Here is a 185,466-nt window from a genome sequence, read left to right on the forward strand (position 1 = left end):
GAAGTATCGAACATGTCGCGCGCGCAGATCCTGCAGCAGGCGGGTTCTTCCGTACTGGCTCAGGCCAACCAGGTTCCGCAGACCATGCTGTCCCTGCTGCGTTAATTCGCAACGGATTAAAAAAGGCATCTTCGGATGCCTTTTTTTATGTCCAATCGTCAGATATAGCACCTTTTCTACTGACTGTTTTTCCTCTCAATCTTTTCTTACTCCCCCACAATATTGCATAACGACAGAAACGCCCTTTGATAGCCCCGGTCTACAGGTCCGGCGTGCTGAGGATGAGAGATGCGAAGCATATTAATCAGCGTTGATAAATTTGATGCTTTTACGCCCCATACCAATGAATTGCTCGATATTGCCGATGTGCTGCTGGCACAGAACTGGCGGGTGGATGTCATCACCAGTGAAGCAGGAAAGGTACTGAGCGCGGAGATCGAGCGCCTGAAGGCGACAGGACGCTTTGCGCTGGTGACCGACAAGCAGGGTGAGCCGGACACACAATATGATGTTATCTGGATCTATCGCGGTTTCTTCAGCGAGAAACTACTCGATGCGATCGCCGCTGAACGTCTCAGCGGCGCGATGATTTTCCGCCATTTCAACGACTATAACGATCTCTACATTCCCTGGGGCGTGGCGCTGGAAAATCAGTTCGCAGCGCTGACGCTCGATCTCTCGCCGCGGACTTCCGCGCTTCTGCTGCAAACCGGAGTGGAAAGCACTCAACTTAAAAACCTGGGGTGGAAGGTTCCGGGGCGTTTCAGCCAGTATGTGCGCACCCGCGAATCGTCGATGCTGGCGCGTGCGGTCTATATTGCGCCGAAAATGTCGGCGGAGATGTATGAAGTGCAGCAGCGTGCGCTCGAAGCCGGCGTTCAGATAGACTGGCTGGATCTTAACCAGCAAGCGCAGCGCATCGATCCGGCCTGGCTTGAACACTATGACGTTGTGATCGGCAATGACGACAGCGTGGCAAAAGCGCTGACGCTGGGTATTCCGCTATTCCTGGTAAACGAGGGCTATGTTGAAGGCTATCTGAACGACGCTAACATTGCTCGTCATGAAGTTGAGCATTTCTGTGCGTTGTCGTTGCGCAACTGCCCGGATGCCGATGAGTGGGTTGAGATGCTACGAAGCGGCTTCGCCAGCGCACTGGCGTGGACTCAGGCACAGCGTGCGGATTTGGCAGCGAAATGGTCGCTGGAGACTGCGCTGGATGCCATCGTGAATGTGCCCCTGGTGGCGAAGACGCGCCAACTGGATGAAAAATCCCGCTATGCACTCAACTTTCACAGTAAAGCGGTTTTGGCACAGCAGCAAACCTCCGACTACTCCTTCAGCCGCTGGCTGGATGATCGCCAGATCAGCGAAGCGCGGCGGGAAGCATTGCTCACATTTGCCCGCGCGTATCCCGATAAAGCCAGCATTGGCGTGATTATCCTGGGTGACAATCAGGGCAGCGCGCGCACACGTGCATCGGTGGAAAGCCAGTCGCTGGCGGCTGTCAGTATTGATGTGATTGCCGAGGATGCCGCGTGGCCTGCGGCGGCAAATGCGCTGCTGAACGCGCGCAGTGCCGAAGCTATGTTGCTGATCCCCGCTGGTTTCACGCTGCGTGATGACGCGCTGCTACGTTTTGCAGAGCAACGTATGAACCAGCAGAATGCCGGGTTGTTTTACTGTGATGAGATGACGCGGGCAGAAAACGGCGAACCGTTATTGACACTGCGTCCGGGCGTCAATATCGATCTGTTGCGCGGTGTGCCTTATATCGGGCAGACGGTACTTTTTTCGCGGGAAAGGGCTTTGCAGGTTGGGGGATTCAGCGGTCATTATCCCCACGCGGCACATATCGATTTGCTGTGGCGCCTTGTCGAAGGGCAGGGCACAGGCGCAATGGGTCGTGTGGCGGAAGTGCTGGTGGAAAACCCGCATCCAGTAGCCCACTGGAGCGAGGCCGCAGACGTGGCGGCTGAATGCGAACAGGCGCTGCTGGCGCATCTGCAACGGTTGGGTATTAACGCCACGCTGGAAGAGGGATTAACGGAGAACATTAAACGTCTGCGTTACCAGTGGGAGGCGACACCGTTAGTGTCGATCATTATTCCGACCCGCGATCGTTTTGCGCTGCTTAAACGCTGCATTGAAAGTCTGATGGAAAAGACCCGCTATCAGCGCTATGAGTTGCTGATCGTTGATAACCAGTCGGTGGAGGAAGACGCCTGCCGTTTCCTCAACGATCTGGCGGAGTTGGGGCTCGATCAGGTGCGTATTATGCGTTATGACGCGCCCTTTAACTTCGCCGAAATTAATAATGCTGCCGCGCAACAAGCGCGTGGCGATGTGCTGGTGTTCCTCAATAATGACTGCGAAATCATCGACGGTAACTGGCTAGATGCACTGCTTGAACACACGTTGCGTCCGGAAGTAGGGCTAGTGGGCGCGCGGCTGGAGTATCAGGACGGCCGTATTCAACATGGCGGCTATTTAGTTGGCGTGCAGCACGGTGTTGATGTCGCCTTCGATGGTGCTGACGGGCAGAGCAATGGTTTCCAGTACTTTCTGAAAACGCCTCGTAATCTGGCCGCCGTGAGCGCCTCCTGCATGATGGTGCGTAAAGAGGTTTTCTTCTCCTTAAACGGCTTTACCCAGGAGCGTTATCCCCTCTATTTCGCCGATGTGGATCTGGGGTTGCGCGCCCAGCAGCAAGGATATCTCAATGTCTGGACGCCTTATGCCCGCGTGAAACATATGGGCGGCGCGACGCGTTTATTCGGCAACAAAATTGGCGTGCAGGAGCGCCCGTTGCTGCAGGACTATACGACGCTGCGCGGTGAGTGGCAGCAGGGATTACTGAATGAACCTTCGTACCATCCCCTGATGCAGAAGATGGGTACGGCCTTCACGTTGAGCGCAAGTATTGCGCGCTTGCATCAGCCGCTGCCAGGCCGCCCACTGCCAGTGGTGTTAGCCCACCACATCAACTGGGTCGGTGGCGGTCATCACCGGGTGATGCAACCATTCAAAGCGCTGGAGCGCCATCTTATGATCGAAGGCGGGCTGACAAACACCATTCCAGGCCTGATGGAAGCGGCGCAAATGCGGCCGGATGTGATTCTGCTTGAGCTGATCACCGGCAGCCGCTTCCCGGATATCATGAAGCAGCTACGCGATGTCAGTGGCGCGAAAATCGTACTGGAATATGATGATTACCTGCTTAACGTGCCGATGAAAAATGGTAACCGTCAGCACTTCCCACCACAGATGCTGAAAAACTTCCGCAAAGTGATGGACAGTGCCGACTGGGTAGTCGTTTCTACAGCGCAGCTGGCCGAAGCCTACAGCCGTTTCCACAGCGATATTCGCATTGCGCAAAACCGGTTGGCACCGAATCAGTGGGATCACCTACTCAGCGCCCGCGGAACCGGAAAAAAAGTGCGTGTCGGTTGGGCTGGAGGCAGTTCGCATACCGGCGATCTGGAGATCCTGTTGCCGCTGATCAAAGAGCTGGAAGGGCAGGTGGAGTGGGTGTTTATGGGCATGAAGCCACGCAACGTGCTTTGCGAATTCCACCCCGGCGTACCGTTTGAAATGTACCCGGAGAAACTGGCGAGTCTGAATCTGGATCTGGCGCTGGTGCCACTGGAAATCAACCAGTTTAACGAATGTAAGAGCAACCTGCGTTTGCTGGAGATTGGCACCTGCGGTGTGCCGATCATCGCCACCGACATTGATCCTTATCGCTGCAATCTGCCGGTGACGCTGGTGGCTAATCGCTTTAAAGACTGGATGAACGCAATTCAGGCATACATTCACGATCCGGCGCTGCGCGAGCGGCAGGGTGATGCGCTGCGTGCTGCTGTGCGCAGCGACTGGTATCTTCGTGATGCAGGGCTTGATGACTGGCGTCAGGGCTGGTTACCGGCCGACAAGTAGCTGGCAGTAAAAGAAAAGGCGCTGTAAAGCGCCTTTTTTGTTGCCATCTATTGTTGGGTGAGAAACATTAATCGGGTAACCAGAGTTGCGCCTGGCGCAGCAGGCTTTCGCCGTTCCACATACCGTTTTCAAGCACGTACAGGCGCAAATTATCGCCAAGTTGTGCCGCCGCAACCGCATCGAGCAGGTGGTTTTCAATGGCTTCGCGCCAGCTTTTCGCGCGATTTTCAACGCGCGTAACGCCATCAATGTCCTGTGTGCTGATGATATCGCTGCAAATCACCGGCACGCCGCAGGCACCATATTCGAGCAGACGCACCGGGCTAAGCGCACGGTTCCACGGGGTGTCAGCCAAGGGTTCCAGGGCGAGATCGAGATTGAGGCTGGCCAGTTTTTTCGCAAAATGTTGAGGGTGAACAGGCGCATGGAATTCGCTGACCCACTCCCGAAGGGAAGGGGGACAATAACCATAGAACACCCATTCAACCCGATCGGCTAATTGGCTGACTAACTTATGAATCAACTCCAGATCGCCGGTATTCGCCGCTGTTCCACACCAGCCGATGCGCGGCCTCTTCCCCACGCCACGCTGGCTGGATAATCCCGACCATTGTTGCGGCGAAAGTCGCGTCGGCATCACGCGGATGTCATTGTGCAACCCGGCGCACTGTTCGGCCAGTTCGTTGCTGGCGACGATCAAGCGATCCACATGCGCCACCGTACTGCGCAGCGCAGCGAAAATATCCTGCGGCAGATCGTTACGCTCGTCGGCATTGACCGGTAAACCCGGTAACCAGCAATCCAGATCGAAGATTTTGAACACTGATTCCGCCTGTGGCAGACGGCGCAACCACTCCTGCGCGCCGTCGCTGATTTGTCGATGGACGATCAGCGCATCCGGCGCAAAGCGACTGATATCGACATAGGTGCTGGCGTGATAATTAATTTGCCCTTCGACGACACCCGCATTATTGAGTAATGCGAGCGGTGCATCCAGGCGCAACCGGCTGCCGGGCAGGCTTTGCAACGGAAACGCGATCAAGCGTGGCAGCGGCTTCCAGTGCATCGGCTGCCAGCTTTTATTGCTACTGGCTTCAAACTGGAATCCCGCGCCATCCAGCGAGAGATTCGGATTATAGGCCGGATCGTTGGCGATGAGTGGCATCCATTTTGCGTACATGGTGTCCTGCTCAGCCATAAAGCGCTGGCGTTTTTTCTCCTGCACGGTTTTATCCACACTGTTCTGGCTCACGCTACCTTCATGCATAACCACGGCGTGTGGGGTCCATACAGTGAGGTAACCTGCTTCACGCACCTTCAGACACAGATCGACATCGTTATAGGAGACGGTGAAGTTCTCTTCGTCGAGCCCGCCGACCTGTTCGTAGACGGATTTGCGGATCAGCAAACATGCGGCGGTGACCACGTTGTAATTCTGGTCAGCCAGCAGACGATTCATGTAACCGGCGCGGTTGTTTTCGCTGCCGATAAAGGGGTGATCCGCCGGGCCTCGCAGCCCCAGCACCACGCCTGCATGCTGGACTTTGCCGTCGGGGTAGAGCAGCTTCGCGCCGGTGATGCCCACTTCCGGGCGTAACCCATGATTCAGCATATGATCCAGCCAGTTTTCGCTGATCACTGCCGTATCGTTATTCAGCAATACCAGGTATTCACCGCGCGCTTCCCGTGCGGCCATATTGTTGATAGCGGAATAGTTGAACGGATGCGGATAGCGCAACACGCGAATGCGATCAGGGTCGATAGTCGAGATCCCATTGAGCCACTGTAACGCTTCCGGCGTCTCACTGTTATTATCAACGATCAACAGTTCATAGTTCCGGTAGCGCGTTTTCTCCAGCAGGCTGGTGACACAGGTGCTGAGAATAGTAAGCTGATCTTTGGTCGGGATGATAATCGACACCAACGGTTGTTCCTGATGATTGTAACGCAGGGCATACAGCCCAGGATGCGTTGCCACCACCGTACCCTGTGCATAGCCGCGATTGTGCAGATGTCGTGTCAAAATCGCCTGTTCTTCCGGTTGGCTGGTCTGCACTGGCGGATGACCAATCACAAACGGCTCCGGCAGGTGTCCGGCAAAGCCCATCCCTTTTTGTTCAATCAGACGAACAATAAACTCAAATTGCCAGGCCTGCGGATAAGCCGGGCTAAATCCGCCCGCAGCAAGAAGCGTTGCGCTGCGGAAAATCCAGTGGCGGGCCATCTCTGCCGGGTAGCTGAGCAGTAAATCGAGGTTGAAATCCGGACGCATCGCAGTGGTGACGATCTCGCCATTCTGTGCGTAGAACTCATCGCCATAAATTGCATCGCAGCCGGAGGCACCATCCAGCGCCAGATCGAACATCAGCATGCCGCTTTCAAGCAGCACTTCCCCCGCGTCAAGGAACATCACCCAGTCAGACGGCTGGCTGGCGATGTACTGATTGAGGATATCTATCTGATTATCTTGCCGGGCGATAAGTATCTGCGCAGGGAGATCGGCACGCTGATCCGTGATGACCACCGGGTTCAGTGTCAGCCCAAACCCAGCGTAGCGTTGCAGGCTTTGCAGCGTCGCCGCGACAGCATCAGGATGATGCCCGTACTGCGAGATAAAAATGGTTAACGTTTGCTGCGTGTTGCGTGTTTGCTGGAAAGTTTCCACCAGCGGCAGGAACTGCGGTGGCAGACGGCGTTCGTCGAGCCATTTGTTGATCTTGTTGCTGTAGAACCGACGCACGGAGATTTGTAGGGAGTTATGCAACGCACGCAGCAGATTTTCCGTCTGGAAACGCTGCTCGCCGTGCATCAGCGCGACTTTGACCTTTTCATTCTCTTCTTTATTACCGCTGTACCAGCCCAGTTCTCTAACAATTTGCGGCATGCGGGTATAGGTTCGGTTAATGACGTCGCCATATTTCCCGGTATGCACAAGCTGACTACTCTGATTCTCGGAGACGCGAAAAGCCGAGAGCGTTTCAGCGACAAAAGCCAGATTGCCGAGGCGCAATAACTTCAGATACAGCGTCATATCGGTCAGGAAATAGAGGTTCTCACCAAGTAGGGTAAAGAGATCGTCCCCAAAGGCGATCAGATCTTCGCGATAACACAGCACGGAGCTCGGCTCACCAATAAAGTTCACCGGATGATCGGCGAAAAACTTTACTACGTCCGGGCCATCCATAATCACATCGGCAGTAAAAGGAAAGGCGGTCGCCGTAATATCGACCAACGGAGTGCCATTTTCATCAACGCGAACACGACGTGCGGAAGCCATGCTGTTGCCGGAGGAGGATTCCAGTGCTGCAACGAGCCGGGTGATAGCGTGTTCGAAAAGAATGTCATCATCGTAGAGAAACTTGATGTACTTACCACTGGCCTGACGCACACCGGCCAGCACATTGCCTTCTTCCCATAAACGGACGCTGTTTTTGGTGTAATAGATAGGCGTTTTAGTGGTTAATGCATAACGCTCGCAGGTGAGACGAATGGTGTCGTCGTTGCTGTCGTCATAAATAATGACTTCGCAGTTTGGCCAGCTCTGATTCAACGCACTGGCGAGCGTTGTTGCGAAGAATTCGGGCTTGTAAGTTGGGATGACGATACTCACCAAAGCGCATTCGTTCATTTTTTTTCCGTTATGCGGGCAGTAGTTTGAACGCATCAACACACGATGCGGCAACGAGGTAACGACGGCCTGGTTTCTCAGGCGTGAAATTTCACAGATTTTCTTTATCTCGGCCAATAATAGCAAAGTGAGGCAGGTGTCTTGCGGGTCTAATTGGCATGGGAAATGCCCCTTGTTTACCCAATAGATTCACTTTGGGGCCTGTAACATCAAAGTCATCTCTGGCTTGTTCAGGTTCATTTTATGGACAATAACATCTTTGTTACCAGCCCTCTGTTGCCGCCTCTGGAAGAGTTTATTCCCTATCTGGAAAAGATTTGGCAGAACCGCATCCTCACCAATGGCGGGACATTCCACCAGCAACTTGAAGACGCGCTGGCGGAATATCTGGGGGTGAAATATGTCTGTCTGTTCGCCAATGGAACACTGGCGTTGTTGACGGCACTCCAGGCGCTGCGTATTACGGGTGAGGTGATTACCACCCCTTATTCGTTTGTCGCTACCTCACATACCTTGCTGTGGAATGGCCTGACGCCAGTTTTTGCGGATATCGACCCGTTGACCTACAACATCAACCCGGAACGTGTTGAAGAGCTGATTACGCCGCAGACGACAGCGATCATGCCGGTGCACTGTTATGGCGTACCTTGTGACGTGGATAAGATCCAACAGGTAGCGGATGTTTACGGCTTAAAAGTGCTTTATGACGCTGCGCATGCATTCGGCGTGAAGAAAAACGGCGTCAGTATCCTGAATCACGGCGATCTTTCGGTACTCAGTTTCCATGCCACCAAAGTATTTAACACCTTCGAAGGCGGCGCGATTATCTGCCATGACGCGCGGACGAAGCAACGCATCGACTACCTGAAAAACTTTGGTTTTGCCGGTGAAACCCGCGTGGTTGCGCCCGGCATCAACGCCAAAATGAATGAAGTGGAAGCTGCATTCGGTCTGTTGCAGTTAAAACATATTGATCAGGCACTGGCTGAAAGGCAAGCGCTGTATCAGCATTATCTCAAGCTGCTGGATGGCGTTGCAGGACTGAGCCTGCTTGACGTACCCGATGATGTGAGCTGGAACCATGCGTATTGCCCGGTGTTGATTGAGCCTGAGTTTGGCATCAGCCGTAATGCGTTATATGACGCGATGAAAAGTGAAGGCATCTTAACCCGTCGCTACTTCTACCCTTTAATTAGCTCTTTCAGTATGTATCGCGGTTTTGCAACCTCGCAAAAAGAGCATTTACCCTGTGCGAACGAGATCGCCGAGAAAGTGCTATGTCTGCCGATCTACCCGGGGCTGGAGCGGGAAGATCAGCAGCGCATTGTCGATGTTATCCGCCGTATGGCGCGCTCTGTCGCAAACAATGTCGCCATGATTTCTGCGGGGGGGCTATGAGCCATCCAGCAACGGCAATGATCCTCGACGCCGGATTTGCGTCGCTGCCTTTGCAACAGGCTGTTAAAGCGGCGGGCTTTACGACGCTGGTGTGCAGCGGCAAAGCGCAGGATGCGGGAATGAAGTTCGCCGATATCGCGCATGTACAGAATTACGCTGACGCCGATGCAGTGCTGGCCGTGGCGCGCGAACAGAAGATTACGGCGATTTTGCCCGGTGTTACCGATGTCTCTTATCTGACCGGTAGCCGTGTGGCGGCCGAACTCGGACTGGCCGGTTTTGATACGCCGGACGTCAGTGACACGCTGTTTCTTAAAGATCGTTTCCGCGCCTGGGCAGAGCTGAAAGGCTATCCGATTCCGCGTGCGGTTAACGAACTGAAAGCGGCGTGTGATTTGCCTTTTCCGTTACTGGTTAAGCCCATTGATGCCTATAGCGGGATCGGTATTACGCTGGTGCGCGAGCCGGGCGCATTGCCGCAGGCGGTTGAACTGGCACGCGGCGCTTCCCGTAATGGCCACTGCGTCATCGAAACTTTCTGCGAAGGTGCGTTATACAGCCATTCGGCATTTATTCGCGGCGGTGAGATTGTCTGTGAATTTTTCGTCGATGAATATTGCACTGTTTATCCCTGGCAGGTGAACAGCAGTAGCCTGAGCCTGACGCTAGCTGAAGCGATGCGCGATCGCGTCAGCGAATGCATGCAGACGCTGGTGCGGGAACTGCAACTCGTTGATGGCTTACTGCATACCCAGTTTATCGCCAACGAGCATGATTTTTGGCTGATTGAGTTAACCCGGCGTTGCCCGGGCGATCTCTATTCGCGTCTGATTGAATTGTCTACCGGCGAAGCCTATTCCATCGGCTTTGTCGCACCCTTTATTGGCCGCGAATCCGCATTCAGCGCGCGTCGTCCCGCGCATCAGCGAGCCATCGCCCGGCATACTATTTCCAGCAATGCTGAAAGTCACTTTGTTGGTTATTGCTTTGCCCCGCTGGCGGCGCGAATTATTGAGACTATCCCGTTGAAGTTACCTGGTGATCCTCTGTTGCCCGCGCCGCGGGACAGGGCGGGGTTGGTTTTTGCCGAGTTTGAGAATTTCGCCGAACTCGCGCGATTGACACCACAGCTCAAAAACTATTTTTCTTTTAAAACGATTTAAGGACTGGATTATGGCCAAGCCTTTGCGCCTTGCATTCATCGGTGGCGGTATCAATTCCGCCATCGGCATGACACATAAAATCGCCAGCCAGATGGACGGGCACTTCCAGTTGACGGCGGGCTGTTTCAGCCGAGATGAAAGCATCAATCAGCAAACCGGAGCAGCCTGGGGGCTGGAGAAGCGCGCGATTTATCAGGATGCGCTCTTGATGCTGGAAAAAGAGCATCAGCGTCTTGATGCGGTGGCGGTGTTGACGCCGACGCCTGCGCACCGCGACATTTTACTGGCTTGCCTGGAGTACCCGTTGCCGATCATCTGCGAGAAGGCGATGGTGGCAACGGTAGGTGATGCGCAAGAGATTCAGCAGCGGGTTGATGAGGTTAACAGCCCGCTGTATGTGACGTTCAACTATACCGGTTATCCGATGGTACGCGAACTACGCCAGCGCCTGCTGAGCGGCGGGCTTGGGCGAGTTCAGCAGGTAATGGTCGAAATGCCGCAGGAAGGTTTTAGCCGCTGCCGTAATGATGGCAACGTGACCTTACCGCAACTCTGGCGTCGAGTGGACGGAGAAATCCCAACGGTATCGCTGGACCTCGGCGTTCATGTGCACCAGTTGGTGGAGTTTCTCACCGACAAACAGGCGTTGGATGTTTACGCCGTTAACAGCACATTTGCGCGAGTGCCGAACGTGGTGGACACCGTCAATATCGTCTCACGTTATACCGACGATATGGTGTGTAACTACTGGTACGGTAAAGCCGCGCTCGGTTTCCGCAACGGTTTGCGGATCCGCATTTATGGTACAGAAGGCAGCGCCGAATGGTTGCAGATGGAGCCGGAGTATCTGCGCATTGCTGATATTCATGGCAACGTGCGTATTGTCGATCGTACAGCGGGTGACAACACCATCGCCAATTTGGATCGTTACTGTCGCTTTAAAGCCGGTCATCCGGCAGGTTTTATTGAAGCTTTTGCCAACTACTACTGCGATATCGCTGCAGCTTTGCGTGGCGAAGCAAACAGCTATGCAATTGGTTCTGCCACCGCATTGCAGGGATTGTCATTCCTGGAAAGCGCGAACAGAAGTGCGATTGCGCAGCAAAAAATAGTGCTGTGATTGGCCTTTTAACGTCACCCTGAAATTGCTTTTGTTTATGTAAAATTGGCAAAAGTGATTTAGATATTATGAATGAAATAGAGTGAATGAGCGTCCGCGTACGGATGAAGACCTGCGGGTTATTTAGCACAATAAGCGGAGATATTTTTGTCCCGTAAAGCGAGACGGTTGCTTATGAAGCAATAACGGTGAAACCGTGTCCTGAAGGTTATACGGTTTATGTTCATAATATCATCAAGTTAGACCGCGTGACGCAAAGATATTTGCCTGAGAATTACATTCTGCTTGTTTGATATGTCTGCATCAAATTAGATGCGCGGGCAGGACAATTGGATAAAGTATTTTGCAGGTTGGATGCGAATTGATTGATAGAAATACCGTTACGCTTTATGACGGGGAATTATGCCAGAAAAACAAACTGCAGCCAATCTGATGAAGCATCGGTTGATTATTTTGTCGATGCTGGTGAGACGTTTCTGATGACACTAGAGAGCAATATGTTAAAAACACAGCGAAAATTTAGGTCATTAGGGCGTAGGCCAAGGATTTCGTCGGGTGTGCAAACTATCGGCGTAAATCACAAAAGTAAAAACCGAGCGCGATGTTTCAATTTATCTACAATATTTCAGATGATTATCGATTTTACCTGCGCGGACATCATCCGGCGCTGGCTTTCGAGCTAGTATTATATGCATTGCCGTCGAAACGTGTGGTGTTATAAAGGCAAATAACCCCCCATTTTACCCACTATTCATCCGATTAAAACCACTCCAGAATCGGATAATCATGCCGATAACTCAATTAACGCAGGGCTGTTTATCGTGAATTCACTCTATACCGCTGAAGGTGTAATGGATAAACACTCGCTGTGGCAGCGTTATGTACCTCTTGTGCGTCACGAAGCATTGCGCCTCCAGGTGCGATTGCCGGCGAGTGTGGAACTGGACGACCTGCTACAGGCGGGCGGTATCGGTCTACTGAATGCTGTAGACCGATACGACGCTCTGCAAGGAACGGCATTTACCACTTACGCAGTGCAGCGTATTCGTGGGGCGATGCTGGACGAATTGCGCAGCCGCGATTGGGTGCCGCGCAGCGTCCGGCGTAATGCCCGCGAAGTGGCGCAAGCCATGGGGCAACTGGAGCAAGAACTGGGGCGTAACGCGACGGAAACAGAAGTATCGCAACGCCTTGGGATTCCTGTTGAGGAATACCGTCAGATGCTGCTCGATACCAACAATAGCCAGCTTTTTTCCTATGATGAATGGCGGGAAGAGCACGGTGACAGTATCGAGCTGGTAACTGACGATCACCAACAGGAAAACCCGTTATTCCAGCTAATGGAAAGTAATTTGCGTCACCGGGTGATGGAAGCTATTGAATCTCTCCCGGAGCGTGAACAACTTGTCCTGACGCTGTACTACCAGGAAGAGCTTAATCTCAAAGAGATTGGCGCTGTTCTTGAAGTAGGAGAATCGCGGGTGAGCCAGCTCCATAGTCAGGCTATTAAGCGCTTACGTACCAAGCTGGGTAAGTTATAGGTTGGTGATCCTGCATCGCCCCTGGTAAATGCCGAACAACGCATTGACAACCAGGAGTTATCATGACGGTGCAGCAACCTAAAAGACGGCCTCTAAGCCGCTACCTTAAAGACTTTAAACACAGCCAGACGCATTGCGCTCATTGCCATAAGTTGCTCGACCGTATCACTCTGGTCCGTCGGGGCGAAATCGTAAACAAGATTGCGATTTCCCGGCTGGATATGCTGTTGGATGAAGCGGCCTGGCAACAAGAGCAAAAAGAGTGGGTTGCACTCTGTCGTTTCTGCGGGGATTTGCACTGCAAAGAGCAGAGCGATTTCTTCGATATCATCGGGTTCAAACAATATCTCTTCGAACAGACTGAGATGAGTCACGGTACGGTGCGCGAGTATGTTGTCCGTCTGCGCCGGCTTGGCAATCATCTGAGCGAGTTAAACATCTCCCGTGATTTGCTAAATGAAGGGTTCCTCGACGAAAACCTGGAGCCATGGTTGCCCACGACCAGCACTAATAACTATCGGATTGCTTTGCGCAAATATGCTCAGTTTAAGACGCAGATGCGTTTTACGCCGCTGCAAAAAATGGCCGTTGGCGCGAGATCTGATATATATTAAAAAAGAATAACATGTAGTGAGTCATTGCTTGTGATTACGTTTTTCCAGGCAATGCACTGCTACAGCCAATTCTTTTATCGGGGTAACTATGAAACTAGCACTTCTGGGACGTCGTGCGCTGATGGCCGTTATGGCCGTCACGCTGATGGCGGGGGTAAACGCAAAAACATTCGCCGCGGAAAACCTGCTGAATAAAGTCAAAGAGCGCGGCACGCTGTTAGTTGGTCTGGAAGGCACGTATCCGCCGTTCAGTTTCCAGGGCGATGATGGCAAGCTGACGGGTTTTGAAGTGGAGTTCGCCGATGCGTTAGCGAAGCATTTGGGGGTGAAAGCCGCCCTCAAGCCGACGAAATGGGACGGTATGCTGGCCTCGCTGGACTCGAAACGCATCGACGTGGTGATCAACCAGGTGACCATCTCCGATGAACGCAAGAAAAAATATGATTTTTCCACTCCCTATACCGTCTCCGGTATCCAGGCGCTGGTGAAAAAAGGCAATGAAGCTGGCATTAAAACTGCAGCCGATCTGAAAGGGAAAAAAGTCGGCGTTGGCTTGGGGACCAACTACGAAGAGTGGTTGCGCCAGAACGTCCAGGGCGTCGATATTCGCACCTATGACGATGATCCGACAAAATATCAGGATCTGCGCGTTGGCCGCATCGATGCGATTCTGGTAGATCGCCTTGCGGCACTGGATCTGGTGAAAAAAACCAAAGATACCCTGGCAGTAGCCGGTGATGCATTCTCACGTCAGGAATCCGGTGTGGCGCTGCGCAAGGGAAATGACGATCTGTTGCAGGCGATTGATGTGGCAATTGCTGATATGCAAAAAGATGGCACGATGAAAGCGCTATCGGAAAAATGGTTTGGAACAGATGTGACGAAGTGATCGTTCCTCGTTAAAAAAGGCGCTTAAAAAAGCGCCTTTTTTATTTCATCTCTGTAAATGTGCATAATAAAAACAATGCTCAACGTTATCCGGTCTTCGGAGGTTATATGTCTTTGCACAACCTGACCCGCTTTCCTCGTCTTGAATTTATTGGCGCACCGACGCCGCTGGAGTACCTGCCGCGCCTGTCTGATTACCTTGGGCGCGAGATTTTCATCAAACGCGATGATGTGACGCCGATTGCGATGGGCGGCAATAAGCTGCGCAAACTGGAGTTTCTTGCTGCTGATGCGCTACGAGAAGGTGCGGACACACTGATTACCGCAGGCGCGATTCAGTCTAACCATGTGCGTCAGACCGCTGCAGTGGCGGCGAAACTGGGTTTACACTGCGTTGCTCTGTTGGAAAATCCCATTGGTACGAAGGCAGAAAACTATCTCAGCAATGGCAACCGCTTGCTGCTGGATCTGTTCAATGCACAAGTTGAAATGTGCGATGCGTTAACCGATCCGGCTACGCAACTTGACGCGCTCGCTACGCGGGTCGAGGCGCAGGGGTTTCGCCCGTATGTGATTCCTGTCGGCGGTTCTAATGCGTTGGGTGCCATGGGCTACGTCGAAAGCGCGCTGGAAATTGCCCAACAGTGCGAAGGCGCAGTCGCGCTGTCGTCGGTGGTGGTCGCCTCCGGTAGTGCCGGAACCCATGCCGGACTTGCCGTTGGGCTGGAGCAGTTATTGCCGGACGTCGAGTTAATTGGCGTGACCGTTTCGCGCAGCGTGGCGGATCAAAAACCCAAAGTTGTGAGTTTGCAGCAGGCGATCGCTCACGATCTGGAGATAAGCGCTAAGGCCGATATTGTGCTTTGGGATGACTACTTTGCGCCGGGTTATGGCATGCCAAATGATGAAGGGATGGAAGCCGTGAAGCTGCTGGCGCGCCTGGAAGGGATTTTGCTCGACCCGGTCTATACCGGTAAGGCGATGGCGGGTTTACTCGATGGCATTGAGCAGAAACGTTTTAGAGACGATGGCCCGATCCTTTTCGTCCATACCGGCGGCGCGCCAGCGCTTTTCGCCTATCATCCGCATATCTGATACGCAGGTAGCATACTGATGCAAGAGAGTTTACAGCTCGTTATTGATTCAGCCCCTTATTTGCTCAAGGGGGCAGTATTCACTCTGCAATTGAGTATTGGCGGCATGTTTTTTGGTTTGCTGCTGGGCTTTGTGCTGGCGTTGATGCGGATGTCGCTGCTACTGCCGGTACGCTGGCTGGCGCGCTTTTATATCTCAATTTTTCGCGGTACGCCGCTGATCGCTCAGCTGTTTATGATCTATTACGGTCTGCCGCAGTTTGGCATAGAGCTGGATCCCATCCCTGCGGCGATGATTGGTCTTTCGCTTAACACGGCAGCGTATGCAGCGGAAACCTTGCGAGCAGCCATCTCTTCCATCGATAAGGGGCAATGGGAAGCGGCCGCAAGTATTGGCATGACGTCCTGGCAAACACTGCGCCGCGCGATTCTTCCACAGGCTGCACGCGTGGCGCTACCGCCGTTGAGTAATAGTTTTATCAGTCTGGTCAAAGATACTTCGCTGGCCGCAACTATTCAGGTGCCGGAACTGTTCCGCCAGGCGCAACTGATCACGTCACGCACGCTGGAAGTGTTCACTATGTATCTTGCAGCATCGCTAATCTACTGGGTCATGGCGACCGTGCTCTCTACGTTGCAGAACTATTTTGAAAACCAGCTTAACCGTCAGGAGCGTGATGCAAAATGAGTGCTATCGACGTTAAAAATCTGGTGAAAAAATTCCACGGTCAGACCGTCCTGCACGGTATCGATCTGGAGGTTCAGGAGGGGGAAGTGGTGGCGATTATCGGCCCTAGTGGGTCCGGTAAAACCACCTTACTGCGCAGTATTAATCTGCTGGAACAGCCGGAGAGTGGGACGATCCGGGTGGGGGCCATCACCATTGATACCTCACGATCGCCTGGCGAGCAGAAAAAGGCTATCCGCCAGTTGCGTCAGCATGTCGGATTTGTGTTCCAGAACTTCAATCTGTTTCCGCACCGTACGGTGCTGGAGAACATTATTGAAGGGCCGGTGATTGTGAAGGGTGAATCTAAACAAGAGGCCTGTGCGTTAGCGCGTCAGTTGCTGGAGAAAGTGGGGCTGAAGGGGAAAGAGACGAGCTTTCCACGTCGTTTATCCGGCGGTCAGCAGCAACGTGTCGCGATTGCCCGCGCATTGGCGATGCGTCCTGATGTTATCCTTTTTGACGAGCCAACCTCCGCGCTCGACCCCGAACTGGTTGGCGAAGTGCTGAATACCATTCGCCAGTTGGCGCAGGAGAAACGCACCATGGTGATTGTGACCCACGAGATGAGTTTTGCCCGCGATGTGGCGGACAGGGCGATCTTTATGGATCACGGGCGCATTGTGGAGCAAGGGCCGGCGAAGCTGCTGTTTTCCCAACCACAACAACCACGAACGCGGCAATTTCTGGAAAAATTCCTGATGCAATAAACATGGCGCGATTCCGCCTGCCTGTTTGCTGAATCGCGTTAATTTAACCTAAGCTAAATTTTTTTGTCGGAATTAATAGCACACCGAAGCTGCGGTTATTATTCGCGTATATTTTTGTAATTATCCAATAGCCACGCAGTTTTTTCCTGTGGGTTGGCAGTGTTAAATCCGTCAGCCTCTGCGACGTGTTCCCACATTAACCAATATTTTATATTCATAATTAAGTTTTATGTGTTAGCTTAATGCATACATAATAATGATTATTAAAAGCAGGGGTATTACCGGTCGGTATGCAGGATAAAGAATTTTTTACCTGGCGGCGCGAAATGATGTCGCGTTTCCAGGAGATGACAGCGGCTAAGGATGTTCATACAGAGTTACAGCGGCAAACACAGCTGCTGGAGTTTGATTACTTTGCACTTTGCATTCGCCACCCAGTGCCCTTTACGCGGCCCAGGATTAGCGTTGAAACGACGTATCCGCAGGCCTGGATGCAGCAATATCAGGCGGAGAATTTCTTTGCCATTGATCCCGTGCTTAAAGCCGAAAATTTCATTCAGGGACATTTGCCCTGGAATGACACGCTCTTCCAGGATGCGAGGGTCTTGTGGGATGCTGCGCGGGATCATGGCCTGCGAAAAGGGATCTCACAATGCCTGATGCTGCCTAATCATGCGTTGGGTTTTCTCTCGGTTTCGCGTAGCAGTCTGTCTGGCAAAATGCTGTCTGAAGATGAGATTGAACTGCGATTGCAGACGCTGGTGCAGCTCAGCCTGCTGGCGCTGACGCGGCTGGAGGATCAGATGGTGTTGACACCGGAGATGCGCTTCAGTAAGCGTGAACGTGAGATCCTGAAATGGACGGCGGAAGGCAAGACTTCGGCGGAAATCGCCATGATTTTGTCGATCTCTGAGAATACCGTCAATTTTCATCAGAAGAATATGCAGAAGAAATTCAATGCACCCAATAAAACGCAGATTGCTTGTTATGCTGCGGCGACCGGAATAATTTGATTATTCATTGAGACGGCTCAGAAATCAGCCGGCTGTCAGGTGACCAGACAGCCGGTTTTTATTACTGGCGGTAAGCTTGTTTAATTTGCTTAACAGTGCTGGAAAATACCGCTGCCTGAGCTTCATTTTCCATTTGTTTAATTTGCTTTTCCATTTTAATGATGACGCGGCCGGCATCTGCCTGACCCATTGCTTGCAGCATCAGCGTCAACAATGATTTCAGGCAAGAGACTTCCTGCGCCAGATCCTTTGCATTTTCAGCAGTGGAAAAATCAGGTGTGGTCAATTTATTTTCCTCGTTATGGAGCCGCGCCGTTGCGCGACGATCACCGTTAAAGCGGCGGAGTATACCACAACACGGCCAAAAGAATGCAGTGGTTGTTTTTTGATCGTTATTGTCCGGTTTGTTATATTAAACTTACTGAAATAAATATCAGAATTTTCTATTATCTAAGAATATATGTTTAAACAGCGTTTAAGCGTGGTTAATCGTTGTTACATATTGCTCAGATAATTCCTGAGAAAGTAAAAACTTTTTAGCAACGTTATGAAAAATGCAGTGTAGGCCTTCTTAAGCAACGCTTTGAGAACATGCAAACACTTTCCACATCTTGTACAACTTAATTTCCAGAAACGAGAACAAAATCGAAAAGTGCTGGTTATTTTACCTTTCATTATTGGGTGAAAACCCGTTAATATACGTTTAATTAGCTTTCAGCAGCGTTATCCCTCTTTTCGGAGATACTCCATTGATCAACGTACTACTTGTTGATGATCATGAACTGGTGCGCGCAGGGATACGACGCATTCTTGAAGACGTTAAAGGCATAAAAGTCACGGGCGAAGTCAACTGCGGTGAAGATGCCATCAAATGGTGTCGGGCCAATTCCGTGGATGTCGTCTTGATGGATATGAGTATGCCCGGAATCGGTGGCCTTGAAGCCACGCGTAAAATTGCGCGAGCTAACGTCGACACCAAAGTCATTATGCTTACCGTTCACACGGAAAATCCTCTGCCAGCGAAAGTCATGCAGGCAGGTGCATCCGGTTATCTGAGCAAAGGCGCCGCACCACAGGAAGTGGTGAATGCAATTCGCTCTGTGCATTCCGGACAGCGCTATATCGCCTCTGATATTGCTCAGCAAATGGCACTCAGCCAGATCGAACCTGAAAAAACAGACTCTCCGTTTGCCAGTTTGTCTGAACGAGAATTGCAGATTATGCTGATGATCACGAAAGGTCAGAAGGTGAATGAGATTTCTGAACAACTCCATCTGAGTCCTAAAACGGTGAATAGCTATCGCTACCGAATGTTCAGTAAATTGAACATTCACGGTGATGTTGAATTGACCCACCTCGCCATTCGCCATGGTCTGTGTAATGCGGAGACGTTGTTAAGTCAGTGACTGAAGTTTTCGATGCAAAAGCCTTCCTCAAAACGGTGACCAGCAAACCCGGCGTGTATCGCATGTATGACGCTGGTGGTACTGTTATCTATGTTGGTAAAGCGAAAGATCTTAAAAAACGCCTTTCCAGCTATTTCCGCAGCAATCTTGCCTCCCGAAAAACCGAAGCACTGGTCGCGCAAATCCAACAGATTGATGTGACGGTGACGCATACCGAAACTGAGGCGTTGCTGCTGGAGCATAACTACATCAAGCTTTACCAGCCTCGCTATAATGTCTTGTTGCGGGACGATAAATCCTACCCGTTTATTTTTCTCAGCGGTGATACGCACCCCCGACTGTCGATGCACCGCGGTGCGAAACATGCGAAAGGGGAATATTTCGGCCCATTTCCGAACGGCTATGCCGTGCGTGAGACACTGGCGCTACTGCAGAAAATATTCCCCGTCCGCCAGTGTGAGAATAGCGTTTATCGCAACCGCTCCCGCCCGTGCCTGCAATACCAGATTGGTCGCTGCCTTGGGCCGTGTGTCGCAGGCCTGGTCAGTGAAGAAGAGTATGCTCAGCAAGTTGAGTATGTTCGCTTGTTTCTTGCCGGAAAAGACGATCAGGTGCTGACGCAACTTATCGCCCGCATGGAGAAGGCTAGCCATGCACTGGAATTCGAGGAAGCCGCGCGCGTGCGCGACCAGATTCAGGCGGTACGGCGGGTCACGGAAAAACAGTTTGTCTCTAACACCGGCGACGATCTTGATGTTATCGGCGTAGCGTTTGATGCTGGCATGGCCTGCGTACATGTGCTGTTTATTCGCCAGGGGAAAGTACTTGGCAGCCGCAGTTATTTTCCCAAAGTGCCTGGTGGTACGGAGCTGGGTGAAGTGGTGGAAACGTTTGTCGGTCAGTTTTATTTGCAGGGCAGTCAGATGCGAACTCTGCCTGGCGAAATATTGCTGGATTTCAATCTCAGTGATAAAACGCTGTTGGCTGATTCACTCTCTGAGCTGGCTGGCCGCCGGGTTAATATACAGACTAAACCGCGCGGCGATCGCGCGCGTTATCTGAAGTTGGCGCGCACAAATGCTGCCACGGCGCTAAGCACCAGGCTTTCGCAACTATCGACCATTCACCAGCGTCTGGCCGCGCTGGCCAGCGTACTGCAACTGCCAGAAGTAAAACGCATGGAGTGCTTTGATATCAGCCATACAATGGGTGAACAAACAGTCGCATCATGTGTGGTTTTTGATACCAATGGGCCATTACGCGCTGAGTACCGCCGCTATAACATCACCGGCATTACTCCCGGTGATGACTACGCCGCAATGAATCAGGTCCTTCGTCGCCGTTATGGCAAAGCGATTGAGGAAAGCAAAATTCCTGACGTGATCCTTATTGACGGTGGCAAAGGGCAACTGGGTCAGGCGAAGGCGGTTTTTGCCGAGCTGGATGTTCCATGGGATAAGCACAAGCCGTTGCTGCTGGGGGTGGCGAAAGGCGCCGATCGCAAAGCCGGGCTTGAAACGCTATTCTTTGAGCCGGAAGGCGAGGGGTTTAGTCTACCACCGGACTCTCCGGCGCTGCATGTTATCCAGCATATTCGCGATGAATCGCACGATCATGCGATCAGCGGTCACCGGAAAAAACGTGCCAAAGTGAAGAGCACCAGTTCGCTGGAAACGATCGAAGGCGTGGGGCCAAAGCGTCGTCAAATGCTGTTGAAATATATGGGTGGATTGCAGGGATTACTCAATGCTAGTGTTGATGAAATATCAAAAGTGCCGGGGATCTCGCAAGGACTGGCAGAAAAGATCTTCTACTCGTTGAAACATTAGGGGCTCTGTAGCACCATAGAGCGAAAATTTACGGACAACAGACAGTTAACGCCATTATGCGATTAAATATTCCTACGCTGCTTACCCTTTTTCGCGTCATCCTGATCCCTTTTTTCGTGTTGGCATTTTATCTTCCTTTTTACTGGTCACCATTTGTTTGTGCGCTCATTTTTTGTGCTGCGGCGATAACCGATTGGTTTGATGGCTATCTGGCGCGTCGCTGGAATCAGAGCACCCGTTTTGGCGCCTTCCTCGATCCGGTTGCCGATAAAGTGCTGGTCGCCATCGCGATGGTGCTGGTGGCTGAACATTATCATACCTGGTGGGTAACACTCCCTGCGGCTACTATGATCGCCCGTGAGATCATTATTTCTGCGCTGCGTGAGTGGATGGCGGAGATGGGGAAACGCAGTCGCGTAGCGGTATCCTGGATCGGTAAAGTGAAAACTACTGCACAAATGATGGCGCTGGTAGGGCTGCTGTGGCGTCCAAATATCTGGGTTGAATATGCAGGTATTGCGTTGTTCTTCGTTGCTGCCGGGCTGACATTATGGTCAATGCTGCAATATCTGAACGCAGCACGTGGCGATCTGCTTGAACCTTGATCGCATCGTCGTAATTTTCAGCAAACGATCCGGGTTTTGAAAAATATCGTTGACTCAGTGCGTCATCTAAGTAGAATGCAACGCATCGGAAGGCAGCATTGCTTGTCAGAAGATAGAAAAATCAAGTGATTAGAACAAAACTTGATAATGCGGGAATAGCTCAGTTGGTAGAGCACGACCTTGCCAAGGTCGGGGTCGCGAGTTCGAGTCTCGTTTCCCGCTCCAATTAAGGCATCGGCTTACAAAGCGGGTGCTAGCTGAAAAGCATCCAGATTCACGGCGCGTTAGCAAAGCGGTTATGTAGCGGATTGCAAATCCGTCTAGTCCGGTTCGACTCCGGAACGCGCCTCCAATTTCTTCCCGAGCCCGGATGGTGGAATCGGTAGACACAAGGGATTTAAAATCCCTCGGCGTTCGCGCTGTGCGGGTTCAAGTCCCGCTCCGGGTACCATGGGAAAACAAGAATAAAATCAATGATAAGCAGTGTCGTGTAAACCACCGAAAGGTGGTTTTTTTATGCCTGAAATTTGCCGAGTGGCGATGAAATGGAGACTAAATTTTGAATTCAAAATGTAGCCCTCGTGACGATTGGTCCTTGTAACTACGGGTCAATCAGGAAGCGCATCGATAACTTGAACTTCCCTAATGGACGATAAGGAACGAACCAGGGCTGGATATACTCTTACTTTTCAGGAAGAGCCAGGGTACTTTTTTACGTTTGAATCTAATATTCCCGGACGGTATTTTTTCGAGTGACCGCCACGCAAGATGCCGCTTAATTCCCAACCCATTCTTGATGATGAAATAGATATATACATTGGCTATTCGGTCAATCAGACACCCGGTTTATAGAAAATATACGATACCAACGGTATCTTTATGCGTATGGAAGAGGCACCTCTTGAAACCCCGCTTACCGATCCTACGGATATTGCGCTTATTGCATTTGGTGTATTTCGGATATTGCGAACAGGTCGCGCGCTTTTTGAAACCAGTAGTCGCACAGCCCTTACTACAAATCCAGGCGGTGGATTTCAAATTGGTGTGTCTGCGCGAAACCTGAAAATAACAAAAACAGTTGTTATGCGTATGGGGGATCCTGATCGCTATGTACCATTACAGATTATGGAAAAAGCTAATCGATATGGCACGAGAAGTCCTGAATCAGTGCGTTGATTTCCGTTGTGAGGCACTACCGAAGTAACAAGCCCAGACTTCAACGCTTCGGGGTCAAGGCCCATTTTTCACCCGCCATTTATTGTACTGAGACGCGAGTATTAACAGGGTGAAGTTCGCTCGCACAGGCCTGATATAATCAACAACGGCTTTTGTTTGCTGGCCATTTGATATCATCCACCAAACACAAAAAAACGCACGGATCTTCTCGCACGTTTTTTCAGGCTTATCCCACTTCAGGTAGCAAACCGGCGACGATTAAAAACTGAATGGCGATAACCGCAATGCCACAGGCGAAAATCAGGCACAGCATGGGTTTGCCACCGGGAACGCGGTAACGGTGTTGCGAATGATGTTTCCGGCTTTGCCAGGCCAGCATTGACGGTAGCAGAAGTGCCAGCACGGCAAGCGCGACACCGGCATAGCCCAGCGCTATCACAAATCCGCGCGGATAAAACAGCGCAAAGGCCAGCGGTGGCAGGAACGTGATCATTCCGCTTTGCAGTCGTCCCGCAGCGTTGTTACGTCGCTGGAAAAGATCCGCGAGATAATCAAATAATCCCAGCGACACGCCGAGGAAAGAAGTGGCCAGCGCGAGATCAGCAAACAGGTGAACAGCCAGTTCCACATGCGGCGAGGCCACCACCTCGCGCACAGCTTGCAACAACCCGTTCAATCCTGCCTGGCTGGCCAGTAGGCCCATAAACGTTGATGAATCAATACTGCCGAGCGTTGCAAGCTGCCAGAAAATATAGGCCACCAGCGGAATGGCGCTGCCGGTGATAAATATCCTGCGCAACTTACGGATATCGCCGCCCATGTAACTCACAATGCTCGGTACACTACCGTGAAAACCAAACGAGGTGAAGATCACTGGAATTGCCGACAGCGCCAGTCCTTTTTCAAGCGGCATGGTCAGCAAATTCGCCTGTTGAACGTGCGGCATTAACAGCGACATCATCACCACGAGGAAGAGGAGCTTGGCGCTGAAAAGAAAGCGGTTAAACAGATCGACAAGCGAAGTACCTGCGCATACGACACCACCGGCAATAATAGTGAACAGCAGCACGCCGGCGACGGGCGAAAGCGCAACGTTAAACCACTGGCTAATACTGGACGCCAGCAACTCTCCTGCACCGCTGATATACGCTGCGGTCAGCGCATACATTAAAAACAGCATACTAAAACCAGTGATCCACTGCCCATAGCGACCAAGATAGCGCCTTGCCAGTGATCCCAGACCGGTATCGGCGGGAACATGCTGATAAATCTCCAGTAAGAGCAGTGCGGTGTAACACATCACTGCCCACAGCGCGATAAGCAACACCAAAGTGGTGGCAAACCCAACGCCAGCTGCTGCAAGCGGCATTGCCAACATTCCTGCGCCTATCGTGGTGCCAGCGACGATAAAAACACTCCCCAATGTTCGATTTTTCACGCTTTCCTCTGCAATAAAACACACTACCAGCCCAAACTGCGGCGCAGAGTAAGATAATTCAGTAGATTCGTCAAACAGTCGTTACATAACGTGTAAAAATATGTTTACAATGATGTTTGAGGTGTCAGCAAAATCAAATCGGGTGATATGCCCGTTGCACCGGATGCATGTAAACCTGTCTTAACGCAACGTCTTCAGGAAATGTTGTGTTTATGATGCATCTTTTGCGAGGAGGATTTATGGCATCAATACATGGCCACGAAGTACTGAATATGATGATTGCATCCGGCGAACATTACACCACGGAGAGCCTTGCGGCAGCTATTATCGCGCGCTTTGGGGAAACGGCGCGTTTTCATACTTGCTCAGCAGAGGGAATGACGGCGGCGCAACTGGTGACGTTTTTAGCTGCGCGCGGAAAATTCATTCCTGCGGAAGAGGGTTTTTCCACTCACGAAAGTAAAATCTGCAAACATTGATAAAAACGGCGGTAAAGAATAGTATTTACCGCCTGAGTAATTAGAGCCTGGTAATTAGAGCCTATCCCATTAGGCTATTTTATTTGCCATTTTGGTCCTGGGCAGAGCTCACACCAAATGTGTTGGCATGTTGAACGCCGCTTGCGGCGGCCCTTCATGGCGAGCGAAGCGAGTAATCCTCACCTACGGCGTGTACGTTCCGGTTGTTGCGCGCTGTCCGCGTCCAAACTGGCTGCAACACTATACGCCTACTATGATAGGCTCTTAATTCTGTATATCCAGTGTTGCCAGTTCTTTATCGATGAAATACAACCCTTCGCCGCTTTTACCCGCCAGCGTTAATTTATCGATAACTGACTTAAACAATTTCTCTTCTTCGTGCTGTTCGGCAACATACCATTGCAGGAAATTAAAGGTTGGATAATCCTGAGAGGTCATGGCAACGTGCGCCAGTTCATTAATTTTCTGCGTGATCAGTTGCTCATGTTCGTAAGTGGCGCGAAACAGCACATCCAGCGAGGCATAATCGGCAACCGGCGACTCAATAGTATTGATGCGCGGCAGGCTGCCGGTATCCGTCAGGTAGTCAAACAGACGCTGCATATGCGTCATCTCTTCCTGCGCATGACGGCGCAGAAAAGCGGCGGCACCTTCAAAGCTGTGGTAGCTGCACCATGCGCTCATCTGCTGATAAAGCAGGGAAGAAAACAGTTCCAGATTCATTTGTTCATTGAGTTTTTCAATCATCTCTGCTTTTAACATGGTGCGGCTCCGGAAAATAGAAAAATAGAAGCGGCCACTATAATTTGTTATTTAATTATTTGCAAAAGGTTAAATGGAAAATCATTTATTAAAGAATTTAATGAGAATAACACGCATTGCCGTGGTTAATTAAATAAATGAGAATTGTTTTGATTATTAATAAATGGACAGACCAGCATGATTGCTGGCCCGAAAATTACCAATTACCAATTACCAGTGGTGTGAGAAAACGCCATACCACGGCACTGATATTGAATAGTGATTTTTGTATTCATGCAAACCGAACCGCTGATCAGGCTGCATGTTGCGATCGGTTGGCCGAAAGGCACTGCCGTAGCGTAACCCATCTGTTGGCACTGTTTGTTCGCCATTCCTTGCGCAGTGTATTGGTCGTAATTCGCGGTTTGCATCATCGACTGGTTATAGCTCAGACGCACCAGTCCACTGGTGGTATCGACACTGCTGACTTCTGCTTCTTTGGTGAGAGTGCAGCCAGCAAGCAGGAGCAGCGAGGCGGCAACAAAAATTTTCTTCATGAAATCACTCTGATTCATTTTGGCATCTTCTCATCTTAACGTGCGGATCTGAGGACAATCGGCAGAATAACCCGTGGAACTGGCGCTACTAATCGCGACGGCAAAACAACAAGGGATTGATGCAAAACTGTGAACCTTATTTTGATTTTTAAAACCATTTTTCATTAAATTTGAAAGTATGTTTGACAGATAGTATGGTTTATCCAACCTTTGCTATCTGAAGTATGTTCACAGGAGATCAAATATGAAAATTGCACTGATGATGGAAAACAGTCAGGCGGCTAAAAACGCCATCATTCTGAAAGAGCTGAAAGGCGTTGCCGATGAAAAAGATTTCCCGGTGTTTAACGTCGGTATGAGCGACGAGAATGACCATCATCTGACTTACATCCACCTGGGTATTATGGCGAGTATTCTGCTGAACGCGAAAGCCGTGGATTTTGTCGTAACTGGCTGTGGTACCGGGCAGGGCGCACTGATGTCGCTGAACATTCATCCTGGCGTGGTGTGCGGCTACTGTATTGATCCCGCGGATGCGTTCCTGTTTGCCCAGATCAACAACGGTAATGCGTTATCGCTGCCGTTTGCGAAAGGTTTCGGCTGGGGCGCGGAACTGAATGTGCGCTTTATTTTTGAGAAAGCCTTTACTGGTCGTAAAGGGGAAGGTTATCCGCCGGAGCGTAAAGAGCCTCAGGTACGTAATGCAGGGATCCTGAACCAGGTGAAAGCCGCAGTGGTTAAAGACAATTACCTCGATTCCCTGCGCGCCATTGACCGTGAACTGGTGAAAACGGCCGTCTCCGGCGAGCGCTTCCAGCAGTGCTTCTTTGAACACGGCCAGGACAAAGAGATTGAAGCCTTCGTTCGCGAAGTGCTGGCCTGATAAAAGCCCGCCGCAGCTGGCCTGGCTGCGGCGGTCCCGTTACGCTTTTTTCTTCTGCGATACTGCGCTACCGGCATCTTTTGTCAGGCGCAACGTATCAAACATGCCAGCCAGGCAAATCAGTGCGATAAACACAAATGCCAGCCGGAAACTGATCCCTTCAATGTCAGTGAGATGTAGCCACTCACTGACATGTTCACCAATACGAATACCCATCGCACCAAGCGTGATGCCCAGGCCGACAGCCAGTTGTGTAGCGGTACTGAACAGCGTATTGGCATAACTCATTTGCGGTGACGGAACATCGGCAAAGGCGAGGGTGCTGACACCGGTAAACTGTACTGAGCGGAAGACGCCGCCCAGGAACAGCACCACAAAGGTGAGCCAGACAGGTGTTACCGAGGTAAGAAAAGCGCAGGCCAGCAGCGCCAGAACATTCAGCGCGCCGTTAATCAGTAGCAATTTTTTAAAGCCCAGCCAGTGAATGAGCGGTGTTGTGGCCGGTTTGATCGTCAGGTTACCGGCAAATACTGCCAGCACCAGCAGCCCGGCGTGGAACGGATCCATACCAAAACCGACCTGGAACAGTAGCGGAAGCAGAAAAGGGACAGCGCTTATTGATGCGCGAAATAGCGAGCCGCCATACATCGTCACGCGAAATGTCGGCACCTGCATTGCATCCAGCCGGATCATCGGCCATTGCGCCCGCCTGAAATGGCGTAAGGTAAATACCAGTGTTAAAGCACTCAGTATCAGTAATCCGCTAGTCAGCACGCCTTGCGGATGCTCTGCGCCTAAATTCTCCATAGCATACACCAGGCTAACCATGGCAACTGACGTGGCGATAAACCCTGGCAAATCGAACGGGCGTCGCTCTTCTTCACGAATATTGGTAATGATGCGCAGTGCCAGCAAGATCGCCATAATCCCCAGCGGCACATTAATAAAGAAGATCCAGCGCCAGTCAGCATAATGCGTAATAAATCCCCCCAGCGGTGGGCCGATGATCGGCGCGACCAGCGCGGGCCAGGTCAGTGTGGCGATGGCGGTAATAAGCTGATGTTTTGGCGTGGTGCGCAGTACGGCGAGACGCCCAACCGGCACCATCAAGGCGCCGCCGATGCCCTGAAAAATACGCATGCTGACGAACATTTCTACGCTGGTCGATAGTCCACACAATATTGAAGCAATAGTGAAGATAGCCAGCGCCAGCGAAAAGACATTGCGTGCGCCAAAGCGATCAGCAATCCAGCCGCTGGCCGGGATCAGTACTGCAAGAGTAATTAAATAAGCGCTGATACCGATGTTCAGCGCAACGGCTTCGACACCAAACGTTTTTGCCATATCCGGCAAGGCGGTAGCGATTACCGTGCCGTCAATGAACTCCATAAAGAAAGCGCCAGCTACCAGTAGCGCAGCGGGAGAAAGACCGCCTGTCTTTCTCAAAAGAGTGCTTTCACGCATTGTGAGTCTGCCATTTGCAAAAATAATTGAGAATACTAAAAAAAATTTAGCGTGCTAACCACAAGATTTATAATTGAATTTTTAACAAAGCTACTGCATTTTCATTTTTTGAAGCGTGATTTCTATCACATGGTGATTGATTTTTGTGATGAGAGTCATACTATGTGCGCAATGAGACGTAACACCTGCATAACAAATCGCCGGAGCAAAAAATGAAACTGCGTAAAATTCTGAAGCATATGTTTGAAACCTACTGCAAAACTTTCAAAGACGTACCGCCAGGCGCTATGTTCTGATGATAAAAAAACCTGCTGAAGCAGGTTTTTTTATGGCCGTCACTCGACGGTCAGACCTACTCATATGTATGAATTCCCGCTACTATGGCGCACTTTATGTAAGGAGTGCCTATGTCACAGAATCTCTCCACTGATCAGGAACTGGTATCCGATATCGTTGCCTGTCAGCTCGTCATCAAACAGATCCTCGACGTTATCGACGTCATCGCGCCGGTTGAAGTGCGTGAGAAAATGTCTCACCAGCTTAAGAGCATCGATTTTGCCACTCATCCTGCAGCGACCGACCCGGTTACCCGCCGTGCAATCCAGAAAGCTATCGCCTTAATTGAACTGAAATTTACGCCTCAGGGTGAAGCTCACTGAGAACGATGCCTGACAGCGATGTGACGTAGCGTGAATTATGAAACGCTGTTTTGATCAAAAATAAGCCACTTTAATCAACCCACCTTCAACGTAAGGCATCGGACATGAAAAAAGTGGCGGTGTTGTTGGCGCCCGGTTTCGAAGAAGCAGAAGCGATTATCACCATTGATATCCTGCGTCGCTTAAATATTGAAGTCGAGACACTGGCCTGCGCGGAGTCCCGCGCGGTGGTCAGTTATCACACTATTCCTATGGTTGCAGACAGCACGCTGGATGAGCGTCAGGCAAAGTTGTATGACGCCATCGTCTTACCCGGCGGGCCGCAGGGCAGCGTGAATCTGGCTGCCAGCAAAGCGGTGGTGCAGTTTGTTGAACAGCACGACACAGCCGGCAAGTTAATTTGCCCTCTCTGCTCCGCTGCAGCGCGTGTGCTGGGCGGTAATGGTTTGCTGAAGGGCCGCCGCTATGTCTGCTCCGGCGATCTGTACGAAACTGTCGATGATGGTGAGTATGTCGACGCACCGGTGGTTGAAGACGGCAACCTGATAAGCGGTAAAGGCCTCGGGCTGGCTTTCGATTTTGCGTTGACGATTGCCGCACGCTTGCAGGGAGAGGAAACTGCGGCGCGAGATCACGCCGATCATATCTACTATAGCTGGTGATTTTTCTGCCCGGATGCGCCCTGCATCCGGGACAAGGATAAGCTGGCTGATGTTATGGATTATCCTGCTTTTACCCTTTCTATTTGTATGACAAAATCGCCTGATTTTATGTGCTATATCGCTGAATTTATGTACGGAATTACTATAATTCTGCGGTGTGATGTCGCTCTCCTATGGAGAATCAATTTCCCGCTAAAACTATTTCCAGCACAGGTGTCCAGGGATGTGCGGACTCTAATGCCTTGTTTTATTAAATTTTAAATGAACCGGTAGATATTTTCCCCTACATAAAAGAAAGCTAAAGCTGGAGTTTACCATGCACAAATTCACTAAAGCGTTGGCGGCCATCGGTCTGGCTGCCGTTATGTCACAATCCGCTATCGCTGAAACGATGAAGCTCGGGTTTCTGGTTAAACAGCCGGAAGAGCCCTGGTTCCAGACCGAATGGAAGTTTGCCGACAAAGCAGGCAAGGATTTGGGTTTTGAAGTGATTAAAATCGCCGTTCCTGATGGTGAAAAAACGCTAAACGCGATTGATAGCCTGGCGGCCAGCGGCGCAAAAGGATTTGTTATTTGTACTCCAGATCCCAAACTTGGCTCGGCGATTGTCGCCAAAGCACGGGGTTATGACATGAAAGTCATTGCAGTGGACGACCAGTTCGTGAACGCCAAAGGCGAACCCATGACCTCGGTGCCGCTGGTCATGATGGCGGCGAGTGAAATCGGTGCGCGTCAGGGGGAAGAACTCTATAAAGAGATGCAAAAACGTGGATGGAATGTGAAAGATACTGGCGTCATGGCGATTACCGCGAACGAGCTGGATACCGCTCGTCGCCGCACGACCGGTTCTATGGACGCGCTGAAAAAAGCCGGATTCCCGGAAAAACAGATCTACCAGGTGCCAACCAAATCTAACGATATCCCCGGTGCATTTGATGCCGGTAACTCTCTGCTGGTACAGCATCCGGAAGTGAAACACTGGCTGGTGCTGGGCATGAATGACAATACTGTGCTGGGTGGCGTGCGTGCGACAGAAGGCCAGGGCTTTAAAGCGGCGGATGTCATCGGCATTGGTATTAACGGCGTCGATGCGGTAAGTGAGCTATCGAAAGCACAGGCGACCGGCTTCTTTGGTTCGCTGCTGCCAAGCCCGGACGTGCATGGCTATAAAACAAGCCAACTGCTCTATAACTGGGTCACCAAAGGCGTTGAGCCGCCGAAATTTACGGCAGTAACGGACGTGGTGCTGATCACCCGCGAGAACTTCAAAGAAGAGCTGGCGAAAAAAGGACTGTAATTCTCTGTTGATTGTGCTCCCCGCGTCAGGCGGGGAGCCAGATGTACAATGAACTGCTTTACGGAGACGTTATGCAACAGTCTACTCCTTATCTCTCTTTTCGCGGCATCGGCAAGACGTTTCCCGGTGTGAAAGCGCTTAGTGAGATCAGTTTTGATTGTTACGCCGGGCAAATCCACGCCCTGATGGGTGAAAACGGCGCAGGTAAATCGACACTGTTAAAAATTCTCAGCGGCAATTACGCACCAACCACCGGTACGCTGGCAATAAAAGGTGAGGAAGTCACCTTCGCAGATACCACTGCAGCGCTTAATGCCGGGGTGGCGATCATCTATCAGGAACTGCATCTGGTGCCGGAAATGAGCGTCGCGGAGAACATCTATCTTGGCCAGATCCCACATAAGAGCGGCATTGTGAACCGCTCGTTACTGAATTACGAGGCCGGTTTGCAGCTTAAGCATCTTGGACTGGATATCGATCCGCAAACGCCGCTGAAATATCTCTCCATTGGTCAGTGGCAAATGGTCGAAATTGCCAAGGCGCTGGCACGCAACGCCAAAATCATCGCCTTCGATGAACCAACCAGTTCTCTCTCGGCGCGTGAAATCGATAACCTGTTCCGCGTGATCCGCGAGCTACGTAAAGAGGGTCGGGTGATCCTCTATGTCTCTCACCGTATGGAAGAAATTTTTGCCCTCAGTGATGCCATTACCGTCTTTAAAGATGGCCGCTATGTGCGCACCTTTACGGACATGCAGCAGGTCAATCATGACCAACTGGTGCAGGCGATGGTCGGGAGGGATCTGGGCGATATTTATGGCTGGCAACCACGGCAATACGGCGCAGAACGTCTGAGGGTGGAGCAGGTTAAAGCGCCAGGCGTACGAACGCCCATCTCTTTAAGTGTGCGTAGCGGTGAAATTGTCGGCCTGTTCGGGCTAGTGGGGGCCGGACGCAGTGAATTAATGAAAGGCTTATTCGGCGGGACGAAAATTACCGAAGGGCAGGTCTTTATCGATGGCGAGCAAGTCAATATTACTAAACCGGCGCATGCCATCCATGCGGGCATGATGTTGTGTCCGGAAGATCGTAAAGCGGAAGGCATTATTCCGGTCCATTCGGTGCAGGAGAATATCAACATCAGCGCCCGGCGCAAATACATTCGCGCAGGCTGTCTGATCAATGATAGCTGGGAAAGTGAGAACGCCGAACATCATATTCGTTCGCTCAATATCAAAACGCCTGGAGCGGAACAACTGATTATGAATCTCTCCGGCGGCAATCAGCAGAAGGCTATTCTTGGCCGCTGGTTATCGGAAGAAATGAAAGTCATTTTGCTCGACGAGCCGACGCGCGGCATTGATGTCGGGGCGAAACATGAGATCTACAACGTAATTTACGCGCTGGCTTCCCGCGGTGTTGCGGTGCTGTTTGCCTCCAGCGATTTACCGGAAGTGCTCGGCGTTGCCGATCGCATCGTGGTGATGCGTGAAGGGGAAATTGCCGGTGAACTGCTTCACGGTCAGTGTGATGAACAGCGGGCGCTGAGCCTCGCGATGCCGAAAGTTAGCCAGGCTGTCGCCTGAGTGAGGAGAAAATGATGTCATCTTTAACTACGTCCCGCGCAACGAAGTCCTCGCTCAGTTTTGGGCGAATCTGGGATCAGTTCGGCATGCTGGTGGTGTTTGCCGTGCTGTTTATCGGTTGTGCGCTGTTTGTGCCGAACTTCGCCTCTTTCGTCAATATGAAAGGGCTGGGTCTGGCGATCTCAATGTCCGGTATGGTGGCTTGCGGTATGCTGTTCTGCCTCGCGTCCGGGGACTTTGACCTGTCGGTCGCGTCGGTCATTGCCTGTGCTGGGGTAACCACGGCAGTGGTGATTAACATGTCGGAGAGTTTGTGGCTTGGTGTATTTGCCGGTTTGCTGCTCGGCGTGGTCAGCGGCTTTATTAATGGCTTCGTGATTGCGCGTTTGAAGATCAATGCCTTGATCACGACGCTTGCCACGATGCAGATCGTCCGAGGGCTGGCGTATATCATTTCCGACGGTAAAGCGGTCGGCATCGAGGATGAACGTTTCTTCACCCTCGGTTACGCCAACTGGCTGGGGTTACCTGCGCCGATTTGGTTGACTGTTGGCTGCCTGATCATTTTTGGCTTCCTGCTCAATAGAACCACCTTTGGCCGCAATACGCTGGCGATTGGCGGTAATGAAGAAGCAGCCCGGTTGGCGGGCGTTCCGGTGGTACGCACGAAAATTATCATCTTTGTGCTCTCTGGTCTGGTCTCAGCGGCTGCAGGGATTATTCTTGCTTCGCGTATGACCAGTGGCCAGCCGATGACGTCGATTGGCTATGAACTCATTGTTATCTCAGCCTGCGTATTGGGTGGCGTATCACTAAAAGGTGGGATAGGCAAAATATCGTATGTTGTTGCCGGTATTCTAATTCTGGGTACCGTCGAAAACGCCATGAACCTGCTGAACATCTCACCGTTCTCACAGTATGTGGTGCGTGGTTTGATCTTGCTGGCGGCGGTGATTTTCGACCGCTACAAACAAAAGGCCAAACGTACCGTCTAAGCTTTCATGCTTAATTTTTAGATATAACCCCATAGTTTATCCCCACACCTTACCAGCCGCTAATCCGGCTGGTAAGTCATGCTTAAAATGGCGAGCAGCGTCACACTGTCTATACTTACATGGCTAATGATAATGAGATGTTTGTGAAGAACGGCTCTCATCAAAGACTGTAAGGAGGAACACAGGGTGGAAGACGCATTATCTGTACCGCCTCTCTTTTCCGGGAATTTTGCCTTTTTTTTCGATTTGGATGGCACCCTCGCTGACATTAAACCGCATCCGGATGATGTCTCTGTTCCGGACATAGTGCTGGCCAGACTTTCATTGCTTGCGGAGATGAACAACGGGGCACTGGCATTGATTTCAGGGCGCTCAATCGCTGAGCTCGAGCAACTCGCCAAACCCTGGCGTTTTCCGCTGGCTGGCGTACACGGGGCAGAACGCCGCGACATCAACGGTCATACCGAAAGGGTGACATTACCGGAAAGTATCGTACAACCGCTGGAGCGTTCGCTCCGGCACGACGTGGCATCGCTTAACGGTGTGGAACTGGAAGCGAAAGGCATGGCATTTGCTTTGCACTACCGTCAGGCGCCGCAGCATGAAGACGCGGTTTTTGCACTGGCAAAGCAAATGGTCGCGCGCTATCCGCAACTGGCGATGCAGCCAGGAAAATGTGTGGTGGAGCTTAAACCGTCCGGCATTCATAAGGGAGCGGCTATTGCGGCATTTTTAGAGACTCCACCGTTTGCTGGTCGCATGCCGGTTTTTGTCGGAGATGATTTGACGGATGAGCATGGGTTTAAAACGGTGAATGCGCTGGGAGGCGAATCAATCAAAGTTGGTGCTGGCGAGACGCAGGCAAAATGGCGTCTGGACAGCGTAAATGACGTTTATCAGTGGCTTGAACGTATCACTGACCATCAACAAGAAAAACAACAGGCGCTAACAAACAGGAGAGATGGCTATGAGTCGCTTAGTCGTAGTATCTAATCGTATTGCTCCGCCTGACAACAAAAAGGCCAGCGCTGGCGGGCTGGCTGTGGGAATTCTGGGAGCATTAAAAGCCACTGGCGGGCTGTGGTTTGGCTGGAGTGGTGAGTTGGGTAACGAGGAACAGCCGCTAAAAAAGGTGACAAAAGGGAATATCACCTGGGCATCGTTTAATCTCAGTGAAGAACATTACGAACAGTATTATTCGCAATTCTCTAACGCTGTTCTTTGGCCGGCATTCCACTATCGACTCGATCTGGTGAATTACCAACGTGAAGCCTGGGAGGGTTATCAGCAGGTCAACGCACTGCTGGCGGATAAGCTGCTGCCGTTACTGAAAGACGATGATATTCTGTGGATCCACGATTACCACCTGCTACCGTTTGCCAGCGAACTGCGCAAGCGTGGCGTGAATAACCAGATTGGTTTCTTCCTGCATATCCCTTTCCCGACGCCGGAAATCTTTAACGCCTTGCCGCCGCATTCGGAGTTGCTGGAGGCACTATGTGATTATGACCTGATCGGTTTTCAGACCGAAAATGACAGACTCGCGTTCCTGGACAGTCTATCAATGAAGACTCGTCTGACCACTCGCAGCGGTAAAGAACACGTCGCGTGGGGGAAAAATTTCCGCACTCAAGTTTACCCGATAGGGATAGAACCGGACGAGATAGCTAAACAGGCTGCCGGGCCGCTACCGCCTAAACTGGCAGAGTTGAAAAATGAACTTAAGAACGTTAAAAATATTTTCTCTGTTGAGCGGCTTGACTATTCCAAAGGCTTGCCAGAGCGCTTCCTTGCCTACGAAACGCTGCTGGAAAAATTCCCCCAGCATCACGGAAAAATCCGCTATACGCAGATTGCGCCAACCTCCCGTGGCGAAGTGCAAGCTTACCAGGATATTCGGCACCAACTGGAAACCGAAGCCGGGCGAATCAACGGTAAATATGGTCAGCTTGGCTGGACGCCGCTTTACTATCTGAACCAGCACTTTGACCGTAAGGTATTGATGAAAGTCTTCCGTTACGCTGAAGTGGGATTAGTGACGCCGCTGCGTGATGGCATGAATCTCGTCGCGAAAGAGTATGTCGCGGCGCAGGATCCGGCCGATCCGGGCGTATTGATACTATCGCAATTTGCTGGCGCGGCGAATGAGCTAACATCGGCGCTGATTGTCAATCCTTACGACCGGGACGATGTTGCTGCGGCGATGGACAGGGCGCTAAGAATGCCGCTGGCAGAGCGGATATCGCGCCATGCCGAACTGCTTGAAATCATTAAGGAGAATGATATCAACCACTGGCAGCAGAGGTTCCTTCGCGATTTAAAGCGCATCACGCCACGTAGCACGCAAAGCCAGCTACAGCATAAAGTGGCGACCTTTCCGAAGCTGGCTTAACGTCAGCGGCGCTCCTGCGGCAGCAGGAGCGCTTCATGCTCCTAATGGCACCAATAAAACATCCACTTCACTGGCATGAACGATGCTTTTTGCCGCACACGCTGCGCGGGCGATGAATGTTTGATTGTGATTGCCGCAGACCACCAGATCAACGCCCTGTGTGCGGCAGATATGCAGAATATGTTCGCTTAATGCGCCCGAGGCGATGAGCGCCTGCTCGATAGGGTAACCGGCCTCGCTAATGAGTTGATCCAGGAATTGCTGTGTTTCTTCCTGCAATATTTCACGGACATTTTCCATCATCGGGGCGGCAAGCTGGTTATAGAGTTCGGGATCGGAGGCTAAGGTAATAAGGGATATTCGGGCATTGAAAGGGCGGGCAATATCAATGGCTTTCGCCAGTAAAAGCTGGCTTTCAGGCGTCACCGCAACGGCGACCAGAAGATGAGCATATTGCATTTCTCACTCTCCACAACAAATCAATTTTTTCTCACCACTACTCTGTTTGAGGGCTCAGTGCAACCCAGGAATATTGCGGGGATGTGAAGGTTGTCATAAATATTCATTAATTATTCTTATGCTACGACTTTAATGCATATTCTTGCATTTAACCGATTTTAAAATCTTATCTCAAATTGAAAGAATTTTAGATCAAATTATTAAACTATCAACCACAATAACTAACAATTTTGAAATGATTGCTTACAGTAATTAATTAGCATACGTTCAATCTTAATTTATTGTTTTATATCGTTTTTTGAGTTTATCTCTGCAATAGAAACGTTTCTGTATTGATGAATGTTGCAGAATGTTACTCCTCAGACCAGTTGGTGAAAGGGTGTAACGGTTTTGCATGAGTATTCGAGTAAATAGAATAAAAAAAACGGTTGTCAGAACAAAAAATCATCAAATCACAAGCGGGACTGATAGATTTATAACCCATAATTCGTTAGATTTTGTGATGTGGATCACAAAAATTTCAAATTTTTGTCCGGGTCAGATTGTATGTGTCAGCACCTACGAGTACAGTTGCGTCGAATTAGGAAAAATCTTAGTTCTTTGTAAGAAATGATTAAGCGCGTATCAAGGCAATAGCATTTGAGCGAAGTGCCGCGAGAGCGAGATTCTAAGTCAGTTATGCATTTAGCCTTTCTTTTTTATACCGGTTTTTTCCGGCGACATCACGGGGTGCGGCTTAGCCGCATAAGATACAAGTTGGTTATTCGGGATGGGAAAAATGCATACATCCGAGTTGCTGAAACACGTGTATGACATTAACTTGTCGTATTTACTTCTTGCTCAGCGTTTAATTAGCCAGGACAAAGCGTCCGCAATGTTCCGTCTTGGCATTAACGAGGAGATGGCTACTACGTTGGGTGAATTAACCCTTCCGCAAATGGTGAAGCTGGCTGAAACCAACCAGCTTATCTGCCAGTTCCGGTTTGACAATCACCAGACTATTACTCGTCTGACCCAGGACTCGCGTGTGGATGATTTACAGCAAGTCCATACCGGGATTTTACTTTCAACCCGCCTGCTGAATGAGTCTTCACAGACCGGCGATGCGGCAAGAAAGAGAAGGGCTTAACCATGGGCGAGAAAAGTATTGTTCAGGAAGCCCGCGATATTCAGTTAGCAATGGAACTGATTTCGCTGGGTGCACGTTTACAGATGCTGGAGAGTGAGACACAGCTTAGCCGTGGTCGTCTTATCAAGCTCTACAAAGAGTTACGTGGTAGCCCGCCGCCGAAAGGCATGCTGCCATTTTCCACTGACTGGTTTATGACCTGGGAGCAGAATATTCATGCGTCCATGTTCTGTAACGCCTGGCAGTTTTTGTTAAAAACAGGCCTGTGCAGCGGCGTTGATGCAGTCATCAAAGCGTACAAACTCTATTTGGAACAATGCCCTCATAACGATGATGGGCCGCTACTGGCGTTGACTCGCGCCTGGACACTGGTTCGTTTCGTGGAAAGCGGAATGCTGGAGTTGTCTCGCTGTAATTGCTGTGAAGGTAATTTTATTACGCACGCACATCAGCCTGTTGGTAGCTTTGCCTGTAGTTTATGCCAGCCGCCATCCCGCGCGGTAAAAAGACGTAAACTTTCCCAGGATGTTGCCGATATTATTCCACAACTGCTGGATGAACAGATCGAACAGGCTGTTTGACCGAATCAGGTGGAAAACACTCCAGCAGCGGTGCAGTAATGCCGCTGCTTTTTTTTGCCTGAAATCTGGTTTAACCCTTTGAAATGTTTATCCCGAGCCTTAGTCATTAGCAGAAGGATGATGTCGTGCTTATCGTATTAGGTTACCTGGTTGTTCTTGGTGCAGTCTTTGGCGGTTATATGATGACCGGCGGAGAACTTGGGGCACTTTATCAACCGTCTGAACTGATCATCATCGGTGGCGCGGGGATTGGTGCATTCATCGTTGGTAACAATGGCAAAGCGATTAAAGGTACGCTGAAAGCCCTGCCTTTGCTGTTTCGCCGCTCGAAATACACCAAAAGCATGTATATGGATTTGCTGGCTCTGCTTTACCGCCTGATGGCGAAATCGCGTCAGCAAGGTATGTTCTCGCTCGAAAGAGATATTGAGAATCCGAAAGAGAGCGAAATTTTCGCCAGCTATCCGCGTATTCTTGCGGACGCAACGATGCTTGAATTTATTGTCGATTATCTGCGCCTGATCATCAGCGGCAACATGAATACCTTTGAAATTGAAGCGCTGATGGACGAAGAGATCGAAACGCATGAAAGTGAAGCCGAAGTGCCGGCGAATGCACTGGCGTTAGTGGGCGATTCGCTGCCCGCGTTCGGTATCGTTGCGGCGGTCATGGGGGTGGTGCATGCGCTGGCTTCCGCCGATCGTCCGGCAGCTGAACTTGGCGCGCTGATTGCGCATGCGATGGTGGGGACATTTCTCGGCATCTTGTTGGCGTACGGTTTTATCTCTCCGCTGGCCAGTGTTCTGCGCCAGAAGAGTGCGGAAACCGCCAAGATGATGCAGTGCGTCAAGATTACCTTGTTGTCGAACCTTAACGGTTATGCACCGCCAATTGCGGTCGAATTTGGTCGTAAAACGCTGTACTCCAGCGAACGTCCGTCGTTTATCGAACTGGATGAACACGTCCGTGCGGTCAGAAATCCTAACCAACAGACCACGACCGAGGACGCATGAAAAACCAGGCCCATCCGATCGTCGTAGTCAGACGGAAAAAACATAAAGGTCATGGCGGTGGGGCGCACGGCTCCTGGAAAATTGCCTACGCCGACTTTATGACGGCGATGATGGCGTTCTTCCTGGTGATGTGGTTGATCTCCATCTCCAGCCCAAAAGAACTTATTCAGATTGCGGAGTATTTCCGTACGCCGTTAGCAACCGCAATTACGGGTGGGCAGCGAATTTCAAACAGCGACAGTCCGATCCCGGGCGGTGGCGATGACTACACACAGCAACAGGGCGAAGTGCAAAAACAGCCTAACATTGACGATTTGAAAAAACGTATGGAGCAATCTCGGCTGAGTAAGTTGCGTGGCGATTTGGATCAGTTAATCGAAGCCGATCCCAAGCTGCGTGCGTTGCGTCCACACCTGAAAATCGATCTGGTTCAGGAAGGGTTGCGTATTCAGATTATCGATAGTCAGAATCGGCCAATGTTTAAAACCGGCAGTGCGGAAGTCGAACCTTATATGCGTGATATTTTGCGTGCTATTGCGCCAGTCCTGAATAGTATCCCTAACAAAGTGAGCCTTTCGGGCCACACCGATGATTTCCCTTACGCCAATGGCGAAAAAGGGTATAGCAACTGGGAGCTTTCCGCCGATCGTGCAAACGCATCGCGCCGTGAGCTGGTTGCCGGTGGGCTGGATAACGGCAAAATTCTTCGGGTTGTAGGGATGGCAGCGACAATGCGCCTGGCGAATAAAGGTCCGGATGATGCAATCAACCGTCGAATCAGTCTTTTGGTACTTAACAAACAGACAGAAGAAGCCATTCTGCATGAGAATGCCGAAAGTGAGAGTGCGCCAATAAGCGCGATTACACAGCCAGAACCTGCGGTCGGTGCAGCACCTGCATCCACACCGGCGGCTCCGGCAGCGGTTCCCACATCGCCACAAGCCAATCCGAGGTGATAGCGTGAGCATGGATATTAGTGATTTTTATCAGACATTCTTCGATGAAGCCGACGAGTTGTTGGCTGATATGGAACAACATTTACTGGATTTGGTGCCAGAATCGCCGGATTCGGAACAGCTCAATGCCATCTTTCGTGCGGCGCATTCCATTAAAGGAGGCGCAGGTACATTTGGTTTTACCATCCTGCAGGAAACCACGCACCTGATGGAAAACCTGCTTGATGAGGCCCGGCGTGGCGAAATGCAGCTTAACACCGATATTATCAACCTGTTTTTGGAAACCAAAGATATTATGCAGGAACAGCTCGACGCTTATAAAAGCTCGCAAGAGCCGGACGCCGCCAGCTTTGAATATATCTGCAATGCCCTGCGCCAGCTGGCGCTGGAAGCGAAAGGAGAGGTTGTTGCCGCCCCTGCAAATGGCGCAAAACTTTCCGTTGTGGATACGGCTGCGTTGGGGTCCGAAACCGCTGCTGCGCCAGCTGCCGAAAGCGACGGCAAACTGCGCATCGTCCTGTCTCGCCTGAAAGAGAGCGAAGTTTCGCTGCTGGAAGACGAGTTGGGTAACCTCGGAACATTGAGCGACGTCGTGAAAGGGAGTGATACCCTTAGCGTGACGCTTGATGGCGGCGTCAGCGAAGACGATATTATTGCTGTGTTGTGCTTCGTTATCGAAGCCGACCAAATTGCGTTCGAAAAACCCACCGCAGAGACAGCGCCCGCGCCTGCGGCAGTTGAAGCTGTTGCACAAGTGGTTGAAGCGCCAGCGCCTGTTGCGACTCCGGCGGAGAAACCCGCTGCTCCGGCGCTGAAAGCGGTGGCGAAAGAGCAACCTGCTGCCCGTGAAAAACCGGCGCGCGCCAGCGAATCAACCAGTATCCGTGTGGCGGTTGAAAAAGTTGACCAGTTAATTAACCTGGTCGGCGAACTGGTGATCACCCAGTCGATGCTGGCCCAGCGCTCGAACGAGCTGGATCCGGTCACACACGGCGATTTGATCACCAGCATGAGCCAGTTACAGCGCAACGCTCGCGATCTGCAGGAATCAGTGATGTCCATCCGTATGATGCCGATGGAATATGTCTTTAGCCGCTTCCCGCGTCTGGTGCGCGACCTTGCGAGCAAGCTGGATAAACAGGTTGAACTGACCCTGCAAGGTAGCTCGACGGAACTGGATAAGAGCCTGATTGAGCGCATCATAGACCCGTTAACACACCTGGTGCGTAACAGCCTCGATCACGGTATTGAAACCCCGCCAAAACGTGTTGAAGCCGGTAAATCGCCAATCGGTAACCTGATTCTTTCGGCGGAACACCAGGGCGGAAATATCTGTATCGAGGTGACTGACGACGGTGCCGGTCTTAATCGCGAGCGTATCCTGGCGAAGGCCATTTCGCAGGGAATGGCGATCAATGAAAACATGACCGATGAAGAAGTCGGTATGCTGATTTTTGCCCCAGGCTTCTCAACGGCAGAGCAGGTCACTGACGTTTCCGGCCGCGGCGTGGGCATGGACGTGGTAAAACGTAACATCCAGGAAATGGGTGGCCACGTTGAAATTAAATCCAAACAAGGCTCTGGTACGACGATCCGTATCCTGCTGCCGCTGACGCTGGCAATCCTTGACGGAATGTCAGTAAAAGTGAACAACGAAGTCTTCATTCTGCCGCTGAATGCGGTGATGGAGTCGCTGCAACCGCGTGAAGAAGATTTGCATCCGTTGGCCGGTGGTGAGCGCGTACTGGAAGTGCGTGGTGAATACCTGCCGTTGGTTGAGTTGTGGAAAGTGTTTGACGTGATGGGGGCGAAAACTGAAGCCACGCAGGGGATTGTCGTTATTCTGCAGAGCGCAGGTCGTCGCTATGCGCTGCTGGTTGATCAGTTGATCGGCCAGCACCAGGTTGTGGTGAAAAACCTGGAAAGCAACTATCGCAAAGTGCCGGGTATTTCTGCCGCCACCATCCTGGGCGATGGTAGCGTTGCGCTGATCGTTGATGTGTCAGCGTTGCAGGGGTTGAATCGTGAACATCGTATGGCGCACACAGCCGCCTGATTAAGTAAAAGGTATAAAACATGACCGGTATGAGTAATGTAGCAAAACTGGCTGGCGAGCCGTCAGGACAGGAATTCCTGGTATTCACTCTGGGCGATGAAGAGTACGGCATCGATATTCTCAAAGTGCAGGAAATTCGTGGCTACGATCAAGTGACCCGTATCGCCAATACTCCGGACTTTATCAAAGGCGTGACCAATCTGCGTGGCGTGATCGTGCCGATTGTTGACCTGCGCGTGAAGTTCAGCCAGGGTGACGTCGAGTATGATGACAACACCGTTGTTATCGTTCTGAATCTGGGTCAGCGTGTGGTTGGCATCGTGGTGGATGGTGTTTCTGATGTGCTTTCCCTGGCATCGGACCAGATCCGCCCGGCACCGGAATTCGCCGTCACCCTGTCAACTGAATACCTGACTGGCCTCGGTGCACTTGGCGACCGAATGCTGATTCTGGTGAACATCGAAAAACTGCTCAACAGCGAAGAGATGGCGCTATTGGACATCGCGGCAACGCACGTCGCGTAACCACCCTACAAGAGCGGATGATTCACTGGTCATCCGCTTAATTTATCCCTTTTTGTCGATCGTTTTGTATATCCTTCACTTTTAAACAACAGGCTACATCCTTCTGGTTATCTGTTTTTATTGATAATAAATCTCTCTTTTGCATAGTTGCTCGTTTTGCAATTCTTCAGTCATTAAACCGCTATCGGTGCGGCTTAACCGCTGACTAGCGGTGCCTTACAACGCTGACCGCATCCGCGCAGGGAACAGACAGTGATACCCTGATCGTGAACACTGCATTTTACTTTCCCATTTTATTCCCTTTCGCAAATGTAAAGTTCCCTGGGCGCATGCCGATAACACCAATAAGAGCATATCGAAAGGGTGTTGTATGTTGAACCGTATCCGCGTCGTTACACTGCTGATGAGTGTACTGGCAGTATTTGCCTTGTTGCAGCTCGTCTCAGGGGGGCTTTTTTTCTCGTCCCTTAAGCAAAACCAGCAGGGTTTTGCTGCCTCTAATGACCTGCGTATGCAACAAACTGAACTGGGTAAAGCCTGGGAATTAATGCTGCAAACACGTATCAACCTGAGTCGCTCGTCGGCACGTATGTTGCTCGACCCGAGCAACCAGCAGAGCAGTGCCAAAACTGACCTGTTGAACAGCGCGAAAGCCACTCTGGTTGAAGCGGCAAAACATTACGACGCCTTTCATAACATGCCATCGCTGCCGGAAATGGATGCGGCGCGCCAGACATTGGATGAGAAATACCGTACTTATAATGCCGCGCTGACGGAGCTGATTCAGTTTCTGGAGAGTGGCAATATCAACGGCTTTATGGCGCAACCGACTCAGGGTATGCAAAACGCCCTCGGGGACGCGATGGCAAAATATGCCGCAGTGAGTGACAACCTCTACCGTAATACCTGGGAGCAGAGTGTCAGCGATTACACCTTTGCGAAATGGCAGATGGCGATTCTGGCGCTGGCGTTGGTAATTGTACTGGCTGGCGTCTGGTACGGGATTCGCCGTATTTTGCTGTCGCCATTGTCATCAGTCATCGCGCATATCCGCGAAATCGCGGGCGGTAACCTGACGCATACGCTGACGATTGCAGGTCGCAGCGAAATGACGGAACTGGCGCAAAGCGTCGATCATATGCAGAGCGCGTTAATCGATACTGTTACTAATGTGCGTCAGGGTTCGGATGCCATTCATTCTGGCACCAGCGAAATTGCTGCCGGAAATAACGATCTCGCGTCGCGCACCGAAGAACAGGCTTCGGCGCTGGAGCAGACCGCTGCCAGTATGGAAGAGCTGACAGCGACTGTTAAACAGAATGCTGACAACGCACGTCAGGCTTCTCTGCTGGCGAAAAGTGCATCGGAAACCGCCGAACGCGGCGGCAAAGTCGTCGATGGGGTTGTGAGAACCATGCACGATATCTCCACCAGTTCGCAGAAAATTGCTGACATTATCGGGGTGATCGATGGTATTGCGTTCCAGACCAATATCCTGGCGCTCAACGCCGCAGTAGAGGCGGCACGTGCGGGCGAGCAGGGGCGTGGCTTTGCCGTTGTTGCTGGTGAAGTCCGTAATCTGGCCAGCCGCAGTGCCCAGGCAGCGAAAGAGATTAAAACATTAATTGAAGATTCTGTTTCCCGCGTGGATACCGGCTCGGTGCTGGTGGAGAGTGCGGGTGAAACCATGTCGGACATTGTTAACGCCGTAACGCGTGTTAACGACATCATGGGTGAGATTGCCTCGGCATCGGACGAACAGAGCCGTGGCATCGATCAGGTTGCGCTGGCGGTATCCGAAATGGATCGCGTCACGCAACAGAATGCGTCACTGGTACAACAATCGGCAGCCGCAGCCGCTGCCTTAGAAGAACAAGCCAGTCGATTGACGATGGCGGTATCTGCTTTCCGCCTTTCTTCTGTATCCGGCAAACCGGCGCAGCGTGCCTTAACTCCGGCAGCAGGCAGCGCTAAGACCCCGGCGCGGAGTCGCCAACTTGCAACCGGACAAGAAGATAACTGGGAAACATTTTAGCAGTTCTTAACCGCGGAGATTTTCCGCCAGATGGGGCGTTAATGTTTAATCGTATTCGTATCTCGACAACACTTTTTTTGATTTTGATTGTGTGTGGCCTGCTACAGGTCGGCAGTAACGGATTGTCCTTCTGGGCTTTTAAACAAAGTACCTCGCATTTACAGGAAGTCGCGAACAGTAACCATCAACGCAGTGCTTTGATGCAGATCCGGGCTACGTTGCTTGAAGCAAGCACATTGTTAAATAAAGCGGGTACGCTCACGGCATTAAGTTATCCGCCGGATGATATTAAAGCTCTGATGACACAGGCAAAAGCCAGCCTGAAACGGGCAGATGAGAAAGAGAAAGAGTTCCTGGGCATTGCCACAATTACGCCTTCGGGGCAGAAGTTGCAGGACGGGACGAAAGCGACGTATGCCGCATGGCGCAGCGATCTGGAGCATCAGGCCACCTGGCTTGAAAATAACCAGCTATCGGATTTTATGACCGCGCCGGTGAAGGAGTCACAGGACCAGTTTGATGCGAATTTTAATGCGTGGGAAAAGCACATTGACGAGTTTGCCGAGCAGGCTCGGCAGAACAGCGAAAGTAATTATCATCGTTCGGCGGCCATTTTTATTGCTGTGGTGATCCTTGCGGCGCTGATTACCAGTATCGCGCTGTTCTGGTCGCGCAAAATGATTGTTCAGCCGCTGGCGATTGTCAGCCGCCATTTTGACAGTATCGCGGCAGGCAACCTGGCGCAGCCGATTGCCGTTAACGGACGTAATGAAATTTCAGCGATCTTCGCCAGCCTGAAAAAAATGCAGGCAGCGCTACGCACTACAGTCAGCGATGTTCGGCAGGGCAGTTACGCCATGCATACCGGCATTTCGGAGATTGCCTCAGGCAACAATGATTTATCGGCGCGCACGGAACAGCAAGCTGCTTCGCTGGCGCAAACGGCAGCCAGCATGGAACAGTTGACCGCGACGGTTGGGCAGAACGCCGACAACGCGCGTCAGGCTTCCGGTCTGGCGCAGAGCGCGGCGGAAACAGCGAGAAAAGGCGGGCAGCAAACCACCAGTGTGGCGAGTACCATGCGGGATATTGCCGGCAGCTCGCAAAAAATCGGCGATATCATCAGCGTGATTGATGGTATCGCGTTTCAGACCAATATCCTCGCGCTGAACGCCGCAGTGGAAGCGGCGCGTGCGGGTGAGCAAGGCCGGGGATTTGCCGTGGTGGCAGGGGAGGTGCGTAACCTGGCCAGCCGCAGTGCACAGGCGGCAAAAGAGATTAAAGGTCTGATCGAAGAGTCGGTATCCCGTGTTCAGCAGGGTTCCGCGTTGGTGGATACCGCTGCGCAGACGATGACGGAAATCGTCCGCTCGGTGACGCAGGTTAACGACATTATGGGCGAGATTGCCTCTGCGTCGGATGAACAGCGTCGCGGTATTGAGCAGGTTGCGCTGGCGGTTAGTCAGATGGATCAGGTCACGCAGCAGAACGCAGCACTGGTAGAAGAGGCCGCTTCCGCGACCGACCAACTGGCAAACCAGGCGGATAATCTGACCTCGTTAGTGGCTGTATTTAAGATTGAAGAGCATATTGCATTACCTGAAGTAGCACTGGCCAAAGCTGTGCCTGCTACACCCTGAAATTAACCTGGTTGAGAAGGCGCTATGACATCATCACTGCCTACAGGGCAACCGTCATCAATACTGCAACAGATGACTCAGCGCCTGGCGCTGTCCGATGCGCATTTCCGTAGGATATGTCAATTGATCTACCAGCGCGCAGGGATCGTTCTTGCGGACCATAAACGCGATATGGTGTACAACCGCCTTGTTCGCCGTTTACGTACGCTGGGGTTGGATGATTTTGGTCGCTATCTGAGCATGCTGGAAGCGAATCAGAACAGTGCCGAGTGGCAAGCGTTTATCAACTCGCTGACCACCAATCTCACCGCATTTTTCCGGGAAGCGCATCACTTCCCGGTACTGGCTGAGCATGCGCGTAAGCGCACGGGAGAATACCGCATATGGAGCGCGGCGGCCTCTACCGGGGAAGAACCTTACTCGCTGGCGATTACCCTTGCTGATACGCTGGGCATGACGCCGGGTCGCTGGAAAGTGTTTGCCAGCGATATCGACACGGAAGTGCTGGAAAAAGCACGCAGCGGTATTTATCGCCAGGACGAGTTGAAGACCCTCTCGCCACAGCAGATGCAACGCTATTTTATGCGTGGAACCGGCCCACATGCAGGGTTGGTGCGTGTACGGCAAGAACTGGCGAATTACGTCGAATTTACCACGGTGAATCTGTTGGATAAGCAGTACAACGTACCGGGGCCTTTTGACGCAATTTTTTGTCGTAACGTGATGATTTATTTTGATAAAACGACGCAACAGGACATTCTGCATCGTTTTGCTCCGCTGCTTAAGCCGGACGGATTACTGTTTGCCGGGCATTCGGAGAACTTTAGCAACCTCGTGCGCGAGTTCAGCCTCCGTGGGCAGACTGTTTATGCGCTTAGTAAGGATAAAGCATGAGTAAAATCAGGGTGTTGTCCGTCGATGATTCCGCATTGATGCGCCAGATCATGACAGAAATTATCAATAGCCACAGCGATATGGAGATGGTGGCGACGGCGCCAGATCCGTTGGTCGCCCGGGATTTAATCAAAAAATTCAACCCGGATGTCTTAACGCTGGACGTAGAAATGCCGCGCATGGATGGGCTGGATTTTCTCGAGAAATTAATGCGTCTGCGGCCCATGCCGGTAGTGATGGTCTCCTCGCTGACCGGTAGAGGCTCTGAAGTGACGTTGCGTGCGCTGGAGCTGGGGGCGATTGATTTCGTCACCAAACCGCAAATCGGCATTCGTGAAGGCATGCTGGCCTACAGCGAAATGATTGCAGAGAAAGTGCGCACCGCTTCGCGTGCACGTATTGCTGCGCATAAACCGATGGAAGCACCCGTGGTGATGAAGGCTGGCCCGCTGCTTAGCTCGGAAAAATTGCTGGTCATCGGGGCGTCAACCGGAGGAACAGAGGCAATTCGTCATGTACTCCAGCCATTGCCGCTCTCAAGTCCGGGTATTCTAATCACTCAGCATATGCCGCCTGGCTTTACCCGCTCATTTGCTGAGCGTTTGAACAAGCTCTGCCAGATCAGTGTCAAGGAAGCGGAAGATGGTGAGCGCGTTCTGCCAGGACATGCGTATATTGCTCCGGGTGATAAACATATGGAGCTCGCGCGTAGCGGGGCGAACTATCAGATTAAGATACACGATGGCCCACCTGTTAACCGGCACCGTCCATCGGTGGATGTGCTGTTTCATTCGGTCGCGAAATATGCGGGGCGCAACGCCGTGGGCGTGATTCTTACGGGGATGGGGAACGACGGTGCGGCGGGAATGCTAGCAATGTACCAGGCGGGGGCCTGGACCATCGCGCAAAACGAAGCAAGTTGTGTGGTGTTCGGCATGCCGCGTGAGGCCATCAATATGGGTGGCGTCAGCGAAGTGGTCGATCTTAGCCAGGTAAGCCAGCAGATGCTGGCGAAAATCAGTGCCGGACAGGCAATACGTATTTGAACCAGGAGTAATTTTTTATGGCGGATAAAGAGCTTAGGTTTTTGGTCGTGGATGACTTTTCCACCATGCGTCGCATTGTGCGCAACCTGCTGAAAGAGCTGGGATTCAACAACGTCGAAGAAGCGGAAGACGGTGTTGATGCGTTAAACAAATTGCAGACCGGTGGTTTTGGTTTTGTCATCTCTGACTGGAACATGCCGAATATGGATGGTCTGGAACTGCTGAAAACCATCCGTGCCGACAGCAAGATGGCTTCCTTGCCGGTGCTGATGGTGACGGCTGAAGCGAAAAAAGAGAACATCATTGCGGCGGCGCAGGCTGGTGCGAGCGGCTACGTGGTGAAACCGTTCACCGCAGCCACCCTGGAAGAGAAGCTCGGTAAGATCTTCGAGAAACTTGGCATGTGAGGACCGGACTATGTTGCAACCTTCAATAAAACCTTCTGAAGAGCATTCGCCCAGCGATATTATTGCCCGCATCGGTAGCCTGACGCGCATGCTGCGCGATAGTCTGCGCGAGTTAGGCCTGGATCAAGCGATTGCCGAAGCGGCGGAAGCGATTCCGGATGCGCGCGATCGACTGGATTATGTAGTTCAGATGACAGCGCAGGCCGCAGAGCGTGCGCTGAACAGCGTGGAAGCCTCTCAGCCTCACCAGGATGAGATGGAAAAAACCTCGAAAGTGCTGAGCAAGCGCTGGGATGAGTGGTTCGAGAACCCGATTGAACTGGCTGACGCCCGTGAACTGGTGACGGATACCCGTAAGTTTCTCGGTGAAATTCCTGGCCATACCAGCTTCACCAATGCTCAGTTGCTGGACATCATGATGGCGCAGGATTTCCAGGATCTTACCGGTCAGGTGATCAAGCGCATGATGGACGTAATCCAGGAGATCGAGCGCCAGCTGCTGATGGTGCTGCTGGAAAACATCCCGGATCAGTCTGCGCGCCCGAAACGCGAAAACGAAAGCCTGCTCAATGGTCCTCAGCTCGACGCCACCAAAGCGGGCGTGGTGGCAAGCCAGGATCAGGTGGACGACTTGCTGGACAGCCTCGGTTTCTGATTTGTCGGCACATTTCCCTTCAGACAGCTGGAAGGGGAAGTCAGTACACCAGAGAAAAGGGAGGGGAAACCTTCCCTTTTTTATTGCAGAAAGATATCGCCCACCGCGAAGAGATTCGACAGTGCATGTAGCACTATCGGTATCAAAAGTCCGCCTGTGCCGAGTCGAACGACACATAATAGCGCAGAAAAAATAAACAACTGTATAAAAGTGATCGGTGCCTGATATTGCATATGAATGGCGGCAAACAATAAAGACGTGATCACAATACCGACGTGCCGTGGCACTTTTTCCCATCCCAGGCTGGCATTGAGCAAAAAGCCGCGAAAAACAATCTCTTCACTCACCGGAGCTATCAGACAGGCCGTGAATATCCACGCCCAACGGGTTAACCCTGTATACCCTTTCAGCGTGTCCAGCCACGGCTCAGGCTGCTGGAATAGCTTTTCCATTACCAGCATCGCCACCAGCGCCAGCAACGGTGCAGCAAGGTTTCGCCACGCCAGCGTACCGAAAGGCAGTTGCCCGTCATAGTGACGTCCGTAATAACGCCACAGCAACAGTGAGCAGGGGAGCAATAGTGCACCATGCAGAAACGGGCCGTCGAGGCCATTTTGATGAAGACGAATAAAACCCGGAATGAAAATAGCGAAATAGAACAGGCTGTAATAGATAACAAACGCTGCGATACACACAGCAGTATGCGATGTCCGGTCCGATTGTGGTGGCATAAAAAAGTGACGTCCCTGCAGGATTATACTCGAAGCCGATTATTATAAAGGAGATTGCCTGCAATTCTGTTCAGTCGTTAACAATCGGAACCGGGGGACAAAAAATGGCGTTTAGGCAGAATTTTTCATGTCACATTGCCGTTTTACCCTCGTTTCGGGCGTATGGATGACCCCTGAAGGGCAATTCAAATGGCGAAAACCCCCTGTTTTTATGCCTTACTCTTCCCATTAGATACCCTTGACTCTGGCAATATGTTGTCAAATCCGTAATCCGTGGATGCAGGCCGTGGCCTCTGAAGACAACGAAGACAAAACAGAAGCCCCCACAGCGCACCGACTAGAAAAGGCGCGCGAAGAAGGGCAAGTCCCCCGATCAAAAGAGTTGACATCACTGTTGGTGATGTTGGTGGGTGTTTGCATTCTGTGGTTTGGCGGCGAGGTGTTTGGTCGACGGTTATCGATGGCGCTCTCTTCCGGGCTGCGCTTCGATCATAAAATCATCAACGATCCGGCGCTGTTTGTTGGTCAGGTTATCATGATGCTGAAAACGGCACTGCTGGGAATGCTGCCTCTATTGACTGGTGTGGTCATTATCGCGCTCGTTGCGCCAGTAATGTTGGGTGGTCTGGTTTTTAGCACCAAGTCACTGGAGTTTAATTTTTCCAAGCTCAATCCTCTGAGCGGTCTTGGGCGGCTATTTTCTTCCCAGGTGGGTGCTGAACTGTTCAAAGCGTTAATGAAAGCTTTGCTGATGGGCAGCGTCGCCGGGACCTTCGTCTGGCATCACTGGCCGGATATGATGCGCATGATGAGCGAATCGCCGTTAACGGCCATGGCCAGCGCCCTTAATCTGGCCGGGCTCTGTGCGCTTCTGGTGTCGCTGAGCATCATACCGATGGTCGGTTTCGATGTTTTCTGGCAGATATACAGCCATTTGAAAAAATTGCGCATGTCGCGCCAGGACATCCGTGACGAATTTAAGCAGAGCGAAGGCGACCCGCATATCAAAAGTCGCATCCGCCAGATGCAGCGTGCCGCCGCTCGCCGCCGGATGATGGCCGATGTACCGAAAGCCGATGTCATTGTCACCAACCCGACGCACTATGCTGTCGCGCTGCAATATGACGAAAATAAAATGAGCGCGCCGAAAGTGGTGGCGAAAGGCTCCGGTCTGGTAGCACTGCGTATTCGCGAGTTGGGTACAGAAAATCGCGTGCCGATTCTGGAAGCACCACCACTGGCGCGTGCGCTTTTCCGCCATGCGGAAATTGGACAGCAGATCCCGGGCCAGCTTTATGCCGCGGTAGCCGAAGTGCTGGCGTGGGTATGGCAGTTGAAACGCTGGCGGCTGTCAGGCGGACAACGACCTGTTAAACCTGAGAATCTTCCGGTGCCTGAAGCGCTGGATTTTATGAACGAGAAGGACACTGATGGCTAATCTGGTAGCAATGCTGCGTCTGCCCAGCAATCTGAAATCGACCCAATGGCAATTGCTTGCCGGGCCTGTGCTCATTTTGCTTATTTTGTCGATGATGGTGCTGCCGCTGCCGGCGTTTGTCCTCGACCTGCTGTTTACCTTTAATATCGCGCTGTCGATCATGGTGCTGTTGGTGGCGATGTTCACCCAGCGCACGCTCGAATTTGCCGCCTTCCCGACCATTCTGCTGTTCACCACCTTGCTGCGCCTGGCGCTCAATGTGGCCTCTACGCGTATCATTCTGATGGAAGGGCATACTGGTGCCGCCGCCGCAGGACGCGTAGTTGAAGCCTTTGGCCACTTCCTGGTCGGTGGCAACTTTGCCATCGGTATCGTGGTGTTCGTCATCCTCGTGATCATCAACTTTATGGTTATCACCAAAGGTGCAGGACGTATCGCGGAAGTGGGTGCGCGCTTCGTGCTGGACGGGATGCCTGGTAAGCAGATGGCGATCGATGCCGACCTTAACGCCGGGATCATCGGCGAAGATGAGGCGAAACGCCGCCGTTCGGAAGTGACGCAGGAAGCCGATTTCTACGGCTCAATGGACGGTGCGAGTAAGTTCGTTCGTGGCGACGCCGTAGCCGGTATTATGATCATGGTGATCAACATCATCGGCGGTCTGCTCGTTGGTGTACTGCAACATGGTCTGTCGATGGGTGATGCGGCGGAGAGCTATACCCTGTTGACCATCGGTGACGGCCTTGTCGCGCAGATCCCTGCGCTGGTTATTTCAACCGCAGCGGGCGTTATCGTCACACGCGTCAGCACCGATGAAGATGTTGGCCAGCAAATGGTTGGTCAACTCTTCTCTAACCCGCGCGTTATGTTGCTGAGCGCCGGTGTTCTTGGTCTGCTGGGTATGGTGCCTGGCATGCCGAACTTTGTCTTCCTGCTGTTTACTGCCGCGCTGCTCGGGCTTGCCTGGTGGTTGCGCGGACGCCAACAGGCGGCACCTGTCGAAGCGGCACCGGTGAAAGTACTGGAAAACACGCAGGCAGTGGAAGCAACCTGGAATGATGTGCAACTGGAAGATTCTCTCGGAATGGAAGTGGGATACCGCCTGATCCCGATGGTGGATTTCCAGCAGGACGGCGAGCTGCTGGGGCGTATTCGCAGTATTCGTAAGAAATTTGCCCAGGACATGGGCTTCCTGCCGCCGGTGGTGCATATTCGCGATAACATGGATCTGCCGCCCGCACGTTATCGTATCTTGATGAAAGGGGTGGAAATTGGCAGCGGCGAAGCCTATCCGGGCCGTTGGCTGGCGATTAACCCTGGCACAGCAGCCGGTTCGCTGCCAGGCGAGCAGACTGTCGATCCGGCTTTTGGTCTGGCAGCAATCTGGATCGAGAGCGCGTTGAAAGAGCAGGCGCAAATCCAGGGTTTTACCGTGGTGGAAGCGAGTACCGTGGTGGCAACGCACCTCAACCACCTGATTGGTCAGTTCTCGGCGGAACTTTTTGGCCGTCAGGAAGCGCAGCAACTGCTTGATCGTGTAAGTCAGGAGATGCCGAAGCTGACTGAAGATTTAGTGCCGGGCGTGGTGACGCTGACCACGCTGCATAAAGTGTTGCAAAACCTGCTGGCGGAGAAAGTGCCTATTCGCGATATGCGCACCATTCTCGAAACACTGGCGGAGCACGCACCGCTGCAAACCGACCCACACGAACTCACCGCGGTGGTGCGTGTAGCGCTCGGCCGTGCGATTACGCAGCAGTGGTTCCCGGGTAATGATGAAGTGCAGGTGATTGGCCTTGATACGCCGCTGGAACGCCTGCTGCTGCAAGCACTGCAGGGCGGCGGCGGTCTGGAGCCGGGTCTTGCTGACCGCTTACTGGAGCAGACTCAGGAAGCGCTGGCACGTCAGGAGATGCTCGGCGCGCCGCCGGTGCTGTTGGTCAACCATGCCCTGCGTCCGTTGCTGGCGCGCTTCTTGCGCCGTAGCCTGCCGCAGCTGGTGGTGATGTCGAATATGGAAATGTCCGACAATCGCCATATCCGCATGACAGCAACCATCGGGGGTAAATAATGCGTTACCTTGCTTTTCTGATCGCCGCGCTGCCGTTGTTAGCCTGTGCGGCGGGTGAGGGCGCCTGGCAGGCTAGCAGCATTGGCATCCGGCTGGATAACCGGGGTGTAGCTGCGTCGTCACGGCCATTAGGGCCTACGCAACGGGTCGATGGGCTGATAACGGAAGTGTCCTGGCGCTATGAACTTAACGGCCCGACGCCAGCGGGATTGCTGGTGCGTCTCTGTTCGCAGACGCGCTGCGTGGCGCTCGATAGCCAGAGCGGTTCAACGCGCGGTTTTGCTAATGTACCCGCAGCCGAACAATTACGTTTCGTCTGGGAAGTGCCGGGCGGCGGGCGTCTGTGGCCGCCGCTGAGCGTCCGTAGCAATCAGGTCATTGTGAATTACCGTCAACCAGCCAAAAGTTAACTGCTTTGCTGGCAATAAACTCAATCGCTTAGCTGTTTGTTTTCGCCTTCGATCCCGCCATCAGCGCGGGATTTTGCTATCTGCCACTCATTTTTGACCATGCCTTTTGAAGAATTAGAAACGCTGTTTTATAAAACAGTGATGCGCGTATCGACACTCTTTGCATTTTTGCCAGTTACCCCTTTTTGCTGGCAGAAACAGAAAGGTTTCCTGCTGCATATCCTCTTACTTTAGCCGTGTAAGAAATTCCTTTGGCTAAGCCGGATTGTCAAAGGTCCCCAATAATGAACAGGGTTGACGGCAATGAAAACACGCAAAATTGGACTGGTTAATTACCTCGCCTACGGTTCTGGCGACTTTTTGGGCGCGGGCACGACCGCATTGACTGCCGCATGGTTACTCTATTTCTACACAACATTTTGTGGTCTGACACCGATCGAAGCGACATTTATTTTTGCAACCGCGAGAGTGCTGGATGCAGTCGTGAGTCCGCTGATGGGTTTTTTGACCGATAACTTCGGTACGACCTGGCTGGGCAAACGTTTTGGTCGCCGTAAATTCTTTATTCTGTTGGGTATACCTTGTGTCTTCAGCTACTCAATCATGTGGGTAGGGGACATGAGCTTTTGGTATTACCTGCTGACCTACCTGCTGTTTGATGTGGTCTACACCATGATTCTGGTGCCCTATGAAACCCTGGTGCCGGAAATGACTGATGACTTCAAACAAAAAACCAAATTCTCCGGCGCGCGTATCTCAATGGCGCAAATGTCAGCGATTCTGGCGTCATTCCTGCCGGGGATCCTGCTGACGCATTTTGGCAAAGACAATCCGATCTCTTTCTTCTATGCCAGCCTGGTGTTCGCGGTGATGTGCGCCATGATGCTGACGTTTGTCTGGTGCTTCACCTGGGAACGCCCGCGTGAAGAGTGGACGGAGGCAGCGCTGCGCGCGGAAGTGGAGAAGAAACACCTTACTCTCGGGCAGAGCCTGAGTCGCCTGTTTGTAGAACTGAGCTCAACACTGCGTATCAAAATCTTCCGCCAGCACCTGGGTATGTATCTCGGCGGTTATATCGCCCAGGATGTGTTCAACGCCGTATTCACTTACTACGTGGTGTTTGTGCTGACGCAGGAAGCTTCAGTGGCATCCAGCCTGATGGGCACCATGGCTATCTTCCAGTTCATTGCGGTTATTGCCATGATCCCGCTATGTATTCGCTTTGGACCTGCGCCGTCTTACCGCATGGTAGTGGTGCTGTTCGGTCTGAGCGCCTCGTCGTACGGCGTGCTTTATTACACTGGCTTGAGTGACGTGTACTCACTGTTGCTGCTGATTTCTGCCGTTGCTGGCCTGGGGCGTGGCGGTATCAACTATGTGCCGTGGAATACCTACACCTACATCGCTGACATTGACGAAGTGGTCACCGGCCAGCGTCGGGAAGGGATTTTCGCTGGCATTATGACGCTGACGCGCAAAGCCTCACAGGCCGGTGCGGTGATGCTGGTGGGGATCGTGATGCAGACTTCTGGTTTTGTCTCCGGGCAGAAAACCCAGGCGGCGGAAGTGAGCCACACCATTCTGATGATCATGTGCGTTGGCACTATCGTCGTCCTGTGCTGCGGTTTCCTCGTTTCCCTACGCTTCAAGCTGGACCTGAAAACGCACGGCGTGCTACGTGAAGAGACGGCAAAAATGCGCCAAAGCGGCCGTGCAATGCCGGAATGCATTACCTCGCAGGCGCGTGAAACGGTCGAGATGCTGGCGGGAATGCCGTACGAATCCCTGTGGGGCAATAACAATATTGGCTATCTGAATCGTAATAAACCTGCCGCGCCCTCCCTGAAAGACGTGTCTCTGAAATCGACTTACAACTGAGGTTAAGAATATGAAGGTTTGGCCTGTCAAACACAGCCCGTTACTGCGTCAGCCGGAGCATTTTATTGCCCGTGATGAATTGAAAGCGTTGATTCGCAGGGTTACGCACAACCTGGTCAACATTCACGATACTACTGGCGAATTTTTACTCCGGCTGGATGATGGCCGCGTGATTGACACCAAGGGCTGGGGGGGCTGGGAGTGGACGCACGGCGTCGGGCTGTACGGGATGTATCAGTATTATCGCCAGACCGGAGATGAGACGACTCGCGAGATGATTGATAGCTGGTTCACTGACCGTTTTGCGCAAGGGGCAACCACCAAAAATGTCAACACCATGGCGCCGTTCCTGACGCTGGCGTACCGCTATGAAGAGACGCGCAATCCAACGTACTTGCCGTGGCTGGAGAGTTGGGCAGAGTGGGCGATGAACGAAATGCCACGCACCGATCACGGTGGCATGCAGCACATTACGCTGGCGGAAGAGAATCATCAGCAGATGTGGGATGACACCCTGATGATGACAGTACTGCCGTTGGCGAAGATCGGTAAGTTGCTCAATCGCCCGGACTATGTGGAAGAGGCGGTCTATCAGTTCCTGTTGCATGTGCAAAATTTAATGGATCGAGAAACCGGGTTGTGGTTCCACGGCTGGAACTACGAGGGGCAACATAACTTTGCCAAAGCACGATGGGCGCGCGGCAATAGCTGGCTGACTATCGTGATTCCGGATTTTCTTGAGCTGGTGGATATACCGGAAAATAACGCGGTGCGCCGTTATCTGTTGCAGGTGCTGAATGCACAAGTCGCCGCGCTGGCGAAATGCCAGCATGAAAGCGGGCTGTGGCATACATTGCTGGACGATGCCGATTCCTATCTGGAGGCTTCGGCTACGGCAGGGTTTGCTTACGGCATTTTGAAAGCGCTACGTAAACGCTATATCAGTGCTGATTATTCTGAGGTGGCAGAAAACGCGGTCAAAGCGATCGTTGGCAATATTTCGCCGGAAGGAGAGCTGTTGCAGGTTTCGTTCGGCACCGGCATGGGCAGTAACCTGGAGTTCTACCGCCAGATCCCACTCACCTCTATGCCATATGGTCAGGCTATGGCCATGCTCTGTCTGACGGAATATTTGCGTAAATATTTCTGAGCCTGCTATGCGTAAACTAAAAACCGCTCCTGCTTATGGTGAGTGGTTTTTTCTTATCTGGAATAATCTGCTCCTGTTTTTATGCGGGTGAAAATAATAAACCTGACTGTAATTATTAAGAAAACTCATTGGATGAGTAATTGAATTATTTATTCGGCATTAATGAAATTGTGATTAAGCACACACTGTATGGATTCTGTATTGTCTACTTTTAATTGGTGTTTGAGATTTGTCTGCTATGTAAACACGGAGGTGAAAATGGGTGAAATAGTGGGTGGCTATGTTATTGACCCTGCGGTCAACCTCAATGAAAAGAGAATGACGAACGAGCAGCTATCCCGGTTTATAACCGCGTTTGAAGGGATTGTTGGCGCGAAATATTTGCCGCTTATATATATTGGTAGCCAACGAGTTACGGGCTATTTGTACGCTTACATCGCGCAACGTACTTTTATTTATTCCCATTCAGTAGAGGTGACCCTTGTCAAGGTCGTTATTCATGAGTCATTTGACAATCAATTAACTATCCACTCAATTAGTGAGATCTGAACCTTATTATCGCCATGATAGTGTTTATTCGTTGAGATAAATGTTCTTTTATTGTTAACTCTGTCATTTATTGTTATGCGCGTCTGCTCAATCTTATCCAGAGTGTAACAAAAAGTCCGCCTCCGGTGAGGCGGACGGTTTTTTACATTCTGTCGACGGTTTCAATACCCAGCGTATCCAGCCCCAGCTTCAGCGTTTTCGCCGTTAGCAGCGCCAGTTTCAGACGGCTGTTACGCACCTCTTCATTCTCGGCGGAGAGAATCGGGCAGTGCTCATAGAAACCGGAAAACAGACCTGCCAGATCGTACAGGTAGGCACACATCACGTGCGGTGTCCCTTCACGAGCCACAACGTTTAGCGTTTCTTCAAATTGCAGTAGTCGAGCGGCCAGTTGTGATTCGCGTTCTTCGGCGATGGTAACCAGTGCATTCTCCAGCACGCTCTCTTCAATACCCGCTTTGCGGAACACGGAGAGTACGCGCGTATAGGCATACTGCATATATGGCGCGGTATTGCCTTCAAACGCCAGCATGTTATCCCAGTCGAAAACGTAGTCGGTGGTACGGTTCTTCGACAGATCCGCGTATTTCACCGCACCGATGCCCACCGCGTTGGCCAGTTTTTCCAGCTCGTCTGCCGGCATTTCCGGGTTTTTCTCAGCAACCAGGCGGCGTGCACGCTCCAGCGCTTCATCCAGTAGATCGGCGAGTTTTACCGTACCGCCAGCACGGGTTTTAAACGGTTTACCATCCTTGCCCAGCATCATGCCGAACATATGGTGCTCCAGTGGCACAGAATCCGGCACATAACCGGCTTGACGCACAATAGTCCACGCCTGCATCAGATGCTGGTGCTGACGAGAATCAATGTAGTAGAGCACACGATCGGCATGCAACGTTTCATAACGGTATTTGGCGCAGGCGATATCGGTCGTCGTGTACAGGTAACCACCATCCTTCTTCTGGATGATAACCCCCATCGGTTCGCCTTCCTTGTTTTTGTACTCATCAAGGAACACTACGGTGGCACCTTCACTTTCTACCGCCAGGCCTTTCGCTTTCAGGTCAGCAACGATGCCAGGTAGCATCGGGTTGTAGAGGCTTTCCCCCATCACATCTTTGCGCGTCAGGGTAACGTTTAAACGCTCATAGGTTTTCTGGTTCTGACTCATTGTGATGTCGACCAGTTTGCGCCACATTTCACGGCAGTATTCATCGCCACCCTGCAGTTTCACCACGTAGCCGCGCGCGCGTTCCGCGAAGGCGGCATCTTCGTCGTAATGTTTTTTCGCTTCGCGGTAGAAACCTTCCAGATCTGCCAGCGCCATTTCTCCGGCGTTTTCCTGCTGCTTCAGCTCGAGATACGCAATCAGCATGCCGAACTGGGTGCCCCAGTCGCCAACGTGGTTCGCGCGAATAACGTTGTGGCCGAGGAATTCCAGCGTACGTACGGAGGCATCGCCAATGATAGTTGAGCGTAGATGGCCAACGTGCATCTCTTTCGCCACGTTTGGCGCAGAGTAGTCAACCACAATGGTCTGCGGCTGCGGTTGTGTTACGCCCAGACGTTCAGATTTTAGTGCCTGATTAACGTGCGCCGCGAGAAATTCCGGCGCGAGGAAGATATTGATAAAACCCGGCCCGGCGATTTCAACTTTGTTGGCAATCCCGTCGAGTGATAGATGAGACAGAACCTGCTCAGCCAGTTGTCGCGGCGCCATACCCAGCTTTTTAGCCACTGCCATTACACCGTTAGCCTGATAGTCGCCAAACTGGACTTTCGCTGACTGACGAACCTGTGGTTCGCAATCGGCAGCAGCACCTGCCGCAATCATGGCTTGACTGACTTTTTCTGAGAGAAGAGCCTGAATATTCACCGGGATACCTTACGTTTATGACGCGACACAAGTGGGCGCGTCCGGGTGTTCATTAAAGGCGGGAGTATACTGCAATTGCCCGTTGGCGTCAGCACCGCGTCGCGCGTGGTCTGTGCAGAAAATCATCCACCGGTGCACAGAAGGCCAGCCAGTTGGTTAGTGGCGTATAACACGGTAGATTATGCGCTTTGCGACAACATATGGGCACGGCTTATGAACAACTGGCAAGAAATTGAAGAACTGCAGGATATTGTTGCGGATCTACCGCGTTTTCGCGACGATTTGCGGGCGCTAACCACGAGATTAGGGCTGGCGATTGCGCCGCTTCATGCTGACCATATTTCTCTGCGCTGCCACCAGAACACTACGGCGGAGCGCTGGCGACGCGGATTTGAACAGTGCGGTGAATTGCTATCGGAAAATATCATCAACGGACGTCCGATATGCTTGTTTAAATTGCATCAGCCGCTGCATGTGGAGCACTGGGCATTTACGGTGATTGAACTGCCGTGGCCGGGCGAGAAACGCTATCCGCACGAAGGCTGGGAGCATATCGAAATTGTTCTGCCAGGCGAGCCAGAAGCTCTGAATGCTCGTGCACTGGCGCTGCTGGCTGATGAGGGGTTAAGCCAGCCGGGTATCGCCGTGAAAACCAGTTCGCCAAAAGGGGAACGCGAACGTTTGCCAAACCCAACGCTTGCGGTAACCGACGGCAAAGTGACGGTGAAATTTCACCCGTGGACCATTGAAGAGATTGTTGCCAGCGAGCAGTGACGCTCGCAGGTGTGAAGGCGCGCAGATTCGCCGTTATATAAGCGTGTCATGATGAACAAATGGAGGAGCTATGGCCTTACTGGAAATCTGTTGTTACGGCGTTGATGACGCATTGATCGCCCAGCAGCAAGGCGCTGATCGCATCGAGTTTTGCGCGGCACCGAAAGAGGGCGGGTTAACACCTTCTGCCGGTGCGCTGAAAAGCATCCGTCATCGAGTGACGATTCCGGTGCATCCAATTGTTCGCCCGCGCGGCGGCGATTTTTGTTACCGCGCCGATGAATTCACCGCCATGCTGAACGATATCCATCTGCTGCGTGAACTCGGTTTTCCCGGCCTGGTAACCGGGGTGCTGAACGAGGATGGCCTGGTCGATATGCCGCGCATGCGGGAAATTATGTCGGCTGCACAGGGGATGTCGGTGACCTTTCATCGTGCCTTCGATATGTGCGCCAACCCGCAGCAGGCCTGCGATGCGCTCACAGAATTAGGCGTTGTTCGTATTCTCACTTCCGGTCAGCAGGCATCGGCGGAAAAAGGACTTTCATTAATTAGGGAACTTAATGCCCGCTCTGGTGCTCCAATCATTATGGCTGGTGCTGGTGTGCGTCCGCAAAACCTGGAAATCTTTCTGGAGGCGGGGGTGAAAGAGGTTCACAGCTCAGCGGGACGCTGGTTCGCGTCACCAATGCGTTATCGCAATAGTGGATTATCGATGTCGTCGGATGCCCGGGCGGATGAATATGCCCATTACGGTGTTGACGGCGCGGCAGTGGCGAAGATGAAGCAGATTATTGCGCTTCAGCGCCCGTAACAGTTTTTACCGCGCATCATGTCGCCCAATATGATGCTTGCTCGTACCAGGCCCCTGCCATTAACAGGGGCCTTTTTTTATCTTATGGTTTACGGGCAACCAGCACGGCGCGCAGTGGCGCCGGATAGCCCTCGATGGTTTTCGTGCTGTCATGCGTATCAAGGAAATCCGCCAGCGATTCGGTCACCATCCACGATGTACGGCGCTGCTCCTCAGTGCTGGTAACGCACATATCGGCGATACGCACATCAACAAAACCGCATTTCTCAAGCCAGTTTTTCAGCGCCAGTGCAGAAGGAATAAAGTAGACGTTGCGCATTTGCGCGTAGCGATCGCCCGGAACCAGGACGGTATGCTCATCACCTTCAACTACCAGTGTTTCCAGAACCAGCTCACCCTCTTTAACCAGCTGATCTTTCAGTTGCCACAGATGTTCCAGCGGTGAACGGCGGTGATAAAGTACGCCCATCGAAAATACGGTATCGAACGCATTCAGCGCCGGAAGTTGCTCAATCCCCAACGGCAACAGATGCGCGCGGCGATCGTCTCCCAGCAACTTACGTACCGCTTCGAACTGACATAAAAAAAGTTGCGTCGGATCGATCCCGACTGCCAGCGATGCTCCGGCACCAATCATGCGCCACAGGTGATAACCGCTGCCGCAGCCGACATCGAGAATGGTACGTCCGCGTAAGTCTGACAAGTGCGGCAGCACGCGATCCCACTTCCAGTCAGATCGCCATTCGGTATCAATATCAATGCCATACAGGGAAAATGGCCCTTTGCGCCACGGCATCAGGTTACGCAGCAGCGTTTCCATGCCCTTGAGCTGACCGGCGCTCAGCGGCTCATCACTTTGCGCCGTCACGCCGTTGAGCAGATCCAGTTTTGTAGGTGTAAGCTGCGGTAGAAATTCGACCGCATTGTTCCACTGTTTAAACTGCCCGTGCAGTGTCTGATTCTGCCAGGCGGAAATTTGCGGCGGCAGCGTGTCGAGCCAGTGCGCTAACGGGCCAACGGCAATTTGCTGATAAAAACGGCCAAACTCGATCATGCCTTCTCCGCCTTCAGGGCGACCAGTGAACCGAAGTTAAAACACTGGAACCACAATTCGCTATGTTCAAACCCGGCACTATACAGGCGTGTTTTATGCGCCTCGACGGAATCGGTCAGCATAACGTTTTCCAGCATGCTGCGTTTCTGGCTGATCTCCAGCTCGCTGTAGCCGTTGGCGCGTTTAAAGTCGTGATGCATATTGAACAGCAGCTCGCCGACAGTGTTATCTTCAAAACTGAATTTTTCCGACAATACCAGCGCGCCGCCCGGATTCAGCCCCTGATAGACCTTTTGCAGTAGCTTCAGGCGATCGTCCGGCTCAAGAAATTGCAGTGTAAAGTTGAGCACTACCATCGAGGCATTTTCGATCTGAATATTGCGAATATCGCCTTCGATCACCTCAACGGGTGTCGGCGCTTTGTAGGCGTCAATATGGCGGCGGCAGCGTTCGACCATCGCTGGTGAGTTATCCACGGCAATAATTTTGCAGCCATCCTGATGAATGTTGCGGCGTACCGATAGCGTGGCGGCACCGAGTGAACAACCGAGATCGTAAACCTGCGTGGCGGGCTGCACGAAGCGCTCTGCCAGCATGCCGATCATCGAAATAATATTGGAGTAACCCGGTACGGAACGCTGGATCATATCCGGGAAGACTTCGGCTACCCGTTCGTCGAAAGTCCAGTCACCCAGGCTGGCGATAGGCGCAGAAAAAAGCGTGTCGCGGTGAGACATAGTGTAAATATCCGGGAAAACAAAGGGGCGTATTGTGCGCTAATGCAGGGAGAAAACCAACTCCCACGGCATATACCACAGATTGGCCAGCACCATCAGTATCAGCGAACAAAAAGTTGCATCCATACCCGAACGACGCCAGCGAACCAGCCGATGGTGGTACCCGTAATAATGCATCAGGCGGCCGCCAATCAACATTAGTCCGCAGATATGCACCATCCAGGTTTGTGCGCCGTCCATCTCCATCAACAGTAACAGCAGCAGCGCGACGGGAATATATTCCACGGCATTACCATGAATGCGTATCGCGCTTTGCAGTTCACTGAACCCTCCGTCGCCATAACTGACGCGGTACTGCGAACGCAGGCGGATAACATCAAAAGAAAATTTCAGCAGTAACAATGCACCCAGCACGGCGTAGAGCGCGCTAACCATACTAACTCCCTTTACAATGATGGCGATGGCTTATCAATGATAGGTGCTTCACTCAAAAAAGAGAAGATTGCAGCGGCAGGGAAGGTGCCGCACCAATACCGGGGATGGCGGCGTAAAGGTCCTGCCACAGCGTCTCAACCAGTTCGGGGGCCTGGGCGATATCCGGGGTATGCAGGAAAAGATACGGTGTGGTGGTTTGCTCCCATAGCGGCAACTTTTCCAGCCAGACGGCAAAAAGCTGCCGATTCTGTGCCATATTGTCGCTACCGATGAAACGCACCATGGGATGATGGGCGGTGACCAGCGCATGTACCGGCACTTTCGGTTTTTTGCGCTGGGCTTCAATCACTGCCTGGCTGTGCGCAATTGCGCTGTGCACTGGACGGCTATCGAGGATCACGCGGTTGACGCCGCGAGCATGCAAACCCTGGTTAAGGGCTTTCTCCTCTTCGCCTTTGGCGAAAAAAAGCGGGTGGCGCACTTCAACGCCGTAAGTAAATTCCGTGGGAAGTGCATCGAGAAAAGCCCACAGAGCAGGCAAGTCATGCGGTGAGAAAACGGCCGGAAGCTGTAACCAGTACTGGCCTATTCGCTTTGCTAACGGCGACATGCGGCTGAAAAATTCCGCTGTCAGGTCGTCGCAATGGCGTAGTGCTGCCTGGTGCGAAATGGTGGCCGGAAATTTAAAACAGAAACGAAAATCATCATTGGTCTGGGTGTACCAACGCGCGACGACCTCCGCTTTAGGGAGCGCATACAGCGTGGTGTTGCCTTCAACACAGTTGAAGTGGCGGGCATACGCCTCAAGACTGTTAATGCCAAGGCGCACCCATTTTGGGTGCGCCCATTGCGGCAGGCCGACATACATCATAACGCGCTAAGGATCTCGTTCGTACTGCGCACGCGGCTGATCCGCGGGAAGATATTTTTCATGCTGGCCTGATGCTGTTCGGCATTCGCCGCGCTGCAAGCATCTTCAGCAAGCACCAGCGAGAAGCCAAGTTCCCAGGCATTACGGGCGGTTGATTCCACCCCGATATTGGTGGAAATGCCGCATAGCACGATAGTGTCGATACCGCGACGGCGAAGCTGCAGTTCCAGATCAGTGCCGTAAAAGGCGCCCCACTGACGTTTGGTTACTTCGATATCGCTCTCTTTTTTCCCCAGCGCCTGTGGGTAAACCCACCAGTTCTCTGGCAGTGCATGACCGCCCGTCGCAGCGTCAACGGGTTGTTTCAACGCTTCGGCGAAATCAGCTGACCAGCCCACTCGCACCAGCACAACAGGTGCACCGTTTGCGCGAAATTTTTCCGCCAGAGCAGCGGCGCGTTTTACCACGTCCTGTGCCGTGTGAGGACCACCAGCGAAAGGCAGAATCCCTTCCTGTAAATCGATCACCACCAGAGCGGTTTTCTCAGCATTAAGCTTCAGCATCATAACTCCTGAAAAATGAATGACGTCGGTGGATACCTTACGCGTTCTGTGTGTCTGCGCGGTGTACAAATTTTGTTAAATTTTGTGAGAATGCGCAATAAGCGCGCAGCAAACGTGCGTACAGTCAGTAGCGGGCTTATCGTTGGTCAGAATTTCCAGTATAATAACCCCCTTTTTTCATCCAGTAGTGACATACGAAAATAGCTGCCACCAGAATGCCTGCCGCGCAGGTGACAGGTCGCGCGCAGCTAAGTTAAGGGATATCTCATGCGTACAGTATATTGCGGGCAGCTCAATCAGTCCCATGTGGGACAGCAAGTAACGCTTTGTGGGTGGGTCAACCGTCGTCGTGACCTTGGCAGCCTTATCTTTATTGATATGCGCGATCGTGAAGGTATCGTGCAGGTGTTTTTCGACCCGGACCGTCAGGATGCGTTCCAGCTCGCTGCTGAACTGCGTAATGAATTCTGTATTCAGATTACCGGTACCGTCCGTGCCCGTGACGCGAAAAACGTCAACAAAGATATGGCTACCGGTGAAGTTGAAGTGTTTGCCACTGAACTGAACATCATCAACCGTTCCGACGTGTTGCCGCTGGACTCCAACCACGTCAACACGGAAGAAGCACGTCTGAAATATCGCTACCTCGATCTGCGTCGTCCAGAAATGGCGCAGCGCCTGAAAACCCGTGCGAAAATCACCAGTTTCGTGCGTCGCTTTATGGACGATCACGGCTTCCTCGATATCGAAACGCCGATGCTGACCAAAGCCACGCCGGAAGGTGCACGCGACTACCTCGTACCTTCTCGCGTTCATAAAGGCAAATTCTACGCGTTGCCGCAGTCTCCTCAACTGTTCAAACAGCTGCTGATGATGTCCGGTTTCGACCGTTATTATCAGATAGTCAAATGCTTCCGTGACGAAGACCTGCGCGCTGATCGTCAGCCGGAATTTACCCAGATTGATGTGGAAACCTCTTTCATGACTGCGCCGCAGGTGCGTGAAGTGATGGAAGCGTTAGTGCGTCAACTGTGGCTGGAAATCAAAGGCGTTGATCTGGGCAATTTCCCTGTCATGACCTTTGCTGAAGCAGAGCGCCGTTATGGTTCTGATAAACCGGATCTGCGTAACCCGATGGAGCTGGTGGACGTGGCTGACCTGCTGAAAGCAGTCGAATTTAAAGTCTTCTCCGGCCCGGCAAATGATGCAAAAGGCCGTGTTGCCGCGCTACGTGTGCCAGGTGGCGCACAACTTAGCCGTAAACAAATTGACGACTACGGCAAATTTATTGAAATCTACGGCGCGAAAGGCCTGGCGTACATCAAGGTCAATGAAGCGGCGAAAGGCCTGGAAGGCATCACCAGCCCGGTGGCCAAGTTCCTGAATGCTGAAATTGTCAGCGCGATCCTTGAGCGCACCGGCGCGCAGGACGGCGACATGATTTTCTTCGGCGCGGACCACAAGAAAGTGGTTGCTGATGCGCTGGGCGCGCTGCGTCTGAAACTCGGCAAAGATCTGAACCTGACTGACGAAGCGAAGTGGGCCCCGCTGTGGGTTATCGACTTCCCGATGTTTGAAGATGACGGCGAAGGCGGTCTGACGGCGATGCACCATCCGTTCACCTCGCCGAAAGACATGAGCGCTGCCGAGCTGAAAGCGGCCCCGGAAGATGCGGTGGCTAACGCCTACGACATGGTGATCAACGGTTACGAAGTGGGCGGTGGTTCTGTCCGTATCCACCGCGGCGAAATGCAGCAGACTGTGTTCGGCATCCTGGGGATTAACGAGCAGGAACAGCGCGAGAAGTTCGGCTTCCTGCTGGATGCGCTGAAATACGGTACGCCGCCGCATGCGGGTCTGGCATTCGGTCTGGATCGTCTGACTATGCTGCTGACCGGTACCGATAACATTCGTGACGTTATTGCGTTCCCGAAAACCACGGCGGCGGCTTGCCTGCTGACTGAAGCGCCGAGTTTTGCTAGCCAGGCCGCGCTGGCGGAACTGGGCATTGCGGTGGTCAAAAAAGAGACCCCGGAGAATAAATAAGATGCCATTCAAGCATCCCGTTTCCGTGCTGGTGGTGATTTACGCGCAGGACACGAAACGGGTGCTGATGTTGCAGCGACGCGACGACCCCGATTTCTGGCAGTCGGTAACCGGCAGCCTGGAAGCAGGGGAGAATGCAACGCAAGCCGCCCTGCGTGAAGTAAAGGAAGAGGTCGAAATCGATGTTGTCTGCGAACAACTGACCTTAGTCGACTGTCAGCGCACGGTGGAGTATGAAATCTTTAGTCATTTACGTCATCGCTATGCGCCGGGCGTAACGCACAATACCGAATCCTGGTTTTGTCTTGCGCTGCCCCATGAACGTCCGATTGTTTTTACCGAACATCTGACGTACCGATGGCTTAATGCCCCCACAGCGGCGGCATTAACCAAATCGTGGAGCAACCGGCAGGCGATTGAAGAATTTGTTATTAACGCCGACTAAATTTCCCCGGAATTTTAGTTCTCAGAAAGGCGGCAAAGCCGGACGCTGCCAGAAGCTTACTTCGGTAAGTCACTGGTGCGGATGGGGAAGCCAACATTACCTGAGGGCTGAAAGGCGAAGGGAAATGGCTTTATTGGAGAGTTTTTTATGGCAGGTCACAGTAAATGGGCCAACACCAAACACCGCAAAGCAGCACAGGATGCCAAGCGCGGTAAGATCTTTACCAAAATCATTCGCGAGCTGGTTACGGCTGCCCGTCTGGGCGGCGGCGATATCGGTTCCAACCCGCGTCTGCGCGCGGCGGTGGATAAAGCGTTGTCCAACAATATGACCCGCGACACCTTAAACCGTGCTATCGCGCGCGGTGTGGGCGGCGATGACGATTCGAATATGGAAACCATCATTTATGAAGGTTATGGCCCTGGCGGCACCGCGGTAATGGTTGAATGTCTGAGTGACAATCGCAACCGTACCGTTGCCGAAGTGCGTCATGCTTTCAGCAAATGTGGTGGTAACCTGGGGACTGACGGTTCTGTGGCTTATTTGTTCAGCAAAAAAGGCGTTATCTCCTTTGAAGCGGGCGACGAAGACACCATCATGGAAGCGGCACTGGAAGCCGGTGCTGAAGACGTGGTGACCTTTGATGACGGTGCTATCGACGTCTACACTGCGTGGGAAGAGATGGGTGCCGTGCGTGATGCACTGGAAGCGGCTGGCCTGAAAGCGGATAACGCTGAAGTGTCGATGATTCCGTCAACCAAAGCAGATATGGATGCAGACACAGCGCCGAAACTGCTGCGTCTGATCGATATGCTGGAAGATTGCGACGACGTACAGGAAGTCTACCATAACGGTGAGATCTCCGATGAGGTTGCGGCGACACTGTAATGTCGCTGACTAAACCACCCCTGGCCGGAGGCGCATAATGGCGATTATTCTCGGTATTGACCCGGGTTCGCGCGTCACCGGTTACGGTGTGATCCGCCAGACAGGAAGGCAACTGACCTACCTCGGCAGCGGCTGCATTCGCACGAAGGTCGAGGATTTACCGTCGCGCCTCAAGCTCATTTATGCAGGCGTGACGGAAATCATCACCCAGTTTCAGCCGGATTTTTTCGCCATCGAACAGGTGTTTATGGCGAAAAATGCCGATTCAGCGCTGAAACTTGGGCAGGCGCGCGGTGTGGCGATCGTTGCCGCCGTTAATCAGGAACTCCCCGTTTTTGAGTATGCTGCCCGTCAGGTCAAACAGACGGTTGTCGGTATTGGAAGCGCCGAAAAAAGCCAGGTGCAGCACATGGTGCGAACCTTGCTGAAACTTCCGGCCAATCCGCAGGCGGATGCCGCTGATGCGCTGGCGATTGCCATTACGCATTGCCATATCAATCAGAACGCCTTGCAGGTGAGCAGCAGTACACGGCTTAATCTTGCTCGCGGAAGATTACGTTAAAAAGCGCCAGTTAATGGCGCTTTTTTTATAACAGTGAGCGGATTTTTTGCGCATCCTCTTCATTCGATGGGTTATAGACCACCATCGTCAAATCGGGTTGTCCTTCAACAGAAAAGCTCGAATACTCCAGCGACAACTTGCCGACATTCCTGTGCAACAGAATTTTAGTGCCTTCTCCCATCCCGCCAATATTATTGCTTTGCCATAGCTCGGCAAATTCAGGAGAGGCTGAACTCAGCTCTTCTACCAGAGGGCGGATCTCCGCCGATGCTCCTGCACGGGTTGCATCGGCACGAAACGCCGCTACCAGATAGCGCGCCAGTGCGTACCAGTCGCTTTGGGCTGCGCGAGCCTGCGGATTAAGGAAAATACGGCGCAGAATATTTCGCTCCTGTGCGGGCAATGTGGGGTAATCGGATAAAACCACGGTGGCCGCTTTGTTCCATGCCAGCACATCCCAGGTGGCATTACGGATCAATGCCGGGCTGATGGGCATACAGTCCAACACCTTTTGCAGCCTTTCGGTGACTGTGCCGGTCGCCGCGTAATGTATGCCCGGCGCGCGCCCGAGAGCAAGGTGAAAAACATGCTCCCGTTCCCGTTCGGAAAGGCGCAACGCCTGACAAATTCTGTCCAGCACTTCTGCGGATGGTGTGCCGCCGCGTCCTTGTTCAAGCCAGGTATACCAGGTAGCACTAATACAGGCCAGATGTGCGACTTCTTCCCGCCGCAGCCCCGGAGTGCGTCGGCGTGCGGTGTGAAATCCCAGCGCGTTGGGATCCAGCTGTGCACGGCGGGATTTCAGGTAACTGCCCAGATCTTTTGGCTGTGTAACGCTCTGCATCCTGTTAGTCCTTATACCACGATAAAGTCACTACTTTTCTCTATTACGGATATTTATAAGGATAACGGCGCGAGTCAACATAAGGAGGCACACGCATGCATGTTTTTCTGACTGGCGCGACCGGATGGGTCGGCGCAACAGTGGCGGCAGAATTACTGGCCGCCGGGCATCAGGTAAGTGGCCTGGTGCGAAATGTAGACAAGGCGCAGGCACTGCTTGCCGCTGGCGGGCAAGTGGTTCACGGGACGCTGGACGATCACGATATTCTTCTTGCTGCGGCAGCGAAAGCCGATGCTGTGATCCACACCGCGTTCAATCATGATTTTTCACGCTTTGCACAGAATTGCGTGCAGGATCAACGCGCCATTGAAGTCCTGGGAGAGGCGTTACTCGGCTCCGAGCGTCCGCTATTAGTAACTTCGGGGCTGGCAAGGCTGGTGCAGGGGCGCCCGGCAACGGAAGCAGACAAACCGGCTGAAGGGCCGGACTATCTTCGTCGTTCCGAACAGGCGGCGCAGATGCTGGCTGAAAAAGGCGTACGCGCGGCGAGTATCCGTCTGGCGCCTACCGTACATGGCATCGGCGATCACGGCTTTGTACCCATTTTGATCGCACTGGCAAAAGAAACCGGTGTTGCTGGCTGGCCTGCAGAGGTGAACAATCACTGGGCGGCGGTACACCGCATTGATGCAGCGAAAGTCTATCGGCTGGCACTGGAAAGCGGCGTGACACAGCCGGTTTACCACGCGGTTGCGGAGGAGGCGATTGCCATGCGTGATATCGCCATTGCCATCGGCAAAATGCTTGGTTTACCAGCCGAACCGCGTGAAGCCGCACATTTTGGCTGGTTCGCTAATTTTGCGGCCGGGGAGATGTCAGCATCAAGCGAACAGACGCGCAAAGTGCTGGGCTGGCAGCCAACGCAGCGTACGTTGCTAGACGATCTGGACGATGAAGCGTATTACGCCAATTCCTGAACCGCGCTCGTGCTTTTCTTTCCATATTCGGCTGGATATCTATCCAGCCTTTTTTTATGATACAGCATTACACCTTAGCCCATAGCGCAGGAGCGTCACGTGATAGGCAGACTCAGAGGCATTATTGTAGAAAAACAACCCCCATTGGTTCTGCTGGAAGTGGGAGGCGTGGGCTATGAAGTGCACATGCCGATGACCTGTTTTTATGAATTACCGGATGCCGGTAAAGAGGCGATGGTTTTCACCCAGTTTGTGGTGCGTGAAGATGCGCAACTGCTGTACGGTTTTAATAATAAACAGGAGCGCACGCTGTTTCGCGAGCTGATCAAAACAAATGGCGTTGGACCGAAACTGGCGCTGGCGATTTTGTCCGGCATGTCGGCACAGCAATTTGTTAACGCCGTCGAACGGGAAGATCCGGCCGCGCTGATCAAATTGCCAGGTATCGGTAAAAAGACCGCAGAGCGCCTGATTGTCGAAATGAAAGATCGCTTTAAAGGTCTGCATGGCGATCTCTTCACACCGGCGGCCGATCTGGTTCTTACCTCTCCAGCCAGCCAGGCGACGGACGACGCAGAGCAGGAAGCAGTTGCCGCGCTGGTGGCGCTGGGATATAAACCTCAGGAAGCCAGTCGGATGGTTAGCAAGCTTGCCCGCCCGGATGCCAATAGTGAAACCCTGATCCGTGAAGCGCTGCGCGCGGCGTTGTGAGGTAGAGGATGATTGAAGCAGACCGTCTGGTAGCTCCAGCCAGTACTGATGTGGAAGAAGTTGTGGATCGCGCTATTCGTCCGAAAATGCTCGATGAATATATCGGCCAGCCGCAGGTTCGTTCGCAAATGGAGATTTTTATCCAGGCGGCAAAACTGCGCGGCGATGCGCTCGATCATCTGCTGATTTTTGGTCCTCCTGGCCTTGGGAAAACCACGCTGGCGAATATTGTCGCCAACGAAATGGGTGTTAATTTGCGCACCACTTCTGGTCCGGTGCTGGAAAAAGCGGGCGATTTGGCAGCGATGCTCACCAACCTCGAACCGCACGACGTACTGTTCATTGATGAAATTCACCGTCTTTCACCGGTGGTGGAAGAAGTGCTCTATCCGGCGATGGAAGATTACCAGCTCGATATCATGATCGGTGACGGTCCGGCGGCGCGTTCCATCAAGATCGATCTTCCACCTTTTACGCTGATTGGCGCGACAACGCGCGCGGGGTCACTGACTTCACCGCTGCGTGACCGTTTTGGCATTGTGCAGCGACTGGAGTTTTACCAGGTGGCCGATTTGCAACATATTGTCGGTCGCAGTGCCCGTTATATGGGTCTGGAGATGAGCGAAGAGGGCGCGCTGGAAGTAGCGCGTCGTTCTCGCGGTACGCCGCGTATCGCCAACCGCCTGCTGCGCCGCGTGCGCGATTTTGCCGAAGTGAAACATGATGGCGATATTACGGCTGAAATCGCGGCGAAAGCACTGGATATGCTGAACGTCGATGCGGAAGGGTTTGACTATATGGATCGCAAACTTCTACTGGCAGTGATTGATAAATTCTTTGGCGGTCCCGTCGGGCTGGATAACCTCGCGGCGGCAATAGGCGAGGAGCGGGAAACCATTGAGGATGTGCTGGAACCGTATTTAATTCAGCAAGGTTTTTTACAGAGGACACCGCGTGGGCGTATGGCGACAGTGCGGGCCTGGAACCACTTCGGCATCACGCCCCCGAAAATGCCATAAACAAAAAGGCCGATAGCCGCTGCTTCCGGCCTTTTACGTCAGTGGCGGTTGCGGATGATTTCACCCGGCTGCGCATGCTAATACTTAGTTAACGGGTTTTCTGGTCATGCTGAAGATAAACAGCAGCGCTGCGCACAGCACGACCGACGGGCCTGCTGGCGTATCATAGAAGGCGGAGAAGGTCAGACCGCCGGTCACCGCAATCATCCCAACGCCTACGGCAACCGCCGCCATTTGCTCTGGCGTTCGCGCGAATCGACGCGCTGTCGCTGCCGGGATAATTAACAGTGAAGTGATGATCAGCGCACCGACGAATTTCATGGCGACACCAATAGTCAGGGCAGTAACCAGCATCAGCAACAGTTTAACGCGTTGCAGTTTTACGCCGTCAACAAATGCCAGCTCCGGACTGATGGTCATCGACAGTAGGTTACGCCACTGCCAGAGCAGGATCGCCAGTACCACCACCACGCCAGAAGCAATGACAACCAGATCGTCCGGCGTCACCGCCAGCAGATCGCCAAACAGATAGGCCATCAAATCGACGCGAATGTTCGACATCAAGCTGACCACGACCAGCCCGAGAGACAGTGCACTATGCGCCATTATGCCGAGCAGAGTATCAATCGCCAGTTGCGGTCTTTTCTCCAGCCACACCAGACCGGCTGCCAGCAGTAACGTCACAGCAATAACAGCGTAGAATGGATTCACATCCAGCAGAAGACCAAATGCAACACCCAGTAAAGAAGCATGCGCCAGCGTATCGCCAAAATAGGACATCCGTCGCCAGACAACAAATGAGCCCAGCGGCCCGGCAGCACAGGCAAGCATGATCCCGGCCAGCCAGCCGGGCAGTAAGAATTCAATCATGATTGTCCATTACCCTGGCGCAGAACAATGCGGCCCTGCAGATCGTGGCGGTGGTTATGGTTATGGCGATAAATGCCAAGCTGTTCCGCACCGCGATGCCCGAACATAGAGATAAACTCCGGATGCATGGAAACCACTTCTGGTGTACCTGAACAGCAAATATGATGATTAAGGCACAGGACTTCATCCGTTTTCGCCATCACCAGATGCAGATCGTGGGAAACCATCAGTACCGCACAGTCGAGCTCTTTTCGCAGTTGATCTATCAGATTGTAGAGCGCAACCTGGCCATTGACGTCTACGCCTTGGGTTGGTTCATCCAACACTAAAAGCTGCGGGCTATTAAGCAGGGCGCGAGCCAGTAAAACACGCTGCGTTTCACCTCCGGAAAGCTTTTGCATCGGTGCATCCACCAGATGGGCAGCCTGAACGCGTTTCAGCGCCGGAACAATTTCGTCTTTGAGGGTGCCGGGGCGCAAACGCATAAAGCGGCCTACCGTCAGCGGCAAGGTGGCGTCAAGATGCAATTTTTGCGGCACATAGCCGATACGCAGGTTCTTTTCACGCTTGATCATCCCCGCATCCGGTGCTATCAGGCCCAGCACTGCGCGCACCAGTGTAGATTTACCCGCACCATTAGGGCCGAGTAATGTTAAAATTTTTCCAGCGCGTAAGTTGAGCGAAATGTCAGAAAGGACGCGCCGTTGGCCAAACGCAACGGTGACATTGTCGAGCGTTACAAGATTCGTCATAGCATTTAACAGGTTGCACAAGTTGTCGGATGTTATAATATCACACCCCACATACTCATTACGATGAACAGTTGCATTATGTTACATAAAAATACGCTTCTTTGCGCAGCGCTTTCTGCTGCACTTCTCGTCGGTACAGCACAAACCGCTAATGCTGCTGTGGTGGCTTCACTCAAACCGTTGGGTTTTATCGCTTCTGCCATTGCCGACGGGGTGACGACTACCGAAGTACTGCTGCCAGATGGTGCATCCGAGCATGATTATTCACTGCGTCCTTCAGATGTAAAACGCTTACAAAACGCGGACTTAGTTTTTTGGGTCGGACCGGAGATGGAAGCCTTTATGGCGCGGTCTGTACAACAAATCCCTGAGCAGAAACAGGTGACGATGGCCGGGCTTGCCGGTGTAAAACCGTTGCTGATGAAAGGGGCCGATGAAGACGAGCATGATCAGGGTGAAGAGCACCACGACGGCGAAAAAAGTGATGAACATCACCATCACGGCGATTACAACATGCATCTGTGGCTTTCTCCAGAGATTGCACGGCTGTCGGCGGTTGCAATCCACGATAAATTAGTGGAAGTTATGCCGCAAAGTCGAGCCAAGCTTGACGCCAACTTGCAGGCCTTTGAGGCATCATTAGCCCAGGCGGATAAGCAAGCTGGTAACGAGCTGGCACCGCTGAAAGGGAAGGGGTATTTCGTTTTTCATGACGCCTACGGCTACTTTGAAAGGCACTACGGGCTGACCCCATTGGGGCACTTTACCGTCAATCCCGAAATTCAGCCGGGTGCGCAGCGTTTACATGAAATCAGAACACAGTTGGTTGAGCAAAAAGCCACGTGCGTTTTTGCTGAGCCGCAGTTCAGGCCAGCGGTCGTTGAAGCTGTTGCCAGAGGGACATCCGTTCGAATGGGAACGTTGGATCCACTTGGAATCAGTATCAAGTTAGGCAAAGAGAGCTATCCGCAGTTCCTTGCCCAACTGACTCACCAGTATGCGAGCTGCCTGAAAGGAGAATAACGAGGAAGTGAATACGTGCAACAGATAGCCCGCTCTGTCGCCCTGGCATTTAACAGCCTGCCACGACCCCACCGTGTCATGCTGGGGTCGCTTACAGTTCTCACACTCACGGTCGCTGTCTGGCGGCCTTACGTTTATCACCCCGAAGCCACAACCCCAATCGTGAAAGCGATTGAACTGCCGAAAAATGAAATCCGCTCGTTGCTGCCGGAAGCCAGCGAACCTATCGATCAAACCACTTCTGATGATGTGGATGATATCCCGCAAGATGAACTGGATGATAAAACCGCTAATGACGTTGGCGTTCACGAATATGTGGTTTCTACCGGTGATACGCTCAGCAGTATCCTCAACCAGTACGGCATTGATATGGGCGATATCAGCCAGCTAGCTGCGGCCGATAAGGAACTGCGTAATCTGAAGATAGGTCAACAACTTTCATGGACGCTCACCGCGGATGGCGATCTTCAGCGCCTGACGTGGGAGATGTCCCGCCGCGAAACCCGCACGTATGACCGCGTAGATGGCGGGTTTAAAATGAGCAGCGAGATGCAGCAGGGAGACTGGGTCAATTCAGTGATGAAAGGCACGGTTGGTGCCAGCTTCGTCGCCAGCGCTCGTGACGCCGGTTTAACCAGTGCTGAAGTAAGCTCCGTGATCAAAGCGATGCAGTGGCAGATGGATTTCCGCAAGCTGAAAAAAGGCGATGAATTTTCCGTGTTGATGTCCCGCGAAATGCTGGAGGGTAAGCAGGAACAGAGCCAGTTAGTCGGCGTTCACCTTCGTTCTGACGGAAAAGATTACTACGCCATTCGCGCCGAAGACGGCAAATTTTACGATCGCAATGGTAGCGGGCTGGCAAAAGGTTTTATGCGCTTTCCGACAGCGAAACAGTTTCGCGTCTCGTCAAACTTTGATCCACGCCGTCTGAATCCGGTTACCGGACGCATTGCACCGCACAAAGGCGTCGATTTTGCTCTGCCGCAAGGTACGCCGGTGCTTGCTGTTGGCGATGGTGAAGTTGTGGTGGCGAAACGAAGTGGTGCAGCGGGAAACTACATTGCTATCCGCCATGGGCGTACTTACACAACCCGTTACATGCATCTGCGTAAATTGCTGGTAAAAGCGGGTCAGAAAGTGAAGCGCGGCGATCGTATCGCTTTGTCAGGTAACACCGGACGTTCTACCGGGCCGCATTTGCACTATGAAATGTGGATAAACCAACAGGCTGTCAACCCGTTAACGGCAAAACTGCCACGCACTGAAGGGCTGACCGGTTCGGATCGTACGGATTATTTGACGCAGGTGAAAGAAGTTATCCCGCAATTGCGTTTTGACTGATTCGCTTAATAAATATGCGTTCAAAGCCGGTGCCTGTTACGCGCCGGCTTTTTCTTTTGTGCGAAAGATAACGCCTCGCTACACTATCTCCTTATTCTGAGTGACTTGATTTCTGGCTTGCGGACGATGCATGGAAACGAAAAAAAATAACAGCGAATATATTCCGGAGTTCGAAAGTGAATTCCGTCACCCGCGCAACTGGGGCGCATGGCTGGGCGTACTGGCATTTGCTGGTGTAGCGCTGGTTCCTCCGTCGGTACGCGATCCCCTGTTGGGAAAACTGGGTCGTCTGGCCGGAAGATTTGGCAAAAGCGCGCGTCGTCGCGCGCAGATCAATTTGCTCTATTGTTTTCCTGAAAAAAGCGAAGCCGAAAGGGAAGCCATCATAGATGACATGTTTGCTACTGCGCCACAGGCAATGGCCATGATGGCGGAGCTGGCGATCTGTGGGCCGGAAAAGGTATTACCGCGCATTGAGTGGCAGGGCAAAGAGATTATTGATGAATTGCAACGTAACAACGAGAAAGTGATTTTTCTCGTGCCACACGGTTGGGGCGTGGATATTCCGGCGATGCTGATGGCTTCGCAGGGGCAGCAGATGGCTGCCATGTTCCATAATCAAGGCAATAAAGTCTTTGATTATGTCTGGAATACCGTGCGTCGTCGTTTTGGTGGGCGTTTGCATGCGCGCAACGATGGTATTAAGCCTTTTATCCAGTCAGTGCGCCAGGGTTACTGGGGCTACTATCTGCCGGATCAGGATCATGGTGCGGAGCACAGCGAGTTTGTCGATTTTTTTGCCACCTACAAAGCAACACTTCCGGCTATTGGCCGCCTGATGAAAGTCTGTCGCGCACGTGTTATACCGCTGTTCCCGGTCTATGATGCCAGAACCCATCGTCTGATTATCCAGGTGCGGCCGCCGATGGATGATTTGCTAACAGCGGATGACAACACGATTGCCCGGCGCATGAATGAAGAGGTTGAGGTGTTTGTCGCGCCTCGTCTGGAGCAGTACACCTGGATCCTGAAGTTGCTGAAAACGCGCAAACCCGGTGAAACAGAGCCTTATAAACGCAATGAACTGTTTCCGAAGAAATAAAAAGGCCTCTTCAGCGAAATTATATCCGTCAGTTAAGCATTTTAATGAATATAAATTCATCATTATGCTTAGGGGAAAACGAAGGAATCAGGTTTTCAACCCTGTTTTACTTCATCAGAAGCCCGAATTCTCGGGCTTCATTTCCTTAAGTGACCGGCATTATCTTCAGCGGGAGGCCTTTTGTTCTGTTTGCTGATTATTCGACAGTCAGAATTCGCGTGGTGTTGGTGCTGCCCACAGTGCTCATCACGTCACCCTGCGTCACGATCACCAGATCACCGGAAAGCAGGTAGCCTTTGTCACGCAGCAGGTTAACGGCATCGTTAGCTGCTGCTACGCCTTCATTAACGCTGTCGAAGTATACCGGCGTTACGCCACGGTAGAGCGCTGTCAGGTTCAGGGTTCGCTCATGGCGGGAGAGGGCGAAAATTGGCAGACCGGAACTGATACGTGAGGTCATCAGGGCGGTGCGTCCAGATTCGGTCATGGAGATGATAGCGGTTACACCTTTCAGGTGGTTGGCCGCATACATCGCCGACATCGCGATTGCTTCTTCTACGTTGTCGAACTGAATATCGAGGCGGTGTTTAGAGACATTGATGCTTGGGATCTTTTCCGCGCCCAGACAAACGCGCGCCATTGCCGCTACTGTTTCAGACGGATACTGACCGGCAGCGGTTTCCGCCGAGAGCATCACGGCATCTGTACCGTCTAGCACGGCGTTAGCTACGTCCATCACTTCTGCACGGGTTGGCATCGGGTTGGTGATCATCGACTCCATCATCTGCGTGGCGGTGATCACCGCACGGTTCAGTTGACGGGCACGGCGAATCAGCGCTTTCTGAATACCGACCAGTTCCGGATCGCCGATTTCAACGCCGAGATCGCCGCGGGCGACCATCACGACATCAGAAGCAAGGATCACATCGTCCATCGCGTCCTGATCGCAAACAGCTTCCGCACGCTCGACTTTCGCTACGATCTTCGCATCGCAACCTGCATCGCGTGCCAGACGGCGGGCGTAATTCAGGTCTTCGCCGCAACGCGGGAAAGAGACAGCCAGATAATCAACGCCGATCAGCGCTGCAGTAACGATATCCGCTTTGTCTTTCTCAGTCAGGGCTTCAGCGGAGAGACCGCCGCCCAGCTTGTTGATGCCTTTGTTGTTGGAGAGCGGTCCGCCGACAGTCACTTCGGTGAACACTTTCATACCCTGAACTTCCAGTACTTTCAGCTGTACGCGACCATCGTCGAGCAACAGGATATCGCCCGTCACCACGTCGGCTGGCAGGCCTTTATAATCGATGCCGACTTTTTCCTTGTCGCCTTCGCCTTTACCCAGGTTAGCATCGAGAAGGAATTTATCGCCAACGTTCAGGAAAACTTTGCCTTCCTTGAAGGTGGAAACGCGAATTTTGGGACCCTGCAAATCGCCAAGGATAGCAACATGACGTCCCAGTTTTGCCGCAATCTCACGCACCTTATCTGCACGTAATTTATGATCTTCAGGTGTTCCGTGTGAGAAGTTCATACGCACCACGTTAGCGCCAGCAGCGATAACCTTCTCAAGGTTGTTATCGCGGTCAGTAGCCGGGCCTAAGGTGGTTACGATTTTGGTCCTGCGAAGCCTTCTGGACATGTAATACTCCGTTGACTGAAACAACTTGGTGTTGCGTGAACATGAATTCGGCCATTTAGCGCCCCGCTGTGAAGGGCAATGCGCCTGACCGAACAGCGTAAGAGGTTACCGCTTTGTTATTAACTATTAGTGGTTATCGCTTTTGATAAGCAGCTCCTTATCAAAGCGCGATTCTTTCAGCGCTTCTTTGACTCGCTTCAAGTTATCCCTGAATTTTGCGCCGCGGCGTAAGGTAAAACCGGTGGCCAGCACGTCAATGACGGTCAGTTGCGCAAGTCGGGAAACCATGGGCATATAAATATCAGTATCTTCCGGTACATCAAGCGTGATAGCAAGCGTGGCCTCGCGCGCAAGCGGCGTCCCTGCAGATGTCAGGGCAATTACCATGGCGTCGTTTTCACGCGCCAGTTGCGCAAGTTCAACGAGGTTTTTTGTTCTTCCGGTATGGGAAATCAGCACAACCACGTCATCATCGCTACAATTCATACAACTCATGCGTTGCAGCACGATGTCGTCTGAGTAAATCACCGGTACGTTGAAGCGGAAAAATTTGTTCATGGCGTCGTGCGCAACGGCGGCAGACGAGCCGAGACCGAAAAATGAGATTTTTTTCGCCTGGGTTAACAGATCGACGGCGCGATTGACGGCAGCCATATCCAGTGACTGCCGGACATGATCGAGGCTGGCCATTGCCGACTCAAAGATTTTTCCGGTATAGGCTTCTACGCTGTCATCTTCGTCAACATTTCGATTAACATAGGGCGTTCCATTGGCGAGACTTTGCGCCAGATGCAACTTGAAGTCCGGGAAACCACGAGTATCAAGGCTGCGGCAAAAACGGTTCACCGTCGGTTCACTGACGTCTGCTTCCTGTGCCAGCGCAGCGATGCTGGAGTGGATGGCCTGGTCCGGAGCGGCGAGGATGACTTCCGCGACCTTCCGTTCAGATTTGCTAAGATGTTCCAGCCGTGACTGGATTTTTTCCAGCATATTCATGGGTTATAAAGCGCTCATGGTGAAACGATTACACTGTTAGATGGAATCGTAATGCGTTTTAATCAGATATTAACCCCGCGGGAAGCAGAAAGGTAAGTGATGATGAGAAATGATGTTGTTTTTTTTCATTACATGATCAGAGTCAGATTTTATCGTTTGTTTCCAGGGCAAATATCCGGCTTTTTCAGGGCGAAATAACAGATTTTATGTCACAACAAAATAACGCACGTCCTGACAATGCGTAACAGTTTCGGGAATTACGTAAACGCAGTACAGTGTACTGTAATAAAATTACAACCAGGGCCTGGCTAACGCTCCAGGACAGCCAACTGAGGAGATTGACATGGCGGTAGTACAAACAGCCCAGGCGTGTGACCTGGTCATTTTCGGCGCGAAAGGTGACCTCGCGCGCCGAAAATTGCTGCCTTCACTGTATCAACTGGAAAAAGCGGGCCAGATCCATCCGGATACACGTATCCTGGGGGTTGGTCGCGCCGAGTGGGATAAGGAAGCCTATACCAAGGTTGTTCGTGAAGCGCTTGAAACCTTCATGAAGGAAAAAATTGACGAAAGTCTGTGGGATAAGCTAAGTGGTCGTCTGGATTTTTGCAATCTGGATGTTAACGAAACCTCCGCATTCAAACGTCTTGGCGCGATGCTGGACCAGAAAAATCGTACTACAATCAATTATTTTGCCATGCCACCGAGCACCTTTGGGGCCATCTGTAAGGGGCTGGGTGAAGCCAAACTGAACGCGAAACCGGCGCGTGTTGTGATGGAAAAGCCGCTGGGTACATCGCTTGCAACATCACGGGAAATTAACGACCAGGTGGGTGAGTTTTTCGAAGAGTGCCAGGTATACCGCATCGACCATTATTTGGGTAAGGAGACGGTACTTAACCTGCTGGCACTGCGTTTTGCCAACGCCTTGTTTGTTAACAACTGGGACAACCGCACCATCGATCACGTGGAAATTACCGTGGCGGAAGAGGTCGGTATCGAAGGCCGGTGGGGCTATTTTGACCAGGCCGGGCAGATGCGCGACATGATCCAAAACCACCTGTTGCAGATCCTCTGCATGATTGCCATGTCGCCGCCGTCCGATCTGACCGCGGACAGTATTCGTGATGAAAAAGTGAAAGTGCTGAAATCATTGCGCCGCATCGATCGTGCCAACGTGCGCGAAAAAACCGTGCGTGGCCAGTACACCGCCGGGTTTGCGCAAGGCAAAAAAGTGCCGGGTTATCTGGAAGAAGAGGGGGCGAACAAATCCAGTAATACCGAAACGTTCGTCGCTATCCGAGTCGATATCGATAACTGGCGCTGGGCTGGCGTGCCGTTCTATCTGCGCACCGGTAAACGTCTGCCAACCAAATGTTCAGAAGTTGTGGTCTACTTTAAAACGCCAGAGCTGAACCTGTTCAAAGAGTCCTGGCAGGATCTGCCGCAGAACAAACTGACCATTCGCCTGCAACCGGATGAAGGTGTGGATATTCAGGTGCTTAACAAGGTTCCTGGCCTGGATCATAAACACAACCTGCAAATTACTAAACTCGACCTGAGCTACTCCGAGACCTTTAATCAAACGCATCTTGCTGATGCTTACGAGCGCCTTCTGCTGGAAACTATGCGTGGTATTCAGGCCCTGTTCGTGCGTCGTGATGAAGTGGAAGAAGCCTGGAAATGGGTCGATTCCATCACCGAAGCGTGGGCAGCAGACAACGATGCGCCGAAACCGTATCAGGCGGGTACCTGGGGACCTGTTGCATCGGTGGCGATGATCACCCGCGATGGCCGTTCATGGAACGAGTTTGAATAATTTTCTGGCGGGAAATGTTATCTCATTTTACCGGTAACATGATCTAACACAGATAACAGGATAATTTTTCACCTTTCAGGCCCCGACTGGATTCACCAGCGGGGCTTTTTTTATTACACTGGCTGAAGCGATTTTGCCTTTGGGGCTTGGCGCTTCGGTGTTTACAGTCTGATAACTAAGGCTTATAGCATTGTTGACGCAGTCCCCCGGACAGATAAATTTCAGGAGCACTTATGAACCCAGCAATGTTACGCGTAACAAATCGTATTATTGAACGTTCGCGTGAAACCCGCTCAGCCTTCCTTGCACGCATCGAACAGGCAAAAACAAACACCGTGCGCCGTTCCACACTGGCCTGCGGTAACCTGGCCCACGGATTTGCGGCCTGCCAGCCTGACGACAAAGCCTCCCTCAAAAGCATGTTGCGCAACAATATTGCCATTATCACTTCCTACAACGATATGCTTTCCGCTCACCAGCCTTACGAAGTGTATCCGGAGATTATCCGTAAAGCGTTGCATTCGGTGAACGCTGTGGGTCAGGTAGCGGGCGGTGTTCCGGCAATGTGCGACGGCGTAACCCAGGGGCAAGACGGTATGGAGCTCTCCCTGCTGAGCCGCGAAGTGATTGCGATGTCGGCTGCGGTGGGGCTTTCTCACAATATGTTTGACGGCGCGCTTTACCTGGGTGTATGCGATAAAATCGTCCCCGGGCTGGCCATGGCGGCGCTGTCATTTGGTCATTTACCTGCGTTGTTTATCCCGTCTGGTCCGATGGCGAGCGGTCTGGCAAATAAAGAGAAAGTAAGGATTCGCCAGCTTTATGCGGAAGGTAAAGTCGATCGTATGGCGCTGCTCGAATCAGAAGCGGCGTCATATCATGCCCCAGGTACCTGTACGTTTTACGGCACGGCAAACACTAACCAGATGGTGATCGAGTTTATGGGTATGCAACTGCCTGGCTCATCGTTTATCCATCCAGATGCGCCTCTGCGTCGTGTACTGACTGAAGCTGCAGCCCGTCAGGTGACCCGCCTGACCGGCAATGGCAACGAGTGGATGCCGCTTGGTAAAATGATTGATGAAAAAGTCGTGGTTAACGGTATCGTCTCGCTGTTGGCGACAGGCGGCTCCACCAACCACACCATGCATCTTGTGGCGATGGCGCGTGCCGCAGGGATCATCATCAACTGGGATGATTTCTCTGATCTTTCTGATGTGGTTCCGCTGCTGGCACGTCTTTACCCGAATGGCCCAGCGGACATTAACCACTTCCAGGCGGCTGGCGGTGTACCGGTGCTGATGCGTGAACTGCTGAAAGGCGGTCTCTTACATGAAGACGTTCACACCGTGGCGGGTTTTGGTCTGACGCGCTATACCCAGGAACCGTGGCTCAACAATGGCGAGCTGGATTGGCGTGACGGCGCGACCGCATCGCTGGATGCTAACGTCATTGCGACCATCGATCAGCCGTTCTCGAAACATGGCGGCACCAAAGTGCTGAGTGGCAATCTGGGGCGTGCGGTGATGAAAACCTCGGCGGTGCCGGTTGAAAATCAGATTATTGAAGCGCCAGCGGTGATTTTTGAAAGCCAGCATGATGTTTTACCGGCCTTCGAAGCAGGTCTGCTGGACCGTGATTGCGTGGTGGTTGTCCGTCATCAAGGGCCAAAAGCCAACGGCATGCCAGAATTACATAAACTCATGCCACCACTTGGTGTATTATTGGACCGCCGTTTCAAAATAGCACTAGTTACCGATGGACGGCTGTCAGGCGCATCAGGTAAAGTGCCATCGGCGATCCACGTTACACCAGAAGCATACGATGGCGGATTGCTGGCGAAAGTGCATGATGGCGATATTATCCGGGTTAACGGGCAGACAGGCGAGTTAACGCTGCTGGTTGATGACAACGAACTTGCCGCACGTCAGCCGCATATTCCTGACCTGAGCGCGATGCGCGTGGGCACAGGCCGCGAATTGTTCGGCGCGCTGCGGGAGAAACTCTCCGGTGCGGAGCAGGGCGCAACCTGTATCACTTTTTAAAACGATAAGATTTAGTTCTGGCGAGAGAAAAACTCTGATGAAAAACTGGAAAACGAGCGCAGAAGCAATTCTGAAAACAGGTCCGGTAGTACCGGTGATTGTAGTGAACAAACTGGAACACGCTGTGCCGATGGCTAAAGCGTTGGTTGCTGGGGGTGTTCGCGTACTGGAAGTCACCCTACGTACAGCTTGTGCAATTGATGCTATCCGCGCTATCGCGAAAGAAGTGCCCGACGCAATCATCGGTGCCGGTACGGTACTGAACCCGCAGCAACTTGCGGAAGTCACTGCTGCTGGTGCGCAGTTCGCTATCAGCCCAGGCCTGACCGAGCAGCTGCTGAAAGCCGCGACCGAAGGTACAATCCCGCTGATCCCGGGCATCAGTACCGTTTCTGAATTGATGCTGGGCATGGACTACGGTCTGAAAGAGTTCAAATTCTTCCCGGCGGAAGCAAACGGTGGTACTAAAGCGCTGCAGGCGATTGCGGGTCCGTTCTCTCAGGTTCGTTTCTGCCCGACAGGTGGAATCTCCCCGGCTAACTACCGTGATTACCTGGCACTGAAAAGCGTACTGTGCATCGGCGGTTCCTGGCTGGTTCCGGCAGATGCGCTGGAAGCGGGTGATTACGATCGCATCACTAAACTGGCGCGCGAAGCAGTAGAAGGCGCGAAACAGTAATCTGGCGGGTGGATATTTACCCGCCTTGTGCAGAAAGGCCCGGCAGGCGATGAGCGCCTCCGGGCTTTTTTTTAGCCCTTAACCTGAATTGCCGCTGCGGCGGTAACCGCGCGTTCTACAGCCGCTTCGACACTTTCAGCCACGGCCAGCGCAACGCCCATGCGGCGCGAACCGTCGATTTCAGGTTTGCCAAAAAGGCGCAGTTGCACTCCGGCGGCGAGCGCATTTTGCACATTATCGAAGATCACATTGTGGCTGCTCAGGCGCGGCAGAATCACTGCTGAAGCTGCCGGGCCGTACTGGCGGATGTCGCCAATCGGTAAACCGAGGAAGGCACGGACATGCAGTGCGAACTCCGAGAGATCCTGGGAAATCAGCGTCACCATCCCGGTATCATGCGGGCGAGGAGAGACTTCGCTGAAAATCACTTCATCGCCGCAAACAAACAGCTCAACGCCAAACAGCCCATAGCCTCCCAGTGCCAGCACGACTTTGCTGGCAATCTCCTGCGCACGCTCCTGCGCCAGTGGCGACATCTGCTGTGGCTGCCAGGATTCGCGATAATCACCCTCTTCCTGGCGATGGCCAACCGGCGCGCAGAAATGGACACCATCAACGGCGCTGATGGTCAGAAGCGTGATTTCAAAATCAAAGTTAACCACGCCTTCGATAATCACTCGCCCGGCACCTGCGCGGCCGCCCTGTTGGGCGTATTCCCAGGCTTTTGTCAGTTGCTCCGCATTTTTAATAAAGCTCTGTCCTTTACCGGAGGAGCTCATCACCGGTTTTACGATACAGGGCAAACCTATCTCAGCGACGGCATCGCGGAACGCCGCTTCACTGTCGGCAAAGCGGTAGCTGGATGTTGGTAACTGCAACTCTTCCGCAGCCAGGCGACGAATACCTTCACGGTTCATTGTCAATTTTGTAGCACGGGCGCAGGGCACCACATGCTGGCCTTGCGCTTCCAGCTCCAGCAGTGTGTCGGTGGCGATAGCTTCGATTTCAGGCACGATAAAATGCGGTTTTTCTTGCGCAACCAGCGCCTTCAGCGCATCGCCATCAAGCATATTGATCACATGTGAACGGTGCGCCACATGCATAGCCGGTGCATCGGGGTAGCGATCAACCGCGATCACTTCAATGCCCAGTCGTTGGCATTCAATAGCCACTTCCTTACCCAGTTCGCCAGAGCCGAGTAACATCACGCGAGTTGCTGCAGGGCGCAGCGCAGTACCTAAAAGAGTCATAGCATCTTACCGTTGGGAAAAAAACTGGGCGCAGTATAAGCGAAAACGTTTGCGTCTGTCTTTTATCCCTTGCGATGCTTTTTTCATCGCGCTATTATACTGTATAAATACACAGTTGAATGAGGCTGCATCATGGCGGTAGAAGTTAAATACGTAGTCATTCGTGAAGGTGAGGAAAAAATGTCTTTTGCCAGCAAAAAGGAAGCTGATGCTTACGATAAAATGCTCGATCTGGCGGAGGTGCTGGGCGACTGGTTAGGTACCGGCCCGGTAGCACTGGAAGATGAGATGCGCGATCAAATGGCGTTGTGGCTTGCCGAACAAAAAGACGCGTTGAGCGGCATTCTGAAATCCGGCAAATTACCCGGCGCTGAAGCGGAAGAACCTGCTGCCGCCGCTGCTTCTGAGGATGCTGAACTGACAGACACGGTGGATATTAAAAGCGCACAGAAGCGCGCGAAAGTCGCCTGATCTTGCACTGCCAGCAATTTGTACCATGCTTTTGACTGGACACGTATGTACCTGGAGATAAGCATGAAAATAGCAGGAGTTTTTGCAGGTCTGCTTTTGCTGGCAGGCAATACCATGGCACACGCTGCAACGGACAAAGCGGTAAAGTTTCCTTCATGTGAAGGCCTTGATGCCGATGGGATCGCGGCCAGCGTTAAGCGTGACTATCTGCAAAATCGCATTGTGCGCTGGGCAGACGATCAGAAAAAACTGGGTCAGGCTGATCCGGTCGCTTGGGTGAACCCGAAAGAGATCGTCGGTAAGCGCGATAAATGGATGGTACCGCTCACAGTCCGCGGTAAAAGTATGGATATTCACTACCGTGTTACCGTTGATTGTAAAGCGGGTTCAGCAGAATACCAGCCGCAGCCGTAACGCGATAATCTCCTCATCTTTTGCCCGCTTACAGACACTTCCTGATATCCCCCTCGCTTACTCTGGCTAACCACACATTGATAAGCGAGGGCATTATGAACTGGTTGAATCAAATACAGCCGCTGCGGGATTCGAAAGATAACGCGGATCCCTCATCTTCGGGTGTGTAGGGAGTATATAAACTACCTGGTTTTTGCGGCGAAAAGTGATGGTCATATCGGCGACAAAGAATGCGCCGCTATCTGAAGGTATTAGGATATGCGTTACAGACCCTGCAGGCTGTTCGTGAGGAAATAGAGGAGGATATACAGCAGCAAAAAATTACCGTTTGATCCTGATTACAGTGTGGTTTCGCTTGCATCACGCGCGGGTTTTGCCAACCTTACAAGAGTGTTAAACAAAAAAGAACAATACTATGCCGCCGAAAGCAAAACAGATCCCACATGCGATCACCACGCATGACGATACGCGCGTTGATAATTATTACTGGTTACGGGATGACACCCGCTCGCAGTCAACGGTACTAGACTATCTGCGTCAGGAAAATGATTACGGCCGCGAAATGATGGCGTCGCAGCAGGCGCTACAGGATGACGTGCTGCAGGAGATCATCTCGCGCATACCGCAACGTGAAGTTTCCGCGCCCTATGTCAGAAATGGTTATCGCTATCGGCACATTTACGAACCGGGTAATGAGTATGCAATCTACCAGCGTCAGTCGGTGCTGAGCGCTGAATGGGATGAATGGACGGTGCTGCTGGATGCCAACCAGCGAGCATCACACAGTGAGTTCTATACGCTTGGGGGGCTGGAAATCTCGCCTGACAATGCCATCATGGCGATAGCCGAAGACTTTTTATCACGTCGCCAGTATGGTTTGCGTTTTCGTAATCTTGATACTGGCAACTGGTACCCGGAAGTGTTGGATAACATCTCGCCGGATTTTGTCTGGGTCAACGACTCCGAAACGCTCTACTATGTGCGTAAACACGCTACCACGCTGTTGCCTTATCAGGTGTGGCGCCACACCGTTGGCGAACCGGCGCAGCAGGATGAGTTGGTGTATGAAGAGCAGGACGACACCTTCTATGTTGGTTTAGGAAAAACGACCTCGCAGCACTACATCACAATCCACCTTTCCAGCGCTACCACCAGCGAAGTGCTGCTTCTCGACGCAGAGCTACCTGATGCGCAGCCGCTCTGTTTTTTGCCAAGACGCAAAGAGCATGAGTACAACCTTGATCATTTTCAGCACACTTTCTACCTGCGTTCTAATCGCGAAGGCAAAAACTTTGGCCTCTATCGCACTAAAGTGCGGGATGAAAGGCGTTGGGAAGTGCTAATCCCGGCGCGCGAACAGGTGATGTTGGAAGGGTTTACGCTCTTTACCGACTGGTTGGTGGTTGAGGAGCGGCAGCGCGGCTTAACCAGCCTGCGGCAGATCAACCGTAAGACTCGGGAAGTGGTGGGCATTGCGTTTGACGATCCGGCATATGTTACCTGGTTGGCGTATAACCCAGAACCGGAAACCTCGCGTTTACGCTACGGTTATTCGTCGATGACCACGCCTGACACGCTTTTTGAACTGGATATGGATACCGGTGAGCGGCGGGTGCTGAAGCAAGTTGAGGTCGCTGGTTTTAATGCCAGCGACTATCGCAGTGAACACCTGTGGATCCACGCCAGAGATGGTGCCGAAGTGCCGGTCTCACTGGTTTACAACAAAACCTTATTCCGCAAAGGCGAAAATCCACTGCTAGTCTACGGGTATGGATCCTATGGTGCCAGTATGGATGCAGACTTTAGTAGTAGCCGCCTGAGTCTGCTCGATCGAGGCTTTGTGTTTGCTATCGCCCACGTACGCGGCGGCGGTGAGCTGGGGCAATCGTGGTATGAAGCGGGGAAATTCCTCAACAAGAAAAATACCTTCAATGATTTTATTGATGTCACCGATTCACTACTGGCGCAGGGATATGGTTCACCGCTTTTCTGCTACGGCATGGGGGGAAGCGCTGGTGGTATGCTGATAGGCGCAGTTATCAATGAGCGTCCGGCGCTATTTCATGGCGTTATTGCTCAGGTGCCCTTTGTCGATGTCGTGACCACCATGTTGGATGAATCTATTCCGCTAACCACGGGTGAGTTTGAAGAGTGGGGGAATCCACAGGATGAAACGTACTATCACTACATCAAGGGCTACAGCCCGTATGATAACGTCGAAGCTCACGATTACCCGCACATGCTGGTAACGACCGGGCTGCATGATTCACAGGTACAGTACTGGGAACCGGCGAAGTGGGTGGCAAAACTGCGTGAGTACAAAACGGACAATAACTTGCTGTTACTCTGTACAGATATGGATTCAGGGCACGGAGGGAAATCCGGCCGTTTTAAATCCTATGAAGGTGTGGCACTGGAATATGCTTTTCTGATTGCACTGACACAGGGCACTTTACCCGGCTACGGGGTACATTAATCGTCGCCGATATAGTGCTTTAACGTCAGTCGCAGTTCCGGGCTCATTCGCTCAAGGTTATTGAACAGCCAGCGCAAGTAACCCGGATCGCGGTCGGCGATCTCAGATACTGCTTTGCCGCGGTATTTGCCGAACGTGAAGGTGCTTACCAGTGCCGGGCGGCCTGTCATGGTCGCCATCTGATCCGGCGTCCAGCCGGAAACCTGCATAATGTCGATCAGCAGCGCGGCGGTGATATAACAATCGTATAACGCTCGGTGATGATGCAGACCAGGCGGCGTCTGTACGCTCAGTTTTCGGGATTTATACAGCGCCATGTTGCTGTATTTGATGCCCGGCCAGAGACGGCGCGCCAGCTTCATGGTGCAGATCCATTCGCCTGGCATTTCAGGCAGCACGCGGCGGTCAAAACTGGCGTTATGCGCCACGTACCAGTTACTGCCATAGTAGTGCGGCACAACTTCTTCAATCCACGGTTGATTAGCCACCATCGCTTCTGTTATGTGATGGATGGCCATCGCCTGGGGACTGATGGGGCGATCGGGCCGGACCAAATGGCTCAGCGGATTGACTATCTTTCCGTCAACCACGTCAACGGAGGCAATTTCCACAACTCCGCCTTGCAGGTCGCAGGTTTCGGTATCGATAACACGTAACATAACCCGCTCCGTTATTTAGCTTTAGGCTCATAAGGCAGACGCGAAAGCGAAACAGAAGCCAGACGATGAGCGATTAAACGTTCGCGAAACCAGTTACGCAGGTGCTCCGGCTGTTCACGCTCTATGGCTTCCGCTATCACCGGCATGTTGTAGCGCTCTTTAAAGGCAACGCCTGCAGCAGCAAGATCGACATTGATCTTGTCCATCTCTTCCTGTCCAAGCTGCGCAAGATTGGTAATCATGATTTTCTCCTGGGTTAACGCGGCAAAAGTTACTAAGCCTGGTGCAGAAAGACAAGTACACCCGCAATGATACTCGACGGAAATATTGTACAGGGTTATTCTTTTTCCTAAATGTATACCAAAAAGGAATGAACTCCATGTCCCTCTCTGCTTACGCACACTGGCAAACAGCGGTGCTCATCGCCAGCCTGTTTACGGCACCCGCTGTGCTGGCACATGCGCATCTCAAGGGGCAGTACCCGGCCGCCGATGCGGTGGTAACCGCTGCACCACAGGCGCTAACGCTGGATTTCTCGGAAGGTATTGAACCGAAATTTAGTGGCATCTCGTTAACTGGCGCGCAGCAACAAATTATCAGGACCGGTGCGGTAAAGCGCAATGAGAATGACCAAAAGCAGATGATCGTTCCGCTGGAACAACCTTTGACGCCGGGCAATTATACCGTTACCTGGCACGTGGTTTCCGTTGATGGGCACAAAACCAGCGGCCTGTATCACTTTGCTGTGAAGTAACAAATGCTGGAGACCGCTTTTGTTGGGTTGCGATTTGTGCATTTCGCTGCGCTGATGCTCTCGTTTGGCTGTGCACTGTTCAGCGCGTGGCTGGTTCCGCGCAGCCTGGAGCGTCTGATTACCCGACGCTTTCTTCCTCTTCAGCGTGGATGTTTATGGCTGAGTGCTCTTAGCGCAATCCTGATGTTCGCTTTCCAGGGCGGATTAATGGGGGAGGGTTGGGGAGATGTCTGGCAACCCTCAACCTGGCTGGCGGTAGCGGCGACCGGCTTTGGTACGATCTGGGCGTGGCAAATCATCATTGCCCTCCTGACGCTGATAAGCATATTCCTTCAACCTCAACAACAGCGGCGCATCTTCGCACTGCTGGCTATACAGTTTCTACTGGCTGCGGGAGTCGGACACGCGGCAATGCGCGAAGGGGCAATGGGCGTTCTCCAGCGTGGCAATCATGCGCTGCATCTGCTTTGTGCGGCGATGTGGATCGGCGGATTGCTGCCGGTACTGTTTTGCATGCGTCTGGCCCGTGGGCAGTCACGTACGGCGGCCATCTCGGCCATGCTGCGTTTTTCCCACTATGGCCATTTTGCGGTTGCGGGCGTACTGGTAACCGGTGTGGTCAATACGCTATTGATCGAAGGCGTAGAGCGTCCCTGGCAAAATGACTGGGGGAGAATGCTGTTGCTGAAGTGTGCGCTCGTGGCGCTGATGGTGGTAATTGCCCTTGTGAATCGGTATGTTCTGGTGCCGCGTCTGAATCCGCATCATGATGCTGCGCGACAGCGATTTATCGTCCTGACCTGGGCCGAACTGGGGCTGGGTGCGCTGGTGCTTGCTGTGGTGAGCCTTTTTGCAACATGGGAACCTTTTTGACTGAACCAGGCGGAAAGAATGAAAAAAAACGTATTAGGACTGTTAATGCTGACATGTTCAGGTGTGGCGCTTGCTGCACCACAGGTGATCACCGTCAGCCGCTTTGAAATAGGCAAAGACAAATGGGCATTTGATCGCGAAGAGATCATGCTGACCTGTCGTCCAGGACATGCGCTTTATGCCATCAATCCCAGCACGCTGGTGCAATACCCGCTGAATGATGTGGCGGAAAAGCAGGTCGCCAGCGGCAAAGCCAGTGGGCAACCGATCAGCATTATTCAGGTTAATGATCCCGCGAAACCTGGTGAAAAGATGAGCCTTGACCCGTTTATCGCCCGGGCAGAGAAACTTTGTTAACGGGCTACATTAATTGACTGATATTCAATAAAAAACCGCAAGCTTGTCTGAGCAAATCTTGCGGTTTTAGCATTTTTTAGCATGACGATGCGCGAATTTTTCTGACCACTTTTGTCGCGGACTGGAAAAGCTGCCGCCGTCATCTATTCTTAAAGTGCCAGGCGACTTAGCCTGCATTAATGCCAACTTTTAGCGCACGGCTCTCTCCCAAGAGCCATTTCCCTGGACCGAATACAGGAATCGTATTCGGTCTTTTTTTATCTGCATTCGTCCATGGAATCTATCGGTTCCCTCTGAAATATTCACCAGGCTCATGCATATCGACAAAACGATAACATACTCTTCACCGCGCGCGTCCAGGTATTTTTTCGTCATAGCGATGTTTTATGACTGAGCATATGCTGAGAAGCATCTCCCTATACATAATCTATGCTGAGCATACGTTATCCACACTACTCTTGATGCCACAGAGAAAAGGAACGCACATGAAATTCTGGCCTGTTTTGACTGGCGTAGCGATTGCACTGACGTTGGTGGCTTGCAAGTCGCCTACTCCGCCGAAAGGTGTACAGCCCGTTACTGGCTTTGATGTCAGCCGCTATCTTGGCAAATGGTACGAAGTTGCACGGCTGGAAAACCGCTTCGAGCGGGGCCTGGAGCAGGTCACCGCGACCTATGGTCAGCGCCGAGACGGAGCAATTAGCGTGCTTAATCGGGGTTACGATCTGCAAAAGCAAAAATGGCGTGAGAGCGAAGGCAAAGCCCTGTTTACCGGCTCACCAACGACCGCCGCGCTGAAGGTCTCGTTCTTTGGCCCGTTCTATGGCGGCTATAACGTTATTGCTCTCGATGATGACTATCAGTACGCGCTGGTGAGTGGGCCAAATCGCGATTACCTGTGGATCCTCTCGCGTACGCCGACCATTCCGGATGCGGTGAAGCAAACTTATCTCGCAATTGCGCAGCGTTTGGGTTTCCAGGTCAACAAACTCCATTGGGTTGTGCAAATCGACTAGCGCAGTAAATACGCTCTTCGGATGTTGCAGAAAAGCCGAAGAGCGGCTTATGTCCGTAATGATCGCGTTATCAGGGCTACGTGGGCAGACGAGGGCGTGTCTTCCCTTCTTAACCGACTAGAATGTATAAAGAAAGGCCAACTCGCCAGTACCTTCATTACGGCGCTGCACCAGTGGGCTGTCTGCAGCATGGTCGCTCAACCAGCTATCACCGACACTCATCATTACCCCCCAGTGCTCATTAAATTGATGATTCCACATCAGGTTACTGTCCACCCCATAGAACCCCCCCTCTGCAGCATAGAGAGCATACCGACTACGCAGACTTTGCTCTCTGCTGACGCCATAAAAGGTATTCATGTAACGGCTATCGCCAAATAGCGCAACAGACTGAAAAACAAGGGTATCGCTGGCGGTTTGCAGCGGAATTAACATCAGCGATGTCTGGTATTGCACGCCCTGGCCGTCGGTAAGGGGAAGGGTGGCTTTTCCTTCAATGTTAAGCCAGGGGGTAATGCTCCAGCCGACAGCCATTGCCGTATTAAGGGTGGCATCAATGTTACCCATCCCTTTTAAATTGTTTGCGCCATCGCGCCAACTCGAGTTGCTATCGGCACGTCCCAGCCCATAACCGAGCGTATGTTCGAGATAGAGACCGTTCTCGGCCTGCAAGTCGTAGCCCAGCCCTTTTTGCGAATCAAAAAAGAGCGCGTTCCAGCGTGCCTGTATTACAGGAACAATTTGCAGACGTTGTTGGTCTGAGCCACTGTAGCGAGGGCCATATTGCCCCCCGATGCCAAGGGTAAACGCATTTTGCGCTGCGGCATCCTCATCAGCATGAGCTGAAAATGCGAAGGCGGCCAGTAATGGACTGCTCCTGTACAATGCGGTTTTTATCGATATCATCACATCTCGCTTATTGGGGAATATGCTGTTTCGGCAAGGTTTTACCATCTTCTGAGTACGGAAGATATCCGGCTCATATCAATAAACGGTCAGGAAAGTGTTAAGAAACGGTCAAGGTGAGAAAATGTTGTCCCGAAAAATTCTTGTGATCGAAGACGATGTCGATGCGGCGAACGTGCTGGAAGCCTACCTGCGTCGTGAAAATTATGATGTATCGTTGACCGTCGATGGCCTTAGCGGGCTTGAGCTGGCTCAACGCTGGAAGCCCGATCTAATCCTGCTGGATGTGATGTTGCCGGGAATGAATGGTACGGAAGTGCTGGCGGCTCTCCGCCGCAAAAGCGACGTACCGGTGATTATGGTGACGGCGATGGGCGATACTCCCGATCGTATCGGCGCATTGCGTTACGGTGCGGATGATTATGTCGTAAAACCCTACCATCCCGGCGAAGTGGTGGCTCGCGTGCAGGCGGTGCTGCGACGCACTGGCCGCACCGAAACGCGAGAAGAGATCCTGCGCTGGCAGCATCTGGAAGTGAACACCACCGCAATTACGGCAGCGGTCATGCAGCCGGATAACATCGAGCGTTTTCTCGAACTGACGCCAGCAGAGTTTTCGATTTTAACTACGTTACTGCGCCATCCAACGCGACCTTTCTCACGCCAGTTCCTGCTTGAGCAGTGCCTGCCAGAAAGCGAGGCGCTGGAAAGGGTCGTTGATACCCACGTTTATAATTTACGCAAAAAACTGGAAAATGCGGGTGTAACGGGCGTTTTAGCCAATGTGCGTGGGGTCGGCTACAGGTTCCGGCAGCCATGAAAAAATCGGTTCATCAGTCGTTCTGGCGCTGGATTTGCGGGCGTATCCTTGCGCTGGCGATCGGTTCTGTCATCATTATCGCGTTATGTATGTGGTTGCGCTACGCCGTGCAGAATTTCTGGGTGTTGCACCATATGCCTGCCCCGGTACGCACTGAATTTATTGCCCTGAAAGACAACCCGCAACTCAATCCGTCGCGCTTCCACGATATTGTCGATACATGGTGGGGGTTGAGCTATTCCACGCCCTCGATTGCCTCTGCGGACTGGATAATGGTCGCAGTGCTGGTGCTGGTGATGATCCCCTTTATTGTCATTATGGGGCTTCGCTATGCTCGGCCATTGGCGCTGCAATTCAGCCGTTTGCGCGATGCGGCCGACGAAGTCACGCACGGACAGTTTGGCAGCCAGGCGGAGCTGGTAAAAGAAGCACCTGAAGAAATGGTGCGATTTGCCAGCGACTTCAACAGCATGACGCGCCAACTGGCGAGATATGAGCGCGAGCTTCGGGCTTCGCATGTGGCAATGGCACATGAACTGCGTTCGCCGCTGACGGCCGCTATTGGTCGTTTGCAGGGCATGTTGGATGGGGTGTTTGAACCGAGCGAAGCGCAACTGGGAATGGTTATGAAGCAGTTGCACTATCTTAGCCAACTGACGGATGAACTCCACCTTTTGTCACTGGCTGATGCGGGACAGCTTACGCTTACGCTCCAGCCAGTGTCTCTGGCGGAACTGTTAAATGAGCGCGCGGCATGGCTGAAACCGCTGGCTGATAGTAATGGTCTGACGATTACCGTTTCCGCAAGTGCGCCTTCGATGTTCATTGGCGACGCGTTTCGCCTGGGGCAAATTTTTACCATTTTGATGGAAAATGCGCTGCGCTATGGTCGGCGGGACGGCCATTTATCCATCATTCTTCAACAACAGAATAACGCCTACTGGATTGATTTTGAGGATGATGGACCGGGTGTGACGGTAGATTTCCTGCCGCTGATGTTTGAGCGCTTCACCCGCGCAGAAACGTCGCGGGCGCGGCATTCTGGAGGCAGTGGCCTCGGGCTCTCGATTGCGCGCGCCATCTGCCATGCGCATGGCGGCAGCATCAGCGCTGCATTACCGGAAAAAGGGGGCCTGAAAGTCAGTATCTCGCTTCCCACAGGTACGGCGGGGTAATTTACACACTCTTGATGGATTCTTGACGAAAACTGGAGCGAATCTCGACGCAAGCCGGATTTAATGACGCCATTACCGATTCGGAGTGGTGTTATGTCTGAACAGTTTTGCGATTATATGCGTCAGTGCCTGCATCATCTTTTCACCGCTGCACGCACGATTTCCCTCTTTTCTCTGCTCCCTCTACTGTTTCTCACTGCGGTTCTGCCGTTGTTAACAGGGTGCGGAGAAAAACATAATGAAAATCCCGCGCCGCCAAGGCCTGTTCGTTATCAGGTTATCGGTGCGGTATCCGCACATCCGGTGACCGTGCGCACCGGGGAGATCCGCGCCCACGATGAAACGGCTCTGGCTTTTCGACTCGACGGACGAATAGTCAACCGCCTGGTTGATATTGGCGAGCGGGTGCATGCCGGGCAGGTGCTTGCCACCATTGAAAGCGAGACCGGGAAAAACCAACTGACCAGCGCCACCGCCGATGTGGAAAGCGCTCGTGCCGCCGAACGCGTTGCGGCACTTAACCTGAGCCGGATGCAGAAGCTTATGCCTTCCGGGGCCATCGCCCGCACTCAGCTTGATAGCGCTCGCGCCGACTGGCAGGCGGCCGCATCCCGCCTGAAAAGCAGTATCGCCGCAATGCATACTGCACAGGACAATCTGGCCTGGACCCAACTGACAGCGCCTGCGGAGGGGATCATCACTTACGTCAGCGCCTCGGCGGGGCAGGTAGTCAGTGCAGGGCAGACGATTTTCACGCTGGCCACCAGTGACGCGCGTGATGTGGTTTTTGATATTGCCGATCCGCAGTGCTTGTCTGCGCCATCGTCAAACGCGCTACGGTTTCCAGTGGCCTTGCTGGCAAACCCATCTATCCGCGCCAGCGGAAAATTGCGTGATATCAGCCCGCAGGCCGATCCACAGACCCGCACCTGGCAGGTCAGGGTAACATTAGATGCTCCGCCTGCGGCGATGGCACTGGGAGCCAGTGCGAGTGTCGAGATACCGTCAGCGATGCCGGGCGGGTATACCGTACCGGCATCAGCACTCAGCCGCCTTGGCGATCAACCTGCGGTGTTTATTATCGACGGGCATGGACAGGCGCAATTACGCACGGTCACGCTTGCCGGATACTCTGCAACATCCGCCGTGATTGCTTCAGGTGTGGGCGTCGGTGACAGAATTATCACCGCAGGCGTAAGCAAACTACGTGCCGGTGAACCGGTAATTGCCGGAGAGCCGCAGCCATGATGCCTGTTGAACCGCGTTTTAATCTTTCTGCCTGGGCGTTGGCACATCAGCAACTGGTAAGCTTTTTTATGCTGCTTATTATCTCGACCGGTGTGCTGTGTTACGAAAACTTGCCGCGTAATGAAGATCCGGCTTTCACAATCAAAACGGCGGTGGTCTCTGCCCAGTGGCCTGGTGCTACGGTTGCCGATACAACACGGCTTGTTACCGATGTGCTGGAGAAGAAACTCCAGGAGATCCCGCATCTGGATTATATCGAAAGTGAAACCCGGGCTGGCAGCGCCGTTATCTATGTCAATCTGCGCGACGATACGCCGCCGCGGCAGGTGCCGGACATCTGGTATCAGATCCGCAAAAAGATGCAGGATATTGCCACCTCGCTGCCTCAGGGCGCGCAAGGCCCGGCAGTGAATGATGAGTTTGATGATACCTTTGGCACAATTTATGGCTTCACGGCGGAGGGGTATAGTGCGCGTGAACTGCGCGATCGTGTGGAGGAGATCCGCCGCGGCCTGATGTCGCTTCCGGACATGGGCAAAATGACCCTGCTGGGTGAACAGCCGGAACAGATAGTGATTGCCTTTTCGCCCCGGCAACTGGCGGGGATGGGGCTGGATATTCAGCAGGTGAGCGATGCGCTAGCCGCGCAAAATGCCGTCGAACCGGCCGGGGCACTTCGTACCGGCAAAGATAATGTCGCGCTGCGCGTCAGCGGCGCACTGACCAGCGAGGAGAGTCTGCGGGCGGTCACCCTGCATATCAACGACCGCTATATTCCGCTGACCGATATTGCTACTGTGAGCCGTCAGATTGCCGAGCCGCCAGCGCCAGTATTTCGTGTCAACGGCCAGCCTGCGATCGGGTTGGCCATTTCGATGGCCGCCACCGGCAATATGCTGCGTTTCGGCCAGGCACTGAACGCAAGAATGGCAGAAGTCGAGACGCAACTGCCCCATGGCATTGAGATGGTGAAGGTAGCAGACCAGTCGGCGGTGGTGAGCGACGCGGTCAGCGGCTTTGTCCGGGTGCTGGTTGAGGCCGTGCTGATTGTGCTTGCCGTCTCTTTTGTTTCACTGGGGTTACGCGCGGGGCTGGTGGTTGCCGCCGCGATACCGCTGGTACTGGCAATGACCTTTGCCGGGATGATGCTGACTGGAATTGGGTTACAACGCATTTCTCTGGGGGCGCTGATCATTGCGCTGGGGCTATTGGTGGATGATGCCATGATCACCGTCGAAACCATGGTTACCCGACTGGAAGCTGGCGAGTCGCGCAAAAGCGCCGCCACCTATGCATTCAAAACCACGGCATTTCCTATGCTCACCGGAACGTTAGTGATGATCGCCGGTTTTATCCCCGTTGGTTTTGCCGCCAGTAGCGCCGGAGAATACTGTTTTTCCCTGTTTGCGGTAGTGTTGATTGCCTTACTCTGCTCATGGGTAGTCGCCATACTCTTTTCACCGCTGACAGGTACCTGGTTGCTGCCAGCCCAAATCCATAGGCACGTCCGTGGCGCGGGACGGCTTGCGCGTGCATATCGGGTTTTGTTGGCGTGGGTGCTACGTCACCGTTTATCGACTCTGATGATCGCCGTGGCCGCACTCGCGCTGGCGGGGATCGGTACACGCTGGATGCAGGGAGAATTTTTCCCGGCTTCGGATCGCCCGGAGCTTCTGGTCAGCCTGACCCTGCCGGCAAATGCCTCTCAGCCTGAAATGGAGCGGCAGGCGGAACGCCTGGAAAAAGCGCTTAAGGGCAATGCGGATATCGATCACTACACCACGTATATCGGTTCCGGTGCAGTACGTTTTTATCTGCCAATGGATGTGTTGCTGGATAATGAAAACACCGCGCAACTGGTGGTAGTGGCGAAAAATCTGGCGGCGAGGGATCGCCTGCGCCAGCAACTGACGACGTTGCTTTCCAACCAGTTCGCCGATCTGACAACCCGTGTTTCACCGCTCGAGTTAGGGCCGCCCGTTGGCTGGCCGGTAAAATACCGGGTGAGCGGGCCGGATTATGCGCAGGTGCAACGGTTTGCGCATCGTCTGGCAGCAGAAATAGGCTCTTCATCACTGACCCGCGAAGTGAATCTGACCGCCGGTGAGCCGGAGAGGACAATTACAGTTCAGGTCAACCAGACGGCAGCGCGGGCTGCAGGGGTATCATCAGAAAGTATCGCGCAGATGCTGAATACCGTCTGGTCCGGCAGCACGGTGACTACAGTGCGGGATAACGATCGGCTGGTCGGGGTTGTATTGCGCGGCAACGATCGCGAACGGCTGGATTTTGGCACGCTGTCGACGTTGATGTTACCTACGGCAAAGGGCACAAAAATACCACTGAGCGAAGTCGCTACGTTGGCCTGGGGAGTGGACGATCCGGTTATCTGGCGTCGCCAGCGTCTGCCCTTTATCTCAGTCCAGACCGATTTGGCACCCGGTGTACGCGCTGAAAGCGTGTCGGCTGGCCTGCGTCCGACAGTGGATAAACTGCGTGCGCAATTGCCTGCCGGATACCGAATCGAAGAAGGCGGGACGGCGGCTGAATCCGATAAAGGCAACCAATCGGTCTATGCCGTATTACCGGTAACGATTGTTGTCATGCTGACGTTGTTAATGATTCAGTTGCAGCGTTTTTCTCGCATGCTGCTTGCGCTGCTGATGGCTCCTTTTGCTCTGCCGGGGATTGTCCTGGCGATGCTGCCGACGGGCACCCCGATGGGTTTTGTGGCATTGCTGGGGGTGATTGCATTGGCGGGGATGATTATTCGCAACGCGGTGATTTTGATCAGCGAAGTGGACAGCAATCTGGCGCAGGGGATGGCCGCAAACGAAGCCATTGTGGCGGCGACGGAGCACCGGGCGCGTCCCATAATGTTGACCGCCTGCGCCGCTATCCTCGGGATGATCCCTATCTCGCATCAGGTATTCTGGGGGCCGATGGCCTACGCGATTATTGGCGGGCTGATTGTGGCTACGCTGGTCACGCTGACCGTGTTACCCGCTGCCTTCAGTCTGCTTCTGGGGTGGGGCGGAACGCCGCCATTAGTCCATTCAGGCTATCAGGGAAAATCTGGTCAATAACTAAAAACCGGCGTATTACGGAAGTGGGGCGGGTGAAAGCAGAGAATGCCTCTCTTTGCCCGCTGGCAGACTCACGTTCAGCGGTGTGGCCGTGAGCCTGACTCCAGGCGAAAAAAATCAATCAGCAAGCGCATTGCCGGTGTCATAAAAGCGTTGTGCGGGTAGTAAAGAAAGAATCCCTCTTCATGTTTATGCCACTGCGGCAGGACGTGAATAAGTGTTCCTGCTTCGATGGCAGACTGAACTTGCTGCTGTTCTAATAGAGCCAGCCCGACGCCCGATTTAGCTGCGGCCAGTTGTACATTAATATCGTTGACGGTTAATGCTGCATCGACGGCAACCTCGACCTTTTCATTGCCGTGTTGCAGTTTCCAGCGATACTGCGCGCCATTCTCGCTCCAGCGATAATTAATCAAGCGATACTGGCTGAGGGCTTCAGGCCGCGTGGGAAGCGGCTGCTCGCCGAAGCAGGAGGGCGCGGCGACAATCACCATTTGCAGATCGTCGGTCATGCGCACTGCAATCATGTCTTTTGGTACGCGGTCTCCTGTGCGTATCCCGGCATCAAACCCGGCAGCCACCACATCTTCAAGGTGGTCATCAATAACTAAATCAAGTTGGATGCCGGAATAAAGCGACATGAACCGTTGCAGCTTCGGCAGAATGGCTCGTTGCGCGGCCAGACGTGACAGGTTGATGCGCAGCTTTCCCCGCAGCACCGGCCCCGTTTCGCTGACGGCCTCAACGGCATTCTCCAGCGCCTGCATTGGTACAGAGAGTCTGGCAATAAAATCCAGCCCGGCTTGTGTCGGTGAAACGCTGCGCGTGGTGCGATTGAACAGGCGAACCTGCAACCGTGTTTCAAGCGCGCGAATGGTATGACTCACCGCTGACGGGGATAGCCCCAGTCTTCCGGCGGCGCGGCGGAAGTTTTTCTCCTCGGCAACCGCCAGAAAAGCGACCAGTTCCGTGTATTCGGTACCTTTCATATTGTTGTCCCTCATTCACCAGTTCATGCAGATTATAAGGTATTAATTCGCAATCCCGGCGCTGTCAGAATGCAAAACAGATTAATAACCGAGGAGAAGAAGCGATGAAGACCATGAAACGTTGGGAAATGAACCAGACAGGACGTGACGCGTTAGCACTGAAACATGTTGCCCGGCCACGGCCCGCAGCGGATGAAGTGCTGGTAAAAGTGATGGCGGTTGCCCTCAATCATCGGGACCTGATGGTCATCGAAAATGGGCGCGGTTTACCCCTGCGTTTTCCCTTTACACCCGGTTCCGATCTTTCCGGTTGTGTAGTGACAACCGGCGCGAATGTGACCCGCTTTGTGCCTGGCAATGAAGTGATTTCTGTCTTTACGCCGGAGTGGCAGGATGGGCCGCGGCCGGGTAACGCACGTGAAATGGCCTACCGGACGCTGGGCGGATTCTATCCTGGCGTACTGGCGGAGTATGTCGTGATGAAAGAGAGTTGGCTGGTGCGCAAACCGGTTTCTCTGGATCATGTGCAAGCCAGCACTTTACCTTGCGCTACGCTCACTGCCTGGTTCGCGCTGGTCGAACGTGGCAACATTCAGCGCGATGAAACGGTGTTGATCGAAGGAACCGGTGGTGTGGCGCTGGCCGCACTGCAGATTGCCCGAATGAAAGGGGCTCGTACCTTACTAGTGACACGGAGCAGCAAGTATGAACAGGCAAAACTGTGGGGTGCGGATGAGGTGATCGATCGCCAGCAGGATGTTGTGGCAACGGTACTGGCATTAACCGGCGATCGTGGGGTGGAACATGTGCTGGAACTTGTCGGCGGCAGCCATCTGGGTCAGTCCGCCGCAATGGCGGCGGTGGGCGGGAAAATTTATCTAATTGGTGCGCTGGCAGGTTTCGAGGTTTCTTCGCCACTGGAACCGTTACTGTTTAAGGATCTGCATCTTTATGGCATTGGTACCGGACACCGGCGGGCGCTTGAAGATCTCTGCGCAGCCGCCGACCAACAAGGATTTGTCCCAGTGATAGACCAGGTTTATCCGCTGGAAGCGTTGCCAGCGGCGCTGGCACATCTGGAATGTGGACCGTCAGGCAAGATAATTATCACCATGGTTAATAAATAAAGGGGGGTGACTATATCTTGCGGACCTATTATTCGCGAATGATGTTTTGCTTGTAAAAAAATAAAAGGGCGGGGTAATTCATCGCCCGTTCGTATTTATTTGAGTACCAATAAATGCATTTTTTCCGTCACATCATCCAGTAACTCAAAACGACGGCGATATTCTGCACGCTTTTTACTGGCGATACTTTCCATCGACTTACGCGAAAATGTCAGCGGCAAACGCCAGCGCCAGGCATTATCTTTTACCCCTTCAATCGAGGTCCAAAATTCATCATAACTGGCATGGAAATGTCGCCCCTTGCTCAGGCGATAACGCAGTGCGCGGAAGACATGCCCGTTATCACTGACGCCATAGATCGCCGAAACGCCGGTCAGCGTGGCGAGCTGGCTAAGTACTTCAAGGATGATTTTTTTCGGGAATACGCCGTGGCAGGCGCGGGTCGCCAGTTTAATCACCTCATGACTGATCTCTTTGCGCGGACCTTGCAAACCACCAATGACCAGAATTTGCTGACCTTTTTCGCTGATCACGCTGAACGTCGCGCTGGCCAGTAACGTATTGTCGCCATCGTACAACCAGAGTGTGCTTTCCCCTTCGCGCTCCGCTTTGCTGGCGTTAGAAGCATACACCGTGAAATGCGTCTCATCTTTCCCCATAAACTCAAGGATCTTCGTGGGTTCAGTCGCACTGAGGGCGGCGGCCAGTTGCGGCGATACGTTATTATCAAGCCAGTGGTAGTGGTTAATAATGGCATCGGCGCGCTGTGAGGCATGTAAGCCGCGTGTCAGATACTGACGGTGCGATTTACTCGGCAGTGTGATTTGGGTCGCCAACAGACGGTCGAAATCCGCACGGCGTGAAAGCGCATTAAGCATGCGGTTGGTAGCGGACCAGAATAGCAGCGAACGCAGCAGAAACTTAAGGCGATACTCTCGCTTTTTCCATATAGGGCCGGGCACAATGCGGCCACTCACCAGATCGCTAATAATGTGTGAATTATTATTTTGTTTAAGTTCTGTTGGTTGACTAATATTCGACACGATGAATAGCCTCTAAATAATGTATTAACATTTTAGAGGTATAAGAAATACAAATTAATAGGCGAGATTTTTTTATTTCTCTTTCATTTAACCTTTATTTAATTAACAGTCTGAATGTGATTATTAAGCCATCTGTCAAGGATTTTCCTATACTCAAAAAAAGGGGGGAATTATGTATCAACGTCTTGATGGAGAGTGCTGGCGGCATATCTGGCTGGTTGGCGATCTGCATGGTTGCCACCAGCGTTTAATGCAGGCGCTGCGCGAGCGCCATTTTGATCCCTACCAGGATCTGCTGGTGTGCGTGGGGGATTTAATCGATCGCGGGCCGGATAGTCTGCACTGCCTGGCTCTGCTCAAAAAGAATTGGTTTAAGACCGTGCGTGGTAATCATGAGCAGATGGCGATTGACGCCTTGCGTTTTGGCGATATGGCGATGTGGCAACTCAATGGTGGTGGCTGGTTTAGTGCTCTCAGCGAGGCTGAACAGCAAGAAGCGCTGGCAGCGCTGCGTACCTGCGCTGAATTGCCTTATATTTTGGAGCTACGCTGTGGTGGCGCGGTGAACGTCATCGCGCATGCGGATTACCCGGCTGAAGAGTACCAGTGGGAGCAAGCCGTGAACGGCGAATCGGTGCTGTGGCGTCGTGACAGACTCAACCAATGGCTGGCAGGAAAAGGGCAGCGTATTGCGGGGGCCGATCATTTCTGGTTTGGTCATACGCCGCTGAAAGCGCGTATTGACAAACAAAACCAGCACTACATCGACACCGGTGCCGTCTTCGGCGGCGAGTTGACGCTGGTGCAATTACAGTAGCTAAAAATCGCTGAATTCATTGGCCGGGTGCCAGAAGCCATCAATAAACTCTTCGATGGGAAAACAACCACCATAGCGTATGCGTTGATTGTCCATGGCAACAAGGCACTGCTGCTCCGTATTAAACACATCGACTACGATGTCGTCACATCCACCGTCCAGGTAGCAAACGAATAAGACCAGCGCGAACATTCCGTCCCTCAGTTCCGGACAACGTATTGATAAGTGTAGGGGATGAATTCAGGCAGGGGAAATCAGGTAAGTAAATAACCCGTCTTACGGACGGGTTTCCATTGGATCAGGCAAGGCGCATAACCCAGGTATCAGATTGTTGATCGTAGTGCTCGCGATAGAGAACCGAATGTTCGCCGTTAAGGAGCGCGGGAATGCTGGTGTCCGCGTCCCAGGCATCAAGCTGCATACATAAATCAGGATCGGAACTACAGGGGATATGTAACGTTCGCTCCCCCTGGTTCTCTCCCTGCAACTCGGCATCATCGATTTCGAATGCGCCAATGCGCACGCTGGTTTTCGTCATAATGCTCTCCGTTGAACGTTGAAATGTGGTACGACCAGATGGTCGCCCAAATTTGAGCCTGGTACAACACGGAGAAAGATGCCAGTCAGAAGGTGCGGTTTTTTTGTGCGCCGTCACGCATTGCTGGCAAACAATCGGCCATCGCGTACCAGTTCACGCGGATAACTATTCTTCAGGCGCGTTCCCACCTTTTTCGCCAGACCCAGCGGCTGTCCCTGGAAAGTGACAATGACATCATCACGCGCTGGCACTGTTTGCGGGTAAATATCGCGTCCGCGATACCACTCCTCCGCCTCGGCCAGTGTCAGGGAGAACGCCCGTGGGTTACCCTGACCCGCCAGCGCAATTACCGCTTCATGCTGCCAGCGAAACCCTTTGTTGTGCGTTTCCGCCAGACGCAGACCAATGCGCGAGAAGCGGACTTTGCCGATTAACGGCTCAATTTCGGTTGGAAACAGCCACAGTTCTTTATCGCGCTGCCACAGGCGCAGGCTGCCGTCCCAGCGTAAACCGATGGCGGCGGCGGCCGTTGAGATCTGTGCTGCTTCTTTTGCTTTGAGCGGTGTGAAGGGGAAGTTACCTACTTTGTAAGTCGGCGCAGGTAAAGGCTTGACCGCTGCTGTTTTACGCAGACGGGCGACAAAAAAGCCTTCGCAGTCGTAAAGTTGCGGGAATACATGCAGGAAACCTTCTGCTGTTAAGGCACGAGCGGCATCGGCAAACAGCCCATCCAGCGGCAGAAATTCGACGGCGTCCGGGTACTGCTCCCGTAACCAGTGGCAGATGTTTTCATTTTCGTCGCGGTTGAGCGTGCAGGTGGAATAGACCAGTGTGCCGCCGGGGCGCAGCGCGTGAAAAGCACTATCAATCAGTTCACGCTGCGTGGCTGCAATTTCAATATTGCTGGCTACGGACCAGTTTTTCAGCGCATCCGCATCTTTACGCACCACACCTTCGCCGGAGCAAGGCGCATCAAGCAGAATGGCGTCGAACATCTCCGGTAACGCCTGGCCGAATACGCGGCCATCAAAATGGGTCAGGGCCACATTGCGGATGCCATTGCGGCTGATATTCGCATGCAACACTTTGACGCGGCTGGCGGAAAATTCGTTGGCAAGAATGGCCCCGGAATTGTTCATCCGCGCGGCGATCTGCGTGGTTTTGGAGCCCGGGGCGGCGGCGACATCCATCACGCGCTGCGGCATTTCACCATCGGCAAACAGCGCTGCAACCGGCAACATTGAGCTGGCTTCCTGAATATAAAACATCCCACTCAGGTGCTCAGCGGTACTGCCCAGCGGCAGCGCTTCTTCATCATCACGCTCGATCCAGAACCCTTCCTCGCACCACGGTACCGGCGTCAGTTGCCAGCCATAAGGGGCGACAAGGGTGAGAAAATCGGCGACGGAAATTTTCAGCGTGTTGACGCGGATGCTGCGGCGTAGCGGGCGCTGGCAGGCAGCGATAAACTCATCGAAAGAGAGATGTTCTGGCATTACCAGGCGCATTTGTGCGAGAAATTCGTCAGGAAGGTAGACAGCGTTTTGAGCCACGGGGCGCACCACAAGGAGAAAAACAGGCGCGCAGTGTAGCATAAAGGCTCCGGCGCAGACACGCCGGAGATGGGAAGGGAAGGTTAGCGGGGAAGGGCTGTGCCCCATGTGCGCCACTCTTTCGGCTCGCTTTCCAGCAGCAGGAAGTGTTTGCCCGGCAGCGCTTTCGGTGCCAGCGGCGTCGCCGGCGGCGTGGCGAAAGCAATACCGCCGCGAATGAACTGATTGAATGTCCCGGTTTTGACGACACCACCGACCAGACCGAAGTCCAGCGTATAGCCGGAAGCCAACCAGAATACGCTGTTATTACGCACCAAATGCTGGTAGTTTTTGCTGATGCGCATCGCCACCATCACACGATCCGATAAGGTGCCCAGTGTCGTTCCGGTCACCGTACCTACCTCAATTCCGCGGAACAGTACCGGTGTACCGATATTTATTGAGCCCACTTCCGGTGCTTCAACAATAATGTTCAAGCCATCAAGGTAACGGGAATCGGCGATCGTCGCTTCTGAAATTTCAAAATCGCGGTGCATATCGCCCCGGCCCGGTTCGACGTTGATATAAGGCTGCAACAACGTATCCAGATGCTCGACACCCGCCGCCGATATCTGTGGCGTGATCACCGAGAAACGCGAGCCGTTGCGCGCGAAGTTCCGTACATATTCCGGATAGAGTACCGCGCTCGCCTGCACTTCATTTTTATCAGTGATCAAGTGCAGCTCCTGGACCTGGCCGATATCGATGCCCAGATAACGGATCGGCATGCCCGCCGCGAGTTTCCCGGCGTCATACGCATGCAGTGTGATTTGCCCGCCGACGGCGCGAGCCGCGGTTTCCGAGGCGTAAAGTTGGCGCTTCTCTCCCTTTTTCAGTTCCCGGTTTGCGCTGCTCAGATTGTCAAAACTGATGGCGCCTTTGATGGCGCGTGAAAGCGGTGAGGCCTGAACTGTCAACCCGCTGCCATTAAGCTGTACTTTCGCGCCGCCCTCAGCCCAGAAGACGCTGTTGCTGGTTAGCAAATCGCGGTATTCGGGTTTGATATGCAGATCGATATCAAAGGCATTGGCGCGCGGGCGCACGCTGATCACTTCACCCACTTCAAACTTGCGGTAGAGAACGACCGAACCGGCCTGTATGTCCGGCAGGGTATCTGCCGTCAGCGTCAACGTTGTGGTGGGCAGATCGCTGATGCTGTTTTCCAGTGCTCTATCGAGGTTAGCAAACAGCGGATAGCTCTTTTTCATTTCGCCTTTCACACCGGGCAGAATGCGGATGCCGCCGTTTACCCATTCGTTGGCGCTGGCAGCGAGAAACTCGATGCCATCCAGCCCAACTTTGACATCAATGCGGCTGTTCACCACGAATTTACTGTCGCCGTGGACCAGGTCGCCATATTGCGGATCGATAGCGATGGCAAAAGTGACACCCTGATTCGTTAGTTTACGCTCCAGCACCTGGCCGATTTTGACACCATGCAGCACCAGCGGTTGTCCGGCATCGATACCATAGCTTTCCGGCGCAGTAAGTGTCAGGGTAATCACGCCCGGTTCCTGCAACAGGTTTTTATCTGCTGGCAACACGACAAATTGATTGCGCGGCTGGCCTTCGCCTGGTATCAACTCCAGCGTACTGCCGGTCAGCAACGAGCTGAGATTGGTATCGCTGAGCGAAATCTTCGGGTTACGCATTTCGATACGGGTATTGTCGCGCAGCAAATTAACAACGCTCGGATCGACGGTCATTTCACCACTGACCGACCCTCCCGGATTGAGGTCGATTTTGGTCAACTGCCCCACTTCCAGCCCTTGATACATCAGCGGTGTCGATCCGGCTTTCAAACCTTGTCCCCCGGGCAGGTCAAGCTTCACCAGTACGCCGCGCTGGCTGTGCGCTAAATCTTCGTATAATCCGTACTCATCATCCTGCACCGCAGGCTGTGATTCATCCGGAGAGTCAAATGCAATCGCGCCATTAACCAGCGCCGCCAGGCTTTCAAGCTGCACTTTCGCGCCACTCAGGCTGACATCGGCTTTCACGCCGGAGACATTCCAGAAGCGGCTGCCTTTTTTCACCAGGTTGGTGAAGCGGCGCTCGATCAACACGTCGATAGTGACACCCTGTTTATTGGGATTGATCGAGTAGTCGTAAACGCGGCCAACCGGGATTTTGCGGAAATAGACCAACGAACCGCTGTTCAGCGCTCCGAGATCCGGAGCGTGCAGATGGATCATCAACTCGCCATTGTTCAGCCGGTATTTCGGCTGCGTATCCAGCGCAGTAAAGTGATCCTGCGGGTCGCCTTTACCAGGCATCATGCCGATATAGTTGCCGCCGACCAGCGCATCGAGACCGGATATTCCTGCCAGCGAGGCTTTAGGTGTGACCAGCCAGAACTGCGTTTCGTTGCGCAGCGCATCCTTCATATTCGATTTGATACTGGCGCGCACTTCGATTTTTTTCAGATCGTCACTGAGACGAATGTCCTGAACAGTCCCGACCTCGACGCCCTGATAGCGCACCGGAGTCCGCCCGGCGACGATGCCATCAGCCGACATAAAATCGATGGTAATGGTGTTGCCGCGATCTTCGTAGCTGCTCCAGATAAGCCAGCTTGCTATCAATAGGGCGATGACCGGCAACAGCCAGAACGGCGAAATGCGCCGTTTCGTTTTAATTCGCGCTTCAGTCGGCGAAGCGGGGGTTTCCTGACTCATGTGCATCCCAAAGTAAGCGGCTGTCCAGCCATTCCACAGCAAGAATAGTCAAAATTACCGCCGCGCCGAAATAAAACGCGGCTGGTCCCATGGTAAAAGCGAGTAGCTGGTCGCGATTAATCAGTGACATCATCAATGAAATGACAAACAGATCGAGCATCGACCAGCGCCCAATCCACGTCACGAAGCGCAGTAACAGAATGCGAGTGCGTAACCCCTGTTCAAATTTAAAATGGATGCTGACAAGCAATGTAAACAGCACAATAACCTTGGTAAACGGCACCAGAATACTGGCGATAAATACCACACCAGCCACCGCGATATTGCTGTGAGCGAGCGAAATAATACCGGAGAGAATGGTATCCTCCTGACGGGAACCATTCACGTAAATTATTGAAATCGGCAGCAGGTTCGCCGGAAACAGCAAAATAAAAGAGGCAATCAGCGACGCCCAGCACTTTTGCAGACTCTGCTTGCGTCGATGGGTCAGTGGAATGTGGCAGCGCGGGCAGCGTCCCCGAATATCAGGAAAACCGGTGAAATGGCAGCCCAGACACACTTCCAGCTTCTGGTCCGGCCGTTTTGCGGGCCGTTGAGGATAGAAACGATCCCAGAGTTGCTCCACATTGAGATGGATTAACGTCATGATGCTGAGAACGACCAGAGAGCCGAACGCAAACAGCCCAACGCCTGGCTGCAGGAAAGCGTAATCTTGCACTTTGATGGAGGCAACACCGACGCCGACCAGATAGATATCCAGCATGACCCACTCTTTGAGCTTCTCCAGCATTAATAGTACCGGGCGCAGGTTCATTCCCAGAATGTTGCCAAGCCACAGATAGGCGATGGCCGTCACCAGTACCAGCGGCGCGCCAACGGTGCAAAAAAGCACCATGGCAGCGGTGAGTGGCGAGCCCTGCATGGTCATTTGCCAGATCCCCTGCAGCAGGTTGGCATCGATACGCACACCGAGTAAATAGAGATGCAGCAGCGGTTCACCCCAGGCGAAGGGCATCAGTAAGATCATGGTGATGGCCATTGCGCCGAGGCGGGTTAATGACCAGTCGCGACCGTCACGCACTTTCGCATCACAGCAGGGGCAAAATGCACTTTGGTGCGATTTTATAATCGGTAACGCAAAAAGCGTATCGCATTGCGGGCAGCGCTGATAATGTGCGCGGGGTAGTGCTTCACCAACCTGATGAACGGCAATTTTTTTGGTAGGTCTGATGTGTTGTATCTTGAGAGCCATTGCGTGCTTCAGAAAAGGTTTGGATAAAACTATCTTAACTCATGAATGGAACATCTTGAGCATCAACGCATTTAATGCTTATTTTAATAGGCTAAGCAGTTTCTCAAAGTTACAAAGCAAAACGGTCAGGTAATGAACAAAACAGAATTTTACGCGGATCTTAATCGCGATTTTCAGGCGTTAATGGCAGGTGAGACCAGTTTTTTAGCCACTCTGGCGAATACCAGTGCGCTGTTGTTTGAGCGTCTTGATGGCGTGAACTGGGCGGGCTTTTACCTGCTGGAAGGTGATACGCTGGTGTTAGGGCCGTTCCAGGGCAAAGTCGCCTGTGTTCGTATCCCTGTTGGTCGCGGCGTCTGTGGAACGGCAGTGGCACAAGCGCGTGTGCAGCGCGTGGAAGATGTTCATCAATTTGACGGACATATCGCTTGTGATGCCGCCAGTAACGCTGAAATCGTACTCCCTGTTATGGTGAATGATCAGATTATTGGTGTACTGGATATCGATAGCGTGGTCTTCTCTCGCTTCACGGCTGAGGATGAACAAGGGTTGAGCGAGCTGGTTTCACATCTGGAAAATGTTCTCGCGGCGACCGATTATCAAAAAATCTTTGCCACCGTCGCAGGATAATCAGCGGATAACGTAGCATTTACTGAATGCGTCATTATAATGACGCCTGTTCATGCCTGCGCTTGTTGGCAACGTCCGTTGTAATCAGGAAATTTCATGGAAAATCAACCTAAGTTGAATAGCAGTAAAGAAGTTATCGCTTTTTTGGCCGAACGCTTTCCTCACTGTTTCAGTGCTGAAGGTGAAGCACGTCCCCTGAAAATCGGTATTTTTCAGGATCTGGTTGAGCGCGTTGAGGGTGAGATGAATCTCAGCAAAACCCAACTCCGTTCCGCCTTACGTCTTTATACTTCAAGCTGGCGTTACCTGTACGGTATCAAAGCTGGGGCGGCTCGCGTCGATCTCGATGGCAACGCCTGCGGTGTGCTGGATGAGCAACACGTAGAGCACGCTCGCAAGCAGCTTGAAGAAGCTAAAGCGCGTGTTCAGGCGCAACGCGCTGAACAGCAAGCTAAAAAACGAGAAGCTGCCGCTGCTGCGGGTCAGGAAGACGCACCGCGTCGCGAACGTAAAGCCCGTCCGGCTCCACGTCGTAAAGAGGGTGCCGAGCGTAAACCTCGGGCAGACAAACCTGTTGCGAAAACGCCACGGGCGACGCAGCAGGAAGAGCGCCATACTCCTGTTTCAGATTTATCTGTACTGAGCGTGGGCCAGAACCTGAAGGTGAAAGCGGGGAACAATGCGATGGATGCTACGGTGCTGGAAATCACTAAAGATGGCGTTCGCGTACAGCTTAGTTCGGGTATGTCGATGATCGTACGCGCAGAACATTTATTGTTCTGAAACGGAGGCTTGGCCTTGCATGAACACTTTGTTTAAGCGCACGGCGTTAGTGGGTCTGTTATTCGTAACAGGCCATGCTATCGCTGTGGAAGATATCACCCGTGCCGATCAAATTCCGGTTTTGAAGGAAGAGACTCAGCACGCGACAGTAAGTGAACGCGTTACCTCACGTTTCACCCGTTCTCACTACCGTCAGTTCGATTTGGATCAAGCTTTCTCCGCGAAGATCTTTACCCGCTACCTCAACTTGCTCGACTACAGCCACAATGTGCTGCTTGCCAGCGATGTTGAGCAGTTTTCGCAAAAGAAAGGCGTGCTCGGCGATGAGCTGCGCAGCGGGAAACTGGACGTTTTCTACGACCTGTACAATCTTGCGCAAAAGCGTCGATTTGAACGTTATCAGTATGCACTGAAAGTACTGGAACGGCCGATGGATTTCAGTGGCAACGACACCTTTAACTTAGACCGCAGCAAAGCGCCGTGGCCGAAAGATGAGGCGGAGCTGAACTCGCTGTGGGACAGCAAAGTTAAGTATGATGAGCTGAACCTGAAACTCACCGGAAAAGATGATAAAGAGATCCGTGAAACACTGACTCGCCGCTATAAATTTGCGATTCGCCGGCTGGCGCAGACCAATAGCGAAGATGTGTTCTCGCTGGCAATGACCTCATTCGCTCATGAAATCGATCCGCATACCAATTACCTCTCACCGCGTAATACTGAGCAATTCAATACTGAAATGAGCCTCTCGCTTGAAGGTATTGGCGCAGTGCTGCAGGGAGACGATGATTACACCGTGATCAACTCGATGGTTGCTGGTGGTCCTGCGGCGAAAAGCAAAGCGATTACCGTTGGCGATCGTATTGTTGGTGTCGGCCAATCCGGGCAGAACATGGTTGATGTCATTGGCTGGCGTCTTGATGATGTGGTTGCTCTGATCAAAGGGCCGAAAGGCAGCAAAGTGCGCCTCGAAATCTTGCCGGCAGGTAAGGGAACAAAAACGCGCATTGTGACGCTGACGCGTGAGCGTATTCGTCTGGAAGACCGTGCCGTGAAAATGTCCGTGAAGACGGTCGGCAAAGAAAAAGTGGGCGTACTGGATATTCCGGGTTTCTACGTTGGGCTAACTGATGATGTTAAAGCGCAATTGCAAAAGCTGGAAAAACAGAACGTTAGCAGCGTGGTTATTGATTTGCGCAGCAATGGCGGCGGTGCGCTGACCGAAGCTGTGTCGCTTTCCGGTCTGTTTATTCCGTCCGGACCGATTGTGCAGGTGCGCGATAATAACGGCAAAGTACGCGAAGACAGTGATACGGACGGTGTGGTCTATTATAAAGGCCCGTTAGTGGTGCTGGTTGACCGCTTTAGTGCCTCGGCATCGGAAATCTTTGCGGCGGCGATGCAGGATTATGGTCGCGCGTTGATTGTTGGCGAACCGACTTTCGGTAAAGGCACCGTTCAGCAATATCGCTCGCTTAACCGGATTTACGATCAGATGTTGCGTCCTGAGTGGCCAGCGTTGGGTTCGGTGCAATACACTATCCAGAAATTCTATCGTGTTAACGGTGGCAGCACGCAGCGCAAGGGCGTGACGCCGGATATCATTATGCCGACCGGCACGCAGGTGACAGAGACTGGGGAAAAATTCGAAGACAATGCACTGCCGTGGGACAGCATAAAAGCTGCCACTTTTGTGAAGTTTGGTGATTTGAAACCGTTCGGGCCGACGTTGCTGAAGGAACATGAAGAGCGAATTGCGAAAGATCCTGAATTCCAGTACATCATGAAGGACATCGCACGTTTTAATGCTCTGAAAGATAAACGCAATATTGTATCGCTGAATCTGGCGCAACGTGAGAAAGAGAACGCCGAAGATGATGCAATTCGTCTTTCACGTCTCAACGACCGCTTCAAGCGTGAGGGTAAACCGTTGCTGAAAAAACTGGATGATCTGCCGAAGGATTATCAGGAACCGGATCCGTACCTCGACGAGACGGTACATATCGCGCTTGACCTGGCGCATGAGGAAAAGGATCGACCCGCAGAAGACCCTGTCCCCGCGAAGTAATCCCCCCACAGGCACAAGAAATTGTGCCTGTTTTTTTAACGCATCTTTACTGGCGTAAGTATTATGCTACAAAATGTAAAGTTGTGTTTTTCTGGTGACTTACGACACTCTGATGCTTGAAAATGGCGCGTATACCCATACGATGTGGGTAACCGCATTGTGCGTTTTGTTAATTTGAGGTTAAAAGAAAATTATGATGCGAATCGCGCTCTTCCTGTTGACTAACCTGGCTGTGATGTTGGTATTCGGCCTGGTGCTTAGCCTGACGGGCATTCAGTCGAGCAGCGTTCAGGGCTTGATGATTATGGCGCTGCTGTTTGGTTTTGGCGGCTCGTTCATTTCACTGTTGATGTCGAAATGGATGGCACTCAAATCGGTGGGTGGTGAAGTGATCGAACAACCGCGTAACGATATGGAACGCTGGTTGATGGATACCGTGGCGCAACAGTCTCGCCAGGCGGGTATCGCTATGCCTCAGGTCGCCATTTATCATGCACCGGATATTAACGCCTTTGCGACCGGCGCGCGCCGTGATGCCTCATTGGTGGCAGTCAGCACCGGCTTGCTGCAGAACATGAGCCGTGACGAAGCCGAAGCGGTGATTGCCCACGAAATTAGCCATATTGCCAATGGCGACATGGTCACAATGACGCTGATTCAGGGGATCGTGAACACATTTGTGATCTTCATTTCACGTATAATCGCGCAGGTTGCAGCCGGGTTCCTCAGCGGCAATCGCGATGATGGGGAAGAGAGCAACGGCAATCCGATGATCTACTTCGCGGTTGCAACCGTACTGGAGCTGGTGTTCGGTATTCTGGCCAGCATTATTACTATGTGGTTCTCCCGCTATCGCGAGTTCCATGCTGATGCTGGCTCTGCAAAACTGGTTGGCCGCGAGAAAATGATTGCTGCGTTGCAGCGTCTGAAAACCAGTTATGAGCCGCAGGAGGCGAGTAGCATGATGGCATTTTGCATCAACGGTAAATCTAAATCGCTGAGTGAGCTATTCATGACACACCCGCCGCTGGACAAACGCATTGAAGCACTGCGTTCAGGTGAGTATCTAAAATAACGCAGCGGCAGGAAATGCAAAGCGCGCCACCGGCGCGCTTTTTTATCATCCCTAAACCCCCGCGGAAGAGGGGGATTAATTACTCTGCTTTCGGCTGTGAGATCCGTAACCCGCTGATGATGGCCGCTACGGTAGCCAGCGTACCTGCCAGCAATAATGAAAGATGTGTGCCGTGAGTGTTAAACATATTGAACATTAATGCCACAAGTGCAGCACCGGTGCTTTGCCCCAGCAACCGTGCTGTACCGAGCATTCCGCTGGCACCACCGCTGCGCTGTTGCGGTGCCGCAGTGATAATGGTGTGGTTGTTTGGTGACTGGAACAAACCAAAACCAGCACCACACAACGCCATACGCCATATGATATCGATATCTGACGGTGAGCCCGGGAGAAGCGCAAGTGCGAAAAGCCCGCATGCCATCATCGCCATCCCTATTGCACCCAGCAACCCGGCATGCACACGCTCAATCAGATAACCGGCCAGCGGCGCAATCACCATCGTTGCCAGTGGCCAGGGCGTCAGCAAAAGGCCTGTTTCTACTTCACTACGTCCAAGCACGGTTTGCAGAAAGAAGGGCAGGGAAACCAGCGCCAGCATCTGCGCACAGAACGAGCAGAGCGACGTGCCGATAGAGAGCGAAAAAAGTGGAATGCGCAGTAAGTCGACTGGCAGAAGTGGCACCGGCAGTCGCAGTTGTCGGCGCACAAAGACACCGCCAATGATCAGCAAAGCAATTATTTCGGCCACCACAAGTCTGGTTGATTGCCCCTGTGCAAAACTACTCAGCGCGGTAATCAGCAAGCCAAATGTTAATGCATTCATTACAGCGCTTGGCAGATCAAATTTGGGCCTTGAAATACGTGCTGCATTAGGCGGTAAAAATTTCATTGCCAGCAATAAAGCAATAATGCCGAGCGGTACGTTAATCAGGAATAACCATTGCCAGGAAGCTACGGAGAGAATGGCGCCGGCGATTGTCGGCCCGGCCGCAGAGGAAACCGCCACCACAAAAGAGTTAATACCCATGCCGCGCCCGAGGCTACGGTGCGGGTAGATAAGGCGAATGAGTGCAGTATTCACGCTCATTAGGGCCGCGCCGCCAAACCCTTGCGCCACGCGTGCCAGTGTTAATGTCAGTAATGAGTCAGAGAGTGCGCAGAGCAGGGAAGTGAGAGTAAACAATACCAGACCACACTGATAAACCCGACGGTATCCAAACATGTCACCGAGAAAAGAGAGCGTGAGCAGGGAGATCACGATCGCAATCTGGTAAGCATTAACAATCCAGATAGAACTCGCGGGTGAAGCGTTGAGATCGCGTGCAATAGTTGGTAGCGCGACGTTGGCAATAGTCCCATCAAGTACTGCCATTGCGATACCAAGAATAATGGTCAACACTGCGCCATAACGCAGTGGGACGGGGAGTCCGTCCGGAGAAGATTTATCCATATTAATTTCAGGGCTAATGTCACACAGTTATTTGTATAATGATTCTATCATCTGCATTCGGGCTTGATGTCGCAGATTTGTAACGGGCTTTATGTCGCAGAATTCTAAGGAAGTTGACAAACGTGCATTGCGGCAGTTGAGCGACGAATTTATAATAAAAACCGATTCTAAATTTTCTAAAACACACGCGATGAGGTGATTAATGGCTATCGCAGATTTGGACAAGCAGCCAGATTCTGTCTCTTCAGTATTGAAGGTATTTGGCATTCTGCAGGCGCTCGGCGAAGAGCGTGAAATCGGCATCACCGAACTGTCGCAGCGTGTCATGATGTCGAAAAGCACCGTCTATCGCTTTTTGCAAACAATGAAATCATTGGGTTATGTTGCGCAGGAAGGAGAGTCTGAAAAATATTCCCTGACGCTTAAGCTGTTCGAGCTTGGCGCACGTGCGTTGCAAAACGTTGATCTTATCCGCAGTGCGGATATCCAGATGCGTGAACTCTCTCGTCTGACGAAAGAGACTATCCATCTGGGTGCACTCGATGAGGACAGCATTGTTTACATTCATAAAATAGATTCGATGTATAACTTGCGTATGTATTCTCGCATTGGTCGCCGCAACCCGCTGTACAGTACTGCTATCGGTAAAGTGCTGCTGGCCTGGCGCGATCGTGAAGAGGTTAAGCAGATCCTTGAAGGGGTTGAATATAAGCGCAGCACCGATCGTACGATTACCAGCACTGAAGATCTTCTGCCGATGCTGGATGTTGTGCGGGAACAAGGCTACGGTGAAGATAATGAGGAACAGGAGGAAGGCCTGCGCTGCATTGGCGTACCCGTGTTCGACCGTTTTGGTGTGGTCATCGCTGGTCTGAGTATCTCTTTCCCGACGCTGCGTTTCTCTGAAGAGCGTCTACATGAATATGTGGCTATGCTTCATCAGGCTGCCCGCAAGATTTCTGAACAGATGGGTTATAACCAGTATCCGTTCTGACCGACGAAAAAAACCGCCATGATTGAGCTGGTCTCACAATGATGGCGGTTTTTGTTTCGATGCTAGCCGTTGTCGATAACGGTGTCGCTTTTACGTAGCAGAGGGCAATTAACCAGCCCGAAAAATCCAATGTCCGAATGGACATATTGTGCGGTATAGGTATCACGCGCGGTTACATATTTACACTGTAATCCCAGACCACCGGCATTTTCATTACTGCCAATCAGCACACCATAACCGCTCAACAGAAGCGCAATCCACAGCAGCGCAACAACGATAACGGGGCGAATAATTGTCCGCATATCAGATCCTTGCTCCATACTAAATCATATCTTCAAGCTACCTGATTCATAGACTGAAACAAGTCATGCATTCCGAAAAATCACGAATAGAGGTACGGTTAGTCGCTGTTTAATGTTGCCATGCTAACCTGTTGATACCTGACAATGTACTGGAGAGTGGAGTGAGAAAATATAAGTGGCTGATCCTGATTGTCGTGCTGGTAGGCTGCCTGCTGCTCTGGACTCAAATGCTTAACGTGATGTGCGATCAGGATGTACAATTTTTTAGTGGCATCTGCATCGTCAACAAATTCATCCCCTGGTAATGGCAATTTCTCAGTGAATGGTATCCTTCCTTGACGCCAGTGGTAAAATGTCGCGTCAACATTGAGGTGGTAAAATGAACGAAGTCATTAATTCGGGCGCGCTTAATATTGCGTCTATTGTTGTTTCTTTGGTGGTTCTGCTGGTTGGGCTGGTTCTGTGGTTCTTTATCAATCGTGCCAGCTCGCGTACAAATGAGCAGATTGAGTTGCTTGAAGCGCTGTTGGATCAGCAAAAACGGCAAAATGCACTGTTGCGCCGTCTGTGTGAATCCAACGAGCCCGAAAAAGAGCCGCAAACTTCCCCTGCTAAAGTGCAGGAAAAAGAAGATGATGAGGATTTGATCCGTCTAGTGGCGGAACGCTAAAGGCGCAGGAGAATGAGATGGTCTGGAAAAACCCTTGGTATAATCCTGCACTTTCTCATCACTCCCCTGATGGGTTCATCAATACGGCATCTGTCACACATCAACCCGGTGACGTTAAGCGCTGGCGCAATGAGCGTAAGGCTGCCGGGCTTCCCCGTCCTCCCGCTGATGGTTATGAACGTTTTATCGAGCAGTGGTGGCAGAAAGTAGAAATCACTGGCGATAGCGACGGTTTGTGGTGGCTGGGCCATGCCAGCATTTTGTTACGCCTTCAGGGGCAATACCTGCTGACCGATCCTGTTTTCTCCCGCCGTGCTTCACCTGTCCGTTTTGCCGGTCCGCAGCGTCGTACACCGTCTGCGCTTGCCATTGCAGATATTCCGCAACTGGATGTGATCCTGATTTCCCACAATCATTATGATCATCTGGATACGTGGACGCTGCGCGCGTTATTGCGCCGTTTTCCTGACGTGCAGTTCTTCGTTCCGCTTGGGGTGGGGGCGTTGATCCGTCGCCTGGGCGCACGGCACGTAACGGAACTGGATTGGTGGCAAAGTATGATATTTCAGGGAATGGTTTACACGGCGGTACCTGCACAACATTGGAGCATGCGCACATTATGGGACCGCAACCGTTCATTATGGTGTGGTTGGGTCGTTGAATCAGCAGAAGGGCGTTTCTGGTTTGCTGGCGATACGGGATACACTCCGGAGCTGCTCACTATTCCGCAGCGTTTAGGCGCGCTGGATGCTGTTGCATTACCTGTAGGCGCTTATGCGCCGCGCTGGTTTATGTCAATTCACCACATGGATCCGCAAAGTGCTGTTGCGTTATGGCAACAACTGGGCAGCCCGCTGGCGTTTCCTGTTCATTGGGGCGTGTTTGAGCTGGCTGATGAATCACTGGATCAACCGGTAAAGGAATTGCAACTGTCATTAAGCGAAGCGGCAATCGATAATGATAACTTTAGGATCCTGAAAATTGGTCAGTATTTACCCCTCGCTTAATACTCTTGCTTCGCTCCAAAAGGATTGTGATTTTAAATGACATTGTTTTATTTTTATCGAAACGTTTTTATTGCCTTTTTATGAGGCAGTGTCATCATAAATTCATTATTTTGGTGCAAGGCAAAGTTTATTTGCACACCAATTATACACAGTAAACCGGGGAAATAGTTTCTCTGTGTTTCTTAATAGTTTAAGAATCTTCCTGGTCGATAAAAAAGCATAACTATGCGCAAAAAGTTCTTATGATATACGCTATATACATAGGCATATTGTGGCGTATTTGAGCACATGGAACCTGTTGAGCAGTGGTGAAAAATCAGCTATTGTCGATACATGAGGATAAGGAACTGGCGACTGTTATAGCGTTCATCGGAATGCATAAAAGTGCAGAAGAAGCTTTGATAACCTTAGAATTTGTGCGTCGGATCCAGACATGTTTAAAAATGGCTTGCCATAATTTACATATTGTGTGATAACACGTTTTGGGTCAATCGAGGTACAGTTCTGTTTATGTGTGGCATTTTCAGTAAAGAAGTCCTGAGTAAAACGTTTCGTTGAATACAGCTTCTCTGCCGAACCTTATATTAGTGCCTCAAGCAGTAATGTCTCAGTTTTCTCAGTCAATGCCTGCGGGCGAAGTATATACATTAAGGAATTTTTCAAATGGCAAAGATTAAAGGTCAAGTTAAGTGGTTCAACGAGTCTAAAGGTTTTGGTTTCATTACTCCGGCAGACGGTAGCAAAGATGTATTCGTACACTTTTCTGCAATCCAGGGTAACGGCTTCAAAACTCTGGCTGAAGGCCAGAACGTTGAGTTTGAAATTCAGGACGGTCAGAAAGGCCCGGCTGCAGTTAACGTAACTGCTATCTGATTTTCGACACCTCTGAGCTTGTACGCGCTTAGCGCGCTAAAGTCAGCCATAAAGCCTCGCACTTGTGCGGGGCTTTTTAATTTCCTCGTGTGGCAAATGGCGGTACACTTTCGCCCTTTGAGAAATACCCTCCGGAGTTTTTATGCCTTTCAGTTGCCCACTCTGTCACTCACCTTTACAACGTCGCGAGAGCACCTTCGTTTGCCCGCAACGTCATCAATTCGATCTGGCGAAAGAAGGCTATGTGAATCTACTGCCGGTACAGCATAAGCGTTCCCGCGATCCCGGCGATAGTGCAGAGATGATACAGGCGCGACGTGCATTCCTGGATGCGGGACACTATCAGCCGCTGCGGGATGCCATCGGCGTTCTGTTACAGGCCAGATTGCCAGAGCATGCCGATGCAATACTGGATATCGGTTGTGGGGAAGGGTATTACACTCAGGCCTTTGCTGCGATAGCCCGACATCATGGCGTGAAAACATTTGGGCTGGATGTCTCCAAAGCCGCGATCCGCGCGGCGGCAAAACGCTACCAGCAGGTTATGTTTTCTGTGGCTTCCAGCCATCGCCTGCCGTTTGAAGATAAGAGTATAGACGCTATAGTTCGCATCTATGCTCCCTGTAAAGCGGAAGAGCTGGCGCGTGTAATCAAGCCCTGTGGCGTAGTGATTACCGCTGCTCCCGGGCCTCGCCATTTGCTCGAACTGAAAGGGTTAATCTATGACGAAGTAAAACTGCATGCTGAAAATACGGGCGAAATAGAAGGGTTTAAAGTAGTAGAAACCCGAGCGCTGGCTTACGAGATGAGCCTTACCGGTCAGGAAGCGGTGGCTTTACTGCAGATGACGCCATTCGCATGGCGGGCGAAACCTGAAGTATGGGAAAAATTAGCGGCAACAGAATGCTTCCGCTGCCAGACGGATTTCACTATTCACTGCCTGGCGCGGGAAGATTAACCAGCGAAGTGGCTCCATAGAATCTGGGTGCCAATGCCGATAAGCACAATACCGCCAAGAATTTCGGCTCGTTTGCCCAGCAGCGGGCCGATAAAACGACCAACCATTATCCCGAGGGTCGACATAATCAGAGTTGCGCAACCAATTGCCAGCGCGGTGGCGATAATATTAACCTGCAGAAAAGCCAGACCGACGCCAACCGCCATTGCGTCCAGACTGGTGGCAATGGCGGTCGTGACCAGTAGCCAGAAACCATGACGATGCGGTATTTCCGCATCGCAACCGTCATCGCCGCGTATGCCTTCAATAATCATGCGCCCGCCAAGAAACACCAGTAGCACAAATGCGACCCAGTGGTTCCACTCCAGCACAAACTGCGTTGCCAGCATACCTAGGCCCCAGCCGATGAGTGGCGTCAGCGTTTCAATGGTGCCAAAAATAAGTCCCGTGCGCAGCGCTTCAGAAAATTTGGGTTTATGCAGGGTCGCACCTTTGCCGATGGAAGCAGCAAAAGCGTCCATAGACATGCCAAAGGCGAGAAGAATAGTGGCGGAGAGATTCATCGTGACGTCCTGACCGGGAATTCCATAAACACATTACTGCCCCCAGTAAACAGCAGTTAATGTGCCAATGGTCTCGCCTGACTGGAACATGTACAGTCCGTACGTGCCACGTTTTGCAACGAGTATGTTGACACGTACATTTCTGGATAAGCAGAAATCGGCTACTCCCCAACGACGGACGCACCTTAACATATTTTGAGAATATAAAACAACAACCTAAAAATATAATCTCGATAACCAGTTGATAACGATTTGCATTTAGATTTATAGGTGAAAATAACGTTAATAAATATAGGTAAATCTCCCCCTAAATATAGCAATGGCTATAAGTTAGTTTGTTTTTTATACGGATAAACATAGACTTTGCTATATCTTAACTTATTGAGTATTAACAATAACTTTATAGATTTTCTCAAGGTCGTCGATATTTCGCACACGGATAAGCAGGCGTCGATGCTCTAATTGTATTACCAACACACCATCTTCCGATAAATTCATCTCTTTAATACGGTTATATTCGATCCAGACATTGGCAAAGAAAAAACCGTGCTCTTTAAAGATGATTTTCGGCGCACGGATCCAAAACAGATACATTCCGAGTAATGCTAGCGCAGATAATAACCACAACGTTAAAGATGAACCGCCATTAATCGTGTTGTTATAAATCAGGATCGCCAGCAAACCGACGAAAATAGCGCCATCAGTGCGGCTTCTCCGCAGCAGGGGGACAGTCAGCAGGGATGCTCCCTGACGATGTGGCATAACGAATTCGTCATAGATGGCGAAAGCAAACAGGGCGGTGACAAACGCCAGTAGAACGCTATCCGTAACGGACATTGATCCTCCTTAAAAATAAAAACCGGGGGCGGTAAGCCCCCGGTTAATACATACCCGGTTACAGGCCCAACAGGCCAATTGCGTAACCCACAATCCCGATGATAAAGAACCCGACGATAATCCATAGCGGGTTTACTTTTTTACGCAGTAGCCACATACAGGCGAAGGTGAGCAGAAGAGGCACCAGACCCGGCATTAACTGGTCGAGAATGGTCTGTACGGTCGTCACCTTCGTTTTACCGGTCTGGTCGGTGATCTGCGACACAACCATTGGAATGTTAACGTGTGTCCACTTGTTCACCAGGGCGCCCATGACAAAGAGGCCGAGGATTGATGCCCCCTCGGTCAGTTTCTGCAGGAAGCCGCCACCCATATCCTTAACGATGTCGATACCCTTACGGTAACCGTAAGCCACGCCGTAATAACGCGTCGCCAGGCGGACAATGTTAAAAAGGATAAAGAATAGCAATGGCCCGAGCAGGCTGCCGCTCATGGCAATACCGGCACCCAAGGCAGCAAATACCGGACGTACTGTTCCCCAGAAAATTGGGTCGCCCACACCGGCCAAAGGCCCCATCAGACCTACTTTAATACCGTTGATCGCGCCATCGTCAATTTCCGCACCGTTTGCACGCTGCTCTTCCATTGCAAGCGTGACGCCGAGTACCGGCGCAGCCACGTACGGATGGGTATTGAAGAATTCGAGGTGGCGCTTAATTGCCTGGCGACGCGCTTCGTTGTTTTCAGGATAAAGGCGTTTAATGGCCGGAACCATTGAGAAACAGAAGCCCAGCGCCTGCATACGTTCGAAGTTCCATGAACCCTGGAACAGATTAGAACGAATGAACACACCACGAATGTCACTCTGGGTGAGTTTTTTCTCAGTCGGAGTTTTAGTCATATCAACCATGTCGTTCACCTGTTAATCCAGTTCGTTATCAAGATCATTGTTACCCGCCGCCGGAGCGGAACCACCTGCGGAGCGGTTATATTTCGGGCTGAGCTGAATGTAGAGAATCGCCATTACCGTACCGATAACACCCAGTGCTACGAGGTTGAAATTGGTAAAGGCGGCAGTTACAAAGCCGAGGTAGAAGAACGGCATCAGGTAGCCTGCGCGCATCATGTTGATGACCATCGCATAACCTACCACTACGATCATGCCGCCGGCGATATTCAGACCGCTGGTCACGACTTCAGGAATGGCATTCAGCATGCCCTGTACTTCGCTGGTGCCGACAGAGATAGCGACAATCACCGCCGGAATAGCGATACGCATGGCTTGCAAGAACAGCGAAGAAACGTGGATCCACGAGAGTGCAGTCAGGTTGCCGCTTTCAGCCGCCTTATCCGCTGCATGCTGGAAACCGACAGTGATAGTACGAACGATAATGGTCAACACCTGGCCCGCAGCGGCCAGCGGAATGGCAAGCGCGATACCGGCACCAATGCTCTGATGCCCGCCAATAACCAGAATGGTTGAAATGATGGATGCGAGAGCGGCATCAGGGGCAACTGCGGCACCGATGTTCATCCAGCCCAGAGCGATCATTTCCAGGGTACCACCGATGATAATCCCGGTTTTCATATCACCCAGCACGATACCCACCAGCGTACATGCCACCAACGGGCGGTGGAACTGGAATTCGTCCAGTATCGATTCCATACCGGCAATACATGCAACCACGAACACCAGCACAATTTGAAGAGTGGTAATCTCCATTGTACTTCTCCTATAGCTAAATCAGACGTAAGTGTGAAAACTGAGTTAATCAGACCGCCGCGGTTAGTTCGCCACTTTGCTGATCAAATCCATCATTTTCAGTTTCGGATCGTTTGAAACTTTACGGACTTCCAGTTCGATGCCGCGTTCGTTCAGTTTTTTAAATGCTGCGATATCTTTCTCATCGACCGAAACAGCGTTGTTCACCTGGGTTTTTCCCTGGTGATACGCCATACCGCCAATATTGACGCTGGTGATTTTCACGCCGCCTTCAACAACGCGTTCCACATCGGTTGGGTTTGTGAATAACAGCATGACGCGTTGACCCGCATATTTCGGGTTGTTGTAGACGCGCAACATTTTGGCGACATCCACGACGTGCGCTGTTACGCCGGGAGGGGCAACCTGGGTTAACAGGGTTTTACGCACGGTGTCCGCAGCCACTTCATCGCTGATGACGATAATGCGCGTGACATTAGTCTCTTTGGTCCAGCGAGTTGCAACCTGGCCGTGGATCAGACGGTCATCGATACGCGCAAGACCAATAACCATGTAATCATTCGGGCCCATTGGCTTCGCAGGTGCTGCTGTTTTTGCCGCTGCAGGAGCTGGAGCTGGTTTTTCAACAGGTTGCGCTTTCAGGGCTTTCACTCCCTCACGTCCTGTTTCGACAGCTATTGCCACCAGTTCGTCAAAGGTCGGGTTATCGTCCCTGGCCATCAGTGTTTCCACCAGCATAGGAACGTTCACACCGGCAATGACTTCGTAATGCTCTTTATCGACGACAATACGGCTGGCAGCGTTAAACGGACTACCGCCCCATGTATCGACGAGAAATAGCACGCCTTTGCTGGTTTCGAGTTTCTCCAGTCGCGCGTTGTACTTTTCGATTAACGTTTCCGCATTTTCACCGGGAACGAAATCAATCCAGCCGACGTTATCCTGCTCGCCCAGCAGCATTTCGGCGGTTTTCAGCAGTTGTTCCGCAGCCCAACCATGTGTGCCTATAACAATAGCAATGGTCACTTGCTACCTCCTTCCTCTTGTCGTTAACACACCACTAATCGATGTATTGTGGAATCTGTCCCGGTAAACCGAATCGATTCAGATATAAGGGTTAAAGCAAAGACTAGTTTCTGTCGTGAATTATTTTAGATAGTGAAAAAATAATTTATGTGATGAAGATCCGTAATTTAGGTTTCGTGATGATGAAATTTCGGAGCGCAAAATATCCACATAATCTGCAAAGTCTGGTAAATCTTTGCCAACAATAAACGCACTCTGTTATGTTTACCCTTCGTTTAATGAGTCAGGAGTAGAGGGCTGTAGCCCACCGTATGGACCGTCACCGACGTCAGTTCACCTTAAGGCCTTTCAGTGCCTCGTATTCCGGCGTTTTCCGCCACTTTCCTAATATGTTCAATGCCATCATGCCTGTGCATACTCGCATAGTATTGCGTCACGCTTGTTGCAGGAGCCTGTCATGGAATTCTTAATGGATCCCTCGATATGGGTGGGATTGTTAACGTTGGTTGTCCTGGAAATCGTACTGGGAATTGATAACCTGGTGTTTATTGCCATCCTTGCCGACAAGTTACCGCCCAAACAGCGTGATAAAGCACGCCTGCTTGGTCTGTCGCTGGCATTGGTAATGCGCCTTGGCCTGCTGTCGCTGATTTCATGGATGGTAACCCTGACCCAACCGCTTTTCTCCGTGGGGAGTTTCAACTTTTCCGGTCGCGATTTGATCATGCTATTTGGTGGTGTATTTCTGCTGTTCAAAGCCACAACGGAGCTACATGAACGGCTGGAAAACCGCGAACATGATGGCGGGCACGGAAAAGGCTATGCCAGTTTCTGGGTGGTGGTTCTGCAAATTGTTATTCTTGATGCCGTTTTTTCGCTGGATGCCGTTATTACCGCTGTCGGCATGGTGAATCATTTGCCTGTCATGATGGCGGCGGTCGTTATTGCTATGGCAGTCATGCTACTGGCATCGAAACCGCTAACGCGTTTTGTTAACCAACATCCGACGGTTGTGGTGCTCTGTCTGAGCTTCCTGCTAATGATCGGCCTGAGTCTGGTGGCCGAAGGGTTTGGTTTCCACATTCCGAAAGGCTATCTGTACGCGGCGATTGGATTCTCCATTATCATTGAGTTTTTCAACCAGCTAGCGCGACGTAACTTTATTCGCCATCAGTCGAATTTACCGCTGCGTGCGCGTACAGCAGAGGCTATTTTGCGTCTGATGGGCGGTCGTCGCCAGGCAAGCCCGCAAATCGAAACCGATAGCAAGGCCGCGGTGCCGGTGCCGGAAGGCGCATTTGCTGAAGAGGAACGCTATATGATCAACGGCGTGTTGACGCTGGCGTCTCGTTCGCTGCGCAGCATCATGACGCCGCGCGGCGATATCAGTTGGGTAGATGCCAACCTGAGTGTTGATCAGATCCGCCAGCAACTGCTCTCGTCACCGCACAGCCTGTTCCCGGTATGTCGTGGCGAGCTGGATGAAGTGATCGGTATTGTTCGCGCGAAAGAGATGTTGGTAGCGTTGGAAGAGGGGACCGATGTCGCCGCTATCGCTGCAGCCAGCCCAGCCATTGTGGTGCCAGAAACGCTGGATCCTATCAAATTGTTGGCGGTGTTGCGCCGGGCGCGCGGCAGTTTTGTGATTGTAACTAACGAGTTTGGTATGGTGCAGGGGCTGGTCACGCCACTGGACGTACTGGAAGCGATTGCCGGTGAGTTCCCTGATGCGGATGAAACTCTTGAAATTGTGGCCGATGGCGACGGCTGGCTGGTGAAAGGTACCACCGATTTACATGCGTTACAGAATACTCTCGGTATCGATAACCTGGTCAATGACGACGAGGATATTGCAACAGTGGCCGGCCTGGTTATCTCCGCCAAAGGGCAAATTCCACCGGCGGGCGAAGTGCTGGAAATCGCGCCGTTACACATCACTGTCGTCGAAGCCAACGACTATCGTGTGGATTTGGTGCGCATTATTAAAGAGCAGGCGGAACAAGACGAAGAGGAGTGATCCTCAGCCCGGTGTGGAAGGCAATGCATGGCCGTTTTGCCGCGTTGACGGTGTCTCCATGTGCTCCGCCAGCCACGCCGGGAACGCTTGGATTGGCATTGGCTCGGCGTAAAGAAAACCTTGTAATGTATTCACCCCGCGCAGTTGAAGATGTCGTGCCTGTAACTGGGTTTCAACCCCTTCGGCCACCAGTTCAATCTTCAGTCTCTGCCCTAACGCAATGATCATATCAGTGACCGTCGAGTTAATGGCATCGGTACCGATAGTTTTGGTGAAGGATTTATCAATTTTCAGCACGTCGGGGTGCAACTGTTCAAGCCAGGCCAACGAGCTATTACCCGTGCCAAAATCATCTATCGCAATTTTTACTCCCCGACGCCGAAGATCCTGCGCCATCCGGGAATCCTTTTCGAATAACACATCGCGTTCCGTCAGTTCGATAATTAATTGCTGTATTGGGTGGTAATTAAACCAGAGCTGATCTAAATCTCGCAGCAGTTCGCCGTTGCGTAAATGGCTCGGTGCCGCATTAACACCGATATGGAAATGGGCATTGTCGGGGAAAAAATGCAGTTGCTGTTGAATTTCCGTCAACACGTAGCGAGTCAGCGGCGCGATCAGGTTATGTTCTTCCGCTATCGAAATAAACACTTCCGGCGAGATCCAACCCTGGCGCGGATTATGCCAGCGCAGCAAGATCTCAACACCATCACATTTTAATGTACGCGCCTTCAGCAACGGCTGACAGAACAGTTCAAATTCGTGTCCGGCGATCCCCAAATTGATCTCGCGGGAAAAACTCATGCGGCTGGCGGTCGCAAACCAGGTGATAAAGCCGGTCAGCAGACTCATCATCAGTGCCAGCGGCAGTTGCGACGGCAGATGTAATAAGGCGAGTTTCGCCGCACCCGGCCCACTCACGCTGACGCTGAAGGGGAAATGCGTTGATACAGTCCGATACGTACTTTCATTTACTGGCGGTGGTAACGAGGTCATGATGCCTTTGCCATGCACCAGATGTTTGCCGCTGACGCTCAGCACCGCATGCGTGATCAGCGGCACCTGCGGTTCCAGAACCAAATCGCTCAGCAGATCGATATTGACGGCTTCAATGACTCCGTCCTGCCCATCTTCAGAGGAGGGATACCACATAATCAGCACCGGACGACCCTTTAGCAATATCTGGTCTGTCGAGAGCATCAACAGCGGTTCCCGCGTGGGCAGTAACGATTGCACCTGTTTTATTGGTATATCGAGGTAGCCAAAAATACTGGAGCAATAAAGAACACCGTTTTTGATCAGCGCGACAGCACGCACGGTTTGCAGGCTGGCCGCCTGTTTGAGTAATTGCAAATGCACGCTGGCGCAGGGTTGACCAACCAGTGGAATCAACGTATTGCGGCCCGCGGCGAGTGGCAGCAATAATTGATCAAGTGTATTTACAGCATGTTGGGTAAACGCGGTAATACGTTGATGATTTAAATTTCGCTCCGAAATAAACCGGAAAGTCAGGGTAAAAATAAGCGCGACAATAGCAACCGACACGGAGACAATAGTACGCCTCCGTCGATATCTTTTAATAATCCGTTGCGCCGTCTGCATGCCATTCTCGCCTGTGAGCTTCCCGACGTGAAATCCTGTCCAGGACACAGAAAGTGTAGTGGGGAATTAACTCAGCGACGACAAATCAGAGAAATATTATTCCGCGAGCGCAATAGCGCGTAAAAAAACGCCGTTCAGTTGAACGGCACGAATTCATTTAATCACACTGTACCTTGATGGCCAGACCGCCGCGTGATGTCTCACGGTATTTGGCGTTCATATCCTTGCCGGTCTCGTACATCGTTTCTATCACCTTATCGAGGGAGACACGCGGCTCACTGGTGCGCCGCATCGCCATCCTGGTGGCGTTGATCGCTTTAACGGCGGCAATCGCATTTCGCTCAATACAGGGAACCTGCACTTGCCCGGCGACGGGATCGCAGGTCAGACCAAGATTATGCTCCATACCGATTTCTGCTGCTACGCAAACTTGCTCCGGGCTGGCGCCAAGCAGTTCAGCCAGTCCTGCCGCCGCCATGGAACAGGCCACGCCAACTTCGCCCTGACAACCTACTTCCGCCCCGGAAATGGAGGCATTCATTTTGTAGAGTGTGCCAATGGCACCAGCGGCAAGAAAGTAACGAATGTAGATATCCGGGCTGACGGATTCAATAAAGTGATCATAATAGGCCAGCACCGCGGGCACGATACCGCATGCGCCATTTGTCGGCGCGGTCACGACGCGTCCCCCGGCAGCATTCTCTTCGTTCACTGCCAGTGCGAACATGTTTACCCAGTCGACCACGTTCATCGGATCGTTGGAGAGCTTATCACTGGCAACCAATAGACGGCGCAGCGCGGAAGCCCGACGCGGCACACGCAGCGGCCCTGGCAGTACGCCTTCGGTATTCATGCCGCGATCGATACAGGCACGCATAGTTGTCCATACGTTGCCGAAATAGTCTTCGATTTCTTTTTTCGAGTGCAGTGCCAGTTCGTTCTGCATCACCATGCCGGAGAGGGACAAGCCCGTTTCTTTGCAATACTCCAGCATCTGAGTTGCGGATTTGAAGGGCCAGGGCACAGTGACGGCGCTGACCGTCTCCTGCCCGAAATGTTCTTCATCGACGATAAAACCGCCGCCAATGGAATAGTAGGTTTTGCTGTACACCACGTTATCGCCATCCCACGCTGAGATGCGCATACCGTTTTCATGTAGCGAGAGGTTATCGCTGTGAAAACACATGCCGTCATCCTGCGGAAAATCCACTTCGTGGCGGCCTTGCGCCAGTAGCAAACGACCGCGAGTCTCTACGTCGCGTATAAACGTGGGGATAGCGTCAATATCGACGGTGGCAGGTTCATTACCCGCGAGGCCCATAATGATGGCGATGTCTGTATGGTGGCCTTTCCCGGTGAGGGAGAGTGAGCCGTAAACGTCCACTGAAACGCGAGTAACGCTTTCCAGCAATCCTTTTTCGACCAGGTCATCGACGAACTGCTTACCGGCCTTCATCGGGCCAACAGTGTGGGAGGATGAGGGACCAATCCCCACCTTAAACATGTCGAATATACTAATCACATTAACGCTCCTGACAGGGTTACCGGCGTTCCAGTAACGATGTAATAACTGCGCATAGTGTAAGAGGGAAGTGGGGCATCAGCTTAACTATTCACATGAATTAAACTAATGGCTAACCCTGATATTACTAATAGCGCGCACGCTGTCACAAAAATGTTATGTGTAAAGTATAGTCAAGGCTTGCGGCCAATTTGCAGCGCCAGCGAACGAATAATTCCGGCCGTCATGCCCCAGACAAAATAATGCTGATACCAGGAGAGCCACACGCGATGCGCGTTACCGTGGCGATGGATGTCGAGCGGATGGTAGCGCCCAAGCCGCAGCGCTTCCGCCAGCGGCATTTCGAAAACCGCCGCCACTTCATCTTCGCTGGCATGATAGTGAACATCCGGCGGAATAATGCCCACTACTGGTGTGACCTGAAAGCCGGTGACGCTATCGACCGGCGGCAGGACGCCGATGACTTCAACTGCCTCGGGAGGAATTGCCACCTCTTCTTGCGCTTCCCGCAGCGCGGCAGCAATTAGCGATGCATCGGTACTGTCGACCGCGCCGCCGGGGAAAGCGACCTGACCAGCATGTTTGCGCAGCAGCGGCGAGCGTTGCGTCAGTAGCAGACCCGGCTGCTGACGTCGCACTACAGGGACCAGCACGGCGGCCTGGCGTGTATTCATTACCGCCGGATTGATCTGCGGTCGCAAAAGTTGAAAACGTGATAAAAAATCATCCAGAGTTAAAGCCGCTTGCTCCACGAATCATTTCTCCAGTCGTTGCAGGATACGATTAACTTTATCAAAAGTTTCCTGATACTCCGCTTCTTCCTGGCTGTCGGCGACAATACCGCCGCCCGCAGAGCAGTATATTTGCCCGTCACAAGCGGTTAATGTACGGATGGTAATGCTGGTGTCCATATTGCCGCAAAAACTCAGATAACCGATGCTGCCGCACCAGGCATTACGTCGCTGTGGTTCCAGAGCATCAATAATTTCCATGGCCCGAACTTTTGGTGCGCCGGTAATCGAGCCGCCAGGGAACGCTGCCCGCAGCAGATCACTGGCGTGGCGCCCCTCCGGCAGTTCTGCTGTGACAGTACTGACAAGGTGATGGACGGCGGGGAAAGGCTCGACGACAAACAACTCAGGCACGCGCACCGAACCCGGTGTCGCCACGCGGCCAATATCATTACGCATCAAATCGACAATCATCAGATTCTCGGCGCGATCTTTCGGCGAGGCGGCGAGTTTCCTCGCCTGTTGCGCATCCGCTTGCGGATCGGCCTCCCTTGGCAGCGTACCTTTGATCGGCCGCGTCTCAATGTGCGAGCCGTCAAGACGAATAAAACGCTCCGGAGAAAGACTTAATATGGCACCTTGCGGCAGGCGTAAAAACGCACTGAACGGCGCACGGTTTTCGCGGTTAAGGCGAGTAAATGCCTGCCACTCATCGCCCGTATAGCGTGCCTGAAAACGCTGAGCGAGGTTTACCTGGTAACAGTCGCCGCTGTGCAGCCACTCCTGCACCTGGCGGAATTTTTTACCGTATTCGGCGCGGTTCATATTTGCCTGCCACGGCGACGTCAGGCGGAAATCGTCCTCCTGCGACGCGCGTTGCGCCTGCAGCCAGGCGAGCCGGGTATTGACATTGGCATGGCTCAGCAGCGTAATCTGCTGCAAACGGTGGTCAACGACCAGCGCCCAGTCATAAATACCAACGGCCATATCAGGGAAGATAATATCAGCCTGCGCTTGTTGCGGCAGCTTTTCGAAACGGCGGCCTAAGTCGTAGCCAAACAGGCCGAGCGCGCCGCCCTGAAAGGGCAAATCCGGGTTATGCACAGGACGCAATTTGTGCGCATCCAACTGTTGTTGCAGCAATTGCAATGGATCGCTGCGGCTTTCATGCCTGGCGTTAAGCGAGGTGATTTCACCGCAGGTAGTGATCGTTGTTAGCGGATCGGCTACCAGGATATCAAAACGATTATGCGGGTGATCGGCGAAACCGGAGTGCAGTAACATCGCCCAGGGCTGCTGGCTAAGGGGCGCAAAGTAGTATTCGGCCGCGTCGCGGCGCCACGGTAACGTAATAACGGTGGGGGATAATGTCTTCATTGATCCTCATCTGCGTCTTTGTCTGGTGAATTGTGCGGACGCATGAAATAATTAGCGCCAATAATCTAGCAGGAGTTCACGATGTTTGCAGGTTTACCTTCCCTTAGCCACGAGCAGCAGCAAAAAGCCGTGGAGCGTATCCAGGCGTTAATGGCCGGCGGCATGAGTAGCGGGCAGGCTATTATGCAGGTAGCAGCAGAGTTGCGCGCCAGCCATACGGGCGAGCGAATTGTGGCGCGCTTTGAAGACGAAGAGGACGAGTAATTACAGCGCGGCGATGATTTTGATTTCCACTTTATAACGCGGATTCATCAGCTTTGCCTGCACGGTGCAGCGCACGGGCGCATGGCCCGCAACAACCCATGCATCCCACGCTTTATTCATTGCGGCGAAGTCATTGCCATCGGGCAGAAAAATAGTGGCATCGAGAATGCGTGATTTGTCACTGCCTTGCTTTGCCAGCACGGCATCGATTTGCGCCAGCGTATTCGCTGTCTGCTCAAACGCATCGGCGTCCAGATTTTCCGGTACCCCGGTGTAATAAAGGGTCTGGTTGTGGATCACCACATCAGACCAGCGATCCGCCGCGTCAATACGCACTATTGTCATAATACACCTTCTTATGTTCCATACAGTCGCGGGCAAGAGTGCCACAAAAACCCGGCTGGCGTAAATCCACTCACCCTGACATAATCACTGTCGATTTAACCAGGGGGTAGTGTGACGGACGATTTTGCAACAGACGGCCAACTGGCCAAAGCGATACCGGGATTCAAACCGCGTGAACCGCAGCGCCAGATGGCGCACGCTGTGATGCAGGCCATCGACAACACCCTGCCGCTGGTGGTGGAAGCCGGTACCGGTACCGGGAAAACTTACGCCTATCTCGCACCCGCTTTACGCGCCGGTAAAAAAGTCATTATCTCCACGGGTTCAAAAGCGTTGCAGGATCAGCTGTACAGCCGCGATCTGCCCACGGTAGCCAACGCGCTAAAATACACCGGACGTACTGCACTGCTGAAAGGTCGCTCCAACTACCTCTGTATTGAACGCCTAGAACAGCAGGCGCTCGCCGGCGGCGATTTGCCTGTACAAACCCTGAGTGATGTGATTCTACTGCGCTCCTGGTCAAACCAGACTACCGATGGCGATATCAGCACCTGCATCAGCGTAGCCGAGGATTCGCAGGCCTGGCCGCTGGTCACCAGCACCAACGACAACTGTCTGGGCAGCGATTGCCCGATGTACAAAGATTGTTTTGTGGTTAAAGCGCGCAAAAAGGCGATGGATGCCGACGTGGTGGTGGTAAACCATCATCTATTTCTCGCCGATATGGTGGTGAAAGAGAGCGGATTCGGGGAGCTTATTCCGGAGGCTGACGTGATGATTTTCGACGAAGCGCACCAGCTTCCGGACATCGCCAGCCAGTATTTTGGCCAGTCACTCTCCAGTCGCCAGTTACTGGATCTGGCGAAAGATTTTACCATTGCCTATCGCACCGAATTAAAAGATACCGCACAGCTGCAAAAATGCGCCGACCGGTTGGCGCAAAGTGCACAGGATTTCCGTTTGCAACTTGGTGAACCCGGTTATCGCGGTAATCTGCGTGAATTGCTGGCCGATGCCAATATCCAGCGTGCGCTGCTGCTGCTCGACGATGCGCTGGAACTTTGCTACGACGTGGCGAAACTCTCCCTTGGGCGCTCGGCGCTGCTCGATGCCGCCTTTGAGCGGGCGACCACTTACCGCGCGCGGCTCAAGCGTCTGAAAGAAATTAATCAACCCGGTTATAGCTACTGGTATGAATGTACATCGCGCAACTTCACCCTTGCGCTGACACCGCTGACGGTGGCGGATAAGTTCAAAGAGGTGATGGCGCAGAAAAAGGGGAGCTGGATTTTCACTTCGGCGACGCTTTCCGTGAATGACGATCTGCAGCATTTTACGGCGCGTCTCGGGATCGACGAAGCGGAGTCGCTACTGCTGCCGAGTCCTTTCGATTATCAGCATCAGGCGCTGCTGTGTGTACCGCGCAATCTGCCGCAGACCAACCAGCCAGGCTCAGCCCGGCAACTGGCGGCCATGTTGCGTCCAATGATCGAAGCTAACAATGGCCGCTGTTTTATGCTCTGCACTTCACACGCGATGATGCGTGAACTGGCAGAGCAATTCCGTGCCACAATGAGCCTGCCGGTGCTGTTGCAGGGCGAAACCAGTAAGGGCCAGTTACTGCAACAGTTTGTCAGCGCCGGTAACGCGCTACTGGTGGCAACCAGCAGTTTCTGGGAGGGTGTGGATGTGCGTGGCGATACGCTGTCGCTGGTAATCATCGATAAACTGCCGTTTACCTCGCCGGAAGATCCGTTATTAAAAGCGCGCATGGAAGATTGCCGTCTGCGCGGTGGTGATCCGTTCGATGAGGTGCAACTACCGGATGCGGTGATCACGCTGAAACAGGGCGTCGGGCGTCTGATCCGCGACATTGACGATCGCGGTGTTTTGGTGATTTGCGATAACCGCCTGGTGATGCGACCCTACGGCGCAGTGTTCCTCGCCAGCCTGCCGCCTGCGCCGCGCACACGGGATATCCGCCGCGCCGTTGAGTTTCTTGCTACGCGCCCGGCGCAGTAATTTGCCGGGGACTGTGGTAAGATGCGCGCCATTTTGTTTTTCATGGACCGCTATACCCATGCGAATTCTGGCTATTGATACCGCCACAGAAGCCTGTTCTGTTGCTTTGTGGAACGATGGTACTACCTTCGCTCATTTCGAACTTTGCCCGCGTGAACATACCCAACGCATCCTGCCTCTTGTCAGGGATGTGTTGGTTGACGCCGATCTTACACTGACGCAACTTGATGCGCTGGCCTATGGCCGCGGGCCGGGAAGTTTTACCGGCGTTCGCATTGGTATTGGCATCGCGCAGGGCCTTGCGCTGGGCGCTGAACTGCCGATGATTGGTATTTCAACGCTGGCAACAATGGCGCAGGGCGCATGGCGTAAAACCGGCGCGACCCGCGTACTTGCTGCGATTGATGCACGTATGGGGGAGGTCTACTGGGCGGAGTACCAGCGTGATGAGCAGGGCGTCTGGCACGGCGAAGAGACGGAAGCGGTGCTCAAACCGGAAGCGGTGAGTGCCCGCCTTCAGCAGCTTGAAGGTCAATGGGCAACGGTTGGTACCGGTTGGCCGGCATGGCCTGAAATGGGCAACGGTAATGCGCTGACGTTTATGGACGGCGAAATTCTGCTTCCGACCGCAGAAGATATGCTGCCGCTTGCGCAACAACTGTTCACAGCACAGAAAACGGTTGCCGTGGAGCACGCTGAGCCTGTTTATTTACGTAACGAAGTGGCATGGAAGAAACTTCCGGGCCGGGAATGAATCTCAGTAATAACAACTGAGTGAAGGAGTCGCATCATGGCGGGTCAAAAAAGAGTTATACGCTGGTTGCTGGCAGGGCTGGCAACGGCGGTGTTAAGTGGTTGTGTTTCCGTGCCTGACGCGATTAAAGGAACCAGTCCTACGCCGCAAGACGATTTAGTTCGGGTGATGAGTGCGCCGTCGCTGTATGTCGGTCAGGAAGCCCGTTTTGGTGGCAAAGTCGTTGATATCCAGAATCAGCAGGGGAAAACCCGCCTGGAGATCGCCTCCGTACCGCTCGACAGCGGCGCCCGCCCGATACTGGGCGAACCGTCGGTCGGGCGAATTTATGCGGAGGTAAACGGCTTCCTCGATCCGGTTGATTTCCGCAATCAACTGGTCACAGTGGTTGGACCGATTACCGGCACTGCGGATGGTAAAATCGGCAACGCCCCATACAAATTTATGGTGATGCAGGCGACGGGCTACAAACGCTGGCATTTGACCCAACAAGTGATGATTCCGCCTCAACCGATAGATCCATGGTTTTGGGGGCCGCCTGGCCGGCACGGGTGGCAAACGGGTTACCCCGGCTGGGGCTGGTATCCGCCAGAACCCGCCCGCGTAGAGACCATCGTGACAGAGTAATCTCTTGGTTTATTGAATAAATGAGACAGCGGCTAAGCCGCTGTTTTTGTCTATGGCTGTGTATAACAAAAATAATTAGTGACGGGCTTCGCAACCTTCAATTTGCTTAATTAATAAACTGGTACGCTGAGTTAATATTATGTTAACAGTTTGTTTATTGAATGGGGTTGTGATGACCAGGAATACTCATTTCAGAGGTGATGCATTGAAGAAGGTTTGGCTTAACCGTTACCCTGCCGATGTTCCGGCGGAGATCAACCCCGACCGTTATCAATCCCTGGTAGAGCTTTTTGAACACGCCGTCGCACGTTACGCAGATCAACCCGCCTTCATCAACATGGGTGAGGTGATGACTTTTCGCAAGCTGGAAGAGCGTAGCAGGGCGTTTGCCGCTTATTTACAGCATGGCCTCGGGCTGAAAAAGGGTGATCGCGTCGCGTTGATGATGCCAAACTTGCTGCAATATCCGGTCGCGCTGTTCGGTATTTTGCGCGCGGGTATGATTGTGGTGAACGTGAATCCGCTTTACACCCCGCGTGAACTTGAGCATCAACTGAATGACAGTGGCTCTTCCGCGATTGTGATTGTGTCCAACTTTGCGCACACCCTGGAAAAAATCGTCGAGAAGACGCAGGTGCGTCACGTCATCCTGACTCGTATGGGCGATCAGCTCTCTCCGGCAAAAGGCACGCTGGTGAACTTTGTCGTCAAATATGTGAAACGTCTGGTGCCGAAGTATCACCTGCCGGATGCCATCTCTTTCCGCCGTGCGCTGCAAACCGGTTATCGCATGCAGTACGTCAAACCGGAAGTCGTGGCCGGGGATCTGGCTTTTCTGCAATATACCGGCGGTACAACGGGTGTAGCGAAAGGGGCGATGCTCACTCATCGCAACATGCTGGCGAACCTGGAGCAGGTCAACGCAACTTACGGGCCGCTGTTGCACCGTGGCAAAGAGTTGGTTGTCACAGCACTACCGTTGTATCACATCTTCGCGCTGACCATGAACTGCCTGCTGTTTATTGAACTGGGTGGGCAGAACCTGCTGATCACCAACCCGCGCGACATTCCTGGGCTGGTTAAAGAGCTGAGTAAATATCCGTTCACCGCAATGACCGGTGTGAACACATTATTTAACGCGCTGCTGAACAATGAAGAATTCCGCACGCTGGATTTCTCATCACTACATCTTTCCGCAGGCGGCGGTATGCCGGTGCAACAGGCCGTTGCTGAACGCTGGGTGAAACTGACTGGGCAGTATCTGCTTGAAGGCTACGGCCTGACGGAATGTGCGCCATTGGTGAGTGTCAACCCGCACGATATCGATTATCACAGTGGCAGCATTGGCCTGCCGGTGCCGTCGACTCAAGCTAAACTGGTCGATGATAACAACAACGAAGTACCGCCGGGCGAGCCTGGCGAGCTGTGCGTAAAAGGGCCACAGGTGATGCTGGGTTACTGGCAACGCCCGGATGCCACCGATGAAATTATGCATGACGGCTGGCTGCATACCGGTGATATTGCAGTGATGGACGAAGAGGGGTTCCTGCGCATTGTCGATCGAAAGAAAGATATGATCCTTGTCTCTGGCTTTAACGTCTATCCGAATGAAATCGAAGACGTTGTCATGCAGCATGCCGGAGTACAGGAAGTTGCAGCCGTAGGGGTTCCCTCCGAAAACAGCGGCGAAGCGGTAAAGCTCTTCGTGGTGAAAAAAGATGCCTCGCTGAGCGAAGAGGCATTAATCGCCTTCTGCCGTCGCCAGCTCACTGGATATAAAGTGCCGAAGCTGGTCGAATTCCGCAATGAACTGCCAAAATCAAACGTTGGCAAGATCCTGCGGCGAGAATTGCGTGACGAAGTACGCGCCAAAGTGGACAATGAAGCCTGAGCTATGCGTTAGTCGCCTGAACGCCGGTTAAGCCGGCGTTTTTTATGGGCACAAACTAAAGAGATGATGATTTGAATTACCAGATGATAACGACGAATGACGGGTTGGCTACGCTGTGTGAAGCTGCAAGCGCGTTCCCGGCCATTGCCCTGGATACTGAATTTGTCCGTACCCGCACCTACTATCCGCAACTCGGTCTGATACAGCTTTTTGATGGCGAACATACGGCACTGATCGATCCGCTTACCATTACCGAGTGGACGCCCTTTCGCGATCTGCTGATCAACACGCAGATAATCAAATATCTTCATGCCGGAAGTGAAGATCTGGAAGTTTTCCTCAACGCGTTTGGTGTACAACCGCAGCCGATGATTGATACCCAAATCCTTGCCGCATTTTGCGGCCGTCCGCTGTCATGGGGATTTGCCGCGATGGTGGAAGAATTTACTGGTCTGACGATTGATAAAAGCGAATCACGCACCGACTGGCTGGCGCGGCCGTTGACGGAACGCCAGTGCGATTATGCTGCCGCTGACGTCTGGTATTTGCTGCCGATTGCCGACAAGCTGATGGCGGAAACCCGTGCCGCCGGGCGGCTGGAAGCAGCGCTGGATGAGTGTCGCCTGATGATGCAGCGCCGCCAGGAAGTGTTGGCCCCGGAAGAGGCGTGGCGCGAGATTGGCAACGCCTGGCAGCTGCGTACGCGCCAGCTGGCTTGCCTGCGTCTGCTGGCAGACTGGCGTCTGCGTAAAGCCCGTGAGCGCGATCTGGCGGTTAATTTTGTGGTGCGCGAAGAGAACCTCTGGGCGGTGGCGCGATATCTGCCTTCCAGCATGGGTGAACTGGACAGTATCGGCCTTTCCGGCAGTGAGATCCGTTTCCACGGGAAAACGCTGCTGGCGCTGGTCGCACAGGCGCAGGCGCTGCCGGAAGAGGAATTGCCGGAGCCGCTGCTCAACCTGATGGATATGCCGGGTTATCGTAAAGCATTTAAAGCGATTAAAGCGCTGGTGCAGACTGTCAGCGAAAGCAACAATATCAGCGTTGAACTGCTGGCTTCCCGTCGGCAAATTAATCAGTTACTGAACTGGTACTGGAAGCTAAAACCGCAGAATAACTTGCCGGAATTAATCAGCGGCTGGCGTGGGGAATTGATGGCCGATCAACTCAAAACATTGTTAGTGGAATACCCACATTAATAGCTGTGAATAATCACAGTGTTTCGCTGAAATAAACAAAAAGGCAGAATTCCTTCTGCCTTTTTTCATGGGCGGAAAACGGTAGCGTTATTTCGTCTCTTCCGTTTCCGGCAGAGTAACGTTAAGTTCCAGAATGGAAATATCGTCCCCTTTTTGCTCCAGTTGCACTGTGACCATTTCTGGATCGATTTGCACATACTTGCAGATCACTTCCAGAATATCCCGCTTGAGCTGCGGTAAATAATGGGGTTCAGCGTCACTACGACGACGTTCCGCAACAATAATTTGCAGCCGCTCTTTCGCAATGCTGGCGGTATTCTTTTTTCTGGAGAGAAAAAAGTCGAGTAGTGCCATAACTTATCCTCCGAACAGGCGTTTGAGGAAACCTTTCTTCTCTTCTTCGATGAAGCGGAAAGGGCGTTCTTCTCCCAGCAGACGGTCGACGGCATCGGCATACGCTTTACCGGCGTCAGCATTAGTATCCAGAATTACAGGCTCACCCTGGTTCGACGCGCGCAGCACGGATTGATCTTCCGGGATCACGCCCACCAGTTTGATACGCAGAATTTCCAGCACATCTTCCATGCTCAACATGTCGCCACGGTTCACACGGCCCGGGTTATAGCGGGTCAGCAGTAGATGTTCTTTAATCGGCTCTTCACCATTTTCCGCGCGGCGCGATTTGGAAGCCAAAATCCCGAGGATACGGTCAGAGTCGCGTACAGACGAGACTTCCGGGTTGGTAGTAATGATCGCTTCATCGGCGAAATAGAGCGCCATCAACGCACCGGTTTCAATGCCAGCCGGGGAGTCGCAGACGATAAAATCGAAGTCCATTTTCTTCAGATCTTCGAGTACCTTATCCACGCCGTCGCGGGTGAGGGCGTCTTTGTCGCGGGTCTGTGACGCCGGGAGAATATAGAGGTTTTCCGTACGTTTATCTTTAATCAGCGCCTGGTTCAGCGTGGCATCGCCCTGAATGACGTTCACGAAATCGTACACCACGCGGCGCTCGCACCCCATGATCAGGTCAAGGTTACGCAGCCCAATATCGAAATCGATAACCACGGTCTTTTTGCCCTTCTGGGCCAAACCAGTAGCGATGGCCGCGCTGGAGGTAGTCTTGCCAACGCCCCCTTTCCCCGAAGTAACAACAATAATGCGTGCCATAGGAGTTCCTTGTAAAAAGGGCTTAATTTAAGGGTTGAATTGTCAAAGCGTCGTTAATTAACAGCAAACGCGCTGCTTTGCCATAAAATTCGGCCGGGATTTTATCGCTCAGCCAGTATTCTCCCGCGATGGAGACCAGCTCCGGCGTGAGATGTGTGCAAAATATTTGTGCTTCTTTATCACCGCTGGCACCCGCTAGCGCGCGGCCACGCATCATGCCGTAGACGTGGATATTGCCGTCGGCAATTAACTCTGCACCTGCGCTAACGTGGCTGGTGACAATCAGATCACAGTGTGGTGCATAAATCCGCTGGCCGGAACGAACTGGCATATCAATCAAGCGTGTTTTTGTGACCGGAGTAACAACCGGCGCAGGTTCCGGGGCGCTGATCTGACGCGGCGCTTTTTCTTTGCCTTCTTGCAGTAAGGGAAGCCCGGCACGTTCGATTTCTGCTTTCAGTTCGGTATCATTGCAACCGCTGATGCCGACAACGCGCAGCCCGCTTGCAGCGATCGTCTTTTGTAACTGGGGCCAGTTAACCGGGCCTTCCAGTGCAGAGACATTAACGACCACGGGGGCATGTTGTAGAAAAGCAGGAGCCTGAGCGATTTTGTCTTCTAACGCCTGACGAATAACCTCGGGTTTTGCATCATGCAAGTGAACCACTGATAAGGTAAAACTACTGCCTTTTAGCTCGATGGGCGTGTTTGACATCCTGACCTTACTCATTTTGCTATTATCGCTCACATACGGAGCAATATTCCGAAGACTATCAGGCATGTTATAGTCAGTATTATATTCAGGCAAGTAACCACCCGCTAAATCCGAGTATAAAGTATGTTTTGTGTGATCTACCGAAGTACCCGACGCGATCAGACTTATCTGTATGTCGAAAAAAGAGACGATTTTTCCCGTGTGCCAGCGACCTTAATGCAAAGTTTTGGTCAACCTCAGTTGGCAATGATTTTGCCCCTCGATGGGCGTAAAAAACTGGTGGGCGCCGATTTGGAAAAAGTAAAAGAGGCGCTGACCACTCAGGGCTATTATTTGCAATTACCACCGCCGCCGGAAAATTTACTCAAACAGCATCTTGCTGATAATGACAGGCAATAATCTCCTCTCTCGCAGCGGCGGAATTTTCTGCCGCTGTTTATTTTCCTCGCAGCAAAAGCCGTAACATATTCAGATTTGACAAACCTTCAGACGGCGTGGATAGTCATTTTTCGCTCATGCTCAATGTGTTACTTAGGGGAAAAACATGTATCAACATCATAACTGGCAAGGCGCGCTGCTGGATTACCCGGTGAGTAAAGTGGTTTGCGTTGGCAGCAACTATGCGAAACATATTCAGGAGATGGGGAGCGCCACCCCTGAAGAGCCGGTGCTGTTTATCAAACCGGAAACTGCGCTCTGCGACATCCGTCAGCCGCTGGTTCTGCCGCAGGAGTTTGGCTCGGTACATCACGAAGTTGAACTGGCCGTGCTAATTGGCGCCACATTGCGCCAGGCAACGGAAGAGCATGTTAAAAAAGCGATTGCTGGTTATGGCGTTGCGCTTGATCTTACGCTGCGCGATCTACAAGGTAAAATGAAGAAAGCCGGGCAACCGTGGGAAAAAGCCAAAGGTTTTGATAACTCCTGCCCGATCTCCGGTTTCATTCCGGCGGCGGAATTTACCACCGATCCGCAAAATACGCCGCTCGGGCTGAAAATCAACGGTGAAGTTCGCCAGCAGGGCAACACGGCGGATATGATCCACAAAATCGTGCCCCTAATCGCTTATATGAGCCGCTTCTTTACGCTGAAAGCGGGGGATGTAATCCTGACCGGTACGCCGGACGGCGTTGGCCCGCTGCACAGCGGCGACGAGCTGGAAGTCGGTTTCAACGGTTTTTCCCTGTCGACCCGCGTTTTGTAAGGCAATTTGCCGCCTTAATCCGGCGGCAAAACTTGCATCCGCATGCCAGACTGGTTATAAGGTGCACCCTGGATTTTAATGGCGGATTTCATCATGAGCGACACACCTTTCTGGCAAAGCAAAACTCTCGAACAAATGACGGACGCGGAGTGGGAATCGCTGTGCGATGGCTGCGGTCAGTGCTGCCTGCATAAATTGATGGATGAAGACAGCGACGAGATCTACTTCACCAATGTCGCCTGCCGGCAGTTGAATATCAAAACCTGCCAGTGCCGCAATTACGAGCGGCGCTTCGAGTATGAACCCGACTGCATTAAGCTGACGCGCGAAAATCTGCCCACCTTCGAATGGCTGCCACCGAGTTGCGCTTATCGCCTGTTGGCTGAAGGGAAATCGCTGCCGCTGTGGCATCCACTGCGTACCGGTTCGAAAGCAGCAATGCATGCGGAGCGTATTTCTGTACGGCACATTGCGGTAAAAGAGTCGGAAGTCCAGGACTGGCAGGACCATATCCTCAATAAACCTGAATGGGCGGATTAATCTGCTGAAACCTCTGTCACGAAAATATAACGTTAATTTATTGAGCAGCAATTAACGGTTCTTCACCTTCGTGTTTTATATATCGTTGAAATATCGCCAGTGGTCGTCAGTGAAATTAATGGTGAGCGCTGTCAATTAAATCTGAAGCGAAGCGCCAGATGCCCTTTCCATGCTAAGGCAAAGAATACAGTGAGGGATTGCCGCGTCTGAAATCAGAATGAGCACATTGACCGCCCGCTTGCTACGGCTACTTTTTATACTACATCGCAAACTGTTAGTTCTCGTTTTTTCCACGGTTGATGTTACTAATTGAAATGCCGAGGGTTTGCGCCCTGTATGTGAGAGATAAAAAAACGCTCCCGAAGGAGCGTTTTCCTAGCGACCGAACAGATCGCGTTTTTTCGGTTTGAACGGCTGGGCAACCAGTACCAGCAGCGCAACTATCAAATAAGCAGCAAAAATACCCAGCAGCCATTGCGGCATGTCCAGCGTCAGAAACTCCCACTGGCGTTGTGCACAATCACCGGTAGCAACAAACACTTGCGGCAGCCATTTATCGAGCGGCAGCCACGCAGGAAAACGCGCGGCGAAATCGCAGGTCAAAAACGGCGAAGGGTGTAACTGAATCATCGTATGCTCCCAGGTAAGCTGGATACCGCGAATAGCGCTGTAAATCCAGATAACCAGAGCGACATAGCGGAGCGGCGTTTTAGGTGCAATTGCACCAACAATACCTGCGCCCATCACGCCAAACAGCGCACAACGTTCATAAATACAAAGCACGCAGGGTTTCAGCAGCATCACATGCTGGAACCACAGCGCGACCATTTCAAGTGCAAACGCAGTGAGTGCCATAAGAAGCCAGGCTCCGCGCCCACGTGAGCACTCATTTAAATATCGCAACATAATCTTTTCCCAGGAGATTCGTAGACAACGCAGTGTAAACGAAATCATTGTAGAGGCCACTAGCAGGCAGCAAAATAATACGTAATCGAATGTTTATCATGCGGAATGTCAAATTAGGAATAAACTTGCTGTTCTTTTGTGCAAAAGAAAATAGTGATCAATCCGGGTTTGTTTCAAATGAAAGACGTACTGAAAGCAGGGTTAACGCTTGTAAAATCACGAAAATGGCGAGGCGATCCCTTTTTTCTTCTTGCCGTACGCTACCTGCTCTGGGCTGTGTCTGGTATGATGAGTGTCCTTTGCTTAGCTGTGTAGTGGAAATTTGTCTATGGTCATTAAGGCGCAGAGCCCGGCGGGTTTCGCGGAAGAATATATTATCGAAAGTATATGGAATAGTCGCTTTCCGCCAGGATCGATTCTTCCGGCTGAACGCGAACTCTCTGAACTGATTGGCGTCACTCGTACCACGTTGCGTGAAGTGTTGCAACGTCTGGCACGTGATGGCTGGTTGACGATTCAGCACGGCAAGCCCACGAAAGTGAATAACTTCTGGGAAACATCGGGTCTGAATATTCTCGAAACACTGGCGCGTCTGGATCACGAAAGCGTTCCTCAGTTGATCGATAATCTTCTGTCGGTGCGTACCAACATCTCAACGATCTTTATTCGTACAGCATTCCGTCTGCATCCTGATCAGGCGTTGCAGGTATTGGCCAAAGCGCGCGAGGTAGAAGATTATGCCGATGCGTTCGCCGATCTGGATTACAACGTTTTCCGTGGGTTGGCGTTTGCCTCCGGGAACCCGATCTATGGGCTTATCCTCAACGGCATGAAAGGGTTGTACACCCGCATCGGACGTCATTACTTCTCCAGCCCGGAAGCCCGCAGCCTGGCGTTGGGTTTTTATCACCAGCTTGCTGAAGTATGCGAACAGGCGCAGTACGAAAAAGTCTATGAGCTGGTGCGTCGTTACGGCCATGAAAGCGGTGAAATCTGGCATCGCATGCAGAAAACGATGCCTGGCGATTTAGCGTTGCAGGCGCGTTAAGCAAAAAACCCTCTGCTTACAGAGGGTTTTTCGTCACAGGCTGTTCTGGCGAGGCGGGCATCTTTCCAACAGTTCCACGCTGCCATCTTCATTTTGCTGCTCCAACAGCACATCAAATCCCCACAGGCGATGTACGTGTTTCAGCACTTCGCGACGGCCTTTATCCAGTGGTGCGCGGTTATGCGGAATATAACGCAGCGTCAATGAGCGATCACCGCGCAGATCGACATTCCAGATCTGAATGTTGGGCTCCAGATTACTGAGGTTGTACTGCGACGACAGGCGGGAGCGAATTTCCCGGTATCCCTCTTCATTATGGATTGCTGCAATCTCCAGGTAGTTATTGCGATCGTCATCCAGCACGGTAAATAAGCGGAAATCACGCATAATCTTCGGCGACATAAACTGGCTAATGAAGCTTTCATCTTTAAAATCACGCATGGCGAAATGCAGCGTTTCCAGCCAGTCGGAACCGGCAATATCCGGGAACCAGTAGCGGTCTTCGTCCGTCGGCGACTGGCAAATACGCTTAATATCCTGGAACATGGCAAAGCCAAGCGCATACGGATTAATTCCGCTGTACCACGGGCTGTTATAAGGAGGCTGGAACACAACGTTAGTGTGGCTGTGCAGGAATTCCAGCATAAAGCGGTCGGTCACTTTCCCTTCATCATAGAGATGATTGAGGATGGTGTAATGCCAGAAAGTCGCCCAGCCTTCATTCATTACCTGCGTCTGTTTTTGCGGGTAGAAATACTGGCTGACTTTACGCACGATGCGCAGGATCTCTCGCTGCCATGACTCCAGCAGCGGTGCGTTCTTCTCCATAAAATAAAGCAGGTTTTCCTGCGGCTCAGATGGATAGCGGCGCGCTTCGGCGGTGGTCCGCTCCTCTTCGCGTTTTGGCAGCGTACGCCACAGCATATTCACCTGGCTTTGCAGATACTCCTCGCGGCTTTTCTGCCGGGCTTTCTCCTCCTGCAAGGAGATTTTTTGCGGGCGTTTGTAGCGATCAACCCCGTAGTTCATCAGTGCATGGCACGAGTCGAGCAGTTTTTCGACTTCATCGACGCCGTACCGCTCTTCACAGTCGGTAATGTATTTCCGCGCGAAAATCAGGTAATCGATAATTGAACTGGCATCGGTCCAGCTGCGGAAAAGGTAGTTATTTTTGAAGAAAGAGTTGTGCCCGTAGCAGGCATGCGCCATCACCAGCGCTTGCATGGTGATGGTATTTTCTTCCATCAGATAAGCAATACATGGGTTGGAGTTAATGACGATCTCGTAAGCCAGCCCCTGTTGCCCGTGTTTATAGAGCCGTTCGGTTTCAATGAATTTCTTACCAAACGACCAGTGAGGGTAGTTGATTGGCATACCAACGCTGGAGTAAGCGTCCATCATCTGTTCTGAAGTAATGACTTCAATTTGATGCGGATAGGTATCCAGCCGATAAAGTTTTGCCACCCGGTCGATTTCAGCCAGATAGACATCCAGCAGATCAAAAGTCCAGTCGGGTCCATCGCTCAGACGAATAGAGTCCTTATTCATTGAGTCAATCGTAGCCATTAGCGCGCCCTCATTGTTAGAACACTCTCTGTATGGAGCGTCTCATTTCAAGCATAGAACACGCAATCAATTCTGTACGGCAGGGCACTTTTTTGTTCGCAATTTTTGATCCTGCCACCGGCATTAATAGCCGTTTTTGCAAAATTTTATACTGTGGCGAAATGTCGAGCAGCAGGAGATGCTAAATAATCACAGGCCTTGTAATACGGTGAAGCTGTGAGGGGTGTCACCATAAAAAAGCCATATGTTGAATAATATTTTCATCTGGGTTATCAATTTGTAATTAGACGATTGTGCTTTACTCACAGGAGAGGGATATGCGAGTTGTTGTATTGGGAAGCGGCGTAGTGGGTGTCGCCAGTGCCTGGTATTTGCGTCAGGCGGGTCATGATGTCACGGTTATTGACCGCCAGCCGGGGCCGGCACAGGAAACCAGCGCTGGGAATGCCGGGCAGATTTCCCCGGGTTATGCCGCTCCCTGGGCCGCACCGGGTGTGCCGCTGAAGGCCATCAAATGGATGTTCCAGCGCCATGCGCCGCTTGCTATCAGCCTTGACGGCACCTCATCACAGCTGAAATGGATGTGGCAGATGCTGCGCAACTGCGATGCCCGGCACTATGCAGAGAATAAAGGACGTATGGTGCGGTTGGCCGAGTACAGCCGCGACTGCCTGAAGCTATTACGTGAAACTACCGGTATTCAGTATGAGGGGCGACAGGGAGGTACCTTGCAGCTTTTCCGCACCGCCGCGCAGTATGAAAACGCCACCCGTGATATTGCCGTATTGCAGGACGCAGGCGTTCCTTACCAGTTGCTGGAATCCGCGCGGCTGGCTGAGGTAGAGCCTGCGCTGGCGGAAGTGGCGCACAAATTAACCGGTGGTCTGCGTTTGCCAAATGATGAAACCGGCGACTGCCAGCTTTTTACCCAGCAACTTGCCAGCATGGCAGAGCAGGCAGGTGTGGTCTTTCGCTTCAATACCCCGGTGGATCGTCTGCTGTATGAAGGCGAAAACATCTATGGTGTGAAGTGCGGCGAAGAGGTGGTAAAAGCCGATGCCTATGTGATGGCCTTTGGCTCCTGGTCAACCGGGCTGCTGAAAGATATCGTTGATATCCCTGTATACCCGCTGAAAGGTTACTCGTTGACAATCCCGGTCACGCAGGAAGACGGCGCACCGGTTTCCACTATCCTTGATGAAACCTACAAAATCGCGATTACGCGGTTTGATAAACGCATTCGTGTAGGTGGCATGGCGGAAATTGTTGGTTTCAACACCGAGCTGCTACAACCTCGTCGTGAAACACTGGAAATGGTGGTACGCGATCTCTTCCCGCGCGGTGGTCGCGTTGAAGAGGCGACATTCTGGACCGGTTTGCGCCCAATGACACCGGATGGTACGCCAGTTGTTGGTCGAACGCCGTATAAAAATCTGTGGCTTAACACGGGCCACGGTACATTGGGCTGGACCATGGCCTGCGGTTCCGGCCAGTTACTCAGTGATTTAATGTCCGGCACCACGCCAGCTATTGCAGCGGACGATCTTTCTGTCGCCCGCTATTTACCAGGTTTTACCCCGGCACGCGTACAGCATCTGCATGGCGTTCATAACTGATAAATATAAGGAAAAGTGATGTCCCGTCCGATTATGGCCACGCTGGACTTACAGGCGTTGGGCACTAACTTACAGGTCGTGCGTCGGGCTGCGCCAACAGCTAAGGTCTGGTCAGTGGTCAAGGCGAATGCATACGGTCACGGTATCGATCGTGTCTGGCGTTCTCTTGCCAGCACGGATGGTTTTGCGATGCTGAATCTTGAAGAGGCCATTTTGCTGCGTGAACGCGGCTGGAAAGGGCCGATTCTGCTACTGGAAGGTTTTTTCCACGCCGATGAATTACCGCTATTCGATAAATACCGGCTGACCACCAGCCTGCATAGCAACTGGCAGATTAAGGCGTTACAAAATGCGCAACTGCAAGCGCCGCTGGATATCTATCTGAAGATTAACAGTGGCATGAATCGCCTTGGCTTTATGCCGGATCGCGTACATGCAGTGTGGCATCAACTGCGGGCGATTAATAACGTAAGCAGCATTACCCTGATGTCGCACTTTGCCGAAGCCGAACGCCCGGACGGGATCGTCGGGCCGATGGCGCGTATTTCGCAGGCGGCGGAAGGACTGGACGCGCCGCGATCGTTATCCAACTCCGCGGCGACATTATGGCATCCTGAAGCGCATTTCGACTGGGTCCGTCCGGGTATTGTGCTGTATGGCGCATCGCCCTCCGGTCAGTGGCAGGATGTTGCCAATACAGGTATACGGCCGGTAATGACGCTCAGCAGCGAAATTATCGCAGTGCAAACGTTAAAAGCGGGTGAAACGGTTGGTTATGGCTGCCGCTATCGCGCCAGCGGGGAGCAACGTATCGGTGTGGTGGCCTGTGGCTATGCCGACGGTTATCCGCGTATTGCGCCTTCTGGGACGCCGGTACTGGTCGACGGAATTCGCACCGGCACGGTCGGCTCGATTTCGATGGATATGCTTACGGTCGATTTAACGCCTTGCCCGCAGGCCGGTATTGGCACGCCGGTTGAGCTGTGGGGTAAGGAGATAAAAATCGACGACGTCGCTGCGGCGGCAGGTACGGTTGGGTACGAACTGATGTGCGCACTGGCACCGCGTGTGCCTGTTGTGACGGTGTAACATACTACGAGGCGGTTATTCCGCCTCGTCTTCTGCCACTCTAACGCCCACTTTTAACACCGCGTTGTCGTTTTTTTCGGCCACTGTCCAGATCATTCCGGCAAACTCAACCTGGTCGCCAACCACCGGAGCTGCTCCCAATAACTGCTGAACAATATCGCCCAGCGTTTGCTGGTTATCACGGTGCTCAAGACCTTCCTCAAGTCCGTAAATAAGTGCCACGTCGGCGAATTTGGCATTCGCTTCGAGGATAAAATCGCCAAAGAAACGCTGATCCAGAGCGACCGGCGGCGACTGGCTAAACAGCTTGCCCAGCGCAGGGAGATCCCGCTCACGACCAATAACACACAGTACGTCGCCTTCCCGCAACCGCGTGCTACCGGTCGGATGCAACAGACTGTTACCGCGAAACAGCGCCGCGATGCGCGTCTCTTCCGGCATGTGCAAATCACGAAGCGCCGCACCCACGCACCATTTATCGGCACTGAGCTGGTAGACGAACTGCTCGAAGGGATTATCCGGATGAATATCCAACCCCACGCGAGAAACCGGCCAGCCGACCGGCGGTACCACCACTTTGGCTTTTTTCGCCGCCCAGGTGAGTGAGGTCCCCTGGAACAGCAGCGAGATTAGCACCACGAAGAAGGCAACGTTAAAGAACAGCCGCGCATTATCCAATCCGGCCATCATCGGGAAGGTGGCGAGAATAATCGGCACGGCGCCACGTAGCCCCACCCAGCTGATAAACACGCGCTCACGCAGATTGAAGCCACGAAACGGCAGCAGACTGGCGAACACCGACAGCGGCCGGGCGATAAAAATCATCCATGCTGAGAGGATAAGGGCAGAGAAGGCAATCGGCAGCAGATCGGACGGTGTGACCAGCAGACCCAGCACGAGGAACATGGCGATTTGCGCCATCCAGGCCAGCCCATCGAAATTTTGCAGAATCCCGTAGCGGTTGCGGATCGGCCGGTTGCCCAGCACAAAACCACATAAATACACGGCCAGGATACCACTACCGTGTAAGGCTGTCGTCAGAGCAAAAACCAGAATACCGCCGCTGAGTGCCAGCAGCGGATAGAGACCCGGCGGCAGGGAGATACGGTTGATCATCTGCTGAAGTAGGTAGCCACCCGTGCCGCCCAGCAGAATACCAAGACCAAACTCCTGTACGATATGCACCAGGAACATCACATCGAGATCGGCTTTGTGCTTCTGGATCATCTCAATCAGCGTGATGGTCAGGAAGACCGCCATCGGATCGTTACTCCCCGACTCGATTTCCAGCGTGGAGCCAACGCGCTCGTTAAGCCCTTTGCCGCCCAGCAGCGAGAATACCGCCGCCGCATCAGTGGAACCGACAATCGCGCCAATCAGCAGGCCTTCCATCACGTTGAGCTTGAACAACCATGCGGCCATCACACCGGTAAGACCGGAAGTGACCAGCACACCTACAGTGGCGAGCGAAAGCGCAGGGCCGAGCGCAACACGAAAAGAACTGGCGCGGGTTCGCATGCCGCCATCCAGCAAAATGATCGCCAGCGCGAGGTTACTGACCATATAAGCCAGTGGGTAGTTATCGAACGGGATCCCGCCGATACCATCAATGCCGGCTAACATACCGATGACCAGAAAAATGACCAGGATAGGTATACCAAGGCGGGAAGAGAAAGAACTCAATAAGATGCTACAGGTTACAAGGACAGAACCCAGAATAAACAGACTAATTATCGCCTCAGCGTCCAATGTGGTGCTTCTCCTTAATCCTCGCCAGCGGGAATGCCCCGGGCCAGAAACCCAGGGTTGGTAATTTCACTTCATAATAACGGCAGAAACAGCGACGTAATAAGAACATTAAGCACTTTTTTTACACCGAAATCACGGGATGACCGGTCATTGTCAAGCGTGTTATATCAGTATGTTGCAGTTGGGCAAACGCACCTAACGGCAGGGTTACCGTTTGCGGTTCGTGCCCGAAAGCCAGCCCGCTAATGACCGGGATCGTCAACTGCGAACGCAAGTAATCCACCATCTTTGTAAGATTGTAGCCCGCATCGTAATCGTTAGGTTGTGTGTTGGAGAAACTACCGAGAATGAGCGCGTTTTGCTGCCCCAGAATACCAGCGTGCAGCAATTGCAAAAGCATGCGCTCAACGCGATAAGGATGCTCATTGATATCTTCCACCGCCAAAATACCGCCTGGCATTGACGGCAACCATGGCGTGCCGATAAGTGACGTCAGCATTGCCAGATTTCCGCCCCATAGCGTCCCTTCAACATGGCATTGCGGTCCAGCGCCGTTCCACTCGATGCTGAAGGTCGGGCTGGTCAGGGCGCGCCAGAAGTGCTCCTGCGTGAATGCATCCAGTGTTTCTGCACCGAAATTACCCGCTAACATCGGGCCGCTAAAAGTAATCACCTTGCCGGTTGCCAACAGACCAAGCTGGATCGCCGAAAAATCACTGTGACCGCATATCAGCAGCGGTTGCTGTTGCTGACGCGCCGCGATGCCCTGCCAGTCAATATCGGCAAGCAAACGGCTGGCACCATAACCGCCGCGCACCGGCATCACAATGGTATTGTTGCCCGCGAGGGTTGCCAGCGCGTTGATGTCGGCCAACCGCTCTTCATCGCTACCGGCAAACCGCTCGCTGCGCCGGGTGATGACCGATGGATTGGCGATGTGATGCCCCAGCTGCGTCAGACGTTCAACGGCAAGTGCTGCCGCGTGCTGATTAATGCAATAACCGGAAGGGGCGATCAAATGGATGGTGGACATGGCATTTCCTTGCTGACATCTATAGGGAAACAGTTATCATGCCGCTAACCTGTACCGTTGTCATCCGCAGTGATGAGCCGTTCGAAGAAGGATTTGTTGGCGTGAAATTAAGATGGTTTGCTTTTTTAGTGGTACTTTTGGCCGGATGTAGTTCAAGACAGGATTACCGACAGCCGGACTGGAATCCAGAGATACCGGTGAAACGGGCGATGCAATGGATGCCGATCTCCCAAAAGGCGGGCGCGGCGTGGGGTGTCAGCCCACGGCTGCTAACGGCGATGATTGCCGTGGAATCTGGGGGAAATCCGAACCTGGTGAGTAAATCCAATGCGGTGGGGCTGATGCAACTGAAAGCGTCAACCGCCGGACGTGAAGTCTACCGCTATATGGGATGGAGCGGTCAACCCTCCAGCAGCGAACTGAAAAATCCTGAACGCAATATTTCCATGGGCGCGGCCTATTTAAGCATTCTCGCACATGGACCGCTGGCGGGGATTCGTGACCAACAAGTAATGCAGTACGCGCTGGTGGTCTCCTACGTTAACGGCGCCGGGGCATTGCTGCGAACGTTCTCGTCGGATCGCGGCGAAGCGATTGATGAGATCAATGATTTGAGCGCTGACGCTTTTCTGAAACACGTGGCGGAGAAGCACCCCGCGCCACAAGCGCCGCGCTATATCTGGAAAGTACAAAAAGCAATGGATGCGATGTAATCAGCGCACCCGGCTGGCGCGTTCGCGCGCCTCGCGCTCCAGGGCGAAGATAATGCGCTGGAGCTCGCGCTCAACGCCGGGGCTGACATTCAAAAATCGAAAGCTCAGGCGTGGCGTCACGATGGTGCTATTTTTCCCGTCCACCACTTTGCGTTCGCCGATCGCAATCAACTGTGCGTCAAAATAAAATTGCCCCCAGGACGCCATATCCAGTTCGACCTGCGAAAAGCGCATGCCCGGTTGCAGTGCTGCGGGTAACTCGCCATCCAGCAGGGCGCCCATCCCCCCTAATGAAAGGTCGAACAAGCGAAAACGGATCTCCTTTTTGTCCGGCATCAACGCTTTACAAAAATAAGCTGGCTGGAGCGGGGCGCTGATGCGGAAATATTCACGGCGCTGAATAAACCACAGCGAATCCGGTAGCGAGGAAATAAACGCTGGCAGCGCCTGGAAATCACCGGCTGCGAGCCCGGGCAGTGTGAATTCAACTTTGGCACCTTGTGTTTCAGCGGTAATGGTCACCTTCCCGGCACGCTGCACTGCGTTGTTCTCATACTCCTGGCTACCAAAATCCATCACCAGCTCTTCCGGATTGACTTCCAGTATCTTACTGATGAACTGACCGCTGCCCCAGGTAATGCAAACGGGCACCTGACTTTTTTGCAGATCGCGCAAAACACCCAATACGGCCAGAGGATTTTGTTTCAGGAACTGCTCACTGTAATTGCTCACGCCGAATGGCTCCTTGATGACTGACACACCGTCTTTGGGTTATCGGCAATCTCAGAGAGAACTTAATACAAATATTGCGAAAAATTTTCCCCGAAGAGTGGGATTAAGTCTGTGAGATGAAAAAGTTTTGTCGCCGACAACTATACTGTAGCTAATGCGCCGCCGTTGTGGTGCGTGCGTGTAAATGAAACAAGCAGAAGGAGAGAGTAAAATGGGCATTCTCGCGTGGATCCTTTTTGGTTTGATTGCTGGCGTTATTGCTAAATTAATCATGCCCGGACGGGATGGTGGCGGATTTATTCTGACTTGTATTCTGGGAATTGTGGGGGCGGTAGTCGGGGGCTGGCTGGCTACAACATTTGGTTTTGGTGGCGATATTACCGGCTTTAATCTGCACAGCTTCCTTGTTGCGGTCGTTGGCGCCATCGTGGTGCTGGCGGTATTCAGGCTATTGCGCAGAGATTAAAACTTCCGCTTCAGTAAAAAGGCCGCAATCGCTGCGGCCTTTTTCATGTTTACTGCGCGGATTTTTGTTCGACAGGCGCAGGTTGTTGTGAGGTGGACGCAGGTTGTGTCTGCGGCACGTTGTCGCAGGGTTTCTCTTTCGGACATACCAGATCCAGCATTTTCAGCGTGACACCATTAGTCCAGCCAAAGCCGTCTTGCAGCGGGTACTCGCCGCCGCCGCCGCCCGTACCGGTGGTACTGACATCATATTTTTCCACCAGCTTTTTCTCTCGGTCGTAGGTGTGCTGAACATTGGTCAGAAAACGCCAGCTCACCTCCTGCGACAGTTTCTGATGTTGGTAATTTTGCAGCCCCTCGGCGGCAACCCATTGCAGCGGTGCCCAGCCGTTAGGCGCATCCCACTGTTGCCCGCTATTCACGGTGGTGGTGGTGATGCCACCAGGTTTCAGTAGTCGCGCCTGTGTGGCGGCAGCCACTTTATCCGCACGATCCTTCGCTGCCGCGTTGACAAACAGCGGGAAGAGCGCCGCTGCCGTAAGCTGGTTTCTGACCTTATGGGTTTTCAGATCATAATCCGCATACCAGCCCTCTTTTTCATTCCAAAGATTGGCTTCGATGCCTTTCTGCCGTGCGGTGGCAAGGGCTTCATACTGGGCGGCTTTTGTCGCATCCCCGGAAACCTGATAGCCGCGGGCAAGCATTTTTTCCATTTTGAACATCAACGCGTTCAGATCCACGGGCACAATGCTGGTGGTTCGGATGGTACCGAGCTGCTGCGGGTTATCCATCCAGCGCGAGCTGAAATCCCAGCCCGAGGCTGCAGCGGAACGTAAATCGCGATAGATCTCCGTGGCAGGGCGGTTGGGGTTATTTTTAGCCGTAGTGACATCATCAAGCCACGACTCCGGACGTGGCGTATCGCGGTCGTCCCAGTAACGGTTTAATACGGTTCCGTCATTCAGTTTCACTACGCGCTGGCTGGCCTGGCCCGGTTGCAGGCTATCGGCGCCTTCCATCCAGTAGTGATACTCTTTTTCCATCTGCGGCAGCCAGGTTTTCAGTGCCTCATCGCCATCATGGGTGGCCAGCAGTTCAACCATCAAGGCGAAAAACGGCGGCTGTGACCGGCTCAGATAGTAGGTACGATTGCCATTGGGAATATGTCCCCAGGTATCAATTTCATGCGCGAAGTTGGTGACCATATCGTTGATCATGTCCCAATGTCCGCTTTCGGCGAGGCCCAGCATCGTAAAATAGCTATCCCAGTAATAAACTTCGCGGAAACGACCGCCTGGCACAACATAGGGTTTTGGCAGTGGCAGCAAGGAATCCCACTTACCGACGCTACCGGTTGTGCGCGTCAGCACAGGCCACAGGCCGTCGATATGCTCGCGCAGGCTCTGCCCTTCAGGCGGAACATAGGCCTCGCCTTCCTTCGGTAAGGTAAAGTTAAGATCGACGAAGTGGCGCAAATCGAAGCTGGTTTGGTTACGCTGCATACGGTAATCCGCCAGGATCATCAGCGGATCGCCGTTGGGTACGGCATCTGCAAAGGTTTTTTGATCGGGAAAGAGTTTGGCGCTTTGCACATCGTTAAATAGTGGCCCGAGCAGGACATCCGGTGATTGCTGCGCATTCGGGGCATCTGCGGACAGCGCCTGCGGAACAACAGCAAGTAATGCCCCACTTAAAACGACGTGCATTGCCAGCAACAGCGAGCGCGGCTGGCGCATAACAGGTTTTATCATCAATCATTCTCCTTGGACTGGCGCATCACGGCACCGCTGACATCAATCTTGTCCAAACCTTAGACGAATATCAGATAAATCGCGTGCCTGGTTTGGCATTTTGCGCGATTCCAGACTATTTCCCCGTCTACCTGGGACGAAAAAGCTTTTTTCCGCAAAAGTGTGACCGTCGTTGATCAATGCGGCGGGGCTATAGTTTTAGCAGATCAAATCTTAGAGCGATAAAAAATGGACAATATTGCGGCAAATCAATGTGGCTGAAAGGTTTCATTTAATGTGAATTCAAAGCGATTAAGTATCGCTAAATAGTTTCATACGAAGAATATTCTCTCTCGTAACAACCGGCGATACCGCTATGAAATAGTTTTGTGCGTGACTATGTGCGTTTGGTAAAAGGATGCTCGTCGCACAATATATTTTCCAATGCTGACAAAAGAATCCTAAATAGGGTGTGAAAGTGCTTAAACCTTGCATTTAATCGGGAATTACAGCTACCAGATATTGTAGTATTTATTCGTATGTTTATGCTTTTAGGAATACTCCTATCACCTTATTTTTATTATATGCTAAGAAAGAGATGGTGGATATTATATATTTAATTTCAGTTGGTTATGGGGTTTTTAGCTTAATGAACTGGTGTGATAGTTTGCTGATTTTAATAATTCCTTCCCCAAGTGAAATTTTTTGTTAAGAATCATCTTAATTTGCAAAAAAATTAAATAATCCTATTTCATCAGGTCGGAGAACGTATTGAATTGAATAACCCGATCTGTAAAATTGTGTCATGATAGTCAATGAAAAGTAATAATATTGCGGCCTTGTTATGTGCAGGCTCGTGCGGTAGCTATGCCTTTTATTAATTATCACGGCGTTTTGCTGGAATATTTAGAGCGATTTAACTGCTGCTTTCCGAAACGCTCCTGGTCAACACAGTAATATATTTGCAATGGAAAAAACTCTATGAACATGCGAATGGTCCTGGCTCTTCTTTTTGTCTTTGGCATTAGTGGATGTAAAGCGCCACCGAAACCGGCTCCGAGCGACGACACCATTGTTACCAGTGAAGTGAATGGTGTTACATTAACTCACCGTTATGCTGTTAGTGCTCCAACCGAATTTACCCCCATTAACCAAAACTATCGGGCTCTCTACCCGGCATCTGTCATGAGCAAGCCGGATTTCGGCGGCAAAGTGATACGCCAGCTTGAAACCGGTAAAACTTATGTTGTTCTGGGGCAGGTAGAGCACTTCTGGATGGCGCTGGCTGATGAAGGGAAGGAAGAGCTGATTGGTTATGTGCCGATGCGCGCCGTGGTGAAAAGCGAGCTGTATGACAAAACGCTGCGTGAAGACCGTCGTCGCAGAGTTGTGCCGAAAAAACAGACCTGCGTGACGGTAGACGGCAGCGGCAAAGCCTGCAAAAACGCTAACTCAGGAACCTGGATCATCGATTAATCCAGCCGTGACGAGTGCCAGATATGAATAATAATGCTGTTGTGCGCCAGCTCTGTCTGGTGTTTCTCTTTGTGCTGGCCACCCTGGCCAGCGGTTGTGGATCTTCTTCACACAGCGTACCTACCAGCTACAACCTTCAGTTCAGGGCTCATCCGCAAATCAATGAGTCCGCTCCCCTTAAAGTCAGGGTTCTGCTGTTGAAATCGGACGCCACGTTTATGTCTGCCGATTTCTGGTCGCTGCAAAATAACGCTGACAGCGTGCTGGGTGCCAACCTGCTCAACAGCGATGAATTTTTCCTGATGCCCGGTCAGTTGTCGAAAACGCTCAGTGGCAAAAGCGCGCCGGAGGCGCGTTACATCGGCGTGATCGCGGAATATCAGGCACTCGATGGCAAGAAATGGCGTATCTCCCTGCCGCTTCCGGTGCAGGGTGAGAGCCACTTCTACGAATTCTGGAAATCTTCTGCGGATGAACTGCAAGCGAATCTTTTCCTCGACATCAATGGAATTCGCGTCATTTCCAAATAGCGCCAGCTTAAACAGGAAAACAGCATGAATAAAGCAGAAAAGGTCATATGGACTGAAGGTATGTTTCTGCGTCCTCATCATTTTCAGCGTGCAGAAAGTTACCTGCAACATCACATTCGTGAATGGGGGACACTGCAACGCCCGTACCTTTGGGGCTACCTGGATCTTGAACTGGATGACGCGATGTTACGTCAGGGATGCATCGCCCTGAGCTCTGCCAGTGGGTTACTGCCGGATGGCACTTTTTTCTCTTTCCACGACGCACGCCAGGCGCCTGCGCCGCTGGCTATCCCGGACAACACAAGCAATGAGCGCGTTGTTCTGGCATTACCGGCGCGACGCGGCGGACGTGACGAAGTTATTTTTAGCGAAGAGAAAGATTCGCTGGCGCGTTACGTCACCTGGGAAAGCGAAGTGGATGACGACAACGCCATGTCCGTCGGGCCGGCTGCCGTGCAATTTGGTCGCTTGCGGCTAAAACTGATGCTGGAAAAAGATCTGAGCGCCGAATGGACAGCCATTGGCGTGGTTCACGTGCTGGAGAAGCGTAACGATAATCACGTTCGCCTCGATACGCGTTATATCCCGCCGGTACTCAATGCCATCAATAGTCCGTTGCTGTATGGCGTGCTTAGCGATCTACAAAGCTTGCTGATGCAGCGTAGCCAGCAAATAGGTCAGCGTCTGCGCCAGCCGGGGCGTTTTAATACCTCGGAAATGGTGGAATTCACGCTGCTGGCGCTGATCAATCATCATCTTGGCGAGGTAGCGCATCTGAAAACGCTGCCGATGATCCACCCGGAAGCGCTGTGGCGTAGCTGGCTGCCGTTCGCCACGGAGCTGACGACCTGGACCGCAGCGCGTTCACCGGAAGAGACACTGCCGGTTTATGATCATGACGATCTCGCGGGCTGCTTCAGCAAATTGCAATTAATGCTGCGTCAGGGGTTGTCGCTGGTGATGGAAGAACACGCGATCCAGCTTCCGCTCACCGAACGTACCCATGGCCTGAATGTCGCTACGTTACCGAATACCAGCATGGCACGGGAGTTCGGCTTTGTGCTGGCGGTCAAGGCCAGCGTGCCGGGTGAGATCCTGCAAACCCACTTCCCGGCGCAGATGAAAGTCGCCCCGGTCACCAAAATCCGCGATCTGGTACAGCTTCAGTTGCCTGGCATGATGCTGCGGGCCATGCCGGTCGCGCCGCCGCAGATTCCGTGGCATGCCGGTTACAACTATTTCGAACTGGAAAAAGGCGGCGAACTCTGGAACGAAATGGAGAAATCGGGGGCCTTCGCACTGCATCTTGCGGGCGAATTCCCGGGTCTTGATATGGAGTTTTGGGCCATCCGTAGCCCGACTGAATAAGAGAGCGAGCGCACAATATGCAGGAACCAAACGTCGCCGGCAGTGATGCCGCTCTGGCAGGAGCCAGTGGTAACAATCCTTTGGTCGCAGCGGCAAACCCGCTACTTAATGCGATACCGCAAATCCGCTTTTCGGTCTCACATGACGATCAAAGCGGTTTACGTCAGCATTTAATTGATGAGATCCGCCGTTTTGAGGTGCGCTGCCAGCAATCCGGGCTAGCCTACGAGGTGATCGTCGGTGCGCGCTACTGCCTCTGTACAGCGCTGGATGAAGCCGCAGCGCTGACGCCGTGGGGCAGCCGTGGCGTCTGGTCCGGCAGCGGTCTGCTGGTGACATTCCACAACGAAACCTGGGGCGGGGAGAAATTCTTCCAACTGCTGGCGCGGCTGTCGCAAAACCCGCGCGAGCATATCGCGTTGCTGGAACTGATCAACTTCTGCCTGCTGCTTGGCTTTGAAGGCCGTTACCGGGTGATGGACAACGGCCGTACCCAACTGGAAACCATCAAACAGCGCCTGTGGCAGATGATCCGGGGTGTGCGCGGTAACTATCCGCCGCCGCTTTCGCCGCACCCGGAAGATCAACCGGTGATGCGCAAACTCTGGCGTCCGGTGATCCCATTATGGGCCTGCGTCGGGCTCGCGGGCTTCCTCGCCTGCCTGTTCTATATCGTGCTCAACTGGCGGCTTGGCGACAACACCAGCCCGGTATTGGCGAAAATCTATCAGACGCAATTGCCGGAAGCCGCCATTGCCCAGCCAGCGGCGAGTGCGCCGCCAGTGCTTAATCTGCGTGCCTTCCTGCGCCCGGAAATTCAACAAGGGCTGGTGGTGGTGCGCGATGAAGCCGATCGCAGCGTGGTGACCTTAAAAGGCGATGGGCTGTTTGCCTCCGGTTCAACGGTGGCGCGGGAGAGTTACGAACCGGTGATCGACCGTGTTGCCCAGGCAATGAACAATGTCAGCGGCCGCATTCTGGTGGTCGGTTTTAGCGATAACGTGCCGATCCGCAGCGCGCGATTCGCCTCTAACTACGAGCTCTCTCTGGAGCGCGCTCGCTCGGTGCAGTCGCTGCTGCAAAAACATCTGTCGCAGCCGGAACGCGTGAAAGCAGAAGGGCGAGGGGAGATGAACCCGATCGCACCGAATAACACGCCGGAAAACCGCGCCCGCAACCGCCGCGTAGAGATTACTTTGCTGGTGTCGCCGGAGAATACGGCCGCCGAGCTGAACGGACTGCCGCAAGGAAACTAAAGGATGAATATGTTGCTTTCATTGCTGACCAACCGCATTTTGTGGGGTTTCCTTGGCGTAACAGGGCTGGCTGCCGTGATCTGGATGATCGGTCCCTTGCTCTCGGTCGTCGACTCCCGCCCGCTTGAGTCAGAGCAAAACCGTATGATCACCATTGCGGTGATGTACCTGATTTGGGTTCACAGCCACATTGTGCCGCGCCTCTATAATGCCTGGCTCAACCGCAAGCTGATGGATAACCTGAAAAGCGAAGAAGCCAAAGATCCGCTCGAGCGCAAACGCCTGAACAGTGAAGATCAGGTACTCAATGAGCGTTTCGAAGAGGCTGCACAGGTACTGAAAAAAGCCCACTTTAACCAGCCGGGCCAGCGCGGACAGTGGACGCAGCGCTTCAGCACCCAGTATCTGTATCAGTTACCGTGGTACGTGATCATTGGCGCGCCGGGTTCCGGGAAAACCACCGCGCTGGTGAACTCCGGCCTGCAATTCCCGCTGGCGGATCGCTTTGGTAAAACCGCGCTGCGCGGCATCGGAGGAACGCGTAACTGTGACTGGTGGTTTACCAACGAAGCCGTACTGCTGGATACTGCCGGTCGTTACACCACGCACGAGAGTGAGCAGGTCCAGGACGCCAGCGAATGGGCGAAATTCCTCGGTTTGCTGCAAAAATACCGCCGTCGCCAGCCGATTAACGGCGTGATTGTGACGATCAGTATCGCCGATCTCCTGACACAGTCCGCAGAAGCCTCCCGCGAACAGGCGCTCAATTTGCGCCAGCGCCTGACCGAGTTGCATGAGCAGTTGGGCATTCGTTTCCCGGTTTATGTGCTGGTCACCAAAGCCGACTTGCTGAAAGGTTTTCGTGCCTATTTTGCCGGTTTTGACAAAGCGCAGCGCGACCAGATCTGGGGGTTCACCTTCCCGTGGGAAAAAGCCAGACTGGCGGATTTTGACTTGCAGGGCAGTTTTCTGCAGGAATTTGCCCTGTTACAGCAGCGGCTGGATGCGGCGCTGCCGGACACGCTGTTGCGGGAAAGCGATGCGCAGGCTCGCGCGGAATGTTTCCTGTTTCCGCAGGAGTTCGCCGCACTTCGCCCCCTACTGTCTGACTACCTGAACACACTGTTTGCCCGCTCCAACTTCGAAACCGAATTTTCACCGCGCGGTATCTATTTCGCCAGCGGTACGCAGGAAGGTCTGCCTTTCGACCGGGTTATGGGTGAACTCAGCCGGGCGCTTTCGTTGCCGCAGGGTAAAGCCGGGGATAACTGGGATTCAGTAAGTAAAGAGGAACCGGTACCGGGCGGAAAAGGGCAGAGCTTCTTTATCAAGCATGTGCTGCAAAACGTCATCTTCCAGGAAGCAGGCATTGCCGGACAAAACCGCTGGTGGGAGCTACGCAACCGGGCGGTGATCTGGTCCGGTTATGCGGCGTTGCTGGCGCTGCTGATTATTGTTAGCGCCTTGTGGATGACCAGCTACGGCAATAACAAAGATTACCTTGATGAAGTACAGGCCAAAGTGCCGGCGCTGGATCAGGAGATCAAAGGCCTGCGTAACCGTCAGCAGGGCGATCTATTTGCCATGCTGCCGCTGCTGAACGGACTTTCCGCGCTGCCGCAGAGTAACGCTTTCGACATCAATAATCCGCCTATCACCCGCCGTATGGGATTGTATCGCGGTAACGATGTGGCTGACGCCTCACAGACGCTGTATCAGAAAGCGCTGCAACAGATTCTGTTGCCAGAAGTGACGATGCGCATTACTACCTGGCTGCGCAACGATAACGGCAGCGATGTGGAGTATAGCTACGAGGCGCTAAAAGCCTACCAGATGCTTTATCAGCCGAAACATTACGACGGCAAATTTCTGCATTCGTGGGTGATGCTCAATCTGGAGCGCAATCTGCCGCAGAACGTCACCAAGGCGCAGATACGCCAGCTTGAATGGCATCTGACACAACTTCTGGAGCCGCAAATTCAGTCGTCGCCGTACGCCAAAGATGAGGCGTTAATCAGCCGCGAGCAGACAATGATTAACCAGCAGCCGCTCTCCACGCGCGTTTATGGTCGTCTGAAACGTCTGCTGGAACATGATGACAACCTGAAGCCAGTGTCACTGTCTTCACTGGGCGGGCCGCAAAGCGAGCTGGTCTTTTCGCGGAAAAGCGGCAAACCAGTAAGCGAGGGGCTGCCCGGGTTGTACACGCCGGACGGCTACTGGAATAACTTCAACGCAAAGATCGCACCTGTCACCGCTTCCCTGCATGAAGATGATAGTTGGGTCCTGGGTGCGACCACGCAGCCGGAAGACAAACAGCAGACGGATAACGCGGTGCGTCAGCTCTACGCCCGCGACTTTATCGCCTTGTGGGACAGCTTCTTAAGCGACATTCAACTGAATAACAGCGCCGATCTGAATCAGCGCATCAATACGGCGCGCTTACTCTCCGGCAACAATTCACCGCTGCGTCGGCTGGTGATCAACCTGAGCCAGCAACTGAAACTGACACGAGATGAGCCGGAAGACGCTGAAAAAGCGAAACGCGCTGGCAGTCCTAACCGTGGTACACAAATGCTGGAAACTCTGTTCAGCAACCACGACGGTACAGCACAAACCACCAATGCCGAGGCCAGTCAGACACCGGAACAGCGCGTAACCGAGCACTTTGCGCCAATTATCGAACTGGCGCAGCCGCTGGAAAAGGGCGGGAAATCCATCGTCTTTGATGATTTTCTCAAGCAGGTTGATGAGCTGTACCGCTATCTGACCGCGGTTCAGGATGCGGCCAACAGCGGTATGCCGCCGCCGGGTAGTGAAGCGATCAGCCGTTTACAGGCCAGCGCCGGACGTCTGCCAGGCGGCCTGCAAACCATGTTCAGTAACATGGCAGTGGGGGCCAGCAGTGATACACAGCGTCGTGAGCTGGAAAATGTTCGCAAACGTATCAGCGTTGAAGTAGGCAGCTTCTGCCGTCAGGCCATTGCCGGGCGTTATCCACTTGTACGCTCCGCCAGCAGCGAAGTGACGCCGGACGATCTGGCTCGCATGTTCGCACCGGGCACCGGTCTGATGGACACCTTCTTTCGCGATAATCTGACCAATAAAGTCGACACCACGCAATCCACCTGGCGCTTTATGCCCGGTATTGACGGCAAAACGCTGCCGGGCAGCGAAGGTTTGCTGGTGCCGTTTCAGCAGGCGCAGTCTATCCGCGATGCTTTCTTTGCCAATGGCAGCACCACGCCATCATTTCGTACCACCGTGCGCACGGTGCGTATGGATAACACCATCCTGACCATGACGCTGGATGTGGACGGGCAAATCCTGCGTTACAGCCACGGGCCGCAGGCGGTACAGATCGTTAACTGGCCGGGATCGGGCGGAACCAACCAGGTGCGGATGCAACTCGGTCTGGCCAGCGGCACAACCGCGACGCTGGTCACCAACGGCGCGTGGGCACTGAATCGCTTTTTCGATAAAGCCCGCGTCAGCCCAGGCAGTAGCAGCCTGAGCCGCCAGGCCACATTCACCGTTGACGGGCATCAGGTGACGCTGGAGTTTGCGCCGAACAGCATCCGCAACCCGTTCCAGCTTCCCCGCTTCGCATGTCCTTGAACTGCAAAGGAACGCCAATGACGATGACTTCAGCAATAAGCTGGTACGGAAAACTGCCGAGTGCCGGTGATTTTTTACAGCGCCGCTTTCCCGATGCGCTGCAACGGCAGTGGTCCCACTGGTTCCAGGTGGGGTTGATGAACTGGCAAAAAGAAGAACAGCGCGCCAGCGATCGCCAGTTCGGCAATGCGCCGGTATGGAATTTTGTTGTCCCGCCCATGCTAGGCGGGCAGCAAGTACAGATGGGATGTCTGCTGCCGGGCCGCGACAGCGTCGGGCGGCAGTATCCGATTTGCGCGCTGATGGCGATTAACCCGCTGGAGTGGACACCGCGCCATCTGGCGCAGGCGGGCGACTGGTATCAGCAACTAGGCCGCACGCTGCTGCACGCTATCCGCAATGGCTACTCGCCGGAACAGCTCGATCAGGCGCTGCTGTCGATTCCGCCGGTGCAACTGGTTGCGCCGGAATCACGCTCGGAAATTCTTGATGTGATCGGTTATGAAGGCGACGGCGAATCGACCATTGGCTGGAATCAGGCCGCCGAATGTTTTGACCCGCTGCGCCAGATCAGTTTCTGGTGGACCAACCGCAGCGACGGTTATCCACTCTATACACACGTACACAGCGGTAATTTTACCGGGCAGCTCTTTACGCTGCTGTTTGACCCAGCTGGAGGCGCAAGACCCGGTCGCCACGGTCTTTACCCACCGATGTTTGAATAAGCAGGTTGCGGATGACAATTGACTCTTTACTGGCTCCGGTCACCCCGGAGCAACCGTGCGGTGAGAATCTGGAGTATGACGCCGACTTCCAGGCGATGGAGCAGGCCAGCCTCGGTAAAGCTGAGCAGCAATTCGGTAGCACGATCATTCCTGCCGAACCCGCTGACTGGAACCGCGTGGAGAAACTGGCCACCGCGTTGCTGGAGCGCACGAAAGATATTCGCGTCATGCTGGCGCTGACCCATGCATGGACGCGCCGTCGCGGCCTGGAAGGCTACGCCGACGGTTTGTTGATGCTGGGTCAGGCATTGGCGCTGTACTGGGATCAGCTTTGGCCGTCACTTAACGACGGCGGTGAATTCGATCCCTTTTACCGCATTAATGCGCTGGCTGCGCTCAGCGACAAATCTGCGCTCACCACCGCGCTGCGCCAGTCAATACTGTTACGCAGCAATGGCGATGAGCTGAGCGTGCGCGATGCACAGGCGCTGCTGGATGGCAGTAAAACCGAATGTGCGGGTTATCCGGGCGGTCGGGTGCGTTTGATTGATGAACTGGTACGCGGCGGTCAGCCCGGCATTGAAGCTATCGGACAGATTGAAGGGCGCCTGCAAACCATCCGTACATGGCTGCTGGAACAACTGGGCGAAAGCGGGGTGCCGGAAATGGAACAGTTACTGAAAACGGTCAGCATGATTGCCGGCGCAAGCCGCGCTTCCCGTGGCGATGAACAGCCTGCGTTGTCCGCAGGGGAGGAGCAAAAAAAAACGTCACCGCAGCAGCCGGTAGCCGCACCGATCGCGGCACACGCCGACTGGCGCACGGCGCAGGTAACGACGCGTGCTGACGCACAGTTGATGCTGGAGAAAGTGAAGCAATACTTTACTCAGCATGAGCCGAGTCACCCGGCACCGCTGATGATCGATCGCGTACAGCGATTAATCGAACTTGATTTTATGGAAATTATTCGCGATCTGGCGCCCGACGGCATAAGCCAGTTGCAAAACATCTTTGGGCGTCAGGAGTGACGCGTACCGTGTTATGACGACAGGCACGTCGCCGGCCGTCAAACCTTCACCGCGCATATTCGATGGAGAACATCATGCCAATAAGTAACAGTGGTCAAAAATTTATCGCCCGCAACCGCGCGCCGCGCGTACAGATTGAATACGACGTGGAAGTTTATGGCGCAGAGCGCAAAATCCAGCTTCCGTTTGTGATGGGCGTTATGGCGGATCTGGTCGGGAAACCGGTGGAGAACTTACCGTCTATTGAGGAGCGTAAATTCCTCGAGATCGATGTCGACAATTTCGATGAGCGCATGAAAGCGCTGAAACCACGCGTCGCCTTCAACGTGGACAACACGCTGACGGGCGAAGGCCGGTTGAATGTCGATCTCACCTTCGACAGCATGGATGACTTCCTGCCGGATGCTATCGCCCGCAAAGTTGAGCCGCTAAACAAATTGCTGGAAGCCCGCACGCAGCTTTCCAACTTGCTGACCTATATGGACGGGAAAAACGGCGCGGAAGAGCTGATCGCCAAAGTATTACAGGATCCGACACTGCTGAAATCCCTTAGCCAGTTGCCGAACAGCGACGAGAACGCGCAAGGTAAAGAGGAGTAAACCATGAGCAATCCTTCGCAACAACATGAACAGCAGGGCGTCCAGGCCTTCAGTCAGGACGAATTTAGTTCGTTGCTGAATAAAGAGTTCCGTCCGAAAACTGACCAGGCGCGTTCTGCGGTAGAAAGCGCGGTGAAAACGCTGGCGCAGCAGGCACTGGAAAATACCGTAACGTTCTCCAACGACACCTACCGCACCATTCAGAACCTGATTGCCGGTATTGATGAGAAGCTGTCGCAGCAGATTAACCAGATTATCCACCACGAAGAGTTTCAGAAGCTGGAGAGTGCCTGGCGCGGCCTCAGTCATCTGGTGAATAACACGGAAACGGATGAGATGCTGAAAATCCGCTTTATGAGCATCTCCAAGCAGGAACTGGGCCGTAACCTGAAGCGTTTTAAAGGCGTCGGCTGGGATCAGAGCCCGATCTTCAAAAAAATCTACGAAGAAGAGTACGGCCAGTTCGGCGGCGAACCGTTTGGCTGCCTGGTGGGCGATTATTACTTCGATCACAGCCCGCAGGATGTTGAGTTGCTTGGCGAGATGGCGCGTATCGGCGCGGCGGCGCACTGCCCGTTTATCACCGGCACCGCGCCAAGCGTGATGCAGATGGAGTCCTGGCAGGAACTGGCGAACCCGCGCGATCTGACGAAAATCTTCCAGAACACCGAATACGCCGCCTGGCGTTCACTGCGTGAATCCGAAGATGCTCGTTACTTAGGCCTCGTGATGCCGCGCTTCCTCTCCCGTTTACCGTACGGTATTCGCACGAATCCGGTGGATAGCTTCGATTTTGAAGAAGAGACCGACGGCGCGAATCACAACAACTACACCTGGGCCAACGCCGCTTACGCGATGGCGACCAACATCAACCGCTCTTTTAAAGAGTACGGCTGGTGCACCTCAATTCGCGGCGTTGAATCCGGTGGGGCGGTGGAAAATCTGCCGTGCCACACCTTCCCGAGCGACGATGGTGGTGTGGACATGAAGTGCCCGACCGAGATTGCCATCAGCGATCGCCGTGAAGCGGAACTGGCGAAAAACGGCTTTATGCCCCTGATCCACCGTAAAAATTCTGACTTTGCCGCCTTTATCGGCGCGCAATCGCTGCAAAAACCGACCGAGTACCACGATGCCGATGCTACCGCCAACGCGCGTCTGGCTTCCCGTCTGCCGTATCTCTTCGCTTGTTGCCGTTTTGCACACTACCTGAAGTGCATTGTGCGCGACAAAATTGGCTCCTTCCGCGAGCGCGACGAAATGGAACGCTGGCTGAACGATTGGGTGATGAACTACGTTGACGGCGACCCTGCCAACTCTTCGCAGGAAACCAAAGCACGTAAACCGCTGGCAGCGGCCGAAGTGCAGGTACAGGAGATCGAAGACAACCCTGGCTACTACGCAGCGAAATTCTTCCTGCGTCCGCACTACCAGCTGGAAGGTCTGACCGTTTCTCTGCGTCTGGTCTCAAAACTGCCGTCGCTGAAAACCAAAGAGGCGTAAGCAGAAGGTGCCGCAGGCGGGATGCGCCTGCGGCACAGTAAGTATCCGGAGGGAAGCCGATAGCGAAGGATGTATTTCTTTAACGCAAGACAGAGGAGAGTTATATGGGCAACAGGCCATCATTTGTCGCCGCCTGGGGTGCCGCGGCACAAATATATGACCCAAAAGATCCACTGACCAAGGTGAAGAACGTTATTGGTGGTAAAGTTCGTACGAATTTTGAAATTCCGGAAAGCGAAGGTGGTTGGGTAAATAGCTGCGCAGTTCGCATGAGTTATGTTTTAAATTATACCGGTTTTCCGGTGCCAAGAATTAATGGTATCACGGTCTCGGGTGCTGATAAAAAATGGTATTTCTTCCGTGTCGGGGATGTCATTAATTGGTTAACACGGCAATGGGGTAAACCCGATCTGATTGTTAGCTATCCTTCATTACCGGTCGATAAATTACATAATAAGAAAGGTATTATATTGTTCTCGGTGGATCAGTGGGATGATGCAACGGGCCATGCAACATTCTGGAATGGGCTGACCTGCTCCGATCACTGTTATTTCAATGCGCCGAATACGAATTACACAACGACCAAAGCCAGCTTTTGGGAGTTGCCATGAGAATCGCTAGTTTCGCTTTGTTATTGGTGTGCGGCAGCGTCCTGGCAGATCAGAAAGAAGACCCGATGGCCTTCATTAAAAATATGCCCTACACGCAAGTGGTGAAGGATATGACGCTTGCACGCTGTATTGCGCAGGTTGCCGATCCGAAATCACCCTACTCGCTGGACGCGGCGCGAAGCGCAAATGCGATGCGGGAATGGATGCCGTTCGATATTGAAAATGGTGACGCAAAAATTAATGCTTTAATCAACCAGTTCAAAGGGACGCTGCATCAATTCCATACGGAAAGCCCGCAAAATGTTAAAGGGCTGACGCTAAACTGCCTGCGTTTATACCATAGTGCTGAACTGGATAAGTTGGCGAAAGAGGTGCTGCTGAAAAATCCGCAGCACACCTGGCAACAGGATAATCCGAATTAACGTTACCCCCGCGCGCAAATAATGTGTCGCGAAGCGGATTGAAAATAACCGAATTCTTTCCCTCATTACGAGGGAATGAGTGTTTCTGAACAGATGCATAATCTTTTCAGAATCAAACGAGGCAGAGGTAAAATATGGACGGTTTTATTCGGCCCCATGCTTACCCGTTTGCCATATAAGCGCTTTTTCGAAAGCAATATTTATCATTAACGAAGAGTAAATATTATGGCTATTGATATGTTTCTGAAGGTCGATGGAGTTACGGGTGAATCTAAAGACTCTAACCACACCGGCTGGACTGATATAACATCCTTCACCTGGGGTGCTTCGCAGCCGGGGAATATGAGCGTTGGCGGTGGCGGCGGTGCCGGTAAAGTCAATTTCAACGACCTTCACGTCAATGCTCTCATTGATAAGTCGGCCACCGCTATCCTAAAACACTGTGCCAGCGGTAAGCACCTGACTAAAGTTGAGCTTGCAGTTTGCAAGGCCGGTGGGCAACAGGTTGAGTATGCGCGCATCACGCTGGAAGATGTGCTGGTCACTTCAGTTCAGTACACCGGTTCTGATGATGGTGATCTGGTAGGCATTTCCTACGCATTCCAGGCTGCGAAAGTGAAACAGCAGTACTGGGAGCAGTCTTCTTCCGGCGGTAAAGGCGCAGAAACCAGCGCTGGCTGGAATATCAAAGAAAATAAAGAAGCGTAATTGCCGATAGCGATCCCGCAAGGGATCGCTCAATTATTCCACAGCATCATCATTTAATGCGTTATTAATTTCTGTTGGTCGGAATTTTGTAAAGAAAGATATTTATTTTGTGATGACAAAACAGCCATTGGCGAATTTTTTAGTGTCCCTCTATAACGCAATATTTTACAGGGCTTTGATATGTCGGTATTAAGGACAGGAAGTAAAGGATCTCAGGTCAAAGAGTTGCAAACGTTATTAAAAGAAAAGGGATATTCAATTAGCGCGGATGGCATTTATGGACCGCGCACTGAGAATACAGTACGCCTTTTTCAGCAAAAAAATGGCCTTTATGTGGATGGTATTGCCGGACGCCGAACTCTTCAGACGCTCGGTAAAACGGTGACGGAACGTGCGCCAGCGCCACCGATTGGGGGCTCAGTTGAACGACAGCCTTGCGCAGGGATGAGTTTATCGCAGAGTGGTTTCGAAACATTGTTTGGCCTCGAATCGCAAGTTAATGTGAGTTGCCATCTGCATTGGCCTCGGGGCGCGAGCGGCGTCACTCTCGGCCCTGGTTATGATATGAAAGAACGTACTCCGGATGAAATTAAAGCCAAATTGCTTTCTCTGGGACTTTCTGAAGACGTTGCTGAAAAAGCCTCAGCCGCATCGGGTAAATCAGGGACAGCGGCAGACAAATTTGCGTCAGACAATAAATATCTTATTACACTCACGCCCGAGCAGGAAAAGACATTATTACGTCTGACGATACCAGGTTATGTAAACTCAATACGTAGACGTATCACCGTTCCATTACGTCAATATGAGTTCGATGCGCTAGTATGCTTTTCCTACAACAATGGTGGATTCCTGAATAAAGTATGTAACTTCATTAATAGTGGACAAGTCAGCGATGCAATGACGCTGATAAGCCAAATTATACGAAGTGGAAACACCTATCCTGCGGGGCTCGTAGCTCGCCGTAAAACTGAAGTTAATCTTTTTTTAAACGGACAATATTGATGCAATATTCACTACTTTCGGCGATTGTCTTAATCGCCCTGGGAACCAGTGCCGCAAATGCCGATGGGCAAAAAGTTCCGGACTCACTGGCTGGAAGCTGGCGCATTGTTTCAGCAGAACCAGATAGCCAGGCCACAGCAAAAACGTCAACGAGTCCTGATGATCCACGTTATGTAGGGCGAGTTATCAATTTTGGTGCAACGTCAGCACATGTTGAATTAATGTGGGATGTGAATTGTCAACAGCCGACTTACACCACCCAATCCCCGATGACGCTCGACGAAGTTATTCTTAAAACGTCCGGTGAGCGCTATGTTGCACCTAAGACCCCGGTCGCGAAGGATTTTGGCTTCAAACAACCGGGAAACCTGAAAGTCACGCCGATCCTTATTCAGTGTAAATCTGGATATTTGTCGATGGATGGCGCAGCTATAAAAAATTGGGTTGCACTGCTATCCGCCGACCGTGCGGTGATGAATTGGTTTGATAATAGTTACGTTGTTCTGCAACGGGTGAAACCTGGTGAAAAAACAAAACCCAGTTTTTCTTGTGACGGAAAAGTGAACGCTGTTGAACAAACTATTTGCAGCAGTGATGATCTTTCTTCATGGGACCGTAGCGTCGCCAACGCCTATAAAACTCGCCTGTGGCAACAACAAGACACGGATGCGAAAGATACGGCTGCAATAGCGCAAATTAAAACTGAACAGCGCAACTGGCTGAATAAACGTAACCAATGCAAGAATGATGCTGAATGTATTAAAAAAAACATGAAAGATCGTGTTGAAGCGTTAATTGAACAATTCCAGTAACGGGTATGTTAACCGGTTGAGCCGCAGCGAACAGCGGGGAACGGATCAGGGAGTGATATGACTATTGAAGCGGCTCAACAAAGTGTCATGAGGCCGGTTGCCGCCCTCATGATTTTCGGTGCCAGTATTGCCAATGCCACAGAGACTCCGATCTCTATTATCGGACAGTGGCGGGTTGTTTCCGGGGAGACGGATAACTACGCCACGACTTATTTCAACACCAAAATAGACGATCCCCGCTATGTTGGACGAGTGGTTCGTTTTGATAACGACGTGGTGAGTGGCGAAGCGGCGATGAACATTGATTGCCAGCAACCCGCCTATCTTCAGCAATCGCCAATGACGCTGAACGAAGTGATAGTGAAAACCTCCGGCGAGCGCCGTTTTCCGCCAATAATTCCTGTCGCAGAAGATTTCGGTTTGAACGGGCTGGGCAAGCAGAAAATTACCCCGATTGTGCTGCAATGCCAGCAGGGGCATCTGGGGCCGGATGGCGAATCAATCGGTAACTGGGTTGCTTTGTTATCCGCCGATAAACTGCTGATGTACTGGAATGACAATAGCTACTTTGTACTGAAACGCGTGACGGCTGAGGAAAAAATCACGCCGACTTTTTCCTGTAACGCTAAGCTAAGCGACACCGAGCAAGTGATTTGCTCAGATAACGAACTGGCAGCCTGGGATCGTAGCGTTAACGACGCCTACACCATTCAGTTGCAACAACAGCAAGACATTGACCCGGCGGATAAAGCCGCGTTAGCGGGCATGAAAGCCGCGCAACGCGACTGGCTTAAAAAACGCAATCAGTGTCAGGCTGATGCGGCTTGCTTAACAAAATCGATGCGAGATCGGACCTTTGAATTGGTCAGTAAAATCCAGTAAAACAAGAGACTTATCCGGTGACTGCGCCGGGTGCGCGAATGTCGACCTTCTTTTCGCTGGTATTCAAACGCAGCCGCTTTAGCTAAAGCGGCACCGTTTGAGTGCACATAACTCCAGCAGGAATACGCGATGCGATTCACAATTATTACCAGTAAACCCGGTCATCAGCCGCCTCAAAGCCGCTGCGACTTTTATCCCCCAGGCGGTACCATTGGCCGCGGCACGGACAACAATCTGGTGCTGCCGGACAACGATCGTTCCATTTCACGTTTGCAGGCGATTGTTCATATCGCCGGTAATGGCGAGTGTCGCATCACCAATCGCGGCAATGTGACCCGCGTAGTGCTGAATGATATTCCTCTGGAACGTGGCCGTCAGGTCGAATTACAGGACGGCGATATTCTGGGTATTGATGAATACCGTATCGAAGTTACCGAGCTGATTCAGGATACGCAGCCGGTAAGCCGTATGGCGGAGGAGATGTATCCGAAGCATGTCCAGCCGCAAGTGGCCAAATCTGTGCCCGCCCCGGCACCGAAAAGCGTAGCGGAAAACGCCCCGGCGTCGGTACCAACGGAAATCTGGGACAGCCTGATGCAGGAGTTCTCCATCTCCGATAGCATCTCCAGCAACCGGACGAAAACGCCGGAAGCGCAGAATCTTAACCCCTTTGCTGCGCCGAAAGAGCCGGAGCGCAATCCGGAAGATCCGCTCTCGCTGTTGAATAACAACGAGCCGCTGGTGACGCCGAAAACCCTCGCCTCCGACCAGTTGTTCAACGATGAACAGCTTTTTAAAAATGACAGTATCTTTAACGATGTTACGCCATCCTCGCTGGTGCCTCCGCGCGATCGGGCCGCACAAAAACCTGCCCCGGAAGCGGATGAACTGGATCCGCTGGCGCTGTTTGGCGGCAGTAGCACGTCGGCGGCACGTAGCGACGATCCGCTTGGGTTGTTAAGCGGCGCAGTGCCGCTGGCGCATGAGGATGAGATTGTTCCGGCGAAACCCGCCGAATCCGTCATCACCGATCTGCACAGTGCAACACCGCCGCAACAGCCTCAGCCGATCATCACCGAACTACGCGCGGAAGATCTCAGCGCCACGCCGCTGTTCGTCGATGAAGAGCCGGATCCGGTGTCGGAGCCACAGGAGTATGCGGGTATCACCCTGCCGACGCCGCAAGCGGTACCGCGTAGTGCCGCGCAAACGCCGAAAGGGCGTCTGCGTATTGATCCACTCCAGAGCAACGACGCGCGAAGCACACCTGCCGTCAGCAATGGTGACAGCAGCGATGTGCTGAAAGGCGAGCTGCTGGATGCGTTACTGGAAGGCATGGGGCTCGGTGATATGCAGCCGGTACCGCAGTTTGATAAAGAGAATATGCGTCAGCTTGGCCAGATGCTGAGCATGTTTTCCCAGGGGACCGTTGCGCTGTTGTCCTCGCGCTCGATTCTGAAACGCGGCGTTAAAGCCGATATGACGATGGTGCTGGATGATGCCAACAACCCGTTCAAGTTGCTGCCATCGGGCAAAACCGTGCTGATGCAGATGTTTGGTACGCGGATGCCTGGCTTTATGCCGCCGAAAAAATCGGTGCGCGATGCGCTGATCGACTTACAGGCGCATCAGCTCGGCATGATTTCCGGGATCCGTGCGATTATCGCCGCGATGTTGCAGTCGTTTAACCCGGAACAACTGGAAGATGATGCTAAACGCGATGGCGCCACTGCGCGTCTCGGCATGCTCTCGAACCGTAAAGCCGCTCTGTGGGACTACTTTGTGCGTACTTACGTGCAAACAGCAGGTGAAATTGACGATGACTTCCATACTCTGTTTGGCGAAGCGTTCCTTCACGCTTATGACATGGAGGTTAACCAGTACAAAGACTCACAAAGCGGATCGGAAGAATGAATATCAGCACGGCCTCCATATCCCGACAGGGCGAACGTGCCAGTAATCAGGATCAGACCGGGGAAAACATCGGCGAACGTGCTGCCTGCTTTGTGGTATGTGATGGTATCGCAGGGTTACCCGGCGGTGATGTAGCAGCCGCACTGGCGCGTAATACTATCATCGGTCAGTTTGATGGCGATGAGCACCTGAATGCCCAGTACATTCGGCAGTACGTCAACGATGCTAACCGTGCTATCCGCGAAGAGCAAAAAGTGGTACAGGATTATCACCGTATGGGCACGACTATGGTAAGCCTGTTTATCGATCGGGATTATCAGCTTGCCTACTGGGCACACGCGGGCGATAGCCGCCTGTATCTCTTTCGTCGCGGCTGGCTCTATCATGTCACCACTGACCATAGCCTGGTACAACAGATGAAAGATGCCGGGCACCAGACCGAAGGCATCAACGGCAACTTGCTCTACTTCGCGCTCGGTCTTGGTGAAGATGAACGCGAGCCAAGCTACAGCGATGTGGTGCCGATTGAAGATGGTGATGCCTTTCTGCTCTGTACCGATGGCTTCTGGCACGGTGTCAGTGAAGAACAGATGCAACAGTCACTGCATATGGTGAATACGCCGGACGAGTGGCTGACGCTGATGAATCAAATCCTGCTGAAAAACAGTGTTGGGGCGCAGACCCAGCAGGACAACTATAGCGCCGTAGCGGTGTGGATGGGTACGCCTCAGGAGACGACGCTATTGCATACGCTCTCTGAAGCCGCCCAGTTTTTCCCTCTTCGTGATTGATACAGCTTACAAGGACTTTTATGAAACTTTGGCTACCGGGTTTGGCTCTGCTGGCGGTGTGTGGCAGCGTACAGGCAGAAAACTACCGCATCGTGCAGTCGCCTTCGCAAAAACTGGATGTCTGGATCGATAACATTGCGGATAACACACCGAAAAGCTGGTGCAGCAAAACCTTACCGCTGCGTATTGTCGCCAACGGCGATAAAAAAACTGCCGTACTGAACAACTTTTTACCGCGCCTTGGCTCGCTGCTGGCGAATCAGTGCGGCACGCTGACGCAGGTGCACTGGAGATTGACCGATCCGCAGGGTGAGACTCTGGCTGAAGGGACGGCCGATAAAGTGAAAGAGTGGGCACCGGTCGTCACCTCTACGGGTGCAGCCGCTTCTACTTCTACTTCTACTTCTACTTCTACTTCTACTTCCTCAGTCGCAGTCCTGACGCCGCCGACAGAGCGCGCTGAAGATCTCTCGCCAGCCGCTAACCGTGCGCCGTGGCAGGAATTTACCCTGCAGGACGGTTGCCATCTGCGTACCTTCTGGCAGGGCGATGCCAGCGCGCCAGCGCTATTTATTCCGGCGAAAGAGGATGGCAAATGTGAGAAGGGCGGCTGGCTGAACGGGCGCAGCGAAGTGACGCAGCTCAGCAACGGCGCAGAGAAAAAGATCACCATGACCTTTGTTCACGGTTTTCCGGTGAGCGGCCTGAGCGACAGCGTTGACGCCGATCGTCTGCTGATCACTACTGTCAACAATGAACGCATGGTCGTCAGCGAAGGTAGCCTGGCGCAGAGCTGGATGATTCTGCCCTATGTCAACAGCCTCAATGGCTGGCAGGCGAACGGCACGGTGGCGGTGGAAATCTCCCGCGATGTCGCCAGCGATGCAACCCGTTTACAGGCGCGGATTGATGAAGTACGTAAAGCCTGGACGCCGTGGTTCGAACCGGGTACGCACCTTAATATCCTGCTGATCGATTCGTTGCACCCGCAGCTGCGTGATCCGGCGGTCGGGACTTACAAGACCCTGAACTAAGGAGCGGCGATGAACACCTTGTTGCAACAACTGGCGGGCGAATCCTTGCAAGAGAGCCTTGCCCGGCTGGAAAGCCGCATTCGTACCCAACCTGGTGAGGCCGATCTGCGTGCGGCCTTTGTCCAGCTTCTTTGCCTTGACGGCAACTGGCCGCGCGCGCTGGCGCAGTTGAAAAGCTGGCAGGCGCTGAAACCACAGGCACAACCGACGGTGACACTGCTGGAGCAGGCCATCAACGGTGAACGCCAGCGTGCCGACGTGATGGCCGGTCGCGCCCGTCCGCTAACGCCCGATCGGCAGTGGCCGTGGCTGGCGGCAATGGTCAGCGCACTGGATCCGGAATCCACCGAGCCTGGCGCGCACCGCGAAGCCGCACTGGAGAGCGCCGAGGCAAATCCCGGCCAGTTAACAACTCAGGCTGGCGAAACGCATACTTTTGACTGGCTAATGGATGGCGACTGCCGCTTTGGCCCGGTCTGTGAAGCGATCGTCAACGGCCGTTATTTCTGGCTGCCGTTCAGCGCGATTGCTGCCATGCAGTTCCAGCCGCCGACCAGCGTCACCGACCTGGTATGGCGTCATACGTTGGTGCGTTTGCAGGATGGCAGCGAACAGGTGTGCCAGATTCCGGCACGTTATCCTCTGGATAGCGAAGCCGAAGAGCGCTTTAAACTTGCCCGTGTCACCGAGTGGCAGGTGCTACCGGGTGATGCGCCGCACTTCCTGGGACACGGACAAAAAACCTGGCTCAATGACAACGCCGAGTTCTCGCTGCTCGATCTGACCACGCTGAGTTTCGACACGGCTGTTGCAGATGAGTAATTCCGCCCACAATGAAGAGAGCGACCTGCTGCGTAGCGGCTGGCGCTCGCGACGCGGTAAAGAGACCGTCGGCGCGCGCGATAAAATGCAGCCGTCGTTGCTCGATCGCCTTACCGATGACGCGCCGGACAAAGTTCAGGAGCCGCTGAACAGTAACCTGGTCTCCCATGCCATGCTGCGACGCCACGTACTGCGTGATTTGCAATGGTTGTTCAATACCATCAACAACGAAGCGCAGCAGGACCTGAGCGGCTTTGACGAAGTGCGCCGCTCGGTAGTCAATTTTGGCGTGTCACCGCTGGCAGGCAAGCGGATGTCGGACATCGAATGGCAGGATATCCAGCGCAAGCTGACCAACGCGATTTTGCATTTTGAACCGCGCATTTTGCCGCAGGGGTTACAGGTTCGCTGCATTTCCGATACCCAGTCGCTGGATCTGCACAACGTGTTGTCTATTGAGATCAAAGGGCGCTTGTGGTGCGTACCGTATCCGCTGGAGTTTCTGTTCCGCACAGATGTGGATCTGGAAAACGGCCATTTCGAGCTAAAAGAAGCGGGGTAATCATGGACAGCAAATTACTGGAGTACTACAACCGCGAGCTGGCCTGGCTGCGCGAAATGGGCCAGGAGTTTGCCGGGCGCTATCCGAAAGTAGCCGGACGCCTTGGCATGCGTGGCATGGATGTCGCCGATCCGTATGTCGAACGCCTGATGGAGGGCTTTGCCTTCCTGACCTCCCGCGTACAACTGAAAATGGACGCCGAATTTCCCCGTTTCTCCCAGCGTCTGCTGGAGATGGTAGCGCCCAACTATCTCGCGCCAACGCCGTCGATGGCGATTGCGGAGCTGACGCCGGACAGCGCGAAAGGGGATCTGAGTAATGGCTTTGTGGTACCGCGCGGCACCATGATGGACAGCCAGGTAATGAAGAAGAATGGCGTCACCTGTAGCTATACTACTGCGCATGATGTCACGCTGTTACCGCTGAAGATCAGTCAGGTGGAACTGGGCGGCGTACCTGCCGATCTACCGCTGGCGAAAGTCGGCCTGAGCCAACGCGGGGCGCAAAGCGCGTTACGTATTCGTGTGAGCTGCGATGGCCCGGTCAACCTCGGACATCTCGATTTTGATCGCCTTGAACTGTTCCTCAGCGGCCCGGATATGCAGGCACTGAAACTGCTGGAACTGCTGATGGGCCACCAGGTGGGCATTGTTTGCCAGGTCAACAGCACCAACGCGCCGTTGCAGGTGCTGGCCGATGACGCATTGCAGCAGGAAGGTTTTGCCGCCAGCCAGTCTCTGCTGCCGGACGATCTGCGCAACTTCGACGGCTACCGTCTGTTGCAGGAATATTTCGCCTTCCCACAGCGTTTTCTGTTTATCAGCCTTCAAGGGCTGCGTTCGATGGTGACGCAAAGCGGCGATGCGACTTCGTTCGACATCATCATTCTGCTGGATAAAGCGGATGGGCAACTGGAACGCGTGGTGGATAAAAGCCACCTTACGCTGCACTGTACGCCGGTGATTAATCTGTTCCCGAAAGTGGCCGAAAGGCAAAAGTTGAGCGAAAACCAGCACGAATATCATCTGGTGGTGGATAACATTCGCCCGCTCGATTACGAAATCTACGCAGTGCACAAAATCCACGCCAGCGTCGATGGTCAGCGCGATGAGCAGACGTTTCGCCCGTTCTGGAGTAGCTGGAGCCAGGATGAAGGCAACTACGGTGCTTACTTCTCCGTGCGACGCGAGCAGCGCACCTTATCAGAACATGCGCAGCGCTACGGCACACGTACCGGCTATATCGGTTCCGAAGTGTTTGCCTCGCTGGTCGATGAGCAGCATGCGCCGTGGCGCGAAAATTTACGCTATATCACCGCTGACGTGCTGTGCACCAGCCGCGACTTACCGCTGATGTTGCAGCAGGATATGGGGCAGTTCGTGATGCCGGATTCTCTTCCGGTGAAATCCCTGCACCTGCGCAAAGGCCCGACGCCGCCGCGACCGGCGCTGGCAGAGGGGTTAAGCACATGGCGGTTGATCAGCCAGTTGCAGATGAACTATCTCAGCCTGATGGACGGCGACGATGGTGAAGGCGCTGCCGCGTTGCGCCAGCTTCTGGGCCTTTACACGCGGCTGGCGGAAGCGCCGGTGGCGCGCCAGATCGACGGCGTACGTCACTGTGTGCTGGAGCCAGTGCATCGCCGCGTGCCGGAGCCGGGACCGATCGTGTTTGCACGCGGTATTGGCATTACGCTGACGGTCGATGAACAGGCGTTTTCCGGTTTTAGCCCGTGGCTATTTGGCAGCGTGCTGGAGCGCGTTTTCGCGCGGCTGGTGGGCATGAACAGCTTTACCGAGTTCACACTGAAAAGCCAGCAGCGCGGTGAAATCGGTTACTGGCCGCCGCGCATGGGCAAGAGGGCGCTGATATGAGCGAAGCCCTGACCTGCGCACCGCAGATTGTTCGCGCCAGTTCGCTGTCGGAGGCATTCTGGCAGAACGTGATGGCCACGCCGTGGCGCTACGATCTGTTCAGCCTGCTGCGACGTATTGATGCCCGCGGCGGGGAGCGTTATCCGCTCGGGCGCGCGCCGCTACCGCGTTTCGAATCGGTACGCATCGGGCAAAAACCGTCGCTGGGCTTTGCGCCGTCGACCCTTGCCGAAGTACGTAAGCGCGACGGTTCGCCGCTGTACGATATCTCTATTCTCAGCTTCGGGTTGTTCGGCCCGAACGGTCCGTTGCCGATCCATCTGACAGAATATGCCCGCGAACGTATCGATCATCACCAGGACGATAGCCTGAGCGCCTTTGCCGATCTGTTTCACCACAGGCTGTCGTTGCTGTTTTATCGCGCATGGGCGGACGCGCAGCCCACGGTGTCGCTCGACCGGGGTGACAATAAACGTTTTGAACAGTATATCGCCTCACTAATAGGCATGGGGCAACCGGGGCAACTGGAAAAAGGCAGTCTCAGCCCGCATGCACGTTTTGCGCTGGCCGGGCATCTGACGCGCAACGGACGCGATCCAGAAGGGCTGGAGAAGATCCTGCGCTGCTATTTTGATGTGCCGGTGTCCATCGTCGAAAACGTGCCGCAGTGGATGCCGCTAAGCGAACGCGAACGCGCGCGTTTGCAGGGCGGTCGCCATGCGCCGCGACTTGGGCAGTCGGCCTTTCTTGGTAAAGCCGTGCGCGATGTGAGCCATAAGTTTCGCATCGAAATTGGCCCGCTGTCCGCCGCGACTTACCGGCGTTTCTTGCCCGGTGAAAAAGCGGTGACAGAGATGCGCGACTGGGTACGCCAGTATCTGGGCATCGAATATGAGTGGACGCTGCGCGTGATCCTGCGCCATGAAGATGTTGCTGGCGCAACGCTTGGTGGCACAGATCGTCTTGGTTACAGCGCCTGGCTTGGCACACAGCCACAGCCGCATCCGCGCGGAGATTTGGTATTCAGCCCGGAAGGATAACCTTTCGTCTTATTCATCTGACGTGACAACTAACGGAATTTACAATGTCGGAAATTAGCCGCGCCGTCCTGTTCGGCAAACTCGATACGCTGTTATTTACCTCGCTGGAAAGCGCCACTGCATTTTGCAAACTGCGAGGCAACCCCTACGTCGAGCTGGTTCACTGGCTGCACCAGTTGATGCAACAGTCGGAGGGCGACCTGCAACAGGTGATCCGCCACTTTTCGCTGAATGAAGAGGTGCTGACGCGGGATATCGTCGCCGCGCTGGATAAATTGCCGCGCGGGGCGAGTTCGGTCTCCGATCTTTCAGAACATATTGATACCGCTGTTGAGCGGGCGTGGGTTTACGGTTCGCTGAAATTTGGTGTCACGCGCATTCGCGGTGGCCATCTGCTGGCAGGGATCCTGAAAACATGGAGCCTGGCGACCGTGCTGAAAGGCATTTCGTCGCAGTTTGAACGGGTAAGCGCCGATGCGCTGCTTGACAACTTCGAGGCGATTTTTGCCAACAGTAAAGAGACGCAGCAGGCGGTAACCGCTGTTGGCGATACCGCCGCCGCGCCGCAACAGCAGGGTACACTAGCGCAATACGGCAAGGATCTGACGGCCCGAGCCCGCGACGGCAAGATCGATCCGGTGGTGGGCCGCGACGAAGAGATCCGCCAGATGGTCGATATTTTGATGCGTCGCCGCCAGAACAACCCGCTATTAACCGGTGAAGCCGGGGTCGGAAAAACGGCGGTAGTGGAAGGGTTAGCGCTGCGCATTGCCGCAGGCGATGTGCCGGAACCCCTGACGAACGTGCAACTGTGGCTGCTGGATATCGGCATGCTGCAAGCGGGAGCGGGGATGAAAGGCGAGTTTGAAGCGCGGCTGCAAGCGTTGATCAACGAAGTGCAATCGAGCCCGACACCGATCATTCTGTTTATCGACGAAATTCACACCCTGATTGGCGCAGGTGGCCAGCAGGGCACCGGTGATGCCGCAAACCTGCTGAAACCGGCGCTGGCACGCGGACAGTTGCGTACCATCGGCGCGACCACCTGGGCAGAATATAAGAAATACATAGAGAAAGATCCGGCATTAACCCGTCGCTTCCAGACCGTGCAGGTTGCCGAGCCGGATGAAGAGAAAGCGGTATTAATGCTGCGAAGCACGGTTTCCGCACTGGAGAAACACCATCGCGTGTTGCTGCTGGATGAGGCGGTCGTCGCTGCCGTGAAGCTCTCTCACCGCTACATTCCGGCTCGTCAGTTGCCGGATAAAGCCGTGGCGTTGCTGGATACGGCCTGCGCCCGCGTCGCCGTCAGCCAGAGCTCGCCGCCGCCGCAACTGGAAGATTGCCTGCACCGTATTGCCGCGCTTGAAGTGGAGATTGAGATTGCCAACCGCGAAGCGAAAATGGCGGCTGGTGACAGCGGGCGGGTAGAGAAATTAACTGACGCGCGTCAACAGCAGGAACAACTGCGCGATGAACTGACGCAGCGTTGGCAGCAGGAGCAGGCGCTGGTTGATGACATCATCGCGTTGCGCGCGCAGTTACACACTGCGGCGGAAGAGGTGCTGGCCGGTCTACGTGACTCGCTAGCGCAGCAGCAACAGGCACTTAAGATATTGCAGGGCGACGCGCCGCTGCTGTTCACCTCGGTTGATGCCAACGTGGTGGCGGCGGTGGTGTCCGACTGGACCGGTATTCCGCTGGGACGGATGGTGAAAAATGAAATCGATGCGGTGCTGAAACTGGCGGATACACTGAATGAACGCGTGATCGGCCAGCGTCACGGGCTGGAGTTGATCGCCAAACGCGTGCGCACCTCGCGCGCTCGCCTCGACGATCCGAACAAACCGGTCGGCGTGTTTATGCTCTGCGGTCCGTCCGGCGTCGGCAAAACCGAAACTGCGCTGGCGTTGGCGGAATCGCTGTATGGCGGCGAGCAGAATGTTATCACCATCAATATGAGCGAGTTCCAGGAAGCACACACCGTCTCCACGCTGAAAGGTGCGCCTCCGGGCTATGTCGGTTATGGAGAAGGGGGGGTGTTAACCGAAGCCGTACGCCGTCGCCCTTACAGCGTGGTGTTGCTGGATGAGATCGAAAAAGCGCATCCGGACGTGCATGAAATCTTCTTCCAGGTGTTTGATAAAGGCTGGATGGAAGATGGTGAAGGCCGACATATCGATTTTCGCAATACCATCATCATTCTGACCTCGAATGTCGGCACCGAGTTGATTACCGGCATGTGCGCCGATCCGGATCTGATGCCGGAGCCGGACGCGCTGCGCGATGCACTGCGTCCGCCGCTGCTGCAGGTTTTCCCGCCTGCATTGCTTGGGCGATTGCTGGTGGTGCCGTATTTCCCGCTCAGCGACGAGATGCTGGCGCAGATTGTGCGTTTGCAGCTTAGGCGTATTCAGCGCCGTCTGGAGGAAAACCACGGCATTATTTCGGAAATCGATGACGGCGTGGTCGGGCAGATTGTGGCGCGCTGTACCGAAGTAGAATCAGGCGGCCGTATGGTGGACGCCATCCTTACGAACACTTTGCTGCCGATGATGAGCCAGCTATTACTCGACGCCAGTGCGCGGGACGAGCAATATAAGCGCTTACGTGTCACGCTTAAGCAGGGTGAGTTTCACTGTCAGTTTGCGGCGTAAAGCCATTATCAAGAGAGTTTTCCACTATGACGGATCACGATAACAACCGGAGTGTACCGAATGCACTGCCGCCAGGATATCGCTTCAACGAGTTCGAAATTAAAGAAGTGATTGGCGGCGGTGGTTTTGGCATCGTCTATCGCGCCTGGGATCATCAACTTGAACGCACCATCGCGATTAAAGAGTTTATGCCCTCTTCACTGGCTGTACGCAACGACGACATGACGCTGGTGCTGCGTAGCGAGCGTTTTAGCAAAGCTTTTACCGCCGGGCTTAACAGTTTTATCCAGGAAGCGCGTCTGCTGGCGCGTTTTAACCACCCGAACCTGCTGCATGTACTGCGTTTTTGGGTGCAGAACGATACCGCTTATATGGGCACGGTGTTCTACAGTGGTACCACGCTTTCCAGTCTGCGCGAGAAAAACCCAACGCTGATTAACGAAGCCTGGATCCGCCGCATGCTGCCGATGCTGCTGGGTGCTATCAAAACCATCCATGACGAAGGGTATCTGCACCGCGATATCTCGCTGGATAACATTCAGATCCAGGATAATGACTTGCCGGTGCTGCTCGACTTCGGTTCCGCGCGTCGCAGTATTGGTTCTGTTTCCGACGAAACGGAAACCATGCTGCGGCCTGGATACGCGCCGATAGAACAATACACCGACGACAACGAAAGCGAGCAGGGACCGTGGACCGATATTTACGCTCTTGGCGCGGTACTGCATACGCTGATTATCGGTTCACCGCCGCCGGTCAGTGTGGTGCGCAGCATTCAGGACACCTATATGCCGCTGGCACAGCGCAACCTGCCGGGGTATACCCCTTCGCTGTTGCAGGCGGTGGATCGCGCGCTGGCGTTGAAGATGGAAGATCGTCCGCAGACCGTGGATGAGTTCGCTGCGCTGATTGAAATGCCGGTTGCCGGGCTGGGCGATGTGCTGAGCGTTAAACAGCCTGGGACTATGCTGGTACCGGTTGAAGAGGCAGAAGAAAAACCGGCACGTGGCTGGCAGCGTTACAAGTTGCCAGGCCTGGTGGCGGCAGGTGTGATTGTCGGCATTGTCGCCGGAGCAATGTTATTCGGCGGTAGTTCAGCACCGGAAGACGCGGCGCAGACCGCCAGCGTGACGCCGGAAGAACACCCCGTACCGCCAGTACAGCAGCCTGTGCGGGAGGCACCTGTCGTACAGACGCCGCCGCCTGCGCAAACTGCAGCACAGAGCAGCGCGCCAGTGGTCAGCCAGGCGCCGATCGCGCAACTTTTTGTGCGCATGAAAGAGGGCGAAAAACTGAGCCTCAATGGCGAAGCACAGTCGGTTACTCCGGCAACCAACGGTTTTGCCTCACTAAAACTGCAACCCGGTCGTTACGAAGTGCTCCTGCAGGGAAATGGTCAGAGCCGCAGTCAGACCATCACCATTGCTAAACCGGGCACCTGGTTAATTAATCCACAACCTTAACTAACACTATTTCGCCGGGTAATATTGTGCCCGGCAAAACGCGGGGAGAATTGTCTCCCCCACATTTCTCTCGCATTACAAATAATGTGATGTCGTCCTGTTTCGAACGTTACGATTGTATTGCCCGACATATTAAAAAAGACAGAGCCATGAACTTATTAACACACAGCAACAACGGTGACAGTGAATTTACGTTTGTCGTGTCTCGATCCAGTGCTCAATCCGATGATAAAGTTCATACCGTCGCCGCTAAAAAAATACGTGATCTGGAAATAACTCTCACAGATTTTTATCTTGAATCTTCAGAAATGCTTGAGGTAGATGGTTATCCCGCAGTCGAACTTTTTTATCAATTCAAAAATGATAACCGTGTTATTTATCAACGACAGACACTCATTTTACTCGATGATGCCGTTTTCGGGAAAAAGATGGTCAGCTATGTAGGTACCTGTCCCGGTGAATTCAGTGAAAATCATCAAAGACAATACCAGGAAATAATTCAGAGCATCAAATTTCATCGTGCAAAATAAAATATATCAGTGATGCAGCTATTATTGCTGCGATAAACGTAGAGCCTATCCTATTAGGCTATTTTATTTGCCATTTTGGTCCTGGATAGTGCTCACACAAAATATGTTGGCATTTTGAACGCCGCATGCGGTGGCCCTTTAGGGCGAGCGAAGCGAGTCATTCTCACGTACTGCGTGTACGCTGCGGTTGTTGCGCGCTGTCCGTGTCCAAACTGGCTGCAACACTATACGCCTACTGGGATAGGCTCTTAATTACGGATGCAACGTTATGGTGAACAGAATATCGGTCAGGCTGCCCGTAGAGGGGCTGCTTTTCTGGAAACTCTCCGGGCGCGAGGCGCTGTCGGAGCCGTTTACACTGGCGCTGACGGTACTGGGGACGGACGCGCGGATTGACCGCAGCAGACTGCTGGGCCAGCCGGTGACGGTGGCGGTCCCGACACAGACGGGTACGCGTTACTTCAACGGGAAAGTGACCCGCGTGGCGGTGAGCGCGACGGAGCTGTCGGGGACGCGCTATGCGGTGTACCAGCTGACGGCCGAGCCGGATGTGTGGCCGATGAAACGCGACCGTAACCTGCGCATCTTCCAGGGGCAGACG

175 protein-coding genes, 3 tRNA genes and 1 pseudogene are annotated in these 185,466 nt (G+C 52.9%); 127 read left to right on the top strand and 52 right to left on the bottom strand.

All coding sequences use genetic code 11. From position 1 onward, the window contains the following. Together BM427_RS17165 and BM427_RS17170 are read left to right on the top strand one after the other, a co-directional pair. Positions 1 to 105, top strand: a 105-nt coding sequence (locus BM427_RS17165; RefSeq protein WP_254779586.1) for a flagellin, incomplete at its 5' end; no start/stop codon positions are given. Positions 106 to 288: 183 nt separating this feature from the next. Beyond that, on the top strand, positions 289 to 3,939 hold the full coding sequence (locus BM427_RS17170; protein ID WP_090123554.1) for a glycosyltransferase: 3,651 nt from the start codon (positions 289 to 291) through the stop codon (positions 3,937 to 3,939). A 67-nt stretch (positions 3,940 to 4,006) separates the two neighbouring features. Here the strand turns inward: BM427_RS17170 and BM427_RS17175 are convergent, their stop codons facing one another. Beyond that, on the bottom strand, positions 4,007 to 7,567 hold the full coding sequence (locus BM427_RS17175; RefSeq protein WP_167518500.1) for a glycosyltransferase: 3,561 nt from the start codon (positions 7,565 to 7,567) through the stop codon (positions 4,007 to 4,009). A 243-nt stretch (positions 7,568 to 7,810) separates the two neighbouring features. Here BM427_RS17175 and BM427_RS17180 point away from each other — a divergent pair, with 243 nt between their 5' ends. The 10 genes from BM427_RS17180 (at position 7,811) to sdiA (ending at position 17,835) form a co-directional block, all read left to right on the top strand. Continuing rightward, a complete protein-coding gene (locus BM427_RS17180; protein WP_090123557.1) occupies positions 7,811 to 8,965 on the top strand; it encodes a DegT/DnrJ/EryC1/StrS family aminotransferase in 1,155 nt (384 codons plus the stop codon). Continuing rightward, complete coding sequence (locus tag BM427_RS17185) at positions 8,962 to 10,128, top strand: ATP-grasp domain-containing protein (protein ID WP_090123559.1); 1,167 nt, start codon at positions 8,962 to 8,964, stop codon at positions 10,126 to 10,128. The genes BM427_RS17180 and BM427_RS17185 overlap by 4 nt, the downstream gene beginning before the upstream one ends. A 10-nt stretch (positions 10,129 to 10,138) precedes the next feature. Further along, entirely contained in the window at positions 10,139 to 11,248 is a 1,110-nt protein-coding gene (locus tag BM427_RS17190; protein WP_090123560.1) for a Gfo/Idh/MocA family protein, read from the top strand. An 821-nt stretch (positions 11,249 to 12,069) separates the two neighbouring features. After that, entirely contained in the window at positions 12,070 to 12,789 is a 720-nt protein-coding gene (locus tag BM427_RS17195; protein WP_007371523.1) for an RNA polymerase sigma factor FliA, read from the top strand. Between the two features lie 62 nt (positions 12,790 to 12,851). Beyond that, entirely contained in the window at positions 12,852 to 13,403 is a 552-nt protein-coding gene (gene fliZ, locus BM427_RS17200) for a flagella biosynthesis regulatory protein FliZ (RefSeq protein ID WP_090123561.1), read from the top strand. Positions 13,404 to 13,491: 88 nt separating this feature from the next. Continuing rightward, the gene (gene tcyJ / locus BM427_RS17205) at positions 13,492 to 14,292 is read left to right on the top strand and encodes a cystine ABC transporter substrate-binding protein (protein ID WP_090123563.1); all 801 of its coding nucleotides are present in this window, start codon (positions 13,492 to 13,494) and stop codon (positions 14,290 to 14,292) included. A 107-nt stretch (positions 14,293 to 14,399) separates the two neighbouring features. Then, entirely contained in the window at positions 14,400 to 15,386 is a 987-nt protein-coding gene (gene dcyD, locus BM427_RS17210; RefSeq protein WP_090123564.1) for a D-cysteine desulfhydrase, read from the top strand. Positions 15,387 to 15,404: 18 nt separating this feature from the next. Next, positions 15,405 to 16,073: a cystine ABC transporter permease gene (tcyL, locus tag BM427_RS17215; protein ID WP_090123566.1), complete on the top strand. Its 669-nt coding sequence runs from the start codon at positions 15,405 to 15,407 to the stop codon at positions 16,071 to 16,073. Beyond that, positions 16,070 to 16,822 (top strand): L-cystine ABC transporter ATP-binding protein TcyN, encoded by a 753-nt coding sequence (tcyN, locus tag BM427_RS17220; protein WP_090123568.1) that lies wholly within the window; start codon positions 16,070 to 16,072, stop codon positions 16,820 to 16,822. The genes tcyL and tcyN overlap by 4 nt, the downstream gene beginning before the upstream one ends. Before the next feature lie 290 nt (positions 16,823 to 17,112). After that, positions 17,113 to 17,835 carry a quorum-sensing transcriptional regulator SdiA gene (sdiA, locus tag BM427_RS17225; RefSeq protein ID WP_090123569.1) on the top strand — a complete coding sequence of 241 codons (723 nt, stop codon included), beginning with the start codon at positions 17,113 to 17,115 and terminating at the stop codon, positions 17,833 to 17,835. Between the two features lie 61 nt (positions 17,836 to 17,896). On the opposite strand, the gene BM427_RS17230 is transcribed toward sdiA, so the two are convergent. Then, entirely contained in the window at positions 17,897 to 18,121 is a 225-nt protein-coding gene (locus BM427_RS17230; RefSeq protein WP_090123571.1) for a DUF2594 family protein, read from the bottom strand. Beyond that, a complete protein-coding gene (locus BM427_RS26575) occupies positions 18,118 to 18,285 on the bottom strand; it encodes a hypothetical protein (protein WP_482793371.1) in 168 nt (55 codons plus the stop codon). The genes BM427_RS17230 and BM427_RS26575 overlap by 4 nt, the downstream gene beginning before the upstream one ends. A gap of 299 nt (positions 18,286 to 18,584) precedes the next feature. Here BM427_RS26575 and uvrY point away from each other — a divergent pair, with 299 nt between their 5' ends. The 7 genes from uvrY (at position 18,585) to BM427_RS25460 (ending at position 22,851) form a co-directional block, all read left to right on the top strand. Next, positions 18,585 to 19,241 (top strand): UvrY/SirA/GacA family response regulator transcription factor, encoded by a 657-nt coding sequence (gene uvrY / locus BM427_RS17235; RefSeq protein ID WP_090123573.1) that lies wholly within the window; start codon positions 18,585 to 18,587, stop codon positions 19,239 to 19,241. Beyond that, positions 19,238 to 21,070, top strand: coding sequence for an excinuclease ABC subunit UvrC (uvrC, locus tag BM427_RS17240; RefSeq protein WP_090123575.1), 1,833 nt, complete (start codon positions 19,238 to 19,240; stop codon positions 21,068 to 21,070). Before uvrY ends, uvrC begins: the two co-directional genes overlap by 4 nt. A gap of 56 nt (positions 21,071 to 21,126) precedes the next feature. Beyond that, positions 21,127 to 21,675 (top strand): CDP-diacylglycerol--glycerol-3-phosphate 3-phosphatidyltransferase, encoded by a 549-nt coding sequence (pgsA, locus tag BM427_RS17245; protein WP_090123577.1) that lies wholly within the window; start codon positions 21,127 to 21,129, stop codon positions 21,673 to 21,675. Positions 21,676 to 21,824: 149 nt separating this feature from the next. Continuing rightward, a tRNA-Gly gene (locus BM427_RS17250) sits at positions 21,825 to 21,900 on the top strand. 53 nt (positions 21,901 to 21,953) lie between these two features. Further along, positions 21,954 to 22,027: transfer RNA gene (locus tag BM427_RS17255), tRNA-Cys, on the top strand. A 12-nt stretch (positions 22,028 to 22,039) separates the two neighbouring features. Further along, positions 22,040 to 22,126 (top strand) — tRNA-Leu (locus BM427_RS17260). A 428-nt stretch (positions 22,127 to 22,554) separates the two neighbouring features. Next, complete coding sequence (locus BM427_RS25460; protein ID WP_139234428.1) at positions 22,555 to 22,851, top strand: hypothetical protein; 297 nt, start codon at positions 22,555 to 22,557, stop codon at positions 22,849 to 22,851. A gap of 226 nt (positions 22,852 to 23,077) precedes the next feature. Here BM427_RS25460 and tyrP read toward each other — a convergent pair whose 3' ends face one another. Beyond that, positions 23,078 to 24,289 carry a tyrosine transporter TyrP gene (tyrP, locus tag BM427_RS17265; protein WP_090123579.1) on the bottom strand — a complete coding sequence of 404 codons (1,212 nt, stop codon included), beginning with the start codon at positions 24,287 to 24,289 and terminating at the stop codon, positions 23,078 to 23,080. Between the two features lie 239 nt (positions 24,290 to 24,528). Between tyrP and BM427_RS17270 the strand changes: the two genes are divergently transcribed. Further along, positions 24,529 to 24,768, top strand: a complete 240-nt coding sequence (locus BM427_RS17270; RefSeq protein ID WP_090123580.1) for a YecH family metal-binding protein — start codon at positions 24,529 to 24,531, stop codon at positions 24,766 to 24,768. A 264-nt stretch (positions 24,769 to 25,032) separates the two neighbouring features. On the opposite strand, the gene ftnA is transcribed toward BM427_RS17270, so the two are convergent. Together ftnA and yecR are read right to left on the bottom strand one after the other, a co-directional pair. Then, a complete protein-coding gene (gene ftnA / locus BM427_RS17275; RefSeq protein ID WP_090123582.1) occupies positions 25,033 to 25,530 on the bottom strand; it encodes a non-heme ferritin in 498 nt (165 codons plus the stop codon). Positions 25,531 to 25,733: 203 nt separating this feature from the next. Further along, on the bottom strand, positions 25,734 to 26,066 hold the full coding sequence (gene yecR, locus BM427_RS17280) for a YecR family lipoprotein (protein WP_167518572.1): 333 nt from the start codon (positions 26,064 to 26,066) through the stop codon (positions 25,734 to 25,736). 244 nt (positions 26,067 to 26,310) lie between these two features. On the opposite strand from yecR, the gene BM427_RS17285 reads away from it, so the two are divergent. Continuing rightward, positions 26,311 to 26,949 carry an RpiB/LacA/LacB family sugar-phosphate isomerase gene (locus tag BM427_RS17285; protein ID WP_090123585.1) on the top strand — a complete coding sequence of 213 codons (639 nt, stop codon included), beginning with the start codon at positions 26,311 to 26,313 and terminating at the stop codon, positions 26,947 to 26,949. A 39-nt stretch (positions 26,950 to 26,988) separates the two neighbouring features. On the opposite strand, the gene BM427_RS17290 is transcribed toward BM427_RS17285, so the two are convergent. Then, complete coding sequence (locus BM427_RS17290; protein ID WP_090123586.1) at positions 26,989 to 28,413, bottom strand: MFS transporter; 1,425 nt, start codon at positions 28,411 to 28,413, stop codon at positions 26,989 to 26,991. Positions 28,414 to 28,625: 212 nt separating this feature from the next. Here BM427_RS17290 and azuC point away from each other — a divergent pair, with 212 nt between their 5' ends. From azuC to otsA, 8 genes are all read left to right on the top strand, one after another. Further along, positions 28,626 to 28,709 carry a stress response protein AzuC gene (gene azuC / locus BM427_RS17295; RefSeq protein WP_017458329.1) on the top strand — a complete coding sequence of 28 codons (84 nt, stop codon included), beginning with the start codon at positions 28,626 to 28,628 and terminating at the stop codon, positions 28,707 to 28,709. A gap of 111 nt (positions 28,710 to 28,820) precedes the next feature. Then, entirely contained in the window at positions 28,821 to 29,072 is a 252-nt protein-coding gene (locus BM427_RS17300; protein WP_090123589.1) for a DUF2766 family protein, read from the top strand. Positions 29,073 to 29,176: 104 nt separating this feature from the next. Then, a complete protein-coding gene (locus BM427_RS17305; RefSeq protein ID WP_090123590.1) occupies positions 29,177 to 29,734 on the top strand; it encodes a DJ-1 family glyoxalase III in 558 nt (185 codons plus the stop codon). A 316-nt stretch (positions 29,735 to 30,050) separates the two neighbouring features. Next, entirely contained in the window at positions 30,051 to 31,031 is a 981-nt protein-coding gene (locus BM427_RS17315) for an arabinose ABC transporter substrate-binding protein (protein ID WP_090123594.1), read from the top strand. A gap of 71 nt (positions 31,032 to 31,102) precedes the next feature. Then, on the top strand, positions 31,103 to 32,617 hold the full coding sequence (araG, locus tag BM427_RS17320) for an L-arabinose ABC transporter ATP-binding protein AraG (RefSeq protein ID WP_090123860.1): 1,515 nt from the start codon (positions 31,103 to 31,105) through the stop codon (positions 32,615 to 32,617). 14 nt (positions 32,618 to 32,631) lie between these two features. Then, positions 32,632 to 33,612, top strand: coding sequence for an L-arabinose ABC transporter permease AraH (gene araH, locus BM427_RS17325; protein WP_090123596.1), 981 nt, complete (start codon positions 32,632 to 32,634; stop codon positions 33,610 to 33,612). Positions 33,613 to 33,798: 186 nt separating this feature from the next. Continuing rightward, positions 33,799 to 34,605, top strand: a complete 807-nt coding sequence (gene otsB / locus BM427_RS17330; protein WP_090123598.1) for a trehalose-phosphatase — start codon at positions 33,799 to 33,801, stop codon at positions 34,603 to 34,605. Continuing rightward, positions 34,580 to 36,004, top strand: coding sequence for an alpha,alpha-trehalose-phosphate synthase (gene otsA, locus BM427_RS17335; RefSeq protein WP_090123600.1), 1,425 nt, complete (start codon positions 34,580 to 34,582; stop codon positions 36,002 to 36,004). The genes otsB and otsA overlap by 26 nt, the downstream gene beginning before the upstream one ends. Before the next feature lie 33 nt (positions 36,005 to 36,037). Here otsA and uspC read toward each other — a convergent pair whose 3' ends face one another. Next, the gene (uspC, locus tag BM427_RS17340) at positions 36,038 to 36,463 is read right to left on the bottom strand and encodes a universal stress protein UspC (RefSeq protein ID WP_090123602.1); all 426 of its coding nucleotides are present in this window, start codon (positions 36,461 to 36,463) and stop codon (positions 36,038 to 36,040) included. 778 nt (positions 36,464 to 37,241) lie between these two features. Here uspC and flhD point away from each other — a divergent pair. The 12 genes from flhD to cheZ all read left to right on the top strand — a co-directional run bounded on the left by flhD (position 37,242) and on the right by cheZ (position 49,399). Beyond that, positions 37,242 to 37,592: a flagellar transcriptional regulator FlhD gene (gene flhD, locus BM427_RS17345; protein ID WP_208809143.1), complete on the top strand. Its 351-nt coding sequence runs from the start codon at positions 37,242 to 37,244 to the stop codon at positions 37,590 to 37,592. Between the two features lie 2 nt (positions 37,593 to 37,594). Next, on the top strand, positions 37,595 to 38,173 hold the full coding sequence (gene flhC, locus BM427_RS17350) for a flagellar transcriptional regulator FlhC (protein ID WP_090123605.1): 579 nt from the start codon (positions 37,595 to 37,597) through the stop codon (positions 38,171 to 38,173). A gap of 125 nt (positions 38,174 to 38,298) precedes the next feature. Next, positions 38,299 to 39,186 carry a flagellar motor stator protein MotA gene (gene motA, locus BM427_RS17355; protein WP_090123606.1) on the top strand — a complete coding sequence of 296 codons (888 nt, stop codon included), beginning with the start codon at positions 38,299 to 38,301 and terminating at the stop codon, positions 39,184 to 39,186. Beyond that, positions 39,183 to 40,142, top strand: a complete 960-nt coding sequence (gene motB, locus BM427_RS17360) for a flagellar motor protein MotB (protein ID WP_090123608.1) — start codon at positions 39,183 to 39,185, stop codon at positions 40,140 to 40,142. The genes motA and motB overlap by 4 nt, the downstream gene beginning before the upstream one ends. Before the next feature lie 4 nt (positions 40,143 to 40,146). After that, entirely contained in the window at positions 40,147 to 42,198 is a 2,052-nt protein-coding gene (cheA, locus tag BM427_RS17365; protein WP_090123609.1) for a chemotaxis protein CheA, read from the top strand. Between the two features lie 20 nt (positions 42,199 to 42,218). Next, positions 42,219 to 42,722, top strand: a complete 504-nt coding sequence (cheW, locus tag BM427_RS17370) for a chemotaxis protein CheW (RefSeq protein ID WP_007371553.1) — start codon at positions 42,219 to 42,221, stop codon at positions 42,720 to 42,722. 370 nt (positions 42,723 to 43,092) lie between these two features. Continuing rightward, on the top strand, positions 43,093 to 44,757 hold the full coding sequence (gene tar, locus BM427_RS17375) for a methyl-accepting chemotaxis protein II (RefSeq protein ID WP_090123611.1): 1,665 nt from the start codon (positions 43,093 to 43,095) through the stop codon (positions 44,755 to 44,757). Positions 44,758 to 44,798: 41 nt separating this feature from the next. Beyond that, a complete protein-coding gene (gene tap / locus BM427_RS17380; RefSeq protein WP_090123613.1) occupies positions 44,799 to 46,397 on the top strand; it encodes a methyl-accepting chemotaxis protein IV in 1,599 nt (532 codons plus the stop codon). A 24-nt stretch (positions 46,398 to 46,421) separates the two neighbouring features. Next, positions 46,422 to 47,291 (top strand): protein-glutamate O-methyltransferase CheR, encoded by an 870-nt coding sequence (gene cheR / locus BM427_RS17385; RefSeq protein WP_090123614.1) that lies wholly within the window; start codon positions 46,422 to 46,424, stop codon positions 47,289 to 47,291. Next, on the top strand, positions 47,288 to 48,337 hold the full coding sequence (locus BM427_RS17390; protein ID WP_090123616.1) for a protein-glutamate methylesterase/protein-glutamine glutaminase: 1,050 nt from the start codon (positions 47,288 to 47,290) through the stop codon (positions 48,335 to 48,337). Before cheR ends, BM427_RS17390 begins: the two co-directional genes overlap by 4 nt. Before the next feature lie 17 nt (positions 48,338 to 48,354). Continuing rightward, positions 48,355 to 48,744, top strand: a complete 390-nt coding sequence (gene cheY / locus BM427_RS17395; RefSeq protein WP_090123617.1) for a chemotaxis response regulator CheY — start codon at positions 48,355 to 48,357, stop codon at positions 48,742 to 48,744. 10 nt (positions 48,745 to 48,754) lie between these two features. After that, entirely contained in the window at positions 48,755 to 49,399 is a 645-nt protein-coding gene (cheZ, locus tag BM427_RS17400) for a protein phosphatase CheZ (protein ID WP_090123619.1), read from the top strand. Positions 49,400 to 49,479: 80 nt separating this feature from the next. Here cheZ and BM427_RS17405 read toward each other — a convergent pair whose 3' ends face one another. After that, complete coding sequence (locus BM427_RS17405) at positions 49,480 to 50,130, bottom strand: CPBP family intramembrane glutamic endopeptidase (RefSeq protein WP_167518501.1); 651 nt, start codon at positions 50,128 to 50,130, stop codon at positions 49,480 to 49,482. Positions 50,131 to 50,407: 277 nt separating this feature from the next. Here BM427_RS17405 and flhB point away from each other — a divergent pair, with 277 nt between their 5' ends. The 6 genes from flhB to BM427_RS17440 all read left to right on the top strand — a co-directional run bounded on the left by flhB (position 50,408) and on the right by BM427_RS17440 (position 57,626). After that, a complete protein-coding gene (gene flhB / locus BM427_RS17410) occupies positions 50,408 to 51,568 on the top strand; it encodes a flagellar biosynthesis protein FlhB (protein WP_090123621.1) in 1,161 nt (386 codons plus the stop codon). Then, positions 51,561 to 53,639 carry a flagellar biosynthesis protein FlhA gene (flhA, locus tag BM427_RS17415; protein WP_090123623.1) on the top strand — a complete coding sequence of 693 codons (2,079 nt, stop codon included), beginning with the start codon at positions 51,561 to 51,563 and terminating at the stop codon, positions 53,637 to 53,639. The genes flhB and flhA overlap by 8 nt, the downstream gene beginning before the upstream one ends. Further along, positions 53,639 to 54,049 (top strand): flagellar protein FlhE, encoded by a 411-nt coding sequence (gene flhE, locus BM427_RS17420; RefSeq protein WP_090123625.1) that lies wholly within the window; start codon positions 53,639 to 53,641, stop codon positions 54,047 to 54,049. The genes flhA and flhE overlap by 1 nt, the downstream gene beginning before the upstream one ends. Before the next feature lie 303 nt (positions 54,050 to 54,352). Further along, a complete protein-coding gene (locus BM427_RS17430) occupies positions 54,353 to 55,927 on the top strand; it encodes an MFS transporter (protein WP_090123629.1) in 1,575 nt (524 codons plus the stop codon). 10 nt (positions 55,928 to 55,937) lie between these two features. Further along, positions 55,938 to 57,077, top strand: coding sequence for a beta-galactosidase BglB (bglB, locus tag BM427_RS17435; protein WP_090123631.1), 1,140 nt, complete (start codon positions 55,938 to 55,940; stop codon positions 57,075 to 57,077). A 258-nt stretch (positions 57,078 to 57,335) separates the two neighbouring features. After that, positions 57,336 to 57,626 (top strand): hypothetical protein, encoded by a 291-nt coding sequence (locus tag BM427_RS17440; protein ID WP_090123633.1) that lies wholly within the window; start codon positions 57,336 to 57,338, stop codon positions 57,624 to 57,626. A 142-nt stretch (positions 57,627 to 57,768) separates the two neighbouring features. Here BM427_RS17440 and argS read toward each other — a convergent pair whose 3' ends face one another. Further along, complete coding sequence (argS, locus tag BM427_RS17445; RefSeq protein ID WP_090123636.1) at positions 57,769 to 59,502, bottom strand: arginine--tRNA ligase; 1,734 nt, start codon at positions 59,500 to 59,502, stop codon at positions 57,769 to 57,771. Between the two features lie 213 nt (positions 59,503 to 59,715). Between argS and BM427_RS17450 the strand changes: the two genes are divergently transcribed. Together BM427_RS17450 and cutC are read left to right on the top strand one after the other, a co-directional pair. Beyond that, complete coding sequence (locus tag BM427_RS17450; RefSeq protein WP_090123638.1) at positions 59,716 to 60,276, top strand: VOC family protein; 561 nt, start codon at positions 59,716 to 59,718, stop codon at positions 60,274 to 60,276. Between the two features lie 70 nt (positions 60,277 to 60,346). Further along, a complete protein-coding gene (cutC, locus tag BM427_RS17455) occupies positions 60,347 to 61,090 on the top strand; it encodes a copper homeostasis protein CutC (protein ID WP_090123640.1) in 744 nt (247 codons plus the stop codon). An 82-nt stretch (positions 61,091 to 61,172) separates the two neighbouring features. On the opposite strand, the gene cmoB is transcribed toward cutC, so the two are convergent. Genes cmoB through BM427_RS17480 form a run of 5 tightly spaced genes read right to left on the bottom strand, consistent with a single transcriptional unit; the run spans position 61,173 to position 64,750 of the window. Beyond that, on the bottom strand, positions 61,173 to 62,144 hold the full coding sequence (gene cmoB / locus BM427_RS17460; RefSeq protein WP_090123642.1) for a tRNA 5-methoxyuridine(34)/uridine 5-oxyacetic acid(34) synthase CmoB: 972 nt from the start codon (positions 62,142 to 62,144) through the stop codon (positions 61,173 to 61,175). Further along, on the bottom strand, positions 62,141 to 62,881 hold the full coding sequence (gene cmoA / locus BM427_RS17465; protein WP_090123645.1) for a carboxy-S-adenosyl-L-methionine synthase CmoA: 741 nt from the start codon (positions 62,879 to 62,881) through the stop codon (positions 62,141 to 62,143). The genes cmoB and cmoA overlap by 4 nt, the downstream gene beginning before the upstream one ends. 39 nt (positions 62,882 to 62,920) lie before the next feature. Then, complete coding sequence (locus BM427_RS17470; protein ID WP_090123647.1) at positions 62,921 to 63,316, bottom strand: MAPEG family protein; 396 nt, start codon at positions 63,314 to 63,316, stop codon at positions 62,921 to 62,923. A 52-nt stretch (positions 63,317 to 63,368) separates the two neighbouring features. Then, positions 63,369 to 64,187, bottom strand: coding sequence for a DUF72 domain-containing protein (locus BM427_RS17475; protein ID WP_090123649.1), 819 nt, complete (start codon positions 64,185 to 64,187; stop codon positions 63,369 to 63,371). After that, the gene (locus BM427_RS17480) at positions 64,184 to 64,750 is read right to left on the bottom strand and encodes a hydrolase (RefSeq protein ID WP_090123650.1); all 567 of its coding nucleotides are present in this window, start codon (positions 64,748 to 64,750) and stop codon (positions 64,184 to 64,186) included. Before BM427_RS17480 ends, BM427_RS17475 begins: the two co-directional genes overlap by 4 nt. 267 nt (positions 64,751 to 65,017) lie before the next feature. Between BM427_RS17480 and aspS the strand changes: the two genes are divergently transcribed. The 4 genes from aspS to ruvC all read left to right on the top strand — a co-directional run bounded on the left by aspS (position 65,018) and on the right by ruvC (position 68,691). Next, a complete protein-coding gene (gene aspS / locus BM427_RS17485; RefSeq protein ID WP_090123652.1) occupies positions 65,018 to 66,796 on the top strand; it encodes an aspartate--tRNA ligase in 1,779 nt (592 codons plus the stop codon). A 1-nt stretch (position 66,797) separates the two neighbouring features. After that, positions 66,798 to 67,241 carry a dihydroneopterin triphosphate diphosphatase gene (gene nudB, locus BM427_RS17490; protein ID WP_090123653.1) on the top strand — a complete coding sequence of 148 codons (444 nt, stop codon included), beginning with the start codon at positions 66,798 to 66,800 and terminating at the stop codon, positions 67,239 to 67,241. Positions 67,242 to 67,388: 147 nt separating this feature from the next. Continuing rightward, entirely contained in the window at positions 67,389 to 68,129 is a 741-nt protein-coding gene (locus BM427_RS17495; RefSeq protein WP_090123655.1) for a YebC/PmpR family DNA-binding transcriptional regulator, read from the top strand. Positions 68,130 to 68,166: 37 nt separating this feature from the next. Continuing rightward, positions 68,167 to 68,691, top strand: a complete 525-nt coding sequence (gene ruvC / locus BM427_RS17500) for a crossover junction endodeoxyribonuclease RuvC (RefSeq protein WP_090123656.1) — start codon at positions 68,167 to 68,169, stop codon at positions 68,689 to 68,691. Between the two features lie 25 nt (positions 68,692 to 68,716). Here ruvC and BM427_RS17505 read toward each other — a convergent pair whose 3' ends face one another. Next, positions 68,717 to 69,535 carry a helix-turn-helix transcriptional regulator gene (locus tag BM427_RS17505; RefSeq protein ID WP_090123658.1) on the bottom strand — a complete coding sequence of 273 codons (819 nt, stop codon included), beginning with the start codon at positions 69,533 to 69,535 and terminating at the stop codon, positions 68,717 to 68,719. Between the two features lie 95 nt (positions 69,536 to 69,630). On the opposite strand from BM427_RS17505, the gene BM427_RS17510 reads away from it, so the two are divergent. The 3 genes from BM427_RS17510 (at position 69,631) to ruvB (ending at position 72,242) form a co-directional block, all read left to right on the top strand. Then, on the top strand, positions 69,631 to 70,512 hold the full coding sequence (locus BM427_RS17510; protein ID WP_090123659.1) for an SDR family oxidoreductase: 882 nt from the start codon (positions 69,631 to 69,633) through the stop codon (positions 70,510 to 70,512). A gap of 99 nt (positions 70,513 to 70,611) precedes the next feature. Next, complete coding sequence (ruvA, locus tag BM427_RS17515) at positions 70,612 to 71,223, top strand: Holliday junction branch migration protein RuvA (RefSeq protein ID WP_090123661.1); 612 nt, start codon at positions 70,612 to 70,614, stop codon at positions 71,221 to 71,223. A gap of 8 nt (positions 71,224 to 71,231) precedes the next feature. Then, on the top strand, positions 71,232 to 72,242 hold the full coding sequence (gene ruvB / locus BM427_RS17520) for a Holliday junction branch migration DNA helicase RuvB (RefSeq protein WP_090123663.1): 1,011 nt from the start codon (positions 71,232 to 71,234) through the stop codon (positions 72,240 to 72,242). 84 nt (positions 72,243 to 72,326) lie between these two features. Here the strand turns inward: ruvB and znuB are convergent, their stop codons facing one another. Further along, positions 72,327 to 73,112: a zinc ABC transporter permease subunit ZnuB gene (gene znuB, locus BM427_RS17525; RefSeq protein ID WP_090123664.1), complete on the bottom strand. Its 786-nt coding sequence runs from the start codon at positions 73,110 to 73,112 to the stop codon at positions 72,327 to 72,329. Beyond that, positions 73,109 to 73,864, bottom strand: coding sequence for a zinc ABC transporter ATP-binding protein ZnuC (znuC, locus tag BM427_RS17530; RefSeq protein WP_090123665.1), 756 nt, complete (start codon positions 73,862 to 73,864; stop codon positions 73,109 to 73,111). The genes znuB and znuC overlap by 4 nt, the downstream gene beginning before the upstream one ends. Before the next feature lie 78 nt (positions 73,865 to 73,942). On the opposite strand from znuC, the gene znuA reads away from it, so the two are divergent. The 3 genes from znuA to lpxM all read left to right on the top strand — a co-directional run bounded on the left by znuA (position 73,943) and on the right by lpxM (position 77,330). After that, the gene (gene znuA, locus BM427_RS17535) at positions 73,943 to 74,887 is read left to right on the top strand and encodes a zinc ABC transporter substrate-binding protein ZnuA (RefSeq protein ID WP_090123667.1); all 945 of its coding nucleotides are present in this window, start codon (positions 73,943 to 73,945) and stop codon (positions 74,885 to 74,887) included. A gap of 15 nt (positions 74,888 to 74,902) precedes the next feature. Continuing rightward, positions 74,903 to 76,228, top strand: a complete 1,326-nt coding sequence (gene mepM, locus BM427_RS17540) for a murein DD-endopeptidase MepM (protein ID WP_090123669.1) — start codon at positions 74,903 to 74,905, stop codon at positions 76,226 to 76,228. 130 nt (positions 76,229 to 76,358) lie between these two features. Beyond that, positions 76,359 to 77,330, top strand: a complete 972-nt coding sequence (gene lpxM, locus BM427_RS17545) for a lauroyl-Kdo(2)-lipid IV(A) myristoyltransferase (RefSeq protein ID WP_090123671.1) — start codon at positions 76,359 to 76,361, stop codon at positions 77,328 to 77,330. Positions 77,331 to 77,526: 196 nt separating this feature from the next. On the opposite strand, the gene pyk is transcribed toward lpxM, so the two are convergent. Both pyk and BM427_RS17555 read right to left on the bottom strand, forming a co-directional pair. Then, the gene (gene pyk / locus BM427_RS17550) at positions 77,527 to 78,969 is read right to left on the bottom strand and encodes a pyruvate kinase (protein WP_090123673.1); all 1,443 of its coding nucleotides are present in this window, start codon (positions 78,967 to 78,969) and stop codon (positions 77,527 to 77,529) included. A 126-nt stretch (positions 78,970 to 79,095) separates the two neighbouring features. Then, the gene (locus BM427_RS17555) at positions 79,096 to 79,965 is read right to left on the bottom strand and encodes a MurR/RpiR family transcriptional regulator (protein WP_007371592.1); all 870 of its coding nucleotides are present in this window, start codon (positions 79,963 to 79,965) and stop codon (positions 79,096 to 79,098) included. Between the two features lie 343 nt (positions 79,966 to 80,308). On the opposite strand from BM427_RS17555, the gene zwf reads away from it, so the two are divergent. The 3 genes from zwf (at position 80,309) to kdgA (ending at position 84,508) form a co-directional block, all read left to right on the top strand. Next, entirely contained in the window at positions 80,309 to 81,784 is a 1,476-nt protein-coding gene (gene zwf / locus BM427_RS17560; protein ID WP_090123674.1) for a glucose-6-phosphate dehydrogenase, read from the top strand. A gap of 233 nt (positions 81,785 to 82,017) precedes the next feature. Further along, positions 82,018 to 83,829 carry a phosphogluconate dehydratase gene (gene edd / locus BM427_RS17565; RefSeq protein WP_090123676.1) on the top strand — a complete coding sequence of 604 codons (1,812 nt, stop codon included), beginning with the start codon at positions 82,018 to 82,020 and terminating at the stop codon, positions 83,827 to 83,829. Positions 83,830 to 83,866: 37 nt separating this feature from the next. Next, a complete protein-coding gene (gene kdgA / locus BM427_RS17570) occupies positions 83,867 to 84,508 on the top strand; it encodes a bifunctional 4-hydroxy-2-oxoglutarate aldolase/2-dehydro-3-deoxy-phosphogluconate aldolase (RefSeq protein WP_090123677.1) in 642 nt (213 codons plus the stop codon). Between the two features lie 71 nt (positions 84,509 to 84,579). Here kdgA and purT read toward each other — a convergent pair whose 3' ends face one another. After that, complete coding sequence (purT, locus tag BM427_RS17575) at positions 84,580 to 85,758, bottom strand: formate-dependent phosphoribosylglycinamide formyltransferase (RefSeq protein ID WP_090123678.1); 1,179 nt, start codon at positions 85,756 to 85,758, stop codon at positions 84,580 to 84,582. Positions 85,759 to 85,890: 132 nt separating this feature from the next. On the opposite strand from purT, the gene BM427_RS17580 reads away from it, so the two are divergent. From BM427_RS17580 to ptrB, 3 genes are all read left to right on the top strand, one after another. After that, a complete protein-coding gene (locus BM427_RS17580; protein WP_090123680.1) occupies positions 85,891 to 86,229 on the top strand; it encodes a YebG family protein in 339 nt (112 codons plus the stop codon). A 63-nt stretch (positions 86,230 to 86,292) separates the two neighbouring features. Next, positions 86,293 to 86,643: a protein YebF gene (gene yebF / locus BM427_RS17585; protein ID WP_090123681.1), complete on the top strand. Its 351-nt coding sequence runs from the start codon at positions 86,293 to 86,295 to the stop codon at positions 86,641 to 86,643. A 415-nt stretch (positions 86,644 to 87,058) separates the two neighbouring features. Further along, the gene (gene ptrB / locus BM427_RS17590; protein WP_090123682.1) at positions 87,059 to 89,119 is read left to right on the top strand and encodes an oligopeptidase B; all 2,061 of its coding nucleotides are present in this window, start codon (positions 87,059 to 87,061) and stop codon (positions 89,117 to 89,119) included. Here the strand turns inward: ptrB and exoX are convergent. Then, complete coding sequence (exoX, locus tag BM427_RS17595) at positions 89,116 to 89,778, bottom strand: exodeoxyribonuclease X (protein ID WP_090123684.1); 663 nt, start codon at positions 89,776 to 89,778, stop codon at positions 89,116 to 89,118. The genes ptrB and exoX overlap by 4 nt on opposite strands. A gap of 11 nt (positions 89,779 to 89,789) precedes the next feature. After that, positions 89,790 to 90,020, bottom strand: coding sequence for a DNA polymerase III subunit theta (locus BM427_RS17600; protein WP_090123686.1), 231 nt, complete (start codon positions 90,018 to 90,020; stop codon positions 89,790 to 89,792). Between the two features lie 137 nt (positions 90,021 to 90,157). Here BM427_RS17600 and yobA point away from each other — a divergent pair, with 137 nt between their 5' ends. The 4 genes from yobA (at position 90,158) to blc (ending at position 92,778) form a co-directional block, all read left to right on the top strand. Continuing rightward, positions 90,158 to 90,532 carry a CopC domain-containing protein YobA gene (yobA, locus tag BM427_RS17605; RefSeq protein ID WP_090123687.1) on the top strand — a complete coding sequence of 125 codons (375 nt, stop codon included), beginning with the start codon at positions 90,158 to 90,160 and terminating at the stop codon, positions 90,530 to 90,532. Between the two features lie 3 nt (positions 90,533 to 90,535). Further along, complete coding sequence (gene copD / locus BM427_RS17610; RefSeq protein WP_090123688.1) at positions 90,536 to 91,405, top strand: copper homeostasis membrane protein CopD; 870 nt, start codon at positions 90,536 to 90,538, stop codon at positions 91,403 to 91,405. Between the two features lie 18 nt (positions 91,406 to 91,423). After that, positions 91,424 to 91,762 carry a YebY family protein gene (locus tag BM427_RS17615; RefSeq protein WP_090123690.1) on the top strand — a complete coding sequence of 113 codons (339 nt, stop codon included), beginning with the start codon at positions 91,424 to 91,426 and terminating at the stop codon, positions 91,760 to 91,762. Positions 91,763 to 92,247: 485 nt separating this feature from the next. Continuing rightward, positions 92,248 to 92,778: an outer membrane lipoprotein Blc gene (gene blc / locus BM427_RS17620; RefSeq protein ID WP_090123691.1), complete on the top strand. Its 531-nt coding sequence runs from the start codon at positions 92,248 to 92,250 to the stop codon at positions 92,776 to 92,778. 117 nt (positions 92,779 to 92,895) lie between these two features. Here blc and BM427_RS17625 read toward each other — a convergent pair whose 3' ends face one another. Next, positions 92,896 to 93,684, bottom strand: coding sequence for a MipA/OmpV family protein (locus BM427_RS17625; RefSeq protein ID WP_090123693.1), 789 nt, complete (start codon positions 93,682 to 93,684; stop codon positions 92,896 to 92,898). Between the two features lie 124 nt (positions 93,685 to 93,808). Here BM427_RS17625 and BM427_RS17630 point away from each other — a divergent pair, with 124 nt between their 5' ends. From BM427_RS17630 to BM427_RS17645, 4 genes are all read left to right on the top strand, one after another. Beyond that, entirely contained in the window at positions 93,809 to 94,504 is a 696-nt protein-coding gene (locus BM427_RS17630; RefSeq protein WP_090123694.1) for a response regulator, read from the top strand. Then, on the top strand, positions 94,501 to 95,679 hold the full coding sequence (locus BM427_RS17635; RefSeq protein WP_090123696.1) for a sensor histidine kinase: 1,179 nt from the start codon (positions 94,501 to 94,503) through the stop codon (positions 95,677 to 95,679). Before BM427_RS17630 ends, BM427_RS17635 begins: the two co-directional genes overlap by 4 nt. Before the next feature lie 93 nt (positions 95,680 to 95,772). Then, positions 95,773 to 96,927, top strand: a complete 1,155-nt coding sequence (locus tag BM427_RS17640; protein WP_090123698.1) for an efflux RND transporter periplasmic adaptor subunit — start codon at positions 95,773 to 95,775, stop codon at positions 96,925 to 96,927. After that, on the top strand, positions 96,924 to 100,013 hold the full coding sequence (locus tag BM427_RS17645; RefSeq protein ID WP_090123699.1) for an efflux RND transporter permease subunit: 3,090 nt from the start codon (positions 96,924 to 96,926) through the stop codon (positions 100,011 to 100,013). Before BM427_RS17640 ends, BM427_RS17645 begins: the two co-directional genes overlap by 4 nt. 77 nt (positions 100,014 to 100,090) lie before the next feature. Here BM427_RS17645 and BM427_RS17650 read toward each other — a convergent pair whose 3' ends face one another. Beyond that, entirely contained in the window at positions 100,091 to 101,002 is a 912-nt protein-coding gene (locus BM427_RS17650) for a LysR family transcriptional regulator (protein ID WP_090123701.1), read from the bottom strand. Positions 101,003 to 101,106: 104 nt separating this feature from the next. On the opposite strand from BM427_RS17650, the gene BM427_RS17655 reads away from it, so the two are divergent. Next, on the top strand, positions 101,107 to 102,129 hold the full coding sequence (locus tag BM427_RS17655) for a zinc-dependent alcohol dehydrogenase family protein (protein ID WP_090123702.1): 1,023 nt from the start codon (positions 101,107 to 101,109) through the stop codon (positions 102,127 to 102,129). 95 nt (positions 102,130 to 102,224) lie between these two features. Here the strand turns inward: BM427_RS17655 and BM427_RS17660 are convergent, their stop codons facing one another. After that, on the bottom strand, positions 102,225 to 103,172 hold the full coding sequence (locus tag BM427_RS17660) for a VirK/YbjX family protein (RefSeq protein ID WP_090123704.1): 948 nt from the start codon (positions 103,170 to 103,172) through the stop codon (positions 102,225 to 102,227). Positions 103,173 to 103,344: 172 nt separating this feature from the next. On the opposite strand from BM427_RS17660, the gene pphA reads away from it, so the two are divergent. Beyond that, positions 103,345 to 103,989 carry a protein-serine/threonine phosphatase gene (pphA, locus tag BM427_RS17665; RefSeq protein ID WP_090123705.1) on the top strand — a complete coding sequence of 215 codons (645 nt, stop codon included), beginning with the start codon at positions 103,345 to 103,347 and terminating at the stop codon, positions 103,987 to 103,989. Here pphA and BM427_RS17670 read toward each other — a convergent pair whose 3' ends face one another. The 5 genes from BM427_RS17670 to yebS all read right to left on the bottom strand — a co-directional run bounded on the left by BM427_RS17670 (position 103,990) and on the right by yebS (position 110,049). Then, entirely contained in the window at positions 103,990 to 104,181 is a 192-nt protein-coding gene (locus tag BM427_RS17670; protein ID WP_090123707.1) for a YdfD/YebW family protein, read from the bottom strand. 106 nt (positions 104,182 to 104,287) lie between these two features. Next, entirely contained in the window at positions 104,288 to 104,527 is a 240-nt protein-coding gene (locus BM427_RS17675; protein WP_007371619.1) for a YebV family protein, read from the bottom strand. Positions 104,528 to 104,640: 113 nt separating this feature from the next. Next, positions 104,641 to 106,122 (bottom strand): 16S rRNA (cytosine(1407)-C(5))-methyltransferase RsmF, encoded by a 1,482-nt coding sequence (gene rsmF / locus BM427_RS17680; RefSeq protein WP_090123708.1) that lies wholly within the window; start codon positions 106,120 to 106,122, stop codon positions 104,641 to 104,643. A 41-nt stretch (positions 106,123 to 106,163) separates the two neighbouring features. Continuing rightward, entirely contained in the window at positions 106,164 to 108,797 is a 2,634-nt protein-coding gene (locus BM427_RS17685; RefSeq protein ID WP_090123710.1) for a PqiB family protein, read from the bottom strand. After that, a complete protein-coding gene (gene yebS, locus BM427_RS17690) occupies positions 108,766 to 110,049 on the bottom strand; it encodes a membrane integrity lipid transport subunit YebS (RefSeq protein ID WP_090123712.1) in 1,284 nt (427 codons plus the stop codon). Before yebS ends, BM427_RS17685 begins: the two co-directional genes overlap by 32 nt. Before the next feature lie 132 nt (positions 110,050 to 110,181). Here yebS and BM427_RS17695 point away from each other — a divergent pair, with 132 nt between their 5' ends. From BM427_RS17695 to htpX, 4 genes are all read left to right on the top strand, one after another. After that, a complete protein-coding gene (locus tag BM427_RS17695) occupies positions 110,182 to 110,679 on the top strand; it encodes a GAF domain-containing protein (protein ID WP_090123714.1) in 498 nt (165 codons plus the stop codon). Positions 110,680 to 110,775: 96 nt separating this feature from the next. Next, complete coding sequence (proQ, locus tag BM427_RS17700; protein ID WP_090123716.1) at positions 110,776 to 111,462, top strand: RNA chaperone ProQ; 687 nt, start codon at positions 110,776 to 110,778, stop codon at positions 111,460 to 111,462. Between the two features lie 19 nt (positions 111,463 to 111,481). Beyond that, positions 111,482 to 113,530, top strand: coding sequence for a carboxy terminal-processing peptidase (gene prc / locus BM427_RS17705; protein WP_090123718.1), 2,049 nt, complete (start codon positions 111,482 to 111,484; stop codon positions 113,528 to 113,530). Positions 113,531 to 113,723: 193 nt separating this feature from the next. Then, on the top strand, positions 113,724 to 114,605 hold the full coding sequence (gene htpX / locus BM427_RS17710; RefSeq protein ID WP_090123720.1) for a protease HtpX: 882 nt from the start codon (positions 113,724 to 113,726) through the stop codon (positions 114,603 to 114,605). 79 nt (positions 114,606 to 114,684) lie between these two features. Here the strand turns inward: htpX and BM427_RS17715 are convergent, their stop codons facing one another. Beyond that, positions 114,685 to 116,055, bottom strand: coding sequence for an MFS transporter (locus BM427_RS17715; RefSeq protein ID WP_090123721.1), 1,371 nt, complete (start codon positions 116,053 to 116,055; stop codon positions 114,685 to 114,687). Positions 116,056 to 116,257: 202 nt separating this feature from the next. Between BM427_RS17715 and kdgR the strand changes: the two genes are divergently transcribed. Beyond that, positions 116,258 to 117,049 carry a DNA-binding transcriptional regulator KdgR gene (kdgR, locus tag BM427_RS17720; RefSeq protein WP_007371628.1) on the top strand — a complete coding sequence of 264 codons (792 nt, stop codon included), beginning with the start codon at positions 116,258 to 116,260 and terminating at the stop codon, positions 117,047 to 117,049. 62 nt (positions 117,050 to 117,111) lie between these two features. On the opposite strand, the gene BM427_RS17725 is transcribed toward kdgR, so the two are convergent. After that, a complete protein-coding gene (locus BM427_RS17725) occupies positions 117,112 to 117,351 on the bottom strand; it encodes a YobH family protein (protein WP_090123723.1) in 240 nt (79 codons plus the stop codon). Positions 117,352 to 117,512: 161 nt separating this feature from the next. On the opposite strand from BM427_RS17725, the gene mgrB reads away from it, so the two are divergent. From mgrB to rlmA, 6 genes and pseudogenes are all read left to right on the top strand, one after another. Further along, entirely contained in the window at positions 117,513 to 117,656 is a 144-nt protein-coding gene (gene mgrB, locus BM427_RS17730; protein ID WP_007371630.1) for a PhoP/PhoQ regulatory lipoprotein MgrB, read from the top strand. 74 nt (positions 117,657 to 117,730) lie between these two features. Next, positions 117,731 to 118,021, top strand: a complete 291-nt coding sequence (locus BM427_RS17735; RefSeq protein ID WP_090123725.1) for a YebO family protein — start codon at positions 117,731 to 117,733, stop codon at positions 118,019 to 118,021. A 17-nt stretch (positions 118,022 to 118,038) separates the two neighbouring features. Continuing rightward, positions 118,039 to 119,028 (top strand): MBL fold metallo-hydrolase, encoded by a 990-nt coding sequence (locus tag BM427_RS17740; protein ID WP_090123727.1) that lies wholly within the window; start codon positions 118,039 to 118,041, stop codon positions 119,026 to 119,028. A gap of 510 nt (positions 119,029 to 119,538) precedes the next feature. Beyond that, a pseudogene (locus BM427_RS25470) lies at positions 119,539 to 119,679 on the top strand (DUF2627 domain-containing protein). Positions 119,680 to 119,691: 12 nt separating this feature from the next. Further along, positions 119,692 to 119,901: a transcription antiterminator/RNA stability regulator CspE gene (cspE, locus tag BM427_RS17750; RefSeq protein WP_001062678.1), complete on the top strand. Its 210-nt coding sequence runs from the start codon at positions 119,692 to 119,694 to the stop codon at positions 119,899 to 119,901. A 142-nt stretch (positions 119,902 to 120,043) separates the two neighbouring features. After that, a complete protein-coding gene (gene rlmA, locus BM427_RS17755; RefSeq protein ID WP_090123728.1) occupies positions 120,044 to 120,859 on the top strand; it encodes a 23S rRNA (guanine(745)-N(1))-methyltransferase in 816 nt (271 codons plus the stop codon). Here rlmA and mntP read toward each other — a convergent pair. The 5 genes from mntP to manX form a co-directional block, all read right to left on the bottom strand. Next, positions 120,856 to 121,422, bottom strand: coding sequence for a manganese efflux pump MntP (mntP, locus tag BM427_RS17760; protein WP_090123730.1), 567 nt, complete (start codon positions 121,420 to 121,422; stop codon positions 120,856 to 120,858). The two genes, rlmA and mntP, sit on opposite strands and share 4 nt — an antisense overlap. A 378-nt stretch (positions 121,423 to 121,800) precedes the next feature. Then, a complete protein-coding gene (locus BM427_RS17765; RefSeq protein WP_090123732.1) occupies positions 121,801 to 122,259 on the bottom strand; it encodes a DUF986 family protein in 459 nt (152 codons plus the stop codon). Between the two features lie 58 nt (positions 122,260 to 122,317). After that, positions 122,318 to 123,169: a PTS mannose transporter subunit IID gene (locus tag BM427_RS17770; protein WP_167518502.1), complete on the bottom strand. Its 852-nt coding sequence runs from the start codon at positions 123,167 to 123,169 to the stop codon at positions 122,318 to 122,320. A gap of 12 nt (positions 123,170 to 123,181) precedes the next feature. Continuing rightward, positions 123,182 to 123,982: a PTS mannose/fructose/sorbose transporter subunit IIC gene (locus BM427_RS17775; RefSeq protein WP_090123736.1), complete on the bottom strand. Its 801-nt coding sequence runs from the start codon at positions 123,980 to 123,982 to the stop codon at positions 123,182 to 123,184. A 63-nt stretch (positions 123,983 to 124,045) separates the two neighbouring features. Continuing rightward, positions 124,046 to 125,008 (bottom strand): PTS mannose transporter subunit IIAB, encoded by a 963-nt coding sequence (gene manX / locus BM427_RS17780; protein ID WP_090123738.1) that lies wholly within the window; start codon positions 125,006 to 125,008, stop codon positions 124,046 to 124,048. Between the two features lie 457 nt (positions 125,009 to 125,465). Here manX and yoaE point away from each other — a divergent pair, with 457 nt between their 5' ends. Next, positions 125,466 to 127,025, top strand: a complete 1,560-nt coding sequence (yoaE, locus tag BM427_RS17785; RefSeq protein ID WP_090123740.1) for a CNNM family cation transport protein YoaE — start codon at positions 125,466 to 125,468, stop codon at positions 127,023 to 127,025. Positions 127,026 to 127,028: 3 nt separating this feature from the next. Here yoaE and pdeD read toward each other — a convergent pair whose 3' ends face one another. The 4 genes from pdeD to pabB form a co-directional block, all read right to left on the bottom strand. Next, entirely contained in the window at positions 127,029 to 128,627 is a 1,599-nt protein-coding gene (pdeD, locus tag BM427_RS17790) for a cyclic di-3',5'-guanosine monophosphate phosphodiesterase PdeD (RefSeq protein ID WP_090123742.1), read from the bottom strand. A 157-nt stretch (positions 128,628 to 128,784) separates the two neighbouring features. Next, complete coding sequence (gene sdaA / locus BM427_RS17795; RefSeq protein WP_090123744.1) at positions 128,785 to 130,149, bottom strand: L-serine ammonia-lyase; 1,365 nt, start codon at positions 130,147 to 130,149, stop codon at positions 128,785 to 128,787. 173 nt (positions 130,150 to 130,322) lie between these two features. After that, positions 130,323 to 130,901, bottom strand: coding sequence for a CoA pyrophosphatase (locus tag BM427_RS17800; protein WP_090123746.1), 579 nt, complete (start codon positions 130,899 to 130,901; stop codon positions 130,323 to 130,325). A gap of 3 nt (positions 130,902 to 130,904) precedes the next feature. Then, positions 130,905 to 132,257 (bottom strand): aminodeoxychorismate synthase component 1, encoded by a 1,353-nt coding sequence (gene pabB, locus BM427_RS17805; RefSeq protein WP_090123748.1) that lies wholly within the window; start codon positions 132,255 to 132,257, stop codon positions 130,905 to 130,907. An 81-nt stretch (positions 132,258 to 132,338) separates the two neighbouring features. On the opposite strand from pabB, the gene BM427_RS17810 reads away from it, so the two are divergent. Next, entirely contained in the window at positions 132,339 to 132,521 is a 183-nt protein-coding gene (locus BM427_RS17810; protein WP_090123750.1) for a YoaH family protein, read from the top strand. On the opposite strand, the gene BM427_RS17815 is transcribed toward BM427_RS17810, so the two are convergent. Continuing rightward, positions 132,522 to 132,866: a RidA family protein gene (locus tag BM427_RS17815; protein WP_074777585.1), complete on the bottom strand. Its 345-nt coding sequence runs from the start codon at positions 132,864 to 132,866 to the stop codon at positions 132,522 to 132,524. A gap of 111 nt (positions 132,867 to 132,977) precedes the next feature. On the opposite strand from BM427_RS17815, the gene yoaA reads away from it, so the two are divergent. From yoaA to rnd, 5 genes are all read left to right on the top strand, one after another. Further along, the gene (gene yoaA / locus BM427_RS17820) at positions 132,978 to 134,888 is read left to right on the top strand and encodes a DNA repair helicase YoaA (protein ID WP_090123751.1); all 1,911 of its coding nucleotides are present in this window, start codon (positions 132,978 to 132,980) and stop codon (positions 134,886 to 134,888) included. A gap of 58 nt (positions 134,889 to 134,946) precedes the next feature. Next, positions 134,947 to 135,642 (top strand): tRNA (adenosine(37)-N6)-threonylcarbamoyltransferase complex dimerization subunit type 1 TsaB, encoded by a 696-nt coding sequence (gene tsaB, locus BM427_RS17825; protein WP_090123753.1) that lies wholly within the window; start codon positions 134,947 to 134,949, stop codon positions 135,640 to 135,642. Positions 135,643 to 135,678: 36 nt separating this feature from the next. After that, positions 135,679 to 136,269 carry a Slp/YeaY family lipoprotein gene (locus tag BM427_RS17830; RefSeq protein WP_090123755.1) on the top strand — a complete coding sequence of 197 codons (591 nt, stop codon included), beginning with the start codon at positions 135,679 to 135,681 and terminating at the stop codon, positions 136,267 to 136,269. A gap of 205 nt (positions 136,270 to 136,474) precedes the next feature. Further along, entirely contained in the window at positions 136,475 to 138,160 is a 1,686-nt protein-coding gene (fadD, locus tag BM427_RS17840; RefSeq protein ID WP_139234430.1) for a long-chain-fatty-acid--CoA ligase FadD, read from the top strand. A gap of 83 nt (positions 138,161 to 138,243) precedes the next feature. Continuing rightward, positions 138,244 to 139,359: a ribonuclease D gene (rnd, locus tag BM427_RS17845; protein ID WP_139234431.1), complete on the top strand. Its 1,116-nt coding sequence runs from the start codon at positions 138,244 to 138,246 to the stop codon at positions 139,357 to 139,359. Between the two features lie 87 nt (positions 139,360 to 139,446). Here rnd and minE read toward each other — a convergent pair whose 3' ends face one another. From minE to minC, 3 genes are read right to left on the bottom strand one after another with little or no spacing between them, the layout of a single operon-like run. Next, positions 139,447 to 139,713 carry a cell division topological specificity factor MinE gene (gene minE, locus BM427_RS17850; protein ID WP_007371651.1) on the bottom strand — a complete coding sequence of 89 codons (267 nt, stop codon included), beginning with the start codon at positions 139,711 to 139,713 and terminating at the stop codon, positions 139,447 to 139,449. A 3-nt stretch (positions 139,714 to 139,716) separates the two neighbouring features. Beyond that, on the bottom strand, positions 139,717 to 140,529 hold the full coding sequence (gene minD, locus BM427_RS17855) for a septum site-determining protein MinD (protein WP_007371652.1): 813 nt from the start codon (positions 140,527 to 140,529) through the stop codon (positions 139,717 to 139,719). Positions 140,530 to 140,551: 22 nt separating this feature from the next. Continuing rightward, entirely contained in the window at positions 140,552 to 141,244 is a 693-nt protein-coding gene (gene minC / locus BM427_RS17860) for a septum site-determining protein MinC (protein WP_090123760.1), read from the bottom strand. Positions 141,245 to 141,367: 123 nt separating this feature from the next. On the opposite strand from minC, the gene BM427_RS17865 reads away from it, so the two are divergent. From BM427_RS17865 to ycgN, 3 genes are all read left to right on the top strand, one after another. Further along, a complete protein-coding gene (locus BM427_RS17865; RefSeq protein WP_090123762.1) occupies positions 141,368 to 141,643 on the top strand; it encodes a YcgL domain-containing protein in 276 nt (91 codons plus the stop codon). 145 nt (positions 141,644 to 141,788) lie between these two features. Then, positions 141,789 to 142,448: a fumarylacetoacetate hydrolase family protein gene (locus tag BM427_RS17870; protein ID WP_090123763.1), complete on the top strand. Its 660-nt coding sequence runs from the start codon at positions 141,789 to 141,791 to the stop codon at positions 142,446 to 142,448. A 93-nt stretch (positions 142,449 to 142,541) separates the two neighbouring features. Next, positions 142,542 to 142,988, top strand: coding sequence for a cysteine cluster protein YcgN (gene ycgN / locus BM427_RS17875; protein WP_208809144.1), 447 nt, complete (start codon positions 142,542 to 142,544; stop codon positions 142,986 to 142,988). A 375-nt stretch (positions 142,989 to 143,363) separates the two neighbouring features. Here ycgN and dsbB read toward each other — a convergent pair whose 3' ends face one another. Then, positions 143,364 to 143,894 carry a disulfide bond formation protein DsbB gene (gene dsbB, locus BM427_RS17880; protein WP_090123768.1) on the bottom strand — a complete coding sequence of 177 codons (531 nt, stop codon included), beginning with the start codon at positions 143,892 to 143,894 and terminating at the stop codon, positions 143,364 to 143,366. Positions 143,895 to 144,222: 328 nt separating this feature from the next. Here dsbB and fadR point away from each other — a divergent pair, with 328 nt between their 5' ends. Continuing rightward, on the top strand, positions 144,223 to 144,942 hold the full coding sequence (gene fadR / locus BM427_RS17885; RefSeq protein WP_090123770.1) for a fatty acid metabolism transcriptional regulator FadR: 720 nt from the start codon (positions 144,223 to 144,225) through the stop codon (positions 144,940 to 144,942). A gap of 33 nt (positions 144,943 to 144,975) precedes the next feature. On the opposite strand, the gene BM427_RS17890 is transcribed toward fadR, so the two are convergent. Next, complete coding sequence (locus BM427_RS17890) at positions 144,976 to 146,508, bottom strand: SpoVR family protein (protein ID WP_090123772.1); 1,533 nt, start codon at positions 146,506 to 146,508, stop codon at positions 144,976 to 144,978. A gap of 317 nt (positions 146,509 to 146,825) precedes the next feature. On the opposite strand from BM427_RS17890, the gene BM427_RS17895 reads away from it, so the two are divergent. Together BM427_RS17895 and dadX are read left to right on the top strand one after the other, a co-directional pair. After that, positions 146,826 to 148,124, top strand: coding sequence for a D-amino acid dehydrogenase (locus BM427_RS17895; RefSeq protein WP_090123773.1), 1,299 nt, complete (start codon positions 146,826 to 146,828; stop codon positions 148,122 to 148,124). A gap of 18 nt (positions 148,125 to 148,142) precedes the next feature. Beyond that, the gene (gene dadX, locus BM427_RS17900) at positions 148,143 to 149,213 is read left to right on the top strand and encodes a catabolic alanine racemase DadX (protein WP_090123775.1); all 1,071 of its coding nucleotides are present in this window, start codon (positions 148,143 to 148,145) and stop codon (positions 149,211 to 149,213) included. Between the two features lie 15 nt (positions 149,214 to 149,228). On the opposite strand, the gene BM427_RS17905 is transcribed toward dadX, so the two are convergent. Continuing rightward, positions 149,229 to 150,962: a potassium/proton antiporter gene (locus BM427_RS17905; RefSeq protein WP_090123777.1), complete on the bottom strand. Its 1,734-nt coding sequence runs from the start codon at positions 150,960 to 150,962 to the stop codon at positions 149,229 to 149,231. 121 nt (positions 150,963 to 151,083) lie between these two features. After that, on the bottom strand, positions 151,084 to 151,995 hold the full coding sequence (gene ldcA / locus BM427_RS17910; protein WP_090123779.1) for a muramoyltetrapeptide carboxypeptidase: 912 nt from the start codon (positions 151,993 to 151,995) through the stop codon (positions 151,084 to 151,086). 101 nt (positions 151,996 to 152,096) lie between these two features. Here ldcA and emtA point away from each other — a divergent pair, with 101 nt between their 5' ends. Next, positions 152,097 to 152,708, top strand: coding sequence for a membrane-bound lytic murein transglycosylase EmtA (gene emtA / locus BM427_RS17915; protein WP_090123864.1), 612 nt, complete (start codon positions 152,097 to 152,099; stop codon positions 152,706 to 152,708). Here emtA and ycgR read toward each other — a convergent pair whose 3' ends face one another. Continuing rightward, positions 152,709 to 153,440, bottom strand: a complete 732-nt coding sequence (gene ycgR / locus BM427_RS17920; RefSeq protein WP_090123781.1) for a flagellar brake protein YcgR — start codon at positions 153,438 to 153,440, stop codon at positions 152,709 to 152,711. It abuts the gene before it with no gap. A 211-nt stretch (positions 153,441 to 153,651) separates the two neighbouring features. Between ycgR and BM427_RS17925 the strand changes: the two genes are divergently transcribed. After that, positions 153,652 to 153,906, top strand: coding sequence for a GlsB/YeaQ/YmgE family stress response membrane protein (locus BM427_RS17925; RefSeq protein WP_090123783.1), 255 nt, complete (start codon positions 153,652 to 153,654; stop codon positions 153,904 to 153,906). 49 nt (positions 153,907 to 153,955) lie between these two features. Here the strand turns inward: BM427_RS17925 and BM427_RS17930 are convergent, their stop codons facing one another. Then, positions 153,956 to 155,656 carry an alpha,alpha-trehalase gene (locus tag BM427_RS17930; protein ID WP_090123785.1) on the bottom strand — a complete coding sequence of 567 codons (1,701 nt, stop codon included), beginning with the start codon at positions 155,654 to 155,656 and terminating at the stop codon, positions 153,956 to 153,958. Between the two features lie 960 nt (positions 155,657 to 156,616). Here BM427_RS17930 and BM427_RS17935 point away from each other — a divergent pair. From BM427_RS17935 to BM427_RS18060, 26 genes are all read left to right on the top strand, one after another. Then, a complete protein-coding gene (locus BM427_RS17935) occupies positions 156,617 to 157,111 on the top strand; it encodes a hypothetical protein (protein WP_090123787.1) in 495 nt (164 codons plus the stop codon). Positions 157,112 to 157,134: 23 nt separating this feature from the next. Continuing rightward, the gene (tssJ, locus tag BM427_RS17940) at positions 157,135 to 157,641 is read left to right on the top strand and encodes a type VI secretion system lipoprotein TssJ (protein WP_090123865.1); all 507 of its coding nucleotides are present in this window, start codon (positions 157,135 to 157,137) and stop codon (positions 157,639 to 157,641) included. A gap of 24 nt (positions 157,642 to 157,665) precedes the next feature. Further along, on the top strand, positions 157,666 to 159,009 hold the full coding sequence (tssK, locus tag BM427_RS17945) for a type VI secretion system baseplate subunit TssK (RefSeq protein ID WP_090123788.1): 1,344 nt from the start codon (positions 157,666 to 157,668) through the stop codon (positions 159,007 to 159,009). A 17-nt stretch (positions 159,010 to 159,026) separates the two neighbouring features. Next, complete coding sequence (locus BM427_RS17950; RefSeq protein ID WP_090123790.1) at positions 159,027 to 160,265, top strand: DotU family type VI secretion system protein; 1,239 nt, start codon at positions 159,027 to 159,029, stop codon at positions 160,263 to 160,265. Positions 160,266 to 160,268: 3 nt separating this feature from the next. Further along, positions 160,269 to 163,883, top strand: a complete 3,615-nt coding sequence (gene tssM, locus BM427_RS17955) for a type VI secretion system membrane subunit TssM (protein WP_090123791.1) — start codon at positions 160,269 to 160,271, stop codon at positions 163,881 to 163,883. A gap of 17 nt (positions 163,884 to 163,900) precedes the next feature. Continuing rightward, positions 163,901 to 164,608 (top strand): type VI secretion system-associated protein TagF, encoded by a 708-nt coding sequence (gene tagF / locus BM427_RS17960; protein WP_007371673.1) that lies wholly within the window; start codon positions 163,901 to 163,903, stop codon positions 164,606 to 164,608. An 11-nt stretch (positions 164,609 to 164,619) separates the two neighbouring features. Beyond that, positions 164,620 to 165,636, top strand: a complete 1,017-nt coding sequence (gene tssA / locus BM427_RS17965) for a type VI secretion system protein TssA (protein ID WP_090123793.1) — start codon at positions 164,620 to 164,622, stop codon at positions 165,634 to 165,636. Between the two features lie 74 nt (positions 165,637 to 165,710). Then, on the top strand, positions 165,711 to 166,235 hold the full coding sequence (gene tssB, locus BM427_RS17970; RefSeq protein ID WP_007371675.1) for a type VI secretion system contractile sheath small subunit: 525 nt from the start codon (positions 165,711 to 165,713) through the stop codon (positions 166,233 to 166,235). A gap of 3 nt (positions 166,236 to 166,238) precedes the next feature. Continuing rightward, a complete protein-coding gene (tssC, locus tag BM427_RS17975; RefSeq protein WP_090123795.1) occupies positions 166,239 to 167,738 on the top strand; it encodes a type VI secretion system contractile sheath large subunit in 1,500 nt (499 codons plus the stop codon). Between the two features lie 104 nt (positions 167,739 to 167,842). Further along, positions 167,843 to 168,349, top strand: coding sequence for a type VI secretion system amidase effector protein Tae4 (locus BM427_RS17980; RefSeq protein WP_090123797.1), 507 nt, complete (start codon positions 167,843 to 167,845; stop codon positions 168,347 to 168,349). Continuing rightward, positions 168,346 to 168,771, top strand: a complete 426-nt coding sequence (locus BM427_RS17985) for a T6SS amidase immunity protein Tai4 family protein (protein ID WP_090123799.1) — start codon at positions 168,346 to 168,348, stop codon at positions 168,769 to 168,771. Before BM427_RS17980 ends, BM427_RS17985 begins: the two co-directional genes overlap by 4 nt. A gap of 225 nt (positions 168,772 to 168,996) precedes the next feature. After that, positions 168,997 to 169,479, top strand: coding sequence for an Hcp family type VI secretion system effector (locus BM427_RS17990; RefSeq protein WP_090123800.1), 483 nt, complete (start codon positions 168,997 to 168,999; stop codon positions 169,477 to 169,479). Between the two features lie 180 nt (positions 169,480 to 169,659). Next, on the top strand, positions 169,660 to 170,484 hold the full coding sequence (locus tag BM427_RS17995; protein WP_090123802.1) for a peptidoglycan-binding protein: 825 nt from the start codon (positions 169,660 to 169,662) through the stop codon (positions 170,482 to 170,484). Next, on the top strand, positions 170,484 to 171,296 hold the full coding sequence (locus tag BM427_RS18000; protein ID WP_090123803.1) for a lysozyme inhibitor LprI family protein: 813 nt from the start codon (positions 170,484 to 170,486) through the stop codon (positions 171,294 to 171,296). Before BM427_RS17995 ends, BM427_RS18000 begins: the two co-directional genes overlap by 1 nt. Positions 171,297 to 171,353: 57 nt before the next feature. Then, complete coding sequence (locus tag BM427_RS18005; RefSeq protein ID WP_090123805.1) at positions 171,354 to 172,178, top strand: lysozyme inhibitor LprI family protein; 825 nt, start codon at positions 171,354 to 171,356, stop codon at positions 172,176 to 172,178. Positions 172,179 to 172,307: 129 nt separating this feature from the next. Then, positions 172,308 to 174,092 carry a type VI secretion system-associated FHA domain protein TagH gene (gene tagH, locus BM427_RS18010; protein WP_090123807.1) on the top strand — a complete coding sequence of 595 codons (1,785 nt, stop codon included), beginning with the start codon at positions 172,308 to 172,310 and terminating at the stop codon, positions 174,090 to 174,092. Continuing rightward, on the top strand, positions 174,089 to 174,883 hold the full coding sequence (locus BM427_RS18015; RefSeq protein WP_090123809.1) for a PP2C family protein-serine/threonine phosphatase: 795 nt from the start codon (positions 174,089 to 174,091) through the stop codon (positions 174,881 to 174,883). The genes tagH and BM427_RS18015 overlap by 4 nt, the downstream gene beginning before the upstream one ends. Positions 174,884 to 174,903: 20 nt before the next feature. Beyond that, the gene (locus BM427_RS18020) at positions 174,904 to 175,917 is read left to right on the top strand and encodes a hypothetical protein (protein WP_090123811.1); all 1,014 of its coding nucleotides are present in this window, start codon (positions 174,904 to 174,906) and stop codon (positions 175,915 to 175,917) included. A 9-nt stretch (positions 175,918 to 175,926) separates the two neighbouring features. Beyond that, positions 175,927 to 176,739 (top strand): type VI secretion system accessory protein TagJ, encoded by an 813-nt coding sequence (locus tag BM427_RS18025; protein WP_090123813.1) that lies wholly within the window; start codon positions 175,927 to 175,929, stop codon positions 176,737 to 176,739. Next, on the top strand, positions 176,732 to 177,301 hold the full coding sequence (gene tssE / locus BM427_RS18030; protein ID WP_090123815.1) for a type VI secretion system baseplate subunit TssE: 570 nt from the start codon (positions 176,732 to 176,734) through the stop codon (positions 177,299 to 177,301). Before BM427_RS18025 ends, tssE begins: the two co-directional genes overlap by 8 nt. 2 nt (positions 177,302 to 177,303) lie before the next feature. Beyond that, positions 177,304 to 179,175 carry a type VI secretion system baseplate subunit TssF gene (gene tssF, locus BM427_RS18035; protein ID WP_090123817.1) on the top strand — a complete coding sequence of 624 codons (1,872 nt, stop codon included), beginning with the start codon at positions 177,304 to 177,306 and terminating at the stop codon, positions 179,173 to 179,175. Next, on the top strand, positions 179,172 to 180,215 hold the full coding sequence (gene tssG / locus BM427_RS18040) for a type VI secretion system baseplate subunit TssG (RefSeq protein ID WP_090123819.1): 1,044 nt from the start codon (positions 179,172 to 179,174) through the stop codon (positions 180,213 to 180,215). The genes tssF and tssG overlap by 4 nt, the downstream gene beginning before the upstream one ends. A gap of 44 nt (positions 180,216 to 180,259) precedes the next feature. Beyond that, complete coding sequence (tssH, locus tag BM427_RS18045) at positions 180,260 to 182,872, top strand: type VI secretion system ATPase TssH (protein ID WP_090123821.1); 2,613 nt, start codon at positions 180,260 to 180,262, stop codon at positions 182,870 to 182,872. A gap of 26 nt (positions 182,873 to 182,898) precedes the next feature. Beyond that, positions 182,899 to 184,335 carry a serine/threonine protein kinase gene (locus tag BM427_RS18050; protein WP_090123823.1) on the top strand — a complete coding sequence of 479 codons (1,437 nt, stop codon included), beginning with the start codon at positions 182,899 to 182,901 and terminating at the stop codon, positions 184,333 to 184,335. A 149-nt stretch (positions 184,336 to 184,484) separates the two neighbouring features. Beyond that, the gene (locus tag BM427_RS18055) at positions 184,485 to 184,865 is read left to right on the top strand and encodes a DcrB-related protein (protein WP_090123825.1); all 381 of its coding nucleotides are present in this window, start codon (positions 184,485 to 184,487) and stop codon (positions 184,863 to 184,865) included. Positions 184,866 to 185,133: 268 nt separating this feature from the next. Continuing rightward, the coding region (locus tag BM427_RS18060; RefSeq protein ID WP_217647356.1) for a contractile injection system protein, VgrG/Pvc8 family at positions 185,134 to 185,466 on the top strand (333 nt) is incomplete at its 3' end.

Origin of the sequence: Kosakonia arachidis, from assembly GCF_900116535.1 — a bacterium.
GTDB lineage: Bacteria > Pseudomonadota > Gammaproteobacteria > Enterobacterales > Enterobacteriaceae > Kosakonia > Kosakonia arachidis.

Excerpts from the sequence above, each read along its gene's own strand:
- BM427_RS17670 (WP_090123707.1), bottom strand. The coding sequence starts at position 104,181 with ATGTTCGCGCTGGTCTTATTCGTTTGCTACCTGGACGGTGGATGTGAC.
- pdeD (WP_090123742.1), bottom strand. The coding sequence starts at position 128,627 with ATGCAGACGGCGCAACGGATTATTAAAAGATATCGACGGAGGCGTACT.
- tap (WP_090123613.1), top strand. The coding sequence starts at position 44,799 with ATGTTTAATCGTATTCGTATCTCGACAACACTTTTTTTGATTTTGATT.
- tagH (WP_090123807.1), top strand. The coding sequence starts at position 172,308 with ATGCGATTCACAATTATTACCAGTAAACCCGGTCATCAGCCGCCTCAA.
- minD (WP_007371652.1), bottom strand. The coding sequence starts at position 140,529 with ATGGCACGCATTATTGTTGTTACTTCGGGGAAAGGGGGCGTTGGCAAG.
- dadX (WP_090123775.1), top strand. The coding sequence starts at position 148,143 with ATGTCCCGTCCGATTATGGCCACGCTGGACTTACAGGCGTTGGGCACT.
- yecR (WP_167518572.1), bottom strand. The coding sequence starts at position 26,066 with ATGAAGAAAATTTTTGTTGCCGCCTCGCTGCTCCTGCTTGCTGGCTGC.
- tsaB (WP_090123753.1), top strand. The coding sequence starts at position 134,947 with ATGCGAATTCTGGCTATTGATACCGCCACAGAAGCCTGTTCTGTTGCT.
- rsmF (WP_090123708.1), bottom strand. The coding sequence starts at position 106,122 with ATGCTACACTGCGCGCCTGTTTTTCTCCTTGTGGTGCGCCCCGTGGCT.
- BM427_RS17740 (WP_090123727.1), top strand. The coding sequence starts at position 118,039 with ATGGTCTGGAAAAACCCTTGGTATAATCCTGCACTTTCTCATCACTCC.
- uspC (WP_090123602.1), bottom strand. The coding sequence starts at position 36,463 with ATGCAATATGCTCATCTTCTGGTCGCCGTTGCGGTGACGCCTGAAAGC.
- bglB (WP_090123631.1), top strand. The coding sequence starts at position 55,938 with ATGAAGGTTTGGCCTGTCAAACACAGCCCGTTACTGCGTCAGCCGGAG.
- BM427_RS17440 (WP_090123633.1), top strand. The coding sequence starts at position 57,336 with ATGGGTGAAATAGTGGGTGGCTATGTTATTGACCCTGCGGTCAACCTC.
- tssJ (WP_090123865.1), top strand. The coding sequence starts at position 157,135 with ATGAATAATAATGCTGTTGTGCGCCAGCTCTGTCTGGTGTTTCTCTTT.
- tssC (WP_090123795.1), top strand. The coding sequence starts at position 166,239 with ATGAGCAATCCTTCGCAACAACATGAACAGCAGGGCGTCCAGGCCTTC.
- yobA (WP_090123687.1), top strand. The coding sequence starts at position 90,158 with ATGTCCCTCTCTGCTTACGCACACTGGCAAACAGCGGTGCTCATCGCC.
- BM427_RS17775 (WP_090123736.1), bottom strand. The coding sequence starts at position 123,982 with ATGGAGATTACCACTCTTCAAATTGTGCTGGTGTTCGTGGTTGCATGT.
- BM427_RS17725 (WP_090123723.1), bottom strand. The coding sequence starts at position 117,351 with ATGCGGACAATTATTCGCCCCGTTATCGTTGTTGCGCTGCTGTGGATT.
- BM427_RS17995 (WP_090123802.1), top strand. The coding sequence starts at position 169,660 with ATGTCGGTATTAAGGACAGGAAGTAAAGGATCTCAGGTCAAAGAGTTG.
- prc (WP_090123718.1), top strand. The coding sequence starts at position 111,482 with ATGAACACTTTGTTTAAGCGCACGGCGTTAGTGGGTCTGTTATTCGTA.
- ftnA (WP_090123582.1), bottom strand. The coding sequence starts at position 25,530 with ATGTTAAAAGCAGAGATGATTGAAAAACTCAATGAACAAATGAATCTG.
- BM427_RS17505 (WP_090123658.1), bottom strand. The coding sequence starts at position 69,535 with ATGCAGAGCGTTACACAGCCAAAAGATCTGGGCAGTTACCTGAAATCC.
- pgsA (WP_090123577.1), top strand. The coding sequence starts at position 21,127 with ATGCGATTAAATATTCCTACGCTGCTTACCCTTTTTCGCGTCATCCTG.
- nudB (WP_090123653.1), top strand. The coding sequence starts at position 66,798 with ATGCCATTCAAGCATCCCGTTTCCGTGCTGGTGGTGATTTACGCGCAG.
- motB (WP_090123608.1), top strand. The coding sequence starts at position 39,183 with ATGAAAAACCAGGCCCATCCGATCGTCGTAGTCAGACGGAAAAAACAT.
- BM427_RS17315 (WP_090123594.1), top strand. The coding sequence starts at position 30,051 with ATGCACAAATTCACTAAAGCGTTGGCGGCCATCGGTCTGGCTGCCGTT.
- BM427_RS18005 (WP_090123805.1), top strand. The coding sequence starts at position 171,354 with ATGACTATTGAAGCGGCTCAACAAAGTGTCATGAGGCCGGTTGCCGCC.
- ldcA (WP_090123779.1), bottom strand. The coding sequence starts at position 151,995 with ATGTCCACCATCCATTTGATCGCCCCTTCCGGTTATTGCATTAATCAG.
- BM427_RS17300 (WP_090123589.1), top strand. The coding sequence starts at position 28,821 with ATGTCACAGAATCTCTCCACTGATCAGGAACTGGTATCCGATATCGTT.
- BM427_RS17830 (WP_090123755.1), top strand. The coding sequence starts at position 135,679 with ATGGCGGGTCAAAAAAGAGTTATACGCTGGTTGCTGGCAGGGCTGGCA.
- cheR (WP_090123614.1), top strand. The coding sequence starts at position 46,422 with ATGACATCATCACTGCCTACAGGGCAACCGTCATCAATACTGCAACAG.
- BM427_RS17685 (WP_090123710.1), bottom strand. The coding sequence starts at position 108,797 with ATGAGTCAGGAAACCCCCGCTTCGCCGACTGAAGCGCGAATTAAAACG.
- BM427_RS17890 (WP_090123772.1), bottom strand. The coding sequence starts at position 146,508 with ATGGCTACGATTGACTCAATGAATAAGGACTCTATTCGTCTGAGCGAT.
- cspE (WP_001062678.1), top strand. The coding sequence starts at position 119,692 with ATGGCAAAGATTAAAGGTCAAGTTAAGTGGTTCAACGAGTCTAAAGGT.
- edd (WP_090123676.1), top strand. The coding sequence starts at position 82,018 with ATGAACCCAGCAATGTTACGCGTAACAAATCGTATTATTGAACGTTCG.
- BM427_RS17555 (WP_007371592.1), bottom strand. The coding sequence starts at position 79,965 with ATGAATATGCTGGAAAAAATCCAGTCACGGCTGGAACATCTTAGCAAA.
- BM427_RS17985 (WP_090123799.1), top strand. The coding sequence starts at position 168,346 with ATGAGAATCGCTAGTTTCGCTTTGTTATTGGTGTGCGGCAGCGTCCTG.
- BM427_RS17270 (WP_090123580.1), top strand. The coding sequence starts at position 24,529 with ATGGCATCAATACATGGCCACGAAGTACTGAATATGATGATTGCATCC.
- azuC (WP_017458329.1), top strand. The coding sequence starts at position 28,626 with ATGAAACTGCGTAAAATTCTGAAGCATATGTTTGAAACCTACTGCAAA.
- tssA (WP_090123793.1), top strand. The coding sequence starts at position 164,620 with ATGACAATTGACTCTTTACTGGCTCCGGTCACCCCGGAGCAACCGTGC.
- cmoB (WP_090123642.1), bottom strand. The coding sequence starts at position 62,144 with ATGATCGAGTTTGGCCGTTTTTATCAGCAAATTGCCGTTGGCCCGTTA.
- cheZ (WP_090123619.1), top strand. The coding sequence starts at position 48,755 with ATGTTGCAACCTTCAATAAAACCTTCTGAAGAGCATTCGCCCAGCGAT.
- blc (WP_090123691.1), top strand. The coding sequence starts at position 92,248 with ATGAAATTCTGGCCTGTTTTGACTGGCGTAGCGATTGCACTGACGTTG.
- BM427_RS17695 (WP_090123714.1), top strand. The coding sequence starts at position 110,182 with ATGAACAAAACAGAATTTTACGCGGATCTTAATCGCGATTTTCAGGCG.
- rlmA (WP_090123728.1), top strand. The coding sequence starts at position 120,044 with ATGCCTTTCAGTTGCCCACTCTGTCACTCACCTTTACAACGTCGCGAG.
- BM427_RS17950 (WP_090123790.1), top strand. The coding sequence starts at position 159,027 with ATGCAGGAACCAAACGTCGCCGGCAGTGATGCCGCTCTGGCAGGAGCC.
- proQ (WP_090123716.1), top strand. The coding sequence starts at position 110,776 with ATGGAAAATCAACCTAAGTTGAATAGCAGTAAAGAAGTTATCGCTTTT.
- BM427_RS18020 (WP_090123811.1), top strand. The coding sequence starts at position 174,904 with ATGAAACTTTGGCTACCGGGTTTGGCTCTGCTGGCGGTGTGTGGCAGC.
- yoaE (WP_090123740.1), top strand. The coding sequence starts at position 125,466 with ATGGAATTCTTAATGGATCCCTCGATATGGGTGGGATTGTTAACGTTG.
- tcyL (WP_090123566.1), top strand. The coding sequence starts at position 15,405 with ATGCAAGAGAGTTTACAGCTCGTTATTGATTCAGCCCCTTATTTGCTC.
- BM427_RS17430 (WP_090123629.1), top strand. The coding sequence starts at position 54,353 with ATGAAAACACGCAAAATTGGACTGGTTAATTACCTCGCCTACGGTTCT.
- BM427_RS17290 (WP_090123586.1), bottom strand. The coding sequence starts at position 28,413 with ATGCGTGAAAGCACTCTTTTGAGAAAGACAGGCGGTCTTTCTCCCGCT.
- BM427_RS17715 (WP_090123721.1), bottom strand. The coding sequence starts at position 116,055 with ATGGATAAATCTTCTCCGGACGGACTCCCCGTCCCACTGCGTTATGGC.
- BM427_RS17285 (WP_090123585.1), top strand. The coding sequence starts at position 26,311 with ATGAAAATTGCACTGATGATGGAAAACAGTCAGGCGGCTAAAAACGCC.
- BM427_RS17645 (WP_090123699.1), top strand. The coding sequence starts at position 96,924 with ATGATGCCTGTTGAACCGCGTTTTAATCTTTCTGCCTGGGCGTTGGCA.
- pabB (WP_090123748.1), bottom strand. The coding sequence starts at position 132,257 with ATGAAGACATTATCCCCCACCGTTATTACGTTACCGTGGCGCCGCGAC.
- BM427_RS17615 (WP_090123690.1), top strand. The coding sequence starts at position 91,424 with ATGAAAAAAAACGTATTAGGACTGTTAATGCTGACATGTTCAGGTGTG.
- BM427_RS18050 (WP_090123823.1), top strand. The coding sequence starts at position 182,899 with ATGACGGATCACGATAACAACCGGAGTGTACCGAATGCACTGCCGCCA.
- tssG (WP_090123819.1), top strand. The coding sequence starts at position 179,172 with ATGAGCGAAGCCCTGACCTGCGCACCGCAGATTGTTCGCGCCAGTTCG.
- tcyN (WP_090123568.1), top strand. The coding sequence starts at position 16,070 with ATGAGTGCTATCGACGTTAAAAATCTGGTGAAAAAATTCCACGGTCAG.
- BM427_RS17475 (WP_090123649.1), bottom strand. The coding sequence starts at position 64,187 with ATGATGTATGTCGGCCTGCCGCAATGGGCGCACCCAAAATGGGTGCGC.
- fadR (WP_090123770.1), top strand. The coding sequence starts at position 144,223 with ATGGTCATTAAGGCGCAGAGCCCGGCGGGTTTCGCGGAAGAATATATT.
- BM427_RS17980 (WP_090123797.1), top strand. The coding sequence starts at position 167,843 with ATGGGCAACAGGCCATCATTTGTCGCCGCCTGGGGTGCCGCGGCACAA.
- rnd (WP_139234431.1), top strand. The coding sequence starts at position 138,244 with ATGATAACGACGAATGACGGGTTGGCTACGCTGTGTGAAGCTGCAAGC.
- tssM (WP_090123791.1), top strand. The coding sequence starts at position 160,269 with ATGAATATGTTGCTTTCATTGCTGACCAACCGCATTTTGTGGGGTTTC.
- flhC (WP_090123605.1), top strand. The coding sequence starts at position 37,595 with ATGGGCGAGAAAAGTATTGTTCAGGAAGCCCGCGATATTCAGTTAGCA.
- BM427_RS17765 (WP_090123732.1), bottom strand. The coding sequence starts at position 122,259 with ATGTCCGTTACGGATAGCGTTCTACTGGCGTTTGTCACCGCCCTGTTT.
- htpX (WP_090123720.1), top strand. The coding sequence starts at position 113,724 with ATGATGCGAATCGCGCTCTTCCTGTTGACTAACCTGGCTGTGATGTTG.
- otsA (WP_090123600.1), top strand. The coding sequence starts at position 34,580 with ATGAGTCGCTTAGTCGTAGTATCTAATCGTATTGCTCCGCCTGACAAC.
- BM427_RS18055 (WP_090123825.1), top strand. The coding sequence starts at position 184,485 with ATGAACTTATTAACACACAGCAACAACGGTGACAGTGAATTTACGTTT.
- tssH (WP_090123821.1), top strand. The coding sequence starts at position 180,260 with ATGTCGGAAATTAGCCGCGCCGTCCTGTTCGGCAAACTCGATACGCTG.
- dcyD (WP_090123564.1), top strand. The coding sequence starts at position 14,400 with ATGTCTTTGCACAACCTGACCCGCTTTCCTCGTCTTGAATTTATTGGC.
- BM427_RS17175 (WP_167518500.1), bottom strand. The coding sequence starts at position 7,567 with ATGAACGAATGCGCTTTGGTGAGTATCGTCATCCCAACTTACAAGCCC.
- lpxM (WP_090123671.1), top strand. The coding sequence starts at position 76,359 with ATGGAAACGAAAAAAAATAACAGCGAATATATTCCGGAGTTCGAAAGT.
- BM427_RS17405 (WP_167518501.1), bottom strand. The coding sequence starts at position 50,130 with ATGCCACCACAATCGGACCGGACATCGCATACTGCTGTGTGTATCGCA.
- BM427_RS17480 (WP_090123650.1), bottom strand. The coding sequence starts at position 64,750 with ATGCTGAAGCTTAATGCTGAGAAAACCGCTCTGGTGGTGATCGATTTA.
- BM427_RS17185 (WP_090123559.1), top strand. The coding sequence starts at position 8,962 with ATGAGCCATCCAGCAACGGCAATGATCCTCGACGCCGGATTTGCGTCG.
- tssF (WP_090123817.1), top strand. The coding sequence starts at position 177,304 with ATGGACAGCAAATTACTGGAGTACTACAACCGCGAGCTGGCCTGGCTG.
- copD (WP_090123688.1), top strand. The coding sequence starts at position 90,536 with ATGCTGGAGACCGCTTTTGTTGGGTTGCGATTTGTGCATTTCGCTGCG.
- BM427_RS17625 (WP_090123693.1), bottom strand. The coding sequence starts at position 93,684 with ATGATATCGATAAAAACCGCATTGTACAGGAGCAGTCCATTACTGGCC.
- sdiA (WP_090123569.1), top strand. The coding sequence starts at position 17,113 with ATGCAGGATAAAGAATTTTTTACCTGGCGGCGCGAAATGATGTCGCGT.
- flhB (WP_090123621.1), top strand. The coding sequence starts at position 50,408 with ATGCAGGCCGTGGCCTCTGAAGACAACGAAGACAAAACAGAAGCCCCC.
- cheW (WP_007371553.1), top strand. The coding sequence starts at position 42,219 with ATGACCGGTATGAGTAATGTAGCAAAACTGGCTGGCGAGCCGTCAGGA.
- araG (WP_090123860.1), top strand. The coding sequence starts at position 31,103 with ATGCAACAGTCTACTCCTTATCTCTCTTTTCGCGGCATCGGCAAGACG.
- flhD (WP_208809143.1), top strand. The coding sequence starts at position 37,242 with ATGCATACATCCGAGTTGCTGAAACACGTGTATGACATTAACTTGTCG.
- BM427_RS17635 (WP_090123696.1), top strand. The coding sequence starts at position 94,501 with ATGAAAAAATCGGTTCATCAGTCGTTCTGGCGCTGGATTTGCGGGCGT.
- BM427_RS17815 (WP_074777585.1), bottom strand. The coding sequence starts at position 132,866 with ATGACAATAGTGCGTATTGACGCGGCGGATCGCTGGTCTGATGTGGTG.
- BM427_RS17450 (WP_090123638.1), top strand. The coding sequence starts at position 59,716 with ATGAACAACTGGCAAGAAATTGAAGAACTGCAGGATATTGTTGCGGAT.
- tssE (WP_090123815.1), top strand. The coding sequence starts at position 176,732 with ATGAGTAATTCCGCCCACAATGAAGAGAGCGACCTGCTGCGTAGCGGC.
- BM427_RS17495 (WP_090123655.1), top strand. The coding sequence starts at position 67,389 with ATGGCAGGTCACAGTAAATGGGCCAACACCAAACACCGCAAAGCAGCA.
- yebS (WP_090123712.1), bottom strand. The coding sequence starts at position 110,049 with ATGGCTCTCAAGATACAACACATCAGACCTACCAAAAAAATTGCCGTT.
- BM427_RS17935 (WP_090123787.1), top strand. The coding sequence starts at position 156,617 with ATGAACATGCGAATGGTCCTGGCTCTTCTTTTTGTCTTTGGCATTAGT.
- BM427_RS17675 (WP_007371619.1), bottom strand. The coding sequence starts at position 104,527 with ATGACGAAAACCAGCGTGCGCATTGGCGCATTCGAAATCGATGATGCC.
- pphA (WP_090123705.1), top strand. The coding sequence starts at position 103,345 with ATGTATCAACGTCTTGATGGAGAGTGCTGGCGGCATATCTGGCTGGTT.
- cmoA (WP_090123645.1), bottom strand. The coding sequence starts at position 62,881 with ATGTCTCACCGCGACACGCTTTTTTCTGCGCCTATCGCCAGCCTGGGT.
- minC (WP_090123760.1), bottom strand. The coding sequence starts at position 141,244 with ATGTCAAACACGCCCATCGAGCTAAAAGGCAGTAGTTTTACCTTATCA.
- araH (WP_090123596.1), top strand. The coding sequence starts at position 32,632 with ATGTCATCTTTAACTACGTCCCGCGCAACGAAGTCCTCGCTCAGTTTT.
- BM427_RS17865 (WP_090123762.1), top strand. The coding sequence starts at position 141,368 with ATGTTTTGTGTGATCTACCGAAGTACCCGACGCGATCAGACTTATCTG.
- BM427_RS17470 (WP_090123647.1), bottom strand. The coding sequence starts at position 63,316 with ATGGTTAGCGCGCTCTACGCCGTGCTGGGTGCATTGTTACTGCTGAAA.
- tar (WP_090123611.1), top strand. The coding sequence starts at position 43,093 with ATGTTGAACCGTATCCGCGTCGTTACACTGCTGATGAGTGTACTGGCA.
- BM427_RS17305 (WP_090123590.1), top strand. The coding sequence starts at position 29,177 with ATGAAAAAAGTGGCGGTGTTGTTGGCGCCCGGTTTCGAAGAAGCAGAA.
- BM427_RS17810 (WP_090123750.1), top strand. The coding sequence starts at position 132,339 with ATGTTTGCAGGTTTACCTTCCCTTAGCCACGAGCAGCAGCAAAAAGCC.
- kdgA (WP_090123677.1), top strand. The coding sequence starts at position 83,867 with ATGAAAAACTGGAAAACGAGCGCAGAAGCAATTCTGAAAACAGGTCCG.
- BM427_RS18025 (WP_090123813.1), top strand. The coding sequence starts at position 175,927 with ATGAACACCTTGTTGCAACAACTGGCGGGCGAATCCTTGCAAGAGAGC.
- BM427_RS17770 (WP_167518502.1), bottom strand. The coding sequence starts at position 123,169 with ATGGTTGATATGACTAAAACTCCGACTGAGAAAAAACTCACCCAGAGT.
- BM427_RS17180 (WP_090123557.1), top strand. The coding sequence starts at position 7,811 with ATGGACAATAACATCTTTGTTACCAGCCCTCTGTTGCCGCCTCTGGAA.
- BM427_RS17895 (WP_090123773.1), top strand. The coding sequence starts at position 146,826 with ATGCGAGTTGTTGTATTGGGAAGCGGCGTAGTGGGTGTCGCCAGTGCC.
- BM427_RS17630 (WP_090123694.1), top strand. The coding sequence starts at position 93,809 with ATGTTGTCCCGAAAAATTCTTGTGATCGAAGACGATGTCGATGCGGCG.
- cutC (WP_090123640.1), top strand. The coding sequence starts at position 60,347 with ATGGCCTTACTGGAAATCTGTTGTTACGGCGTTGATGACGCATTGATC.
- znuB (WP_090123664.1), bottom strand. The coding sequence starts at position 73,112 with ATGATTGAATTCTTACTGCCCGGCTGGCTGGCCGGGATCATGCTTGCC.
- fliZ (WP_090123561.1), top strand. The coding sequence starts at position 12,852 with ATGACGGTGCAGCAACCTAAAAGACGGCCTCTAAGCCGCTACCTTAAA.
- ptrB (WP_090123682.1), top strand. The coding sequence starts at position 87,059 with ATGCCGCCGAAAGCAAAACAGATCCCACATGCGATCACCACGCATGAC.
- BM427_RS17930 (WP_090123785.1), bottom strand. The coding sequence starts at position 155,656 with ATGATAAAACCTGTTATGCGCCAGCCGCGCTCGCTGTTGCTGGCAATG.
- BM427_RS18015 (WP_090123809.1), top strand. The coding sequence starts at position 174,089 with ATGAATATCAGCACGGCCTCCATATCCCGACAGGGCGAACGTGCCAGT.
- BM427_RS17990 (WP_090123800.1), top strand. The coding sequence starts at position 168,997 with ATGGCTATTGATATGTTTCTGAAGGTCGATGGAGTTACGGGTGAATCT.
- BM427_RS17870 (WP_090123763.1), top strand. The coding sequence starts at position 141,789 with ATGTATCAACATCATAACTGGCAAGGCGCGCTGCTGGATTACCCGGTG.
- BM427_RS17640 (WP_090123698.1), top strand. The coding sequence starts at position 95,773 with ATGTCTGAACAGTTTTGCGATTATATGCGTCAGTGCCTGCATCATCTT.
- BM427_RS17580 (WP_090123680.1), top strand. The coding sequence starts at position 85,891 with ATGGCGGTAGAAGTTAAATACGTAGTCATTCGTGAAGGTGAGGAAAAA.
- zwf (WP_090123674.1), top strand. The coding sequence starts at position 80,309 with ATGGCGGTAGTACAAACAGCCCAGGCGTGTGACCTGGTCATTTTCGGC.
- BM427_RS17655 (WP_090123702.1), top strand. The coding sequence starts at position 101,107 with ATGAAGACCATGAAACGTTGGGAAATGAACCAGACAGGACGTGACGCG.
- BM427_RS17190 (WP_090123560.1), top strand. The coding sequence starts at position 10,139 with ATGGCCAAGCCTTTGCGCCTTGCATTCATCGGTGGCGGTATCAATTCC.
- minE (WP_007371651.1), bottom strand. The coding sequence starts at position 139,713 with ATGGCACTACTCGACTTTTTTCTCTCCAGAAAAAAGAATACCGCCAGC.
- BM427_RS17735 (WP_090123725.1), top strand. The coding sequence starts at position 117,731 with ATGAACGAAGTCATTAATTCGGGCGCGCTTAATATTGCGTCTATTGTT.
- znuA (WP_090123667.1), top strand. The coding sequence starts at position 73,943 with ATGTTACATAAAAATACGCTTCTTTGCGCAGCGCTTTCTGCTGCACTT.
- tagF (WP_007371673.1), top strand. The coding sequence starts at position 163,901 with ATGACGATGACTTCAGCAATAAGCTGGTACGGAAAACTGCCGAGTGCC.
- tssK (WP_090123788.1), top strand. The coding sequence starts at position 157,666 with ATGAATAAAGCAGAAAAGGTCATATGGACTGAAGGTATGTTTCTGCGT.
- kdgR (WP_007371628.1), top strand. The coding sequence starts at position 116,258 with ATGGCTATCGCAGATTTGGACAAGCAGCCAGATTCTGTCTCTTCAGTA.
- tssB (WP_007371675.1), top strand. The coding sequence starts at position 165,711 with ATGCCAATAAGTAACAGTGGTCAAAAATTTATCGCCCGCAACCGCGCG.
- ycgN (WP_208809144.1), top strand. The coding sequence starts at position 142,542 with ATGAGCGACACACCTTTCTGGCAAAGCAAAACTCTCGAACAAATGACG.
- BM427_RS17390 (WP_090123616.1), top strand. The coding sequence starts at position 47,288 with ATGAGTAAAATCAGGGTGTTGTCCGTCGATGATTCCGCATTGATGCGC.
- BM427_RS17650 (WP_090123701.1), bottom strand. The coding sequence starts at position 101,002 with ATGAAAGGTACCGAATACACGGAACTGGTCGCTTTTCTGGCGGTTGCC.
- BM427_RS25460 (WP_139234428.1), top strand. The coding sequence starts at position 22,555 with ATGCGTATGGAAGAGGCACCTCTTGAAACCCCGCTTACCGATCCTACG.
- ruvB (WP_090123663.1), top strand. The coding sequence starts at position 71,232 with ATGATTGAAGCAGACCGTCTGGTAGCTCCAGCCAGTACTGATGTGGAA.
- exoX (WP_090123684.1), bottom strand. The coding sequence starts at position 89,778 with ATGTTACGTGTTATCGATACCGAAACCTGCGACCTGCAAGGCGGAGTT.
- znuC (WP_090123665.1), bottom strand. The coding sequence starts at position 73,864 with ATGACGAATCTTGTAACGCTCGACAATGTCACCGTTGCGTTTGGCCAA.
- pyk (WP_090123673.1), bottom strand. The coding sequence starts at position 78,969 with ATGTCCAGAAGGCTTCGCAGGACCAAAATCGTAACCACCTTAGGCCCG.
- flhE (WP_090123625.1), top strand. The coding sequence starts at position 53,639 with ATGCGTTACCTTGCTTTTCTGATCGCCGCGCTGCCGTTGTTAGCCTGT.
- yebF (WP_090123681.1), top strand. The coding sequence starts at position 86,293 with ATGAAAATAGCAGGAGTTTTTGCAGGTCTGCTTTTGCTGGCAGGCAAT.
- BM427_RS17510 (WP_090123659.1), top strand. The coding sequence starts at position 69,631 with ATGCATGTTTTTCTGACTGGCGCGACCGGATGGGTCGGCGCAACAGTG.
- flhA (WP_090123623.1), top strand. The coding sequence starts at position 51,561 with ATGGCTAATCTGGTAGCAATGCTGCGTCTGCCCAGCAATCTGAAATCG.
- tcyJ (WP_090123563.1), top strand. The coding sequence starts at position 13,492 with ATGAAACTAGCACTTCTGGGACGTCGTGCGCTGATGGCCGTTATGGCC.
- ruvC (WP_090123656.1), top strand. The coding sequence starts at position 68,167 with ATGGCGATTATTCTCGGTATTGACCCGGGTTCGCGCGTCACCGGTTAC.
- dsbB (WP_090123768.1), bottom strand. The coding sequence starts at position 143,894 with ATGTTGCGATATTTAAATGAGTGCTCACGTGGGCGCGGAGCCTGGCTT.
- aspS (WP_090123652.1), top strand. The coding sequence starts at position 65,018 with ATGCGTACAGTATATTGCGGGCAGCTCAATCAGTCCCATGTGGGACAG.
- BM427_RS17170 (WP_090123554.1), top strand. The coding sequence starts at position 289 with ATGCGAAGCATATTAATCAGCGTTGATAAATTTGATGCTTTTACGCCC.
- BM427_RS17925 (WP_090123783.1), top strand. The coding sequence starts at position 153,652 with ATGGGCATTCTCGCGTGGATCCTTTTTGGTTTGATTGCTGGCGTTATT.
- purT (WP_090123678.1), bottom strand. The coding sequence starts at position 85,758 with ATGACTCTTTTAGGTACTGCGCTGCGCCCTGCAGCAACTCGCGTGATG.
- BM427_RS17600 (WP_090123686.1), bottom strand. The coding sequence starts at position 90,020 with ATGATTACCAATCTTGCGCAGCTTGGACAGGAAGAGATGGACAAGATC.
- cheY (WP_090123617.1), top strand. The coding sequence starts at position 48,355 with ATGGCGGATAAAGAGCTTAGGTTTTTGGTCGTGGATGACTTTTCCACC.
- BM427_RS18000 (WP_090123803.1), top strand. The coding sequence starts at position 170,484 with ATGCAATATTCACTACTTTCGGCGATTGTCTTAATCGCCCTGGGAACC.
- mntP (WP_090123730.1), bottom strand. The coding sequence starts at position 121,422 with ATGAATCTCTCCGCCACTATTCTTCTCGCCTTTGGCATGTCTATGGAC.